Source organism: Comamonas sp. Tr-654 (genome assembly GCF_011752915.1).
Lineage (GTDB): Bacteria > Pseudomonadota > Gammaproteobacteria > Burkholderiales > Burkholderiaceae_C > Comamonas.
In genome coordinates this window covers 1-230686 of sequence record NZ_VWWQ01000008.1, presented here as the reverse complement: position 1 = coordinate 230686, position 230686 = coordinate 1, and the positions used below count along the sequence as shown (strand labels likewise).

General features: G+C 60.9%; 161 protein-coding genes, 1 tRNA gene, 1 other RNA gene and 3 pseudogenes (1 of these 166 cut by a window edge). 78 read left to right on the top strand and 88 right to left on the bottom strand.

The features are described from left to right. The 3 genes from ilvC to F3J24_RS22270 form a co-directional block, all read right to left on the bottom strand. Positions 1 to 671 carry the 5' portion of a ketol-acid reductoisomerase gene (gene ilvC, locus F3J24_RS22280; RefSeq protein ID WP_003080801.1) on the bottom strand. 346 nt of this gene lie to the left of the window's left edge, so the window shows 671 of its 1017 coding nt (coding positions 1–671); it begins with the start codon at positions 669 to 671; its stop codon lies beyond the left edge, outside the window. A 72-nt stretch (positions 672 to 743) separates the two neighbouring features. Beyond that, complete coding sequence (gene ilvN / locus F3J24_RS22275; RefSeq protein WP_003056638.1) at positions 744 to 1235, bottom strand: acetolactate synthase small subunit; 492 nt, start codon at positions 1233 to 1235, stop codon at positions 744 to 746. A 158-nt stretch (positions 1236 to 1393) separates the two neighbouring features. Further along, positions 1394 to 3181 carry an acetolactate synthase 3 catalytic subunit gene (locus F3J24_RS22270; RefSeq protein WP_167010755.1) on the bottom strand — a complete coding sequence of 596 codons (1788 nt, stop codon included), beginning with the start codon at positions 3179 to 3181 and terminating at the stop codon, positions 1394 to 1396. Positions 3182 to 3446: 265 nt separating this feature from the next. Between F3J24_RS22270 and F3J24_RS22265 the strand changes: the two genes are divergently transcribed. The 6 genes from F3J24_RS22265 (at position 3447) to F3J24_RS22240 (ending at position 6898) form a co-directional block, all read left to right on the top strand. Further along, complete coding sequence (locus tag F3J24_RS22265) at positions 3447 to 4016, top strand: RNA polymerase sigma factor (RefSeq protein WP_167010753.1); 570 nt, start codon at positions 3447 to 3449, stop codon at positions 4014 to 4016. Beyond that, complete coding sequence (locus tag F3J24_RS22260; RefSeq protein ID WP_167010751.1) at positions 4013 to 4468, top strand: DUF3619 family protein; 456 nt, start codon at positions 4013 to 4015, stop codon at positions 4466 to 4468. Before F3J24_RS22265 ends, F3J24_RS22260 begins: the two co-directional genes overlap by 4 nt. 21 nt (positions 4469 to 4489) lie before the next feature. Then, a complete protein-coding gene (locus F3J24_RS22255; RefSeq protein ID WP_167010748.1) occupies positions 4490 to 5305 on the top strand; it encodes a DUF3106 domain-containing protein in 816 nt (271 codons plus the stop codon). Positions 5306 to 5432: 127 nt separating this feature from the next. Continuing rightward, on the top strand, positions 5433 to 5897 hold the full coding sequence (locus F3J24_RS22250; RefSeq protein WP_240154447.1) for an RDD family protein: 465 nt from the start codon (positions 5433 to 5435) through the stop codon (positions 5895 to 5897). 12 nt (positions 5898 to 5909) lie between these two features. Next, positions 5910 to 6308, top strand: a complete 399-nt coding sequence (locus F3J24_RS22245; protein WP_167010744.1) for a diacylglycerol kinase — start codon at positions 5910 to 5912, stop codon at positions 6306 to 6308. Beyond that, positions 6305 to 6898 (top strand): TIGR00730 family Rossman fold protein, encoded by a 594-nt coding sequence (locus tag F3J24_RS22240; RefSeq protein WP_167010742.1) that lies wholly within the window; start codon positions 6305 to 6307, stop codon positions 6896 to 6898. The genes F3J24_RS22245 and F3J24_RS22240 overlap by 4 nt, the downstream gene beginning before the upstream one ends. 146 nt (positions 6899 to 7044) lie before the next feature. Here the strand turns inward: F3J24_RS22240 and F3J24_RS22235 are convergent, their stop codons facing one another. Together F3J24_RS22235 and F3J24_RS22230 are read right to left on the bottom strand one after the other, a co-directional pair. Continuing rightward, complete coding sequence (locus F3J24_RS22235; RefSeq protein WP_003056652.1) at positions 7045 to 7383, bottom strand: P-II family nitrogen regulator; 339 nt, start codon at positions 7381 to 7383, stop codon at positions 7045 to 7047. 51 nt (positions 7384 to 7434) lie between these two features. Next, complete coding sequence (locus F3J24_RS22230) at positions 7435 to 9081, bottom strand: NAD+ synthase (RefSeq protein WP_167010740.1); 1647 nt, start codon at positions 9079 to 9081, stop codon at positions 7435 to 7437. On the opposite strand from F3J24_RS22230, the gene F3J24_RS22225 reads away from it, so the two are divergent. Further along, positions 9080 to 10441, top strand: a complete 1362-nt coding sequence (locus tag F3J24_RS22225; RefSeq protein ID WP_205244911.1) for a GNAT family N-acetyltransferase — start codon at positions 9080 to 9082, stop codon at positions 10439 to 10441. The genes F3J24_RS22230 and F3J24_RS22225 overlap by 2 nt on opposite strands. 58 nt (positions 10442 to 10499) lie before the next feature. Here F3J24_RS22225 and F3J24_RS22220 read toward each other — a convergent pair whose 3' ends face one another. From F3J24_RS22220 to F3J24_RS22205, 4 genes are all read right to left on the bottom strand, one after another. Further along, a complete protein-coding gene (locus F3J24_RS22220) occupies positions 10500 to 12269 on the bottom strand; it encodes a methyl-accepting chemotaxis protein (RefSeq protein ID WP_167010738.1) in 1770 nt (589 codons plus the stop codon). A gap of 431 nt (positions 12270 to 12700) precedes the next feature. Continuing rightward, a complete protein-coding gene (locus F3J24_RS22215) occupies positions 12701 to 14455 on the bottom strand; it encodes a methyl-accepting chemotaxis protein (RefSeq protein ID WP_167010736.1) in 1755 nt (584 codons plus the stop codon). 138 nt (positions 14456 to 14593) lie between these two features. Then, entirely contained in the window at positions 14594 to 15121 is a 528-nt protein-coding gene (ppa, locus tag F3J24_RS22210; RefSeq protein WP_003056663.1) for an inorganic diphosphatase, read from the bottom strand. A gap of 224 nt (positions 15122 to 15345) precedes the next feature. Continuing rightward, positions 15346 to 15870 carry a DUF962 domain-containing protein gene (locus F3J24_RS22205; protein ID WP_043007494.1) on the bottom strand — a complete coding sequence of 175 codons (525 nt, stop codon included), beginning with the start codon at positions 15868 to 15870 and terminating at the stop codon, positions 15346 to 15348. Between the two features lie 61 nt (positions 15871 to 15931). Between F3J24_RS22205 and F3J24_RS22200 the strand changes: the two genes are divergently transcribed. The 6 genes from F3J24_RS22200 to F3J24_RS22175 all read left to right on the top strand — a co-directional run bounded on the left by F3J24_RS22200 (position 15932) and on the right by F3J24_RS22175 (position 21252). Beyond that, positions 15932 to 16744, top strand: a complete 813-nt coding sequence (locus tag F3J24_RS22200; protein WP_205244910.1) for a Crp/Fnr family transcriptional regulator — start codon at positions 15932 to 15934, stop codon at positions 16742 to 16744. Between the two features lie 184 nt (positions 16745 to 16928). Continuing rightward, the gene (locus tag F3J24_RS22195) at positions 16929 to 17513 is read left to right on the top strand and encodes a DUF2889 domain-containing protein (RefSeq protein ID WP_043007603.1); all 585 of its coding nucleotides are present in this window, start codon (positions 16929 to 16931) and stop codon (positions 17511 to 17513) included. 97 nt (positions 17514 to 17610) lie between these two features. Further along, on the top strand, positions 17611 to 18753 hold the full coding sequence (moaA, locus tag F3J24_RS22190; RefSeq protein WP_167010734.1) for a GTP 3',8-cyclase MoaA: 1143 nt from the start codon (positions 17611 to 17613) through the stop codon (positions 18751 to 18753). Next, positions 18746 to 19411: a molybdenum cofactor guanylyltransferase MobA gene (gene mobA, locus F3J24_RS22185; protein ID WP_167010732.1), complete on the top strand. Its 666-nt coding sequence runs from the start codon at positions 18746 to 18748 to the stop codon at positions 19409 to 19411. The genes moaA and mobA overlap by 8 nt, the downstream gene beginning before the upstream one ends. 87 nt (positions 19412 to 19498) lie before the next feature. After that, positions 19499 to 20872 carry a molybdopterin-binding protein gene (locus F3J24_RS22180; protein ID WP_167010730.1) on the top strand — a complete coding sequence of 458 codons (1374 nt, stop codon included), beginning with the start codon at positions 19499 to 19501 and terminating at the stop codon, positions 20870 to 20872. Between the two features lie 53 nt (positions 20873 to 20925). Next, entirely contained in the window at positions 20926 to 21252 is a 327-nt protein-coding gene (locus F3J24_RS22175) for a thioredoxin family protein (RefSeq protein ID WP_167010728.1), read from the top strand. A 31-nt stretch (positions 21253 to 21283) separates the two neighbouring features. Here F3J24_RS22175 and rnhA read toward each other — a convergent pair whose 3' ends face one another. After that, positions 21284 to 21733 carry a ribonuclease HI gene (gene rnhA, locus F3J24_RS22170; protein ID WP_003056672.1) on the bottom strand — a complete coding sequence of 150 codons (450 nt, stop codon included), beginning with the start codon at positions 21731 to 21733 and terminating at the stop codon, positions 21284 to 21286. Next, a complete protein-coding gene (locus tag F3J24_RS22165) occupies positions 21730 to 22563 on the bottom strand; it encodes a methyltransferase domain-containing protein (protein WP_167010833.1) in 834 nt (277 codons plus the stop codon). Before F3J24_RS22165 ends, rnhA begins: the two co-directional genes overlap by 4 nt. Positions 22564 to 22582: 19 nt before the next feature. Between F3J24_RS22165 and gloB the strand changes: the two genes are divergently transcribed. Both gloB and F3J24_RS22155 read left to right on the top strand, forming a co-directional pair. Next, positions 22583 to 23356 carry a hydroxyacylglutathione hydrolase gene (gloB, locus tag F3J24_RS22160; protein ID WP_167010726.1) on the top strand — a complete coding sequence of 258 codons (774 nt, stop codon included), beginning with the start codon at positions 22583 to 22585 and terminating at the stop codon, positions 23354 to 23356. Beyond that, positions 23356 to 24879: a transglycosylase SLT domain-containing protein gene (locus tag F3J24_RS22155; RefSeq protein WP_167010831.1), complete on the top strand. Its 1524-nt coding sequence runs from the start codon at positions 23356 to 23358 to the stop codon at positions 24877 to 24879. Before gloB ends, F3J24_RS22155 begins: the two co-directional genes overlap by 1 nt. Positions 24880 to 25006: 127 nt before the next feature. On the opposite strand, the gene recR is transcribed toward F3J24_RS22155, so the two are convergent. The 3 genes from recR to dnaX all read right to left on the bottom strand — a co-directional run bounded on the left by recR (position 25007) and on the right by dnaX (position 28274). Beyond that, entirely contained in the window at positions 25007 to 25597 is a 591-nt protein-coding gene (recR, locus tag F3J24_RS22150) for a recombination mediator RecR (protein WP_167010724.1), read from the bottom strand. Between the two features lie 160 nt (positions 25598 to 25757). Then, positions 25758 to 26090 carry a YbaB/EbfC family nucleoid-associated protein gene (locus tag F3J24_RS22145; RefSeq protein WP_003056681.1) on the bottom strand — a complete coding sequence of 111 codons (333 nt, stop codon included), beginning with the start codon at positions 26088 to 26090 and terminating at the stop codon, positions 25758 to 25760. Positions 26091 to 26117: 27 nt separating this feature from the next. Next, complete coding sequence (gene dnaX, locus F3J24_RS22140) at positions 26118 to 28274, bottom strand: DNA polymerase III subunit gamma/tau (RefSeq protein ID WP_167010721.1); 2157 nt, start codon at positions 28272 to 28274, stop codon at positions 26118 to 26120. Positions 28275 to 28377: 103 nt separating this feature from the next. On the opposite strand from dnaX, the gene ffs reads away from it, so the two are divergent. Then, positions 28378 to 28473, top strand: an RNA gene (ffs, locus tag F3J24_RS22135) — signal recognition particle sRNA small type. On the opposite strand, the gene F3J24_RS22130 is transcribed toward ffs, so the two are convergent. The 4 genes and pseudogenes from F3J24_RS22130 to F3J24_RS25225 form a co-directional block, all read right to left on the bottom strand. Then, positions 28469 to 28759 carry a hypothetical protein gene (locus F3J24_RS22130; RefSeq protein WP_167010719.1) on the bottom strand — a complete coding sequence of 97 codons (291 nt, stop codon included), beginning with the start codon at positions 28757 to 28759 and terminating at the stop codon, positions 28469 to 28471. The genes ffs and F3J24_RS22130 overlap by 5 nt on opposite strands. Positions 28760 to 28778: 19 nt before the next feature. Beyond that, complete coding sequence (gene rimO, locus F3J24_RS22125) at positions 28779 to 30185, bottom strand: 30S ribosomal protein S12 methylthiotransferase RimO (protein WP_167010717.1); 1407 nt, start codon at positions 30183 to 30185, stop codon at positions 28779 to 28781. A 647-nt stretch (positions 30186 to 30832) separates the two neighbouring features. Continuing rightward, positions 30833 to 47062 (bottom strand): autotransporter-associated beta strand repeat-containing protein, encoded by a 16230-nt coding sequence (locus F3J24_RS22120; RefSeq protein ID WP_240154437.1) that lies wholly within the window; start codon positions 47060 to 47062, stop codon positions 30833 to 30835. 63 nt (positions 47063 to 47125) lie between these two features. Then, positions 47126 to 47227, bottom strand: a pseudogene (locus tag F3J24_RS25225) (ESPR domain-containing protein); the annotation flags it as partial. A 332-nt stretch (positions 47228 to 47559) separates the two neighbouring features. Here F3J24_RS25225 and F3J24_RS22115 point away from each other — a divergent pair. Both F3J24_RS22115 and F3J24_RS22110 read left to right on the top strand, forming a co-directional pair. Further along, positions 47560 to 48498, top strand: a complete 939-nt coding sequence (locus F3J24_RS22115; protein WP_370527766.1) for a peptidylprolyl isomerase — start codon at positions 47560 to 47562, stop codon at positions 48496 to 48498. Positions 48499 to 48536: 38 nt separating this feature from the next. After that, complete coding sequence (locus tag F3J24_RS22110; protein ID WP_370527765.1) at positions 48537 to 49043, top strand: YbjN domain-containing protein; 507 nt, start codon at positions 48537 to 48539, stop codon at positions 49041 to 49043. A gap of 387 nt (positions 49044 to 49430) precedes the next feature. On the opposite strand, the gene F3J24_RS25025 is transcribed toward F3J24_RS22110, so the two are convergent. The 3 genes from F3J24_RS25025 to F3J24_RS22095 form a co-directional block, all read right to left on the bottom strand. Then, entirely contained in the window at positions 49431 to 49994 is a 564-nt protein-coding gene (locus F3J24_RS25025) for a hypothetical protein (protein ID WP_240154436.1), read from the bottom strand. A gap of 455 nt (positions 49995 to 50449) precedes the next feature. Next, complete coding sequence (locus F3J24_RS22100) at positions 50450 to 51685, bottom strand: EAL domain-containing protein (protein ID WP_167010713.1); 1236 nt, start codon at positions 51683 to 51685, stop codon at positions 50450 to 50452. Positions 51686 to 52424: 739 nt separating this feature from the next. Next, positions 52425 to 53000, bottom strand: a complete 576-nt coding sequence (locus F3J24_RS22095) for a lipocalin family protein (protein WP_240154435.1) — start codon at positions 52998 to 53000, stop codon at positions 52425 to 52427. A gap of 312 nt (positions 53001 to 53312) precedes the next feature. On the opposite strand from F3J24_RS22095, the gene F3J24_RS22090 reads away from it, so the two are divergent. Beyond that, entirely contained in the window at positions 53313 to 53498 is a 186-nt protein-coding gene (locus F3J24_RS22090) for a hypothetical protein (protein ID WP_003056699.1), read from the top strand. 502 nt (positions 53499 to 54000) lie between these two features. Here the strand turns inward: F3J24_RS22090 and F3J24_RS22085 are convergent. The 5 genes from F3J24_RS22085 to tolB all read right to left on the bottom strand — a co-directional run bounded on the left by F3J24_RS22085 (position 54001) and on the right by tolB (position 57682). Then, a tRNA-Lys gene (locus F3J24_RS22085) sits at positions 54001 to 54076 on the bottom strand. A gap of 106 nt (positions 54077 to 54182) precedes the next feature. Then, on the bottom strand, positions 54183 to 55007 hold the full coding sequence (locus F3J24_RS22080) for a ThiF family adenylyltransferase (protein WP_167010711.1): 825 nt from the start codon (positions 55005 to 55007) through the stop codon (positions 54183 to 54185). Then, positions 55007 to 55768: a tol-pal system protein YbgF gene (gene ybgF, locus F3J24_RS22075; protein WP_043007525.1), complete on the bottom strand. Its 762-nt coding sequence runs from the start codon at positions 55766 to 55768 to the stop codon at positions 55007 to 55009. Before ybgF ends, F3J24_RS22080 begins: the two co-directional genes overlap by 1 nt. Continuing rightward, entirely contained in the window at positions 55768 to 56295 is a 528-nt protein-coding gene (gene pal, locus F3J24_RS22070; RefSeq protein ID WP_034356711.1) for a peptidoglycan-associated lipoprotein Pal, read from the bottom strand. Before pal ends, ybgF begins: the two co-directional genes overlap by 1 nt. A 67-nt stretch (positions 56296 to 56362) precedes the next feature. After that, the gene (gene tolB / locus F3J24_RS22065; RefSeq protein ID WP_167010709.1) at positions 56363 to 57682 is read right to left on the bottom strand and encodes a Tol-Pal system beta propeller repeat protein TolB; all 1320 of its coding nucleotides are present in this window, start codon (positions 57680 to 57682) and stop codon (positions 56363 to 56365) included. A gap of 300 nt (positions 57683 to 57982) precedes the next feature. Here tolB and msbA point away from each other — a divergent pair, with 300 nt between their 5' ends. Further along, positions 57983 to 59839: a lipid A export permease/ATP-binding protein MsbA gene (gene msbA, locus F3J24_RS22060; protein ID WP_167010707.1), complete on the top strand. Its 1857-nt coding sequence runs from the start codon at positions 57983 to 57985 to the stop codon at positions 59837 to 59839. A 111-nt stretch (positions 59840 to 59950) separates the two neighbouring features. On the opposite strand, the gene F3J24_RS22055 is transcribed toward msbA, so the two are convergent. The 6 genes from F3J24_RS22055 to mltG form a co-directional block, all read right to left on the bottom strand. Beyond that, complete coding sequence (locus tag F3J24_RS22055; RefSeq protein ID WP_167010705.1) at positions 59951 to 60679, bottom strand: ankyrin repeat domain-containing protein; 729 nt, start codon at positions 60677 to 60679, stop codon at positions 59951 to 59953. Continuing rightward, positions 60676 to 61506: a TatD family hydrolase gene (locus tag F3J24_RS22050; RefSeq protein WP_167010703.1), complete on the bottom strand. Its 831-nt coding sequence runs from the start codon at positions 61504 to 61506 to the stop codon at positions 60676 to 60678. Before F3J24_RS22050 ends, F3J24_RS22055 begins: the two co-directional genes overlap by 4 nt. 114 nt (positions 61507 to 61620) lie before the next feature. After that, a complete protein-coding gene (locus tag F3J24_RS22045) occupies positions 61621 to 61944 on the bottom strand; it encodes a PilZ domain-containing protein (RefSeq protein ID WP_012837773.1) in 324 nt (107 codons plus the stop codon). 122 nt (positions 61945 to 62066) lie between these two features. Beyond that, complete coding sequence (gene holB / locus F3J24_RS22040; protein ID WP_167010699.1) at positions 62067 to 63092, bottom strand: DNA polymerase III subunit delta'; 1026 nt, start codon at positions 63090 to 63092, stop codon at positions 62067 to 62069. Further along, positions 63089 to 63778 (bottom strand): dTMP kinase, encoded by a 690-nt coding sequence (gene tmk / locus F3J24_RS22035; protein ID WP_167010697.1) that lies wholly within the window; start codon positions 63776 to 63778, stop codon positions 63089 to 63091. Before tmk ends, holB begins: the two co-directional genes overlap by 4 nt. An 89-nt stretch (positions 63779 to 63867) precedes the next feature. After that, a complete protein-coding gene (gene mltG, locus F3J24_RS22030) occupies positions 63868 to 64860 on the bottom strand; it encodes an endolytic transglycosylase MltG (RefSeq protein WP_167010695.1) in 993 nt (330 codons plus the stop codon). A 44-nt stretch (positions 64861 to 64904) separates the two neighbouring features. Here mltG and F3J24_RS22025 point away from each other — a divergent pair, with 44 nt between their 5' ends. The 4 genes from F3J24_RS22025 (at position 64905) to F3J24_RS22010 (ending at position 68616) form a co-directional block, all read left to right on the top strand. Beyond that, a complete protein-coding gene (locus F3J24_RS22025) occupies positions 64905 to 65861 on the top strand; it encodes a folate-binding protein YgfZ (RefSeq protein ID WP_167010693.1) in 957 nt (318 codons plus the stop codon). Positions 65862 to 65933: 72 nt separating this feature from the next. After that, positions 65934 to 67427, top strand: coding sequence for a sensor histidine kinase (locus F3J24_RS22020; RefSeq protein ID WP_167010691.1), 1494 nt, complete (start codon positions 65934 to 65936; stop codon positions 67425 to 67427). Further along, on the top strand, positions 67424 to 68005 hold the full coding sequence (locus F3J24_RS22015; protein WP_003056852.1) for a response regulator transcription factor: 582 nt from the start codon (positions 67424 to 67426) through the stop codon (positions 68003 to 68005). Before F3J24_RS22020 ends, F3J24_RS22015 begins: the two co-directional genes overlap by 4 nt. Positions 68006 to 68124: 119 nt before the next feature. Further along, positions 68125 to 68616: a heme-binding protein gene (locus F3J24_RS22010; RefSeq protein ID WP_003077262.1), complete on the top strand. Its 492-nt coding sequence runs from the start codon at positions 68125 to 68127 to the stop codon at positions 68614 to 68616. 279 nt (positions 68617 to 68895) lie between these two features. Here F3J24_RS22010 and F3J24_RS22005 read toward each other — a convergent pair whose 3' ends face one another. The 11 genes from F3J24_RS22005 to F3J24_RS21955 all read right to left on the bottom strand — a co-directional run bounded on the left by F3J24_RS22005 (position 68896) and on the right by F3J24_RS21955 (position 81964). After that, positions 68896 to 69753, bottom strand: a complete 858-nt coding sequence (locus F3J24_RS22005) for a GNAT family N-acetyltransferase (RefSeq protein ID WP_167010689.1) — start codon at positions 69751 to 69753, stop codon at positions 68896 to 68898. 16 nt (positions 69754 to 69769) lie between these two features. Next, positions 69770 to 70750 (bottom strand): alpha/beta hydrolase, encoded by a 981-nt coding sequence (locus F3J24_RS22000; RefSeq protein ID WP_167010687.1) that lies wholly within the window; start codon positions 70748 to 70750, stop codon positions 69770 to 69772. Positions 70751 to 70970: 220 nt separating this feature from the next. Further along, complete coding sequence (gene rrtA / locus F3J24_RS21995; RefSeq protein ID WP_370527764.1) at positions 70971 to 71636, bottom strand: rhombosortase; 666 nt, start codon at positions 71634 to 71636, stop codon at positions 70971 to 70973. Continuing rightward, complete coding sequence (locus tag F3J24_RS21990) at positions 71558 to 71902, bottom strand: YbaN family protein (protein ID WP_167010685.1); 345 nt, start codon at positions 71900 to 71902, stop codon at positions 71558 to 71560. Before F3J24_RS21990 ends, rrtA begins: the two co-directional genes overlap by 79 nt. A 93-nt stretch (positions 71903 to 71995) precedes the next feature. Continuing rightward, entirely contained in the window at positions 71996 to 72787 is a 792-nt protein-coding gene (gene gspN, locus F3J24_RS21985; protein ID WP_167010683.1) for a type II secretion system protein N, read from the bottom strand. A gap of 90 nt (positions 72788 to 72877) precedes the next feature. Beyond that, on the bottom strand, positions 72878 to 73492 hold the full coding sequence (locus F3J24_RS21980; protein WP_167010682.1) for a biliverdin-producing heme oxygenase: 615 nt from the start codon (positions 73490 to 73492) through the stop codon (positions 72878 to 72880). 79 nt (positions 73493 to 73571) lie between these two features. Continuing rightward, positions 73572 to 75479 carry a hypothetical protein gene (locus F3J24_RS21975; RefSeq protein WP_167010681.1) on the bottom strand — a complete coding sequence of 636 codons (1908 nt, stop codon included), beginning with the start codon at positions 75477 to 75479 and terminating at the stop codon, positions 73572 to 73574. Positions 75480 to 75522: 43 nt separating this feature from the next. Then, complete coding sequence (locus tag F3J24_RS21970) at positions 75523 to 77646, bottom strand: choice-of-anchor tandem repeat GloVer-containing protein (protein WP_167010680.1); 2124 nt, start codon at positions 77644 to 77646, stop codon at positions 75523 to 75525. Positions 77647 to 77712: 66 nt separating this feature from the next. Then, positions 77713 to 80319, bottom strand: coding sequence for a TonB-dependent receptor (locus F3J24_RS21965; RefSeq protein ID WP_167010679.1), 2607 nt, complete (start codon positions 80317 to 80319; stop codon positions 77713 to 77715). A 149-nt stretch (positions 80320 to 80468) separates the two neighbouring features. Continuing rightward, positions 80469 to 81449, bottom strand: coding sequence for a FecR domain-containing protein (locus F3J24_RS21960; RefSeq protein WP_167010677.1), 981 nt, complete (start codon positions 81447 to 81449; stop codon positions 80469 to 80471). Beyond that, entirely contained in the window at positions 81446 to 81964 is a 519-nt protein-coding gene (locus tag F3J24_RS21955; protein WP_167010675.1) for a sigma-70 family RNA polymerase sigma factor, read from the bottom strand. Before F3J24_RS21955 ends, F3J24_RS21960 begins: the two co-directional genes overlap by 4 nt. A 460-nt stretch (positions 81965 to 82424) precedes the next feature. On the opposite strand from F3J24_RS21955, the gene F3J24_RS21950 reads away from it, so the two are divergent. The 5 genes from F3J24_RS21950 to F3J24_RS21930 all read left to right on the top strand — a co-directional run bounded on the left by F3J24_RS21950 (position 82425) and on the right by F3J24_RS21930 (position 87925). Next, positions 82425 to 82733 (top strand): DUF3649 domain-containing protein, encoded by a 309-nt coding sequence (locus F3J24_RS21950; RefSeq protein ID WP_167010673.1) that lies wholly within the window; start codon positions 82425 to 82427, stop codon positions 82731 to 82733. Beyond that, the gene (locus F3J24_RS21945) at positions 82730 to 84412 is read left to right on the top strand and encodes a PepSY domain-containing protein (RefSeq protein ID WP_167010671.1); all 1683 of its coding nucleotides are present in this window, start codon (positions 82730 to 82732) and stop codon (positions 84410 to 84412) included. Before F3J24_RS21950 ends, F3J24_RS21945 begins: the two co-directional genes overlap by 4 nt. A 3-nt stretch (positions 84413 to 84415) precedes the next feature. After that, positions 84416 to 84775: a DUF3325 family protein gene (locus F3J24_RS21940; protein ID WP_167010669.1), complete on the top strand. Its 360-nt coding sequence runs from the start codon at positions 84416 to 84418 to the stop codon at positions 84773 to 84775. Positions 84776 to 84942: 167 nt separating this feature from the next. After that, on the top strand, positions 84943 to 85659 hold the full coding sequence (locus F3J24_RS21935) for a DUF4198 domain-containing protein (protein ID WP_167010667.1): 717 nt from the start codon (positions 84943 to 84945) through the stop codon (positions 85657 to 85659). Between the two features lie 79 nt (positions 85660 to 85738). Further along, on the top strand, positions 85739 to 87925 hold the full coding sequence (locus tag F3J24_RS21930) for a TonB-dependent siderophore receptor (protein ID WP_167010665.1): 2187 nt from the start codon (positions 85739 to 85741) through the stop codon (positions 87923 to 87925). A gap of 593 nt (positions 87926 to 88518) precedes the next feature. Here F3J24_RS21930 and F3J24_RS21925 read toward each other — a convergent pair. After that, on the bottom strand, positions 88519 to 88866 hold the full coding sequence (locus tag F3J24_RS21925) for a PRC-barrel domain-containing protein (protein ID WP_167010663.1): 348 nt from the start codon (positions 88864 to 88866) through the stop codon (positions 88519 to 88521). Between the two features lie 61 nt (positions 88867 to 88927). Continuing rightward, a complete protein-coding gene (locus F3J24_RS21920) occupies positions 88928 to 89224 on the bottom strand; it encodes a YqjD family protein (RefSeq protein ID WP_240154434.1) in 297 nt (98 codons plus the stop codon). A 354-nt stretch (positions 89225 to 89578) separates the two neighbouring features. Between F3J24_RS21920 and F3J24_RS21915 the strand changes: the two genes are divergently transcribed. Further along, positions 89579 to 89830, top strand: coding sequence for a hypothetical protein (locus tag F3J24_RS21915; protein WP_167010659.1), 252 nt, complete (start codon positions 89579 to 89581; stop codon positions 89828 to 89830). A gap of 43 nt (positions 89831 to 89873) precedes the next feature. Beyond that, the gene (locus F3J24_RS21910) at positions 89874 to 90713 is read left to right on the top strand and encodes an alpha/beta fold hydrolase (protein WP_167010657.1); all 840 of its coding nucleotides are present in this window, start codon (positions 89874 to 89876) and stop codon (positions 90711 to 90713) included. Positions 90714 to 91164: 451 nt separating this feature from the next. Here F3J24_RS21910 and F3J24_RS21900 read toward each other — a convergent pair whose 3' ends face one another. Continuing rightward, positions 91165 to 91326, bottom strand: coding sequence for a hypothetical protein (locus F3J24_RS21900; RefSeq protein WP_167010653.1), 162 nt, complete (start codon positions 91324 to 91326; stop codon positions 91165 to 91167). Between the two features lie 198 nt (positions 91327 to 91524). Between F3J24_RS21900 and F3J24_RS21895 the strand changes: the two genes are divergently transcribed. Next, positions 91525 to 91674, top strand: a complete 150-nt coding sequence (locus tag F3J24_RS21895; RefSeq protein WP_003056894.1) for a hypothetical protein — start codon at positions 91525 to 91527, stop codon at positions 91672 to 91674. Positions 91675 to 91937: 263 nt separating this feature from the next. Here F3J24_RS21895 and F3J24_RS24855 read toward each other — a convergent pair whose 3' ends face one another. Then, positions 91938 to 92321 (bottom strand): hypothetical protein, encoded by a 384-nt coding sequence (locus F3J24_RS24855; protein ID WP_205244908.1) that lies wholly within the window; start codon positions 92319 to 92321, stop codon positions 91938 to 91940. Between the two features lie 427 nt (positions 92322 to 92748). Then, positions 92749 to 93315 carry a hypothetical protein gene (locus F3J24_RS21885; RefSeq protein WP_167010649.1) on the bottom strand — a complete coding sequence of 189 codons (567 nt, stop codon included), beginning with the start codon at positions 93313 to 93315 and terminating at the stop codon, positions 92749 to 92751. A gap of 431 nt (positions 93316 to 93746) precedes the next feature. Between F3J24_RS21885 and F3J24_RS21880 the strand changes: the two genes are divergently transcribed. After that, positions 93747 to 94298, top strand: a complete 552-nt coding sequence (locus tag F3J24_RS21880) for a bacterioferritin (protein WP_043007571.1) — start codon at positions 93747 to 93749, stop codon at positions 94296 to 94298. A 189-nt stretch (positions 94299 to 94487) separates the two neighbouring features. Here F3J24_RS21880 and F3J24_RS21875 read toward each other — a convergent pair whose 3' ends face one another. Beyond that, on the bottom strand, positions 94488 to 94643 hold the full coding sequence (locus tag F3J24_RS21875) for a hypothetical protein (RefSeq protein WP_240154433.1): 156 nt from the start codon (positions 94641 to 94643) through the stop codon (positions 94488 to 94490). Positions 94644 to 94691: 48 nt separating this feature from the next. Between F3J24_RS21875 and F3J24_RS21870 the strand changes: the two are divergent. The 6 genes and pseudogenes from F3J24_RS21870 to F3J24_RS21845 form a co-directional block, all read left to right on the top strand. Further along, a pseudogene (locus F3J24_RS21870) lies at positions 94692 to 94970 on the top strand (TonB-dependent siderophore receptor); the annotation flags it as partial. 461 nt (positions 94971 to 95431) lie between these two features. Next, positions 95432 to 96097, top strand: a complete 666-nt coding sequence (locus tag F3J24_RS21865; RefSeq protein WP_167010647.1) for a response regulator transcription factor — start codon at positions 95432 to 95434, stop codon at positions 96095 to 96097. Further along, positions 96094 to 97572 (top strand): sensor histidine kinase, encoded by a 1479-nt coding sequence (locus F3J24_RS21860; RefSeq protein WP_167010644.1) that lies wholly within the window; start codon positions 96094 to 96096, stop codon positions 97570 to 97572. The genes F3J24_RS21865 and F3J24_RS21860 overlap by 4 nt, the downstream gene beginning before the upstream one ends. Positions 97573 to 97688: 116 nt before the next feature. Further along, positions 97689 to 98915: an efflux RND transporter periplasmic adaptor subunit gene (locus tag F3J24_RS21855; protein WP_167010642.1), complete on the top strand. Its 1227-nt coding sequence runs from the start codon at positions 97689 to 97691 to the stop codon at positions 98913 to 98915. A 28-nt stretch (positions 98916 to 98943) separates the two neighbouring features. Further along, positions 98944 to 102129 carry a CusA/CzcA family heavy metal efflux RND transporter gene (locus tag F3J24_RS21850; protein ID WP_167010640.1) on the top strand — a complete coding sequence of 1062 codons (3186 nt, stop codon included), beginning with the start codon at positions 98944 to 98946 and terminating at the stop codon, positions 102127 to 102129. A gap of 19 nt (positions 102130 to 102148) precedes the next feature. Next, a complete protein-coding gene (locus tag F3J24_RS21845) occupies positions 102149 to 103570 on the top strand; it encodes an efflux transporter outer membrane subunit (RefSeq protein WP_167010638.1) in 1422 nt (473 codons plus the stop codon). Positions 103571 to 103591: 21 nt separating this feature from the next. Here the strand turns inward: F3J24_RS21845 and F3J24_RS21840 are convergent, their stop codons facing one another. The 10 genes from F3J24_RS21840 to F3J24_RS21795 all read right to left on the bottom strand — a co-directional run bounded on the left by F3J24_RS21840 (position 103592) and on the right by F3J24_RS21795 (position 127510). Then, on the bottom strand, positions 103592 to 105205 hold the full coding sequence (locus tag F3J24_RS21840) for a glycosyltransferase family 39 protein (protein WP_167010636.1): 1614 nt from the start codon (positions 105203 to 105205) through the stop codon (positions 103592 to 103594). 412 nt (positions 105206 to 105617) lie between these two features. Then, a complete protein-coding gene (locus F3J24_RS21835) occupies positions 105618 to 107729 on the bottom strand; it encodes a site-2 protease family protein (protein ID WP_205244907.1) in 2112 nt (703 codons plus the stop codon). Positions 107730 to 107735: 6 nt separating this feature from the next. Next, positions 107736 to 109100 (bottom strand): efflux RND transporter periplasmic adaptor subunit, encoded by a 1365-nt coding sequence (locus tag F3J24_RS21830; protein WP_167010634.1) that lies wholly within the window; start codon positions 109098 to 109100, stop codon positions 107736 to 107738. A gap of 36 nt (positions 109101 to 109136) precedes the next feature. Beyond that, a complete protein-coding gene (locus F3J24_RS25085; RefSeq protein ID WP_167010632.1) occupies positions 109137 to 119633 on the bottom strand; it encodes an Ig-like domain-containing protein in 10497 nt (3498 codons plus the stop codon). 209 nt (positions 119634 to 119842) lie between these two features. Beyond that, positions 119843 to 120658, bottom strand: coding sequence for an efflux RND transporter periplasmic adaptor subunit (locus F3J24_RS21820; RefSeq protein ID WP_205244906.1), 816 nt, complete (start codon positions 120656 to 120658; stop codon positions 119843 to 119845). After that, positions 120655 to 122196, bottom strand: coding sequence for a TolC family protein (locus tag F3J24_RS21815; RefSeq protein WP_240154432.1), 1542 nt, complete (start codon positions 122194 to 122196; stop codon positions 120655 to 120657). The genes F3J24_RS21820 and F3J24_RS21815 overlap by 4 nt, the downstream gene beginning before the upstream one ends. Positions 122197 to 122939: 743 nt before the next feature. Beyond that, positions 122940 to 124172, bottom strand: a complete 1233-nt coding sequence (metC, locus tag F3J24_RS21810) for a cystathionine beta-lyase (RefSeq protein ID WP_167010629.1) — start codon at positions 124170 to 124172, stop codon at positions 122940 to 122942. Between the two features lie 21 nt (positions 124173 to 124193). Then, on the bottom strand, positions 124194 to 125180 hold the full coding sequence (locus F3J24_RS21805; RefSeq protein ID WP_370527763.1) for a Bug family tripartite tricarboxylate transporter substrate binding protein: 987 nt from the start codon (positions 125178 to 125180) through the stop codon (positions 124194 to 124196). Positions 125181 to 125229: 49 nt separating this feature from the next. Beyond that, entirely contained in the window at positions 125230 to 126819 is a 1590-nt protein-coding gene (locus F3J24_RS21800; protein WP_167010627.1) for a rhodanese-like domain-containing protein, read from the bottom strand. A gap of 100 nt (positions 126820 to 126919) precedes the next feature. Then, complete coding sequence (locus F3J24_RS21795) at positions 126920 to 127510, bottom strand: cysteine dioxygenase family protein (RefSeq protein ID WP_167010625.1); 591 nt, start codon at positions 127508 to 127510, stop codon at positions 126920 to 126922. A gap of 95 nt (positions 127511 to 127605) precedes the next feature. On the opposite strand from F3J24_RS21795, the gene F3J24_RS21790 reads away from it, so the two are divergent. Beyond that, a complete protein-coding gene (locus F3J24_RS21790) occupies positions 127606 to 128466 on the top strand; it encodes a LysR substrate-binding domain-containing protein (protein WP_167010624.1) in 861 nt (286 codons plus the stop codon). A 125-nt stretch (positions 128467 to 128591) separates the two neighbouring features. Here the strand turns inward: F3J24_RS21790 and F3J24_RS21785 are convergent, their stop codons facing one another. Continuing rightward, positions 128592 to 129539 carry a LysR family transcriptional regulator gene (locus F3J24_RS21785; protein WP_205244905.1) on the bottom strand — a complete coding sequence of 316 codons (948 nt, stop codon included), beginning with the start codon at positions 129537 to 129539 and terminating at the stop codon, positions 128592 to 128594. 42 nt (positions 129540 to 129581) lie between these two features. On the opposite strand from F3J24_RS21785, the gene F3J24_RS21780 reads away from it, so the two are divergent. Together F3J24_RS21780 and F3J24_RS21775 are read left to right on the top strand one after the other, a co-directional pair. Further along, entirely contained in the window at positions 129582 to 130874 is a 1293-nt protein-coding gene (locus F3J24_RS21780; protein ID WP_167010622.1) for a Zn-dependent hydrolase, read from the top strand. A 301-nt stretch (positions 130875 to 131175) separates the two neighbouring features. Continuing rightward, the gene (locus tag F3J24_RS21775; RefSeq protein WP_167010620.1) at positions 131176 to 133551 is read left to right on the top strand and encodes a DNA polymerase II; all 2376 of its coding nucleotides are present in this window, start codon (positions 131176 to 131178) and stop codon (positions 133549 to 133551) included. Between the two features lie 23 nt (positions 133552 to 133574). On the opposite strand, the gene F3J24_RS21770 is transcribed toward F3J24_RS21775, so the two are convergent. Beyond that, on the bottom strand, positions 133575 to 135836 hold the full coding sequence (locus F3J24_RS21770; protein ID WP_167010618.1) for a xanthine dehydrogenase family protein molybdopterin-binding subunit: 2262 nt from the start codon (positions 135834 to 135836) through the stop codon (positions 133575 to 133577). Positions 135837 to 135855: 19 nt separating this feature from the next. After that, complete coding sequence (locus tag F3J24_RS21765; RefSeq protein ID WP_167010616.1) at positions 135856 to 136320, bottom strand: (2Fe-2S)-binding protein; 465 nt, start codon at positions 136318 to 136320, stop codon at positions 135856 to 135858. A 150-nt stretch (positions 136321 to 136470) separates the two neighbouring features. Here F3J24_RS21765 and F3J24_RS21760 point away from each other — a divergent pair, with 150 nt between their 5' ends. Further along, on the top strand, positions 136471 to 137409 hold the full coding sequence (locus F3J24_RS21760; RefSeq protein WP_167010614.1) for a LysR family transcriptional regulator: 939 nt from the start codon (positions 136471 to 136473) through the stop codon (positions 137407 to 137409). A gap of 374 nt (positions 137410 to 137783) precedes the next feature. Here the strand turns inward: F3J24_RS21760 and bamE are convergent, their stop codons facing one another. From bamE to F3J24_RS21740, 4 genes are read right to left on the bottom strand one after another with little or no spacing between them, the layout of a single operon-like run. Next, positions 137784 to 138221 carry an outer membrane protein assembly factor BamE gene (gene bamE / locus F3J24_RS21755; RefSeq protein WP_167010612.1) on the bottom strand — a complete coding sequence of 146 codons (438 nt, stop codon included), beginning with the start codon at positions 138219 to 138221 and terminating at the stop codon, positions 137784 to 137786. A gap of 42 nt (positions 138222 to 138263) precedes the next feature. Next, complete coding sequence (locus tag F3J24_RS21750) at positions 138264 to 139541, bottom strand: HlyD family efflux transporter periplasmic adaptor subunit (RefSeq protein WP_370527762.1); 1278 nt, start codon at positions 139539 to 139541, stop codon at positions 138264 to 138266. Next, the gene (locus F3J24_RS21745) at positions 139538 to 141808 is read right to left on the bottom strand and encodes a type I secretion system permease/ATPase (RefSeq protein ID WP_205244904.1); all 2271 of its coding nucleotides are present in this window, start codon (positions 141806 to 141808) and stop codon (positions 139538 to 139540) included. The genes F3J24_RS21750 and F3J24_RS21745 overlap by 4 nt, the downstream gene beginning before the upstream one ends. Next, the gene (locus F3J24_RS21740; RefSeq protein ID WP_167010610.1) at positions 141805 to 143049 is read right to left on the bottom strand and encodes a TolC family outer membrane protein; all 1245 of its coding nucleotides are present in this window, start codon (positions 143047 to 143049) and stop codon (positions 141805 to 141807) included. The genes F3J24_RS21745 and F3J24_RS21740 overlap by 4 nt, the downstream gene beginning before the upstream one ends. 97 nt (positions 143050 to 143146) lie before the next feature. Between F3J24_RS21740 and F3J24_RS21735 the strand changes: the two genes are divergently transcribed. Continuing rightward, the gene (locus tag F3J24_RS21735) at positions 143147 to 143350 is read left to right on the top strand and encodes a hypothetical protein (RefSeq protein WP_167010608.1); all 204 of its coding nucleotides are present in this window, start codon (positions 143147 to 143149) and stop codon (positions 143348 to 143350) included. 23 nt (positions 143351 to 143373) lie between these two features. Here F3J24_RS21735 and F3J24_RS21730 read toward each other — a convergent pair whose 3' ends face one another. Then, positions 143374 to 147795 (bottom strand): Ig-like domain-containing protein, encoded by a 4422-nt coding sequence (locus tag F3J24_RS21730; RefSeq protein ID WP_167010606.1) that lies wholly within the window; start codon positions 147793 to 147795, stop codon positions 143374 to 143376. Between the two features lie 364 nt (positions 147796 to 148159). Here F3J24_RS21730 and F3J24_RS21725 point away from each other — a divergent pair, with 364 nt between their 5' ends. Together F3J24_RS21725 and F3J24_RS21720 are read left to right on the top strand one after the other, a co-directional pair. Then, positions 148160 to 148990: a DNA-binding response regulator gene (locus F3J24_RS21725; RefSeq protein WP_167010604.1), complete on the top strand. Its 831-nt coding sequence runs from the start codon at positions 148160 to 148162 to the stop codon at positions 148988 to 148990. Next, entirely contained in the window at positions 148987 to 151278 is a 2292-nt protein-coding gene (locus tag F3J24_RS21720) for a sensor histidine kinase (RefSeq protein ID WP_167010602.1), read from the top strand. Before F3J24_RS21725 ends, F3J24_RS21720 begins: the two co-directional genes overlap by 4 nt. Before the next feature lie 236 nt (positions 151279 to 151514). Here the strand turns inward: F3J24_RS21720 and F3J24_RS25010 are convergent, their stop codons facing one another. The 6 genes from F3J24_RS25010 to F3J24_RS21690 all read right to left on the bottom strand — a co-directional run bounded on the left by F3J24_RS25010 (position 151515) and on the right by F3J24_RS21690 (position 159219). Next, positions 151515 to 151877 carry a hypothetical protein gene (locus F3J24_RS25010; protein ID WP_240154431.1) on the bottom strand — a complete coding sequence of 121 codons (363 nt, stop codon included), beginning with the start codon at positions 151875 to 151877 and terminating at the stop codon, positions 151515 to 151517. 604 nt (positions 151878 to 152481) lie between these two features. Next, complete coding sequence (locus F3J24_RS21710) at positions 152482 to 154923, bottom strand: membrane-bound PQQ-dependent dehydrogenase, glucose/quinate/shikimate family (protein WP_167010600.1); 2442 nt, start codon at positions 154921 to 154923, stop codon at positions 152482 to 152484. 428 nt (positions 154924 to 155351) lie between these two features. Then, positions 155352 to 156518: a mandelate racemase/muconate lactonizing enzyme family protein gene (locus F3J24_RS21705; RefSeq protein WP_167010598.1), complete on the bottom strand. Its 1167-nt coding sequence runs from the start codon at positions 156516 to 156518 to the stop codon at positions 155352 to 155354. 27 nt (positions 156519 to 156545) lie between these two features. Further along, positions 156546 to 157250: an SDR family oxidoreductase gene (locus F3J24_RS21700; protein WP_167010596.1), complete on the bottom strand. Its 705-nt coding sequence runs from the start codon at positions 157248 to 157250 to the stop codon at positions 156546 to 156548. Then, on the bottom strand, positions 157240 to 158205 hold the full coding sequence (locus F3J24_RS21695) for a tripartite tricarboxylate transporter substrate binding protein (RefSeq protein ID WP_167010594.1): 966 nt from the start codon (positions 158203 to 158205) through the stop codon (positions 157240 to 157242). Before F3J24_RS21695 ends, F3J24_RS21700 begins: the two co-directional genes overlap by 11 nt. Positions 158206 to 158280: 75 nt before the next feature. Continuing rightward, positions 158281 to 159219: a dihydrodipicolinate synthase family protein gene (locus F3J24_RS21690; protein ID WP_167010592.1), complete on the bottom strand. Its 939-nt coding sequence runs from the start codon at positions 159217 to 159219 to the stop codon at positions 158281 to 158283. A 122-nt stretch (positions 159220 to 159341) separates the two neighbouring features. Between F3J24_RS21690 and F3J24_RS21685 the strand changes: the two genes are divergently transcribed. The 9 genes from F3J24_RS21685 to F3J24_RS21645 all read left to right on the top strand — a co-directional run bounded on the left by F3J24_RS21685 (position 159342) and on the right by F3J24_RS21645 (position 169532). Then, positions 159342 to 160295 (top strand): LysR family transcriptional regulator, encoded by a 954-nt coding sequence (locus tag F3J24_RS21685; protein WP_167010590.1) that lies wholly within the window; start codon positions 159342 to 159344, stop codon positions 160293 to 160295. A gap of 1160 nt (positions 160296 to 161455) precedes the next feature. Continuing rightward, positions 161456 to 162133 carry an isochorismatase family protein gene (locus F3J24_RS21680; RefSeq protein ID WP_167010588.1) on the top strand — a complete coding sequence of 226 codons (678 nt, stop codon included), beginning with the start codon at positions 161456 to 161458 and terminating at the stop codon, positions 162131 to 162133. Positions 162134 to 162169: 36 nt separating this feature from the next. Continuing rightward, positions 162170 to 163006 carry an alpha/beta fold hydrolase gene (locus F3J24_RS21675; protein WP_167010586.1) on the top strand — a complete coding sequence of 279 codons (837 nt, stop codon included), beginning with the start codon at positions 162170 to 162172 and terminating at the stop codon, positions 163004 to 163006. Positions 163007 to 163367: 361 nt separating this feature from the next. Next, positions 163368 to 163724: a DUF1304 domain-containing protein gene (locus tag F3J24_RS21670; RefSeq protein WP_167010584.1), complete on the top strand. Its 357-nt coding sequence runs from the start codon at positions 163368 to 163370 to the stop codon at positions 163722 to 163724. Positions 163725 to 164323: 599 nt separating this feature from the next. Then, positions 164324 to 164932, top strand: coding sequence for a TetR/AcrR family transcriptional regulator (locus F3J24_RS21665; RefSeq protein ID WP_167010581.1), 609 nt, complete (start codon positions 164324 to 164326; stop codon positions 164930 to 164932). 49 nt (positions 164933 to 164981) lie between these two features. Beyond that, positions 164982 to 165671 carry a type 1 glutamine amidotransferase domain-containing protein gene (locus F3J24_RS21660; protein ID WP_167010579.1) on the top strand — a complete coding sequence of 230 codons (690 nt, stop codon included), beginning with the start codon at positions 164982 to 164984 and terminating at the stop codon, positions 165669 to 165671. 3 nt (positions 165672 to 165674) lie between these two features. Then, positions 165675 to 166652, top strand: a complete 978-nt coding sequence (locus F3J24_RS21655) for a zinc-binding dehydrogenase (protein WP_167010577.1) — start codon at positions 165675 to 165677, stop codon at positions 166650 to 166652. A 290-nt stretch (positions 166653 to 166942) separates the two neighbouring features. Then, entirely contained in the window at positions 166943 to 169252 is a 2310-nt protein-coding gene (locus F3J24_RS21650; protein ID WP_167010808.1) for an FdhF/YdeP family oxidoreductase, read from the top strand. Then, a complete protein-coding gene (locus tag F3J24_RS21645) occupies positions 169245 to 169532 on the top strand; it encodes a hypothetical protein (protein ID WP_240154430.1) in 288 nt (95 codons plus the stop codon). The genes F3J24_RS21650 and F3J24_RS21645 overlap by 8 nt, the downstream gene beginning before the upstream one ends. Here the strand turns inward: F3J24_RS21645 and F3J24_RS21640 are convergent. The 10 genes and pseudogenes from F3J24_RS21640 to F3J24_RS21595 form a co-directional block, all read right to left on the bottom strand. Beyond that, positions 169529 to 169683: pseudogene (locus F3J24_RS21640) on the bottom strand (IS5/IS1182 family transposase); the annotation flags it as partial. The gene F3J24_RS21645 and the pseudogene F3J24_RS21640 sit on opposite strands and share 4 nt — an antisense overlap. A gap of 522 nt (positions 169684 to 170205) precedes the next feature. Beyond that, on the bottom strand, positions 170206 to 170661 hold the full coding sequence (locus F3J24_RS21635) for a hypothetical protein (RefSeq protein ID WP_167010575.1): 456 nt from the start codon (positions 170659 to 170661) through the stop codon (positions 170206 to 170208). 31 nt (positions 170662 to 170692) lie between these two features. Next, positions 170693 to 171199 carry a YbjN domain-containing protein gene (locus F3J24_RS21630; RefSeq protein ID WP_167010573.1) on the bottom strand — a complete coding sequence of 169 codons (507 nt, stop codon included), beginning with the start codon at positions 171197 to 171199 and terminating at the stop codon, positions 170693 to 170695. Between the two features lie 48 nt (positions 171200 to 171247). Continuing rightward, positions 171248 to 172204, bottom strand: coding sequence for a peptidylprolyl isomerase (locus F3J24_RS21625; protein WP_240154429.1), 957 nt, complete (start codon positions 172202 to 172204; stop codon positions 171248 to 171250). Between the two features lie 23 nt (positions 172205 to 172227). Beyond that, positions 172228 to 172962 carry a hypothetical protein gene (locus tag F3J24_RS21620; protein ID WP_167010571.1) on the bottom strand — a complete coding sequence of 245 codons (735 nt, stop codon included), beginning with the start codon at positions 172960 to 172962 and terminating at the stop codon, positions 172228 to 172230. After that, the gene (locus F3J24_RS21615) at positions 172940 to 174700 is read right to left on the bottom strand and encodes a putative porin (protein WP_240154428.1); all 1761 of its coding nucleotides are present in this window, start codon (positions 174698 to 174700) and stop codon (positions 172940 to 172942) included. The genes F3J24_RS21620 and F3J24_RS21615 overlap by 23 nt, the downstream gene beginning before the upstream one ends. Positions 174701 to 174797: 97 nt before the next feature. Beyond that, entirely contained in the window at positions 174798 to 175502 is a 705-nt protein-coding gene (locus tag F3J24_RS21610) for an energy transducer TonB (protein WP_240154439.1), read from the bottom strand. A 16-nt stretch (positions 175503 to 175518) separates the two neighbouring features. Beyond that, positions 175519 to 175935 (bottom strand): biopolymer transporter ExbD, encoded by a 417-nt coding sequence (locus F3J24_RS21605; protein WP_167010567.1) that lies wholly within the window; start codon positions 175933 to 175935, stop codon positions 175519 to 175521. A gap of 3 nt (positions 175936 to 175938) precedes the next feature. Next, positions 175939 to 177702 carry a DUF2341 domain-containing protein gene (locus F3J24_RS21600; RefSeq protein ID WP_167010565.1) on the bottom strand — a complete coding sequence of 588 codons (1764 nt, stop codon included), beginning with the start codon at positions 177700 to 177702 and terminating at the stop codon, positions 175939 to 175941. Between the two features lie 53 nt (positions 177703 to 177755). After that, the gene (locus F3J24_RS21595; RefSeq protein ID WP_370527761.1) at positions 177756 to 179282 is read right to left on the bottom strand and encodes a ShlB/FhaC/HecB family hemolysin secretion/activation protein; all 1527 of its coding nucleotides are present in this window, start codon (positions 179280 to 179282) and stop codon (positions 177756 to 177758) included. A 375-nt stretch (positions 179283 to 179657) separates the two neighbouring features. Between F3J24_RS21595 and F3J24_RS21590 the strand changes: the two genes are divergently transcribed. Continuing rightward, positions 179658 to 180053, top strand: coding sequence for a hypothetical protein (locus F3J24_RS21590; RefSeq protein ID WP_167010561.1), 396 nt, complete (start codon positions 179658 to 179660; stop codon positions 180051 to 180053). Between the two features lie 135 nt (positions 180054 to 180188). Here the strand turns inward: F3J24_RS21590 and F3J24_RS21585 are convergent, their stop codons facing one another. From F3J24_RS21585 to F3J24_RS21565, 5 genes are all read right to left on the bottom strand, one after another. After that, a complete protein-coding gene (locus F3J24_RS21585) occupies positions 180189 to 193508 on the bottom strand; it encodes a filamentous hemagglutinin family protein (RefSeq protein WP_167010559.1) in 13320 nt (4439 codons plus the stop codon). Positions 193509 to 194018: 510 nt separating this feature from the next. After that, the gene (locus F3J24_RS21580) at positions 194019 to 195014 is read right to left on the bottom strand and encodes a FecR domain-containing protein (RefSeq protein ID WP_167010557.1); all 996 of its coding nucleotides are present in this window, start codon (positions 195012 to 195014) and stop codon (positions 194019 to 194021) included. A 117-nt stretch (positions 195015 to 195131) separates the two neighbouring features. Beyond that, positions 195132 to 195650: an RNA polymerase sigma factor gene (locus F3J24_RS21575; protein ID WP_167010555.1), complete on the bottom strand. Its 519-nt coding sequence runs from the start codon at positions 195648 to 195650 to the stop codon at positions 195132 to 195134. 2 nt (positions 195651 to 195652) lie between these two features. After that, positions 195653 to 196285 (bottom strand): STN domain-containing protein, encoded by a 633-nt coding sequence (locus F3J24_RS21570; protein ID WP_167010553.1) that lies wholly within the window; start codon positions 196283 to 196285, stop codon positions 195653 to 195655. A gap of 739 nt (positions 196286 to 197024) precedes the next feature. Beyond that, a complete protein-coding gene (locus F3J24_RS21565; protein WP_167010551.1) occupies positions 197025 to 197786 on the bottom strand; it encodes a lytic transglycosylase domain-containing protein in 762 nt (253 codons plus the stop codon). A gap of 128 nt (positions 197787 to 197914) precedes the next feature. On the opposite strand from F3J24_RS21565, the gene F3J24_RS21560 reads away from it, so the two are divergent. The 22 genes from F3J24_RS21560 (at position 197915) to F3J24_RS21455 (ending at position 230018) form a co-directional block, all read left to right on the top strand. Then, complete coding sequence (locus tag F3J24_RS21560; RefSeq protein ID WP_205244903.1) at positions 197915 to 198646, top strand: response regulator transcription factor; 732 nt, start codon at positions 197915 to 197917, stop codon at positions 198644 to 198646. 3 nt (positions 198647 to 198649) lie between these two features. Further along, a complete protein-coding gene (locus F3J24_RS21555) occupies positions 198650 to 200194 on the top strand; it encodes a HAMP domain-containing sensor histidine kinase (protein WP_167010549.1) in 1545 nt (514 codons plus the stop codon). 70 nt (positions 200195 to 200264) lie between these two features. Beyond that, positions 200265 to 200513: a Flp family type IVb pilin gene (locus tag F3J24_RS21550; RefSeq protein WP_205244902.1), complete on the top strand. Its 249-nt coding sequence runs from the start codon at positions 200265 to 200267 to the stop codon at positions 200511 to 200513. A gap of 8 nt (positions 200514 to 200521) precedes the next feature. Beyond that, positions 200522 to 201055: a prepilin peptidase gene (locus F3J24_RS21545; RefSeq protein ID WP_167010546.1), complete on the top strand. Its 534-nt coding sequence runs from the start codon at positions 200522 to 200524 to the stop codon at positions 201053 to 201055. Positions 201056 to 201154: 99 nt separating this feature from the next. After that, a complete protein-coding gene (gene cpaB / locus F3J24_RS21540) occupies positions 201155 to 202108 on the top strand; it encodes a Flp pilus assembly protein CpaB (protein WP_167010544.1) in 954 nt (317 codons plus the stop codon). Positions 202109 to 202223: 115 nt separating this feature from the next. Beyond that, the gene (locus F3J24_RS21535; protein WP_167010542.1) at positions 202224 to 203744 is read left to right on the top strand and encodes a type II and III secretion system protein family protein; all 1521 of its coding nucleotides are present in this window, start codon (positions 202224 to 202226) and stop codon (positions 203742 to 203744) included. A gap of 38 nt (positions 203745 to 203782) precedes the next feature. Next, positions 203783 to 204466: a CpaD family pilus assembly lipoprotein gene (locus tag F3J24_RS21530; protein ID WP_167010540.1), complete on the top strand. Its 684-nt coding sequence runs from the start codon at positions 203783 to 203785 to the stop codon at positions 204464 to 204466. A gap of 2 nt (positions 204467 to 204468) precedes the next feature. Beyond that, positions 204469 to 205719: a hypothetical protein gene (locus F3J24_RS21525; protein WP_167010538.1), complete on the top strand. Its 1251-nt coding sequence runs from the start codon at positions 204469 to 204471 to the stop codon at positions 205717 to 205719. A gap of 19 nt (positions 205720 to 205738) precedes the next feature. Further along, positions 205739 to 207187, top strand: coding sequence for a CpaF family protein (locus F3J24_RS21520; RefSeq protein ID WP_205244901.1), 1449 nt, complete (start codon positions 205739 to 205741; stop codon positions 207185 to 207187). Positions 207188 to 207217: 30 nt separating this feature from the next. Continuing rightward, positions 207218 to 208201, top strand: a complete 984-nt coding sequence (locus F3J24_RS21515; RefSeq protein WP_167010536.1) for a type II secretion system F family protein — start codon at positions 207218 to 207220, stop codon at positions 208199 to 208201. 12 nt (positions 208202 to 208213) lie between these two features. Next, complete coding sequence (locus tag F3J24_RS21510) at positions 208214 to 209161, top strand: type II secretion system F family protein (protein WP_167010534.1); 948 nt, start codon at positions 208214 to 208216, stop codon at positions 209159 to 209161. Then, positions 209158 to 210162, top strand: a complete 1005-nt coding sequence (locus tag F3J24_RS21505; protein WP_205244900.1) for a tetratricopeptide repeat protein — start codon at positions 209158 to 209160, stop codon at positions 210160 to 210162. Before F3J24_RS21510 ends, F3J24_RS21505 begins: the two co-directional genes overlap by 4 nt. Continuing rightward, positions 210155 to 210688 (top strand): hypothetical protein, encoded by a 534-nt coding sequence (locus tag F3J24_RS21500; RefSeq protein WP_370527760.1) that lies wholly within the window; start codon positions 210155 to 210157, stop codon positions 210686 to 210688. The genes F3J24_RS21505 and F3J24_RS21500 overlap by 8 nt, the downstream gene beginning before the upstream one ends. A 17-nt stretch (positions 210689 to 210705) precedes the next feature. Then, positions 210706 to 211332, top strand: a complete 627-nt coding sequence (locus F3J24_RS21495; RefSeq protein WP_167010530.1) for a TadE/TadG family type IV pilus assembly protein — start codon at positions 210706 to 210708, stop codon at positions 211330 to 211332. A gap of 22 nt (positions 211333 to 211354) precedes the next feature. Then, positions 211355 to 212917 carry a pilus assembly protein gene (locus tag F3J24_RS21490; protein ID WP_167010528.1) on the top strand — a complete coding sequence of 521 codons (1563 nt, stop codon included), beginning with the start codon at positions 211355 to 211357 and terminating at the stop codon, positions 212915 to 212917. A gap of 55 nt (positions 212918 to 212972) precedes the next feature. After that, on the top strand, positions 212973 to 222584 hold the full coding sequence (locus F3J24_RS21485; RefSeq protein WP_167010526.1) for an S-layer family protein: 9612 nt from the start codon (positions 212973 to 212975) through the stop codon (positions 222582 to 222584). 70 nt (positions 222585 to 222654) lie between these two features. Continuing rightward, a complete protein-coding gene (locus tag F3J24_RS21480) occupies positions 222655 to 224382 on the top strand; it encodes a TolC family protein (protein ID WP_167010525.1) in 1728 nt (575 codons plus the stop codon). A gap of 1 nt (position 224383) precedes the next feature. Beyond that, entirely contained in the window at positions 224384 to 225181 is a 798-nt protein-coding gene (locus F3J24_RS21475; RefSeq protein ID WP_167010524.1) for an efflux RND transporter periplasmic adaptor subunit, read from the top strand. Next, positions 225178 to 226578 carry an efflux RND transporter periplasmic adaptor subunit gene (locus F3J24_RS21470; RefSeq protein WP_167010523.1) on the top strand — a complete coding sequence of 467 codons (1401 nt, stop codon included), beginning with the start codon at positions 225178 to 225180 and terminating at the stop codon, positions 226576 to 226578. Before F3J24_RS21475 ends, F3J24_RS21470 begins: the two co-directional genes overlap by 4 nt. A 77-nt stretch (positions 226579 to 226655) precedes the next feature. Beyond that, positions 226656 to 228800 (top strand): HlyD family efflux transporter periplasmic adaptor subunit, encoded by a 2145-nt coding sequence (locus F3J24_RS21465; RefSeq protein WP_205244899.1) that lies wholly within the window; start codon positions 226656 to 226658, stop codon positions 228798 to 228800. A 163-nt stretch (positions 228801 to 228963) separates the two neighbouring features. Next, the gene (locus F3J24_RS21460; protein ID WP_167010522.1) at positions 228964 to 229554 is read left to right on the top strand and encodes a biliverdin-producing heme oxygenase; all 591 of its coding nucleotides are present in this window, start codon (positions 228964 to 228966) and stop codon (positions 229552 to 229554) included. A gap of 107 nt (positions 229555 to 229661) precedes the next feature. Then, positions 229662 to 230018, top strand: coding sequence for a YbaN family protein (locus F3J24_RS21455; protein ID WP_167010521.1), 357 nt, complete (start codon positions 229662 to 229664; stop codon positions 230016 to 230018). Positions 230019 to 230686: the final 668 nt, after the last annotated feature.

Here is a 230686-nt window from a genome sequence, read left to right as displayed (position 1 = left end):
TAAGCCATTTCGGGAGCGTAGCCAGCTTCGGTCAGAGTCTCGAAGCCCATCTTCACCAGTTCCACGGCACCGCCGCACAGCACGGCCTGCTCACCGAACAGATCGGTCTCGGTTTCTTCCTTGAAGTTGGTCTCGATGATGCCCCCCTTGCCACCGCCATTGGCGGAAGCATAGGACAGGGCCACGTCACGGGCCTTGCCGGACTGGTCCTGGTAGATGGCGATCAGGGAAGGAACGCCGCCGCCCTTCAGGTATTCAGAGCGCACAGTGTGGCCGGGGCCCTTGGGGGCGACCATGATCACGTCCAGATCGGCGCGAGGCACGACCTGGTTGTAGTGCACGTTGAAGCCGTGGGCGAAAGCCAGGGTCGCGCCGGACTTGATGTTGGGCTCGACGTTGTTCTTGTACACCTCGGGGATGTTCTCGTCGGGCAGCAGGATCATGACCACGTCGGCAGCCTTGACCGCGTCGTTGACTTCCATCACGGTCAGGCCGGCCTTGCCGACCTTGTCCCAGGAAGAGCCGCCCTTGCGCAGACCGACCACAACCTTCACGCCGCTGTCGTTCAGGTTTTGAGCATGCGCGTGGCCTTGGCTGCCGTAGCCGATGATGGCCACAGTCTTGCCCTTGATCAGGCTCAGGTCACAGTCCTTGTCGTAGAAAACTTTCATGATGGCTCCAGGTCTCTTATCTTGAGGGGGTTGAAAAGGTTGATTCAGATTCAAAAGTGGTGCAAGCAGCGATTAGACACGCAGAATGCGTTCGCCGCGGCCAATACCCGAGGCGCCCGTACGAACGGTTTCGAGGATGGCAGTGCGATCAATGGCCTGCAGAAAGGCGTCGTTCTTAGACTGGTCGCCGGTCAGCTCCACGGTGTAGCTCTTTTCGGTCACGTCGATGATGCGGCCGCGGAAGATGTCCGCCATGCGCTTCATTTCTTCGCGCTCCTTGCCCACGGCACGCACCTTGACCATCATCAGCTCGCGCTCGGTATAGGCACCTTCGGTCAGGTCCACCACTTTAACCACTTCAATCAGTCGGTTCAGGTGCTTGGTGATTTGCTCAATCACATCATCTGAGCCCGTAGTGAGGATGGTCATGCGCGACAGCGAGGGGTCCTCGGTCGGTGCGACAGTCAGGGATTCGATGTTGTAGCCACGGGCAGAAAACAGGCCCACGACGCGCGACAGTGCTCCAGGCTCGTTCTCGAGCAGCACGGCAATAATGTGTTTCATTGGGAGATTCCTCTTTTCGCCGCCCTCCCCTGACACCGGTAAGTGCCAAGCTTGGCGGACAATAGATTCGTCAAAAGATGCTATTCAAAATATAGCTGTTTGCGATTGGCATGTAAGCGTTTGAGACCGATTTCACTAGAAAACCGGCGCTCCACGCATCACAGGTCGTCAGCACCCAGCAGCATTTCCGTGATGCCACGGCCTGCCTGCACCATGGGGAACACGTTCTCGGTCGGATCGGTGCGGAAGTCCAGGAAGACGGTCTTGCTTTCCTCGCGCACGATACGGCGCGCTTCGCGCAACGCAGCCTCGACATCGGCAGGCCTTTCGATCAGCAGGCCACGGTGACCGAAGGCCTCCGCCAGCTTCACGAAGTCGGGCAGCGAATCCATATAGCTGCTCGAGTAGCGACCCGAGTATTCAATTTCCTGCCACTGACGCACCATGCCCAGGAAGCGGTTGTTCAGCGCGCAGATGACCACCGGGGTGTTGTACTGCTTGCAGGTAGCCAGCTCCTGGATATTCATCTGGATCGAGCCTTCGCCCGTGATGCAGAAGACTTCGGAGTCGGGCTTGGCCAGCTTGATGCCCATGGCGTAAGGCAGACCCACACCCATGGTGCCCAGACCGCCGGAGTTGATCCAGCGACGGGGCTCATCGAAGCGGTAATACTGCGCCGCCCACATCTGGTGCTGACCCACATCGGAGGTGATGTAGGCATCCGCATCCTTGGTCATGTTCCACAGCGTGTCGACCACGTACTGGGGCTTGATGACTTCGGTATTGGACTTGTCGTAGCTCAGACAGTCGCGGCTGCGCCAGCCTTCGATGGTGTTCCACCATTGACCCAGAGCTGCCTCATCGGGACGCTGTGCCGACTCGCGCAGCATGGCGATCAGCTCGCTCAGCACATCCTTGACATCGCCCACGATGGGCACATCCACCTTCACGCGCTTGGAGATGGAGGAAGGATCGATGTCGATATGGATGATCTTGCGCTCCACCGACATGAAATGCTTGGGATTGCCGATCACGCGGTCGTCGAAGCGAGCACCCACAGCCAGCAGCACATCGCAGTTCTGCATGGCATTGTTGGCTTCAATGGTGCCGTGCATGCCCAGCATGCCCAGGAACTTCTTGTCGCTGGCAGGATAAGCGCCCAGGCCCATCAGCGTATTCGTGACTGGGTAGCCCAGCATGTCCACCAGCTGACGCAGCTCGTTGCAGGCATTGCCCAGCAGCACGCCGCCGCCGGTGTAGATGTAAGGGCGCTTGGCCGTCAGCAGCAGCTGCAAGGCCTTGCGAATCTGGCCCGCATGGCCCTTTTTGACGGGGTTGTACGAGCGCATTTCCACTTTTTCGGGATAGCCCGTGTACAGCGCCTTCTTGAAGGACACGTCCTTGGGAATATCCACCACCACAGGGCCGGGACGGCCGGTGCGGGCGATGTGGAAAGCCTTTTTCATGGTCTCCGCCAGCTCGCGCACATCCTTGACCAGGAAATTGTGCTTGACGATGGGACGCGTGATGCCCACGGTGTCGCACTCTTGAAATGCGTCGGTGCCGATGTAATTGGTCGATGTCTGGCCCGCAATCACCACCATGGGGATGGAGTCGGTATAGGCAGTGGCAATGCCGGTCACGGCATTGGTCAGACCGGGGCCGGATGTCACCAGCGCCACGCCCACCTCGCCGGTGGCACGCGCAAAGCCGTCGGCAGCATGCACGGCCGCCTGCTCGTGGCGCACCAGCACATGCTGAATGCTGTCTTGCTTGTAGAGCGCGTCGTAGATATAGAGAACTGCCCCGCCAGGATAACCCCACAGGTGCTTGACACCTTCAGCCTGAAGCGACTTGATGAGGATTTCGGAGCCCATCAGTTCCTGGGCGCCCTTGGGGGACGATGCGGCGGCTGCAGAGGCCAGCTCGGCTTTGGAGATTTCCATGATCAACCTTTGTGAATTTCTCTAACGAAAAACCTTCGGTGCCCTTAGCCTGAAGCCCTTGTGAGGCCGGTTTAGGACTTAAGACCACATGCCATGGACGTTTGTGTGTACGTCGGACCGTGATCCGTTTGCTTCTTTAAGTTGAAGATCATTATCGCACTGCAACAAGACCTTCAATTGCAGTACACAAAAAAACATCATCGAATGCGATAATCTGCAACTTTCATCACCAAACAACTCCCGCTTTTTCCAGGGTTACTCTCTCTTGGCCACAGAACAAGAACTGTCTGCATTCCTCAAAGACGTTGAAAAGCGCGCCTTCAAACGCAGCGTTTTCCATGTCCGCGACGAGGAGGCCGCCCTGGATATCGTGCAGGACAGCATGCTCAAACTGGCCCAGCATTACGGGGACAAGCCCGCCAACGAGCTGCCCATGCTGTTCCAGCGCATCCTGTCGAACAGCACGCTGGACTGGTTTCGCCGCCAGAAGACCCAGAAAGCCGTCTTCACCCACTTCAGCGACCTGGAGTCCTCCGTAGACTCAGACAGCGACTTCGACTGGCTGGAAACCTATGCCACCAACAGCGACGAATCGGCCGCCAGCAATGCCGAAAGCCTGACCGAACGCAAGCAGACCTTGCAAAGCATAGAAAAAGAGATACAGGAGCTGCCGGCGCGTCAACGCGAGGCCTTTCTCATGCGTTACTGGGAAGAGATGGATGTCGCGGAGACGGCTGCCGCCATGGGTTGTTCAGAAGGCAGCGTCAAAACCCATTGCTTTCGCGCCATCCAAACATTGAGCAAGGCACTCAAGGCCAAAGGAATCGAGTTATGAAAACCGTGCCCACCCTCCGGCAAGAACAGGCCGTCGACCGCATCGCCCGTCAAATCACTGCACGACTGAGTGAGGGTGAAGCCTTGCTCCCCTATGAAGTCACCGAGCGTCTGCGCGCCTCGCGCGAGCAAGCCGTGTCCATACGCCGCCGCGAAGCGTCCGTGCTGCGCGTTCAGACCAGCAGCGCTGCATCGGCCCAGGGCAATACCCTGACCCTGGGCAGCCCCGACGAGGGCAATGGCTGGTGGCGCACCCTGGTCTCGGCGATTCCGGTTTTTGCACTCATTGCGGGCCTGGTGATCTACAACTCCGACACCGAACAAAGTATGCTGAGCGAAGTCACCGAGGTCGATACTGCCTTGCTGACCGACGATCTGCCCCCTGCCGCCTACTCTGACCCTGGCTTCATCCAGTACCTCAAGACCTCGGCCGCCACACCATCAGAACACTAAACAGCCTGCCGCCCTGCATTGATGCCCACTGAGAAGCGCTCCCTCCTGAAACCCGAGAACACCGCCGCCGTCATGGCGGCGCTGTTGTTGGTGGCCTTGGGCTGGACGGGGTGGAATGTCGTACAGCAGGTCAGGCTGGCACCCAGCTCCGTGCCGCCGGCCACAGTCGCATCCTCCAGGTCCATGCATGCCGACCCCTCGACACGCCAGAGAGCCTCGGCCCAGGCCTCGGGCCCCCGCTGGGGAGAGCTCAGCAGCCACCAGCGCGAAATCCTGCAGCCCCTGGAAGAGCGCTGGGCCATGATAGGTTCGGTGCAGAAGCGCCGCTGGATTGCCCTGGCCGATGGCTTTGACAAGCTGAGCGAGCGCGAACAGCAAAAGCTTCACGACCGCATGGAAGACTGGTCCGGCCTGAGCGCTGCCCAGCGCAATCAGGCACGCCTGAACTTCGCCATCACCAACAAGCTCGCTACAGACAAGCAGGCCCAGTGGGAGGCCTATCAAGCCCTGAGCGATGAAGAAAAGCGATTGCTGGCAGCCCGCGCCACCCCCAAGGTGGTGACCGCCGCCCCCGCCATCAAGCCCGTGCCCACCAAGAAGCTGGCCCGCATTCCCGCAGCCACGGCCTCTCCCAACACGGTGCCCAATCTACCCAAGATTCCGCCCGCGACCATTCACCACCCACCGCCCCCCGTGCCTTCCACGCCGGCCATGGTGGAAACCCACCCGGTCCGCACGCCTTCGGTGATTGTGGAGACGGCGCCCGTGGACATTCCACGCGCCACCCCCATCACCCTGCCGCCGCTGGATGCTCCAGGTCAAGACGCGCACCAATGACAGTACCGGTGCGGCAACCGAGTGCCAAGCCCGCTGACCTGAGCCCTACAATGCCCTCATGCAGCAAGACACCCCGGCAGCACCCTCATCCACTCCTGATTTCATAGCTCCAAGCCTGCGCCGCCGCATGGCTTGCTGGCTTTATGAAGGCATGCTTTTGTTTGGCGTGGTGTTCATCGCCGGCTATCTGTTCGGTACGCTGTCGCAGACGCGCAACGCACTCGACAACCGTCATCTGCTGCAGGCCTTTATGCTGGTGGTGCTGGGCATTTACTTTGTCTGGTTCTGGAGCAAGGGACAGACGCTGGCCATGAAGACCTGGCATATCCGCGTGGTCGACACCCAGGGGCGCCCCCTGACGCAAACCCGTGCCCTGCTGCGCTACGCTGCCAGCTGGATGTGGTGGCTGCCGCCGCTGGCCCTGCTCTACCCGCTGGGCCTGCCGCCGCTGGAGGTGCTGCTGCTGCTCACTGGCTGGATTCTGATCTGGGCGCTGCTGAGCCGTTTCCACCCCCGAAAGCAGTTCTGGCACGACGCCTGGGCCGGCACCCAGCTGATACATCAGGCTCCCGCCCCCAAACGCATCCGCTGACCCGATCTTTCCATGAGCACCTCATCACCCGACCCCGTCAACCCTCAAAAAAGCCGTACCGGACTGTCCCGGGTGCTGCATGCCGGCGGCTACTCGCTGGCCGGCCTCAGGGCCGGCTGGCATGAAAAAGCCTTTCAGCAAGAAGCCGTCTGCGCATTTGTAATGATCCCGCTGGCATTCTGGCTGAGTCAGAACTGGGAGCAGACAGCGCTGCTGGCCGGCAGCGTCATCCTGGTTCTCATTGTGGAACTGCTCAATACCGGTATAGAGGCCGCCATAGACCGTATCGGCCCCGAATGGCATGAGCTGTCCAAGAAAGCCAAGGACATGGGCAGCGCCGCTGTATTCCTGGCCCTGTGCCTGTGCGGTGCCGTCTGGGCCGCCGCTCTTTATCACCGTTTCATCGTATGACTCAACCCGCATTTTCCATCTGCGTGTACTGCGGCTCACGCCCCGGCACCAACCCTCAATTCACCGAAGTCGCCAAGGCCGTTGGCCAGTGGATAGGCTCGCGCGGCGGCCAGCTGGTCTATGGCGGCGGACGCAGCGGCCTGATGGGTGTGGTGGCCGAAGCCACGCGCGAAGCTGGCGGCCGTGTCGTCGGCATCATTCCTCAGGCACTGGTCGACAAGGAGCTGGCCAACCAGGCCTGCGACGAGCTGCACATCGTCAAGAACATGCACGAACGCAAGGCCATGATGGCCGAGCGCAGCGATGCTTTCGTGGCCCTGCCCGGCGGCATCGGCACGTTTGAGGAGCTGTTCGAAGTCTGGACCTGGCGCCAGCTGGGCTACCACGACAAGCCCATCGGCATTCTCAATGTGGATGGCTATTACGACGCCATGCTGCAGTTTCTTCAGTCCTGCGTGGGCAACGGCTTCATGGGCGAGTGGCAGATGGGGCTGGTCGAAAGCAGCAGCGACACTTCGGCTCTGCTGCAAAATCTTGTCCAGAATGCCGGCAGCCAGCTGGATACGCCGCCGCTGCGCTCCGTGATCTGAGCCCTGCTGAACAGCATCCACCGGACTGCCGTCCTTCGGGCAAAGCTGCAGGCCCGGCTTAGGGCCAATCAAAAAGCCAGACTCAGGGTCTGGCTTTTTGATTGGGGCACATGCCTGGGGCACATGACCGGAGCGCGTCAGCCCGTTCAGACAGCTGTGTCGTCCAGCTCGCCGGTACGGATGCGTACCACGCGCTCCACGGGAGTGATGAAGATCTTGCCATCGCCAATCTTGCCGGTGCGAGCGACATTGACGACGGCGTCCACGCAGCGATCCACGTCTTCGTCGCGCACCACCACTTCGATCTTCACCTTGGGCAGGAAATCGACCACATATTCGGCGCCACGGTAGAGCTCGGTATGGCCTTTCTGGCGGCCGAAACCCTTGACTTCGGTCACGGTCAGACCGTTCACCCCACACTCGGCCAGGGCCTCGCGCACTTCCTCGAGCTTGAAGGGCTTGATGACGGCGGTAATCATTTTCATGGGGCTAGTTCCTCAATGGATTGAAATCGGCAAAACACCGGAGGCAAAGACTCAGGCGCGAAATTTGTTGGTGATGGGATAACGCCAGTCCTTGCCGAAGCTGCGCATCGTCAGGCGCGGACCGACCGGAGCCTGGCGGCGCTTGTACTCGTTGATTTGTATCAGACGCGTGACCCGTTCCACGTCCGCCGGCGCAAAACCCTCGGCGACGATGGAACTTATGCTGTCGTTGCTTTCCATGTAGCGGGACACGATGGCATCCAGCACCTCGTAGTCCGGCAGGCTGTCCTGATCCTTCTGATCGGGGCGTAGCTCGGCGCTGGGCGGGCGCGTGATGATGCGCTCGGGGATGGGGTCGAGCCCGGTGCCAAAGGGGTCGTTGGCATTGCGCCAGCGCGCCAGCGCGAACACCTCGGTCTTGAACACGTCCTTGATGACGGCAAAGCCGCCGGCCATGTCGCCGTACAGCGTGCAGTAGCCGGTGGACATCTCGCTCTTGTTGCCCGTGGTCAGCACAATGGAGCCAAACTTGTTGCTCATGGCCATCAGCAGGGTGCCGCGAATACGGGCCTGCAGATTTTCCTCGGTCGTGTCTTCGGCACGCCCGGCAAACGTGCCGGCCAGCGCCGCCTTGAAGGCCTCGAACTGCGGCGCGATATCGATCTCTTCGTGCTGCACGCCCACGCGTTCGGACATTTCGCGCGCGTCCAGCCAGCTGATATCGGCCGTATAGGGCGAAGGCATCATGACCGTGCGTACCTTGTCCGCACCCAGAGCATCCACGGCAATGGCCAGCACCAGGGCCGAATCCATGCCGCCCGACAGGCCGATGAGCGCGCCCGGAAATCGGTTCTTGCCCACATAGTCGCGCACGGACAGCACCAGCGCAGACCAGAGCGCCTGATGATGGTCCGGCAGAGGCCTGACTTCGCCCATCAGCGTCGCGCCGCCATCGCCCGCATGCGCAGCCACCATGGGCAGATCTTCCTCGAAGGCCGCCGCACGCGCCGCCACCTGGCCGTCGGCCTGCACCGCGAACGAGCAGCCGTCGAACACGACTTCATCCTGGCCACCCACCAGATGGGCATAGACCAAAGGAACCGCGTTTTCCACGGCGCGCTGCGCAATCACCACCTCGCGCTCCAGGGGTTTGCCACTATGGAATGGCGAGGCATTGATGACGACCAGCAACTGGGCGCCTGCGGCCACGGCGGCACGGGCCGGGCCGGCATGCCAGGCATCCTCGCAAATCAGCACACCGATACGGATGCCGTCGAGCTCGAAGACGCAGCTTTCCTTACCGGCCGCAAAGTAGCGCTGTTCGTCAAACACGCCAAAATTGGGCAGCAGTTGCTTGTAATAGTGTGCAATCCGCTGGCCGTCACGCAGCACGCTGGCAGCGTTGAACAAAGTCCCGCCCTGCGCATCGCGCTGCGGGTGACCGATGACCAGGGCCAGCCCCGGCCATTGGCAGCTGGCCTGCTGCAGCTGCTTCAAAGCCTCGTCGCAGGCATCCAGAAAAGCCGGACGCAGATAAAGGTCTTCGGCAGCATAGCCACACAGGGCCAGCTCGGGCGTGAGCAGCAGGCGGGCACCGTTGGCATAAGCTTGTTCGGCAGCGGCAATGATTTTCTGGACATTGCCAGAGAGGTCTCCCACAACAAAATTGCGTTGGGCACAGCAGATGGAAAGCGTCATGAAATGCAAGCTAGGCGGTGAGGCCACCAGCCCCCGCGACAATCAGGGCATGGCCGAAAACAAGATTATCACTCGCGTGCTTGCCAGCGTGCAGCAGCTGGACGCACAAACCTGGAATGTGCTGCTGGCCTCTCAATCCACGCCCACGCCCTTCATGCGTCACGAGTACCTGGCTGCGATGGAGCAAAGCGGCAGCGCCACGCCCGATACGGGCTGGATCGCACGGGTCATCACCGTCTGGGACGGCGATGAGCTGCTGGCGGCCTGCCCCCTCTATATCAAGACCCACTCCTACGGCGAATATGTGTTTGACTGGGCCTGGGCGCGTGCCTACCAGCAGCATGGCCTGCCTTACTACCCCAAGGGTTTGCTGGCCGTCCCCTTCACGCCCGTGCCCGGCTCCCGCCTGCTGGCGCGCAGCCAGGCGCTGCGTGTGGCGTTGGTGCATGCCGTCCAGGCCTGGGCAGTCGAGCAGCAGCTGTCATCGCTGCACTTGCTGTTCGGTGATGCCGACGATCTTGCCGCCTGCGCTGCGGCCGGCTGGATGCAGCGCAGCACGGTGCAGTTTCACTGGACGAACACGCCGCCCGCACTACCCGCTGCGGACGCCACTCGGCCTGCAGAGGCAGAGGCCGCCAGCCTGCAGGCCTGCGCCGGCACTGCGGCGACAGCGTCCCGCTGGAAGGACTTCGACGACTTTCTGGGCTCGCTGAACCAGGAAAAGCGCAAGAAGATCCGCCAGGAGCGACGCAAGGTTCGCGGAGCCGGTGTGAGCTTCAGGGCCATCAAGAGCTGCGATATCGGTGAACAGGACTGGTCCTTCTTCTACCGCTGCTATGAACGCACCTACCTGGAGCATGGCAACCCACCTTATCTGACACCAGAGTTCTTTGCCACCATGGCCTCGGCCATGCCCGAGAACTGGGTGATGTTCATCGCCGAGCGCAACGGGCAACCGATCGCCTCAAGTTTGATAGCTATTACCGCTTTTGAGTCAACGATTTCAGCATTAGATCCATTGTTTTTTGAAGACAGGCAAACGCAAGCCGCTATCAATAGCAAGGTCGCCTATGGCCGCTACTGGGGCGCTCTGGAGCGGGTCGACAGCTTGCATTTCGAAGCCTGCTACTACCAGCCCATCGAATGGTGCATTGCCAACGGCTTTGACCGTTTCGAAGGCGGCGCCCAGGGAGAGCACAAGATGGCCCGCGCGCTGCTGCCCGTGGAGACCCCCAGCGCCCACTGGGTGGCCCACCCGGCTTTTGCCGATGCCATCGAGCGCTTTTTGCAGCGCGAAGGCGAAGGCATGGCCCAGTATGTGCAAGAGTTGCAGTCCCATAGCCCGCTGCGCAGGGCCTGAAGGCGGAGACAAAAAGGCCGCTTTGCAGCAGCCTTGATTCCCGGACCCTTGGAGACATTCAGAAGGTTTCCCAGTCATCCTCGTTCAACGAGGACTTGGGGGAATTGCGGACAGGCGCGGATTCGCTCGCCATGGAACCGCCCATCAAGGAGCGCGGAGCCGCCTGCCTGGGTGCCGGCTGGGCTGCCACACGGCGGGCAGGCGCCTGGCGCGCCGGTGCGGCAGCAGCGGCCTTGGCTGGCGCGGCGGCACGTGAGACAGTCTTTGGCGACTGTTCGTAAGCCGCTGCGCCTGGCAGCTGAAACACCGCCACGGCCTGGACCAGATCCTGTGCCTGTTTGCGCAGCGCACCGGCGGCGGCTGCGCTTTCTTCGACCAGCGCCGCATTCTGCTGCGTCGTCTGATCCATCTGCGTCACCGCCTCGCCCACCTGGGCCACACCCTGGCTCTGCTCCTGGCTGGCGGCACTGATTTCGGTCATCAGGTCCGTCACCCGGCTGATCGCCGACACGATGTCGGCCATGGTTGCTCCGGCCTTGTCCACCAGCTGGGTGCCCTGCTCCACCCGCTGCACGCTGGTGTTGATCAAGGCCTTGATTTCCTTGGCAGCTTCGGCGCTGCGCTGGGCCAGCGTGCGCACCTCGCCCGCCACCACGGCAAAACCACGGCCCTGCTCACCGGCACGCGCCGCTTCCACGGCCGCATTCAGCGCCAGGATATTGGTCTGGAAAGCAATGGAGTCGATGACGGTGATGATGTCGGCAATCTGCTGGCTGCTGCTGTTGATGCCCTTCATGGTCTCCACCACTTCGGCCACCACGGCTCCGCCCTGCGCTGCCACCTGGGAAGCGTTCACGGCCATCTGATTGGCGGCACGGGCGTTGTCGGCGTTCTGGCGCACGGTGGAGCCCAGCTGCTCCATGGAAGCAGCGGTCTCCTCCAGCGCACTGGCCTGCTCCTCGGTGCGGCTGGAGAGATCGGCATTACCCGAGGCAATCTGCGAACTGGCAGAGGCCACGCCCTCTGCGTTCTGACGTACCGTGCGCACGGTCTGCACCAGACTGCTTTGCATGCGCTCCAGGGCGCCCAGCAGGCGACCGGTTTCATCCTCTCGCTCCACGCGAATGACGCCGCTCAGATCCCCATTGGCAACGCGGTCCGCGGCCTGCACCGCCTGCTCCAGCGGCGCACGGATGGAGCGCACCAGCCAGATGCCGGCGCCCAGGGCCACCAGCACCGCAATTGCTGCAGCCACGACCAGCAGGCTCACGGCACGGTCGTAAACCTGCTCGGAAGCCAGCGTCTCGCTTCTTGCTACATCACTGTTGAACTTGATCAGCTTCTGCAGGGTCGCCGAAGACGCGTCGTAGAGTTTGAGAGACTCGCCTCCCAGCAATTGCTTGGCCTGCTCCTTGTCGCCGCTGCGCGAAACCTCGAACAACCGCTTGTTCAGTTCCACATAACGCTCCCGCTCGTGCAGGAACTGCGTATAGAGCTCGCGCTCCTCGGCCGTGAGAATCAAAGGCTCGTAGAGCTTTTTGGCCTCGGCCAGATGTTTTTGCAATTGATCGAACTGGGTTTCCACCTGAGCCATATAAGCGGGCTCGTCATTATTGACATGCCGCAACTCGAGCAAGCGGGTGCGTGCCAGGTCGGTATTGAGGGTATTGATCACTTCCACACTGGGCAGGGCGTTGCCGGTGATGGTCTCGGCACTGGAGCGCATGGAGCGCAGCTGCAGCAAAGCCATGGCGACCACCACGACCAGCAACACGACCAGAATCCCGAACGTGCCGAGAATCCGCGTGGAGATTTTGATGCTTTTCATTGATTGCACCTCCCTCTATTACCAATTAGTTTTTTATAAATACTTCTGTTGAATCCAGGCCTGCGAAGCGCATGAATTCACTTTTTTCTGCTCGATCGGGAAATATCTCTCTGAATGGCACACAAGAGATGTAATGAACCGGATACCGGCTTATATGTTTTCAATTGTTTCCAGTTTCATAAACCTTGCCTATCTTCAAGAGCCTACAAATACGTAGGCAACCACTTACATCACCCCATTGGTTACTAGTAGTTACCAGTGACCGCGGCTAGGGATTCTGGATGGCGCCACAAATTACATTGCTTTGAAAAAGCACCAAGCCACCCTTCTTCTTGATCAATATCAAGACAGTTTGGAGAAAGCTTGTAAAAAACCCCGACAGCTTTCGCTATCGGGGTTTTGAGAAAAAGGTCATTGAAACCGGAAAATCCTCAGAACTGCTCCCAGTCCTGGTCGCCTTTCAAAGCGGGCTGTGCCGCAGGCACCGCCTTGACCTGCCCCTGGCCGGCCAATGCAGCGACTTGCGGGCCTGCGCTCTTTGGGGTCTTGGCAACTGTCGGTTCCGTACGGTTGCGCAAAGCCGCCGTGGCAAAGCTCTGTGCCTGATTGCCGAGCTGAAAAATCGCCACCGAATCGACCAAGGCCTTGGCCTGGCGCTGCAGCGAGTCGGCCGCCGCGGCACTTTCCTCCACCAGGGCCGCGTTCTGCTGCGTGGCCTGATCCATCTGGGTGATGGCTTCGCCGACCTGGGCCACACCCTGGCTCTGTTCGCTGCTGGCGGCGCTGATCTCGCCCATGATGTCCGTCACGCGGCCGATGGCCGTCACGATTTCGGCCATGGTGGCCCCGGCCTTGTCCACCAGTTGCGAGCCCTGCTCCACACGCTCCACGCTGGCATGAATGAGCTGCTTGATTTCCTTGGCGGCTTCGGCGCTGCGCTGGGCCAGCGTGCGGACCTCCCCCGCCACCACGGCAAAGCCACGGCCCTGCTCACCGGCACGCGCGGCCTCCACGGCTGCGTTCAGGGCCAGGATATTGGTCTGGAAGGCGATGGAGTCGATCACGCCGATGATGTCGGCAATCTGGCGGCTGCTGTCGTTGATGCCTTTCATGGTGTCTACCACCTGGGCCACAACAGCACCGCCGCGGCCCGCGACATCGGAAGCGTTCCTGGCCATCTGGTTGGCGCTCTGGGCATTGTCGGCGTTCTGACGCACGGTCGAGCCCAGCTGCTCCATGGACGCAGCCGTTTCCTCCAGAGCGCTGGCCTGGCTTTCGGTACGCGATGAAAGATCGGCATTGCCCTGGGCGATCTCGCTGGACGCCAGGGCCACGCCATGGGCATTGCCGCGCACATCCTGAACCACGGAGGACAGCTGGCGGCGCATGTCCTCCAGCGCGTTGAGCAGCAAGCCCATCTCGTCGCGGCGCTGGTTCTTCATCACCATGCCCAGCCTGCCGGCCGCCACGGCCTGCGCCAGCTCCACGGCCTTGGCCACGGGTGCCGTGATGGCACGTGTCATCGCAATACCGACCACGGCGGCAAACAGTACCACCAGCGCCAGCGTGCCGAGCAGCCAGTAGCGAGCCAGCTCGAAGCTGGATTTTTCGGCTTGCTGGGCCTGAGCCGCGTTCTCGAGCTGCAGCGTCATCAGCTTGCCTGTGCTTTCCGCCAGCTGGCTGAAGGCCTGCTCGGACAGCCCGGCAAAGAACAGGCCCAGTTCATCGGCCATGCCCGCCTGGCTGTCCACGGTGTTGTAGTCGCCGTCGCGCGCCCGTGCCAGCAACTGCTCGTGCAGCTTCAGGAAATTCGCCTTGTTGGCCTGATAGCCCTCATAGGCCTGGCGCAGCGGCTGGCTGGCAATCAGCTCGTTGACCACCTTCTCCTGCTCGGCAATGGTCTTCAGGCGCTGCTGGATCTGCTGCTCGTAGCCTTCGATCTCGACTAGCGTGCGTGCAGTGGCGATGCCTGCCTCATGGCGGCGCAGCCGGTTGTACTCGGAGCGCATGGAAGCCGCGTTGTAGACGCTGGGCAGCGCCACCTCGGATACCTCGCGACCCGCTGCATGAATGCTGGACAGCTGCAGCCAAGCCACCAGCCCGAGTAATGCAGACAGCAGCACCAGCGCCGTAAAGCTGATGCCCAACTTGGTCCCCACGCGCCAGTCCGAAATCTTCCAACTCATGCGCATCCCCTCGTATGTATCGATGCAGGCAATAAAAAACGCACCAAGCGAGGTCCGCCGGGTGCGTTTCAAATTGTATAGATGCAGATGGCGAGGCTTCTCTGCAAGTAAAGGTTAGAGACCCTTTACTAGTTTGGATCAGCCCTTGTAGTTGGCGATACCGTCCACGATTTCCTTGTGTGCCGCGTCCACGCCCTTCCAGCCCAGAACCTTGACCCACTTACCCTTTTCCAGATCCTTGTAATGCTCGAAGAAGTGGGCTATCTGCTGCAGGGTCAGCTCATGGATATCGCTGAGGTGGTTGATCTTGTCGTAGGAAGGCAGCAGCTTCTGTGTGGGAACGGCCAGAACCTTGCCGTCGACGCCGGACTCGTCTTCCATCTCCAGGATGCCGATGGCACGGCAGGGCACCACCACGCCGCTGGGCAGGGGGAAGGGAGTCATCACCAACACGTCCACGGGGTCGCCGTCGCCAGACAGGGTCTGGGGCACATAGCCGTAGTTCACGGGGTAGTGCATGGCAGTGCCCAGGAAACGATCCACGAACAGGCAGCCGGATTCCTTGTCCACTTCGTACTTCACGGGAGCCGAGTTGGCCGAAATTTCGATGACGACGTTGAAGACTTCAGGCGTCTTGGAGCCGGGGGTCACATTGTTCAGAGACATGATGGTTGGGAGAAGTAATACAAAAAGCCCGCCAGAGCCGACAAAGCATCGGCACCTGAGGGTCAGCCCGAGATTTTAGGCGCATGACCCTAACGCTGGAATTACATGTTTGAAAGCAGGGTCCGCAGCGATGCATTAAAGGCGACCGGCCGCGGCCGGAATATCCATAAAATAGGCGATTTACCCTTTACCTGACAATGCTTCAAGCTCTCAAAAACAGAGCATCATGCATTCACAGGCTGGCGACGTCGCACGGGACCGCTGCGCTGCTCTACTGCCGCCTGCACCTCCTTGCGTAGCCCGAGCGCAAAGCCCAGTTCGGCCGCAACAAACAGCGGGCCAATCACCAAGCCCATCACATCGTCAAAAAACGCGGGCTTGCGTCCCTCCCAGTAGTGACCGACAAACTGGATCACCCATCCGAGCGCGAACAGGCCCAGCCCCCAGGCCAGCCAACTGCCCATGGGCTGCGCGGCAATGGGAGCAGCCAGCGCCAGCATGACGGCCAGCACCACGCTCATGAACAGGCCGTAGCGCCCGTCCAGCCGCCAGTAATACACTGCGGCGGCAAGCGCCGCCAGCAGGGCCAGGGAGATCGGCATACCACCCAGCGCACCCCATTGCAGCCTGGCCAGCAGAATGACCACTGCCTGCATGATCATCGGCACGCCGATGTAGTGCGTGACGATATTGCGTGGGTCGCGGTGGTAGTCGGCGTAGTTGGACAGTTGATCGATTAGGGTTTTCATCGCTGTATCTCCTGGTCGCTTGTCAGAGCATGGTGGCGCAGCATCAACCTTGCCGTCTGTCATGCCACCGACACAAGCGCTAATACCCTCACCCGGGCCTGCACTGGCCTCCGTGCCCCCTGCACGCAAGCGCGGCAGCTTCGAGCATGTCAACTCCAATGACCTCTGGGCCATCGTGCAGGCCGGTCGCTGGTTCCGCTCGCTGCCGCCCGAGTTGACCGCCCAGATGCAGCAACTGGCCCAGCCAAGGCTGCTGGCCGCCGGCGAATGGCTGTTTCGCCGCGGCGATGCCCCCTGCGGCCTGTATGCAGTGGCCAGGGGCTCGCTCAGCATCTCCGGCACAGCAGCGCTTCAGGAAAACACCCGCACGGCCTTGCTGACCTTGATCGAGCCGCCGAGCTGGCTGGGCGAGATCGCCCTCTTCGACGGCGAGCCCCGCACCCACGACGCCTGCGCCAACACCGCCTGCGCCCTGCTGCATATCCCGATACCGCCGCTGCGCGAGTGGCTGGATGCCAATCCGCATTGCTGGCGCCACATGGCCCTGCTGCTGACCCACAAGCTGCGTGCCAGCCTGATTGCCCTGGAAGAGCAGACCGTGCTGCCTGCACCGCAGCGCGTGATGTGCCGTCTGGTCCAGATGGCCATGGGCCACGAGCAATGGGCCGACCGCATGCGCACCCACCGCGAGCTGGCCGTTTCGCAGGAGCAGATCGCACGCATGCTGGGTCTGTCACGCCAGACCACCAACCAGATCCTGCAGGAGCTGCAGCAGGCCGGCTGGCTGCAGCTGCGGCGCGGCAAGCTGGAAGTTCTGGACCTGGCCGCACTCAAGGCTGCAGCACTCACCGGGCAGATACCCGCGAGCAGCTAGGCACTTGCCGCCAGGTTTGGAGCCGCAGCCCTGCCGCCCCGCTGTCCGCTTGGTGCTGGACAAGTCTGCTATCTCTTTGATAATGAAATCGGGTCTGGCGCACCAGACCCGGTTCAAGATCATCGCGGGCGATCCAGCCAGGTTCCGACATGCCGTCGTCGCCCGCCATAACAACGGATACCCCATGCCCCTGCCTCCCAGTGCCAGCCGCACGCCAGCCCCCATCCATATGCGCGACGTCAAATACCGAGGCTATGCCCGTGATGACGGCATGTGGGACGTGGAAGCCGAGCTGATCGACCAGAAAACCTATGACATCGAGCTGCACGGCCGCCGCAAAGTGCCGGCAGGCAAGCCGATCCACCATATGTGGATCCGCCTGACCATCGATGCCGACATGGTGGTGCACGGCATAGAGGCAGCCATGGACGACCACCCCCTGGGCCACTGCCCCCAGGCCACAAAGTCCATGCAGAAGATGGTGGGCTGCTGCATAGCCCGCGGCTGGCGCCGCGCGATTGCCGACAATCTGGGCGGGGTGGTGGGCTGCACGCATCTTCGCGAGTTGCTGTTCAATATGGCAACGCCCGCTTTTCACACCGTGCTCAACCAGTTCGGCACCAATGGCTCGGGCCTGCCACCACGCCACCTGGGCCAGTGTCTGGGCTGGGACTTCAACGGCCCCGGCGTGGCAGAGTTTTACCCCGAGTTCAAAGACTGGAAGCCGCAGGCTCAGCAGCAACCCAGGGAAACCACTACACAAGCCTGATCCACAATACCGACAAGCGCTACCAGCTATCAATTTTGATAGCTCACAACAAGCCCGCAGCCGGCCCGGACTTCGCTATTGCGGCACAATCTAGCCCATGGCAGAACGTGTGATTCCCTTGGTCGATGAGCGTGCGGCATCCCGCAGCGCAATCGTCCCCAGCCCCCTGCAGGCCCCTACCGGGCTGCTGCAGGATCAATGGGGACGGCCTTTACGCGACCTGCGCATCAGTGTCACCGACCGCTGCAACTTCCGCTGCAACTACTGCATGCCCAAGGAAGTTTTTGACAAGAACTACCAGTATCTGCCCCACAGCTCGCTGCTGAGCTTCGAGGAAATTACGCGCCTGGCCAGATTGTTTGTCGCCCATGGCGTGCGCAAGCTGCGCCTGACCGGCGGTGAGCCGCTGCTGCGCAAGAACATCGAAGCCCTGATCGCCCAGCTGGCCGAGCTGCGTACGCCCGATGGCCAGCCGCTGGACCTGACACTGACCACCAACGCCTCGCTGCTGGCACGTAAGGCCCGCGCCCTGAAGGACGCCGGCCTGAACCGCGTGACCGTCAGCCTCGACGGGCTGGACGACGCCGTGTTCCGGCGCATGAACGATGTGGATTTCCCCGTGACCGATGTGCTGGCCGGCATCGAGGCTGCGCAGGCCGCAGGTCTGTCGCACATCAAGGTCAACATGGTGGTCAAGCGCGGCACCAATGACGACCAGATCCTGCCCATGGCCCGCTATTTCCGCGGCACGGGAATCACGCTGCGCTTCATCGAATACATGGACGTGGGTGCCACCAACGGCTGGCGCATGGACGAGGTGCTGCCCTCGGACGAGGTGATCGCGCGTCTGCGCGCCGAGCTGCCACTGATCCCGCTGGCGCCCAGCGCCCCGGGCGAGACCGCCGTGCGCTGGGGCTATGCCGATGCCAATGGTCAATATGACCCGCAGCTGGGCGAGGTGGGCGTCATCAGCAGTGTGACCCACGCTTTCTGCGGCGACTGCAACCGCGCACGCCTGTCCACCGAGGGCCAGCTCTATCTGTGCCTGTTCGCCAGCCAGGGCTGGGACTTGCGCAGCCTGCTGCGCACCGGTGCCAGCGATGCCGAAATTGCTGCTGCCATTGCCCCCATCTGGCAACAGCGCAACGATCGCTACTCGCAGCTGCGCAGCGAGATGCCGCCCGATACGGCGCCGGTGCGGCAAGGTCGGCGCATCGAGATGAGCTATATCGGTGGCTGACTCACACATCACTCCTGAGCAGATCACCGGTTGCGTGCTGGCCGGGGGGCGCGGCGCGCGCATGGGCGGCGTGGACAAGGGCCTGCAGCACTTTCAAGGCTTGCCACTGGCATTGCACGCATTGCGGCGCCTGGCCCCGCAGGTCGGCCACCTGCTCATCAATGCCAATCGCAATGCTGCGGCCTATGCCGCCCTGGGCCAGCCGCTGGCTGCCGAGGTCTGCGCCGACAGCCTGCACGACTACCCCGGCCCGTTGGCGGGATTCATGGCCGGCCTCGCGCTTTGCCGCACGCCATGGCTGCTGTGCGTGCCCTGCGATACGCCGCTGCTGCCCCTCGATCTGGCGACGCGAATGCTGGCGTCGCGCGGCGATGCCGATATCGTCATCGCTCACGGCTGGGATACCGAGCATGCCCAGCCGGGTCAGCCGCCGCAACTGCGCCCCCAGCCCGTGTTCTGCCTGCTGCGGGCCCAGCTCGCCTCCAGCCTGGAGCGCTTCATCATCGGCGGCGGCCGCAAGATAGACGCCTGGACCGGCCAGCATCGCAGCGCCCAGGCCCTCTTTGACCGCCCCGGGGACGAGCAGGCCTTCAGCAACGCCAACACGCTGGCCCAGTTGCTTGATCTGGAGCAAATCGCCACCGAACGTCAATCCTGATTCACCGGCACGTCAAGCCAAAAGCGTAAAGTGCCACGCAGCCCCATGGCCGCATCCCGTCATGAGGTTTTTTTATTTTTTGCCGTTATGACTGCGACTTTTCAACCTGCCGCTTCCTCCAGCGCCCAGACGCTGACCACTGACCAGGTACTGCAACAGCTGCAGGCCCTGCTGCAGCCGCTGGGTGCGGTCGCCGAGGTGGAAAGCATCGCCCTGCCCGATGCTCTGGATCGTGTGCTGGCAGCCGATGTGATCTGCCCGGTCAACGTCCCCCCCCATGACAACAGCGCCATGGATGGCTATGCCTTTGCCGGCAGCGAACTGGAGCAGGCACGACCCGGCCAGCCACTGATGCTGCGTGTGGTGGGAACGGCTCTGGCCGGAGGGCCGTGGCAAGGCCGGCTTGGCGCGGGCCAATGCGTGAAGATCATGACGGGTGCGGTCATGCCTGTGGGCGCGGACACGGTAGTCGCCCATGAACAGGCCAGCGCTGACCAGGAGTGCATTCAGTTTGACGGCTGTGCCCTGCGGGCGGGCGCCAATCGTCGCCTGCGCGGCGAAGACCTGGAGCAAGGCTCCGTGGCGCTGCATGCCGGCCAGCGTCTCACGCCTGCCGCCCTGGGTCTGCTGGCCAGCCTGGGACTGGGCCAGGTCAGCGTGCGGCGCAGACTCAGCGTGGCTTACTTTTCCACCGGCGACGAGCTGCTCAGCCCAGGTGCCGAGCCGCGCGAGGGAGCCATCTACGACAGCAACCGCTTCAGCCTGCAGGCGCTGCTGCGCCGCCTGGGCGCCCATGTGCTGGACCTGGGGGCCGTGCCCGATGAGCCGACAGCGCTGGAAGACCGTCTGCGCGAAGCAGCCACCCTGGCCGATGTGGTACTGACCAGTGGCGGCATCAGCACCGGCGAGGCCGATCACACCCGTGCGATGCTGCAGCGCCTGGGCACCGTGCAATTCTGGCGTGTGGCCATGCGCCCCGGTCGGCCACTGGCGGTGGGTCTGCTCGCTCCGGCAGGCGGAATCTCCTTGACCAGATCAGCAGGCATCCCGATCAAGACAGGTCCAGGCGTCTCACAGAGCCAGGGCAATACTCCACCCACTCAGCGCCCGGCGGTGCTGCTGGGGCTGCCCGGCAACCCGGTGGCCGCCATGGTGAGCTTTCTGATGTTTGTGCGCCCGGCCCTGGCCATGCTGGCAGGCGAAAGCGGCACCCCCGTGCCATTGCTGCAGGCGATCAGCGGCGAGCGCCTGCGCAAACGCCCGGGCCGTACCGAATATCTGCGCGGCGTGCTCGAACTCAACGAAAAGGGTCAGGCCGCTGTGCGCACCACGGGCCCGCAAGGCTCGGGCGTGCTCAGCTCCATGGTCGCAGCCGACTGCATCATCGTGCTGGACGATGCGCGCGGCGATGTCCAGCCCGGAGAATCCGTCAACATCCTTCTGCTGCAGGGTCTGATCTGAAGACACACTTGCCGTCTGCTCCTCGACCCTCGATCCATTCTGGGAAATATTTCATGCCATACCAAGCCACCCACTGGGCCACAGAACCCACAAGGCAGGCCATCGATGCGCTCAAGGGCGCGAACTTGCTGGAATTCGGCACCCCCTGGTGCGGCCACTGCCAGCGCGCCCAGCCGCAGCTGCAGTCCGCGCTGGCTGCGCAGCCTGAAGTGGCGCACATCAAGGTGGAAGACGGCCCCGGCCGGCCATTGGGGCGCAGCTATCGCGTCAAGCTCTGGCCCACGCTGATTTTTCTGCGTGACGGCAAGGAGGTGGTGCGCATCGTGCGCCCCGAAACCGAGCAGCAGATCCGCGAAGCGCTGGCACAGATCACGAACTGAGCCTGCACAACTGGCCCGGCCGGCTCCTGGTTCAGCCGTTTTTGAGGGCCAGCTCCACGCCCTTGTTGGCCAACGCATCGGCGCGCTCGTTGCCGGGGTCCCCGGCATGGCCCTTGACCCAGCGCCAGTCGATACGGTGGCCGCTGCCCTGCACCAGCGCATCCAGCTGCTTCCATAGCTCAACATTCTTGACAGGCTCCTTGGAAGCGGTGACCCAGCCCTTAGCCTTCCAGCCCTGTATCCACTCGGTAATGCCTTTGCGCACGTACTGGCTGTCCAGATACAGCACCACATCGCAGGGACGCTTGAGCGCGGACAGCGCCTCAATCACGGCCTTGAGCTCCATGCGGTTATTGGTGGTTCCCAGCTCACCACCGAAGAGTTCCTTCTGTGCCGATCCAGCCTGCAGCAATGCGCCCCAGCCTCCAGGCCCGGGATTGCCCTTGCAGGCGCCATCGGTATAGATCACAACTTGATTCAATTTTCTTCCTTGTTACGCCAGAACATGTCCGGCGGCTGCTTCTGGGTCACGGGCGCCTTCATGCCGGCCGGCACGCTGCTCTTGCGCCAGCTCGGGCTCATCAGTCGCATGCCCTGCACGCGCTTGACGGCCACCACGCAATAGACGCCCCCCATCACCGGCCAGCATCGGTGGCCCAGGCCTTCCATGAACTGCCAGCGGCTCAGCCACTTCTCACTTTGAGTGGCAGGACGATAACAGCCAAATTGCACGGCTTCGATCTCGAAGCTCAGCAATCGCAGCCAATCTCGCAAACGCCAGTAGCCCACGCCCAGGCTCAGATCCGGCAAATAGCCCGCGCTGCGCTCCACCCGGCGCTGCAAGCCCAGCAGACTGGAGGGATTCAGCCCGCTGATCACCAACCGACCTTCAGGAACCAGCACGCGCGCAGCCTCGCGCAATGCGGCATGCGGGTCGTTGGAGGCCTCCAGCGTATGCGGCATCAGCAGCAGGTCGAGGCTTGCCTCGGCAAAAGGCAGGGCTTCCGGGACGGTCCTTAGCGCCGGCATCAACGGGGCAAAATTCTGCATTTCATCGGCGGGCGGCTGCGCCTGTGACACTCGGTCCGCCGCCGCTTGCGCTACAGTGCCTGCTTTTGCATCCGGAACGGGATCAAGGCCCTCCAGCGCCAGCCAGCGATGGGGCATGCGGTTGCCACGCAGGCCTTGCAGCTGCGGCAAGCCCAGTTGCAGGGCGTGGTAGCCAAAGATATCGGCCACCGCCTCGTCAAAGCGCTGCTGCTCCCATTCCAGGAGGTAGTGCCCTAAGGCTGAATCCGTCCAGTGATGCATCTCTATAATTTTGCAGCTCATGAACCTGTTGCCCATTCCCGCCTTTTCCGACAACTACATCTGGATGCTCCACGATGCGGAACACGCCGTGGTCGTCGATCCGGGTCAGGCCGAGCCTGTGCTGAGCACATTGGCACAGCGGGGTCTGAAACTGCTGGGCATTTTAGTCACCCATCATCATGCCGACCATGTGGGCGGCATCGATGTCATTCGCGCGGCCACCGGCGCTCCCGTCTGGGGCCCAGCCTACGAGTCCCTGCCCGAGCCCGTCACGCGCGTGCAGGGCGGCGACAGCGTCGAGCTGCTCGGCGGCCCCTGGCAAGTCATCGATGTGCCCGGACACACCAGCGGTCATATTGCCTTCTTCAGCACCCGGGCTCAAAGCCAGCCCCTGCTGTTCTGCGGCGACACGCTGTTCTCGGGCGGCTGCGGCCGCCTTTTCGAAGGCACGGCAGCGCAGATGCAGGCCTCGCTGGACTCACTGGCCGCCCTGCCCGGCAACACGCTGGTGTGCTGCGCACATGAGTACACAATTTCCAACCTGCGATTTGCGCAGGCCGTGGAACCAAACAATCCAGAACTGGCTCAGTATCTGGAACATTGCCAGCAACTGCGCAAGAGCGGGCAGCCGACGCTGCCCTCCACATTGCAGACCGAGCTGGCCATCAACCCGTTCATGCGAAGCCGCGCTGCCGATGTGATCGCAGCCGCCGTGCACCATGATCCTCAAACCAGGCCCGAGGACCCCGCCAGCGTGCTGGCCACCCTGCGCCAATGGAAAAACGTTTTCTGATGAAGCTGCTATCCACCCTGCTGCTGACAAGCGCACTGATATTGACCGGCTGCGCCACCACCAGCAGCGTCGACCCCATGTATCCGAACGGCCCGCTCAAACCCCTGGGCCAAGGCAAAGTCGGCAGCTCCGAAGTCGCTGAACTGGAAGCCACGGGCGACCTCTGGGTTCGCATCCGCAAGGGCTTTGCCATGCCCAATCTGGAGCAGGATCTGGTCCAGAACCAGGAGCAGTGGTATGCCACCCGCCCCGACTATATCCAGCGCATGACGGAGCGATCGAGCAAGTATCTGTTCCACATCGTCGAGGAGCTGGAGCGCCGCAACATGCCGACAGAGCTGGCGCTGTTGCCGTTCATCGAAAGCGCCTTCAATCCTCAGGCCGTCTCCAGCGCCAAGGCCGCCGGCATGTGGCAGTTCATGCCGGCCACCGGCACCTATTTCGACCTCAAGCAGAATGTCTTCCGCGACGATCGCCGCGATGTGCTGGCCTCGACCCGTGCCGCGCTCGACTATCTGCAAAAGCTCTACAACATGTTCGGCGACTGGCATCTGGCCCTGGCCGCCTATAACTGGGGCGAGGGTAGCGTGGGCCGCGCCATCAAGCGCAATGAGAAGCTGGGCCAGCCTGCGGGCTACCTCGATCTGCAGATGCCGGCCGAAACCCGCAACTACGTGCCCAAGCTGCAAGCCGTCAAGAACATCGTGGCCGAGCCCGAGAAGTTCAACACAGAGCTTCCCATCATCGAAAACCACCCCTATTTCCAGGCCGTGGATCTGCCGCACGACATCGACGTGGAGCTGGTGGCCAAGCTGGCCGATGTCAGCGTGAATGACTTCAAGGCGCTCAACCCCAGCTTTCACAAGCCGGTGATCTTTGCGCGTGCCACGCCACAGGTGCTGCTGCCCTGGGACAACGCCAAGGTTTTCCGCCGCAATCTGCAGGCCTATAGCGAAGGCCAGTTTGCCAGCTGGACGGTATGGACCGTGCCCACCACCATCACCGTGGCCGAAGCCGCCCAGCGCGCGGGCCTTGGCGAAGCCGATCTGCGCGCCATCAACAACATCCCGCCGCGCATGCTGATCAAGGCCGGCTCGACCCTGATGGTGCCGCGCGATGCCAATGTCAAGACCGATGTGCCCGGCCATGTGGCAGACAACGGTCAGATCTCCTTCGCTCCTGAAGTCGTGACCGTGCGCACCACGGTCAAGGCGCGCAAGCGCGATACCCTGGTCAGCGTGGCCAGCCGCTATGGCATCAGCGTCTCCAATCTCGCTGACTGGAACGACCTCAAGTCGACGGCATCCCTGCGCCCCGGCCAGTCGCTGATTGCCTACCTGCCCAGCCGCACAGCCCGTAGCGCACGCGCCGAAAGCAATGACAGCTCGGCCCGCAACACCCGTGGCGGCAGCAAGGTGGCAACCGCCAGCAAGAACGCCAGAACCAGCAGCGCGCCAGCTCCCCGCGGCGGCAAGAGCGAACCCAAGGCTCGTGGCGGCACACCTGCCAAGAAGCGCAAATAAGCCTCGCCACCCGCAAAAAAGCCCGCTGCTCGCAGAACCAGCGGGCTTTTTTATCTCTGTTTAAAAGAAACAGATAGCAGCAGACGCTTTACAGATGGGCGATTAAGGCCAATCCAAACAATATTTTTTAGCGCCTGTCCACCAGCGCGTGGGCAATCGTGCCCAGATCCACATATTCAAGTTCGCTGCCTATAGGCACGCCGCGCGCCAGCCGCGTGACCAGGATGCCGCGCGACTTGAGCGCCTCGCTGATGGCATGGGCCGTGGCCTCGCCTTCGGCCGTGAAGCTGGTGGCCAGAATCACCTCCTGCACCGCGCCGTCACAGGCACGCTCCAGCAACTGCTTCATGCCGATTTCCTTGGGGCCCACGCCATCGAGCGGCGACAGCCGCCCCATCAGCACGTAGTAGTAGCCCTGGTAGGCCCCCGTGCGCTCCATGGCAGCCAGATCGGCCGGCGCCTCGACCACGCACAGCCGCGCGCCATCGCGCCCAGCGTCATCACAGATGCTGCAGATAGCACCTTCGGTAAACGTGTGGCAGCGCTCGCAGTGATGCACCGAGTTCACCGCAGAGTCCAGCGCCCGCGCCAGTTGCAGCGCCCCGGCCTGGTCACGCTGCAGCAAATGAAACGCCATGCGCTGTGCCGACTTGATGCCCACGCCCGGCAGCCGGCGCAAGGCCTCGATCAAGGCATCCAGAGATTGCACATCAGACACGGGTTGTCCTTTCAGTCACCAGAAAAAAGGCGATCTGCCACTGCGCAGATCGCCATTCACTCCCCTACACATCCCGGCCAGGGACAGCAGCAGGAGCCACATCGCGGCACCGCAGCCATCTTCGCCAGGGAAACGGCACTGCCGCTCAGGGGGAAATCCGTCAGAACGGGAACTTCATCCCGCCGGGCAGGCCTGGCATACCGGCAGTGATCTTGCCCATCTTCTCGTTGGAGGTCTCTTCGGCCTTGCGCACAGCAGCGTTAAAGGCGGCAGCCACCAGGTCTTCCAGCATGTCCTTGTCTTCGGCCAGCAGGCTGGGGTCGATGGTGATGCGCTTGACGTCATGCTTGCAGGTCATCACGACCTTGACCAGACCGGCACCGGATTCGCCTTCGACTTCGATATTGCCCAGCTCATCCTGAGCCTTCTTCAGGTTGTCCTGCATGGCCTGAGCTTGCTTCATCAAACCGGCGAGTTGTCCTTTGTTGAACATGAGAATTCCTTCTTTTGTTGAAACGCCTTATTCAGGCTGAATAGATATGGGTTTGATGCTACCGGGCACGATTTTCGCGCCAAAGTCTCGCATCAAGGTTTGCACCTGCGGATTGCTTTTGACAATGTCCTCGGCCAGCAACTGGCTGGCTTGTCTTTCCAGGGCCAGTCGGCGGGCAGGACTGTCCGTCACCGGCCCTTGCTCAACCTGCAATTGTCGCGCATGGCCGGCCGCTTCCAGCGCAGCGCGCAAACGATCACGTGTGCCAGCCTGATTGAGTGAGCTGGACTCCACACGCAATCGCCACAGATCGCCCTCACGACCCAGCAGCTGCGACTGCAGCGCCAGCTGCCGCGCCACGGCCACCACGGCTTCGCTCTGCAGCAATTGCTGCACCACGTCAAACCACAGATCGCCCTCGGGGGTACGCTCCACGGGGGGGGCATCCTGAGCCGTGCTGGCATAGCCGCCGCTTGCGCTCTGGGCTGCCGGCTCGTCCGACTCCATGGGCGGCATGGCATGCAGGGGCTGGCCGACATCCAGTTCGGCATCATCGCCCCAGCGCCCATCGTCAGACCAGCCCTCATCGGGCATGCCTGCCCAGGCCGCTTCGCCGGCATCCTGCTCTTCGGGAGCATCGGCCTCGGCGCTCTCGGACACATCGTCGGCAGGCATCTGGTCTGCCTCGGCGGCGGCTTCCTGATTCGCTGCAACCATGTTTTGCTGAACCTCAGCAGGTTCAGGCGTCACGGCAGGAGCTGGCGACCGGATCGGCTCCGGGGCTGCCTGCATCGCAGGCCTTGCAGCGGAGTACACAGCTGAATCTGAGCGATCAGCAACCGTTTGAATCTGTTCTGGCTCGGCCATGGCGGCAACTGACACAGGCTCTTGCGCTGGTGCCGGCTCTGCGGCTTGCACAACAGGCTGCTGCACAGGCGGCAAGGACTGGACCTCGGTCGCGGGCACCTCCATCGCCACCTGCGGTGAAGCCGGAGGCGGCTGAATCTGAGCCGGGGCCTGGACAACAGGCCGGCTAGGCCTCAGCGCCGGAGTTTTTTTTTCAGCCGTGCCGGCTTCAGCATTTTCCGGCTTGAAGGCCAGCAGCCGCAGCAATGCCATTGTCAGCGCCGCATATTCATCCGGGGCCAGTCCCAGCTCGACGCGGCCGTGCAGGCAGATGCTGTAGAGCAACTGCGTCTCGTCGCACGGCATCAGGCTTGCCAGCCGATCTACTTCGGCTGCCTCCGGGTCGCTGGCATCCAGCGGCATCTCCGGCACGGCCTGCAGTACGGCCATGCGCTGCAGAACGGCGCACATTTCCTCCAGTGTCGATGCCGCAGACAAGCCGTTGTGGCGCAGCTCTTCGGAGACTTCAACCACCGTGCGCCCGTGCCCCTGCGCCAGGGCATCGATCAGGCGAAAGACATGGCTGCGATCCACGCTGCCCAGCATCTGGCGCACCGTCGCCTCCTGCAACTGCCCGCTGCCAAAGGCAATCGCCTGGTCGGTCAGACTCAGCGCGTCGCGCATGGAGCCGCGCGCGGCACGTGACAGCAATCGCAGCGCCTGAGGCTCAGCCGGCACGCTTTCCTTGTCCAGCACATGGGTCAGGTGCTCCAGAACCGTATCGGGCGCCATCGGGCGCAGATTGAACTGCAGGCAGCGCGAGAGCACGGTGACTGGTACTTTCTGCGGATCGGTTGTGGCCAGCACGAACTTCAGATACTCCGGAGGCTCCTCCAGCGTCTTGAGCATGGCGTTGAACGCGGTGTTCGTCAGCATGTGCACCTCGTCGATCATGAAGACCTTGAAGCGCCCCTGCACCGGTTTGTACACCGCCTGCTCCAGCAGGCTCTGCACCTCATCCACACCGCGGTTGGATGCAGCATCCAGCTCGGTGTAGTCGGGAAAACGACCGCTATCGATTTCAGTGCATGCTGCGCATACCCCGCAAGGGGTTGCGGTGATTCCACCATTGCCGTCCAGGCCCTGGCAATTCAGCGACTTGGCCAGAATGCGCGACACCGTGGTCTTGCCCACGCCACGTGTGCCCGTGAACAGATAGGCGTGATGCAGGCGCTGCTGGGTCAGCGCATTGGTCAGAGCCTGAACCACGTGCTCCTGCCCCACCATTTCAGTGAAGGTACGGGGCCGGTATTTGCGAGCAAGCACTAAATAAGACATAGCCTATGATTCTACGGGGCCGGGACATGCCAACAAGCCTGCTCCTGGAATCTCATTTCACAGCTCGCGGAACTGTGTCGGTTTTGCATCTATAATCGGGAGTGACGGGCCTCCTCGCATGGGGAAGCAGCCAACCGGGTCAGGTGGGGAACCAAGCAGCCCTAACTGTGGATACAGTGCCGAGATCAGGCTCGTCACCTTTCGATGGAAACCTCTTTGACAGACAAGAGGCTCTCTTCCAAGAAAGGCCATTCTTCACCATGAACAACACCATGCTGTGGCGCTTTGTCCAGGATAAGTGTTTCGCATCGACGTCCCATGCTTGGGAAGGCCGCACCGTTCAAAGCCGAACCTGAGCCCGCCATTGCTTCAAGGTCTCCCGCAGGCCTTCGGCAGACAAAAGCGGCCACCAAGAAATCGGATGCAAAAAAGGCCGCAATTGCAATTGCGGCCTTTCCATTTTTACCGGACTGACATGGCGCCATGTTGGGACGCCATGAAAGCTCAAACCGGAACGCCCACCAGATCATGTCCCTGCGTGCCCACAATGCGCACGCTGATCAGCTCGCCCACCTTGTAGGTCTTGCTGGCCTTTTCGGGCGGCTGGATATGCACCACACCGTCAATCTCGGGAGCATCGGCATAGGTGCGGCCCACACCGCCCTTCTTGCCCAGACTGACGGCCTTGTCCACCAGCACCTTCATGACCTGGCCCACGCGACGCTGCAGACGCTGGGTGGAGACTTCCTCGGCCACTTCCATGAAGCGCGCACGACGCGCCTCGCGCACCTCTTCGGGCAGCATGCCGGGAAGTTCGTTGGCGGTGGCGCCTTCGACGGGGCTGTAGGCAAAGCAGCCGGCACGGTCGATCTCGGCTTCGCGAATGAAGTTAAGCAGATGCTCAAACTCTTCCTCGGTCTCGCCGGGAAAACCGGCAATGAAGGTGGAGCGAATCACCAGCTCGGGGCAGATCTTGCGCCACTCGCGGATACGGTCCAGATTCTTTTCGCCCGACGCGGGTCGCTTCATGCGCTTGAGCACATCGGGGTGGCTGTGCTGCAGGGGCACGTCCAAGTAAGGCAGGATCTTGCCTTCGGCCATCAGGGGCAAGACCGCATCCACGGTGGGATAGGGGTAGACATAGTGCAGACGCACCCAGGCGCCGTGCTGCTGCGCCAGCTTGCCCAGCTCGTCAGCAAGTTCCAGCATGCGGGTCTTGACCGGCTTGCCGTCCCAGAAGCCGGTGCGGTACTTCACATCCACGCCATAGGCCGAGGTATCCTGGCTGATCACCAGCAGTTCCTTGACGCCTCCTTCGAACAGCGCCTTGGCCTCCTTGAGCACATCGCCGATCGGACGCGAGACCAGATCGCCGCGCATGCTGGGGATGATGCAGAAAGTGCAGCGATGGTTGCAGCCTTCGGAAATCTTCAGATAGGCATAGTGCTTGGGTGTGAGCTTGATGCCCGCGTCGCCAAAGCTGCCGGGCACCAGATCCACGAACGGATCGTGCGGCTTGGGCAGGTGGGTGTGCACGGCGTCCATCACCTCCTGAGTGGCATGGGGGCCGGTGACGGCAAGCACACTGGGGTGTACTTCAGCCACCATGCTGGAGCCGCCTTCCTTGCCAGCCTTGGCGCCCAGGCAGCCGGTCACGATCACCTTACCGTTGGCAGCCAGAGCCTCGCCAATGGTGTCCAGGCTTTCCTTGACGGCATCGTCGATGAAGCCGCAGGTATTGACGATGACCAGGTCAGCGCCCTCAAAGGTCTTGGAGGTCTGGTAACCCTCGGCACTGAGCTGCGTGAGAATCAGCTCGCTATCAGTCAAGGCCTTGGGGCAGCCTAGCGAAACAAAGCCTACTTTGGGGATAGCAGCTTGCGTGGGGCTATCGGAGTCGATTGATTTCATTTGATTTTTCCAGCAGCGCAGCGTCTACGCGCCAAGCAGCAATTTTATTTCAACGGCCAGATCAGCAGAATCGACTCTGTGGTTCGAGCCCGCTGAGCGCACGATGAGAAAACCGGTAAACGAAAAAGGCGCTACAGTTTCCATGGCTGTAGCGCCTGTATTCTGGTGGGTCCTGCGAGATGTGTACTCACGACCAACAAATCAAAAGCCCTTGTCTTCGTCAAACATCGACGCGGGCCCAAACAGGTCAATCGCCGGATTTTACCAGCTACGCATCCGGGCTGCTCACGCCCTCCTGGTCTTTATCCTCACAGCTCAGTTATGAGGTGACCCGATCCTGACCACTCGGACGCCCGAGAGCGCTGCTCAGCTGAGAGCCAACAAGAAAAGGCCCCGAGCGTGAGCCGATTCAAGATTCGGCACCGACGCATTCGGGCTGTGGCCGACCTCCAAGCCTTGAACTTCAAGCAATCCGCAGCCGTCCACCCTCGACCTCTATGCCTGACTTGCAGTGACTTCTGCACCTGCGACAACGACAGCTTTACGCTGCAGGCCAGCCATACAAGCGAAAGGCTCGCAGCAGGATGACTGCGAGCCTTTTCTCCTCTCCTACATGATTTATCAGGACATCAGGCTTGCAGCCTACATTACCACTGCACCTTCACACCAATAGAAGCCTGCACCCCGCTCTTGACCCGGCTGTCGCCACCGTTGGCCCACAGCTTGCCCAACTCACCATAGACACTGGTGCGTGGGTTGATCTGCAGGCTGGCGCCGGCGGCCATCTCAGTCGCGGTATAGCCCCCCCTGGCCTTGATGTCGGTGGTTCCGCCGGGCGCTGCAAAGCTGGCGATATCGGTGGTGTTGCTGGCCTTGTAGACATTGATGCGGCCATAGGGCTGCAGAACGCCGGCACCGGTCGCAAAGTTGCCCTTGATGCGGGCACCCAGGCGCACGGTCCAGTCATCGTCGGCCTTGTTCTTGACCGTGGCCAGGCTCAGCGCCGTGTCATCAATGCTGAGCTTGCGGTAGATGATCTGCGCCTGGGGCTCGATCTGCCAGTTGGAGGTCACAGCAAAGGCCTTGCCCATTTCCAAAGACGCCAGCCAGCCGCTGCCCTTGGTGCGGGCCTGGGCCGTGTCGCCGGCCGTGCGCAGGTCGCTGCGGTAGTCGGAGCCTTGCAGCACAGCATCGGCATACAGGCCCGACTGGTCCTGCCAGGTGCCGTAGACACCCAGATAGCGGGTGCGCAGATTGTTGAAGCCCACGTACTGGCGCTCGACACCGCTGGCAAAGCCCTTGACGCTCATGTCGCCTTCGAGCTGACCGACATAGATACCGGCCTTGATGCTCTGGTCTGCATAGAGGTCCAGACCAGCCTGGAAGCCGGTCAGGTGACCACTGCTTTCCGGGCTGACCGTGCCTTGCTGGGTGATCTTGGGATCAGTGCGCAGAATCCGGCCCCAGACACGGCGGCTGGCGCCCGTGTCGGAACTGGTCGTGGCTTGCGTGCCTTCATCACCCATGCGCTTGCGCAGGTCACCCAGCATGGCCATGTCAGCCTGACGCAGCTGTGCGGGCAGGGCCGACAACAGCGGCACTTCGGCACGATAGGCCGTGGTCGAACCGCTTGCCGTCGAATGCAGAGCAGCCCCCTGAGAGTTCTGTGTCAGGCGGTACTCGTAGGCTCCCGCATCCACATGCCCCCCTGCCAAAGTAAAGCTGTTGGCTTGCAGACTGCCACCGTTCTCCGTGCCGACGACCTGAATGCCTGAACCGGTGGTCTGCGCCCCCAAGCCACCGGCATTGGTGATCTGGATGGTGGTGTTGCCACTGGCCACAGCATTGCTGCCACTCAGCAGCAGCTTGTCTGTTGCACTGCCGTCGGCAGCCAGCACGGTCGCGATACCCAGCGTGCCGCCATTGCCTACGTAGGGGCCTGTGACCTTGAGTACCGTGCCCGGTGTGGCACCGCTATTGCTGCTGAGCTTGACCGTACCACTATTGCTCAGACTGGACAGCGTCTGGTTGTAGCCCGCCAGATCCAGCATGGCTCCACTGGCTACGGTGTGAGCAGAGGCGCCACTGAAAGCATTGACAGCACCTGCTTGCAGAGTTCCCTGAGCCACTTCGGTCACGCCGGTGTATCTGTTGGCAGTGCCCGTCAGTGTCAGCGTCCCTGTTCCTTGCTTGGTCAGCACGCCGGCACCGCTGATAGCCCCCGCCCAAGCTGCGCTGTTGATGCCGGTATCGATCACCGAGCTGTTTGTGCCAGTCATCAGCAGATTGTTGGCAATCGTCATGCCGCTGGCGGCTAGACCCAATGTGGTTCCATCCCCCATGGACAGTGTGCCTGTACCCAGACCCAGCGCATTGCCCAGATTGATACGGCCTTGCTTGAGCTTGACTCCACCGCTGAAAGTATTGGCGCCACTCAGCACAAGGGTACCGGAGTCGACCTTCTCGATACCGCCAGTGCCGACCAGCGGCGCCGAGATCGTGGCGGTGGTGCCGGCGTTGACGCGTACCGCGGCCAGGGTGCCGTCAACTGCATTGACCGGTGCCAGCGCGCTGCCCGCTCCAGCGACGAGGTTGTATCCATCGGTCAGGAACTGCATACCGGTGAACGACTGCTGGCCGTCCACGGTGACGGTGCCGCTGGCACCGCCAAAGACCGCGAACTTGCTGTCCCAGCCAACGCTGGTGATGCCGCTGGAGTTGGTCCAGTTGGTGGTGCTGGAGCCCCAGGTGCCGCTTCCGCCAGCGATGGCGCCATCCGGGCTAGTCTTGTATCCATTCCAGAACTGCAAACCGCTGGTATCCACGACCAGGTTGATCTGGTTGGCGAAGGCGTGTTGTAGTGTCAGGTCACTCGTTCCAAAGGTGCTTGGCAAGGTGCCGTAGACCAGACCGTTGTCGGTAACGCTGCCGCCGTAGGTGAACAGCTGATATACACCTTGGCCGAAGTTGCCGGCATTGGTGATGTTCAGCGTGCCATCCAGCACCAGGTTGCCAGCAACCGATACCACGGTGGTGGAGCCACCGGGAGCGCCTAGGGCGAAGTTCAGGTTGCTTCCCGAGGACAGGTTGAGGTTGCCGACCGACAGCGGCGCGGTGGCGGTACCTGCACTCAGGGTGGCGCCATCGGCGATGGTCACGGTACCGCTGTAAGCCCCGCTGCCGCCAAGGCTGGCGCCGCTGGCGACCTGCACGTTGGCGCTGGCCAGCGTGCCGTTGTTGACCAGGCTGCCGGCGCTGACCAGGGTATTGCCGGTGAAGCCGCTGCTGCCGGTGAGCACCAACTGGCCGGCGCCTGTCTTGGTCAACGTACCCGAACCCGTCAGGTTACCGCTGTAGGTACCACCAGTGTTCTGCTGGAAGGTCAGCGCGCCGTTGTTGAGAATCGCCCCTTGCAGGCTGGTGGTGTCACCAGTCACACTGCCTGCGTTGATGGCAGTGCCACCGCTATAGCTGTTGGCGCCGCTCAGAATCAGCGAAGCGTTACCGTTCTTGACCAGACTTCCGCTGCCGGATATGGCACCGCTGAGGGTGGTGTCCTGGTTACCGGCCAGCGTCATCTGGGACACCAGGTTGATGCTGTTGGTCAGTTGCAACGCCGCAGTACTGTCCAGCATCGAGTTGCCGGTCACGCTAACGTTGCCGCTGCCCAGAGCACCGTTGTTGCCCAGGGTCACACTGCCGCCATTGAGCACGGTACCACCGCCGTAGGTATTGATACCGTTCAGGGTTAGGTTGGCATTGCCGCTCTTGGTCAGGCTGCCGCCGCCGCTGACCACGCCATTGAGGGTCAGGGCATTGCTGCCGCCAATGACCAGGCCGCCGTTGAGCACGGTATTGTTGGCCAGCGTCACGGCAGTGTTGCTGTCCAGGGTGGTGCCGGCCGCTGCAGTCAGGTCGCCAGTTCCCAGTGCGCTGTTACCGCCTACCACCAAGGTGCCGCCATTAAGCGCCGTACCGCCGGTGTAGCCGTTGGCGCCGGTGAGCACGAGGGTGCCACCATCAAACTTGCTCAGGATGCCTGCACCATTGATCGCGACGCCGACGGTTGCGGTATTGCCGCTGTCGACACGGATATTGGTGACGCCCGCAGTGGTCAACAGCTGACCACCCACGCCGCCGTTGAGGGTGTAACCGTCGGAAGCGAACTGCAGGCCGGTGATATTCTGCGAACCGTTGACAGTGATGGTGCCACCAGCCCCCTGGAACACCGCAAAGGTGCCGTTCCAGCCCTGGTTGAGGCTGCCGTCAGCGGTGGTCCAGTTGGTGTTGGTGGCATCCCAGACGCCATAGCCGCCTTCGATGCTACCGTTGCTGACGATCTGGCTTCCGTCCCAGAACAAGACGTTGCTCAGACCGCCCACCACCAAGTTGACTTGATTGGCGACTGCGGTCTGCACCGAGACTTCACCGACCTGCACAGTGCCAGGCAGAGTGTTCACCACCAGACCGTTGTTAGTCAGGATGCCGGCGTAGCTCATCAGGCGATAGACACCGGCGCCGAAACCGCCGATGTCGGTCACGTTGAGCTGGCCGTCGAGGGTCACGTTGCCCGCCACCTCAACCAAGGCCGGCGCACCCGCCAGGGGGGCGCCCAGGGAGGCGTTGACGTTCGAGGCATCGCTCAGCACCAGTGAGCCGACACTCAGCGTTTTGCCACTTTGCAGGTTCAAACTACCGCCATCAGCGACGGTCACGACACCGCTTAGGCTACCGGTACCGGCCAGACTGGTGCCGTTGGCGACGTTCACGGTGCTGCTGCCCAGGCTGCCATTGACAACCAGGTTGCCACCAGTGACCGTGGTGGTGCCGGTATGGGTGTTGGTGCCCGTGAGCGTCAGAGTGCCCGTGCCGATCTTGTCCACCGTCCCGGTGCCGCTGAGGGTACCGGCGAAAGTGCCGCCGTTGATGCTAAGGGTATCGCCGGAATCGATGTTCACGTCACCGCCGCCGACCAGTTGACCAAGGGTGATGCTGCCGCCCAGGTCGAGCGTGGCGCCGCTGCTCAGATTGAGCTGCGACGGGTTTCCGAGGGCACCGCTATTGCTCGTATGAAGGGTGCCGGAGAAGATATTGAGGATACCGGCGAAGGTGTTGCTGCCGCCCAAGGTCAGGGTAGCCGGGCCGTTCTTGTTCAGGGTGCCGTTGCCGCTGAGCACGCCATTCAGGGTCAGGTTGTTGTTGCCGGCCACCGAAAGGGTGCCGCTGACATCAAAGTCGTTGAGCACGGCCAGTGCCGAGTTGGTATCCAGCGTGGTGGTACCGGTGATGCTGACACCACCGGTACCCAGCGCCAGGGCGTTGCCCAGGGTCAGGTCGCCGCTGTTGATGGTGGTGCCGCCGTTATAGGTGTTGGCACCGTTCAGAGTCAGGCGGGCAAGACCGTTCTTGGTCAGGCGTGCGCCTCCACTGATCAAGCCGTTGAGGGTCAGGTCGTTGCTGCCGGCCAGGGTCAGGCCTGCGTTCATCTGGATCGCATTGCCCAGGGCGAACACGCTGCTGGTGTCCAGTGCCGAGGTGCCACTGACGGTCAGCGCGCCGCTGCCCAATGCCGAGGCGTTGCCCAGGCTCAGGGTACCGGCCTGCAGGTCGACACCGCCGGTGAAGCCGTTGACGCCATTCAGGGCCAGGCGGCTCACGCCTTGCTTGACCAGGCGACCGGCACCGTTGACCAGGCCATTGAGCGTCAGGTCGTTGCTGCCAAGGACGGTCAGGTTGCCGGCCACGTTGACTGTATTGCTCAGACTCAGGGCCAGGCTGTTGTCCAGAGTGGTGCCATTGGCGGCGTTCAGCGCGGCGCTGCCCAGGGCACCGGACGAGGCCAGAACCAGGGAACCGGCATTGAGTGCCAGCGTGCCGGTAAAGGTGTTGGTGCCGCCCAGGGTCAGGCGGCTGGCACCGCCCTTGAGCAGGCTGCCGGTGCCGCTGATGTTGCCGTTCAGAGTCATGTCGTTGCTGCCCGGCAGGGTCAGCTGGCCGGTGACGACCATGTTGTTGGCCAGGGCCACCGCCGTGTTGCTGTCCAGCGTGGTGCCGGTGGCAGTGGTCAGGGTACCGACGCCCAGGGCAGTGTCGCTGCCGACCACCAGGGTACCGCCGCTCAGGATGGTGCCGCCGGTGTAGCCGTTGTTGCCATTGAGCACCAGGGTGCCGCTGTCGACTTTCTGCAGGGTGCCGGAGCCGTTCAGGTCGAGGTCCAGGGTCGCGGTGACGTTCGGGTCGACACGCACCGAGAAGTAGCCGTCGTTGCGATTGGAGACGTTCAGCGAACCGTCGGTGCCGCTGACCAGTTGGTAGCCATCGGTCATGAACTGCATGCCGTTGACCGCATGCGCGCCATCGACGGTGACGGTGCCGGCGCTGCCCATGAACACCGCGAACTGGCTGTCCCAGGTGCCGTTGCTGTTGCCGTCCTGGGACGCCCAGTTGGTGTTGGTGTCGTTCCACACACCGGTACCGCCGCTGATCGCGCCGTCGGCGATGTTATCGGCGCCATCCCAGAACTGGATGATCAGGTTCGGCGAGGTGACGATCAGGTTGACCTGGTTCGGGGCGGCGGTCTGCAGGGTCAGCTCGGTGCTGAGCACGTTGCTCGGCAGGGTGCCGTAGTCGAGGATGTTGTTGACCAGGCTACCGCTGTAGTCGAACAGGCGATAGACACCGTTGCCGAAGGCGCCGGCGTCGGTGACGTTGAGCACGCCATCGAGGGTCAGGTTGCCGTTGACGTTGAACAGCGCGTTGTTGCCGGTCAGCGGCGAGCCCAGGGCGACGTCGATGTTGGAGTTCTGGTTGAGGATCGTGTTGCCCAGGGTCAGTTGTGTGCCGCTGGTGCCGGCCAGGTGGCCGCCGTTGAGGATGGTGGTGGTGAGGTCGGTCGAACCGATACCGGTGAGGGTACCGCCGCTGTTGACCGTTATCGTCCTGACACCACCGTTGCCCAGGTTGGCGGTGCCATCGAGCTTGAATGTGCCGCCACTGACCACGAGGTTGGGGGTGTAGATCGAGCTGCCGCTGTAGGTCAGCACGCCCGTGCCTACCTTGTTCAACGTACCCTCGTTCCAGAGCGTGCCGTTGAACACGCTGTCGGTATTGGTGCCGCCCACGGAGACAACGGTGCCATTGTTGATGTTGAGCAGGCCGGAACCGGTCACGCCGCCGAGACTGCTGTTACCGGCCATGTTCAGCGTGGTGCCGCTGCCCAGGTTGATGTTGGTCGGGTTGCCCAAGGCATTGACAGTGCCGGTGGTGATGCTGCCGTTGGCGAGGTTGATGTTGCCAGTGAAGGTGTTGTTGCCTTCGATGTACCACTCTTCGACGCCGCTCTTGGTCAGATTGCCGGTGCCACTGAACAGGCCATACATCTGCGACATCTGGTTGTTGACCACGATGGTGGTGTCACCATTCACGGTGAGCGCGTTGGACATGATCCCGACGGCATTGAGATTCACGGTCGCAGTACCGCTGGTCACCAGCGCTCCGCTACCCAGGGCCGTGTTGTTGCCCAGCACCAGGGTGCCGCCACTCAGTGCCACGCCACCGGTGAAGGTGTTGCTGCTGCCGCCGAGGGTCAGGGTGCCGGTACCGGACTTGACCAGTTGCCCTGCGCCGCTGATGACGCCGGTGAGCGCCAGGTTGTTGGCCCCCGGCAACGACAGGTTGGCATTCAGCCCGATGGCATTGGCCACGGTGATCGAAGGGCTGCTGGCGATCAGGCTGGATGCACCGCCCACGGTCAGGTTGCCGACGCCCAGCGAAGAGTTGTTGCCCACCGCCAGGGTACCGGCGTTCAGGGTGGTGCCGCTCAGGTAGGTGTTGGGGCCGCTGAGGGTCAGGGTACCCGCACCGTTCTTGACCAGGCTGCCGGGACCTGTGACCACGCCATTGAGGGTCAGGTCGTTGCTGCCACCGATACCGACGGCACCCAGCAGCAGGACGTTGTTGCCCAGGGTCACGCTGGCGCTGTTGTCGATCACGGTGTTGTTGGCCGCGCTCAGGTCGCCGCTGCCGATCGCCCCGCTGTTGCCGATGATCAGGCGACCGCCGAGCAGGTTGGTGCCGCCGGTGTAGGTGTTGGTCCCGGTCAGGGTCAGGTCGGCGGTGCCGGTCTTGCGCAGGATACCGTTGCCGCCGATGGTGCCGCTGAGCACCAGGTTCTGCGCACCGGCCAGGGTCAGGGTGCCGGTCAGTTGCAGGGCGTTGGCCAGGGTCATCGCGCTGCTGTTGGACAGGGTGCCGCCCGACGCGGTGAGGGTGCCGCTGCCGATGGCGCCAGCGTTGCCCAGCACCAGGGTGCCGGCGTTGAGCTGGGTGCCGCCGGTGTAGGTGTTGGTGCCGCTGAGGGTCAGGGTGCTTGCGCCGTTCTTGATCAATTGGCCGCTGCCGCTGAGGTTGCCGGCCAGGCCGAGGTCGTTGCTGCCGGCCACGGTCAGGTTAGTGCCCAGGGCGATGGCATTGGCCACGGTGACCGCGGCATTGCTGTCCAGAGTCGAGACACCGGTGACGCTCAGGGCGCCGCCGCCCAGCGCGGTGTTGTTGCCCAGCATCAGGGTGCCAGCGCCCAGCGTGGTGCCGCCCAGGTAGGTGTTGGCACCGTTCAGGGTGACCACGCCGCTGCCGGTCTTAACCAGGCCGCCCGCACCTGCAACCACGCCATTGAGGCCGATGTTGTTGCTGCCGTTGAGGGTCAGGTTGGCGCTGAGGTTGACCTGGTTACCCAGGGTCACCGCGGAGGTGCTGACCAGGGTCGAGGCGGCACCGACATTCAGCGCGCCCGTGCCCATGGACAGGCTGTTGCCCAGGGTCAGGGTGCCGCCGTTGAGGTTGGTGTTGCCCAGGTAGCCGTTGATACCGCTCAGTGTCAGGTTGCCGCTGCCGTTCTTGGTCAGGCCGCCGGCGCCATTGACCACGCCGAGCAGGGTCAGGTCGTTGCTGCCGGCGAAGGTCAGGTTGCCAGCGACGTTCAACGCATTGGTCAGCACGGTGCTGCCCGATACATCGAGGGTGGTGCCGTCGGCCGCGTTCAGGGCGCCGCTGCCCAGGGCAGAAGCATTGCCCAGCACCAGGGTGCCGGCGTTCAGCGCGGTGTCGCCGGTGTTGGTATTGACGCCATTGAGGGTCAGGATGCTGGCGCCATTCTTGACCAGGCCGCCCGCGCCGGAGACGACGCCGTTCAGGGTCAGATTATTGCTGCCGGCGATGTTCAGGGCGCCAAGCAGGTTGATGGCATTGCCGAGGCTGACCGCAGTGTTGTTGTCCAGGGTGGTGCCGGCGCTCGCGTTGAGCGCTCCGCTGCCCAGGGCCGCATTGCTGCCGACGACCAGGGTACCGCCCGCGAGGGTAGTACCGCCGGTGTAGGTGTTGGTGCCGTTCAGGGTCAGGCTGCCCGCGCCGTTCTTGGTCAGGCTGCCGCTGCCGGCGACCACGCCATTCAGGGTCAGGTTGGCGGTACCCGGCAGGGTCAGCAGGGCACCTAGGTTGATCGCATTGTTGAGGGCGACCGCGCTGCTGGCATCCAGGCTGGAAACACCGGTGATATTCAGCGCACCGCTACCCAGTGCAGCGGCGTTACCCAGCACCAGGCCACCTGCGGCCAGGGTGGTGCCGCCCGCGTAGGTGTTGACGCCGTTCAGGCTCAGGAGGCCCGTGCCGTTCTTGACCAGGCCGCCTGCACCGCTGGCGACGCTGTTCAGGGTCAGGTCGTTGCTGCCACCGAGGGTCAGGGTCTGGGCCAGGTCGAAGGCATTGGCCAGGGTCAGCGCAGCGCTGTTGTCCAGGCTGGTGCCGGTACCGGCCACGTGCAGGGTACCGGTGCCGAGGGCGAGGTTGTTGCCCAGGACCAGGCCGCCCGCATTCAGGGTGGTACCACCGCTGAAGCCATTGGCGCCGTTCAGGGTCAGCAGGCCCGCGCCACTCTTGACTAGGCGACCGCCATTGATCACGCCATTCAGGGTCAGGGCATTGCTGCCGGCGAGGTTGAACGTACCGAGGGCGGTGATGCCGTTGCCCAGGGTCACTGCGGTATTACTGTCCAGGGAGGTGTTGTCGGCTGCGGTCAAACCTCCGCTACCCAGGGCCGCGTCGTTACCCAGCACCAGGGTGCCACCATTGAGCTGGGTACCGCCGGTGTAGCTGTTGGCGCCATTGAGCACCAGGGTACCGATGTCGACCTTGTTCAGCAGGCCAGCGCCGGTGAGGCCGGCATTGATCGTCGCGGTCGCAGTCGGGTCGACGCGGAAGGTCGAGGTGCCAGTGTCGTTGTTGATCAGCTGCAACTGGCCGGTGCCGCCGATGACATAGCCGTCAGTGACGAACTGCAGGCCGGTAATGGCCTGCGTGCCATTGACCAGCACGGTGCCCGCCGTACCCTGGAACACGGCGAAGTTGCTGCTCCAGTCGCGGTTGCCGGTGCCGTTCACGGTAGTCCAGTTAGTGGTCGTGGCGTCCCAGGTTCCGCTGCCGCCGTGGATCACGCCATCGCCGGTGGTGGTGGTGCCATCCCAGAACAGCACGGCGCCGTTGGCGCCGCCAACCAGCAAGTTGACCTGCGCGCCGATGGCGGTCTGTAGTTCCAGGTCGCCAGCGGCCACGCCGGTCGGCAGGGTGCCGATCACCAGGCCGTTGTTGGTCAGGGCACCGGTGTAGTCGATCAGACGGTAAATACCGGCGCCGAAGCCGCCGATGTCGCTAACGTTCAGGGTGCCGTCGAGAGCCAGGTTGCCGCCGACGCTGATCAGCGCATTGCCGCCCGTGGATGGCGAGCCGAGGCCGACATCCAGGTTGGCGGCGTTGCTCAGAGTCAGCGAGCCGACGCTGAGCTTGCTGCCGCTGTTGAGGGCCAGGTGACCGCCGTCGACCACGCTGAGCGCTCCGCTCAGGCTGCCGCCGCCAGTCAGGGTACCGCCGTTGTTGACCGTCACCAGGCCGCTGGCCAGCGAGCCGCTGACGGTCAGCACGCCTGCGTTGACCAGGGTGTTGCCGGTCAGGGTGTTGACCCCGGACAGTTCGATGTTGCCGGTGCCGACCTTGATCAGGCCACCGGTGCCGGCCAGGCCGCCGCTGAAGAGGCTGCTGGCATTGCCGGTGCCGACGGTGAGGTTGCTGCCACCAGCGAGACTGACCGCACCCGCACCGCTCAGGCCGCCGATGGCGGCACTGGCACCGAGGTTGAGGGCCGCGCCCGCGCCGACGTTGACGCCGGAGGTGTTGCCCAGTGCGCCGGTACCGACGGTGGTGACGCTGCCGGAAAGAATGTTCAGCGCACCGCTGAAGGCGTTGGCGCCGGCCAGGGTCAGGTCGGCCAGGCCGGTCTTGACCAGGCCGCCGGTGCCGCTGATCACGCCGCCGAGATTGAGGTTGTTGCTGCCGCCCAGGGTCAGGTCGCCCCCCAGGGCGATGGCGCTGCCTAGGGCGAAGGCCGCGCTGTTGTCCAGGGTCGCGGCACCGGTCACGTTCAATGCGCCGCTGCCGATGGCGCCGGCATTGCCCAGTGTCAGCTTGCCGGCCGCCAGGGTGGTGCCGCCGGTGTAGAGGTTGACGCCGTTCAGGGTCAGGTTGCCCGCGCCGTTCTTGACCAGGCCGGCGGTGCCGTCGATGACGCCATTGAGGGTCAGGTCGGAGCCGCCCGCCAGGTTCAGGTTGGCATTCAGGGTGATGGCGTTGCCCAGGGCGAACGGTGAGGTGCTGTTCAGGCCGGCCGCGCCGCCCACGGTCAGCTTGCCGCTGCCGAGGGCGCCGGCATTACCGAGGGTCAGGGTGCCGGCGTTGAGGGTGGTGCCACCGCTGTAGAGGTTGGCGCCGCTGAGGGTCAGGGTTCCGAGACCGTTTTTGATCAGGCTGCCGGTACCCGCGACCACGCCGCCCAGGGTCAGGTCGTTGCTGCCCGCCAGGGTCAGGGCACTGCTCAGGTTGACCTGGTTGGCCAGGTTGACCGCGGTGCTGCTGTCCAGGCTGGCGTTGCCGGTGACATTCAAGGCGCCGCTGCCGATGGACTGGCTATTACCGACCACCACGGTGCCACCCACCAGGGTGGTGCCGCCCGTGTAGGTGTTGGCGCCATTGAGGATCAGGCTGGCATTGCCGTTCTTGGTCAGGCCGCCGGCCCCGGCGACCACGCCGTTGAGGGTCAGGTTGGCGGTGCCGCCGATCAGGGTGTTGCCGGCGAGGTTGACCTGGTTGCCGATGCTGACCGCGGTGTTGGCGTCCAGCGAGGTGTTGGCCGCCGCATTGAGAATGCCCGTGCCCAGCGCAGTGTTGCTGCCAAGCACCAGCAGGCCGGCATTGAGGTTGGTGTTGCCCTGGTAGCTGTTGTTGCCGTTGAGCACCAGGGTCGCGCCACCGGACTTGGTCACGCCACCGACACCGGTGATATTGCCGCCCAGGGTCAGGTCGCTGCTTCCCAGCACGCCGAGGTTGCCGTTAAGGGTCAGCGCGTTACCCAGGCTGAGCACCTTGTTGGCATCCAGCGAACCGCCATTGACAGTGACCGCGCCGCTGCCCAGCGCGGTGTTGGAACCGAGCATCAGGGTGCCGGCGTTCAGGGTGGTGCCACCGCTGTAGGTGTTGGCGCTATTGAGTACCGCAGTGCCGGTGCCGCCCTTGGTCAGACCAGCGGCGCCGTCGATGATGCCGTTGAGAGTCAGGTTGGCGCTGCCGTTGAGGGTCAGGCCGGCGTTCAGGTGCACGGCATTGGTCAGCAACTGGTTGCCGGTGCTGGCCAGGCTGGCGGCACCGGCGACTGTCAGGTCGCCGCTGCCCAGGGCGGTGTTGCTGGCGACGGTCAGGGTGCCGGCGTTCAGGGTGGAGCCACCGCCGTAGGCGTTGTTGCCGCCCAGGGTCAGGTTGCCGTTGCCGTTCTTGATCAGGCTGCCGCTGCCGCCGATGGCGCCTTGCAGGGCCAGGTCGGTACTGCCGGCGAGGGTCAGCGCGCCGTTCAGGGTGAGCGCATTGGCCAGGGTCAGCGCGCTGAGGGTGTCCAGTGTGGTGGCGTCTGCCGCGACCAGGGCGCCCTGCCCCAGTGCACCGGCATTGCCGAGAACCAGCTTGCCGCTGTTGAGCAGGGTGTTGCCGGCGTAGTTGCTGGCGCCGGTCAGGATCAGGTCGGCGGTGCCGTTCTTGACCAGGCCACCAGCACCGCTGAGTACACCGCTGAGGGTCAGGGTATTGCTGCCGCCCAGGGTCAGGTTGGCGCCGAGGTTGACGGCATTGGCCAGGTTGACCGCGGCAGTGCTGTCCAAGGTCGCGGCACCCGCCACGTTGAGCGCGCCAGTCCCCAGAGCCTGGCTGTTGCCTACCAGCAGTCCGCCGGCGTTCAGGGTGGTGCCGCCCTGGTAGGTGTTGGCGCTGTTCAGGGTCAGGGTCGCGGCACCGTTCTTGGTCAGGCCACCGAGGCCGCTGACGGTTCCATTCAGGGCCAGATTGGCGCTGCCGCCGATGCCGAGGGTGCCGGCGAGGTTGACCGCGTTGGTGATCGCAACCGCAGTGTTGGCATCCAGGGTGGTGCTGGCCGCCGCGTTAAGGGCGCCGCTGCCCAATGCGGTGTTGCTGCCCAGCACCAGGGTGCCGCCATTGAGGTTGGTGGCGCCGCTGTAGTTGTTGGTGCCATTCAGGGTCACGCTGGCCACGCCGGTCTTGGTCAGGCCGCCGGTACCGCTCAGGGTGCCGCCCAGGGTCAGGTCGTTGCTGCCCAGTAGGTTGAGGTTGCCGCTGAGGCTGAGGTTGTTGGCCAGGCTCAGCGCAGTGCTTGCGTCCAGCGAGGTGCCCGCCGTGGTGCTCAGGGTGCCGCTGCCGAGCGCGGTGCCGGAGCCGAGCACCAGGCCACCGCCATTGAGCAGGGTACCGCCGGCGTAGGTGTTGCTGCCATTCAGGGTCAGGATGCCGGTGCCGGTCTTGGTCAGGCTGCTGGCGCCGTCGATCACCCCCCCGAGGGTCAGGGCGTTATTACCGGCCAGGGTCAGGCCGGCGTTCAGGTGCACCGCGTTGTTCAGGGTCAGGGCCGAGGTGGTGGCCAGGGTGGCGCCACCGCCGACGGTCAGGTCGCCAGCACCGATCGCACCAGCATTGCCCAGGGTCAGGGTACCGCCATTGAGGCTGGTGCCACCGCTGTAGGTGTTCACCCCGGTCAGGGTCAGGTTGGCCGCGCCGCCCTTGACCAGGCTGCCGGTGCCACCGATGACGCCTTGCAGCGTCATGTTGGACAACCCGCCCACCGTCAACGCGCCATTGAGGGTAATGGCGTTGGCGATGGCGACGGCGGAGAGCGCGTCAATGGTGCCAGCGTTGGCAATCAGGCTGCCCTGCCCCAGGGCGCCGGCGTTGCCGAGGTACAGGGTACCGGCGTTGAGGATGGTGTTGCCCTGGAAGGTATTGGCGCCAGCCAGCTGGACGATGCTGCTGCCGTTCTTGATCAGGTTGCCGGTGCCGCTGACCACGCCACTCAGGCTCAGGTTGTTGGGGCCGTTGAGGGTCAGGTCGCCGTTGAGGTTGACCAGGTTGTTGAGCGTGACGCCCGTGCCCGTCGCGCCCAGGGTGGTACCGGCGGCAGTCGTCAGGGTTCCGCTGCCCAGGGCGCCATTGTTGCCGACCAGCAGGGTGCCGGCGTTGAGCGCGACACCGCCCTGGAAGGTGTTGTTGCCGGCGAGGGTCAGGGTACCGTTGCCGTTCTTGGTCAGCGCACCCGCGGCACCGCTGATGATCCCGCTGAGCGCGAGATCGCTGCTGCCGGCGACGGTGACGTTGCCGCCGAGGGTCACGGCATTGTTCAGGGTACGCACGCCAACGCTGTCCAGCGTGGTGCCGGCGGCGGCAGTCAATACGCTGCTGGCGCCACCGAGGGCATTGTCGCTGCCGAGGATCAGTTTGCCGGCCTGCAGGCTGACGCCACCGAGGAAGGTGTTGCCACCGCTCAGGGTCAGGTCGGCAGCGCCTTGCTTGATCAAGCCGCCGGTGCTGCCGCTGATGGCGCCGCTCAGGGTCGTGGCATTGTTGCCGGCCAAGGTCAGGGTGCGGGTGCCGAGGGCGATATTGTTGTTCAGGGCGACCGCAGCGGTGGAATCCAGGGTGGCGTTGGCGACGTTGGCGGTCAGGGTGCCCGTGCCCAGCGCAGTGTTGCTGCCGACGGCCAGGGTGCCGCCCTGCAGGGTGACGCCGCCGCTGAAGTTGTTGGCGCCGCCCAGGGTCAGGGTGTTGCTGCCGGCCTTGACCAGGCTGCCGGTGCCGCTGATCACACCGCCAAGGGTCAGGTTGTTGCTGCCGGTCAGGGTCAGCGCACCGCTGCTCAGGTTGACGCTGTTGTTCAGGGTCTGGGCGCTGGTGGTGTCGAGGGCGGAGGCACCGGACACGCTCAGGGTGCCGCTGCCGAGTGCGCCGACGCTGCCGAGGATCAGCTTGCCGGCGGAAAGGTTGACGCCACCGGTGAAGTTGTTGGTGCCGCTGAGGGTGACGTCGCCGCTGCCGGTCTTGTTCAGCGCGCCGGCGCCGGTGAGGTTGCCGGACAGGGTCAGGGCGTTGGTATTGGCCAGGCCCAGCGTCGCGCCGAGGTTGATGGTGTTGGCCAGGGTCATCGCCGCGCCGGTCTGCAGGCTGGACGCGCCGGTCACCGACAGGGTGCCGCTGCTCAGGGAACCTGCGTTGGCCAGCGAAATGGCACCGCCGGCCAGCGTTACACCACCGGTGAAGTTGTTGGTGGCATTGCTCAGGAACAGGGTGCCGGTACCGGTCTTGGTCAGCGCACCGCTGCCGGTGATCTGGCTGGCGATGGTCAGCGCGTTGCTGCCCGATATGCTCAGGCCGTTGGCGCCGAGGGTGATCAGGTTGCTCAGCGAGATGCTCGGGTCCAGGGATGCCAGGCTACCGCCGTTGGCGAGGATACCGCCGGTGCCGAAGGCCGATGCGTTGTTGAAACTGACAATGCCGCCATTCAGCTGGACACTGGTGGTACCGGTGAGTAAGGGTCCCAGGACCGTCCAGGTACCGCCGCTGACCACCAGGTTGCTGAAGTTCTGGTAATTGGCCGAAGACACGCTGCCGCTGCCGTTGGCACTGTTGTCCAAGCCGTTCTGCAGGTTGAGGGTGTTGCTGCCGCCGGCACCCCCGTCGACGATGCCGGCACCGGCGAAGGCGACGCTCAGGCCAAGAATCGGCAGGGCCACGCCCACGCCACCGCCGCTCTGCACGACGGAACCGGTGATCGCATTGAAGGTGTTGTTGCCACCGCCTGTGCCCATGGACAGGCTGCCGGTCAGGGTGCCGGCGTTGGTGAAGGTATTGCCAAGGGCGTTGGCCTGGAAGGCGACCCGCCCGGTGATGTTGGCGCCCGAGGCGTTGGTGAAGTTGGCCTGGGAACCGCCATAGAGGGTCACGACCGGGGTATCCGGCGCCAGCAAGGTCAGGCCGAGCAGTGCGTTGGAGCCGATGGTACCGGTGTTGGTGATGGTGGTGGTACCACTGGCACCATTGCGCACGGCCAGCGCCATGCCAGTGACCCCCGCCAGGGGTATACCCACGCCGAGAACGTCGCCTGTTCCCTTCAGGGTCCCGCTGTTGGAGATGACGACGTTGCTGTTGTTGGCGTTACCGATGGTCACGCCGGAGGTCAGTATGCTGACCAGCCCCAGCAGCGAAGGGTCGACCGTGCCGGCGTTGGTGAAGCGCACGTTGTTGCCCGTCAGGTTCACCGCCGTGGTCTGCCCCAGGCCCGGGCTCACCTGCGCGCCCGTGAGCACGTTGACCGTGAGGTTGTTCAGCGGCGACGTGATGCCAGTGGTGATCACGCCACTGCAGTTGGATATGCCGTTGGCGGCGAAGGGATCACAGGCAGCATGGGCAACAGGTATTGACGCCGATGCTCCCCAGGCAATAGCCATGGCTGTCGTGACGGCTTTCCAACGGAACAGGGGCCTACGTCGAGGCAGAGAGCATGTGCTGCCCGTTTCAGAAGTGCCTTTAATGCCTCCAGTACGGGCTGTTTCAGGTGCTGCGACCCAAGACCCCAATGCCTGGTTCCAAATTGATCGGTAGGTTTTATTCATAACTGCCTTTCAAATTTGACTTAGGGCCGTGCCATCCGCGGTGCCCCCCGTTCTGACCTTTGTGCAGGGGACAATCTAAACGATGTAACAAAACCAAACAACCTCTAAAATTAGCAATTTTCTATCTCGTTGCTAAAAATCCTCTCTTGATGGCTATGAAATGGGGCGCCGTATCTGGAAAATTCGGTCTCAAGGCACTAATCGGCCTTGCGATTAATTTCGCACATTGACACAATTGGAAACCTTATATTAGGTATAACGCTGGAACTGTTTTTTCATGCACCTCAATGGCCGTATTCGCCTTTGAGGAGCAAGTTCATAAAAGGTGATTTGTGAAATTTCTGCCTCACAACAAGCTACCCAACGTGGCGGGCCTGGCTCTGGCAATGCTGATGGGCACCACCCCGACCCAAGCCGCAACAACCACAGCAAAGCCGCTGGAGCCTGCCGTGGCAAGGTTGGGGAACATCTCCATCTCGTCTACCGAAGTCCAGCAACTCTTGCGCGCCATGCCGGAAAGCGAGCGAGTCAAGGTCCAAGCCAATCGTGAAGGGTTGGAGAACTGGCTGCGTCAGCGTCTGGCGGGTGAAGCGCTGCTGCATGAAGCCCAGCAGAAGAAATGGGCAGAACGTCCAGAAGTAAAGGCGCGCATCGATGCAGCCGTCAAGGATGTCACCGCCCGCGTGATCAGTACAAGCTACCTAGCGTCGGTGGCGAAGCTGCCCGCAAATTACCCCAGTGAAGCCGATGTCAAAGCCGCGTATGAACGCGCCAAGCCCCAGCTCAACGTGGCTGAAACTTATCGGGTGGCACAGATCTTTCTACCCGTAGGCCCGAATGCCGATGCTGCAACAATTGCCGCAGTACGCGACAAAGCCAAGGAACTTGCAGCACAAGCCCGCTCAGGGGATTTTGCATCGTTGGCCAAAACACATTCCCAAGACGCTGTCAGCGCAGCACAAGGTGGGGAAGTCGGCAATTTACCCCTTGCGCAACTGCTGCCGGAGACGCGCGAAGTCATCGCAGCGATGCAGCCCAATCAGGTTAGCGAACCTGTTCAATCCGCTTCAGGCTTCCATGTACTCAAGCTGCTGGCAAAGCAAGCTGCACGCCCGGCAAGCTTTGAAGAAGTTAAGCCCACATTGCAGGCGGCATTGCGGGAACAACGTCAACAGGAGCTCATCAATGAGCATCTGAGCAAGCTTGCCCCCCCTTCCCAGGTGAGCATTGACAACGCTGCCTTGAATGCAGTGCTGCAGAAAATCAACTGATCGCCAGTTTTCATTCCACATTTCACTAGGACCAGACTGTGAGCACGAACAAATCTGCTAAGCCCTCTTCTATCGTCAACGAGGAGTTGCTGTTCTCCATGAATTCCGACCAGGTCGCTGAAGCCATCAAGGCATCAGGCTGTGCGGTCACAGCCGTCAATGTCGACGGGGTGGTGCGTCTGCACAGCGCGAGCCAGGGCATCGGCTTCCAGGTTCTGTGGGGCAACGCCGTAAGCGAGGGCGAGTATGTGGACCTGACGCTGAACTGTCCGCTGCGTATAGAGGGCGGCATCTTGCCCGAAGGTGTACTGGCCGACTGGCATCGAACAAAGCGCTTTGTTCGAGCCGCTCAACATGGCGACTATGTCGTGCTGGAAATGGATATCTTGGCTGCCGGTGGGATTACTCCAAACCATTTGGCGATGCAGATGCAGGTGTGGAGCCAGATGATGGGCCAGTTCTTTCAGCATTTGCGTACGTTCACGGCCCAAACGACTCAGACGCAGGCTGTGCAAGACGCTCAACAAGCCATGATTGCGGCATAAAGCAAAGTCGATTCGACGCCGGCCAATAAGCGCTTTGCAGGTCAGTGAATCAGCGCCCGCCGGCGTCGACCCGGATTTAGTCTTGTCGCAGAGACACTCCACAGCATTCGCACTCTGTCAGATATAGTGCTTGAGAATCCCTGTTCGCGCTGCCAGCAGAATGCCTACTCCCGGCCTGAGCGGCCAGCCGGGCAATCATGTCAATCCATCTCTTATGGTCAGTGCAGAATCCTTTCTGCAACTCCGAGATCTGACCGCAGCCCACTGTCTACTGCCGCTCCTGAAAGCGATAGCATTACTCGTTCAGCGATGCTGTTCAAGCGCCGACCCGCCAAGTGCCTCAATGCCAGAAAAGCATTGGCGATGCCTCCAGAGGGTTTTGGCCGATCAGATTGAATACTCTTCCACGATCAACCACCCCATGCTGCCAACACCATCATTGATAATGTCAAGGTGGTTTCCGCCTTCGTACAAGCGAATGTTCTGCCCCACGAAAGCTTTAGGCACAGCACGCTCGATATTGCACAGCGCCAGCTTGATTTGCTCACCCAGCGCGGAAAGCGACTTCTGGGAGTAGTCAATCTCTATGGCCTCGGCCAGCAGCCCGTAGACAACCCTCTTTTTCCCTTCCTCAGGAAAAGCAAGCACTTTGGTGTGCAAGAGTTCTGCATTGGAAAATTTGCGACCGGTAAGTTTTTCAAAAACTTCAATACTTGGCAAAGCGCCCTCCCAATGTAATGTGACTAAATGCAACAAGCATAGTTGAACGCATTTATAGGGGTCAACTATCGGCTGCTGGCCGCAGGTCCGGTTACCTTCGTCAGCCCGCCACAGCAGCCTTCTCAAATGCGCTGAAAGCGCTCTCCACAATATCCACCTCGGGCTCATCAGACGGCTGTCGAGAAACAGCAATGCCTTTGGAAAATCCAACGCGATATTGGATGCACCCATGAAAATCGACCAGGTACCATGAGGGTTCTGATCGCGGTCAACGCATGGAAATGCCTTTGCTGAGGGCAGCCGAAACAGCCTCCAGATCAATTCTGGTCGCTGGCCTTCCTAAGGTCGTCCACGATTGATGCAAAAAAGCTCATGCAGAGTGTGAGCGCCACGAACGCGAAACTGACGAGCAGCCATTTCATAGTTCCACCTCTATGATTTACATTTTTTAACAGTATGTGAGCAGCAGCTGATAACGCTGAATAGATGTTTACGCTAGGCCTGTTACAGATCGGGGCGCCTTCGTCACACCAGGACTCTAGAAACTCCCCTGGCCCCGCCAAGAAGGGCATGAGGCGGGGTAAATACTGCCCAATGCACGTGCACTGGGCCAGTTGATCCAGCAAGCCACTGGCAAGTTCATCGGCACTCAGACTGTGCGGCAGTCGAGCAGCCGCCACTGCCTGTCAGTGCAGTGAAAACACAGCCGCTGCATCAATCTCAAGCGGCCTGGAAAGCAGGTACCCTTGAGCACAATCCACCCCAAGCCTCTGAAGCATTTCCAACTCTTCCGGCCGCTCCACGCCCTCGGCAATCACGAGGCTTCCAATTTCATGCGCGAAGCTGATGAGCCCTCTGGCCAGCGCACGCCGCTTCTCGTCGGTGTCGATTGAGTGGGTAAGACTCATATCCAGCTTGATGATTTCCGGCTCAAGATTGAGGATGTGCCGCATGCTGGAATAGCCCGCGCCGGCATCGTCAACCGCCAGTTTCGCGCCTCGGCGACGATAGGGCTCCAGCCCAACGGCAAGTGCCTTGTAATCCTTGACCGCAGCATGCTCGGTAATCTCCAGGACCAGGCGGGAGAGATCATTCATACCGTCCAGCAGTTGGTGGAGCTTGCTGCTCAGCAGCAATTGTGGCGAGCAGTTGACGCTGACGCTGCTGCTGGCAGGCAGTCGCTCCAGTGCAGGAAGTGCCTTTGCAATCGCGCGTAATTCGAGATCAACGCCGAGTCCTGCCTTGTCTGCCACATCAAACCAGTAATCCGGCGTATGTCTGGGCTCGACATCAAAACGCGAAAGGCTCTCAAAGCCGCAGATGGCCTTGTCGCGCAGACTGCAGATCGGCTGGAACACCATTCTCGGATCGCCGTGCGCCAAAGCGGAACGCACTTCGCCAACCAACTGTGCCTTGATCCGCTCTTCTGCTGCCTGCTCTTCGATGCGGTCAGCCAGGATCTCGGCGAACGCGCGCAGCAACTGCATGTCACGCTCGCCCAAAGTGGGGTTCGGGAGAAAGCTGAAGCAGCAAAGCGTGCCGTAGACCTGCCCATCCGTGAGCCGGACGGGAACACTCAGATGGGAGCCAATTGGAATGGCATGGGTTGCGGAAATCTGCTGAGCAGCCGGCACCCGGCTGGTGTCCGGAATGCATTCGGGCAGCTCGCCATGGACCACCTTCAGGCAATACCCCTCCTGCATGGGAATGCTCTGACCTTGAAAAAGCGGCCCGCCCGAAACACTGTCCAAGTGCTTGAGCACCCGATCAGCGGCTCCGAAGTGCGAGACAAAGGCGATATCCATTCCAAGGTGCTTGCGAACCGCACGAAGTATGCGATCAACACCTTCGGCGCACACACCCGATCTCATCAAGTGATTGAGATGGCGATTTCCTTCAAGCTCCAGATCGTTCATCTGCATGCCCCCTCTTACATACAGTCAACTCACATGATTCTTGTCACTTTTTAATACAAAACAGGATTCGATGTGAAGCGATAAGCCTCGATGTACAGGCAGTTTCTCAGCAGCGAGCGTGGCAAAAATGTCAATCAACCCGGCAGCTCCGCAATCCGCCTCGATTCCAGCCACTGCTACAAACACGCTTTCTTCGCTAGGCCGGGCCTGATCGTCCTGTCACCTGGCGTCGATCAAACGCCCATCTCCAAGCCTCTCCATCACTCCACCAACGGACCGCAATGCAGCCCAAATCGCCGCCCTGCTCCCCAGGGCATCTGAGGGTAGAAAGTCTGGGCCTAACCAATGACCGCATTAAGGTCGACAGACTTTACAAAATTATGTTTCAGTTTGATACAAATAGTCCGATAACCAGTTAATTACTGTTTGGGTTCGAGGAGAGATCAATGAGACGGTGCATCATCAAAGTGGCGGGAGCCTATTACACGGCCCTCTTCCCCAGCACATGCGCCGCTCTTGAAGACGCAATGAAGCGCTTTCCCGGTGCCACCACGATCAGCGTCAGAGCCGCATGTCTCACACTCAACCACTCGAGGCTGCACTGAGTTGACCCGCAGGGACCTCGTAAAGCCTTACCTACCGCAATGAGCGCGCACATGCCCCCAGCCCTGGCCACTCCAGCCCGTCCATGAGAGAACTTTCTGAGCGCTCTGCTGGTTCGCAGATGTCTTTGCGCATAAGAGCGCTACTGAGCGACCACCTGCACGCGGCTCAGGTCGACCCCAAGTGAGTGGGCCTTTTCGAGCAAGCGCCTGAATTGCTGCTCGGGAATGGTCTTGCTGCGTGACAGCAGCCAGAAATAATCCAGGCTGTCGCCTATCACCAGAGCCGTCTGATACTCGTGATCCAGACTCACAACGTTGTAGCCGCCATAAAAAGGGCCAAAGAAGGAAACCTTGAGCGCTGCCACATCAGGGTCACCCAGAAAGCGCGCCCTGCCCTGAACCCGCCGCCATTCCTGCTTCGCCGGGTCATAGCCTCGGTTGATGACGGTCACGGTGCCATCTTCGTTGAGACTGTATTGTGCGCAGACTTGGCTGAGTCCTTTTTCAAAACGGTGCTCTATCCGCGCAAGCTCGTACCAGGTGCCCGTATAGCGCTCAACATCAAAGCCACTCACAGGCTCCAGACCTTGAGGGACCGAGACAGCGCAACCCCAGAACGCAGCGGCAACTCCCGCCGCAACCGCCGTCAAAGCAGCACAACGAATCAGTGAACTTCTCGAAAAACACATGGTTGTTCCTGAAGTTGAAAGCCCCATTCAACCATCCATGCTCCCGCCCGCCCTGCAAAGCGGGCTTTTATCGTTCTGGAAAGCCAGGGTGCAAGACAACTGGGGACGGCTTTGTTGGGCAAGCAAAGGCCGCCGCCACGTCGCCCCCAAAGACGCACAGGCGAACATATGTCTATTGCTGCAACTATCCACAACTACCCTAAAAATACTTGATGTAGTCGTGATTCCAACGCAATTCAAGCGATCCATAGGCCACCCTGCGAATTCACTGGACGCGCCATCGCGGCAGTTGTACCGTCGTCCATTGGTTCAGCAACTTGATTGAAGGCCGCCTGCCCCATGAGTAAATCCAAAGAGTCCACCGTCCATCACATCGTGGATGCAAAGCAGTGGGAACTCAATCGCGAAAAAGAGCGCATCACCTATCCTGCCAACCATGCCGGCCCGATTCAGATGGACTGGCGCAAGCGCGAGAACTACTCGGCCACCGACCTGAACTACCGCGGAAGAAGCAAAACCCCGTAGCAGCAGATCCAGCCCGCACTGCGGCACAAACCCTGTTGTTGCTGATCCGCGCGGGTTCAGCTTCTTGAGATGAATATATGGCGATGCGGGCAGACATCATGCCGACCTGCGTTCACACGTCAACAATCCAAAGCGACGGCGCCTTCGGCGATTTCGACAGAAAACCGGCGGCGCTCTGAACCTAGGCAGAGCACGCAGCATGCCGTATCAGGCTTTGATCTTCTGCCGAGGCTTTCCATGTCTGCGCACCGAGCCCTCTCTTTATGTACTCATTCATCGCCAGCCGGCTCGCATTTCATGCTCGGTGGCAGCCGATACGCAAGGGAGCAAAAAGCGCAGAAGCGCAGGTCGAGTTGCAGCGGGCCCGCATAGCAACAACTGCACTTATCCATGCGCAAGCAAGGCCCTTCAACGCAGCTTTTTGAAATGACCGATGCTCGCATCGCGCGAATAAAACAGAAAAACCGCTACAGCTTTAATAGCTGTAGCGGTTTTTGTATTCTGGTGGGTCCTGCGAGATTCGAACTCGCGACCAACGGATTAAAAGTCCGCTGCTCTACCGACTGAGCTAAAGACCCTGCCACACTTCAAAAGCAGTAGTTGCCTAATCAGTGGAATAACGTTATTGTAATCTATTTTTTCGGCTCGCTGGCGAATTCACGAATTAGTTGGATCCGTTCGCGGTTAGTTCGACTGCCTGGCCAACTGATCGAGCACCCAGCCAGCAGCGCACTGACCAAAGGTTGCCGTCACGGCCACGACCGAGCCGTAGCCATGGCAGTTGAGGCTACCATCACCGCCCTCGATGGAGCAAGACGCATCAGGAGGAGCTACCGCCTCCCGGCTGAAGACGCAGGTCACGCCCATGCGCTTGCCATCTTTTGGAGCGCCATGCTGCTTGCGCAGCCGGTACCGCAGCTGCGACAGAAGCGGATCATGCGTTGTTGCACTGAGGTCGGCAATATCCACCAGATGGGCCATGCGCTTTCCGCCCGCAGCGCCGACGGAGATGAAGCACTGCCTGGTCTTGCGCGCATGCGCAGCCATTTCGGCCTTGGCCTTGATCTGATCGCAGGCATCGATCACCGCATCGGCATCGGCAGGCAAGAGTTGCAGCCAGTTGTCCGGGTCGACAAACTCGTCAATGCAATTGACCACGCAAGCGGGATTGATCTCGGCGATGCGATCACGCATGGCTTCGATCTTGGCCTGCCCCACCGTGCTGGTCAGCGCATGGATCTGGCGATTGATATTGGACTCTGCCACATGGTCCATATCGATCAGGGTCAGGCGGCTCACACCGCTGCGTGCCAGGGCCTCGGCCGTCCACGAACCAACTCCGCCGACACCGACCACCACCACATGGGCGGCACGAATCCGGGCCGCCCCCGGCACGCCGTAGAGGCGCTCCAAACCGCCAAAGCGGCGCTGCACATCTGCTTGGTCCATAGAAAAAACAGCGCCGGATGGGGGCGCTGTTTCCGCTTGAGGCTGTGAATATCCGGCCATTACTTGAGCGTCGCCAGCTTAGACTTGGCAATCCCTGCGGCTTCCGAGTTCGGATAGGCCTGCAGCAGCTCTTCCAGGGTCTTGCGCGCCGCCTTGGTGTCCTTGAGTTCCACCTGGCAGTTGGCGATGGACAAGGCCGCCTCGGGCGAGCGGGCATGCATGGGAGCCGTGGTCATGACCGAGCGGAAATTGGCGATGGCGTTCTTGTAGTCGCGCGTGGCGTACTGCGAGTTGCCCAGCCAGAAGCGCACCGACGGCGTATAGCCGCTCTTGGGCCATTGGCGCAGAAAGGCGGCAAAGGCCTGACCGGCCTCGGGGAACTTGCCCGAACGGAACATGCCCAGAGCCTGCTCGAAGTCCTGTTGCTCGTTGCGATCGGCAGTGAATTCCACACCGTCCACGGTCACGCTGACAGGTTCGAACTGGCGCAGACGCTCGTCAAAGCCCTTGGCCAGATCTTTCTGACCACGCTGCAACTCGGCAGCGTCGCGTGTCAGCTGCTCGTTCTGACCACGCAGCTTGGCCTGGTCGGACTTGAGCGACTCGATCTGCGACTGCAGATCCAGCAGGCTGCGACGGGTTTGCTCCTGCGATTGCTGCAGGCTGTCAACGCGCTGGCGCAGTTCGATGATGGCGCGGCGCGCCTCGTCATCACCAAACAGGGCTGCATGGGCGCTGATGGCAGAGCCGGCCAACAGGCCGGCCACCACCAGGCGAGGCAGCGTTGCGTGACGGAGAGTCAACAAGGCCTGCTTCATCATTAACGGTAGTTGATTTCAACGCGACGGTTCTGGGCGTAAGCGTCTTCGCTATGGCCTTCGGCAGCGGGCTTTTCCTTGCCGTAGCTCACTGCTTCGACCTGAGCGTCGTTGACACCCAGCAGACCCAGGGAGCGACGCACGGCTTCGGCACGCTTCTGACCCAGGGCCAGGTTGTATTCACGGCCGCCGCGCTCGTCGGTATGGCCTTCCAGCTGTACCTTGGCGGCAGGATTGGCCTTGATGAACTTGGCATGGGCTTCGATCTGGGGCTGTGCATCGGCCTTGACAGAGTAGCTGTCAAAGTCGAAATACACGATGCGGCTGACGCCCTGAGGGCCGGCCTTGGAGGCGGCCGAACCGGTCAGATCCACACCGGACACGCCGCTCTGGCCCTGGCCGCTTGCGCCGGCACCCTGGCTCGACAGCGAGCCGTCAACAGGCTTGTCGTCGAGCTTGACGCCCGAGCTGCAACCAGCGACCAGAGCGGTCACAGCCAAAGCCAAAGAAAGACGTTTGATAGTCAACATGAGATTTCTCCGAACAGTCCACAACGGACTTCATCACTAGAAAGAAAAAGGGAACGTAAACTTCAGATCAGTGTTTCTGGAACGGGCCCCAGTCGGGCTCGCGTATGTCACCGCCTTGCCCTGCAAGGCGCGCCTTGATCTTGCCGTCCAGGGTGGTGGTCATGAGTGCTTCGCGGCCGCCCTGGATGGTGGCGTAGACAATCAGACGGCTGTTGGGCGCAAAACTCGGGCTCTCGTCCGCCGTGGTGTCCGTGACGGAGTTCACGGTGCCGGTCGCCAGATCCATGACCTGGAGCTTGAAGCCACCGCCCACGCGGGAGACATAGGCCAGCCATTTGCCGTCGGGGCTGATGGCGGGCGAGATGTTGTAGGTGCCGCTGAAGGTCACGCGCTCAGCACTGCCGCCCGAGGACGAGACCTTGTAAACCTGAGGGGCGCCGCCACGGTCGCTGACGAAATAGATGGTGCGGCCGTCGCTGGAGAAGCAGGGCTCGGTGTCGATGCCGCTGCTTTGCATCAGGCGGCGCGGCTCGCCGCCCTGAGCGCTGAGCAGGTACAGCTGAGAGCCGCCATCGCGGCTCAGCGTCACGGCCAGACGGCTGCCGTCGGGCGACCAGGCCGGAGCGCTGTTGGAGCCGCGGAAATTGGCCAGCAGACGACGGTGGCCGCTGGCCACATCGTGCACATAGACCACGGGCTTGCGTGACTCGAAGGACACATAGGCCAGCTGGGTGCCATTGGGCGCCCAGGCGGGGGAAATGATGGGCTCGGGGCTGGAAAGCGCCGACTGGGCATTCTCGCCGTCGGCATCGGCAATCCACAGGCGGTATTGGGCGCCGGCCTTGGTCACATAGGCAATGCGGGTGGAGAAAATGCCTTTCTCGCCTGTGAGCTTTTCATAGATGTAGTCGGCAATGCGGTGCGCCACCAGACGCAGATCGCCGGTGGTCACGGCAAAGCCCTGGCCACCCAGATCCTGGCCCTTGACCACATCCCACAGGCGGAAGCGCACATCCCAGCGGCCATCGGCCAGGCGAGTGATGCTGCCGGTTGCCAGCGAATCGGCACCCTTCTGGCGCCACTGCGCCACGTCGGGGCGCGAGGTCTCATCCAGCGCGACGCCGGAGGCGTCCACGCCGCGGAACTGGCCACTGCGCTCCAGGTCGGCCTGGATGATGGCGGAAATCTTCTGCGGGGCCGAACCTTCCCCCTTGAACGGGGCGATTGCGATCGGCAGCTGTGTCAGGCCCACGCCTGTTACCTCAACCCTGAACTGGGCCAGTGCCGGAAGGGCCGGCGTGGCGGCTAACGTTGCCAGCATGGCTCTACGGGAAGCGCGCGGCCCTGCCGCCCAGGTTGTCAGGGATGGAAGTCGGTCAATAGTCATTGGCAGCCATCAAAATTTCCGGAATTGCCCGGTACAAACACAAGCGCGAATGTTACACACACTGACGGATTCCTGATGTAAGAACGTGCTCAGTAGGGTGATCAAACGCAAGTGCCACAAAATTTTCAGATCGGGAGCATGCCAGAGTCTGCATGAGTGCAGAGACAAGCCCCGGACCAATTCTGCCGCAGGCTTGCGCTTTATATTCAAACAGGCATAGTTGGTTACAACTTCATCCCGAATTTCATCTATTGAGATCCGTGCGGACTCCAAAAGCACAAGCCCTAAAATCACGCGCTTATGCAAGCCACACCGTCACCATCGTCAAGCGAGACCGCCAAGGCCGCTCCCGCTCCAGCTGTCCCCGCCCATCCATCCGAGCTGCCGCTGATGCAGCGCCTCAAGCGCCTGACGCCCTATTTCTCGGGCCAGCGCTGGGCCTGGGGTCTGGCCATTTTTGCCACGCTGGTGGGTGCGGCGACCGAGCCTGCTATGCCGGCATTGCTCAAGCCCTTGCTTGACAGCGGTTTTACGGCAGGGTCGCTGCCGCTTTGGACGGTGCCCGTGTTTCTGATCGGCCTGTTCGTGATTCGCGGCCTGGCCCAGTTCACGGGGCAGTACGCGCTGGCACGCATCACCAATGACGGCATGCTGGGTCTGCGCCAGAAACTCTTCGAGCGCCTGCTGGCCGCCGACATGAGCCTGTTTTCCAGGCAATCGGCATCGGCGCTGTCCAACACCATCGTCTACGAGGTGCAGACCGGTGCCCAGCAGTTGGTGCAGGCGATGATGAGCATCTCTCGCGACGGCTTCACGCTAATTGCCCTGCTCGGCTATCTGATCTATCTGAACTGGCAGCTCACGCTAATCGTGGCTTTCATGGTGCCGGGCGTGGCCTGGGTCATGAAGACGCTGTCGCGCCGCCTGTACCGCATCACCAAGTCCAGCCAGACGGCCACCGACGAACTGGCCTATGTGGTGGAGGAGAACGTGCTGGCCCACCGCATGGTGCGCCTGCATGGCGCTCAGGCTTCGCAGCAGTCGCGCTTTGGCGAACTGAGCCGCCAGCTGCGCGGCCTGAACACCAAGGCCACCATCGCCTCGGCCGCCATGACGCCGCTAACCCAGGTGCTGGCGGCGATTGCGCTGTCGGTGATTCTCTGCATCGCCTTGTGGCAAAGCCGCGAAGGCGGCGCCGCCATCGGCTCGGCCAGCGTACAGGATGTGACCGTGGGCGGCTTTGCCGCCTTCATCTCGGCCATGCTGATGCTGATTGCGCCCATTCGCCGCATGGCCGATGTGGCCAACCCCATCACGCGCGGCGTGGCTGCACTGGAGCGTGGCCTGGCCCTGCTCGAAGGCTCCACCGACGAGCAAGGCGGCAGTTTCAAGCCCTCCGCTAAGGTCAGCGGCGCACTGCAGCTGAGCGATGTGAGCGTGCAGTTCGGCCCGGACAAGGCGCCGGCCCTCTCGCACCTGAGCCTGAATGTCAAGGCCGGCGAAGTCGTGGCCCTGGTCGGCCCGTCCGGTGCCGGCAAGACCACGCTGGTCAATCTGCTGCCCCGCTTTTTCTCGCCCACCAGCGGCCAGATCATGCTGGAAGGCGTGCCCGTGGCCGACTGGGACCTGAACACGCTGCGCCAGCAGTTCGCCATGGTCAGCCAGGACGTGGTCATGCTCAACGACAGCGTCGCGGCCAATGTGGCACTGGGCAGGGATATTGACGAGACCCGCGTCTGGTCCGCTCTGGAGGCCGCCAATCTGGGCGACTTCGTGCGCAATCTGCCCCAGGGCCTGCACACCCTGGTGGGCCACAATGCCAGCCAGTTCTCGGGCGGCCAGCGCCAGCGCCTGGCCATTGCCCGCGCACTCTACAAGGACGCGCCGATTCTGATCCTGGACGAAGCCACTTCGGCACTGGACAACGAGTCCGAGCGACTGGTACAGCAGGCACTGAACCGACTGATGCAGGGGCGCACCACGCTGGTGATTGCCCACCGTCTGTCCACCATCGAGCATGCAGACCGCGTGGTCGTCATGGAGCGCGGCCAGATTGCCGAGCAAGGCTCGCATGAGCAACTGATGGAGCTGGGCGGCCTCTACGCCCGCCTGCACAACCAGGTGCGCAGCTCAACCCCTGGCGAGCCTCAAATTTAAGAGCTGCTACCGCATATAAATAAAGGACTTCAGAGTTAAATGACCCTGAAGTCCTTTTTCATTGGGCGCTAGCAGCTATCAAAATAGCTAGTCGGGTTCTGAACCCGTCCGCTACCAGCTCCCGCGCGGAGGCTGGGTACGGCGCTCATGCTGCAGCGCCTTGCCCAGTAGATCGACCATGTACTGCCGGTCCACCAGCCTGGCGAAGTCCGCGGCCGTCATATTGCGCTGGTTGCGCAGCGTGACGTCCGCCCCCTCCTGCAGCAGCAGCCTGACCACGGCTTCGCTGCTGTACTGGGCGGCCAGCATCAGCGGCGTGCTGCCGTTCGGCGATGCTGCATCGATATAGGCGCTTTCTTCGAGCAGCAGCTTGATGATGTCCAGCGTCTGCGGCGTATCGGCGGAGGCTGCGTAGTGCAGCGGCGCCCAGCCCTCTCGATTCACGTCGGCGCCGCGCTTGATCAGCTCACGCACGATATCGAGGTGGCCCTTGATGCAGGCCATCATCAGCGGCGTCTCGTTCTGGCGCGAAGCCAGATTGACATCGATGCGCGGCGCCTTGAGCAGCACGTCAAAGACCTTGAGCGAGTCCTGATGCAGGGCCGCAACCAGCCCCGGTCGCCCGCGCGAATCCAGGGTGTTGGCGTTGAAGCCGCGAAAGATCAGATTCACCATGGCACTGGAGTTGTCGCTGACCAGCGCCCGCGAATAGTCCTCATAGTCATTGGCCAGGGCCAGCCCTGGCAGACCCGCCACCCCGACGACAGCAGCCCCCGCCCAGCGCAGACTCTGGCGGCGGTTCAATGACGATGCAATCGATGGGGCAGCAAAAAGGCTCATGCACTCGCTCCAGAGTTCACGGACAAGGTCACGCCCTTGAACAGGCGGTCAAAGTTGGCACTGGTGGCCGCAGCCACCTCCTCGATGGAAATGCCGCGCACCTCGGCAATCTGCTTGGCCACAAAAGGCACGTAGGAAGGATTATTGGTCTTGCCGCGGTAGGGCACGGGCGCGAGATAGGGACTGTCGGTTTCTATCAACAGCCGGTCCAGCGGCACGAAGGCCGCCACGTCACGCAGATGCTGGGCATTCTTGAAGGTCACGATGCCCGACAGGGAGATGTAGTAACCCATGTCCAGACCGGCACGGGCCACTTCGGCGGTTTCGGTGAAACAGTGAAAGACACCGCCGGCCTGGGTGGCGGAATCGGCCTCGCCGCACTCGCGCAAAATGCCCAGGGTGTCGTCGGAGCTGCTGCGGGTGTGGATGACCAGCGGCTTTTTCGTGATCTGCGCGGCCTTGATGTGCGTGCGAAAACGCTCGCGCTGCCATTCCAGATCGGCAATCGTGCGGCCGCCCTTGCGGTCTTCCATGCCGTAGTAATCGAGCCCGGTCTCGCCGATCGCCACCACGCGCGGCAGCGCGGCGCGCTCCACCAGATCCTGCACGCTGGGCTCGGTCATGTCCTCGGTATCGGGGTGCACGCCCACGGTGGCCCAGAAATTGTCGTAGTCCAGCGCCAGCTGGTGCACCTCGGGAAACTCTTCCATCGTCGTGCTGATGCACAGCGCGCGCGTGACCTTGGCGGCAGCCATGGCCTCGCGGATCTGCGCGATATTGGCGCTCAGCTCGGGGAAATTCAGGTGGCAGTGGGAATCGGTAAACATAGAAATTGGACCGCTCCTGAGCGGCTGCGCCGCTTCCCACCAGGGGACGACGCCATCGCTGCGAGACGGCTCTTGCTCGGCGTCCCTGCTGTGGGAGCGCGCCAGTATTAAAAATCAGATTGTCTGGGTCGGCTTCTCGGAGCTCAGGGCCGTGCCCAGAATCTGCTCGATCTTGGCCTTGAGCTCGGCGGACTTGGCATCCTTGGGAAACTGGATGCCCACGCCCTGGGTCCGGTTGCCGGAAGCGCGCTCCGGCGTCACCCAGGCAACCCGGCCCGCGACCGGATAGCGCTGCGGATCGTCAGGCAGGGTCAGCAGCACGTAGACATCATCGCCCAAACGATAGTCACGCTGCGTGGGCACAAAAATCCCCCCTTCGGCGAACAACGGAATATAGGCGGCATACAGCGCCGCCTTTTCCTTGATCGCCAGCTGCATCACGCTGGGACGAGGGGTGGTAATTGCGTTCATAGTGGGTAGCGGAATTCTTGTGGCGACCTGGCGGCGATAGTGGCGAGGTTAACACCCGGGAATATTTTGACCAAACCGTGCTTCATGACCTAGCGCACGGTTCTTGCGGCTTTGCCCGAGATCAGCACCGCCCGTGCCCTGGAGGCCAGAGCCTCCATCATCAGCCCGGCGTTGAAGGGGTGATCGGCCGTGCGCGCCGCCTGCACCAGCTCGCGTGACCATTCGGCCAGCAGCCCCATGGGCAACGGCTTGCCCGGCAGATCGGCAGGCGAGAAATACCGGGGCTCGCCGCCACCGGCCAGGGCCATCAGGTCGTGACAGATTTTCTGCAGCGCCTGCACGGCATCCACCGGCGCAAAAGCCGCCAGTGCGGCCACATCCCCCTTGGCCAGCTGCCTTGGCAGCTGCGCCCAGGCAGCGGCCTTGCCCGCGTCCGCAGCCATGCGCAGCGCATCGCCGGGTCGACCGCCGGCAGCCTGCAGGGCCGCTGCCGCATCCGGCTCGTTCAGGCCTTGCGCCTGCAGCCACTGCGCGGCCTCGGCCGCGGCGGGCCAGGTCATGGTGTGCGTCAGACAGCGGCTGCGAATGGTGGGCAGCAACTGGTGCGCAGCCTCGCTGGCCAGCACAAAGCGGGTGTCTCCGGGCGGCTCCTCCAGCGTCTTGAGCAGGGCGTTGGCGGTAATCGCATTCATTTGCTCGGCCGGATAGACCAGCACGGCCTTGCCGCGTCCGCGCGCGCTGGTGCGCTGGCAGAACTCCACGGCATCGCGCATGGCTTCCACGCGGATTTCCTTGCTGGGCTTGCGCTTTTTGTCGTCGATGTCGGCCTGTGCCTTTTCCGGCAGCGGCCAGCCCAGCTCCATCATCTGCACCTCGGGCATGAGCACGCACAGATCGGCATGGGCACGCACCTCGATGGCATGGCAACTGGCGCAGTGCCCGCAAGCACCTTGCGCAGACGGCTGCTCGCAGAGCCAGGCGCGCACTAGCGACAGGCCCAGTGCGTACTGCCCCAGACCCGAAGGCCCTTGCAGCAGCCAGGCATGACCACGCTGGGCCAGCAAACGGCCACGCTGCGCGGTGATCCAGGGCGCTTCGAGATCGGATGCACTCATGGCTTGCTGCCCACCATGATGGCCAGCCAGCCCTTGCGCACCACGGCCTGGGTGATCTGCTGCCACACGGCATGGCGGCTGGCATTGGCGTCGATGCGCACAAAGCGCTGAGGTGCAGTGCGGGCACGATCGGCATAGCCTTGCGCCACTCGGGCAAAGAACTCGCCGGGCTGGGCTTCGAAGCGGTCGGGAACACGGGCCGTGGCCAGGCGCTCGGCCGCCACTTCGGCGGGCAGGTCAAACCAGAGCGTCATGTCAGGTTCACGCATGAAATCCGGAGATGACCCTGCCTGCAGCGCAGTACCGGTCTGCGCCATGCGCTCCAGAACCGACAACTGCTCCAAGCTGAAGCCACGGCCCGCGCCCTGGTAGGCAAAGGTGGCATCGGTAAAGCGGTCGCTGATGACCACCTCGCCGCGCGCCAGCGCCGGCTCTATGACCTGCACCAGATGGTCGCGCCGGGCCGCGAAGGCGATCAGCGCCTCCGTCAGCGGGTCCATGGCGTCATGCAGCATCAGGGCACGCAGCTTTTCGGCCAGTGGTGTGCCACCGGGCTCGCGCGTGAGCGTGACCACTCGGCCCTGATCGCGAAAAGCCTGGGCCAGTGCCTCGATATGCGAGGACTTGCCCGCACCGTCGATGCCCTCAAAACTGATGAACAGACCCTTGGGTAAAGCTGTACTCACTGATATTTCCTCTAGTGCAGCGCATGGCAGCACCAGTTGTTTGATTCGACACAGGGCACAGGCCACGGCCTTGTACCCTCAAAGACTGTTTACTGACCGCGCTGGTAGCGGTTGACGGCCCTATTGTGCTCGTCCAGCGAGGCGCTGAAATGGCTGGTGCCATCGCCCCTGGCCACGAAGTACAGCGCCTTGGTCTGATCGGGCTGCACGGCCGCCATCAGTGCCGCCTTGCCGGGCATGGCGATCGGCGTGATGGGCAGGCCTGCACGGGTATAGGTGTTCCAGGGCGTGTCCTCCAGCAGATCGCGCTTGCGCAGATTGCCGTCAAAGCTGGCACCCACGCCATAGATGACCGAAGGATCGGTCTGCAGGCGCATGCCTATGCGCAGGCGGTTGGAGAAAACACCGGCGATCTGCGCGCGGTCTGCAGCGCGGCCGGTTTCCTTTTCCACGATGCTGGCCAGGGTCAGGGCTTCGTCGGCAGATTTGAGCGGGGTATTGGCCGCCCGCATGGCCCAGGCATCGGCCAGACGGCGATCCATGGCGTGCAGCGCACGGCGCAGCACTGCCATGTCCGAGCTGCCCTTGGCATAGGTATAGGTATCGGGGAAGAAACGGCCCTCGGGCGGAACGCCCACCCGGCCCAGGGCCGTCATCACGGCTTCGTCGCTAAGCCCTGCGCTGTCTTGCTTGAGGAATTCCTCACGCGCCAGAGCAGCACGTACCTGGCGCCAGTTCCAGCCTTCGACAAGGGTCAGCGCACGCAGGCTTTCCTCGCCTCGTGCCAGCTTCTGCAACAGCACATAAGGTGTGAGACCTGTGCTCAGTTCGTAGTTGCCGGCCTTAATGGCGCGGTCCTTGCCCGAGAAGCGAAACCACGCATAGAGCAAACGCGCATCGGTTTGCACCCCGGCCTTGACCACGTTCTGCGCCACGCCACGCGGCGTGGTGCCGGGCTCGATCTCCAGCTCCAGATTGGGTTCGGACAGCTTCAGCGGCTGGTTCAGCCACCACCAGGCGCCGCCTGCCGCCAGGGCAGCCAGCAGCAGCAAAAATATCAGTGCTCGAATAAGGGCACGCACAAGCTAGATCCATCAGTACACAGAGCGACGATCATAATTCAGCCATGACCCAGCCCAAGACGCTGCCCCTGAACGGCATTACCCCCATTTCCCACCTTGGTGTCATCCGCGCCGTTGGCGCCGACGCTGCCAGCTTTCTCCATGGCCAGTTGAGCAACGATTTCGCACTGCTCAAGTTTGATCAGGCACGCCTCGCAGCCTTTTGCACGGCCAAGGGCCGCATGCTGGCCAGCTTCATCGGTTTCAGGCGCAGCGCTGACGAAATCGTGCTGATCTGTGACCGCAGCCTGCTGGCTCCCACGCTCAAGCGCCTGTCCATGTTTGTGCTGCGCGCTCAGTGCAAGCTCAGCGATGCGACCGCCGACTTTGCTCTTTACGGACTGACCGGCCAGGCCGCCCAGCAGTATGCGGGTGCGGCAGCCGCACCCTGGACTCTGAGCCAGCAAGGCGATGCCCATGTGCTGGGGCTCTACCCTGCTGCAGGCAACCAGCGTGCACTGTGGATCGGCCCTGCGGGCCAGGCCCCCGAAGGACAGCTGCTGAGCGAAGACCTCTGGCAATGGTCCGAAGTCCAGAGCGGTGTGGCCACGCTGTCGGCTCCGGTGGTGGATGCCTTCGTGCCCCAGATGCTGAACTACGAATCCCTGGGCGGCGTCAACTTCAAGAAGGGCTGCTACCCCGGCCAGGAAGTGGTGGCCCGCAGCCAGTTCCGCGGCACACTCAAGCGCCGCGCCTATCTGGTGCATGCCGAGCAGGCTCTGAGCGTGGGCCAGGAAGTCTTCAGCGCCGAAGACCTGGAGCAGGCAACCGGCACCGTTGTGCAGGCAGCAGCAGCTGTGCAAGGCGGCTGGGATGCCATCGTCTCCATGCAGATTGCCTCCTCCACCCGCGACGATCTGTTTGCCCATACAGCGCTGGCCGAAGGCCAGAGCGCCGATGCGGGCAAGGGCATTGCGCTGCAGATCCTGCCCCTGCCCTACGAGCTGCTGGCTGATATCTAAGCGTCCCCGCCCCCGGGCCTGCACTGCCGCTGGCCCGGCATTGCCAGCCAGGCCAACGCTACACTTCGGCGCATGAGCAACTATTCCCCGGACTACCGCCACCGCTGGCTGCTGGCCCTGGCCTGGGTACTGCTCTGCGCCTTGATCCTGGCCCTGCAGTGGTGGCAGGCTCATGCCCGCCAGGAGCAGGAGCAGTTGCAGCTGACCCAGACCGTGCAACGCCAGATGCTGGAGAAGGTGGCCCAGCACAAGGCCCACCTTACCGCCCTGACTGCCGTGGCACCGCTGGATGCAGCCAAGGAGTCATCGGCCCTGCAGCATATTGCGCAATCGGTGCAGACCATTTACCCACGCGTCCAGGAAATCCAGTTGGTCACTGCGGCCACGCCCGCCACCGGCAGTTGCCGGGACCCGGCCGTGGCGCAGGCTGCCGCTCCGCTGGCGCCGCGCGCCAGCGCCAGCCTGCCTGATGCCCTGCACCCGGGTCATTATCTGTTCCTCAAAAAGATAGCAGACCCCGAAGGCTGGCTCTGCGTTCGCATTGACTCCTCCCACTTGCTGGACGACAAGGTGCTGCCCGATGACAGCGGGCTGCGCATCCGCCTTCATGGCCATACCTTGCTGGAGCCAGCCGCGCAGCTGCAGCAAAGCCACCAATTTGGCGAATTCACACTCGCCGACTATGACCAGCCTCTGCAGGTGCAACTGCTCAGCCGCCCTCGCAGCCTGGTGAGCTGGAGCATGGTGCTGATCAGTGCACTCATCAGCGCCATGCTGGTCGGCGCGGCTCACCTGATCTGGCAAAGCCGCCAGCAGGCCAGACGCCACCAGCGGCGCGCCCAGCTGCTGGCCAATGAAGCACAGCTGGCCCATGCCTCGCGCGTCAACGGCATGGGAGAGATGGCCTCGGGCATCGCGCATGAGCTGGCCCAGCCCGTCACCGCCCTGCTCAGCCAGAGCCAGGCCGCATTGCGCGCCCACGAGCTGGGCAAGACCGAACTGCTGGCGACTGCCCTGCAGGCCAATGTGCGTGAGGCCAGGCGCGCAGGCGCCATTCTGGAACGCATGCGCAGCTATGTGAGCAATGCCCCAAGCCAGCCGCAGAGACTGGATCTGGTCCAGGTCGTCGATCAGGCCCTGCTGCTGCTGGAGGGCCCGGCACGCCAGGCCAAGGTGGCGCTTCAGTGGCAAGCGCCGCTGCAGCCCTGCAGTGCCTGGGCCGACCCGGTGGCGCTGGAGCAGGTGCTGCACAATCTGGTGCGCAATGCGCTCGATGCGCTTGGCCAGGCGCAGGACGCGCAGGCAGCCATCAGCATCACGCTGGAGCAAAGCGGTGGCGAGGCCCTGCTCGTGGTGCAGGACAACGGCCCGGGCATGACTGCGGCCACGGCACAGCGCATCTTCGAGCCGTTTTTCACCACCAAGTCCGACGGCATGGGACTGGGTCTGCCGCTGTGCGCCACCTTGATGGAGCGCATGGGCGGCCGTCTGGAATATGTGCCCAGCCCGCATGGTGCCCGCTTTGTCATGCATCTGCCGCTGAATGGAACCGATTTGCCTGCATGATTTATCTGATCGATGATGACCCGTCGGTGCGCAACGCTCTGCATCTGCTGCTGCAGACCTATGAGCTGCCCGTGACCTGCTTTGAATCTCCTGCCGACTGCCTGGCCCATCTGGATCGCAGCCAGCCCGGCATCCTGATCACCGACCTGCGCATGCCCATGATGTCGGGCCTGCAGCTGCACGAGCAGCTCATGGCACAGGGCGTGGACTGGCCCACGATCGTGATCACCGGCCACGGCGATCTGCATGCCTGCCGCCGTGCCTTCAAGGCGGGGGTCACCGACTTTCTGACCAAGCCCATCGAAGAGCAGACCCTGCTGCAGGCCATAGAGTCGGCGCAAACACGGCTGGACCAGCAGGCCGAGCGCAACGAGGCCCGCCAAAGCCTGCGCGGCCTGACCGAGCGCGAGCGCGAAGTGCTGGAGCTGATTACCAAGGGCCTGGGCAGCAAGGAGATCGCAGCGGCGCTCGATATATCGGTGCGAACCGTGGACACACACCGCGCCAGGCTGGCCGAAAAGCTGGGTACTGGCTCGGTCGCAGAACAGACAAGACTGCTGCTGACTGCGGCCTTGTGAGGGGCCCGACTCGGTAGGATTACCGATGGCCATCCGTTGCCTTGCGAATGGGCGCCGAAAGCAGCCCTTCTTACAGTTCTGTCATCGCTTGTTCACCCCAATCCACAAGGAGCTTTGACATGAACCAACGCCTGCGCAACATCGCCTTCTGCACCCTGAGCCTGGCCGCCGCCGCCGCTTCCGCAGCCACCGTTTCCACCCGCAGCATCGCCAGCGCCACTGCCTTGCAGCTGGCCCAGCAGACTGTGGCGGCCTGCAGCGCCGACGGCTATAACGTCAGCGCCTCGGTGCTGGATCGCTCGGGCGTGCTGCTGGCCATGGTGCGTGCCGACGGCGCAGGCCCTCATACTGTCGAAGCCTCGCGCGCCAAGGCCTTCACCTCGGCGTCGTCGCGCAACCCCACCAGCGGCATCGCCAAGGCCATTCAGTCCAATCCCGATGCAGCCGGCATGGCGAATATCCCCGGCTTCCTGGTACTGGGTGGTGGCGTGCCCCTGAAGATCGGCAATGAAACCATTGGCGCCATTGGCGTGGCTGGTGCGCCTGGCGGTCATCTGGACGAAGCCTGCGCCCAGAAGGCCATCACCGCGCTGAAGGATCAGTTGCAGTAATGGCCCCAGCACGCAGGTGAGAAAAACAGAGTTCGAGCCTGCGTGCGGCAAGGCCTGCGAAGCAGGCCGCCGCAGAGCGATCCCGCGAGCGGGTGGCGCTCTCCTTTAGCCGCTGGGGCTCAGAAAACCCCGTAGCGATAAGCAACATAGGCAGCCGCCGCCACCCCAATCAGACAGAGGACGGTCATGATTCTTGCCATGGGCGCTCCTTCGCATCAAGCATCAAATCGGGCTTGAACGCTTGCAGATAAAGCGTTACAAGCTATCAAAACAGATGTATCAAAGCACTCTGCACATGGTGATGTGGGGAATGCCGGCCTCCTCGTAAGGCTCGCCTACTGGCGTAAAGCCTGCGCGCAGATAGAAGGCTTCAGCATGGCGCTGCGCGTGCAGCACGATTTCCTTGTCGCCGCGATCGCGCGCCGCACCCATCAGGCTCTCGAGCACCATGCGTCCCCAGCGACCGCCGCGCACGCTGCGATCCACGGCCATGCGGCCGATACGCCCTACGCCCGGCGCATCGCTGACTAGCCTTCCTGTGGCCACGGGCTGGTTCAAGCCGTTGAACAGCACCACATGACGAGCCACAGGGTCGAGCTCGTCAATCTCGATCTCGCGCGGTACGCCCTGCTCGCGCACAAACACGGCCAGGCGCAGGCGCTCGGCATCGCGCCCCAGGTCGTTCCAGCTGCCCGAGCGCAGCGTGACAACCTCCTGCCCTGCCTCGTAGGCAGTGAGCAGATCCCGCAGGGCCTGAGGGACGGGCCTGGGGGTCTGCGTCGCCGCGTCGGCAAACACATAGATCAGCTCCACGGTGTTGAGCAGCTCCATGCCCCGGAAAATGCCCGCCTCGAACTGCAGCGAGGTATTGCCCTGTTTGACGCAGCGGATGCCGACATCCAGCACATCGCCCAAAGTGGCCGAGCCGTGATAGACCGTGCTGGCCTTTTTCACAAACAGCTCGCCGCCCAGCGACGCAAAGCCGGCCTCATAGGGAATGGCTAGCTGGCGCCAGTAGTTGGTGATGGCCACATCGGCATACATCAGATAGTGGGCGTTGAAAACAATCTTCTGCGCGTCCACCTCGGCCCAGCGCACCTCGATACGCGTAAAGCTGCGAAAGTCCTGTCGATTCATAGTTATTACTCTGGTTTCAATTCAATCCAAACGCGCCGCGCAAGGCTTGCGCCATGTCCCGGTGCGCCTGACGCGCTTCAGCAATCACGCGGCCCATCTTGACGAACTCATGGGTCACGCCCTTGTAGATTTCCAGATCCACGGCCACGCCCGCCATGCGCAACTTGTCAGCATATTCCACGCCTTCGTCCACCAGGGGGTCGCACTCGGCCAGGCCGATCCAGGCAGGTGCGACATCGTCTACATCGGGAGCCAGCAAAGGAGCGAAGCGCCAATCCTCGCGGTCCTGGCGCCTGGCGATATATTGCGCAAAGAACCAGGTGATGGAAGCCTCTTCAAGCACCAGTCCATGGGCAAAGCGGCGATGGGAGTCAGTGTCCTGGTGCGCCGTGGTGCCGGGATAGATCAGCAGCTGCAAGGCTAGCTTGAGGCCGGTATTGCGTGCTTCGATGGCACAGGCTGCCGCCAGCGTACCGCCGGCGCTGTCGCCGCCGACAGCCAGGCGGCTGCCGTCTGCCCCCAGGCTTTGCGCATGGGCTGCCAGCCACTGCAGCGCGTCCCAGGCATCGTCATGTGCGACGGGAAACTGGAACTTCGGCGCCAGGCGATAGTCCAGCGACACGACCATGCAGCCCGCCAGGTGCGCGAGCTGACGGCAAAGCTGGTCATGCGTGGCCACACTGCCCACCGTAAAGCCGCCACCGTGCAGATACAGCAGCGCAGGCAAGCCAGCAGCAGGGGCTTCATCGCGGGTCACAGGTGCATAGAGGCGGGCCGGCAGATTCGCTCCGTCGCGTGCAGGAATCTGCAGCTCCTCCACACGAGGCAAGGCCTGCTTGGGGATTTCAAGCACGCCGGCGCCAGCCTCATAGGCCGCCTTGGCAGCTTCCGCGCCGAGCTCGTGCATGGGAGTGCGCGCGGCCCGCTCCATGCGACGCAGCACATCGCGCATGGATGGTGTCAGACTGGCTGGCAAAGCCGCAGAGGAATCGGACATGATCACGATGAATAAAAAACACAGGCTGGCATTGTGCGTTGCAACTCCGAAGTCTGCAGGCCAATGCTGACAATTGTTCGGAATCGATACCGTCGCAGACGTTACAGGGAGCCAGCCCATGGTGGTGCCTGGCTACTGCCAGGAGCGTGTAAACGGGCTCAAGGCATCGGCCAAGGTCGCCAGCATAGCAACGCGGCTGCTGGCAGCTCACGGCAGCAGTTCATCGCTGAACCAACTGGCTGCGGCAGCTGTTCAAGGCGCCGAGGATTCCGCCCAGTAGTCCGAACCAGTGCGCCTGGGTGACGATATAGCCACCGATCAATTTCTGTTCGCGCGGATCGGGGCCGGCCCAGGACTGCCAGGCCAGCCAGCCCATGACAAGCAGCAGCACGGTGGCGGCCAGAAGATCCCGACGAAGCAGAACCGACGGCAGGAGAATCCAGACCATCAGTCCGTAGAGCAGGCCCGACATGCCGACATAGTCGCTCACCTGAGGCGAGGTGAACCACAACAGCAAAGAGACCAGAACGGCCAGAGAGCCCATGCAGGCAAGCAGACGCCTTGCCGTCCAGCTTGCATCCGCGAAAGAGCAGCACAGCAGCAAGCCGCAGGCATTGATTGCGGCATGAGCCCAGCTCAGGTGCACCCAATGTGCCGACAGCAGCCTCCACCATTGCCCATCGGCAAGTGCCGCTGTCTCATAGCGCAGCAGTCCTCGCCATGCAGCAGGCAGGGCCTGCAGCAAGGCCATCAGCATGCACATCAGCAGCGCACACTGCCTCGGTGAGAGAGCTCCCAGGCCGGACTTCATGCCTGGGGCTCGGGCCTGAGCCACAGCCAGATCTGCACGCAGGCCATGACTGCCACCGCCGATGCGCTCAGCCACGGGTTCTCGGCGATATGAAAGATCAGCGCAGAGCTGAACACCATGCTGGCACTGGCCATCCATTTGACGCGACGGCTTACCTGCCCGCCATCATCCCAGTTGCGCAACATGGGGCCGAACAGGGAGTGGGCATACAGCCAGCCGTGAAGCCTGGGCGAGCTGCGTACCGCCGCCCAGGCGGCCATCAGGATAAACACGGTCGTCGGCATGCCGGGCACCACGGCACCGATCAGGCCCAATATCACGCAGAGAACGGCGAAGACCATCAAAAGACAACGCAGGGGCAGGGAAAGGCGCTTATGCAATTCTTCTGGCCTTCGGGTCGGAAAGTCGGCGGATGAGGATGGTTCTGTCATGGATCAGGGAGGCGGAGAACGCACGATGCTCCATGCGATATCGCCGCCGCGATTTCCTATCAGGTTCAATATATTGGCCAGCGCCGCGTCCTGTCCGGGTTCGGCCCCGGCCAGTCCTTGAAAGCGCCAGCGACCCGCAAGCTGCTGGCCTTTTCCGCTCAGTTGCAGCGCACCTTGCAGCGTCTGCAGCTCAAAGCCCGGGCCCGCGCCTGTGCGCTGAGCGACAAGTGCCATGCGATAGCTTCCCAGCGGGCGCAGCGTGGAGAGTCGGGAAGACAGCGACAAGGCCTTCAACTCCAGACGCCCCTGCATGGAATCAGTCTCCATGCTCTCGGGCCATTGGAGAAAGGACGAGGACAGCTGAAGCTGGCCGTCCAGGCCCAGCGTGTTCCAGGGAGTACCCAGGCCTGCAAGCAGCTGGGCCGGCAGTTGCCAGTCCAGCCCTGACAGCTGAAACACCCGTCGCAAAGGCAGCCAGCGCAGTCGCACCGCTTGTCGCTGACAGCAAGCATGCTCAACAGCGACGCCAACACCCCAGTCCTGCAGGCTCAGGCCTTGCGCCTCACTGCTGCGGGTCGGATGCAGACTCCAGCTCAACCTCCCCGGCAAGGCTTGCGCATCATGGCTGCCCGCTCCGCCCGCCAGCATCAGCACTGCGGACCCCTTCCAGACGGAGCCGCGCACGTCCTGCAGCGCGATGCGCTGGCCACTCGCCATGGCGACCTGAGCCGCAAGCCAGTGCGCGGGGAAAAAGGCCAGCAGGCACAGCACGCCGCCGAGCAGTCCTCCCGCCATGGCCCAGCGCCATGGCGAGCCAGCCGTTGAAGGCCTTGAGCGGCCGCTTCTGCGCCAATGCGTTCCAGCTACCACGGTACGCAACAATGCTCAGGCATCGATGGCTGCAGGCTGCGGAAAATAGCGCTCCAGCAAGCTGCCAAAGCGGTCATAGGCAGCATTGGCACCAGCAATCACTCTGTCCTGGATTGCGGCATCGGCTAGCTCCGGCGCGTCGAGCGAAGCCACAAACGCACGCCAGGCCAGGGCCCGTCCCTGCGGATAGGCCGCCAGATTGCGGGCCCCGAAGGTCTCCGACAAACCCAGACGATCCCTGGCTTCCTTGAACAGGAAGGCTGCCCCCAGGGTCGAGCCCTCCGACACATACAGCCACCCCAGGGCCTCGGGCATGCCTACGGCCTCGCTGCCCAGTGCACCTTGCGGAAGCTCTGCCCCCAGATCGGCCAGATCAGCCAGCGAAGCCTCCTGACGCCCGCGCGCCTCCAGGTCAGGGACCGCTGCCTTGACGGCGGCATCCTGAAACAGATGCTCCACGTCGCGCTGGAACAGGTATTGGGCGGCGACAAAGCGCGCATAGCTGCCGCGATCGGCAAATGGATTGCCTTGCTCCATGAGCTCATGCATGCGCTCATGTTGCTGCGCGGTCTCCGTCTTGAGACGCTGGGAAAGTCGGGCCCCGCTCAAAGGGCTGGTTTGCAGATTCATGGTATTTCCTGACTTCAATTCGATGGCGAAGCAGCTCCGGGCTGGTCCAGCCCGGAGTCGCCTTGCTCCAGGTTTCGCCTCAGTTCGGCGAGGACTTCAAGCTGCGACGGCGTGCCCAGGCCAGGGCCGCCAACGGCGCCAGCAGCCAAGCGCTCAAAGGACCTCCTCCGCCGCCGCCATTGCTGCTGTTGCCCGTCTCTGTGCTTCCGCCGCTACCCGTTCCGGGCTGCGTGACTGCGGTAGCCTGTACCGTGACCTTGCTGGTCACGGGCTGACCGTCGTTCTGGCTGCTGCAAGTCAGACTGAAGCTGTTCTCGCCCTCAACCGCCAGTACCACGGGCACCTTGCTGCCGCTGGTCTGCTGCGCACCGCTCCAGGCACCGCTGGCAGTGCAGTTGCTGGCCTGGGTGGTGGACCAGCTCAGCTCGATGGTGGAACCAACGGCCGCGGTTGCGACGGAGGCCGTCAGCCCTTCGCTGAATGACGCGACAGGCAGGGGCACGTCAAAGGAGAAAATCGTGCCATTGCCGGTGTTTTCGATCACGGCGCTAGAAACGGCTTGCCCGCCGCCGCCCGCTGTCGCCGCGCCATAGATTTTTTGCACTCCGCCGGAAACAGCGCCCAAACTCAGACCTGCCAGAGTACCGCCCTCCGTCCCCAGATCAAAGCGATGCAGAACCTCATAGCTGTCATCCATGCGATCCGCGGCCTTGCCGAGCTTGATGCGGAACAACACACCAGCACCGACCGGCGTCTGCACTCCCGTCTTGGGGACATACATGGTCGAGCCGTCGCGGGCCGTCGTGCCGTAGATGTTGCCATCTGCGGCCAGCACCAGCGGCCCCGACGGCGCACTGCCATCGGCCTGCGCCGTGCCGTCAAGCGCCGCCTGGTCGCTGCCGCGGAAATAGTGCACCACGGCAAAACTGGAGGGATCGGATTTCTTTACGCGCCACAGCGTTCCGCCGTAGCGGTTGTCCATGGCGTTGCCAGCTGTAGGCGCATTGAACTGTGTCGTTCCGTAAAGCCACTCGCCGGCTTCTATCATGCCGACCACACGAGCGCCCTTGGCCGTAGGCTCGCCGTCACGGGCACGCATGAAGGTATGCAGAAGCTCTACTTGAGAAGCATCCAGCGTACCGTTGCGCGCAACAGCGCTGTCGATCGCCGCCTGGCTGAGCTTGACCAGGGTGCCCACCGAACGACCCAGGTTATCCGAGGTCAGCGAGCTGTCGGCAACACCGGTGGCAGACACGCCGGTCAGCACATACAAGGCCTGGTCGGACTTGCTCCAGATGCTGGCCACAGGCGCGCCGCCCTTGGTGTGCACCTGCGTGCTGCCCTGCGCCTGTGCGTATTGGCAGAAATCAAGCACCTTGGAATAGCTCTGGTCCGCATTCATGCGCCACAGCGTATTGGCCGTGGTGCTGGCTGCGCAGCTGGAAGCAGATTCGCCGGAACCCATATAAAGGTTGCCCGCTGCATCCAGAGCCATGCTGCCCAGGGGCTTGATGCTCGGCGCAGGGAGGGAGACAGCCTTACCGTCCTTGATATTGAAGACGGCTGGCACGGTCAGAAAGGACGAGGGATTGCTCGGGTCGGCACCATTGCCGGCGACAAAAAAGCCCCCTTGAGGCGTCGGCACCAGCGGCGTTGACCCAGAATAGATGCTACCCAGCAACTCGAAGCTATGGCTCTTGCCGGTGGCCGCATCCAGCCCATAAACCGTGCCCTGACCCCAGAACGACGGGGCAACAGCAGAAGCACCCAGAAATGTATGCCCATACAGACGCCCGTCGGTTGCCAGCACCGGCGGCACCATGGGCTTGCCACCACCGTTGTTGAGGCCGCCAAACTGATGCAGCACGGTGGGCTTGAACGCGGCAGGTGAAGTCTGGGCCATCGCCTGTGACAGGGGCAGAGCCAGTGCCAGAGCGGGGAAGGTGAGTCGTGTCACACGCCAGACCGAGAGTTGGATTGAATTCATTGCCATTGACTTTCCTGTGTAAGAACGAGAGGGAAGATGAAGCTCAGTCGAGCGCTTTGCGAGCAGCGCCGCGTGCGAGCCGGCGCTGCAGTGCCAGGCCCGCAAGCGGGGCCAGCAGCCACACAGACAACGGGCCACCACCGCCATTGCCGTAGGAGACCTGGTTGCCGTCCTCGGCGGTTGCCGGGGTGCTGACATAGACCACGGTGGAAGCTGAGACCTGGGCACCTGCAGCACCGCTTGCCACATCACAGGTCAGGGTGTAGCGATAGGTACCCCGAGCCGGGCGTAGCTCGACGCTGCCCTGTGTGGCCACCGAGCCCACCCAGTCGCCTGCTGTCGATGCCGCAGAACATTGCTTGGCGTTATTGGTGATCCAGGTCAATGAGACGGTTTCACCGGCCTTGATCTCACCGGCACTAGCCACCAGACTGGCATCGGCACGCGGGGTTTCGGCCGAATCCACGGCGAGCTGAAAAACCGTGCCGAAATCCGTGGAAACGACCTGTCCGGCGCTGTTCAGATAATGACCACCCATTGCGGTTGCTCCATACAGACGTCCGTCACCGCCCGCGCGCAAGCCCACAGGCTTGCGTCCATCCGTGCCCGAGAAGGAATGCACCAACTCGAAGCCGCCTTGCGTGACCTGTCCTTCGCCGTTCACCACAATGCTCGCCGGCCGGATGCGGTAGACGGTGCCGCAACCCACTTCGGAATTGGCCGCTGCACTGGACGGCGTGCACATATTGGCGCCGCCGGACAGGGTTGTGCCGTAGATAGCGCCGTCCGCAGCTCGCGCCAGGGGCCCGCGTGGCGTGGCCCCATCGGTATCGCTGAAGGTATGCAGGATCTGCAAAGCCCCCCCGCTTCTGGCAATGCGATAAAGCGCACCATAGGGCCTGGGACCGTCGTAGTAGGGCAAATCCCTGCCGTAACTCAGCGTCGCACTTGGAGCCCACTTGCGCGATCCGCAGGATGGGTTGTCGCGCGTGATGCTCTTGATGAAGGTGCCAGTGAGCGTGTTGTTCACATATACATGGCAGTCTCCGACCGAGGTTGCGCCATACAGATAGCCGTCGCCACCATCGATCAGCGACGACAGACCATGCTCCTGCCCTGCCCCCAAGGTGCGGTTGGTGACGTCACCGCCTGCAGTCACCCCTGCTTCATAGGGAATGCCACTGGGGTAAAGCACAAAGCCCTCGTTGGTGGCGTTGTCCTGGACATTGATTTCACCCTCGGCCAGCGTAAAGGTATGGAGCACGGTAAAGCCGCTCCCGTCGGCCGGGTTGAGACTGTAGAGCGTTCCCGTGGGGGTGCTCGCTGCCGTCGGCGTCGACGCAGCCAGTGGCAGGCCACGGTTGTAGGCAGTCACGCCATACAGCAGGCCGTCCTGACCCAGAATCAGGTCGTTCACAGACTGGCGCATGCCCGAGGGTCCGGCCGAAAACTCATGCAGCGTGCTTACCTTGCCGGAGGCGATATCGATCTTGAAAACCCGCCCCTGCCCCTTGGGCCCCTTGTCTACGCCATACAAGTTGTCCTGCGCATCAATGACCAGTGCACCGTTGGGCGAATACAGCTGCCCCTTCGTTCCCTGCAGGACGCCTGAATTGGCACCGTCGTAGTCGGTACGCACGATCACACCCAGGCCCACTGCGGGCGAGTAAACGATGTCGCTGGGCTGGTTCTTGCCCGCGTACCTCTCACCATAGGTGTTGCTCATTACTGCATAGAGGCTGCCATCGGAGGCCTTCACCGGTGTGCTCGAAATACGGCCGTGAAGGTCATTGACGGGGTTGTAGGCCACGCGCTCGTAGACCGAGACTCCGGCGCGCATGATGTACATGCCCAGCGAGGTATACATCTGCGAAGACAGCACGGTGGGGCCGCCACCGTTGAAGCCGCCGAACAGATAGCCTGCGCTGGATCCGGGACGCACCGCATACAGTGGGGGAGAGGTAGGGAAGCGCGCCCCGGGCCAGCCAATGGTTCCGTCGGGCGTGGTGACATCGTCGCCGGCGGGCCGCAACGCGGTGAGCATGGTCAGGCGTGCATCGCTGACCTTGGTCTGCGCGGCGGAAGGCATGGCGGCACAAAGCGCCGCGGCGATGCAGGCTGCAGCGGGCCAATGCAGCGGCCTGCCATGAAGAGCGGAAAAGGACATCACAGGGACCTTTGGGAAAAGACGGACGGATGGAAGCAGCGGCAAGGCGCGGGCCCGGGCCGAGGCTCAGAACTGGATGGACAAGGTGGCGATGGCGGTACGGCCAGGGCCGATGAAATAGCTGCCGCCCTGCATCTCGGAGTAGTTCAGATCGCGCAGGTTGTTGATGGACACACGCAAGGTGGCGTTGGGAGTGATTTCGTAGCTTGCCCAGAGGTCGAACAGACGCCAGGATTTCTGGTTGTAGCGCTCACCCTGCGTGGTCCAGACGCTGCTGTTGGTGCTGGGAGACTGAAAGCGCATGCGGCCACCCAGCGTCAGCTTCTTGTCGAGCAGACGCACACCGGCGCTCAGGCTAGCGGTCTTTCTGGGCGGCAGCACATACCAGATGTTGGCGTCGCCCGACTGGCCCAGATTGTTGTTGGGGTAGCCAGTCAGACTGCCCAGAGGAAAGGAGTCATAACCGCCCTTGCCGGTGTTGACGAGCATGTGGGTGTAGTTGAGACTGCCGAAGACGCGACCGTTGTCATAGTCGCCCTGCAGCTCCAGGCCCTTGCTGCGAAAAGGGTCCTGCAGATTCACATAGGCATAGGGCCCCAGCAGGCCGCCCCCGGCGGTATCGATGGGCGACATGATGCGCGCGAGCGTCACATAGTCGTTGACCTTGTTGTTGAACCAAGCCGCTTTCACTCGCAGCTTGTCGCCCTTGCTCAGCACATCGTCAAACACGCCATTGGCCCCGACCTCCCAGTTGCGCGAGCGCTCTGCGCGCAGATCCGGGTTGGGGTAGTAGGGAAAGAGGCTGCCCGTATGCTGGCCCCACATCAACGCCTCCGTCAGTGCCGGCGGACGCATGCCCCGGCCCACGCTGGCAAACAGCTGTATGGGCTCCACCGGTTTGACGGCCAGCGCCAAGCGGGGTGCGAAAGCGCCATCGTTGCGATCAGCCTTGAAGCGGGTGTACAGCGCCGTCGACGGGGGGCGCACGCCCGGAGGGTTGATGAGCGAGCCGACGCGCATGCGTCCATCCCCCTGCATGCCGTACCAGTCATAGCGTAGGCCACCTGTGAGCTCCAGCCAGTCGCTGTGCATCCAGTTGAGTTCCCCGAACAAACTGGCAACGGTGCGCTTGCCTTTCGGGGTCGAGCCCGCATACAGCGCCGTCGTGCCGGCATCCGCCCCCACCGAGAGCGCTTGTGCCTGCGGGTCGGTCCAGTCGTGGAAGAACTCCGCTCCGGTCTTGAGCAGCGCTGCATCCCTGGCTCCCCACTGAAGGCGGGAGGTGTTCTCGAGCGTCCCCCCCACGGTACTGGTCTGGTACTGCAGGTCATAGGCATAGGGGTCCAGCGTGCCGCCCGCGTAGCGATGCGCCTGATTGCGGGTACGGGTGAAGTAGAGGCTGGACTTGAGATCCACCAGAGCGCTTGCGGACGGGTTCCACGCGTAGTTGGCGAGCAAGGTATCGGTACGGACATGGTTGAGAATGCCCCCACCACTGGCCGACTGCGGCTTCTCGCCGAACTTCGCATCCATGCCGATATAGCTGAACTTGAGCTGCTGCTCAGGCGCGAAACGCCAGGTGCTCTTGAGCAATACCGAAGTCTGATCCTGCGAGGTCAGTTGGCTCACGCCATGCACCTGACCATCCACATCGGCCGTCATGGACCCACGGCGGCCCTTTTCAAATTCGCCGACCTTCTTGCGACTGACCAGCATTACCAGATCAAGGTCCTCACGGGGCTTGAGGCCCAGAGCCGCACTGCCGGCAAAGTGATAGCCGTTGTTGCCACTCGAAAGATTCAGCCGGGCGCCGCGGGTGCTGCCGTCCTTTATCAGGTCGTCTACTTCGAGCGTGCGGAAGTTGACAACCCCCGCAATCATCCCTGCGCCGCCCACTGTGGAGGTTGGTCCTTTGGAGATATCCACACCGCCCAGCATTTCCGGATCGAGATACACCGAGCCGTTGGAGCCATGTCCGCTTTGCTGGTAGTTCTGGCGTGTGCCGTCGATCATCACGTTGACCCGGCCAAAATCCTGCATGCCACGAATATTCACCGACACCCCCGGATCCCTGCGGCTTTGCGAGGTATAGACACCCGGCACCTCTGCAAGAACATCGGCAGTATTGCGCGGTGGCAAACGGTCGATCTCCTCGCGCGTGACCACGGCCACCGAGGCTGCCGTCTCGAACACCTGCTGGCGTGCATCCTTTTTCGCGACGACCAGCACCTCGTCCAGATTGCGTTCCTGCACACCGGCCCGCGCACCTTGCGCCGCTTTCGGGGAACGGGCAGCTGCCGGCCGAACACGCCATGCGCCCGGCCCTTCGCTTTGCGCCTGCAGCGGATGATCCTCCAGCAGCGAATCCAGCGCAGCTTGAACCGTTGCCATGCCCTTGAATCCTCGGCTCTGCTTGCCTTGCACCAGGGCCGGATCAAACGCGATCATGACCTGAGCCTCACGGGCCAGTTGATTCAGCACCGCTTCCACAGGAGCTGCGGGAATCGAATACGAGCGCAACGCCTGATTGCTCGCCTGGGACGCGATTTGCGCATGGGCAGCCACCGGCGCCAGCGTGCCCCAGGCAAGGCTGACCGCGGCGGCGGTCAGGGCAAGTGCGGCGGGGTGCCTAGGCGCGGATGCACGCATGCGTGACAGGCGACGGGGGAGCATGAATAAGTCCTTTCTGAAAGCCGCCATGTCAGACCTGCCAAACGGCGGTCTTTTTCAAGGCGCTACTGTTAACAAGGACGAAGCAGCTCGCCAAACCCGTAATGTTTTTTGAAATTTTTTTTGTGCCTTGTGCGACCAGCCAGAAAACTTCAGCCGCGCGGCACCAGCGTGACCCAGTAACGCGTACGTCGGCGCAACTCCAGAGGCCATGTTTTCTGCAGCAGATCCAGGCTGCGCTCGGTGTCCCTCAGACTGAACACTCCGGAGATAGGCAGTTGCGCCACACGCTCATCGCAAGCCAGATACCCGGCCCGGTATCGACCGAGCTGCGCCACGAGAACCGACAGCGGCATGCTTCGGGCCACCAGCAGCCCATCCGTCCACGCGTCGCCATCACCGTCGCCGGCCTTCAGCTCATGAACTCCCGAAGCATCGAACCAGGCCTGCTCGCCCTGACGCAGAAGCTGGACTTGTGACGTCGCTTGAGGTCTGAGCTCGACGGCATCGCTCAATACCTGCACCTGGGTGCCGTCCTCCCGCACCTGCGTCTGAAAGCGGGTGCCAAGCGCTAGCACCTGACCGTGTGGCGTCTGCACGAACAAAGGACGATAGCGCTGCGCCTCGCTGTCGGACCCCGAGGTCAGCGCAATGCGCCCCCTGATCAGAACCAGGCGTCTCTCGCCCTCATCGAAGCGCAGGTTCACGGCCGTCGAAGTGTCCATCAGCATGACGGAGCCGTCGGCGAGCACCACGCGGCGCACTTCACCCACTCCGGTACGAAGATCGGCCAGCAAGGCACTGTCGCTCCAATGCCGATTCGCTATCAGCACGCTACACCCGGTCCCCATCACAATGGCCATCAGCCCCATGGCCTTGCGCCGCCCCATATGCTTGCTCGCGCCATTCAGGGTCTGTTGCGCCAGAGCGGCCGGTACCGCAGGCATGGCGGCAAAACGACTTTGAATGCCCTGTAGTCGCTCCCAGGCCAGGGCATGCTCGGGCGCAGCCTCTCTCCAGAGCCTGCACTCATCCCAGACGGCTGCGGAGGCACTGCCCCCCTGAAGACGCACCAGCCATGCGATGGCCTTCTGCACCACCTCCGGCGATGGCTCGTTCGGAGCTGCGCTCATGCCGCGGTATCCAGATAAACGATGCGGTAGCAGTGCGCAAAGGCCGCCGCCATGTATTTCTCGACCGAGCTCAGGGACACACCCAGACGCGCCGCCACTTCCTTGTAGGTCAGCCCATCGAGCTGCGCCAGCAAAAAGGCACTGCGCGCGCGGGCACCCAGCCCGTCCAGCATGCGATCTATCTGCTCCAGTGCCTGCAGCACAATGGCCCGCTCCTCGGGCGAAGGACATACGGGCTCCGGCATCTGGGCCAAGGTCTCAAGATAGGCCCGCTCCAGAGACATGCGCCGGCAATGATCGATCAGCACGCTGCGTGCCACCGTGGCGAGAAAGGCCCGAGGCTCCTGCAACTCCTCCGGGCACTGCCTGAGCAGACGCATATAGGTATCCTGCGCCAGGTCTGACGCGTCCTGCACACAATGCACTCGCCGCCTCAGCCAGTTCACCAGCCATCCGTGGTGGTCGCAATAAAGCGTGTGTAAAAGAGAAGAAGAACTAGCTTGCACACCAACCATGGCTCATGATTTCCGTACGGCTCAAATTTAATTACTGAGAATCATTCTCAATTGTATTCATTTGAAACACATACCATGCTTATCCTTGCATAGCTCAGGGGAATGCAGAGCTGATCCCCAGTCATGAATCGCCCAACGCTCCGGGAAGGGCCTGCCCGGCAGACACCGGCCAGTGATCGGAAACCTACGTATACCGCCTTCCCAGGCCTTGCAAGCCGAACCAAGAAACAAATAAAAATCATTCTCAATAAAGTCTATACTCGGCTTTACATTTCTTCGCACGCCAGCATGATTTCTTGACACAAGCCAGCCAGCGAACCAGCCGCACCGTTTGTCTGTCTGTCATGCTGAGTTTCCCGTCTAACTGCGTTTCCTTGCCACGGGCGTTTCGCCCGCGCTTTGTCATTGCGGCTTCTGAATGCCGCAATCCTTGCCGCCCGCCAGCGCATCAGGAGGCGGCATGAAAGCCAGCGCCCCCCTTGCGTATTACCGGATTGCCGTTGCCTCGCGCAGCCTGGCTGCCGCCCTAGGCGGCTATGCGCTGGCAGCCGTCAGTACAGCCGCACTGAGTCTGCTGCTGAGTTCGCTGATAAGCCGCGTGGAGGCGGTGATGACAGCCACCCTGCTGTCCTGGGTCATCTACGCCATGGCGATTGGCTGGACTTTCTATGCGCGCACAGCCTGGCTTGCCTGGGCGGGGGTACTTCTTCCGACGCTGTCCTTGGGGGCATTGATATACGGGACATCGTGGTGGGGAGTGCAGGCATGACCGGCTCTCGAACCACGCACCAGCCCGAGCAGGAAGGTTTTCGCCAGGCCATGTCCTGGTTGCACACCTGGTCAGGTTTGATTCTGGGCTGGCTTTTGTTTGCGATTTTCGTCACCGGCACGCTGAGCTTTTTCAAGAACGAATTCAATCTGTGGATGCGGCCCGAGCTGCACGGTCTGCCCGCGTCCGACAGCGACGTCGCACAACGCGCCCAGGCGGCGCTGCACGAGCGCGCGCCGGGCGTCAGCAACTTCATCATGCGCCTGCCCGATGAACGCACTCCGGCCGTGAATGTACTGTGGCGCGACAAGCCCAACAGCCGCTTCGAAACCTTGCTGCTGCACCCGCAGACCGGTGTCGCACTGCAGGCCCGTGAGACCGCTGGCGGAGAGTTCTTCTACCGTTTTCACTTCGAACTTCGCACCGCTCACAAGGGCCGCTGGACGATTCAGGGCCGCTGGGTGGTGGGCGTAGCCACGCTGATGATGTTCATTGCCTTGCTGACCGGCGTGGTCACGCATCGCCGCATCTTCAAGGACTTCTTCACCTTTCGCCCGCGCAAGGGCGGACAGCGCGCCTGGCTGGACGCACACAATGTGTCGGGCGTGCTGGTGCTGCCCTTTTATCTGATGATCACCTTCAGCGGTCTGATGATTTTTCACGCCATGTATATGCCAGCCGGCATAGCCGCCGCCTACCCTGGCGCAAAAGGAACGGACACGCAAAGCTATTTTTCCGAGCTGCAGGGCGATGTTCCCGGTGCACGCAGCGCCAGGCGCGGCGGCAACGCGCAGGCCGAGCCCTTGCCCATGCTGGATCTGGCCCCCATGCTGAGCCAGGCCAGTCAGCTATGGCAGGGCGGCCGTGTCGGCAGCATCACGGTGCGCAGCGACAGCCAGGGCCCTCTGGTGGAAATCACCCGCCACGACGGCGACAGACTGCAATACGGACCAGCACGGCTGCGTTTCGATGGCCGCACCGGCCAGCTGCAGACCCAGGTCGATCCGCAGGGCCCGGCCATCAAGACCTATGGAGTGCTCTATGGCCTGCATCTGGGGCGCTTCGCCGATACCGGGATGCGCTGGGTGTTGTTTGGCTTTGGCGTCATGGGTTCGCTGATGATTGCCTCAGGACTGATACTGTGGTCCGTCAAGCGCCGCGCCCAGGCCCTGCGCAAGACGCCTGCCGCCCCCCTGCCCTTTGGCGAAAGGCTGGTGGCAAGTTTCAATATCGGCCTCATGGGCGGCCTGCCGCTGGCGATTGCGGCCTATCTGCTGGCCAACCGGCTGCTGCCCCTGGAAATGCCCGGCCGACCCGATGCCGAGCTGTCCTGCTTTTTCGGCATCTGGATACTGGCCTTGCTGCTGGGTCTGGTACGGCCTTCACGCCAGGGCTGGGTGCTGGTCCTGGGCATGGCCGCCCTCGCCTATCTGCTTCTGCCCTTGGTCAATGCCCTGACCACCTCCACCCATCTGGGCATCAGCCTGCCAGCCCTTGACTGGAGCTGGGCCGGCATGGACCTGAGTTTTGCGGCCACGGGACTGATGCTTGCCGCCCTCACCCGGCATCTGCTCAGGCACAGGCCCCAGCCCGCAGCCAGACATGCGGCCGCTGCCAAGTCCGAGCGCAAACCCAACGCCGCGCGGATTCCCGGCGACAACACGGCGCAGGAGGCTTAACAGATGCTGCTCGACTTTCTGTTGTGCTTTGCCGCCTGGACGGCCCTGGCCTTGGCCATGGACCGACATCACGAAGATGCCTGGCCCGGGGTGGACAGTGAAGCCCCTGCAGCCGCAGTGCTGCGCCAGCGCCTGTTCAAGAGTGGTTGGGCGCTGCTGGGCTTGTCCCTGGGCATTGCACTGTGCTTGCCGGCTGCGAGCAGCGTCGCCCTGTCGGCAACGGCCTGGACCGCAGCTCTGTGCCTGTCGGCGCTGGCTGCCACCGCCCTGGCCACCTGGCAAGCGCCGCGCCTGCCCGTGCTCGGCCTGGCAGCGCTGGGCCTGGCATTACTGGTTTTTTGCTTCAGCCGCCTCGGTCATTGAGACACCAAGCCGGACCCGCCCGGCCAGCCGCCGCCCATCGACGACCCGCAAGCACAAAGAAAGCGCAGGGTCGCGCTTCAGCTCGGCGCTCGCGTGCGGACACCGGACCGACAGTCTTCGCTCAAGCATAGCCCTTCATTCAACTACCGGCATCCAAGGAGATTTTCATGCGCCACTTTCATCATGCCCTAGGCCTCGCCACCTTTCTGCTTGCCAGCCTTGGCACGGCCCAGGCCCATCAAGTCTGGCTGGAGAACAATGGCGGCCAGGCTCAGCTGTTCTTTGGCGAGTTCAACGACAACCTGCGCGAGACTTCGCCCGGTGCGCTGGACAAATTTCTGACCACGCCCACGCTGGCCCAGCAAACAGCCAGCGGCACACAGCAACTGAGCGGCCAACGAAATGCCACAGGCTTCAGCTACAACGCCGCAAGTCAGGCCCAAACTCTTTTTGCCAGCGCCGCCTATCCCCTGATCGACCGCAGCAAGCGCAATGAGCCAGCCCTGCTATGGGTGCCTGCGGCCCGCTGGGTGGCAACGCCGGGACAAGCCGTGGCCGCCAATGCCCAAGCCCTTGATCTGGTGCCCACAGGCAAGCCGGGCCAGCTCATGGTGAGCTTCAACGGAATGGCCCTGCCCAAGACCAAGGTGCAGATCGTCGCACCGTCGGGCTGGTCACGCGAGGCTCAAAGTGACGAGCAAGGCCGTGTCAGCTTTGCCCTGCCCTGGAAGGGACTGTATGTGGCCGAGGTGCATCACAGCCACAAGCAAGGCGGCGAGGCGCAAGGCAAGAGCTATGGCGAGGCCAGCTATGTGACCACGCTGAGTTTCAGCGTCGAAGACGGCATGCCATCGCCCGCCCTGCCTGCAGCCGCCAAGCCCTGATGCGCTGCCGCGATTCGAACCCGTCAACGCAAACGGCCCCAACGCTTTTTTGCAGGGCCATCCATCTGACAAACGCAACATGAACTCCTCTTATTCCGGTCTGACCGACCGACGCTCGCTGGCCTTGCTCAGCGCACTAGCCTGTTTGAGCCTGGGCACACAGGCTCAAACCTCGCCTTCCACCACCAGCACCAACAGCAATGCCGAAGTCACGCTCGCCCCTGTCACCGTGCAAGACAATCTGGCCGGCGAAACCGCCACAGGCCCGGTCACCGGCTTTGTCGCACGGCGGGCGATTTCGGCCACCAAGACAGATACGCCCCTGATCGAAACGCCGCAATCAATCAGCGTGGTCACGCGCGACCAGTTCGAGGCCCAGGGGGTGACTACTCTGCGTGAAACCACACGTTATACGGCGGGCATCAACTCCAGCTATTTCGACAACCGCGTGGACTCCTTCAAGGCGCGCGGCGGCGATGTCAGCCAGTACCAGGACGGATTGCTGCGCACCTACGGCACCTACAACAACATCAAGGTCGAGCCCTACACGCTGGAGCGCGTGGAGTTTCTGCGCGGACCTTCCTCCGTGCTCTACGGACAGGGCAGCGTGGGCGGCGTGCTCAACCTGACCAGCAAGCGCCCACAGGCCGAGCGGCTGAATGAGGTGCAGATTCAGCTTGGAAGCCACGGCCGCAAGCAGATTGCCAGCGACATGACCGGCGCCATGGACGAGGAAGGCAAGTGGCTTTATCGCCTAGTGGCCGTGGGCCGCGACAGCAACACCCAGGTCGACCACGTCAAGGATGACCGCGTGGTGATTGCGCCCTCCCTGACCTATCGTCCCAGCACCGATACCTCGCTCACTCTGCAAGCCCTGTACCAGAAGGACAGGAGCGGCTCCATCACCCAGTTCTTTCCCTGGCAGGGCACGCGCCTGCCCAGCCCCTACGGACAGATTCCGACCCGCACCTTTATCAGCGAACCCGGCTGGGACAAGTACGACTCCGAAAACAAATCCTTTGGCTATCTGTTCAGCCACCGCCTGAACTCGCAATGGACACTGCGCCAGAACCTGCGCCGCACCATCAGCGAAGTGGATTACCGTACGCTCTACACCAGCTTTGCCGCCAATGCAGCCACCGGCCGCCCTGCACGCCCGGTGTTTGACGCCAATGGCCGCACCGTACAGCGCGATGCCGTATGGCAGATCAACGGCGGACGCATGCTGCTGGTCGACACGCAGCTCGAAGGCCTGCTGCAGACCGGTGAGGTGCAACATCAGTTGCTGGCCGGCATGGACTGGCAGCGCAACACCAGCAACCAGTCCAACTGGCGCGGACCAGGCACAGCCCTGGATGTCTACAACCCCGTGTATGGCACGTTCACGCCGCCCTCGGCCTCCCAGCTGGTACGTGCGCCCAACGTGGCGCAGCGCCAGCTCGGCTTCTATCTGCAAGACCAGTTGCGCTGGGGCCCCTGGACCGCGACGGTGGGCCTGCGTCATGACAAGGCCAAAACCGAGACCGAAGGTCGCCCGGCAGCAGCGGCCGACGACTCTGCCACCACCAAGCGCCTGGGCGTGACCTACCAGGCCGGCGGCGGCTGGGCGCCGTATGTCAGCTATACGGAATCCTTCCAGCCACTGGGCGGTGTGGACTTCTACGGCACGCCGTTCAAGCCCCAACGCGGCAAGCAGCTGGAAGCCGGCGTCAAATGGATTCCGGAGGGCAAAGGTCTGTCTGGTTATGCAGCGGTCTATGGACTGCGCGAACAGAATCGCAAGACCAATGACCCAGCCAACCCACTCAACAGCCTGCAACTGGGCGAAGTCAAAACCCAGGGCTTTGAAGCCGAGCTGATCGCCAGCCTGGCCAGAAACTGGGACTGGACACTGGCCTACGCCTATACCGACGCAAAGATCAGCCGCAGCAACGCTGGCGATCAGGGGCAGCGTGTAGCCGCAGTATCACGCCATATGGCATCGAGCTGGCTCATGCACCGCTTTGCGGCCCAGGGCCGCGGCGGCTGGAGCGTCGGCGCGGGCCTGCGCTATCTCGGCCCGCAGTGGAGCGGTACTTCTGCCATCGACACGCCGTCAGCCCTGCTGGCCGACGCGATGGTGGCCTATGACGCCGGCGACTGGCGCCTGGCCCTGCATGCCAACAATATCGGCGACAAGGTGGTGATCACCCAATGTCTGTCGCGTGGCGACTGCTTCTACGGCGAACGCCGCAACTTCCTGCTGACTGCCAGCTATCGCTATTGAGCGAGCAGCTCGGGGCCGGCAACAGGAATTTCCGTCCCGCTTCCCTGGGGCCTGCCATCCTGGCGGGCTCCAGGCCTTACGCCGTGCAACCCTTGCACTCGATCCGGCTTGCTGCATGTGTAAACGGTTGCCGTCGCCTTATCTTTCTCTGTCCAACAGTCCTCGATCTTCAGCGCACGCAGGAGCTACTCGTTGGGAGGCTGCTTGGCAGGCTCCGTGGGAAACAGCTCCTCTCTTCCGCCTTCGATCGGATTCGGGCCATTGGGATCGGAGGGGTCCATCGGATCCGCAGGATATTGTGGCTGCTGCGGTGGATGGGGGTTGGCTGGCTGCTCAGGCGCAGCAGGCGGAGTGCTGGCAGCTGCATTCCCAGCTATATCCTTCGGGCCCGCTGACGCACCTCTGTGCTGTTCGGCAATGATGGTCGGCTCAGATGCCTGGTTCTCTGAGGGCTTGTCGTTTGTGCAATGTTCCGTGGTGCTGGCTGCGGAATGCTGATTGCCGTTCATAACAAACTCCTTGAAAGAGCCGCATCAACAGAGGCGGCTGGTGTGAAGCGCTCACGACAATGAGCGCTGCAGTGCCGGGCTGATTCAGATCCACGGCACGCCGTAGTAGTCATGGACACGCCTTCCGTACTCATCGGTGTATTCGGGCACGGTGTCCACGGGATACCGAGGTCCTTCACGCAGCTGGTCCTTGGACAGGGAAACAACGTAGCCCTCCTGATTCACGTCGTATTTCAGAGTGCTCCATGGCAATGGATGGCGATCGGTGCCCATCCCCAGGAAGCCGCCGAATGCCATGACAGCGTAGCGAACCTGGCCGGATATCTTGTCGATCATCAGGGACTCGATCGAGCCCAGCTTTTCGCCAGCCGGGTTATATACCTTGGTGCCGTCCACCTTGGACGATGAAATGAGAGCGGATGTGGTGATCATGTGAACTCCTTGTTTGAACTGACCACTGGGAAGCCCGGTGGCTGGTGAGAATTTCGACGGCTTAACGCCGGCTGAGCACCAATCCAATCAGTGCGCCAACCGCCAATGCCCCGCCCACTGCACGCCAGGGTGAGTCGTGTACATAAGCATCCGCAGCCTGCGCCGCGGCCTTGGACTCGCAAACTGCGTTGGACGAGGCGGTTCTCACTTTCTCCAGCGTTGATGCCGCCTTGCTGAACAGCAGTGACGCTGCCGGGTCCGCATCGCGCCCCTTGGACGTGAGGACTTCTTTCAAGTCATCCAGCAGCTGACTCAGGTCGTTGGTGAGGTCAGCGGTATTCGCTTTTCGAAATCTCATGTGAGCTCCTTTCGTGAACATGTGAGGTTCAGAGTAAGCACATGAGCTTGGAGCTGCTGTAGGCCGAGCCCGGGCCTGGCCATTTGAAATGTGACCTGAGGCAACGACGTCTTCATCACTCAAACTGAGGATCGAAAGCCCTCCTCGTGGACAGACCGGCCCCGCATATGCCCGGTCGGTGCGAGGTATGCGGTATTTGTCCGGGCAAGTGACTTTGAACCTATCGATCCTGAATCCGTGCATCGACCCCTAGCATCTGGACACGTCATTCACAGGTTCGAACATGTCTTGCCGCATGGACTACACGGCGGTCTTGACCACTGCACCAGACTGAGATTTCGAAAGGAGGCGCTTATGAAACCGAAAGACCAATTGACGGTGGCAAGCCCTGACGAAGCCAAGGTGAATCTCAGGAAAAAGGGCGACGCGGGGGCGCATGGCAACGAGTCCCAGCTGCCACACGAGCGGGATCAGTCATTGCATGCAACCGGCGGCAATGTTCACCCGGAGATGGAGCAAGCCCACAACGACCTCAAAAGAGGTCTCGTCGATACAGATGCCAGGGCCGGCGATGGACGCCCCTTGGGTAGCCGAAGAAAGACCTAATCCGGCTCAAGTCTTGTATGACCGTAACTACACAGGAGATTCGATGCCATACCTTGATATTTCCCAATCCAGTTCCAGGCCGCTAAAACTGCACTATCAAGACTTTGGGAATGGTCCGCCCGTTGTGCTCATTCATGGGTGGCCGCTGAGCGGACGCACCTGGGAGCCTCAGATTGCTGATCTGGTTGACGCCGGATTCAGGGTGATTGCCTATGACCGGCGAGGCTTTGGTGCCTCTTCCCAACCTTGGGGTGGCTACGACTACGACTCGCTGGCCAGAGACCTCAATGAGTTGATCACGGAGCTCGAACTGGAGAAGGTCTGCTTGGTGGGCTTCTCCATGGGCGGCGGCGAAGTGGCTCGCTACATCGGTACCTACGGCACAGCCTTTATCCGATGTGCGGTGTTCGCGGCAGCTGTCCCACCATTCCTGCTCAAGTGCGAGACGAACCCGCAGGGAGCGGTCACCGAAGCGGACGTTGCGAAGAAGGAACAGGCCGTGCTCCAGGACCGCCTGAGCTTTCTTGATGAGTTCACACAGAAATTCTTCTCGAATGCGCAAGGCAGCTTGCTGGTCAGCGAGGCTCAGCGCGAGTATGCAAAGACGATTGCGGCGTTTGCCTCAGCGAAGGCAACCCATGCCTGCATCGGTTCCTTCTCAAGAACCGACTTTCGGGACGATCTGCAGAAAATTGATGTGCCTACGCTCATCATTCATGGCGACAGCGACCGCATTGTTCCTCTGGAAGTCAGCGGGGCGAGAACCCACGAGGCAGTGAAAGGCAGTCAACTCCATGTCATCAAGAACGGGCCGCACGGTTGCAATCTCTCGCATGCCCGGGAGTTCAACCGGGCGCTGATCGATTTCATCAAGGCTCACTGAGTCTCTCTTCGCTGCTTTAAAGGAGCCTGCCTTGATTTCCCTTGCTAACTGACGCCTGTGCTACAGCTTGCGATTCATGCTTTGCATGCCGGCCTCAAGAAAGCGATGAGCAGATGATGACCTGCTGCCTCATGCCGGATGTTGACTGTGCAGCAGCCTGTGAGGCCATGATCCATCGATCCAGAGCCGGAGCAAGGCTTCGCAGACTGTGCTCTGTCTGATGAGGTGCCGATCTGCGCCGCCGCCGCTATGACTTGGATTTGGGCTTGGCTCTGCCCGAGCCAGACTTTTTCCCGCCCCCGGACTCTTTGTTCACCGTGGCCCACGCGATCTCTTGGGCTCTTTTTTCGCTCACTCCCCGCTCCTCATAGCTCTCTTCGATATGTGCAGCCTGGCGCTTCTGCTTGTCTGTGTACTTGGACTTGTCCCCTCTTGGCATCTGCGGCCTCCTTCAGGGCTGGGGCGCAGGTTCTGGCGGTAGCTGCACCGGAGGAACATCTCGAGGAGGATCGATCGGCTTGGGCTTGGCGGGAGGAATGCCTGGAGGCCGATTCGGATCCTCAAGCGGGGGGAGATTGGGGGCATCGGGGCCGGTCGCATTCAGAATTTTCATGACCTTTCTCCTTGGACTTCATCCCACCTTACTGTCGCTGCTGAAGCAAGTAAATGGCAGAGCCTGGTCGGTACCGATCATCGTTACAAAAGACAGGCTTGGTCTCCGACTTCCTACAAAGTGGTTTTTGATGAAGCGTCATGCTTTAAGCACAGCAAGCAACCGCTTGTTGTTCACCTCAACTGAAGGACTAGAGTTATGCAACAGCAAAACAACCAGCAGAACAATGTGAATCAACAAGGTCAAAACGCGGCGGATCAGCAAAAAAAGCAGCAACAGCAGCAAGCCCCAAAGCAGCAACAGCCTGGGCAGCAGCAGGGTCAGCAGAAGCAGCAACAGGCAAAATAGAACATGACAACGCGACCAGTGGGCGCGAAGATGCTTGCCACCCTTTGACAAACAAGCAGTATCGAAGCCTCTATTGGCCGCTACAGATGGGGCAACCTATCAAGAGTCCGAATTTCAATCAGCAGCAGTGCAAATGCAATAAGCGGCAACTAGGCGAGGAAACAAAGCCATCGCCAAGTATTCAAATGCATTGACTGTCCACGCTGAAGGACTGCTTGATACGACCCTGAAATTTGCCCGCTTCGGCGGGCATTTTTATGGGTTCATCCAACGCCTACCGACACCAACTGGTCTTGTGGCGCAGCTGGCAGCACACCCAGAATCTGAGGCGCATCTTCTTCGATCGATTGAATAACGACGCTTCCATCCATATGCAGATGGACTCGTACCGAAAAATTCGCGTCAATATCGGTAAACGCGACATCGGAGTCCAGGCCCTGCCAACCATCTTCGATACAGAGCTTTCTGCTCATCAAAGCCTGTACAAGCACTTCAGGAGCACCGCCATCGAGATGAGTTTGCGCCCACAAACTCATGATCAGATCATGCGCCTCCTGCTGACAATGGCATGGCTTCGCCGCTTCAATCTTGCTCAGCCAGTCATGCAGCTTTAAATCAAATGGCGCAGGCGTTCCTAGAATTGGCATGTTCCTCCCGTTTGTAAGAATGAGCCTTCAACTTACGCGAAGTCATCCCTACCTCTAAACGGTTTTACCCAAAGTAACAAGATTCACACAGCTCCGACCTTGCGTGTTCGTGTTTCTCAAATGCTGTTCTTCAGCGCCACCCAGATCGATCTCCATCAAGGCGATCGCCAGATACTCCTCATTCGGTTGAAGGCAGGATGAGCCAAAGAACCGGTACTCCAGGCCTCATTCCGAAGAAAGCAAGCTCCTGAAGCTGATGGGCAGTGCGTCAAGTAATACACGACCTCGACCCGTACTGACTTCCTCATATTTCACTGGTCCTCATATGCATATCCGGATGTATCGATATACATGCAGATCCGAGGCATGTGGGGCAAAAAAAGGCGGAGCATGAAGCTCCGCCTTTACGTCTTCAGACCTGCCGAGCTCATTGACCGAAACGTCTCTTGGCATCCGCTATACAGGCATCCTTGACATCACCGGACAGCGGATCGCAGCGCTCTTTGGCAGCCTTGTAGTCCGCCTCCCTGGTTCTCTCGCTGGCGTCCTTTCTTGCATTGGCAATATCACCTGGCTTTGCAGACGGATCATTTCTAACTTCGGAGACTTTCGCTGACTCCAGTGCCTTTACATGCGCGGCCTTTGCATCCTTTTGACACACATCTTTCGAATTGCCAGAGAAGTCGTCGCACTTCTCCTTGGCCACTCCGTAATCAGCATCAGCCTTCGCTCTAGCGACTGCATACTGGTTTTTTTCGTTGGGCTCGGCCTTGTATTTCAGCTCCGCTGACGACACTTTCTCAGCGCCCTTCGCCTGCTCTTCACAGACGTCCTTGGCATTGCCCTTCAGGGTTTTGCATTGCTCTTTGGCGGCCTTGTACTCCGCGCTGATACGTTGCTTCTCTGCTGTGTGTTCTGCGGGTGTCAAAGCGAAAGCCGATGTGGCTAAAGCAGTTGCGGCGTAAACGATGGCCAGCTTGGGGTTGAACTTCATGACACTTTCCTTATCAGGTTGTTATCACGATGCCTTTAGACATACGCAATGGATCGTTAACCCGCCCAACGGCAGCGCTGCCTGAGCGTGCACCACTGTTGTGCAGGGCGAACTTTGACTCTAGAACCCATGAGCCTGCCGCAGCGTCAGGCATACCTAAAAATGAGGGTGGGTCTGAGCCTACGCAGGCCATCCACAGCCGCTCATCGGTACAGGGCCCGGAACCTGCGGCAGCCGGGAGTGCATGAGGCTCCCAGGCCCTGCCTGACAAGGAGCGACTCCAAAAATCGGACTGCGCTTCAGCGAGGCTTATGCGAAGTTGTCTCACAGACATGCATGGCGATGCCATCTAAGTTTGGACATACGCGGCTGGCCTGACTCCCGCAAGAGCTGCCAGCCTTGTGTTCACCCCATAACTCAGAGACCCACGTATGTCCCAAACTGCACAAAGGAAAAACGCTCACGCGCCACTGAAGATTGATACCCAGGCACTGGAAAGAGCCAAGCGCAGCCTGGATGACGGAGCTGTCGTGGAAGAAAAAAGCCCCTGGCGCGAGGACATCATCCAGCTGCTGAATGACTCCCTGGCCACCGAACTGGTCTGCATTCTGCGATACAAACGCCACCACTTCACGGCTACCGGCCTGTCCTCTCCAGCCATAGCCGGTGAATTTCTCGTACATGCCAACGAGGAGCAATCCCATGCCGATCGAATAGCAGCGCGCATTGTCCAACTGGGTGGTGAACCTGACTTCAATCCGGCCACGCTTGTTGACCGCAGTCACGCTGACTACGACGAACAGCTGGACCTGCATTCCATGATTCGGGCCAACCTCGTTGCCGAACGAGTGGCGATCGAGGCCTACACACAGATGATTGCCCTGATCGGAGATAAAGACCACACTACTCGCCGACTGATCGAACAGATCCTTGAACAGGAGCAGGAGCACGCTGACGAGCTGTCCGACTGGATGCATAAATAGCAGCAGAGCAGGGCATCGGAGCCGATGCATCGACTCCAGCATCCGTTGACAAGCCGGTTACCGCCGACACCCGAATGCAGGCGCAGGATCGCGCAGCCGCCACACTGCCGTTCCGAACTTGATTTCCGATGCACTGCCAAAGCAGATGAGGGCGCCTTCTCCACCTCAGCAAGGGTGGCCCATCTGCAGTCACTGCAGCGCCCGATTCAACTCCAGCAGCAAGTTCGCGGAGCCGGAGGCTACCGAAAACGACGAGCTGTAGACATCCCCGGCCTGCGGCATGGCCTGACCATCCAAGGACAGGCGTGCCTGCAGACTCAGCGTCGGGAAAGTCGATAGAGGCACTGCGGGATCAAGCAGGTTTTTCCGGACCCAGCGTGAACTGTGCCGGCAAGGAAGCTGCGCCGCACCATCAGCGAAGTGGATTACCGTACGCTCTACACCAGCTTTGCTGCCAATGCAGCCACCGGCCGCCCTGCACGCCCGGTGTTTGACGCCTATGGCCGCACCGTACAGCGCGATGCCGTATGGCAGATCAACGGCGGACGCATGTTGCTGGTCGACACGCAGCTCGAAGGCCTGCTGCAGACTGGTGAGGTGCAACACCAGTTGCTGGCCGGCATGGACTGGCAGCGCAACACCAGCAACCAGTCCAACTGGCGCGGATTCGGCCCATTGGGATCGGAGGGGCCCATCGGATCCGCAGGATATTGCGGCTGCTGCGATGGATGGGGATTGGCTGGCTGCTGTATTCCCAGCTATATCCTTCGTGCCTACTGACGCACCTCGGTGCTGTTCGGCAACGATGGTCGGCTCAGATGCCTGGTTCTCTGAGGGCTTGTCGTTTGTGCAATGTTCCGTGGTGCTGGCTGCGGAATGCTGATTGCCGTTCATAACAAACTCCTTGAAGGAGCCGCATCGACAGAGGCGGCTGGTGTGAAGCACTCACGACAATGAGCGCTGCAGTGCCGGGCTGATTCAGATGTAGAGGCTCCGCTGGCTTGGGAATTCTCTACTTCCGGAAGGTTCAGGTTTTCAAGGGCACTTCAAAATACCCACACCAGCAAACCATTGCTTCGCATTTGACGCAAAAATCACATTGAGCTCTTTCACTTCTTTGATCATAGAAAACCATGCGTGTACTTGTTGTAGAAGACGATCCAGCCCTGCGTCTGGGCATCAGCCGCATGCTTCAGGCCGAGGGTTGGCAGGTAGATGTCGTCACGGATGGCGAATACGCTCTTTCCGCATCGGCAACGCAGGACTATGACGCGGCTGTGCTCGATCTGGGTCTGCCTCGGCGCAACGGTCTGGAAGTGCTCTCGCGCTGGCGCAACCAGGGCAAGGATCTGGCCGTACTCATTCTCACCGCCAACGACGGGCTGACCAGCCGGGTTCAAGGCTTGAACAACGGCGCGGACGACTATCTGGCCAAACCTTTCGAGCCCGAAGAACTGGTGGCGCGCCTGCGCGCCGTCACCCGCAGACGCAGCGGCAATACCAGCAACCTGCTAAGCCTGGGACGCTTGCGCTTCAACACCGACACCAAGGAGCTTCACTTTGATGAGGAACGCTTGGCGCTGAGTCCGCGCGAGGCTGCGCTCCTGGAGCTTTTGATGTCCTCACATGGCAGCGCCGTGCCCAAGGCCCGCATCATTTCGGCCATGTCGAGCTGGGAAAGCAACTTCAGCGCCAACTCGGTAGAGATCTACGTCCTCAAGCTACGCCGCAAGCTGGCACCCGCTGGAGTCAACATCGTCACCCTGCGCGGCGTAGGCTACGCGCTGGAGCTACTGTGAGCACGTCGCCTCCAAGCCGCGCCAACCTCAACCCTCTAGGCTGGATCAACCCAAGCCTGCTCAAGCAGTTGATGCTGCCCGTGGTCTCACTATGGGTGGCCTGTGCTTTGCTGGCAACCAGTGCGGCCTATCTGCTGGCAGGGCGAAGCACCAATACCTCATTTGACCGTTTGCTGGCCGATGATGCCAAGGCCCTGTCTGCCCAGTTACGCTGGAATGATGGTGTGGCCAGCTTTGCCGCAAGCAAGGAAACTGCAGATTCGCTGGTGTTCGATTCACTATCTCTGAGCCACTACTCGGTACACACGGCCAACGGACGCACGCTCATGGGCGACATGCATCTGGAGATTCCCGAGGTCGAGGCCCGAACCGACCAGCAGGCCATCTTCTTCGACCACACGGGCAGCCGCAGCCATAACGCTCTGCGCGTGGTGGCCCAGCGCTTACAGCCTTCCCCCAGCGATGAAGCTGTATGGGTGGTGGTGGCGGAGTCCAAGGAAAAGCGCAGACAGGTCAAGGACGAGATCGCCACAGCGATCTTCCTGCCCGCGCTGATCGTCGGCTTCTTCATCATTCCGCTGTTCTACTACAGCATTCGCAGGGCACTCTCGCCCACACGCCAGCTCAGTGCCCTGGTCGTCGCTCACGGCGACGACAACCTGTCTCCCCTCCCTGTCGAGCAGGTCCCGCAGGAGCTGCGAGAGCTGGTCGCGCACACCAATTCGCTGCTGCAGCGACTGCAGGCGTCGGTCAACGAGCAGCGCCGCTTCATCGCCGATGCTGCACACCAGCTGCAAACCCCCATGGCCGGAATTCGGCTGCTGGTCGGTGACATGCGACGCATTCAGAAGTCCGACCCCACACAGCCCATGGATGCCGAGGTCCTGGCCCAACTCGATGAAGTCGCGACGCGCGGCGCACGCATGGTAAAGCAATTGCTGGCCTTTGCCCGCGTAGCAGAAGACTCTGCGGCCAAGCCGGAGCAGTTCGACGCAGTGGATGCCATACTGGAGCCCGCCGCTCGTTGGCGCGGCCTTGCCCTGGCCGCAGGCAAGAGCTTGGAGCTGGAAAACCATGTAGACCCCATGCAACAGTTCATGTGCCATGGTTCACCGGTGCTGCTGGGCGAAGTGATTTCCAACCTGCTGGACAACGCCATCCGCTATGGCGGCCCGCAGATCAAACTACAGTTGCACCACCACGACAGCACGCTGATAGTCCAGGTGCAAGACGATGGCCCGCCACTGGATGACCATGCGCGCGGGCACCTGCTATTGCCTTTCTGGCGCGGCGATCACGGCCAACCCGAGGGCTCGGGCCTTGGTCTGTCCATTGCCCAGCGCATCGTGGAACGTCACGGCGGGCGCTTTGCCGTGATCGACAAACCTGGGCTCGGCGCCTGCTTTGAAATAACGCTTCCCTGTGAGGTACGGCCACTACTCGCATTAGAGGAGCTCAATGCGCAAGACGACTGAGGACTTCAAGCTGATGTAAAGCTTGCGGGGCTTAACTTCGGCTGCACTGTTGCTGACTGCGCCCATGAGATGCCGTCAGCAGCCACCAAGCAGCTCGATTCAAAGGATGGCCCCTCATGACCGCCCCAAACGCACCTCGCTCTTCTTCCCCAAAGCGCACCACCGTCATCGCAATGGCTGCTCTGCTCTGTCTGGCAGCTGTCGGCGGCATCATTTATGCGGGCTCTCACAACGCTCAGGCAGAGGAAGCACCCGCAGACGCCATTGCCGGCAAAGTAGATAAAGGCATCGTGCGGGTCCAGCCCGATCAGGTTGCCAGCTTTGACATCGGAAAGCCCGAAAAGCATGAGTTCAGCAATGTGCGCCATTCCATCGGTGTCATTGACTTCAACCAGGATCGCACCGCCAAGGTGTTCTCGTCTTATCAGGGACGGGTTTCGCAGGTACTGGTCAAGGCAGGAGACGATGTCAGGGCAGGTCAGGTGCTCTACACCGTGGCGGTGCCAGACATGGCTCAGGCCGCATCCGCACTGGTCAGCGCCAGTGCCACGCTGCGCAACGCCAACGAAACCCTCAAACGTGCAGAGACGCTGGCCAAGGACAACAGCATTCCCCAGAAGGAGTTTCTGCAGGCCCAGGCCGATCAGCAAAGTGCCAAGGCCGCCTATGACGCAGCTCACCAGAATTTGCGCCTTTTTGACCTCAGCGACGCAGACATCGGCCGCATGGAGCGTGATCGCAAGATCGGTTTGGAATTCGCCGTCAAAAGCCCAATAGCCGGCCGTGTGACGCAGCGCAGTGCACAGCCCGGCCAGCTGGTGCAACCGGGCAGCGACCCGGCTCCAATCGTGGTTTCGGACATGCGCTCACTGTGGATGGTGGCCAATGTGCCCGAATCCGAGTTCAGCCAGTACCGCCTGGGCCAGCCCGTGCAGGTCCATGTCTCGGCTTGGCCAGGCAAGAGCTTTGACGCCAGGGTCTCCTATGTTGGCGACAGTGTGGACGCCGACAGCCGCCGTTTTGTGGTGCGTGCCGAAGTCGCCGACCCCGAGCATGTACTGCGCCCGCAGATGACGGCCGACTTCAATATCACGGTAGCCGCCGCAGAAGACAGCCTGGCCGTGCCAGCCCAGGCAGTGGTACGAGAAGGCAACGGCCATGACGTGGTGTGGCTGGCCATGGGCAAGGATGCCAAGGGGCCGCTATTTACCAAGACCGCCGTGGTGCGTGGCAAGACTTCAGATGGCTGGGTCCAGATTGAGCAAGGTCTCAAAAGCGATCAACTGATCGCCCGCAAAAACGCGCTGTTCCTGAGCAGCCTTTACGAGACCGACGCGCAGTAAGACTGCCGCCTACATCAGGAGTACTGCCGTGTTCAGACCTTTGCTGGCCTTTGTCCTTTCTCGCCGCCCCATTGTGCTGCTGGCCCTGCTAGCGTTCATGGGAGCGGGTCTGCTGGCCTTCTCCAAACTCAATGTGGAGGCCTATCCCAACCCCGCGCCCGTGATTCTGGAAATCACGGCCCAGGCCCCGGGGCTGTCCGCCGAGGAAATGGAGCGCTACTACACCCGCCCCATGGAAATCGGGCTCGCCACCACGCCCAATGTGGACAACATCCGCTCCACATCGTTTTACGGCCTGTCCTTCGTACGTATCACCTTCAAGTACGGCACGGATTACTATTTTGCGCTGTCGCAGGTGGCCAACAATCTACAGGCCAATGTGAACCTGCCTGGCGGCGTGCAGCCGCAGATTCAAGCCTCCAGCCTGGTAGGGGAAATTCTGCGCTATCAGGTCAAGGGGCCTTCGAGCTACAGCCTGACCGATCTGCGTACCCTGCAAAACTGGGTGATCGAAAAACGGCTGCTGACCGTGCCGGGTGTGGTGCAGGTCGTGACCTGGGGCGGCACGACCAAGGAATACCATGTCGATGCCGATCCCAAGCGGCTTGAGGCCCACGGGATCACGCTCAAGAACTTGCTGGACTCCATAGGCAATGCCAACCTCAATGTTGGCGGACGCGCCATCAGCGTGGGCGATCAGTCGGTGAACATCCGCGGCCTGGGTTTGGTCAACAACCTAGACGATATTGCCAATATCGTCGTGGGCCAGAAAAACGGCATGCCCGTGCAGGTCAAGGATGTAGCGAGCATTCAGGAGGGAACCATCCCGCGCCTGGGCGAAGCAGGTCGTGACAACCAAAACGACGTGGTGACCGGCGTGGTCATCATGAACCGCACTTTGCACACCAGCGATGTCATCGACAAGGTCAAGGCCGCAGTACAGAAGATCAACTCCGATGGCACCTTGCCCGCGGGCGTCAAGCTCGAGCCCTATTACGACCGTGCAGTGCTGGTGGGCGTGACCACGCATACTGTGCTTCACAACCTGATCTTCGGCTGCCTGCTGGTATTTTTCATTCAGTGGGTGTTTCTGGGCGATCTGCGCAGCGCCGTCATCGTCAGCGTCAACATCCCGTTTGCACTGTTCTTCAGCATCATGATGCTGGTGCTGACAGGAGAGTCCGCCAATCTGCTGTCACTGGGTGCTGTGGACTTCGGCATCATCGTGGACGCTGCCGTGATCCTGGTGGAGAACGTCTTCCGCAATTTCCAGCGGCCGGCTCCGATCAGAGCCTCTTTGCTCAGAGCCATGTCGAAAGGGCCGGACGGTGCACGCACCCAACCCGGCGATGGCTGGACCTCGCGGCTGCGCATGATCTATCTGAGCGCTACCCAGGTTGACAGCTCGGTGCTGTTTTCGACCTGCATCACCATCGCTGCCTTCACCCCCTTGTTTGCGATGCAGGGCGTGGAAGGCCAGATCTTCGGCCCCATGGCCCGTACCTATGGCTATGCACTGGCCGGTGCGCTGATTGCCACTTTCACCATCACCCCGGTGCTGGCCAGCTATCTGCTGCCTGCCAAGATCGAGGAAAAGGAAACCTTCGTTGTCCACGCCATTCACCGCATCTACGAGCCGGCTCTGAGCTGGGTGCTCAAGAATGCACGCCTGGTGGTGATGCTAGGCGTCGCTGCGCTGGCCGGCGGCGCGCTCATGGCCATGCAACTGGGCAGCGAATTCTTGCCCGCACTGGAAGAAGGCAATCTGTGGATTCGTGCGTCCATGCCGCCCACCATTTCGCTGGAATCAGGCCGCACACGCACCGACCGCATGCGCCAGATCATCAACGAGTATCCCGAGGTCATCACCGTGGTGTCCCAGCATGGCCGGCCTGACGACGGCTCGGACGCTTCGGGCTTCAATAATGTGGAGCTGTTTGCACCGCTTCAGCCATTTGAGAAATGGCGCCCCGGCATGACCAAGACCCGTCTGGTCAACGAGCTTCAAAGCCGGTTTGCGACGGAGTTCCCTGGCGTGAGCTTCAACTTCTCGCAATACATCCAGGACAATGTGCAAGAAGGCCTGTCTGGCGTGAAGGGGGCCAACTCCGTCAAAATCATCGGCCCCGACCTGCCCACGCTGGAAAAGATTGCCGACCATGTCTACGAAGTCATGGGCCATATCGACGGCGTAGCTGACCTGGGCGTGTTTCATGTGCTGGGACAGCCGAACATGAACATTCAGATTGACCGCCAGAAAGCGGCGCGCTATGGCCTCAACACCGGCGATGTGGCCAACACCATCCAGACAGCTCTGGCGGGCACCCAGGCCACCACGGTACTGGAAGGCGAAAAGCAGTTCGGCCTGACGGTGCGCTTTGCCGAAACCAGCCGTGCTTCGCCCGAGAACGTGCGCAATCTGCGCGTGGGCTTCACCACTGCCTCGGGCGGCACCTCCTATGTACCGCTGTCTGACATCGCCACGATCACGCTGGACACGGGTGCCACCTATATCTACCGCGAAAGCAACGAGCGCTATATACCCATCAAATTCTCTGCGCGCGGACGCGATCTGGGCAGCACGGTCAGCGAAGTCCAGCGCCGCATTTCCCAGGAGGTGCATCTGCCCCAGGGCTACCGCATCATCTATGCCGGTGAGTTTGAAGCCCTGCAACAGGCCAAGGCTCGCATGATGATTGCCATCCCCGTTGCCTTCTGCCTGGTGTTTGCGCTGCTGTATGCCTTGTTCAACAACTTCACCTACTGCCTGCTGACGCTGGCCTCGGTGCCATTCACGGTGATCGGCGGCATTCTGGCCCTGTATGTCTCGGGTCAGGTGCTCAGCGTCTCGGCCATCATCGGCTTCATCTCATTGTTGGGCGTATCCGTGATGGACGGGATTCTGATTCTCAGCGTCTACAAGGACCTGCGTGCCATGGGCCATGAGCCCACACGTGCAGTGGGTGAGGCCTACCGCAGCCGCATGCGCCCGCTGCTGATGACGGCTCTGTCGGCCTGCATTGGTCTATTGCCTGCAGCCATCTCCCACAGCATCGGCAGCGAGGTCCAGCGTCCCCTGGCCACTGTGGTGGTGGGCGGCATGCTGATAGGGCCGGTATTCCTGCTGCTGGTCGTCCCGGCGCTGCGCCTGGTGGTGCTGCGTCGCATGAAACCCAATACACGCCGCGAAGGTCTGGGAGGCAAACGTGCATAAAACAAATACATGCCCAAAATTGCGTGCAATCACCCTGGCAAGCAGCTTGACAGCCTTGCTGGCGGGCTGCGCCGTGGGTCCTGACTATGTACGCCCAGAGGTACAGAAGCCGCAGACCTTGACCCGAGCCTCTGTGGCGACAGCGCTGCCTGTGAGCACCGCCAGCGACATCGGCAACCGGTGGTGGCAGGCTTTTGGCAACGCGGAGCTGAACTCCATGGTGCAAGAGGCCTTGAGCAAAAGCCCCTCCATCGAAGCAGCCCAGGCCACTTTGCGCGCCGCACACCAGAACGTGGTGGCTCAGCGCGGCTACTTTCTGCCCTCAGTTCAACTGGGCTACAGCCCCTCACGTCAAAACACGGGGCAATCTGTCTCGCCGCCCTTGAACAATGGCGAATCGCTGTACACCTATCACACGGCCCAGCTCAGCGTCTCCTACGCCCCTGACCTATTCGGCGGTAACCGCCGTCAGGTCGAAGGCCTGCAGGCGGCCGAAGAAAACCAGCGACTGCAGTTGCAGGCAGCCAGGCTGAGTCTGGCCGCCAATCTGGTCGCGGCAGTGATACAGACCTCCATGCTGCAGGAGCAGGCCGACCTGTTGCAACAAGCCACTAACGCCGCCCAGCAGCAGTTGCAGCATATGCGCAAGCAACAGGCCAACGGCTATGCAAGCGGCATGGATGTCGCCACCCAGCAAACCCTGCTGCTGCAGCTGCAGCAGCAGTTGGTGCCGCTGCAAAAGTCGCTCGAACAAACCCGTAACCTCGTGGCCACGCTCATGGCACACACGCCTGATCAGGCTCCAGCCCTGCTGCCTTTATCCAGCTTTCGGATGCCCTTGCTGCCTCAGGTCGTGCCATCACAGCTGGTAGACCAGCGCCCCGATATCCGCGCGGCAGAGACCCAAGTGCAACAAGCCAGCGCAGCAGTGGGTGTAGCCACTGCTGCGCGACTGCCGCAACTGAGCATCTCGGCAGCCTATGGCGGCGGCGCCACCACGTTTGCGCGCATGTTCTCCGCTGGCAATGTGACCTGGGCTTTGGGGGCCAACCTGCTGGCGCCTCTGTTCAATGGCGGCACATTGCGGGCTCATCAAAAAGCAGCGGAGGCCGAACTGCAGGCTTCAGCTGCCAGCTACCAGAGCACGGTACTTTCGGCATTTCAGGACGTAGCCAATGCGCTGTATGCCGTGGATGCAGACTCTCGCGCCCTACAGATGAGCCAAGATAGCGAAAGTGCCAGCCAGACGACCTGGAAGCTCAGTGACTCACAGCTCAAGGCCGGCTATGCCAGCATGCCCACGGCCCTGGCAGCCAAACAGTCTTGGCTGCAGGCACAAGCTGCCCGCGTGGCAGCGCAAGGCAGCCTCTATGGTGATGTGGTGGCCCTCTATCAGTCACTCGGCGGAGGTGTGCTTGGCTCGGATAAAAGCGTAGACTGAGGTTGATACAACGTCGACTAATCAATGCACGATGGGAGAAGGTGCGGTGCAAGCGGTGTCAGGCGTCCAAAGCCAAACAGCGCGAGAACCCAGCTCCAGCATCGGTTTGATACCAGATAGCGATGGTGTCATCTGCTTCGCAGACTTGGGCTCTCCAACAACCCATACCCGGTGCTTGGTGGTGCACAAAGCATGGTTTGCATCCTGTTTTTCAAGGAGTAAATGGCTTGCGCTATTTGGAGAGAAATCTGCAGCATCCAGCAGTTCTTTCCTCCAGTTGTCGGACTTTGATGCTTTGCCCGCTTGCCAGTCATCGACGACCCAAGGGGTCTGGCCTGTGTGCATGTAGAAAGGAACGCCATAGTACAACTGTCCGAGCATCATGATCCGATCGTCAGGCTGCACCGGCAGCGCGCCAAGGCGATCCCAACGAGCTTTCTGAGGAACACCTTTGGTGCCGAAGCCGATAGCTAGCGCTGCGCAAAGAGCCGCCGAAACTCCAATGGTGATTGCGAGCTTAGACCTCACCCGCAGTACATTCTCTCCATCGCTATCGAGAGTCGTTTGCCAGATTCGGGCAATCAGGTAGGACAGAGGCGGAAGTACCGGCAGCACATAACCCACGATCTTGCTGCTGGGAATGGAAAAGAAGGCCACCACGGCCACTAGCCAGACCACCATATACCGATCAAGGCTCATTTGACCAAGTCGTGAGTCAGACATGGGCATGAACTTTTGCTGGACCCGCCACTGCCTGAACAGCATATAGATTCCAGTCATAGTCCATGGAAGACATGCAAGTGTGATCACCGCCAGATAGAACCACCATGGCTGCGGATTGTTGAAGCCCGTTTCGGTATAGCGCTGGAAGTGCTGTGTGATGAAAAAATAATGGAAAAACTGCGGATGCTGCTTTTGCGCAAACCATGCCCATGGGCCCGCAATCGCAATGATGGCGAGCCATGCCGGCGGGTACAGGGGCAGTGCCAATTGCTTCCAGCGACGCTCCCAGAGCATCCAGATACACCACACCAAGCCTGGCAAGACCAGGCCAATGAGGCCTTTCGCTAGAAACCCGAGACCGCCAAACACACCCGCCGCCGTGATCCAGGTATGCCAGGATTTACCACGTTCCGACTCTATCGTGGCAATGAATGCACATGCGGCGCAGGCACACACGCAGCCGGCCAGCAGCATGTCCATGTTGGCATACTGAGCGGCCAGATAGGTGAAGGGCATCGTAAGGAAGATGATCACCGTGGACATAGCGGTGGACGCGCTCGTGTAGCGTCTGCCCAGAACCAGCAGGCTCATCGATGCCAGCCATGCTCCCAGCATCGAAGGCAGGCGCGCCACCCAGGCATGCACACCGAACAACTCATAGCTACAGGCTGCAAGCCAGTAGTACAGAGGTGGCTTGTGAAAGAAGGGGAGTCCGTTGAGATGAGGCGTCACCCAATTGCCGGTGCGCAGCATATCCAAGGCAATGACGGCGTAGCGCCCCTCATCCGGATCACTCAATGGGCGAATCCACGCAAAGGCGAAGATCCACAACGCCATCGCCAAGCCCCAAAGGATTGCGTCGTCGAGCCTGCTGCGTGAAGCCTTCACGCTCAGAGGGATAGCGGTTTGCATGGACTAGACCAGACCGCCGAGTGACACAACGGAAGCTGCAGCGCACTCGCCTCGGACTCCGACCTCAAACCCTTGCACCTTCACAAGCAACATCACCGACTCCTTTGGCTAAACAGGCCGTGATGTGCTTGGAAAGAAGCAGCTCACCCGCTGTTATTGCTGACAGGAATCTAGGCTTTGCAACTTATCAATTTCTTAAGGTTTACAAACCGGAGATCCTTGCGTGACAAATCGACTTGATAGCCGTTTTGAAGTCCCCCTTGAACACCCGAGCCATCCGCAAGCAGAGTTAGAGCGGGGTTGTCACCTGCCTGGGGGAAGTCCAATCAAGGGCTTCTGACCATGTCTAGAACGCTTTTGTCTGCAGCGTAATCTTGCTTGCTGCTGTGATGGTTCAAGCACACATTGAGTGCTAAAAGCCAGCCTCTCGCCAAAAAACACTTGTCGCAGTTTTCACGAACTGCGCTGCGGCGGCTTCCCAACGGCCGCGAATGGCGACTTTGCCACGCCAGCGGTGCTGAAAATCGGTGTCTGCTTCCAGCGGAGTCACCACATCCAGCACCACCCTGTAGACCGGACGCTCCGGGTACAGGGTCGATTGCATGCTTCGGACCTGAATCATGCCGCCCGCTGCCGAAGACAGCGCAGCCTCCGAGAGAGTACGACTCGCATCCTGATCGACGCTGCGCACCCTCAGATCCAGCACCGGCCCCACTCCAGCGTCCGCGATGAAAATTGCGCTGTCGCCGGCGCTGATGCGCTGGACATCTTCTTCCTGCACATAGGCAAGAACCTCCAAGCGATCACGGCCCACGACTCTGCCCAGCAGTTCGTTGCGGGCGAGCCAGTCTCCTGACCGCAGGTCCGGATCCACATCTCGCAGCACTCCGGCGCCCGAGGCATTGAGCCGGTAGCGACTGGCTTCGGTTTCCACCGCCTGCTGTTGAGTAGTCGCCTGCAGCTGACGCTCCTGCAGAACCTGCCAATCTCGACGCAGCTCCGCGTCGAAACCTGCCGCAGCTATTTGCTGTGAGTACTGGATTCTCTGGGCATCGTTCTGAGCCTGGGCAGCCTTGAGCGCCGGGGAATCCAGCACAAAGACAGGCGCATCCAGCGCGATCGTATCTGCGTTGCCAAGTATTTGCTGTTGCAGCTGCGATGCGTCAAGCGCATGCAAAGGCCAAATATCACTGGATTGCAACATGCCCTCCGTGCGAACAGGGGCAGGCATAGGAAGCCAGCACAGCGCAACAAGGACAACGGCACCGACAGCGCTCCAACGAGCTCTTCGGCTACGCACGATTTGAGGCCAGCGTGAAGACCACGCTGAAATCTCTGACCACACAGGCTTGGCAATGAACCACACAATTTCCACCAGAAACAGCAAAATACCCAACGCCTTGATGAAGAAGTGATAAACCAAGGCCGCAATACCCAAGAAAAGAACCAGTCGATAAATCCAGGTAGCCCAGGCAAACAGAATCAGCCCGCGGCGTTTGGCATTGGAGAAAAACTCTGGCGGAGGCTCTCCGAGCTTGAACAATCTCTCCCTCATATCCCAGCGCGCCAGGGCAAAGGCACGTGAGTGCAAATTGGGCATTTGCAGAAAATCGGACAGCAGAAAATACCCATCAAAGCGCATGAACGGGCTTGCATTGATGGCCAGGGTGCTGACCCATGTCGTGGTGGCCAGCAAGAAGGCCATGGATTTGGGTGCTCCCTCCGGCAACCAGACCCAAGCCAGCAAGGCCCATGCGGCAATGATCAGCTCCGTTGCGATTCCAGCCCCCGCCACCTTGAGGCGCTGGTCACGCCGAGTCAGTTTCCAGACCTCATTGGTATCTGTGTATGCCACCGGCCACAGCACCAGAAAGGCGACGCCCATGGTGGGAACGCGGCATCCAAATCGCTTGGCGGTCAAGCCGTGCCCCAGTTCATGCAATACCTTGACGAGCCCCAAAGTCAAGCCATAGGCCACCAGACCTTGCCAGGTCAGCGAATCAACCAAGGTCGCAGTAAACACACCCCACGCGCGGGAAACGCCCCAAAGTCCAGCGCACAGAGCCAGCAAGGTAATCCAGCCGAAAGTTCGACTGAAAAGAAAGTCCAGCCGCGGCGCCCATCGTGTCAGCCAGCGATCGGGCTTGATCAGAGGTACCCGAAAAAAGAGGTAGTTATGCAAAAGCCATTGCATCCAGCTTGAACGCCTTGACTGCCACCGCTCGGCCAGCGTGCCGGCACTATTGGGAAGTGGCTCCAGTAGATCATTGCGCTGCGCAAACTGGAAAAGCGCGTTCACGTCCTCCTGATGCAGCGTCAATGTCGTTTGAACACTCACATCCTGCACGATCGCGTCAGCGGCACCGAGATGCCAGCGCTTGAACACCTCAAAGCTGGCCCAGTCCAACTGGAAAAACAGATTGCGCACAGGATCATGCAGGGTCCAGCTGGGCTGGCCATCGGGCAGCACAGGACCGGCAAGCAAATCCAGCTCTTCACGCAATGCAGGCCAAGCGGTACTCATGTCGTCTTACCAGGCAAGGAACTGCCGCAGGACGGCCCAGGGTTTGCGCAGAACCCAATAGACCAGGGGCACCCAATCGCCTTGCAGTTTGGCGGTACCTTTGAGGCCAATACGGGCTTCCTCCCTATTGGACGGCATGGTGGCTCGCACCCGGTAGGCATAGCTACCATCCGGCCTGGCACTGGCGTCATATGCCATGTACCGAAGCTTTCCCTCCAGACCCGCCATAGGGTTGGCAGCCAGATACAGCTTCACTGTCGAAGCTTGTGTCAATGGAATGGCATCGCCGATGGGAACCCAGGCTTCGATTTCCACCTCATCAGGCCGGGCAATGCGCATCACGCGCTCGCCCGTCTGCACAGGCTTGCCCAACCATTCCGTGGGAGAGTCAAACAGGACCATTCCATCTTCAGGCGCCAGCACCCGGCTGCGCTCGCGCTGATCGCTCAGGTATTGCACCTCGGCGCGCTTCTCGCCTATACGCCCAACAAGCGCGGCCAGCTGTGCCTTGGAGCGAGCATCGCCCAAGGCCAGCTGGGCGGATTGCCGGTACTCGGCTTCAGCGGTCAGCATGGCTTGCTGGGCCACCTCCAATCGGCTGCTGATCTGCGCCTCATCCAGCCCGAACAGACGCTCACCTTTACGGACTACTTGATTGGGCTGTACATGAATCTGATCGATGACGCCATCCAAAGGCGCTCTCAACACCACAGGCTGGGCCGCCACCAGTTCACCTGGAGCAAGAACGCTCATATGCACAGGCACAGCACCAAGCGCAACAAGCCCGCCAATGATCCAGACAGGCTTTTTTTGCCACCAGCTCCTGACAGCAGCTGTCGAGACCGCAGGCTTTCGCCAGAATCCGGGCTGGCCCGCCTGCAATGCCCGGTAGGCATGAAGCCAGATATGGCTCCATTCGGCGAGCAGCGGAAAACGCTGCTCCTCAAACACCTGCGCGCCGCAAAGCAACAGCCCACCACAACAAGCCTGTGTCTGGGCATCCTGCACAAGAGGCACCCATATCGCATGGGCGCCAAGCCATTCGTTCCAGGAACCTGCCAGCTCCGGAGGAAGCAGGGCCTGGTCAATGCGTCGAGGCTGAACGGATTGCTGCCCATGCAGAAACTGGCATATGCCGTGCAGCCACTGGGCGTAGGGCGTATTTCTATCCGCCTCAACCACGCCGGAGAGAGCCGTGACCCCACCGTTCTCCAGCCACAAGCACGCTTGGCGGTATGGTGCCAACAGTCGGCTGTCGTTGACCAGCAGAAAACGAAGTTCAGCGCTGCTGCTCGCGGCCCGGGCGCGGTGCCCCAGGTCCAGCAGCAGCATGGCCGGATTCACGCCATGGGGCAAAACGGCCGCATTCATCGCACAACCACCTCACGGGCAGCACCCATCAATCCTTTAGCCATGGACATACATGGACATCCTTTTCCCCGCCTGCTGATTCGCTGCATTTGCCATCTTCTCACTGAGCCCAGCCCGCCCTGCGGGGGCGCTGGACGTGGCCCTTGCATCGCCGATGACCACTTTGACAGTCCGCACTGACTCGTGGCCTTTTCCATCGCTGACCTTGATCTGCAGGACAAGCGTTGTGCTGAAATCCTTGGGCGCATTGATGGTCAGCTGGCCGCTTTGACGATCCAGGCGAACCCATCCGGGCAACTCCTGCCGGTCGACGAAGCTGAACCGCAGTGACGCGATATCCCACGGGCTATCCGACGCAAGGAGTACAGGCTTCAGGTCCAGAATGCTGGCTCCCGTCGAAACGGAGAACTGCTCCGGCACCGGATCGAATCCGGAGCGGATGACTTCCGTGGGCGCGAAAAGAGACACTCCCATCCAGTCATTGACACCTGCAATTGACTGCGGAACGCCATATCCGGACCAATGTTCAGAGCCATGCATCCCACCGCGTTGAGACGACATGTTGAGCGGCGCCGAGGTGGACTGCAGAAAATCTGCATTCGGCTCTGACACCTCTGAAGCTTGAAATGGTGCGAGGCCAAGCCCTGCAGGCAGATCATTCATGGCCGGCTGGCTCGGAGGCTGCACTGCCGGAGGAACCAGGGGCTCAACAATCCCGTTGAGTGACGTCACTGGGGATGCATTGCCCGCCGCGTCCTTTTGCAGAACCCAGAGACTGAATGCCCCGAGACCCGGTAGCTGGACGGAATTGCCGCGACCCTCAAGCCAGGAGGCACCATTGTCCAGGGAGTACTGCCAGCTTCCTCCCGCTTCCAGACCCGAGATGATGACCAAGCCTGTTGGAGAAACTTGTCGCCCATCCACCAGCGTGGCTTGATCGAGAGTAATTTCCGGCGCAACCGGATCCTGGGTATCGATGGCATAGACATTGGATGCCGTAGTGCCCGTTCCGCTATTGCCCGCCGCATCCACATAGCCGGTGTTGTTCAGCGTGATGACATTGGAGGTACCGGTGATCCCAGCCGTTGGCGTCAGCGTCGCCGTCCAGATGATACCGCCATCGCTGGACATCAGATGGCTCAGGGAACCATGCTCGACGCTGAAGTCGGCAATATCCAGACCGCTGACGGCTTCGCTAAAGGTGATCGTGACCGTGCTGGTCTCGCCCACCGCCAGCGCTGTATCTGCCACGACAATGGTGGCCGTCGGGCGCTGGGTGTCGATGGCATAGTGGTTCGAGTTGGTAGTTCCGCTGCCTGTATTACCCGCCGCATCCACATAGCCGGTGTTGTCCAGCCTGATGACATTGCTAGCATTGGTGATACCGGCCGTTGGCGTCAGGGTCGCCGTCCAGGTGATACCGCCATCGCTGCTGCTGAGATTGCTCAGAGTGCCATGTTCGACGCTGAAATCAGCAGTGGTCAGTCCGCTAACCGCCTCGCTGAAGGTGACAGTGACCGTGCTGGTCTCGCCTACCGCCAGCGCGTTGTCGGTCACCACAATGGCGGCCGTCGGGCGCTGGGTGTCGATGGCGTAGTTATTCGAGTCCGTTGAACCGGCGCCTGTGTTGCCTGCTGCATCCACATAGCCGGTGTTGTCCAGCGTGATCACATTGCTGGTATCGGTGATGCCGGCCGTTGGCGTCAGCGTCGCCGTCCAGGTGATGCCGCCATCGCTGGACATCAGATGGCTCAGCGCTCCATGTTCGACGCTGAAGTCGGAAATATCCAGACCGGTCACGGCTTCGCTAAAGGTGATCGTCACCAGCGAAGTCTCACCCACGCTCAAAGCGTTGTCGGCTACGACAATGGTGGCCGTCGGGAGCACCGTGTCGATGATCACGCCAGACGTTGCGCCCAAGCCGTTCAGAGTCAAAGCCAGGTCATTACCGGCGGCATCACGGACCGAGCCTCCATTGAGGTCGAGACTGCCGCTGACGCTGATGCCGTTTGCATCGTTGTCACCAGCCTGCACTGTGTACTGGAAGACCAAGGTCGAACTGTTGCTGCCAGAAACCAGAGTTGCGTAACGGGTGACGCCACCGACATCCAGCACCAAGCGTGGCGAACCGATGACCCGCAGGCTCTCGCTCGCATTGACGCTAAAACTCAATGTATCGCCAGCCTTGTAGCTGCCATCCGCCGGCGACACCACGCTGCTGACCACCGGCGCCACGGCATCGACCAGCACGCCATCGGTAGGCGGCAAGCCGTTGAGGCCGAGCTGTGCATCGTTGCCGACGCTGTCGCGCAGGGTCGCGCCGTTGAGCTGGAGGTTGTTGCCGACGGTGATGCCGTTGGTATCGAGCTGGCCAGTAGCGACGGTCAGGCGGAACACCAGGGCGCTGGTGCCGGCACCGGAAACATAGTCGGCCCAGGCCGTCTGGCCATTGTCCAGCAGCACCTCCAGGCGCGGCGAGCCGCCACTGGTGTTCAGCTGCACGTTCTCGCTCAGGTGCACGGTGAAGTCGAGGTTCTGTCCGGCGACATAGGTGCCGTTAGCTGGCACCTCGACGCCGGTCACTGTCGGCACGTCGCGGTCGATGGCGTAGTTCACGCCCACGCGCCCGCCCGGGACCAGGTTGCCGGCGGTATCGGCGATATCGGTGCCAGGACGCAGGTCCAGGCGCACGGTACCGGTGCCGGTCAGGCCGCTGACCTTGACCGTGAAGGTCTTGCCATCCACGGCGGTGACGCTTTCGATGGCGCCGGCCACGGTACCACCGAAGATCAGGTTGAAGTCGCTGGCATCGACGTTGCGCACGTTCTCGCTGAAGGTCACGGTGTAGCTGACCGAACCGCTGTTGGTCGGCGTGGTGTCGACGCGGGTGATGTTGGTGGCGTACGGCGTGGTGGTGTCGATCAGCACGTTGCCAGTGTTGCCCACGGCGCCAAGGTTGAGGTTCAGGGCGTTGCCGGCCGGGTCGTTGACATGGCCGCCGTTGAGATCCAGGGTGCTGTTGACGCTGATGCCGCTGGCGGCGGTGTCGCCGGACTGCACCGTGTACTGGAACACCAGTGCGCCGCCGGCCGCGCCGGACACGTAGTTGGCGTAACGGGTCACGCCGCCCACGGTGAGCACCAGCCGCGGCGTGCCGCCCAGGGTGTCGACCACTACGCCTTCGCTGGTGTTGACGGTGAAGTTGAGTACGTCGCCGGCCTTGTAGCTGCCGTTGGCCGGCAGGTCGACGCTGCTCACCTGCGGTACCACGGCGTCGACCTTGACGCCGCTGGTGTCGCCGACGTTGTTCAGGTTGAGGTTGGCGTCGTTGCCGACCGCATCGCGCAGGGTCGCGCCATTGAGCTGGATCGCGCTGTCAACCGTGATGCCATCGGTATCGAGCTGGCCGTTGGCGACGGTCAGGCGGAACACCAGGGCCGTGGTGCCGGTGCCGGACACGTAGTTGGCCCAGGCGGTCTGGCCGTTGTCCAGGGTGACCTGGATGCGCGGGGTGCCGCCGCTGGTATCGACGAGCGTCGCTTCGCCCAGGTTGACGGTGAAGTCGATGTCCTGCCCGGCGACGTAGGTACCGTTGGACGGCACGCTGACGCTGGTGACCGCTGGTGCCACGCGGTCGACGGCGTAGGTTTCGCCGGTCAGGCCTGCGCTCACCAGGTTGTCGGCAGCATCGCGGATACCAGTGCCGCTGCCGTTCAGCGACAGGGTGACATTGCCGGCGCCGGCGAGGTTGTCGATCACCACGGTGTAGGTATGCCCGTCGACCTGGGTGACACTGGCCAGGCTGCCGGAACTGGTGCCGCCGAAGGTGGCGGTGAAGTCACTGATATCGACGCCGCTGACATCCTCGCTGAAGGTCACGGTGTAGCTGACCGAGCCGCTGTTGGACGGCGAGCCGCCGACGCGGACGATGCTGGTGACGGTCGGAACGGTGGTGTCGACCAGCACCTCGGTGGTGCTGCCGACGCTGTTCAGGGTCAGGTTCAGGTCGTTGCCGGCGGCGTCCTTGACGCTGCCACCGTTCAGATCGAGGCTGCTGGCGACGCTGATGCCGTCGGCATCGTTGTCACCGGCCTGGACGGTGTACTGGAAGACCAGGGTGGTACCAACGCTGCTGCCCGGGACGAAGGTGGCGTAACGGGTGATCCCGCCGACATCCACGGCCAGCCGTGGCGAACCGCTGGTGAACACGGCTTCGCTGGCATTGACGGTGAAGCTCAGCACGTCGCCGGCCTTGTAGCCGCCGTTGGCCGGCACGATCACGTCGGCCACCGCTGGCACCACGCCATCCACCAGGATGCCGCTGGTGGACGGTGCGATGAAGCCGGTGGTGCTGTCGTTGCCGGCCGCGTCGCGGATGCTGCCCCCATTCAGCTGGACGTTGCCGGCGACCCGGATGCCGTCGGTGTCCAGCTGGCCGCTGGTGACGCTCAGGCGGAACACCAGGGCGCTGCCGCCGGAGCCGGACAGGTAATCGGCATACACGGTGCCGCCGGTGTCCAGGGTCACCGCCAGGCGTGGCGTGCCGCCGGTGCTGTCGACGGTCACGGCCTCGCTGAAGTTGACGGTGAAGTCGAGGTTCTGCCCGAGGTGATAGTTGCCGTCGCTCGGCAGTTGCACACTGCTGATGGTCGGCACGATGCCGTCGACGACGATGGCCTGCTGGCCGGCCAGGGAGCTGGCGCCGCCCACGGTCGGCAGGGTCAGGATCGCCGAGAAGCCCTGGGCGCTCTGCAAGACCGCGCCGTTCAGCGACAACGCCGAAGTGCTGGCGTAGTCGAGGTCGGCGCTGAGGTCACCGGCCTGCACTGTGTAGCGGAAGGTCAGCTGATTGGTGCCGGTGCCGCTGATGTACTGCGCCTGGCGGTCGATCGCGCCGGTTTCCAGGAGCAAGGTCGGGCTGCCGGAAGTCTGGTCGACGATGACGGCGTTGTCGAAGTTGACCACGATGTCGATCTGGTCGCCGACCTTGTGCTGGCCGTCGCTGCCCGGGGCTGCGACTACGCCGGTGACTTTCGGGTTGGCCGGGGAAACCGTGATCAGCAAGGTGTCGACATCAGTCTTGGCCCCGCCCGCGCCGACATAGCCCTGGTCGTCGCTGAGGATGGTCAGCGAGGCGGTGCCGGTGTAGCCGGCGGTCGGGCTGAAGGTCAGGCCGTTGAGCGCCGCGTTGATCGCGCTGATCGAGCCGGCGAAGGTCATTTCCGAATCGGCGGTGCCATCACCGGTGGTGAAGGTAAGGCCGCTGATCTGGCCCAGGGTCAGCAGGCCGTTGGTGGCGCTGAGGGTGACCTTCATCTGGTTGCCGGCGATATCCACATCGCTGACGCTGATCAGGTTGCCGTTGGCCGTGTTGAAGGTCAGCGAACCGTCCTGGAACATGGTCTGCTGCGACGGAATGCTGTTAATCGGCGCATCGTTGACCGCGGCGATCATCAGGGAAACGTCGAAGCGTTCGCTCAGCGGGCCGCCGGTTCCGCTGTTGCCGTTGTCATTGATCGAGACCGACATGACCTTGGCCCCGTTGGCGTTCAGCGCGCCGAGGTAGGTCAGGTGACCATTGCTGATCAGGGTGTTGATGTCGGCGATAGAACCTTCCAGGGTAATGACGTTGGTGCCGCTGTTGCTGATGGTCACCCCGCTGCTGGCGGTTGCGGTGAAGGTGCCGTCGCCGCTGGCCACGCTGAAGATCACGGTGACGCTGCCGGTGCCGGCGTCGACATCGAAGAAGGTAATGCCGGCCAGGGACTTGGGCACGTCCTCGGTGACGTTGATCGACACCGGGGTGCTGATGGTCGGCGCGTCGTTCACCGCGGTGATGTCGATGGTCAGGTTTCGCGTGTCGGTGCTGACGCTCGCGGTGTCCAGGCTGATGCCGAGGGTCACGCTGGTGATGGAGTCGGGCTCGGGGATGTACTTCAGGTTACCAGCGGCGATATAGGCGTTCAGCGAGGCCAGGGTACCGCTCAGGGTCAACGTCGAGCCGGTGCCACCCATGGTGATGCCAGACACGCCGGTGGTACCGGTGATGGTGCCGGAGGCCACGGTGAAGGTCACGGTGCCGCTGCTGGAGTCGACGTCGCTGAAGACGATGCCGGTGATCGGCGTCGGAGTGTCCTCGGTCACGGTGACGTTGCCCGGTGCGTTGATCACCGGCGAGTCGTTGACCGCGGTGATGGTGACGCTGCGCGACACGACGTTGGAGTTCAGGCTGCCGTCATTGGCCTGGAAGGTCACGGTGCGGTTGGCGACGATCGGGGCTTCCGAGGTATTGGTGTAGGTCACGGCACGCAGCGCCGCCTGGAACTGCGCCTGGGTCGCGACACCACTGCTGGAGGTCAGGGTCAGGGTGCCCAGCCCGGTGTTCCAGACGCCGGTGATATCGCCGTACACCGCCATGTCGGTGTTGCTGAAGCCAAGCACGTCCTCCCCGGAGGCATAGTTGGACGTCACCTGCACCCTGACGTAGGCGATGGCCGGGCCATCCGGATCGCTGATGATGATGCCGCTGTCGACCACCACCGGAGTGGAGGTGACGTTGTTGCCTTCGGTCCAGCCCACGCTGCCGCCACTGCCGGTGATGATCGGCGCGTCGTTGACCGCGGTGACCACAACGCTGGCGGTGTCGGTGGTGCTGGAGAAGGCCGTGGCGCCGCCGTTGCTGGTGACATTGATCTTGGTGCCCTGGTAGCCCTGGGACGAGGTCTGGTCCCAGGCACGGAAGGTCAGGGTGGCGGTCTCGCCATGGAGGCCATCGGGCACAAAGCGCACGCGGTCGGCCGGACGCAGGAGCAGCGCGGCGGTATCGGAAACGCTACCGATATCGTTCCAGGTCGTGCCGTTGTTGGTGCTGAACTGCCACTTGCCGTAGGTGGCGGTGAGGCCGTTGATGACGATGCCTTTGAGTGCACCGGTGTCAACATCGGTCACGCCGCCGAGCAGCGTGTTGACCGCATCGCCGTTGTTGTTGGTGGAGCTGTCGGTCAGGCCGGTCATGTTCGGGTTGACCGGGGTGATCACCGGTGCATCGTTGACCGAGGTGACGATCAGGGTGGCATTGGCGGTGCCGCTGGAGTACGCGGTGGTGCCACCGTTGGCGGTGGTATCGCCGGTATTGGGCACGCCATTGGTCGACTGGAAGCCGCTGGTGCGGTCCCAGGCGCGGAAGGTGATGGAGACGTTCTCGCCGTTGGCGTTGTCCGGGATGTAGCGGACCTGGGTGCTGGAGCCCAGCAACAGCGCGCTGCTGGTGGAGACGGTGCCGAAGGCGGTCCAGGTGGTGCCGTCGGTGGAGTACTGCCAGGTACCGCGTCCCGTGGTGGCGGTGACGGCGATGCCGGAGGCAGCGGCGGAATCCGGGTCCGAATAGGTGACACCAGCCAGGATGGTGGACACGGTGACGTTGCCGCTGGTGGTGTTCTCGTTGGTCGAGGGGATCACGTACGGACCGCCGGTGAGCACCGGTGCGTCGTTGACCGCGACCAGGGTGACGACACTGGCGACGTTCGGCGAAACGGTGTTCTGCCCGCCATAGTTGGTGCCGCCACTGTCGCGCACGTTGGTCAGCTTCACGGTGCGCGAGGTGCCGATCGGCGCATTGCTTTCGTTGCGATAGGTGACGTTGTTGATGATGGTCTGCGCGGTCGCGGTAGACAGCCCGGCGTGGGTCACGGTCACGTTCGCGGTGCCGGTGTTGAGCGAAACCGTGACGCTCATGCCATTGTTCGCGGTGGTCGTGTTGAAGCCGGCGGTCAGGGTCACGTCGGTGCCATCGATCGTCAGCTTCTCCACTCCGGTGTTGGCCACGTTGGTGACTTGGATGGTCATCAGGATGATGGTCTGCCCGGCTTCCACGGCGCTGACGCTGGCCCCGCTGAACACCGCCACGGCCGAGCCGTCCTCGGTGAAGGTCGGGTTGGTGGCGGTGACGCTGACCACCGGCGCGTCGTTGACCGCCAGGATATTGACCGTGATCGCCGCCGCGCTGCTGGTGGTGCCGGTGTCATCGGTCACCGTGACAGAGACGGTGCGCGCGCCGGTGTTCGGCGTGGTGGTGTTGCTATTGCTGTATTGCAGGCTCTGCACCAGCGCGGTGACCGCAGCGGCATCGGCAGAGGCGTTGAGGGTGATCACCAGGGCGTTGCCGCCGGTACCGCCGGTAACCGAACCGATGGTGACACCACCGTACAGCACGTTACTGCCGGAGACGGAGATCTGCCCGGCAGCCGTGCCGAGGCTCAGGACCGACAGCACGTCTTCGCCGGTCACGGCGCCGCCGGTGACCGAGACGCGGACACTACCGCCGTTGAAGTTGGCCGAGTCGGCATCGGTGACCACGGCGTTGCTGCCCTGGTCGATGAGCACGCCGCTGCTCTTCTCGGTGTAGTTGACCGCATCGCTGTTGAGGTTGGCGATGACCGGAGCCGCCGTCGAAGCGACGGTGAAGTTCAGCGCGGTGTTGTTCTGGATGCCCTTGTAGACCTGACCATTGGCGTTGGCGAAGGTCTTGTTGTCAATGCGCACGGCATAGGACTCGCCAGCGAGCATGTCGGCCGGCGGGTCGATGGTCCAGGTGTTGCCGATGCCGGTGACGCGGCTGCTGGTCACGTCGATGGTCTGGATGATCGTGTTGTCGCTGGTGCGCACGATGTAGATGTTGCCCGTGCCCTTGGTCACCGACTGGTCGAAGGTCAGGGTGATGTTGGCGCTCGGGGTGACGGTCAGGCTGTTGTCGGCCGGGGTCGAGCTGACCAGCTTGGGCAGGCTGCCGCTCTGCAGGAACACCGTGGTGTTGGACGAGGCATAGGTGGCGACGAGATCGAGGTCGCCATCGCCATCGATGTCCGCCGCACGGTAGCGCTGGCCGGTGAAGTCGGGCATCGTCAAGCCGGCAAACGGCGAAGCGGACAGGGCAAGATCGACGAAGGTGCCGTTGTCGTTGCGCACGTAGCGGATGTCCGTGCCGTCGCCGCCCATCTGGTAGAGGATGTCGGCGTCACCGTCGCCATCGAAGTCCGCGACGATCGCCCGCGACACGGTCGGCGTCGGCAGGTTCGCCGTGCTGGTCATGTCGACGAAGGTACCGTGGTTGTTGCGGTAGTACTTCATCTGCTGCGCGCCCGCGATCACGAGCAGGTCGGTGTAGCCGTCCCCGTCGACATCCGCGGCCTTGTACACGTACGAGTCGAAGTTGGGCAGCACGATGTTCTTCAGCGCCCAGTTGCTGTCGGTGTCGACGACCGTGGTGAAGGTACCGTTGCCGTTGTTCAGCAGCATGCCCCAGGCAGCATTGGTGGCGCTGCCCTGGTAGAGGACGTCGGGGGAGCCGTCGCCGTTGTAGTCGCCCACCAGCAGCTTGACGCCGCCGAAGGTGCCGCTCACGTTCGTGGCGTTGAAGCCGGTGCCGGTGTTGAGGTAGAGCTTCATCGAGGTGTCGGTGATCGACGCCACCAGCAGGTCGACGCGGCCATCGCCGTTGAAGTCCGCCGCCTGGAAGTTGGTACCGCCGGTGGACGCCGCACCCAGGGTCAGGCCGGCGAACATCGAGCTCGCCTGGCTCTGGATGGTGTAGCTGCCATCGGCGTTGCTCGAGGCGAAGCTCCAGGCACCACCGGTACCGCTGGCCTGGAACAGCACGTCGGCGCGGCCGTCACCGTTGAAGTCGGCGAGCACGTACTTCATCAGGTTGTTGCCGGTGCCCAGCACCACGCCGGAGAACACGGTACTGGTGGAATAGCTCGAGGCCATCAGGGCATCGTAGCCCGTCACGTTCAGGGCGTTGGTTTCGATGGTGCCGCTGCTGCGCTCCAGGGTCCAGTTGCCGCCCAGGGCCACGGAGCCGGTGTCGTCCACTGAGGCCGCGACGTCGGCGCCGGTGATCGACGCCAATTGATCGATGAAGGCCTGGCCCTTGTCGCCCTGGCCGACGTCGCAGCCGTAGATCATCAGGTCGCCATCGGCCTTGAGCGCGGCACCGATGCTTTCCAGGGCAGCGCGATGTTCGGCCAGGTTGGTACTGGCCAGCCAGACGTTGCCCAGTTGCACCGTGCCGTCTGCACCGTGGGACAGCAGGTGAATGGCATCGAGGTTCTCACGACCCTTGAGGTAGTCGGCCATCTGCTGCAGGCCGTCCTTGCTCGGGTCGAGGACCACCACCTCGGCATTGGCGGAGAGTCCTGCGAGCAATTCACCGACATTGCTGACCTGCCCATCGATGAACACCACTTCCTGGCGTTGTGTCGAACCTGCCGGACCCTCGGTCGCCCTTTGCGCTTCCGCCGTCAGCGCATGGCGCAGTGCGCTGGTCGTGTCTGCCGTGTGCTCTACGGCCCCGGCGTCCGTGGCGGCATGAGCCACATCCACCGCAGCAGCGCCGTCAAACATAAAGCGCTGCTCCAATGCCAGCGGGCGTACGGCAGTGGCCGGTCGCAGCGACTGAGGGACATCGGTCTTCACTGCCTGCGCCGTCATGGCCTGTGTCAGACGGTTCCAGAATGGGCGAGATTTGCGGGTCATCAAAGTGTCCTTCCTGTATGAAGGTGGCATGGCGCTTGCCTGCCTTGCAGGTTCAGACCGCCGGCTTGCCCTCTTCTCGGGAGCTGTCGGTCTCTTGCTATCGGACTATAAAAATATGAGCATATTGCGCCTTTGATATCTAGACTTCAGTATGAAAGTGACCTGAAACCTTTTGACGGCATGCGCAACATGCTCTTGTATTTGAATGCCTAGGGCTTACCGGTCGAAGGCGGTGCCAGCAGCACCTGCCCACTCATGCCGGCGATCAGCTCGTTGAATTTTCCGTGGATGGCCGCATTGACCTTCACGGACTGGCTCACCGGGTCCACCCGCGCGGCCAGGCGCTGCACCTTGGCAGGGTAGGTCTTACCGGTTTCGTCAATGCGCACCTGGAATTCCGAGCCCGAATGCAGCCAGCTCAGCCAGCGCGAGGGCACCAGAAACTCCAACTCCAGCGCGGAGTCGTCCAGAATGTCCAGCAGCGCCTGACCCGGTTGCGCATATTGCTGCTCGCGGATCTTTTGCTCGGCCACACGACCGGCATAGGGCGCAGTGATCTGGCATTTGCTCAGCAGGCTGCGGTTGGCGGCCACTTCGGCCCTGGCCTTGTTCCATTCAGCCTGGGAGATATCCAGTTCCACCTTGCCAACAGAGTTCAGCTCCGCCAGGCGCTGGTTGGCCTTCCAGGTCTTCTCGGTGGCATCCACACCCGCCTGGGCCTTGTTCAGTTGGGCTTGCGGCAGGCTGCAGTCAAACTGCACCAGCAGCTGGCCCTGGCGAAAGGCCCCGCCCTCCACCACGGGCAGGCGCTGCACCTTGGCGCCGATTTCGGCCGCCAAGGTGGTATAGCGGCGCGGCGCCAGCTGGGCGCGGATCTCGCGCTGATCCAGCACGCTGGGCAGGGAGGTCTGAGTCCTGGGAAGACTCTGGGCTGCCGGGGCGGTCTGGGCCTGAGCGCCCAGAGGCAGGCCCATAGACAATCCCAGCACCAGACCCAACATCAAAGGAGACACGCAAAACTTCATTGGAACTGACCTGCGTCCCAGCTTTGCAGCGATTTACCCACGGCCTGCGTGAGTTCAGGCAAGGGCATGCTGTCGGAGCCCTCGATCACGGGCTCCATGCCCAGGGTGGCTTGCAGGCGGGAGCTGGCGGCCTGCATATTGGATTGGGCCTGGTAGCGGCGCAGCACGGAAAGAATAGTGGTGGTCTGCTGGGAGACGCGCTCAAGCGCATTGAGCTTGTCGGCCTGCACCTGATTATTCACATGCTCGGACAGGCGCTGATCCACGGAGGCAATGGTCTGTGCTCTTTCATACTGGCGCACGGCGTTCGCAAATTGAAGACGCGCCACGTGCAGCTGAGTCAATACCGCCATCTGGGTAGCCAGACGACGCTGATCGGCCAGCTGGACACCTGCGTCGGCCAGCTGACGCTGTGCAGGCAGGGACAACAGCCCCAGCAGATTGAAGGAGATCTGCAGGCCGGCATCCTGCCAGCGGTCGTTGATCAGATAGCTGTCGGTGCTCTTGTTGACACCGTAGTTGAAGGAGAGCCCAGGGAACATGCGCAGCATGACGCGCTTGGTCTCTTCGTTGGCGATACGGGCGTTGTAAAGGCTCTCGCGCAGATCCGGGTTCAGCAGCAGGGCCCGGTCTTCCAGCTTGTCCACCGGCTGCTCCAGCCAGCGCTGGGCATTCGAGGCGGCAGGTTCGATCACGCGCAGAGGCTGGTTCAGCTCGGCAGGCGACACGCCCATCAGCGAAGCCAGTTCGATGCGGGAGGAGGACAACTCCTGCTGAATGGCCTCCAGCAGGCGGATGTTCTCCAGCAACTGGCGCTGATAGCGCAGCGGCTCCATGGGGGAGCGCAGTTTTTCTGCTTCGACCTTGCGCGAGTCTTCCAGGGCCTTGTCTGCATCCTGGCCTGCGGTCTGCAGCGAGGACTCCAGGGCCTGGGCCGCAGCCACACGCCAGTAGGCGATGCGCACATCCTGGATCAGCGTGTGTATGGCCTTGCGGCGACGCTCGGCAGCGATCTGGGCACGATCGGCGTGCTGGCGAGCCGCGTAATAGCTTTGACCGAAGTCCAGCAGGCTCCAGGAGAAGCTCAGCGAAGTCAGTGTCGATTCACGATCCGACGAGATATAGGGGTGCGCCAGGGAAGGAGCGCCCGTGACGGAGTCCGTGCTGCGGCTGATCAGGTCTTTATCACGGTAGCGGTAGCCGGCCGAGGCCACCAGCTTGGGCAGCATGTCGAACTTGGCAACATTGGCCGTGCCCTGGGCCACGGCCTCTTCCATGCCGCGCAGGCGCTGGGCCGCGTTGTACTTGATGGCTCTCGCGATGGCCTCTTCAAGGCTCACCGGCCCGGTCACTGCAGCCACGTCCTTGCCAAGACTCTGCCGATCGGCCCGAACCTGTGACTGGATTTCTTCCGTGGAAAGCGCCTGGCCGGTCAGATTGGCGCAGCCAGTGAGCCAGATGGCCGAGCCTAGCAAGGCAGTGAGCCGGGCACGGCCACGAAAATTTGTCTCAGGCCGGTGGTGAGCAAGAGCGTTCATATCTGCAAGGGGATAGTGGCAAAGACGGTTTGACAGCAAGACTTAGCGAACCAAATTCATGTTCAAAACTTCAATAAGTATGCAAAAGTCTTAATTGTCAAAAAATGTGTACGCGATATTACCCAGCAAAGATGACAACAGCAATCACTGAAATCAGGTATTTCGTCCTACAGATGCACTCTTGCCAGGCCCTGCTTTCTTTGCACTAGAAAGGTGCGTTTCAAAAGTGTTGATTCGGGCTCTCCACCTCTGCGCAATGAGCGAGGACGGCCAGATTTCCCGAGACTGGGCATCAGCTGCATCGCCGATGACGCCCCCTGCCACCTTGCCTTGCGGCGGTCATGGTCAACCATCACCCCTGTGCCCAGAGGCTGCCAGCGCCGTTTCAGTTGCTCAATGCAATACATGCGCTGAACATCTCGGCGAGGGAGAAGCCAGGTGTCTTGCAGGAACTCTGGTTTAGCGGTCTCGGTCTCGGTCTCGCTATCGCATTGAACCGATGCAGCGACAGCCCCGAGAGCTTTGGCCTTTGCGCATGTTGAGCCGCAGTGAGCGTTCATGTGCTCTTTGTTCACTACAGCCCTGCTGCTTGAAGATGCCCAGGACCCGGCCGCGTGATCCATTCGGGAGCTGGCTTGGCGCGTTGCTCCAGGCACAGCTATTTTGGGAACGCGACATCCTGCTTGTCCGCCCCAATCCGGCACCAGGCTTGCATGAAGGCTCTTCGGAGAGCCTTCATGGACTCAGCACGAGGTCCGAAGCTTCGTGACCAGCCCGTTGATTCCCGAGCCCTCCATCGCCTGGGCCAGATCAGCGATCAGATCCTGCGGGTCTTCCAGGCCGATATGCAGCCGTACTACCGAACCACGCTGACTCCAGTCCGTTACGCTGCGTGCCTGTGTCATGTTTGCGGCGATCACCAGGCTTTCATAGCCACCCCATGAAGCCCCCAGCCCAAACAGTTGCAGATTGTCGATGAAACGATCCACGGCTTCGTCGGGAATGCAGGGTTGAAGCTCGAAGGAGATCAGGCCATTCGTGCCTGAGCAATCCCTCAGCCACAGCTCATGCCCCTGGTGACCAGGAAGTGCCGGGCAAAAAACGGTTTGCACTACCGGCAGCTGTTCCAGCCAGTGGGCCACCGTCAAAGCATGTTCTTCATGCATGCGCAGCCTCGCTGACAAGGTGCGCAAGCCGCGTAGAACCAGCCATGCATCATCGGGGCTGACACTCATGCCAAAGGCGTCGCATCGACTGGCCAATGGCTCCCAGGCGGCCTGCGTGGTGGCAACCGTACCCATCATGACGTCCGAATGTCCTGACAGGTATTTGGTTGCGGCCATGATGGAGATATCTGCTCCCAGTGCCAGAGGGCGATATTGCACACCGGATCCCCAGGTGTTGTCGACCGCCACCAGTGCTCCGTGCGTATGTGCCATGGCAGCAAGCGCAGGCAGGTCGCACATTTCGTACACCAGCGAGCCTGGGCACTCGGCATACAGCATTCGAGTGTTTGGCCGCATTTTGGCGGCTGCATCGCTGCCATCGGCAGCAAAAAAGCTGTATTCGATGCCGTAGGGCTGCAGGAACTGCTCGGTCAGGTGCCGCACAGGCTGGTAGGCGCTGTCCGTAATGAGAACATGATCGCCAGGCTTGAGGTAGCTGAGCAAGGCCATGCCTGCTGCGGCGAGGCCCGTAGGCAGAAGGCGCGCGCGATAGGCCCCCTCAAGTTCACTGACCGCATCTTCCAGGGCAAAGCTGGTGGGCGTGCCGCGCGCACCATAGCTGAAGATGCGCTCCTGCGCGCGCCGCGCTCGCATTTCGCGTTGCTGATGGGTGTTCTCAAACACCACCGTGCTGGCCCGCACGATGGGCGGATTGATGGCCGAGCCACCCACATAGGCAGGTGACCTGCCCATGTGGGCAAGCCGCGTGCCCAGGCCTTCACTCGAAGCTTGCCGGTCTTTGGTCGTCATGGTGATGCCCTGAACTCCTCATCAATCCAGCTTGGCGCCGGACAGCTTGACCACATAGCTCCAGCGCTTGATGTCACTATTGAGCTGAGCTGCAAAAGCCTCGGGAGTGCTCGCAACCACTTCACTGCCGCCATCGGTGACCAATTTGCTGACCTCCGGTTTGTGCAGCGTCTTGACAATTGCTTCGTTCAGATAGGCCACGCGCTCGGGCGGAGTTCCTGCGGGTGCAAAAAAGCCGTACCAGTCCTCAAAGGTGGTGTTCTTATAGCCCAACTCCTCCAGCGTCGGCACCTTGCCGAATACACCTACCCGACGCGGGCTGGTCACTGCCAGGGCACGTATCTGTCCCCCCTGAATCATGCCCGCCACCGAGGAGGTCGAGGTGATCAGCACATCGACCTGCTGGCCCAGCAAGTCATTGATGGCCGGACCGGCGCCTTTATAGGGCACATGCGTCATGGACACATTGCTTTCCTTGCCCAGAACCACGCCGACCAGATGCGACAAGGTCCCGTTGCCTGGCGTGGCATAGGTGATCTTGCCTGGTTCGGCCTTGGACTTCGCCGCCAGATCGGCAAAGCTTTTGAGAGGCGATCCAGCGGCAACCACGATCGCAAGAGGCGCCGCATTGACCTGAGTGACAGGGATAAAGTTCTTGAGCGGATCAAAGCCTGGCGCCCTGTACAGCGTGGGGTTCACTGCCATCAACGACACCTGCCCCGTCAGCAGCGTGTATCCGTCGGCCTTGGCTTCGGTCACGGCTTTAGCGCCTATGTTGCCGCCCGCTCCCCCCTTGTTCTCGACAACCGCCGGCTGTCCGGTGAGCTCTGGCAAACGAGTGGTGACCCAGCGTGTGGTTGCATCGTTGCCACCGCCGGGAGGAAACGGCGAGACAAAGCGGATCGGCTGGCTGGGAAAGCCATTGCGCTGTGCCAAGGCTTGCGCATGCACCTGCGCAACAAGCACGGTGCCCATGAGAACAACAGCCAGAGAACGAATAGCAAGCATGATTTTCTTTCGTAGGGTGTGAAGCGGTTGGCGCAATCAGACGGAGCGATCAGACGGCGCTGGAAAGCGGGGCGGCTGGAACGGGCAGATGAAACGCGGCAAGTTCCTGTGCATCGAGTTGCTGAACCAGTCCGGTTTCCCATGCCAGGTAACGACGCGCGGCATCCTTGTTTCCGTCATGGCGGTCATGTACGAAGAACAGGTAGTCAATGCAGTCGTGATCCGGGGGAATGTCTGCACTGGCTTCCAGCGGCAAACCGGCTTGCTGCCAGGCGGCCATTCCGCCTTGCAGCAGTGCTGCGGGCTTCGGCAGCTCCAGCGATGCCCATTGCGCCAGCGCCGGTTCATCCGCCAGCAGCACGATGGCGCGCGTTTCATCACGCAAGTTCCGGGCCAGGCGCGAACGAATCGACCAGAGCGCACCCGGGATATGTGCCGCGCGATACTTCATGCTTGGCCGCAGATCAACCAGCAGGACTTCGTCGCGCTCAAGGACGGGCCGCAGCTCGGCGACCGTCACCAGGGGCAGCTCCGGTGCGACAAAGCCGGTGGCGCTCTCCAGCCTCAGGCCACTATGCAGGCCATCGACCAGCACGCAGGCGTCTTGCCCCATCTGGCGCAGCCAGCTGGCGATCACTGCAGCGCGTATACCGTCGCTATCGAAAAGCACCAGCCGGGCACCGCGTACACCAATGAACTGGTCGCCTGCCTGGACCAGTTGCCCTCCGGGCGTGTGCTGCGCTCCTGGAAGACTTCCGACTGCAAACTCCTCCGGTGTACGTACATCGCAGAGAAACAGGCTTCTGTCACCTGCCGCAGCCCATTGCGCAACCGTCTGCGCGCTCACGAAAGGCACTTCAAAACGCTGCGCCAGCTCTTGTGCCTGGGATTGCAAAATGCCGCTGCCCGAATCATCGGCATAGCGGCTTTTGCCGCCATGCTCCAGTGGCAGGTCGTTCAGATACCAGCCTTGGGTGCCGTTTTCCAGGGCATAGACAGGGTTGGAGATCCCCAGATTGATCAAGGTCTGGGCACCCAGGATGGAGCGCGTACGCCCGGCACAGTTGATGATGACAGGCGTGCTGTCGTCAGGCACCAAGGAACGGATACGGTAGGCCAGTTCGCCGTTGGGGCAGCATACGGCACCGGGTATGTTCATCTTGTGAAACTCGGACACCGGCCGACCATCGAGAATGACGAGAGGTTCTCCCGAGGCCTGCTTGGCCGCCAGCTGCTGCGCCGTGATGCGCGGCGTTCCATAGGCGTGCTCCACCAGCTCACCGAATGTTTTGGAGGGGAGGTTCACGCCGGCGAACAGCACATAGCCCGCAGCCTGCCAGGCTTTCGTGCCGCCTTCCAGTACATGGACATCGGTATAGCCCAGATCCTGCAAGCGTTGCGCCGCCCGCAGTGCCACGCTTTCCGTATCGATCTCTCCGCTGTCATAAACCACCACGCGCACGGTCTTGCGCGGCACCAGGCGCGGCACATCGACCTCAAGGCGGCTAAAAGGCAAGGGTGTACCGTAGAACAAATGTGCTTCGCCGTACTGGCCATGCTCACGAACATCCAGTACGGCGATTTCCTGGCCGTCGTGAAGCCAGGACTTGAGGGTTGAGGCGTTGGCGAATTGAGTCATAACAGTTGAGTTCGCGAATTTCAGGCAAAGCTGCGCCCACGCGCTTCAAGGAGCGCGTTGCAAAGCAAAGAGGGATAAGGCCTAGCGGCTTAGCAGTGCGTCAGCGGCGCGTCTGAACACCGATGGACATGGTCTGGCAGGTGCCTGCCTGCAGGTCGTAGCTGGTTCGGGCATTCAGCGTCTCCAGCGCCCTGCCATACATATGCAGATGACGGATGACCTGCTCGCCCTGAATTTCCACGGAGTGAATGTCCTCGGGCATCAGGGCAATGCCGTGGCCGGGCTGCACGACCACCAGATCAACTTCCTCAAGCGTGCCCTTGCCCTGAACCGATCCGTCGTCGGTACGTTCGTAGACACGGTTGTGCTCCGTGCCTTCGACCGCTGCAATACAAGCCCAGGTCGTATGGTTGTGCGGCACGATGCGCTTGCCGGGACGCATCACGTTCAGGTACAGCGCGTAGCTCTGGTCTGCATCTTCGGCAATCAGGTAGCGGGCCTGATGTTCACCTTCTTCGGGAGCTGGAAAATCCTCACCTCCCCAGAGCTGCTTTTGCCCGGCCAATTCCATTAGCTGCGCAAGAACTTTCTCTAGACTTTGACGCGATGCAGAGCCATTGCCGATAGCGTTCTTCATTGTCAAAATTGCCGTCTGGACAGCACTATTACGTTGTTCTCTCATCGTGGACAAAGCAGACTCCTTGGTTGAATGACAACCAATGTAGCGGGCCACTCTAACGTAAACAATCCCACAAACTCAACCATATACTTAAGAGAAACTTATATATGGACACCCTGGATCTGGACCAGTTGCGCACACTGGCGACCATCGCCCGTCAGCAGAGCTTCGCCGCCGCTGCCGTGCAGCTGGGATGCACGCAATCGGCAATCACCCAGCAAATGCAGCGCCTGGAAGACAAGGTTGGACACCCGCTCTTTGAAAAGCAGGGACGGCAGAAACGTTTGACCGAACACGGCCAGCGTCTGCTCGGCTATGCCCAACGCATGTTGGCCATCCATGACGAAGCGATCAGCAGCCTCAGGCATCACCATCTGGAGGGTCTGGTGCGGATAGGCGCACCGCACGACGTTGCGGACACCATGCTTCCTCCGGTGTTGAAAGAGATTGCCCTGAAGTTTCCCGGGGTGCAGATCGACATCCACATGGAACGCAGTCCCTTCCTGATGGAATCTCTGAAGCAAGGGGAACTGGATCTGGTGATATCCAATCGCGACGACACCACCTTCGAGAGCTTCGCACTCCGCTCCAGCCCCACGGTCTGGTTGTGCGGTGCGAACTATGTGCACGATCCTGGCAAGCCGGTACCGCTGGTGCTGGCGAGCGGGCCCAGCATTTTTCGCCGCCTGGCCTGTGATGCGCTGGATGCCGCCGATATCGACTGGACACCGCGCCATACCTGTACCAGTCTGGTGGGCATACGCGCAGCCTTGCGCGCCGACCTGGGAGTCACCGCACGCGGAGTGGAACAACTGGACGCAGGCCTGCGCGTACTAGGCAGTGGCGACGGCATGCCACCGCTGCCGGATCTGGTCTACAAGCTCTATATACGCAGCCACGTAGTCAATCCCATCACACGCCAGGTATTCGAGAACCTCAAGGCACGCATGTGGCTGCCCGGCAGTTGAGCCCGGCACATGGGTCATGACTCGCTCACGAATCGACGGTATCTATACAGGCGCGACAGCGCAGATCCGCACTCGGTAACGCGTTCGCCGCAAGGACAGACTCGACCATTGTGATGACGCTTGAGCTAGCCACACGCCTTTTCCTGCGTCACCCACTGCGCACAATGCTCCTGAATGCTCTTGCACACCATGGACAGGGGACGACTCAGCGGCTTGTCCTTGCGCAACACCATCGCCAGCGTTCGTTGCAGTCTGGGCGTCAGAGGGCGCAAGACCAGGTCATCGCGAGCGCCTCGACCCTGCATGGCCATGCGCGGAATCACGGCATAACCCAGACCTATGGCTGCCATCTCCTTGAGCGCTTCGACGCTATCCAGCTCCATCTGAGGATGCGGAAGTTCACCGGCACGGCGCAGCCAGGCATCGACCACCCCGCGCGTGCTGGCTGATTTCTGCAGGGCGAGCTGAGGCAGGGACCTCAACTCCCGCGCAGCAACCGCCTCACTCGACATCAGCATCTCCGGGCGAGCTACGGCTACCAGCTCGTCATGCAGCACAGGTGTGGCCAGCAAGGCCCGGCGATTGACCGGCAGGGTGACCAGGGCAAGATCCAGGCTGTTGTCCTCCACACGCTTTACACACTCCTCGGTATTGCCCGTAACCACCACGATATCGATGCCTGGATGGCTGGCCCGTATCTGGCGCAGCACGGCGGGAAGCAGATAGAGACACACCGTCAGGCCGGTGCCTATACGCACCTGCCCGCTCACCTCTCGCGCATGCGCACTCAGCGCATGTGCCAGTCCTTCCAGCGCCACGGTCACGGCAGGCAATTGCTCAAGCAAGGTCTGCCCCGCCGCCGTCGGAACCGCACACCGCCCCACACGTTCGATGAGACGTGTACCGAGTTGACGCTCAAGTTGCCGCACTTGCAGGCTGACTGCGGGCTGGGACAGCTGCAACAACTCTGCCGCCTGCGAAAAGCTGCGCTCCTGAACGACCAGGCAAAAGCTTCTGAGCAGCGTCAAAGCAGGGGCATTAGCCAAAGTTTCACTAATACCTTGCATAAGCATCAAAAGATTCCTTGTTGGTAAATCTCGGGCGAAGATTACTCCATGCAGAACGCTTCCACCTCCTCCCCTCGCCTTGCCCTGGCTTTGCCTCCAATTGACGGCGACCGCCTGTGGCGCCGGCTCGAAGACCTTGCCAGATTCACCCGCCCTGATATGCCCTGGACCCGCCGCGCCTTCAGTCCGGAGTACCAGGCCGCACGTGCTTGGCTACGTGAAGAGTTCGAAGCCGCAGGCCTGCAGGTTCGCCTGGATGCGGCCGGCAACCTCATCGGCCGCCGCCCCGGTCGCTGCGACGACCTGAAGCCCCTGGCCACGGGCTCGCACACCGACACCGTGAACGCCGGTGGACGCTTCGACGGCATTCTGGGTGTGCTGGCGGGCCTTGAAGTGGCGCATGCACTGCAGGAGGCGGACATCACGCTGAAGCACCCCTTCGAGGTGATCGACTTCCTCTGCGAAGAGCCCAGTGACTACGGAATCTCCTGTGTCGGCAGCCGCGCCATGGCCGGCCAGCTCAGCGCAGACATGCTCGCTGCCAGTGACGGCCAGGGCGACACCCTGGGCCAGGCCCTGCAGCGCCTGGGTGCCCGCCCTGAGGCGCTGTCCGAAGCCGACCGCCGCCAGCAAGGCTTTGCCGCCTTTGTAGAGCTGCACATTGAACAGGGACCCATGCTGGAACGTGAAGGCCTGGCCATAGGCGCCGTGACCGACATCGTGGGCATACGCCGTGCCCAGCTGTTCTTCGACGGCCGGCCCGACCATGCGGGGACCACGCCCATGCACGAACGTAGCGATGCTCTTGTGGCAGCGGCGATAGTGATTCGCCAGGCCCAACGCCTGGCACTGCGGTGGAGCCGCAGCACCACCCACTACGTGGTTGCCACGGTAGGTCGCTTGAACGTCTCGCCCAACGCCAGCAACACCGTGCCTGGCCAGGTGGACCTGACGCTGGAAGTACGCAGCAACCATGCCCCCTTGCTGCAGGAATTCTGGGAAATACTGGCGCTGCGCTGCGGCCCGACTATCGAGCGACTGGGCGTGCACTGGCGGGTGGAGCCTCGCACCCATGTGGACCCAGTCCCCTGCGCGCCGCAGATTACGGCTGCCGTGGAGCGAGCTGCGCGACGCCTGGGTCTGGGCTGTCGGCGCATGCCCAGCGGAGCCGGCCACGATGCCATGTACCTGGCCCACACGGGGCACTCGGGGATGATCTTCATCCCCTGTCTTGAAGGACGCAGCCATAGCGCGGTGGAGTGGGCTTCCCCCGGTCAGGTCCTGGCCGGCACACAGGTGCTGGCCGCTACCCTGCTGGACCTGGACGAGCAAATGGATTAACCACGCACCTCAACTTCGGGTGCAGCCGGTTTTACGGACACCTACCGACCACGCATGAATGCATGGTTCTGTGGCTTCGGGGTCTGCCATGCAGCAGTGATTGGCCTTTCAGACAGAACGACTGGTCCGAATTGCAGTGGCCGAAGCAGCTCTGTTGCAAGACCTGAGCCTGATTGCTGAGTATCATTTCGCCGGTGCCTCTGCAAAGTAGATGACTTGCTCGGCAAGCTCATGCCGCTGCACCCAATCAGGGCCTTGAACTCCGGTTCAAGGCAGTCACACTCGCCTTACTTCATCTTTCGTGTCACCTCCAGAACGCCAGGGATTCATTCTTACCCGCAATTGGCGGGATACGCCGGCGGGCGCCGAGTTTGAATACTGGCTGGCCACGGATGACGGCCCACTGAAGGTGCTTTTGACCGCCCAGACTTCAGTGGCTTTCGTCGAGTCCCGGCACAGAGCTGCGGTGGATGCACAGCTTTCAACCCTGCCGGGAGTCGAGCTGCGGGACCTCTCGCTGAGAAGTTTTCAGCAAGAGCCGGTACTGGGTATCTATGCGAAAAACTTCCGCCAATTGCGGCGGCTTGAACGCACTCTTCAGCAAAAAGACATTCCTCTTCTGGAGGCCGATGTCCGGCCACATGAACGCTATTTGATGGAGCGCTTCATCACTGCAGGCGTCACTGTGCAGGGCGGCCGCACAGAAAATGCCGCGCTGCTGGACTGCAGGCTGGCTCCAGCACCGGATTTCAGGCCGACACTCAAAATGGTGTCGCTGGACATCGAGACAAGCCAGCACCAGGATCTGTATTCGATCGCACTGGACGGCATGGCCGAGCGCGTGGTGTTCATGCTCGGGCAGCCCTCTTCCGAGCCTGAGCCGACGACGGGCTTTGCACTGGTGTATTGCTCCAGCCGCCAGGAGATGATCAAGCAGCTCAATGACTGGTTTGCGCGCAACGACCCGGATGTCATCGTTGGCTGGAACGTCATCCAGTTCGACCTGCGCGTATTGCAAAGGACGGCGGACCACTGCGGAATCCCTTTGCTGCCGGGGCGTGAACGAACGCCCATCGCGTGGCGCACTCACCCAGGCAAGCAAGGCTATCTTTTCGCTCCCATGCCGGGCCGCGCGGTGATCGACGGCATCGAGGCCCTCAGGGCCGCCGTCTGGAGCTTTTCCTCCTTCAGCCTCGAGAATGTCTCGCAGGAGCTCCTGGGCGAGGGAAAGGAGATCGGAGACGAGTACGACAAGATGGCAGAGATAGAGCGGCGTTACCAGCAGGACAAGCCTGCGCTCGCCAGCTACAACCTGCGCGACTGCGAACTGGTTCTGCGCATCTTCGAAAAGGCGAAGCTGCTGCAGTTTGCCATGGAGCGAGCCCACACCACAGGCCTGCAGCTCGATCACTTCGGCGGCTCCATCGCCTCGTTCAGCCACCACTATCTGCCGCGCATGCATCGCCTGGGCTACGTGGCCCCCAATGTGGGCGATATCCAGGGCAAGTCCTCCCCGGGCGGCTATGTGCTGGACTCCAAGCCCGGCTTCTACGACTCCGTGGTGGTTCTGGACTACAAAAGCCTCTATCCCTCCATCATTCGAACCTTTCTCGTGGATCCTGTGGGCCTGGCCGAAGGCTTGCATGCCCGCGATTCCCAAGGACTCATCAAAGGCCCCTTGGGCACGCTCTTCTCGCGCGAGAAGCATGCTCTGCCGGAAATCGTGACCCGGCTGTGGCGAGCCCGCGACGAGGCCAAACGCGCCAAGAACGAGCCCTTGTCCCAGGCCCTCAAGCTGGTGATGAATTCGTTCGCGGGAGTGCTGGGCGCTTCGGAGTGCCGCTTCTTCAATCCCAAGCTGATTTCGGCGATTACCTTGCGCGGGCATGAGATGGTGAAGCTCACCCGGGATCTGGTCGAGCAACGCGGATACGAAGTCATCTACGGGGACACGGACTCTATCTTCATCTGGCTCAAGCGCACCCATAGCAACGAAGAGGCACACGCCGTCGCGGCGGAGCTGGCCAGAGACATCAACGCCTGGTGGACGCAAACCTTGCGGCAGGAACAGGACCTTGAGAGTTTTCTCGAAATCGAGTTCGACACGCACTACAAGAAGTTCTTCATGCCCACCATCCGGGGCTCGGACATTGGCAGCAAGAAGCGCTACGCCGGCCTGAGCATCGACCTGGACGGCAAAGAGACGATGATCTATCGGGGCCTGGAGATGGCACGCAGCGACTGGACGCCGCTGGCAAGACAGTTCCAGGAGGGCTTGCTCTCCCGCGTCTTCCAGGCCGCCCCTTACCGCGAGTTCGTCATCGAGTACGCCAGGGCGACGCTGGCGGGCAGGAAGGACGAGCTGCTCATCTACCGCAAACGCCTGCGGCACCGCCTGGATGCCTATGTGAGCAACGTGCCGCCGCAGGTGCGTGCCGCTCGCATCGCGGACGAGTACAACGACCGCATGGGCAGGCCCCGGCAATACCAGAACGGCGGCTGGATCCAGTACCTCATGACCCAGAATGGCCCCGAGCCCCTGGAAATCCGCCGCTCACGTATCGATTACGAGCACTATCTGGCGAAACAGATCAAGCCGATCGCCGACTCGATCCTGTTTCCTCTGGGCGAGGACTTCACCACCCTGACATCCTCTCAGCGAGAGCTTTTTGAGTGATACCGGTCCTTGCCCTGACGCTCCTAGGCCTTAGGAAATGGAAGCTCGCGCGGTGTATGGCCGCTCAGCCTGGCAATGGCATTGGCAAAGGCCGGCGCCAGCGGCGGCACACCTGGCTCACCCATGCCGGTTGGGGCATCGGCACTGGGCACAATATGCACCGTGATCGCAGGCATGTCCGTCAAGCGGGCCACGGTGTAGTCATTGAAATTGCCCTGCTCCACCTGACCATCCTTGAATGTGATCGCAGCGCCGGGCAAGCACATGCCAAGGCCCATCAAGGCTCCGCCTTGCACCTGCGCCTCCACGCTGCGAGGGTTGACCGCCAGATTGCAGTGCACGCCGGCAGTGACTGCATGCAGCTTCGGAACGCCCTCCGTCACGGATGCCTCCACCACATAGGCCACCACCGAGTCGAAAGACTGATGCACGGCTACACCCCAGGCCCTGCCCTCAGCCAGTTGCCGCTTTCCGTAGCCCGACTTTTCCACTGCCAGCTGCAGCGCAGCCTTGTGGCGCGGATGGCTGTCGCCAAACTGCTCTAGCCTGTACGCGACAGGATCCTTTTTGACTGCCCGGGCAATCTCGTCAATCAAGGTCTCCATCACATAGGCAGTGTGGGTAGACCCCACGCTACGCCACCAGAGCACCGGCGCATTGAGCTCGGGATGATGTACCGACAGTCGCATCGGCAGGTCATAGGGCTCCTTCATGCCTTCAACCGTGGTGGTGTCCACGCCGTTCTTGAGCATGAAACCTTCAAACGCCGTGCCCTTGGCAAGCGACTGGCCCACGATCACATGGTCCCAGGCAAGCACCCGCCCCTTCTCGTCAAGACCTATCTCGGCGCGATGCACATGCATGGGCCTGTAATAGCCTCCCTTGACATCGTCCTCGCGGCTCCAGATCATGCGCACCGGGGCGTCGATACCAGAGGCTTTGGCGGCCTTGGCAATCTCGCAGGCCTCGGCCACATAGTCGCTGCGCGGATTGGCACGGCGTCCGAAGCCACCGCCCGCCATCTGCACATTGACGCGGACATTCTGCGGTGCCACGCCGAGCACGCGCGCAGCCGTTGCCACTTCCCAGCCGGGAGCCTGCGTACCCAGCCAAAGCTCGACCCTTGCGTCCTTTCCGGCTCCTGTCACACGTACCGTGCAGTTCAGAGGCTCCATCGGAGTGTGGGCAAGATAGGGAAACACATATTCGGCGCTGATTTTGTGCGCTGCGCCCCCCAGCGCCGAAACATCGGCATCAAACTTCAGCGCGCCCGGCCGCTTGGCAAGTTCACGATACCGGGCCAGTTGCTGCACCGAATCGACTTTGCCTACAGCGCTGCTGTCCCACTGGACTTTCAAGACATCGCGTCCATGCTTGGCAGGCCAATAGCCATCGGCCAGCACGGCAACCAGCTCGCCGCCCCACACGCTGGGCACACGCAGCACCGCGCGCACGCCCTTGATGGCCTTGGCTGCCGCATCGTCCACCGACTGGATCTTGCTGCCATACACTGGCGGATGCGCCACCACCGCAGTCAGCATTCCAGGCAGATGCATGTCAATGCCGTAGGACTGCCTGCCGCTGGACTTGGCGCGTGCATCGAGCCGTCCCGTGGCTCGGCCGATGATGCGAAAGTCCTTGGCGTCCTTGAGCACCACCTGCTGTGGAACCGGCATCTTCATGGCTTCATCGGCCAGCTCGCCGTAGCCCAGTTTCTTGCCCTTGGGACCGATCACCTGCCCTGCCTGCGTGCGCAGGGAGTGTGGGTCCACGCCCCAGCGCCTGGCAGCCGTGGCCAGCAGCATGGCGCGGGTGCGCGCACCCAGCTCCCTGTACTGGACATAGGAGTTCTTGATGGCCGTGGAGCCACCCGTCAAGTGCATTCCCATGACCGGGTCCACATAGGCGGGATCAGCATTGCCGTGCACACCCTGCACCTTGGACCAGTCGGCGTCCAGCTCTTCGGCCAGCACCATGGGCAGGCCGGTTTGCACGCCCTGGCCAAATTCCAGGCGGTTGATCGTGATCGTCACCACACCATCACGACCGATCTTCACGAAAGCCGAAGGCTGCTGAGTGGGCTTGAGCGCGCCGACAGCGACCTGCTCATCACTCCTCGTCTGGGCCGTTGCAGCGGCGGGGAATATGCCCAGCGCAAAACCCGAGGCCGTCGCCAACTTGAGAAACTCGCGCCGCTCAAGCTTCGAGCCAGTATCCAGCGCGTCAGCTGCAAGCGCACGCAGACCTTTGGGCAGATCTGCAAAAAAATGCTGAGGAATAGGCATGGGATGTACTCCTTATTCTTCAGGCCGACAGGTCTTTGGCCGCATCGTGGATGGCTGCACGGATGCGTGCATAGGTTCCGCAGCGGCAGATATTGCCCGCCATGGCCGCATCGATATCAGCATCGCTGGGTCGGCGATTGCTGTTGAGCAGCGCGGTAGCACTCATGATCTGCCCACTCTGGCAATAGCCGCATTGAGCCACGTCGTGGCGCACCCATGCATCCTCAACAGCCTTGCCCACCTTGTCTGTGGCCTGCGCTTCGATGGTGGTGATCTTCTGCCCCTGCGCCGCCGAGACGGGCGTGATGCACGATCGTATGGCCTGGCCATTCAGATGTACGGTGCAAGCGCCGCACATGGCCATGCCGCAACCAAACTTGGTTCCGGTCATGCCCAGCGTGTCACGCAAGGTCCAGAGAATGGGCGTTGAAGGATCCACGTCGGCCGCTACGGGCTTGCCGTTGAGAGTGAATTTGACGGGCATGGGGTGCTTTCTTTCTTGCTTTTCAACACGGGGACTACTGCGCGATCTTGGGAGAGTCACGCGAAGCAGAGGCAGTGTGCGTCAGGCAATGCAAAAGAAAAAGCCAAGCAATCTATCTATGTTATTAAGCTTTACTTAAAAATAGACGACATGAAGCCCGAAATACTCGCCTATCTGGCAGCCTTTGAGCAGGTGGCCCAGCATCGCAGTCTGACCTATGCAGCCCATGCCATAGGAGTCACGCCTGCCGCGCTGTCCCAAACCATCAAAAAGCTGGAAGCCCGCCTGGATGTGCGCTTGTTCGATCGGACAACGCGCAGCGTCAATCTGACGGAGGCAGGAAGAATCTATCTGGAGCGCATTTCACCGGCTCTCACCAGCATGCGCGAGGCAACCGAGGACCTTCAGCTCCAGGCCGGTGTCGAAGGTGGCAGCTTGCGCCTTACCATCTCGCACCCTGCAGGCAAGGTGCTGGTCGAGCCCATGCTCGCAGAATTCTTTGCACACCATCCGCACATTCATGTCGAGCTGGTCTATGACGATGGCTTTGTGGACATCGTGCGCGAAGGCTTCGACATCGGCATACGCAATGGCGAATCGCTGGAGGGCGATATGGTGGCCATGCCGCTCACGCAGGACCTGACCATGAGCTTTGGCGCGTCCCCCGCCTACCTCCAGACACATGGCGTTCCGCAACACCCTGATGAGTTGGAGCATCATCAATGCATCAACTACCGCATGAGCAGCAGCGGCGCCGTCTACAAATGGGAATTCAATATCGACGGCAAACTGTGCGAACGCGCCGTGACCGGGCCACTGACCGTCAACCATGGCGACACGGCCATGCGCGCGGCCCTTGATGGCATCGGCCTGATCACCGGCTGGCGCGAATCCATGAACGGTGCCTTCCATGCCGGCCAGCTGGTTGAGGTGCTGAAGCCCTATTGGGCCAGCTTCCCGGGCTTTTATGCCTATTACCCGCACCGCACACACCTGCCCCTCAAGACCCGGATATTTCTTGATTTTCTGGTCCGCCATGTGCAGCGAAACGGCTTTTCCAATGCAGCGGATGGGAAACGGCGCCCTTGACTTCATCCTGGTTCGGTGGATTGCCAGAACCATGACTACCCGCCTTCTTCGGCGTGCCGTGCCTGCGCAGCCAATCCTCACAGGACTGAAACAGCGCTGCGACAGTTGATGCTCGGCGATCGACCATCGACAAAAAAGCGCGGCGCACATGCAGCCGTTGCCAACGATCATGCGCCCACGCCCATGACGTCTTCAAAGCAAGAACGGACTCCACTGCCCCAGGCTGTGGCCCCATGGAGCGGTGCAGCAATGGCATGCCAGGATGCACCGACGCCATGGAGCGATCGATCCCGCTTGCATGCCTGGGCATATGCCAAGCAGCCGGACGAGCATTGGCTAGGTGCCGGCCGAGCTGGTTACGCTCCAGCAGCGACTCAGCGCCGCGCCAGTTGCTGGCACTGTCGGCGACGCCAGACAGACTCGATCACCTCCTTGACATCGTCGAATACGACCTTGTACTGGCACACCAGCAGGTTGCCGGATTGCGGTTGACGCAGCTTGAAGTTGTAGTCCCACTCCTGCCCCTTGGATCCTGCTGTTCGCGCCAAGGGCTCTCCCAGCGTCTGCAGCACCCTCTCCTGAGACATTCCGGGCTGAATGGAGCGGATGCCGCCCAACTGCTCAGCCAGCACGCCATCGCGGGCAAAGTCCGTCTTCATGTCTGCGTAACCCACCTTGACGTCGGAATACTGCAGCTTGTCGGGATTGCTGACAGCATCCTCCGGGTTGCCACGCGCCGCTGCAGGCAAGGCGATGCAAGCTGCTGCCAGCACCAGAGTGGAAAGGCGGAAGGTAGATTCAATCATGCTCATGGCATCCTCTTTCATCAAAATAAGAACCCGCACTGCGGGGCTTCAGCGCTCGCGCAAGGCCTCGCGCGCCTTGTTCAGCGGCTTGGTCAGATAGTCCCAGACGGTTTTGCGGCCCGTGCGGATATCGGTAGCGGCCACCATGCCCGGCACAATCGGCATGCGCTGGCCGGCCTTGTTCACCAGAACGTCCGAGTCGGTGCGCACCAGCACCGGGTAATAGACGATTTCGGGCTTGACCTCGTCACGCTGGGTGTCCGGGGCAATCGTCACCACCTGGCCGCTGAGGCCGCCATAGACCGCGTAGTCATACGCGGTGACCTTGACCAGCGCCTCCTGCCCGGGGCGAATGAAGGCGATATCGCGCGGCGAGATATGGGCCTCCACCAGCAACTGGTCATCCAGGGGCACCAACGCCATCAGCAGACCGTTGGGAGGTACCACGCCACCAATGGTCGTGACCTGCAGGCTCTTGACCACGCCCCGCACGGGCGACTGCAGTGTCAGACGCTCCAGCGAATCCGAGCGCCCGCGCACCACCGAGGACAGGGACTTCGCCTCTGCGTCCGCCTTGGCCAACTCCTCACGGCTGCGCACCATATAGCCGGAGCGCGCCTCGGCAATCTTCAGTTCCAGCTCCGCTCCCTGACGCTGCAGGCGGATGAGCTCGACGCTGCTGGCCGCACCGCTGGCCTGCAGCGACTGGGTAATGCCCAGCTCCTTGCGCACCAACGCCAGTGCCTGACTCAGGCCTGCCACGGTGTCGTTCAGCGCCGCACGGCGCGAACGGAATAGCGCGCTCTCCGACGCTTGAAGCTGCTCATGGGCCTGCAGCTCCTGCGGAAACTGCAGGCTATCACGCCCCTCAACCTCGGCACGCAGGCGTACGCTGGCGGCCAGGGCAGCTCGGTAACGGGCTGCAGTTTCCTCCACACTGGATTCGCCGCGCGTAGGCTCCAGCTTGGCCAGCACCTGCCCCTTTTCCACGATGTCGCCCTCTCGCACCAGAAGCTCGGCCAGGATGCCGCCCTCAAGAGACTGGATGCGCTGCTCGCGCGAGGATGGAATCACCTTGCCGCCGCCGTTGGATACCTCGTCAATTTCGAAGAACCAGGCCCAGGCCAGAAAGGCCAGCACAAAAGCCGTGACCCACCACACCACACGGTCCGAGCGGCTTGCGCGCACCTCGTCAAAGTCGCCTATGGCCGGCATGGCGCCACGCAGACGCGCGGGCGTGGCCGAAAGTTCGGGCGATGACGTGCGCGCTGGCGCGGCTTCGGTGGCTGTCGGGAATGCCCCGACGGATTCGCTTTTCTGTGTCATTCCTGCCCCTCCGCCACAGAGGACAGCCTTGTCTGCGGCCGCACCGCCACCTTCATGCGTGCGCCCTGCACGACGCGAACACTCTGCTGCGAGGCTGCCGGCGGGGCTGCGCCATTAAGGCGCCTGAGAACTTCATCTCGCGCGCCCTGCAGCACCACCTGGCCTTTATCCACGACGATGATCTTGTCCACCACCTGCAGCACAGCGGGCCTGTGCGTTGCCACAACCAGGGTGCGCCCCGGCGCAAGCTTGCGCAACCGCGCGATCACATCGCGCTCGGCCACATCGTCCAGCGCCGCCGTAGGCTCATCCAGCAACAGTACCCGCGGCTGGCGCAACAGCAGGCGTGCCAGCAACAGACCCTGGCGCTGCCCTCCCGAGAGGCCCAAGCCCCCCTCCATCACCATGTGATCCAGGCCGGTGGGCAAGGTCTGTACAAAGGACCAGGCTCCCGCATCCAGCAACGCGGTCATCAGTTCCCCATCGCTGGCATGGGGCGCCCCCAACAGCAGGTTCTCGCGCAAGGATCCATAGAACAGACGCGCATTCTGCGTCAGCAGGCTCACGTCACGGCGCAGGTCTGCCGGGTCAATGTGGGCCAAGGCCACGCTGTCCAGCAGCACCCGTCCGGCCATCGGCTCAATCAGACCCGACAGAGCCTGCAGCAGCGTCGACTTGCCCGCGCCGTTGCGCCCCAGGATGGCGATGCGCTCCCCGCCCACGATCTGCAGTTGCTTGACCTGAAGCGCGGGGGTCTTGCCGTCATAGCTGAACACGGCTTCGCTGAAATCGTAACGCCCCTCTATGACGGGGCGGTGGATGCGGCTGCCGTCCTCGGCGTGATCCACGGGCAGGCGCATGAGTTGATCCAGCCCGTCACTGGCCATCTTGGCCTGCTGCCAGCGGTTGAGCACGCCGGTCACGCTGGACAAGGGAGCCAGCATGCGGCTGACCAGGATGGAGGATGCGACCAGCACGCCAGTGCTCATCTCGCCGCGCATCACCTGGGGTGCGCCAAAGAACACCACAAAAGCAAAAGCGCTGCCCTGCACCGTCTGCATCCAGTTGCTCAGACCATGCAGAAGCGCTCTCAGCTTCAGCCCTGCCTCGGCATTCACTGCGTTGAAGTGGTTCCACTGATTCTGAAAGCGCGGCTCGGCCTGCAGCAGCTTGATGTCCTCAATGCCCTGCACGGTCTCCACCAGCATCGCGTTGCGCAGCGCCGATTCGCGCATGCCGGCCTGGGCCAGGTTGCGCAGGCGCTTTTGCGCCAACAGGCTGGGCGCCAGCAGCAGGACAAAAGCCGCCAACGGCACCCAGACCAATGCGCCTGCGATCATCCAGAAGATGAAGCAGAACAGCAGAAAGAAAGGCAGATCGGCCACCGCAGCGGCCGTGGTGGAGGTCAGCATCTCGCGCACCGGCTCCAGCTCACGGATCTGAGCCACGAAAGTGCCCGTGGCACGTGGGCGAGCGCTGTTCTTCACGCGTAGCGCGTGACCGAAGACGCGATCCGAAATGCGCATGTCTGCCCGCTTGCCCAGCATGTCGGTAATGTGCATGCGCGCCGAGCGCATGGCCCAGGCAAATGCGATGGACAGCAAGACACCGCCGAACAGTACATACAGCGTAGGCTCGGACTGGGACGGCACCACGCGGTCATAAACCTGCATGGAGAACAGAATGCCGCCCAGGGCCATCAGATTGGTGATGAACGAGGCCAGCAGAATGTGGCCGTAGGGTCTCAGGTCGGCAAACACGATGTCGCGCAACCAATGGCTCTCCACCGGGCGCAGGTAGCTGTCCACGCGCGAATCGGGGGCAGACTGCAGCGGACGCAGCACCGCCATCGCCTCCGCCTCGGACTGCAACTCGGCCGGCGTGTACGTGCTCTCACCACCCTCGTCGCCACTCAGCAGCAGGCGCAGGCCGTCTTCGGCCAGCGCCGTGACGACAGCCACCTGCCCACCGCGCAGTTGCAGGACCAGGGGCAGGCGCCAGGCCGTGAGCCGCTGCAGGTCTGGAGCCACCTCGGTCACGGTCAAGCCCGCCTGCCTGGCCATCTGACGTATGCATTGACGTAGGTCCTCGGCCGACAGCTCGCTATCAGCCGCCCAGGCCGCATCCACACACAGGCGTTCACGCGAGGTGTCGATCTGATAATGCGCGGCCACTGCCAGTATCGCTTGCAGCCATCCCTGCATGAGTAGCGACTGCGGCCCGGCACCAGCCGGCCTCCGATGACCCTGATTCATCGACCCGTTCATCGCATCACTCCTTGGCTCGCATCCCGGAACCGGGTATCGAGCGAAAACTCATCCGCCAACCATCCGCTCTGGTACCAGCACTCCACAGCCAGCCTCTGCAGGTCATGGGCGTTGTCCACCTGCTCGAATCGTGCGCCGTGGTATTCCTGCTCTGCATTGAGCAGATCCAGCAGCGAGCGTGTGCCCAATTGCAGGTATTGCTCACGGTACAGATCACGCGTGATGCGGATGCTGGAGATACGCTCGTCCACCACCGGCTGACGCTCCCGTAAGCCCAGGCTCTGGTCCTGTGCATCACGCAGCGACTGCCGAGCCTGGAGCTCGGCGTTGGCCACGGCCGCGTCTGCGGCCTCCAGTGCGTGCGCTGCAGCGCGCTGACGGGCCTGGTTGCGCCCTCCCTCGAACAGCGGTGCCGATACATTGAACATCACCCGCATATCCAGATCAGGGTAGCCAGCCGGGCGCGAGGCAGCGGTAAGCCCGCGCGAGGCTGAGCCATCCACCGAGATCGTTGGCATCAGTTGTGCGTCAGCGGCCTTCAACTCGGCCAGGGCCAGCGTCCGTTGGCCCTGGGCTCGGCGCACCGTCGCCGTGGGCAGCACCTGCGCAGCAGTGCAGGCCTGGGGCAGGGCATCCGGCATACCGCTATTTCCTGCACTCACGGCGGGTGGCATCTGCAGTCCGGTCAGAGTCATCAGTCGCGCCTGCCAGCGGCGCGCCTGCGCTTCGTAATTGATCAGCTGGCCGCGTGCACCATCCATGCGCGACTGCGCCTGCATAAAGTCCGAACGGGTACTGGCACCTTTGACCTGACGCTCCCGTGCCAGCTCCGCCAGCGCACCCACGCCCTCCAGCTGACTTTTCGCAATCGCAACCATGGCCTGCTGGCGGCGCAGCTCCACCCAGGCTTGCGCTGCCTCGCGCGCCACATCGTCCGTGGACAGATACAGCTGCGCCTGGGCCACCTCGATACCCGCCTCGGCCTGCTTCACCGCGCTGTCCACCTTGCCGAAGTCATACAGCATCTGCGACACTGAGACGCTGGCGTCATACACGCGCCGCGAGGTATAGGGGTAGACATCGCGATTGTTTACCTGTGCACCCACCCCGCCCTTGACCTGCGGGTAATAGCCCGCACGGGCCGAAGCCACGCCCTCATCCGCACCCTGCAGTTGCCCCTGCGCCGTGCGCACCGCGGGGTGCCACGCCACAGCAGCTTGCACCGCTGCACGCATATCCATGGCTTGGCCCGCAGCAGCAGCATTGGCCCACCCCGCTGCACAAGCCAGCGCGACCGCTGCGGCAACCTGCTGCATGAAAACCCGAGGGAGTTTGGACTTGATCGACATATCCATCGCTATCGCTACTTCTCAGCTTGGCATCGCGGCACCATGGCGCAATCACCGTTCCGCGTCGCGGCATCCAGCCTGCGGCACAGCTTGTTTGTTTTTCTTGTTTGCTCTTGCTTACATAGCTGACTTCGCATTCAGTACGGCGTTTCAAGCATTTTTGATGCTAAAAACTCCGTACTTCATGCGCTGAAAGCTATCAAGTTTGATAAGCCATCAAGCATGCACCGGCTGGTGCAGCTCTTCCTCTGGCAAAGGAGCTGGCATATACAAGGCAAGGTCCTGTGATACAGCTACAGGGGCAATTGCGGCTGCAGGAGCTTGCGCCGATTCCAGGCCACCGATCTCAGTTGCAGCCTCGTCCTTGGACTGCAGCACATCGTGCAGCGCAGGCAGCGTCGCAGCAGGCTCGTCCGCATCCGTATGCAGGGCATCGAGATGCTCCAGGTCCAGGCTCATGGCCATCAACGGCGACGCATACGCAGGCTTGGGGCCAGGATCGCCACCGTCGTAGACCACCTTCACATCCTTGACAGTCGATGCCTGGTCGCCATCTCCGTCCTGGATGGTGTAGCCAAAGCGGTCCCAGTAGGAGGCAAGCGCCTTGCCCTCATAGATAAACTTGGCAGTATCGAACTCCACCGTCAACGAGCCACCTGCGGCTGTCTTGATGGTGATGATGTGCTTGGCTGCGTCATAGGTGTAGGTTCCCGAAGCTGGGTTGCCAGTCACCTGCAGAGCCTGCCCGGGCAGATAGGTGTAAGTGACGCCGTCGACCTCCAGCACATTGACAAAGCCGCCGTCCGCACCAAAGCCTTCCACGGTGCTGTCGAGCTCGCCGCGCAGCGAGCCCTCCTGCCTGGGCAGCTGGATCAGGTTCTGCAGCGTGGAATTCAACTCCGCCGCAGAATTGGCCAGAACCACGTTGTTCTCCGTTCCAGCCGCACCGTTGTAGGCGATAGGGTCGATATTCGGGATATCGCCCGTCAGGATGCCGCCAAAACCCACACCCACGGAGTTGATGTGGTTGGTCGTCAGAAAGTCTTCCCACTGCCCCTGCAGGGTTGCGTTAACGCTCTGCCCGGAAGAAGGCACGCCATCGGTGATGAAGTACGAAACGTTCTGCACCCCCTCACCGGTCAGCTTGCCCACATTGTCGGCGAAGCCATTGGCCCCCATCGCGGCGTTGAGGGCGGCGGTGTAGGGCGTGCCACCAGTCGCTGTCAGACCATTGATGACAGCGATCGCCGTTGCGGCACTCATCCAGGTGGCCTGGGCATTGGCGGAGGAACCATTGAAAGTCACCAGCTTGACCGCCACATCGCCATACTCGTCGTACTTTTTGATCAGATCTTCAAGCGCCTTCTTGGCCAGATTCAGGCGATTGTTCGGATTATTGGGAAGCTGTGTACTGCCACTGCCCACGTAGTTCATGCTGCCCGACAGGTCAAGCACGATCATCACATTGGTCTGCAGCTTGGCCAGGTTGATCGCCAACTCGGCGTCATCGCTGAGCGCCGGCACATCATCCTTGACCTCCACAGTGAACCCGATCTCGCTGTCCTGCTTGCCATCGTTAACAATGGCTTTGAAATCCAGATCCAGCTTGTTTTCACCGCTGCCCGTCGCATGGTCCACAGGGCCTTTGAGGGTGACCGTGTAGCTTGCCTCGTACTTGCCGCCAACCTCGGTCAGGGCTCCGACCTTGACGGTCATGACCTCCTTGGCACCGGCCATGCCGGTCAGCGTGCTGGAGCTGGCATCCCAGCTCCAGGTCACCGCCACGCCGCCCGAAGTGATGCTGCCGTCCGCTGGGCCCTCAATCTCCAGAGAGAAGGTATTGATGTCTGGAGTCTTGTCCGCATCGGTAAAGGTGATCTTGCCTGTGGCAGTGGTCGTGCTGCTCGGGTCATCCTTGATGCCTCCGGCCAGCGCCTCCTCCGCAACATGCAATACCTTGTCTTCGGGCTCAATCACCAACACCGGGGCGTTGTCGTTCAGGTCCTTTTCCCTGAGCGTGACAGTGACTTCGGTCTTTCCGCCCTCGTTATCGGTCGCCACCACCGTGATGGTCTGGCTATTGCTGCCTTGCTCGAAGTCATTGGCTTGCGACGCCGCTCCAGCCGCTGTCAGCGTGATCTCACCAGTCGTCGCATCAATCGCATACCAGCCATTGGGGTCGCTGTCCGGATCGATGCTGTAGCTCACCGATGTGCTGTCTGCATCGGTAGCCTTCACCAGGCCCAGCAATTGGCCGGCAGCGCTGTTCTCGTCGTACTCGAAGCTATAGCTCGTCACTGGCGGTTCGCCCGGATCGCCTGGATCGACAAACACCGGCGGCTGGCTCACCGTGACCGTCACATCCGCCGTCTCGGGCGTGCCGCCATCGGTCTGCGCCGTGTAGCTGAAGCGGGCGTCGCCGCTGAAGCCATCCGCCGGTGTGAACACCAACTGGCCGCCCACCAGCTTGACGCTGCCGTCGGCCACGACCACGGTGCCGCCTTCGGCGATGGCCGTGCCGTTGACGTGGGTGATGTGCTGGTTCTGGCCTTCAAACGCATCATTGCCCAGCACATCGATGGTGACGGACTTCTCGAAGCCGGTCGTGGCAGCATCGTCGAACGCATCCTGCTCGGGCGTGACGTTGACCGTCACCGTAGTCGTGGTCTTGCCGCCCTTGCCGTCATCGAGTTCGATGGTGAAGCTGTCCGAGCCGCTCCAGTCCTTGTTCGGCGTGTAGCTGTAGCTGCCGTCCGGGTTCACCGTCACGCTGCCATGGCCGGGGTCACTCTTCTTGGTATAGGTGATGGCGTTGCCATCGGCGTCGGTGCCCGTGACCTTACCGTTGATGCTGGTCTGGTCTTCGTTGCCGGTGACGGTGTACTGACCCGTGGCCGGATCGAAGCTCTGGCCAGGGACATAGTCAGGGTCGCCGGGGTTGAGCCCTTCGTTGGGATCGGTGGGTTCGGGCAGTTGGTTGGCTGCCACCGTGACCGTCACATCCGCCGTCTCGGGCGTGCCGCCATCGGTCTGCGCCGTGTAGCTGAAGCGGGCGTCGCCGCTGAAGCCATCCGCCGGTGTGAACACCAACTGGCCGCCCACCAGCTTGACGCTGCCGTCGGCCACGACCACGGTGCCGCCTTCGGCGATGGCCGTGCCGTTGACGTGGGTGATGTGCTGGTTCTGGCCTTCAAACGCATCATTGCCCAGCACATCGATGGTGACGGACTTCTCAAAGCCGGTGGTAGCGGCATCGTCGAATGCATCCTGCTCGGGCGTGATGGTGACCGTCACCGTGGTGCTGGTCTTGCCGCCCTTGCCGTCGTCCACGATCACTTCGAAGCGGTCCGTACCCGGACCGCTCCAGTCCTTGTTCGGGGTGTAGGTGTACTTGCCGTCTGGCGTCACGACCACCGTTCCGTGAGCGGGCGGAGTACCCAACACATAGGTCAGCGGATGGCCGTCCTTGTCCTGACCGGTGATCTTGCCGTTGAACGACTGATCCTCGCCCACGGTGACGGTGTAGCCGCCGCCAGGCGTGAAGCTCTGCTCAGGGATGTAGTCAGGGTCGCCGGGGTTGAGGCCTTCGTTGGGATCGGTCGTCTCGGGCAGCTGGTTGGCTGCCACCGTGACCGTCACATCCGCCGTCTCGGGCGTACCGCCATCGGTCTGCGCCGTGTAGCTGAAGCGGGCGTTGCCGCTGAAGCCATGCGCCGGTGTGAACACCAGCTGGCCGCCCACCAGCGTGACGCTGCCGTCGGCCACGACCACGGTGCCGCCTTCGGCGATGGCGCTTCCGTTGACATGGGTGATGTGCTGGTTCTGGCCTTCAAACGCATCATTGCCCAGCACATCGATGGTGACGGACTTCTCAAAGCCGGTGCTCGCCGTGTCGTCGAACGCATCCTGCTCGGGCGTGATGGTGACCGTCACCGTGGTGCTGGTCTTGCCGCCCTTGCCGTCATCGAGTTCGATGGTGAAGCTGTCCGAGCCGCTCCAGTCCTTGTTCGGCGTGTAGCTGTACTTGCCGGTGCTCTTGTCGACGGTCACCGTTCCGTGAGCAGGCGAATCGCCCAACTCATAGGTCAGCCTATCGCCGTCCGCATCCTTGCCAGTCACCTTGCCATTGAACGGCTGATCCTCACGCACCGCGACCCTGTAGCCGCCATTGCTGAATTCCTGCCCAGACACATGATCTGGATCCCCTTGACGCAAACCCTCATTGGGATCGGCATATTCGGGTGAGTGATTGACGCTATGGCCGCCGCCGCCCGACGCAGCCAGACCACCAAGAGCCAACCCTAAAAGCCAGGGCAGCCAGGGTGCGACAGGCTCATTCGATTCGATCTCGGTGAACTCGAAGCCTTCCCAGACCTTTCCATATTGCCCCCACCAGAGCACCCCTTGTTGGTCCTCCAAGACCAGATCATTGCGCCCGTCCTCTGCATATGGCGTGAAAAATCCGTTCACATGGACTTGCTCTCCATTGACCAGCGTCAACACCAGATCATTATCGACACGCACTGACTTGGCGATCTGTTCCGGAGCAACTTTGAGAATAAGCGCAGAAGGCTTGTTCAAAACCAGACCTTGCTGAGCGGGCACGACTTTTCCACCAGATTTGTATACGGCTTCCATGAACTTCTCCTTGATTCCTGACCTTGGCAAAGTTCTGAACCCTCTACTCCGGGGTGCTCAATGCCAAACGCTCGTGAATGCTAGGAGTTAGCGATTTGCAACGCTTTTGAAAAAGCGAACATTCCATCTGCCTACCAGACAAAGACTCAAAACAAATGTCAATTTTTCTGATGACAAAGATTCACCTCACCGCGTCAGTTTTTAAAAACGGGAAATTGCTTTTGCATTCCAGAAAAACTTGTAAACAAACGTCAGATTTCGTGAATCTGAGTCATTCAAGCCATCAAAACGTAACACATCGTTAAAGATCAACTTCACAATCCCGTGGTTTTTCAACATAACCATCTAACCTCGGATTGTTGCTGTGTCTTACTGGTCGCCTGCAGGCCCCTCCGGTGAACGAATTCTCGTCATCGACGACAACGTGGCTGAACTAAAGATCCTGCTGGAATTGCTCAAAAGCAATGGCTATCGTCTTTCGGTTGCCATGGAAGGCATGCAAGGCTACCGCCGCGCCACGACTCAGCAATTTGAATTAATCCTATTGGACGTAAACATGGGCGACGTAGATGGATTTACCGCCTGCAGGCTACTCAAGGCAGATCCATCCACAGCAAACATTCCTGTAATTTTTGTGACTTCCTGCGCTTCGCCGCAGGAACGTCTCAGGGGATTGCAGCTGGGTGCCGTGGACTACATCCAGAAACCGTTCGACATCAACGAGGTTCTGGCGCGTGTGGAAATTCATCTGGCTTTGGCGCAGCGCCGAGCAAAACCGCAACAGGATGCTCAAACTCCGTCACAGTCGCCAGAGTCAGCCTCCGAGCCGGCGAAGCTCTCGGAGGCACTGAGCAGCGATCGCAATTTGACCCTGCTGCGGGCGGCCCAGCAACTGGTGCTGTCCGATCTGTCCAAGGTACCCACCCTGCCCGAACTGGCTGCCCAACTGGGCACCCACCAAAAGCGCTTGACACGGGTGTTCCAGACGCACACGGGCAACACAGTCTACAAGTTCATCCGGGAGGCTCGTCTTCACGAGGCCCAACGCATGCTTACCAGCTCTGCCATGCATATAGAAGAAGTGGCCGCAGCCATAGGATTTTCCAGTGCGGCCAATTTCTCCTCGGCTTTCCATTCCTACTTCGGCTGCACCCCGTCCGCCTTTCGGCGCTCATGCGCGAGCCCACAGCCATGAGGCAATGTATCCAGCTGCTTTGCAGCCTGTTGCTGTGGTGGGCAATCGATGCGAATGCCATTGAATTGGCTTCCCCTCAGCGCATTCAGACCAGCGATGTGATTCTGGGCCGCAAAGTCCTCGACAGCACGGTCGAGGTCTGGGAACGAGGTACAGCCAACGAAAACCCGCTCGAAGTGGCCGCAGTTTCTGGCGGCGAGGTCGACGGATTTCGCACCGTCAGCGCCAAGACGCTGGATGGGCGATTCGATATGAAAAATCTGTGGCTCAGGCTGACGCTGCACAACGATCTGCCCACTCCCCAGGCACTGCAACTGGCTCTGGGAGCGAGCTGGCTGCAGCACGTTAGCTTCTACGTCCTGCGCATACAGGAGGGCCAGGTTCGAGCCAGTCGGACGCTGGCAGGAATCAGCGACACCAACGAATCGCTGACCCGCGTGCCTCAAATTGCCATCAATCTCGCACCCGGAGAGACGCTACGCGTGCTGGTCCATGTCAACAGTCATGCGTCGAGCAAGCTCGAAGTCACTCTGCATACTGTGGATCAATGGCACATGATGGAGCGTGACTATGCCTTGTTCAGTGGCCTGCTGATAGGCAGCATTCTGGTTTTTGTGGTGTATTCGGCAGCTTTGTGGAGAATTTTGCGGGCCTCCATGATGGGATGGCAAACCCTGGGCCTGCTGCTGACCGCACTCTACGAGGCGACCTACCGAGGCTATGCACAAGTCATACTTTGGCCCAGCAGCACGCAATGGGGTTACCGTGCACATCACGTCCTGGTGGCGGGAATCGTGCTGAGCATATTGCTGTATCTGCGTGCACGTCTCGAAAAGACTCCAGAGTATCTGCCTTCAGCAGGAGTAGTCATGCTGAAGTTCATTGCCCTGCTGGAAAGCATGGTCCTGGTCGGTGCCCTCTGGGGGCCGTACGACTGGTTCGCACCTGTGGGCATCATCGTCGCGCCCCTGAGCCTGCTCACGATTCTGGCCTGCACCTATATCTACCATCGCAACGGTGGGCCAGGGGGCATGACGGCCTTGTTGCTGGTCTCCGTGCTGGCGTTTTGCGCGTTGCTGCGCGCCGCCGCTCTGCTTGTGCCCAATATCGCGGTGGTGCAGCTTCTCGAGCAATATGCGCTTGTGCTGCCGGCCCTCACGGTCGGCCTTTTCGTGATCACCAGCTGGGCCTATCAGCATTCCCATCAAAGGCATCAGGCACAACGCACATTGCTGCAATGGCAAAGCCAGCAGCAGGAACGCCTGGAACACGAGGTCGACTACAAGACGCGCGCTCTCAAGGAAGCTCTGGAGCAGGCGGAGCAGCGCTCGCTAGAACAGAAAGAACTGCTGGCCTATGTTAGCCATGATTTGCGAGCGCCAGTCTCTGCGATCATTGCCTATCTGCAGCTGATGCACCGGTCCCCGGACAAGGTTGACACGGATAAATTGGCGGCCATTGAAAGAAGCGCTGCTTACCAACTGGCATTGATAGACGAGCTGGTGGACTATGCCAAGGATGAATTGCAACCTCCTCTGGCATTGAATGAGCAATCGGTGGATCTGAGCGCTTTGCTCAACGATCTGACCAAGTACGCCCAGGCCCTGGCCCATCGCCAGCGCAATGCGTTTTCGCTGCAAATACAGAGCCTGCTACCCGCGCATATCTATCTGGACGGAAAGCGCCTGCAGCAAGCAGTGCTCAATCTCCTGTCCAATGCCGCGAAATTCACATTCGACGGCAACATTGACCTCAAGCTGCAGGCCAAATACCTTGGCCGCGAAAAATGGCATCTGCGCTTTGAAGTCAGCGACAGCGGCTCCGGCATCGATGAGGAAGTCCTCGTGGGAATCCAGAAATCGCTGGCAGCCAATCGCACCCACAGCAAGCGAGGGTTGGGACTGCTCATAGCACAACGCATCATTGAGAAAATGACCGGCCATCTATCGATTGACAGCCGTCCTGGACGCGGCACCAATGCGGTCTTCTTTCTAATGGTCAAACAGGTTGCTAATAGCCCGCTCTTCCAAGCCCTGATCTCACTGCCCGCATCCGATAGAGGCCATATGCCCGAGCCCATGCAGAAGCTGGAGGCTCTCCCCAAGAAACACAAGGACGAATTGGAACGGCTTGCAAGACATGGAAACTGGAGCGATTTGCACTCCTGGATTGATGCCATGGATAACGGAACGGACTATCCGGTTTTGATCAAGGCGGTCAGGCAAGCACTGGATGACCTTGACTTTGAGAAAATTGGAAACATTGCACGCAGTGCACCGCTACGGTAATTGAATAGCGCTTTCGCACAGAATCCATTCACACCGCGAGCCTTACATACAAATATATTCTCGGATATTCAGTACCACGGTGAGATAGTGCGGATGAAGTCTAAAGCGGCTTGGATCTTTCCCATTCCTCAAACATCGCCCGCAATGGTGTTTTCCACCTGAGCGCCTTCGAGTGCTTGCCGAAGTTGTAGCTTTGAGCGAATGCCTGGACATGCTCGCTTAGCTGCTCCAGGCCCTCACTCATAGGCCTTGATCGTGGACTTCTTGATGGCCCGATTCATGCGTTCGACCATGCCATTGGTCCAGAGATGGTGCAGCTTGGCATGCCCTTTTTCGATGCCGTTGAACTTGCAGAAGCCCTCGGAGATGTGAGCGATGCATGTGTCGGTGACGCCGCCTCTGAAGCGTTCCTGTCCCGTAAAGGCCATGTCGTTGTTCGTCAGAAGGGTATGTATGCGGTACGGGACAGCCACAAGCACCTGTCGAAGGAATTGTGCTGCATTGGCTTTCGTGGCACTGTCAAAGAACGCAACATGCGTGAATCTTGTGACGCGGTCTATGGCGACAAACATGTGCTGTTTGCCGCTGGAGACCTTCATTTCGGCGCTGTCGATGAATACGAAACCCGGAGTCGTTCTTCATACTTTCCGAGCCTTCGTGGCACCTGCGTTGCGGGCTGTCGACTGGTTGCGTGACGCTGCAGGCATCGATGCGAGGCGCTACGGCTGAGCTTGGGTACCGTCTCCAGGATGCCCCATGAGAGCGTCCAGCGACAGATGCGCTTGCTTACGCAATGCAATCGCCAAGTGTTCTTGCTCTCGGGAAAGAGGCTGGCTTGCTCTGGTCTTGGGGTTGATGCCGTAGAGCTTGGCCAAGGACCGGTGGGAGCCGATCGCTAGCTGGAGTTCTGCGCGGACGCGGCGTCGTGCGGGCGCTGCCATGCAGGCAGATTGCCATAGTGCTTTCTCCTGTTCCAGGCTGAAGAATGCGCCAGGACTTCCTGGCACCGCACATCTAAAAGTAGTGCCGTTGGTCGCATGAACCGCTCGGCGATGGGCCGGAGTCAACTATCTAGGCATAAGCCCCCGCCCATCTATATCCAGATTCGAAGCCTCAGCAGCACGAGGGCTCAACAAAAACCCCCGGCATTGCCGGGGTCGAGCGAGAACGCTGCCGAAGAAGCAGCTATCCGATGATCGCGTCTTACTTGCGTGGCAGAGCGTAGGCGATCACATAATCTCCGCGATCGGGAGAGTTGCGGGCACCGCCGGCCGATACCAGCACGAACTGCTGGCCGGTCACAGGCGACTGGTAGCTGATGGGCGTACCTTGGCTGCCCACTGGCAGACGGGCTTTCCAGGCTTCCTTGCCTGTGCCTGTGTCATAGGCGCGCAGATAGTAGTCCTGGGTGGCGGCGATGAATACCAGGCCACCTTGCGTGGCCATAGTGCCGCCGATGGTGGGCATGCCGATAGGAATGGGCAGGCCCATCTTGATGCCGAAGGGGCCGGTGTCCTTGACTGTACCCACAGGCACCTGCCAGGCAATTTTCTGGGTCTTGAGGTCCACAGCCGTCAGCGTGCCGAAGGGCGGCTTCTGGCAGGGGATGTCCAGCGGCGACATGAAACGCACCTTGGCGTTGATGGCGTAAGGCGTACCGTCCAGGGGCACGGGCTTGGTGATGGCCGCAGCTTCGTTACCGTCAGCCTTGACGCCTGCGTCTGCCGGATCGGCCTTGATCAGCTGTACTTCCAGACCCACGCGCATGTCGTTGATGAACAAGTAGTTGTTCGTGGGATCGACCGAGATGCCTCCCCAGTTCATGCCACCCAGCGAGCCAGGCAGGTTCAGGGAAGGATCAGTGCCCGGAGGCGTGAACAGTCCGGTGTAGCGCTTGGACTTGAACTTCACGCGGCACAGCAGTTGGTCGAAGGGCGTGGCACCCCACATATCCGACTCCTTCATATCGGCGGCACCGATGTTGGGCATGCCGACCGAGAAGGGCTGGGTGGGCGAATAGGTCTCGCCTTCGATGTTGCCGGCAGGAACGGGGCGCTCCTCGACCTTGGTCAGGGGCTTGCCGGTGGCGCGATCCAGAACAAAAATCTGGCCAGCCTTGGTCCCGAACACCATGGCGGGCGTGGTCTTGCCACCTTCACCAGGGAAGTCCACGAAGGAAGGCTGCATGGGCACGTCAAAGTCCCACAGGTCGTCATGCACGGTCTGGTAGACCCACTTCTCCTTGCCGGTGCTGGCATCCACGGCCAGCATGGAGGCGCCGTACTTGCGGTCCAGGGCCGTGTGCTTCACACCCCAGAGATCCACGGCCGCGCTGCCCACGGGCATGAACACGGTGTTGGACTGAGGGTCATAGGACATGGGAGCCCAGACGTTGGGCGTGGAGCGGGCGTAGGTCTTGCCTTCGGCCGGGGCGCTCTGGTCCTCGGGGTTGCCGGGGTCGAAAGCCCAGCGCAGCGCGCCGGTGACCACGTCAAAGCCGCGCACCACGCCGCCGGGCATGTCGGTGCTCACGTTGTCAGCCACACGGCCGCCGATCACGATGGTCGTGCCCGCCAGCGTGGGAGCCGAGGTGGGGTAGTACTGGCCCTTGTCGGCGCCCTTGCCCATGCCTGCGCGCAGGTCCACGCGGCCATGAGTGCCGAAGTCTTCGCAGAAGGCGCCAGTGTCGGCATCCAGGGCGATCAGCTCGGGGGCCACGCTATTCATCAGGATGCGGCGCTGGCAGGCAGCACCGGCTGGTACGGACACCGCCTTGACGGGAGTGGCGCCAGCCACGCTGGGCTGGGCCAGGGGCTGGGCGGCGTCAAAGTAGGCCAGGCCGCGGCAGCGCATCCACTTCTTCTGCTTGGCATTGATCTCGGTCTTCCAGAGTTCCTTGCCGGTTGTCGCATCCAAGGCGATCACATTGTTGTGAGGCGTGCAGACAAAGACCTGGTTACCGACCTGCAGGGGCGTCAGTTGGTCCTCTGCGCCGCCACCGCCAGGGCTCACGGGCACATCACCGGTCTGATAGGTCCATGCCAGCTGCAGGTCCTTGACATTGCTGCGTGTGATCTGATCCAGCGCCGCAAACCGCGTAGCGCCGGGGGTACTGCCATAGTGGGCCCAATCGGTGGGCGCCTGGCCGGCAGGCACGGGCTGCAGCACGGTGTCATCAGTCTTGGCTGCGACCGAGGCGTGAGGCAGGAACATGCCACCCACCGTGGCCAGGCAGGCCAGCGTCAAAACGCCGGCCACTGCGAGCGATGCTCCTCGCTGAGGCGACTGGGCATTGGCGCGGCGCAGCACGGGGAAAGCCAGAGCCACCAGGATTCCCAGGCCAGCCAGCAACAGCACGCGCGAGACCAAGGGCCAGAAATCCAGGCCCGCATCGATCAGAGCCCAGATCACGGTAGCCGCAAAGGTGGCTCCATAGATCATGGCGCCGCTGGAACGCAGACGCGCCAACTGGACGCCAGAAGCCACCAGTGCCAGGCCGCTCAGCAAAAAGTACCAGCTGCCCTTCAGGGTAACGAGCTGGTAGCCATAGAACGCGAAGAACAGACCTGCTGCCAGGAGGCACAGACCTAGAACGAGCAAACACACCTTGGCAGCCAAGGAGGGTGGCGTTTGTTGTTTTTCCATTTTTACATCCGATTGGGTGTGCGAGGCGCCGCATTGCTGCCGGGTAGGCAGCGGGCTGGTCTCGGCGATTGACCGCTCGCACAAGCTTTGAGAGCTCGGCATTGATCCACATCAAGTTCCGATGGGCGGATTATTGCGCCCTAGTGAAAACAATTATTGATGAAGTGAGATTAACGTGATAGGGAATACTACGTAGAATCACTGCCGCAGCAAGTACAGACTCAGGCCATCTTTCCCAGGTCTGGAGCCTGCGAGCAATCAAATCATCGCCAACACTGCCCCCTTGCCATCGAACTGCGGGTATTTGGGACCTGCCCACATACGGTTTCCAGATTGCCTGGTGACGATCATCCGCCTTATGACTGGGGCAACCAGCTTCGGGAGGGGCTGCTGCTCCCCAACAGCAGCCGCAAGAATGCCATGTGAATTTAGCGAGTCAGTCTCAGCATTTCAGTGATCAGATCGGATTTACCTTCAAATCCAATGCCGGGGAGCTGAGGGAGCGTCACATAGCCGTTCTCCACTTTCACGCCATCCGGAAAGCCTCCATAGGGCTGGAACAGGTCCGGATAGCTTTCGTTGCCGCCGAGCCCCAGACCCGCAGCGATGGCGAGTGACATCTGATGCCCGCCATGTGGAATGCAGCGACTGGGAGACCAGCCGTTTTCCTTGAGCATGTCCAAGGTGCGCAGATACTCCACCAGGCCGTAGCTGAGGGCACAGTCAAACTGCAGGAAGTCGCGCTCGGGGTTCATGCCGCCGTGGCGGATCAGGTTGCGGGCATCCTGCATTGAGAACAGGTTCTCCCCCGTAGCCATTGGCCCTTTATATACCTCGCCCAGCTTCGCCTGCAACTCGTAGTCAAGAGGGTCGCCGGCCTCCTCATACCAGAACAGCGGATACTGGGACAGAGCTCTGCCATAGTCGATTGCGGTATTCAGATCGAAGCGCCCATTGGCGTCCACTGCCAGTTGCTGCCCTGGGCCCAGGATTTTCAGTACTGACTCGATACGTTCGCAGTCCTCGGCAATGCTGGCACCGCCAATTTTCATCTTGACGACCGAGTATCCGCGGTCAAGATAGCTTTCCATCTCTTGCCTGAGCTTGTCCAGGCCCTTGCCGGGGTAGTAATAGCCGCCGGCAGCGTATACGAAAACGCGCGGGTTGGCGGCTGCGGTTCCGTAGCGCTGCGCGAGCAGCTGAAACAGTGGCTGGCCTTCGATCTTTGCGACCGCATCCCAGACGGCCATATCGATGGTTCCGACAGCCACCGATCGCTCTCCATGGCCACCGGGCTTCTCGTTGGTCATCATGCAAGCCCAGATTTTGTGGGGATCCAGGTTTTCTCCAGAGTCGTCAATCAGACTGGCCGGATTCGCTTCGAGGACACGGGGGATGAACCGATCGCGCATCAGCGCGCCTTGACCATAGCGACCATTGGAGTTGAAGCCGTAGCCGATAACGGGTTTGCCGTCGCGAATCACGTCCGTGACCACGGCCACCAGGCTCAGGGTCATCTTGGAGAAGTCGATGTAGGCGTTACGGATATCGGATTTGATGGGGCGCGTGGATTCAATGATGTTGACGATTTTCATGATGGCTTTTCCAAGTGGACTTTGACGTCATTGCGACAGGGACGAACCGCCGCAAATGTTGAAGTTCTGGCCTGTGATGGCCGCAGCTGCAGGGGATAGCAGATAGGCGACCATGGAAGCGATTTCCTGTGGCTCTACCAGGCGACCGATGGGTGGAACACGTGGTGCACTTCCTGCTCGGGCCGGGTCCTTGAGCATGGGCGTGGCCGTTGCGCCAGGAGAGACGACGTTGACCGTGACGCCCTTCGGAGCAACCTCCACCGCCCAGCTGCGAGCCAGCGCAATGACCGCAGCTTTGGTGGCTGCATATTGGCCGCGCCCGGGCAGGCCTTGAGCGACCCTGCTGCCGATAAAGACCACGCGACCAAACCCGCGCTCCACCATTGCAGGAACCAATAGGTCAGCCAACTGGGACGCCGCCCCCACATGGATCTGCCACATCAATTCACCGGCTTCGACATCCAGCTTGCCAAGTGGTGCAACCCGAAGCACCCCTGCGGCATGCACCAAGGCATCCACATCTGCCAGAATCGACGCAATGGAGCGGGTCTGGACCTGACCGCTCAGATCCAGCCGGTGATGGACGAACGAGTTGTGCGTAATCGTAGGCGGGGAAAGGTCAAGCCCGGTTACGCGCCAACCTGCGCCGAGCAAGTCTTCACAGATGGCTTTTCCGATGCCACCGCTGCTCCCCGTGACAACGGCATGGCCTTGCTGGGAGCTATTCGACACGGATCTTCCCCTCGGAAACGATCTTCTGTGAGCGTTCCATGTCCAGCTTCTGAAACTTGATGAAATCTTCGGCCGTACCAGCAGTGGTCAGAATGCCTTGCTCTTTGAGCTTTTCCTTCATCTCGCCGGCCAGCGCCCGATTGACCTCGACATTGAGCTTCTTGGTGACATCGGCAGGCAGCTTTGCAGGACCCCATAGTCCATACCAGCTGTAGAACTCGTATCCGGGAATGCTCTCACCCACCGTGGGCACATCGGGCAGGCTGGCTGCACGCTCAGCCGACGTAACGGCCACAACGCGTAGCATGCCGCTCTTGTGGTACTGCAGCGAGCCCAGAATGGGGTCGATGAATCCGTCTATCTGGCCACCGATCAGATCCTGAAATGCAGGTGCCGTGCCCTTGTAGGGCACGATCATGTAATCCAGCTTGCCCGCACGTTTGAGCAGCTCTGTAGATAGGTGTCCCGCCGAGCCGATCGAGCCCACGGCGAACGTCATCTTCCCAGGATGCTCCTTGGCGTAAGTGATCAATGACTTGATGTCCGTGATGGGCAGTCTTTTGTTGACTGCAACAGACAAGGGTGCTTTGGCGACCAGCGCCACCGGAGTGAAGTCCCTCTCCACCGAATAGGGAACAGACTTCATCGTCATGGGGGCAGTGGTGAAGGTTGATGCATTGAATAACAGGGTGTAGCCATCAGCCGGCGCCTTTGCCACGACATCACCTCCTATCACCCCATTGCCGCCGGGACGGTTTTCGATGATGAATGGCTGCCCCATCTGCTCGCTGAGCTTCTGTGCCAGTTGCCGGCCCACGGTATCCAGAGTGCCACCCGGTGGAAACGGGATCACGACCTTGACAGCCTTGGAAGGGTAGCTTTGAGCCGAAGCGATGCCAGCCATTGCCATGAATATGGCTCCCATGGCGAGCTCAGTGAAAATTCTGCGTTGCATGTTCTTTGTCTCCTGCCGTTCTTAGGAAAGTCCATGGCCGTGGCCGCATAACGGTCCACGGCAGCGAAATCGCTATCAGCGCTTGAGCAGTCCTGCCTGCGCTACGGCTGCACGCAATGCAGCGGTCTCCTTTTCGTTGGGCGCTTCAGTGGGCGGGCGTACGATGGCGTCATCAATCACGCCGGCCAGATACATGCCCTCCTTCATGCGGGCATGCGCCTCGCCGGTCGGCTCGCCACCGCCGTACACGGCGTCCTTGAGGGGGGTGATGACTGCCTGCACTTCCATGGCCTTCTTCAGGTCACCGGCTTTGACGGCATTCCACAGATCAATAATGAGCTGAGGAATGAAGGTAGCGAATCCGACCAACGCACCATCGACGCCTTGAACCATGGAGGCGAGCAGATATTCGTCGTGGCAGGTCAGGATGGCCTTGCTCGAATCCGCATCCCGGATGGCCTGAATGTCGCGCGCATACTTATTCATGTCTCGCTGACCGACCTTGAATGCCTGTACGTACGGCAACCGCGCCAAAGTGGCGAGAAGCTGCGAAGAGTAGGAGGCTCTTGTCCAGGCAGGATAGACATGGCAGACCAGGTCCAGGTCGGGAGCTGCCTTGTGAATGGCTTCGAAATACTGGAGTGCATGTTCCGGGATAAATCCGAAGCGCAGCCAGTGATGAGGTGGCATCACATCCAGAGCCACGGCACCCGCCTCCCGGGCAGCCCTTGCATGTTCGGCGGCTTCTTTGAGGCCTTCGCACACAATGGATGAAATGACAGGCAGGCGGCCTTTGAGCTCGTCGGCAACAATGCGAGTCACCTCGGCGCGCTCCGAGGGCGTCAGGGCGAACACTTCCCCTGTGTGCCCGTTGGTCATGATTGCGACCACTCCATCATGGCCGGCAAGCCAGGATGCAAGCTTTCGCAGAGCCGCCTCATCGATCTTGTGATCCGAAGTGAAGGGGCAAGAGATGGCGGGGATGATCCCTTTGTAGTTGGCTATCGATGGCATGTATAGTCTCCAGGCGTCGGCCTTGTTGATCTGAGACGCCATCATTTCTGAGAGTGCCAATCAGCACCAATACTAGAAATGCATACAACTATCTATTTCTTAGAACCCAACGAGTGCAGAGCATGGGACCAGGCAATCGCAACCTCGATCTAGAGTGGTTGGAAGACTTCATCGCACTTGCCGAAAGCGGCAATTTTTCACGCGCGGCAGAAGTTCGGGCGATCGCCCAACCGGCCTTCAGTCGCCATATTCGTGGACTCGAAGAATGGGTGGGAGTGGATCTTTTCGACCGAAGCGCACACCCAGCGGCGCTGACCGCCGCAGGCCAGAGGTTTCTGCCTTTGCTGGAAGGGGTGCTTGCAGACCTTGAGGCTGCTCGGATCAAAGCTCGTGCGGCGCATGACCAAGAGGAATCCACATTGAGGTTTGCCGCAACGCATGTGCTGTCACTGACTTTTTTCCCTCAGTGGCTGGCGAGCATTGAGTCACGGCTGCACATCGGCTCCTTGCAGACGATGTCTGACAGTTCTCGCAGCTGTGAATTCCTGATGTTTCAGAGGAAGGTTCAGTTTGTGCTGTGCCATGGGCACAAGAGCGCGCCTGGCAGGCTTGATGAGCAAGACTACCCCATGCTCCTTCTGGGTCGAGACTTGCTGGTGCCAGTGTGCGTGCCACACCCCGACGGCACAATGGGCAAGGCTCTATACGCTATCGGCAACGCGCCGCCGCTTCCCATGCTCGCATACAGCGAGGACTCAGGTCTGGGACGGATCATGAGATCGCTGCTGCGACCCAATACGCCGCAGAGCGGCAGAAACACCTCCGAAGCGGATCTTCAGGAGGTATTCACTGCGCATCATGCCGTGCTTCTGAAAACGATGGCCTTGGAAGGGCGCGGAATTGCCTGGCTTCCCCAGTCTTTGATCAAGGCCGAGTTGGCGAATGGATTATTGGTGCGGGCAGGGCCGGAGACTTGGAGCATCCCCGTCGAGATACGCATGTACAGGCAACGCTCAGAGATGTCGGAAAAGGCCGAGGCCTTGTGGGAGCTAGCCAGGATGCAAGTGGTCGAGTGACTGCAACCATTCATGGTTGCGGCACTGCCAATGAATCAGCGACGACACAAGTACCACACCACCGCAGCCGGGAAATTCGCACGGATGCCAAGTCACTGTCACGACTATCTTGGCCCTGAACCTCAACTATTCCGGATAAATAAGTTCCAAACACAGGCCTAGCATCCATGCGCCTTCCAGAGTATCACTTGCGCGGCCCTGTCAAATCAAAGTCGCAAACACGATATCAACCCAATAAAAACAAAAACTTAAGATCTTTCGCACTCCCTATTTCTGCCCACTTATATGTCCTTGGGAGCAGCCAAAAGCCGGTCTCATCTTCAAAGGATGGATGTTATTTGGCACTCGCTACCAAAGGCGCAGTGTCTGATAGAGGCTGTCTGCAGTCGCCCAATTCAAAGATGCCGATGACTGCTAACACCTGAAAACAGTCATCGGAGAAGCGACTGTCTTGGCGCCCTGAATGACTGCTATGAGGCGGTAACCGGTAGTTCGACCAGCGGCCATGAGCAGCAGCAACCGCTGCAGAGCAGACCTTTCATGACGAAACATGTACCGCAGCAATGGGGCGTTTGCTGCCGGTGGTCAGAACAAGCAGGCCGGTCATCGCGTAGTGGAATGATGGTCTATTAAGGCCAGCACCCGCACCTCGCATGTTCTTGCGGTTCCAGATAGCAAGAACGCAGTGCCACAGTGGTATTCATGGGCAGCGAATCCCGCTGCACGCAGCGCGTGTGCTGCAGCCGCTCTTGTCTCTGGCGCTAAAACGATGACACACAGGGACGCTGGGTCCCCGGCTCTCGATTCACGATGGTGTTCATTTGCACGAAGGCCTTCTGATCGAAAAATCTGCTTCATGCCTCACCATAAAGTGCGCACGACTTCGCTTCGACGCTCTTTTGGAGAGTTGACATCCCTGAGCTTCAATAGCCGTTGGAGGCGGCAGCCATCGCAGTAGTGGTTCTGCGAGACGATTTACCTGCATGCTGAGGCCTCGAATTCATCATCGATAGATTCGATGATGAAGACCAATTCCTTTCAATCTGGATGGTAGTCAGACACCAGATACTTCATCCATCGCAGCAAGGAAGCCATGAAGAATCAAGGCAGAAAGCTGAGTCTCTTTAGTGTGAATACCATCGATTGAAAGAACTGAAACCATGTCCAACGCCAACGCCTCCATCGCCCGCCCCGTCGCCGTCGCCAAGCCCGGTGCCAAGCTGCTCAACCCCCATGACCACACGCTGATCATGATCGACTTTCAGTCGCAGATGGCTTTTGCCACGCACTCCATCGATCCCGTGCAGCTGCGCTCCAACGCCGCCCTGGTCGCTTCGGCTGCAGCAGGCTTCGGTGCCTCCACCATCCTGACCACGGTGGCGGAAAAAAGCTTCTCCGGCCCCATGTTCGAGGAAGTGACCGCGCCTTTCCCCGGCCAGGCCCTGCTGGATCGCACCTCGATGAACACCTGGGAAGACCAGGCCGTGATCGACAAGGTCAACGAGATCGGCAAGCCCCGCATCGTGCTGGCCGGCCTGTGGACCAGCGTTTGCATCGTCGGCCCGGCCCTGTCGGCCCTGGACCAGGGGTTTGAAGTCTTCGTGATCGCCGATGCCTGTGGCGACATCTCCACCGAAGCGCACAACCGCGCCATGGACCGCATGGTGCAGGCCGGCGCCCAGCCCATCACGTCGCTGCAATACCTGCTGGAAATGCAGCGCGACTGGGCCCGCACCGAGACCTATGACATGACCACGGGCGTCGCCAAGAAACTGGGCGGTGGCTACGGCATCGGCATCACCTACGCCAAGACCATGTTCGGCACCCACGAAGGCTGATCCCTCGTTCCCCTGACCACCACCGGAGCACACACCATGAGCACCCTCATCACCACCGACGGCGTCGAGATCTTCTTCAAGGACTGGGGTCCCAAAGACGGCCAGCCCATCATGTTCCACCACGGCTGGCCCCTATCCTCGGATGACTGGGATGCGCAGATGCTGTATTTCGTACAGCGGGGCTTCCGCGTCGTGGCCCATGACCGACGCGGCCATGGGCGCTCTGCCCAGGTCAGCGAAGGCCATGACATGGACCACTACGCGGCCGATGCCTTTGCCGTGGTCGAGCACCTGGACCTGCGCAATGTGGTGCACGTAGGCCACTCCACGGGCGGTGGCGAGGTGGCGCGTTATGTGGCGCGCCATGGCCAGCCCGCAGGCCGGGTCGCCAAGGCCGTGCTGGTGGCGGCCGTGCCGCCCCTGATGCTCAAGACAGAGGCCAATCCCGAAGGCCTGCCGCTGGAGGTGTTCGATGGTTTTCGTGCCGGCGTGGCCGGCAACCGGGCTCAGATGTTCCTGGACGTGCCGGCCGGCCCCTTCTACGGCTTCAACCGGCCCGGCGCCACCGTGCACCAGGGAGTCGTCCAGAACTGGTGGCGCCAGGGCATGATGGGCAGTGCCAAGGCCCACTACGAAGGCATCAAGGCTTTCTCGGAAACAGACCAAACCGAGGATCTGAAAGCCATCACCGTGCCCACCCTGGTGCTGCACGGCGACGACGACCAGATCGTGCCAATTGCCGATGCCGCGCTGAAGGCCGTGAAGCTGCTTCCCAACGGCACGCTCAAGGTGTACCCCGGCTATTCGCACGGCATGCTCACGGTCAATGCCAACGAGCTGAACGCCGACATCCTGGCCTTTATCCAGGGCTGAGCATCTAGTGGCTGTGGCGGTGCAGACCTTCAAGCACCGCCGCCGTCTTCATCATTGAGTAGGTCTGTGGGAGACAAGCCGGCAACTAAGCACTAGATACTGGTAGTACAGAGGTCAGCTTAGGGTCGTGAGCAGTCCTCGACCGTTGGCTGCTTCCGACTGTGTCCGACTGTGGATTCAAATGGTCAGTACAAGCAGACCGCTCATCTCGTATCGGAATGATGGTCAACTAACACCAGCGCTCGCAAAAAACACCGCGTGTACAAAAAAAGAGGCGTCACCCGGGTGACGGTCGATTGGTAACTATCAGAAATACAGTTCATCCAACCTATTGCAAGCCATATCCCATTAAGAGATCCACATGCTGCTCGTTTCGAATCTTGCCGTCGCCGTAGTTGCCCTGATCCATGCTTACATCCTTGTCCTTGAAATGTTCTTGTGGACAAAGCCGGCAGGACGAAAAGCATTTGGTTTGACGCATGAATTTGCGGTGCAAACAAAGGTCCTTGGAGCAAATCAGGGGCTTTACAACGGCTTCTTGTCCGCCGGTCTAATCTTTGGTTTGGCTCAAGGATCTGATGGTTTTGCATTCAAGGTATTTTTTCTAGTTTGCGTCCTTGTCGCAGGGGTCTTTGGGGCAGCCACAGCAAGCAAGAAAATCTTGGTTGTACAGGCTGTTCCTGCAGCTATCGCTATTGCTCTAGTCGCACTGGCTTAGCGTGAGACACACTGTTGCCATACGAAGATGTGCTTGAGAAGGCGTTGTTGCAGAATCAGTGAGCCAAACGGCACCAGACCTTAGCTATTGCTGACCTTCAGGTAGTACAGCCCCACAAGCAAACCAGTTTAGTCAAAGATGCTAGGACTTGGTGGCGTCGCCTCTCGCCAGCGGATGCGATGCTCGACAGCGGATGTGGTAGCCAGGGTAGATTCAACCGGTCGATGCAACACACTCGTTAAACATCTCAGCCCAGGTTTTGTACCCCAAGGTTTTTCTGGGCAGTCCGCTTAACGTTCTTGCAATCGCATCCAACTCATCCTGCGAGCAGCCTTGGAGGTAGGTGCCACACTAAATCGCTTTCGCCCTGCCTTCTCCAATTCTTGATCCCAGATCAAGGAGCAATGAAGCTCTTGCCGCAAAGTTCGTGTAAGCCTAGCCAGTCAAGGCTATCCCTGTGGCGATATCGACTGAGCTCAGTCTCAGGCCCATTGAAGCTTGGATCAGCCCCCGGTAGGCATCAAGACATAGCCATTTCCGCAGCATGGGTCATGCTCACCAAATAAATAGACGACCGGTCTATTCTTATAATCACGCACATGATCCTCAGCAAAAAGGCCGAAGCGACTCGTCAGCATATTCTCGATACCGGGTATCGATTGGTGCTGCACAAGGGCTTTGCAGGTCTGGGCCTGCTCGAAATTCTTAAAGCCTGCAACGTACCCAAGGGTTCGTTCTACCACTACTTCTCGTCAAAGGAAGCCTTTGGCTGCGTGCTGCTACAGCAGTATGTGGAAAGCTACGGACACAAGCTCAATGACTTGCTCGGCGAAGCCGGCAATGGTCGTGAGCGAATGATGCGGTATTGGGATGCCTGGATTTCAGCACCCAGCAATCCCACGCTTGGATGGGCCGAAGAATGCCTAGTGGTGAAGCTCGCTGCCGAAGTGGCCGACCTCTCCGAAGACATGCGTCTGGTGCTCGACACCGGCGTGCAGCGCCTGCTGGCGAGAATCGCTGCGCTGATCGACGAGGCCCGTGAAGATGGGTCCTTGCCCGCTGGGAAGCCGTCTCCTGCGCTTGCCCGCACGCTGTATCAAATGTGGCTAGGGGCAGCGCTTCTGGCCAAGTTGAGTCAGAAAAAATTACCGTTGCTGGAGGCACGCGATACCACCGAGCAGTTGCTGACTTGCACCTCGGCATCCTGAGTCACATAAGCCAAGAGCCACTGTATTTCCGACACCGAAGGAGTCATTGATGAAAGTTCTGTTTGTACTCACGTCCCACGACAAGCTGGGCGACACCGGTCACAAGACGGGGTTCTGGTTGGAGGAATTCGCAGCCCCCTACTACGCATTGAAAGATGCAGGAGCCATGATTACGCTGACCTCGCCTGCTGGAGGTCAACCGCCTTTGGACCCGAAAAGCGATGAGCCCGCAGCCCAGACTTCTGCCACCGAGCGGTTTCGCCAGGACACCGAAGCGCAGGCAGCTCTGGCTTCGACAGTACCTCTGAATCAGGTCAGCGCCACCGATTTCGATGCTGTGTTCTATCCTGGCGGCCATGGCCCCTTGTGGGACCTGGCCAACGATCCCAACTCCATTGCTCTGCTGCAGGCCTTCGCGCGTGCCGGCAAGCCACTCGCCCTCGTCTGCCATGCGCCAGGCGCTCTGATCAATGTCCGATCCGCTGATGGACAACCATTGGTTGCCGGTCGTCATGTCACAGGCTTTACAAACAGCGAAGAAGCAGCAGTCGGCCTGACCACCGTCGTACCCTTTCTTATCGAAGACGAGTTAATGCGATTGGGCGCTCGCTATGAGAAAGCACCGGATTGGCAGGTGCATGTAGTCACGGATGGACGCCTGATCACGGGACAGAATCCGGCCAGCTCCGAGGGCGTGGCCCACGCCTTGTTATCCATGCTCGCTCATCAGGAGAAATAAGTCATGCGCAGTGCTATTCATACCACTTTTGGCGAACCTTCTGAGGTTCTCGAGCTCATAGATCGTCCCATCCCACAACCAGGTCCCGGTGAAGTGCGCATCAAGACCTCGCTGGCGCCAATCCACAATCATGACCTCTGGACGATCCGCGGCAGCTATGGTTACAAGCCTGAACTTCCCGCTATTGGCGGCAGCGAGGCCGTGGGCATAGTCGATGCGCTGGGTGAAGGTGTTGTAGGCCCGACAGTGGGACAGCGGGTCGCCGTAGCGGGAGTCCACAACACCTGGGCGGAATACTTTCTTGCCCCTGCCAATGTGCTGGTGCCGATGCCACCAACTATTCCCGATGAAGCCGCAGCGCAAATCATTGCCATGCCACTCAGCGCATTGATGTTGCTGGAGTTTCTCAATGTCGAGTCAGGACAATGGATCGTGCAGAACACGGCGAATGGCGCGGTCGGAAAGACTTTGGCAATGTTGGCGAAAGCACGCGGTGTGCACGTCTTGAACCTGGTTCGGCGCGATGCAGGTGTACAGGAGCTTGCCGCCCTGGACATCGGCAATGCCTTGTCCACTGCACAACCAGACTGGCAGGAACGCGCTCGCTCCATTCTTGGCGGCTCGCTGGCTCGTGCGGCCGTGGACTCCATTGGAGGCTCCTCCAGTGCATCCCTGCTCGGTCTATTGGGTGAGAAAGGCACCCTGGTTTCCTTTGGCACCATGGCCGGTGAGCCCATGCAGATCGACTCCGGATCTCTGATCTTCAAGCAAGCGACGGTGAAGGGCTTCTGGGGTAGCAAGGTCAGCCAAGCCATGACGCCTGACAACAAACAGCGCTTGATTGGCGAACTGCTGCAGCGGGTATTGTCGGGTGAGCTCAAACTCCCGGCAGAAGCTATTTTCGATCTCAATGATGCTGCTCAAGCAGCAGTCGCAAGCTTGCAGCCGGGCCGCAAAGGGAAGGTCTTGCTAAGGCCCTAAAAGCCGCTAACACAACCTTTGATACGTCGTTTCCGCGCCTTTTCGTACGCATGTACTGCTTGCGGATTCGCGCCTCGCCTCAAATGTAAATCTGCGGTTTGCTGGGGTGTGTTAGCTACTCTAAGTCTTATAAATAGGCATTTCATTGCCTTGAAGACTAATAAATCAAATGACTTATTGCTCTCATTTTTCTATTGAATGAAGACATTGCCATAAGTGATTTGACGCAGCTTGGGCCTGCGATTGAAATGCAAGACGATGACCATCGAGCAGATGGTGAAGAGCTTGCGATGCACGAACAAAAAATTGCCTTCTACAAAGGTCCAGCTGGTGGTTGGGGCGCACTCAACAGCGTGAAGAACACCTTGCTGCGCCAAGACATTCCGCTCAAAGGTGCGAAAACACTGCTGTCGGCCAATCAGCCCGATGGCTTTGATTGCCCGGGCTGCGCATGGCCTGACCGCAACCATGCATCGACGTTTGAGTTTTGTGAAAACGGCGTGAAGGCGGTTGCTGCCGAAGCGACAGCGCGCCGCGCAGGCCCAGAGCTGTTTGCCCGCTACACGGTGAGTGAGTTGGCGGCGTACAGTGACCATTGGCTTGAAGACCAAGGCCGCCTGACTGAACCCATGGTGTATGACGCAGCCAGTGACCGCTACCAGCCCATTGCCTGGGACGAGGCCTTTGCCATCATCGCCAAACACCTGAATGCGCAGCCGGACCCGAACCAAGCCATCTTCTACACCTCAGGCCGGGCCAGCAATGAGGCGGCGTTTCTCTACCAGCTGTTTGTGCGTGAGTACGGCACCAACAACTTCCCCGACTGCTCCAACATGTGCCACGAGCCCAGTGGCACCGCCATGCGCGAGCAGTTGGGTGTGGGCAAGGGGACGGTGGAGCTGGTTGATTTTGAAAAGGCGGATGCCATTTTCATCTTCGGCCAGAACCCCGGCACCAACCACCCGCGCATGTTGGCTGAGCTGCGTGCGGCGCACAAACGCGGGGCTCGCATTGTCAGCTTTAACCCGCTGCGCGAGCGTGGGCTTGAGCGCTTTGCTGACCCGCAAGACAAGCTCGAGATGGCGACTCTGGGTTCATCGCCAATCAGCACGCATTACTTTCAGCTGCGCATTGGCGGGGACTTGGCTGCATTGAGCGGTATGGTCAAACATGTGCTGGAGCAAGAAGCCGAGCGCGGTAATGTACTGGATCACGCATTTATTGCCGAACATGCAGTGGGCTTGAGCGAGCTGCAAGCCAGCGTGCAGGCTGAGCGCTGGGAGGCGCTTGAAGAAGCCTCTGGCCTGACCCAAGCGCAGATGCGGGCTGCTGCCGACATTTACTTGGGTGCCCAAAGCGTGATTGCCTGCTGGGGCATGGGCATTACACAGCACACGCATTCGGTTGCCACCATTCAGATGATTAACAATCTGCTGCTGCTGCGCGGCCATATTGGCCGCCCCGGCGCCGGGCCTTGCCCGGTGCGCGGGCATAGCAATGTGCAAGGTGATCGCACCATGGGCATTTGGGAAAAGCCGCCAGCAGCCTTGCTCGACCGCATTCGTGATGTGTATGGTTTTGAGCCGCCGCGTGCAGATGGCGTAGATGCAGTGGAAGCCATCAAGCAAATGCGCGCAGGCCAAGGCAAGGTGTTTTTTGCCTTGGGTGGCAACTTTGCGGCGGCAACACCTGATACCTATGAGACATGGAAGGCGCTGCAGCGCTGCGACTTGACGGTGCATGTCACCACCAAGCTCAACCGCAGTCATGTGGTGCATGGCAGGCAGGCGTTGATCTTGCCTTGCTTGGGCCGCACCGAGATTGATATGCAAGGCGGCCAGCCTCAGGGCGTAACGGTGGAAGATTCAATGAGCATGGTGCATATCTCCATGGGCATTAATCCTCCTGCATCGCCACATTTGCTGTCTGAGCCTGCCATCGTGGCACGCTTGGCGCATGCCACCTTAGGGGCGCGCAGCCGCATTGATTGGCTGGGTTTGGCGCAGGATTACGCGCTGATTCGCGATGAGATTGAAAAAGTCTTCCCAGACTTTGCCAACTTCAACCAAAGAGTGGCTGCGCCCGGCGGCTTTCGCCTGCGCAATACGGCCAGTGAGCGCGTGTGGCAAACGGCAACAGGCAAGGCCTCATTTTTTGCCCACGCTGTACCTACAGAAACGGCGCAGCAGCGTGCGCAAAAACGTGTGCCAGAAAAGCGCGTTTTTACTTTGCAAACCACGCGCTCGCATGATCAGTACAACACCACCATCTACGGCATGGACGACCGCTATCGCGGTGTTTACGGCCAGCGCCGCGTGCTGTTCATCAATGCTGAAGACATCAAAGCGCTGGGCATGAGGGATGGTGATTGGGTCAACATCCAAACCGTGTGGGACGACGGGCAAGAGCGCCGCGCTGATGGTTTCAAGCTAGTGGCCTATGACACGCCACGCGGTAATTTAGCGGCTTACTACCCTGAAACCAACCCCTTGGTGCCGTTGACCGCCGTGGCGATGCGGGCGGGAACACCTGCTTCTAAATCAATTCCTGTGATCTTGGAGCTGACGAAGGCTCCTGCTCCAGATGCAGCACATGCCTGACGATTTGCCGTTAGCCACACGCCTGCTACTGACGCTGGCTCAGTTGCAGGGCTCTAGCTTAGACGCGGTTTCATTGCCGCGTCTGGGCAAGCATTTGGGGCAAAGTGCCAGTGTGCTGATGCGTGAGTTGAGTGCGCTGGGTGATGCGGAGCTGGGCGGCGCGCGCGGCCCCGGCTGGGTACAGATCCACAATGTAGAAGGACACTGGCGTGCCAGCCTAACGGAGGCTGGCCGTGCTGTCGTGCTGGAGTTGCAGGCGGGTTTTATTTCGAGCGGCTAACACAACCGATCCACGAAGCGTGCACAGATAATCGCAGCGGCCAGTTTCAGCAACGCTTCGTGGATGTCTCGTCGCCTTTCAAAGCGAATGCGCAGCTTGCAAACCATCCGTGTGTTCTCTCCACGACCCAGCGATGTTTGCCCAGCTTTTCGCTGCTCTCGACTCTTGGACGTACGCCGAACCGAAGCGCTAGCGACTTGAAGGCAATCCGGCACCCTCAAAAAAACCATGGGAGCGCCTGCTGAGCGCGGGCGAGTTTACGACTTTAGTTCTGCTCCATCATCCCCGGCAAACCCGCATGGATGCTAGGCCTGTCGAATTAAAGTCGTAAACGCGATATCAACTCATTAAAAACAAATACTTATAGGTTTCCAGATTTGAATCACCCAGGCTTTGAACTGCCCCGGAAGTTGGCCGATTTCAGCCCTCAGATGTGCCGCCTCACTGGGAACCCTGGGCGCCGCTAGCATCGTTTGGGAGCTGCCCGCATCGCCGCAACTCTGCAAAGAGGAAATCGGAACCAGGCTGGCAAATTTTCTCTCTGCCTCTCGCAATTCAGGCCATCCTCGGGAAAACCGGGACTGCCTCTAGGCAGGTACAGATGCCCGGTCTATTTTTTGAGCTTAGGAGGCAGTCCACCAAGCCCCTCCTCTATAAAGACGGTGATATCAAATCAGGGCACTAGGTCGCTATCTAGAGCCAGTAGCAATGGCTGGCGCAGATCATGTGGTGGCAGGTCTTGCAATTGCGCAGAAGTCAGCAGACGTCTCAGGTCTTCATCAGCCTGTACCTGCCCCAGGGTCTCGAACTCCAGCCTCGCGATTTGCCCCGAAGACGTGACCCATACTTGCAACTGCAATGGTGAGGCCGCATGCCAGCCATGCGAGTGACGCTCCTGCATCCAGGACTGCAGGCGCAGAGCTGCCGGATTGTCTGTATCACTAAGGCAATGCTGCAGCTGCATGCTGATTCGCTGGGCATAACTCATCCAGCTTTGAGGCACTGCAGAGGCTGACGTCTGTGCCAACCCCTGGCTTGCAGACAAAGACAGCCCCAACCCCATGCCAGTAAGCACACGGCCTAGGAGCAGGTGAAACCTGGCTTTAGCAAGTCTAAGGTGCTTGAGCATGATGTTTGGCCTGACGTTTGAGGTCAGCCAATCAGGCTGCAGCTTCCTCGGCTTCAGCTTCTTGCGCAGCTTGTTCCTGCAATGCAGCAGGCTTGAAATTGCGCAGGTGCTGGAAGAACTGGCCCATCATCTGGCTCCACAGTTGCAGCATGACGGTCAGGTGCGCCGGTGTCACACCGCCTGTAGCCAACACGTCCATTTCCAGAACAACAAAGTCGCCGTGCTGAGCCACACGCGCAAAGCGCTTGCTGCGATGCCAGTCGGTCATCAAGCTTTCAGGGAGAGTACCGCCTTCGACGCGTAACGGGCAGCTCAAAGTCAAATCCAAGTATTCCTGTTCCTTCAAGGGGTTGCCCCACAGCACCTGAAAGCCAATGCCCTGACTGGCACTGTGCAGGCGTAGCACGCCCTCATGCTCCACAACTGTCACGGCGCAGCCTGCGGCCTTGATGGCCTGTGCCACCTGGTCAGCGTTCATGGAAAACAGCAACTCGTTGCTGGCGATGGATGTGGGGCTTGTGTTTTCTGGTTTACCCATGATGGACGTCCTTGTTAGAAGAAAAAAGTGGTTAAAGGAATCAGGTTATCAACGCCTTAGCAAGGCATCCAGCGCTGCGTCGTCGATGCGGACATCGGCAGCAGGAGCGATCTTTTGCAGGTGCTCTCGAACCAGCTCCTGACGACGCCTCTCACGCAGGACAGGCACGAGTTGCAGTTTGGCTTCCTCCAAAGTGGCCGTGCGTTCTGGCTGGCTTTCCAACAGCTTGAGCACATGGAAGCCGCCGCCTGCCAGCACGGGATCGCTGACCTGCTGGGGCTTGAGGTTTGCCACAATGCCACGGAACTCGGGCAGCATCTGAGCCAAAAGCAGGCTGCCGACGTCCCCGCCCTGGGCAGCGCTGCGAGTGTCCTTGGAATATGCTTTGGCCAAAGCGGAAAAATCGCCCTGGCGAGCCTGTGAGGCAAGCCTGTTCGCCTCGGCGCGCACAGCGTCTACCGTCTCAGGTTTGGCAGCGGCAGCCACTGGCAAATAGATTTGTGCTATCCGATAGCTGGCTGCCAGACGTAACTGAGGCTTGCTGTGCTCATAGAGCGCCTTGACTTCCTCCTCGAAAGGAAAGCCTGCGGGAAGCTGCGCCACGGACTCAAGGTAGCTGCTGCCGACAATGCGAGCCGTTAGCTCCCTGGTTGCCGCATCAATGCTGGCTTTGACCTCTGGGCGTTCACTCCAGCGCTGTTGCTGAGCCTCACGAAGCACCGCTTCACTGCTCAGGCGCTGGCGCAGCCAGCTCTCCAGAATGGCACGATCACCTTGGATCCTGGCCTGTTCACTCTCGGGCATGCTCTGCAGCAACCGCTGCACCTCGGCGCCTGCAATACTGATGCTCCCCAACTTGGCCACAGGTGCGGCAGACATCTGGACAACAGACCTCTCCGCCACAGCACTATTGCCCATCAAAACAAACCAAGCCAAGACCAAAACGCTAGATATGCGGGGGTGAATCATCGACTTCATGAATATCCTTTGTGCTGCCGTAATCATGGTCCTGCGAGATAGGCCCAGAGCTATTGCGACTGTGGCGCATCGACCTCGTCAGGGCTGAACTTTCCCATGTAAAGCTTGTCGCCATACTGCTGGGCAATCTCGTCAAACCTGACACGGCTTTGCGTCGCAAAAGGCTGGCGAAACGAAAGCAAAGTGCTCATATCCAGGTTCTCATAAGCCTGCAACACCTCTTGGCCCAGCGCGTATAGTTGCTGGTTCTTGACCTCACAACGCTGCATTGCAGCTTGCTGCGCCGAAGCCGCTTCAGCCAGGCGCTGACGCTCAGCCAGCTCAGTGCGCGCCATCTTCAGCAAGCCGTCGTAGGCGCTGCGGAATTGCTGCACCTGAGCATTGGCTTTCTCCGTGGAATCCCTGGCCTGTTGCCGCATTGCATGGGTTTGTGCACCTTGGCGGGCACGCATGTCGCGCTCTTTCTCAAGTTGTTGGCGCGCTTGCTCCAGCTCGATTCGCAAAGCCTGAGCATCAGGCGCTGTGGCCGCCTTGCTGACTGTGCTGCCAGCACCAGACTTCAACACAGCCAGCTCATTTTGCGCTTGCTGCAACTGCGCCGTGACGGCGCGCAACTGCGTGCGCAGGCGTTCCTCCATGCTTTGCTCTTGTGCATAGGCCGCCGTATCCCATCCTATGTTTACCAGGCTTGCAAAGGCCGCAAGTAGCGTCAGCTGGCACGAACGCCCACGCAAGTTTTCAAACAGCTTCATAGGACTCCTTTCAGAAGCGTGCGTTGAATTCAAGTTGCAGCATGTCCACCTGGAATGGGGCGCCGTAGACTTCCTTGGTTGACATCCAACGACCGGTAAACCAGGTGTTCTTGTCGATCGCGTAGGAGCCGCCTATGTAGTAACCGCGAGCATTGGTGCCTCCCAGATGGAAGGAGGAGTCGTTGTAGCCATCAGGCATGGCATCTGGCTCGATGCGCTTGTAACCAGCCAGCACATTCCAGTCCCCACGGGCCGCAGGGCTGGGGCTGCCAAAAGTAGCCTGCAACATATAGGCATTGCCACCACTCTTGAAATCAGCTTGCGTGGGGGTCAAAGGCGCATTGGCGCCAAAATTGTTGATGATGCCGCCACGTGCGCGGCGAAACATTGCTTCCTTGTCATAAGCGAGATTGCGCACATAGTTGGCATCCAGGCGCAGGCCATACCCCCCCGCCACCTTGGTATCCCAGCGAAGGTTCAGGTCCAGCAGCTGGAATTTGGACGCCAAACCCAAGTATTGCGGCTGAGGCGTGTTGGCCTGATCGTAGGGGTTGAGCGCGATATCGCGCAGCAGCATCAAGGTGTTGCCCTTTTGCATAAAGGCCGGACGGCTCCAGTCCGTGCTGCAACCATCCGCTCCGGCATACAAGGCGCAGGGTGCAGAAACCCTGCCTGCGACGTTGCGGAAGTCGTAATAGCCCAGTGCACCACGCAGGCGATTGCTATCGTCGAGCTTCCAGCTGGCACCCGCTTGCGCACCCAGCAACCACTTGACTTCACTAGACGCCTTGTCCATTGAGCGAGAGGGATGATTGTCCGACGAATACTCCAGCGGAATGATGCCCAAGGTACCGAACACTTCCACATCACGGTTGCTAGCCAGGGCCTTCTGATACTGCACGGCAATGCCGTCCATATTCAGGTCGTTGGAGAACAACATGTCGGTGGACACAAATGGGTTGGCAAAGCGCCCGCCCATTAGCGTCAGACCATCCAGCGGCTTGTACGACAGCCAAGCCTGATCCAGCCAGACATTCTTTTTACCCAAGCCCCCCCCCAAGGTCTGCGTCGTCGAAACCGGGCTGGTATCGCTGCCGCTGGCCAGACGCACACCTGCGTGGGTCGATTCCGAAATATCCGCCAGCAAACCGATGCGCGTACGCACGCGCATCTGGTTATTGCGATTCTGGCGCGTGTTGAGCATGGGCGGCAGGCCGGAAGTAGTGTTTGTATTCACGTCGTAGCCAGCGCCATCATTGATGGCTGCATAGTTAACCATCTCATTACTGTTGCCGCCATTGAAGAGGCGCGACTCGCCGCGCACCCGCACATCGCCTTCAAAGCGGATACGCTTGCTCCACTCCGGCGTCTCATTGGGAGAAGCCCAGCCTTCGGACTTGGCTTGCGCCATGACCTCGCCCTTGATCTCGTTGCGAATTTCATCGCGTACGGTCTGCGAAATGTAGGGCACACGCACGTCACCAGGCACAGGACGCAGACCACTCGTCGTCGCAGCAGCGGCGGTTGCCTGACGTTGGGACTGCTGTGCGGTCATGGCCTCTGTTTGCGCCTGCGCTAGCAGCGCCTCGCCAACATCCTTGGCCAATGCACCGCTTTGAATCAGGCCTTTGATAAGCACCACCATGGTGCTTTCCGCGGCAGGAGCGTCCCATTTAGAAGTTTGCGCCTGAGCGGCAGCCAGAGGTACCAGGGCGATGACCGAGGCTGAAGCAACAGCCTGCGCAGTGCGGGCCAGCAGGGGAAGTCGCAAAGCTTTGCTTCCTGCAGCGGCGGAAGAAGAGGTTGGGTAAGTCATAGTGCTATCGAAATGGGGGAAGAGTCAAAGTGACTGACGCTACGGGGCATGCTCAGGGGCGGCGGCCGCTCATGGAAATGCGAATGGGAAAACGCGTAGACTGAGGCGGGCGCTCATCGAGAACGCCTAGTTCACCTACCATGGCCAGCACCAGCTCATCGGTTTGGCTGTTGCCACTGCCTTGGACCAGCTTGACCTGCGTGATGCGGCCATCTGCGGCCAGCCAGAGGTCGACACGCAGCTCGCCGAACACCAAGTTGCGGGTGCGTGCATCCCGAGTCATGGCCTGCTGCAGCCGGGATGCTATATAGCGCTGATAGGTCCCTGCCCCCAGTCCACCGCCACCAGCCCCCGTCATGCCTCCACCACGGCCAATGGCAATGCCGTCATTGCCAGCCTGGGCATCAGCATTCATAGTCATGGGGTCACCCAGATCCTGGGAGGGACTAGGCGGCGCGTCATCCATGGGCTTATCCATCGATTCCACCGGAGTCGGCTCGACCTCGGTAATTTGCGGTTCGACCTTCTCTGGCTCAGGCTCAGGTAGCTTTTCGGGTTCTGGCGGCGGTGGGGGTGCTGGAGGCAACACCAACGTCGGTGTAGCCGCCACCTCGCGCTTGGTGCTGGCCGTACCAGCCAGCAAATACCACAGCACGGCCAGCAAGCACAAAGTCACCACTGCGCCTATCACCCAGCCGCCCCAGTGGCGCCACCAGGTGGCTTCCATGGAGGCCGGCACGGTCTTGGAGTTGCGCATATTCAATTGAAGCTCCTCACGCCGCGGGCTTGCCGGTCACGAGGCCGATCTGGTTGAGATCAATGCGGCGCAGCAGATCCAGCACCTCGACCACCTTGGCGTATTGCACAGCGGAGTCGCCGCGCACAATCACCGGAAAGTCTGGTGCCAAGGCCTTCTCCGTGCGCAGGCGCTCCTCCAGCTCTTGCAGGGTCACCGGATACGCATCCAGAAAAACATGGCCGTCGTTGTCGATAGAAATGGCCTTGGTCTTGGGCTTTTCCAGCGCTACCGAAGAGCTGGCCTTGGGCAGATCTACCTTAATACCGGGGATACTGGCATTGCTGGTGAGAATGAAGATCACTAGCACCACCAGCAGCACATCCACGAAAGGCGTGATATTGATGCCACCGCTACGCTTTTTAACGCTGAATTTGGCTGCTGCGTTTGCCATGGCTTAGACGCTCCGTGGGCTGCGGCCTTCGCCTTGTTCTTCAGCAAGACGCGTGGCGAACTCATCCACAAACACAGCCATGTCTGCACCGATGGCTTCAGAACGTGATGCCAACCAGTTGTAGCCAAACAATGCCGGAATAGCGACCCCCAGGCCAGCTGCAGTACACAGCAACGCGGCGGCCATGCCGGGAGCTACAGAGTTGATGTCCACAGCGCCGGCCATGGCGGCCACTACGAACACCAGCATGATCCCAATCACGGTACCAAACAGCCCCACATAGGGCGCCCCCTCAATCGTCGTGGACAGCCAATTCATGCGCAGAGACATGGTCTTGAGCTCACGCACCATGACACTGTCCATAGAGGCGCGAATAGCATTGATTGTTGGAGCCGAGACAGCATTCATGTCATGGCCACGCGTCTGGCGCTGACCCAGCTCGTCGATAGCGGCAGCGTACAGTCGCCACAGCGATGAATCGCGGCGTACCGACTCAGGCACTTTGTTACTCTTGACCAGGCTGTCCAGCGGTGCACCTGCGCCTTCGCGGAAGAAAGCCAGAAAGCGGTCATTAGCACGCGACATGGCACCGAAGCTGCGTCCCTTGCCAATCATGATCATCCAGGAGATGGCCATCATCAGGCCCAGCACCGCCACTACCACCCATGCATCCAAAGGCATGGCAGCCAGGATGAAGCCGAAATGGCTCTTGCCTGCTTGTTGCTCATCGGGGCCCCAGACGGTCAGACGAGACTCGGCACCTTGCGACTGTGCATCGGCCAGCAGCAGGCTGTCTGGGCGCACCACCTTGGAAACACGCACTTCATCAATCACGCCGAGAAAGGGAGAAAAGCCTGAATCAGCAACGCTATCCACGCCCAGGGAGGCAGGGGTACTCAATGCAGGCAAGGCCACAGCAACGCTGGCTGCAGAGCGACCGCCCACCAGCAGGCTCACGGTCTGGCCGTCCGCCTTCACCGCCAGGTGCGACCACTGACCAGCTTGAATCGGCTGGCCTGGATTGCTGCGCTGACCGTTGACCTGCACAAACGGCACGCCTTGATCCACACCCATGACCAACTCTGCCGCGCCATCGCGACGTGTGTAGATCACTTGCTGCGGACCCAGACTTTCAGGACGTACCCAAGCGCTGAAGGTGAACGCACCGCCAACAGCCACGTTCATCGATGGCGATGCGGGCAGAGTCAGCGGCATGCCGGCCAACATCGCACCGCGTCCAATCAACGTGGCTTCTGCCGTCGTAGTCATTGTCTGGGCATGGTTGCCGTAGGCCGTGGTATCTCGTGCAGGCACACCATTTTCAGCAAAGTGGTAGACCAAGGTGTAGTCGGGGTCGAAACTGCGTTGGCCGTTACCGGAGGCTGGAGCCTTCTTATTGCCGTAGTACATCCAAACCTGTTGGGGAGCCCCCACAGCCAGTGAAGGCATGTCCACCCAAATCAGGGCGATGCCTAGCAAGGGATCGAACTGTTCGATTTGGTGATTGAGCACGGTCTTGTCGTCTGCAGCGATAAAGCGCAGATCGGCACCGGTTTCGCTGACGCCCTCGAAATTGAAATTACCGGTATGCAAACGCACCAGCACCGGCGTACGCCCAGCATCTGCACCCAAGGCCGCGCCCTGGGGTCCGGCATCAATGGTGACGGGCTTGCGATAAGCCCAATCTGCCTGCCACCAGCCAGCTTGCGCCAGACTTGGCAGTAGCGCACTCAGCGCCGCAAAGAGAAGAAAATAGATACGTCGCATGACAGGAGGTCTCCGAGGACTCTAGGAAATGAACTACAGGGAGTCAGTGCCGATCAATAGCTGGCATTGAGATTGAAAGTGAGGCGCGGCTCGTGCTTTTGTGTGCGCAGTCCGTCTTTGAGCGGATAGCCCAGATCAAAGCGGGCGCTCAGGTGTTGGCCCACGCGAAAGCTGGTTCCCACACCGACGGAAGCCAGCGAAAACCTGGATTGCTGCTCAGGTAGGGGAGTGCGCAGTCGCAGATGCGCGGCGTCAGCAAAGACATAGGCACGCCAACCTTCAAGTGCATTGCCCAACAGGCTCAGAGGCCGGCTGCGCCATTCAACAGAGCCCACAGCCCCCACGTCACCTGTGGTCTCAGCCGATAGATAGCCGCGTACCGAGTTGATGCCGCCCGCAGCTATCTGCTCTCCGGAAACCAGGGGCGAATCCGTTATCTGCGCGGCCAGGCGCCAGCCCCATTGAGACTCGTCGGCCATGGCGTAGCTGCCCATGAAATCCGCCTTGAACAGCTGGAAGCTCGAGGAAGCCTCGTAGCGCTTGTAGTGGAAGGCCTTCCAGTCACTTCCCCAGCCGAAGAGCGAACGGGTACCCGTCACCACGCTAAGGCCCAGACCATATTGCAGGCGCTCTCCCTGGTAGTAACCGTTGTAGGCCAGCGTGATGGGCGCATACTTGAGTGGCACCTCGTCGCTTGAGCCTCCGAAGCGCAAAGACTCCTTGTTGTTCTTGAAGTCCAAGCCTATGCTGAAGTTATGCCACCAGGAACCACTGTCAGGCACGGTGTAGCTGGCCTTAAGGCCAACGCCATAGCCTTTGCCTGTGACGCTGGTGCCGCCCACGGTGGAGACATTGCTGTCAGATTTGTAGGCTGAGCCTTCCAAACTCCATGGGCTGCCGCGCAGCGGTGCGCTATACATGGCAGACCAGACCATGGTCTGATTTGCATCCTGCGGCGAAGTGAAAACACTGATCGAGGCGCTATGCCCAAGCTGCCAAAGATTGTCATGCCCCAAAGAGGCCGACAGACGCAACTTCTCGGTATCCGCGCTACGGTCGTTGTTAACCCCCAGGTTGGCACGCCAAGGGTTGCTGTCCTCGACTTTGAGGTCCACATCCATGGTGCCAGGCAGACGACCTTGGCGCACCAGCGGCATAACCTGGCGCTTGCCAGTACGATTGAGCGCACTCATCTCCAGTTGCGCCTTATTGAAGTCTGGTACCACTCCTTCGCGCAAAGCTGGAACCTGGCTGCGAACTTCGGCTGGCGAGTTGTATTCAGCGCCCACAACACGCACACGCCCCACACGGGTTTCATTGACTTGCAGAAACACCATGCCTTGTGTGACCTGCTGCTCCGGCAGATCTACATAGACGGACTGATAGCCTTTGGCTTGATAGACCGCGAGCAAGGCATCGCGTGCCGCCTCAATATCTTTGAGAGTTTTGCCTGGCCCCAGAAATGGCGATACTGCACTCTCAATGCTGCGTGCATCCAGTACGGTATTCCCGCGCACGATGTACTCCAGCACATCCACGACTTGATGTTCCAGCTCAGGAGTTGCGACCTCTGCAGGCACAGACTGGGCCCAAGCGGCTACCGAGCACAAGATTATGGTCGCCAGACTGGCTGCACTCCGCAGCGCAAAGCTCTTTCTCGTTCTAATAGCATTCATTGGATGGACTCGAATTTCCAAAATCCGGTTTTCGGATATCCATGGCCCATGCCATCAGCAATCTCCGAAGCGCAGAAAACACGTTCTAGTAAGTAAACGTTCGAGGCCTGGAGAACCCGCTATTTGTCACGAAAACTTCATAAAAAATTTCTGTACAACCTCAGCCTACCCAGGCTGTTGCGCTGTCCGGTCATCAAAGCTTCTTGGAGCCTTCCGACAATGACGCAACCCTGCTCACAGGCGAGCGTGGCTTGAAGCTGCGCGGGCTCTGGCTGCTTTATGAACTTGCCCCTCAAAACCACCTTCTTCACGCATTGCTCGCCAGACAGCTTGAATGCACTTTTGCTGGCTGTCTCCGGGGTCATCGCACTGTCGATACCTGCTGTCACACAAGCCCAGGAAACATTGCACGAGGACGCCTCCTGCATCGAGGTCGCTGTCAACGGCCAGCGCATTGCGCCTTCTGCCGAATGCCTGAGCAGCAAGCTACGCCCGCCTGCCTCGCCGGCCTCTCGCAACCATCGCACTGAGCCGCTGGGTTCCAAGACCATCACCCAAAAGCCACCCAATCAACTGGGCCTGTTCAACCATGCGTCCACCAGCCACCGCATGGGCAATCAGCTGGGAGTTTCCGTATTTCCCCAGCGCCCAGAAAAAGGCCCCGCTCCACGCTAATAGGCGGACGAGACAGCTAACCCTGGCTGCCTCAGCTGCAGACCTCGACAGCGCCCTGCTGTCATCGCATAAAAAAGCCACCCAGGTCTTCAGACGCAAGGCGGCAAACAGCGAATCGGTCTTCAGCCGTGATCCCTACTGCCGCAACTGACGTCGCTGCTCGTCACTCAAGCGGGCGAGAACCTGGGCATCGACCTCTTTGCCAATGGCCACAAACTGCAAGGCACTTTGCGGGTCATATGCCACGCGGCCAGGCTTGGCAGCAGGAGTCAGCGGTGCTGGGGCTGGCTTGTCACCAGTCTCCATAGGCTCGGTTCCAAAGCCCAACACCCGGACAGTGAACACCGATGGCATGGCCTTGCGTGCGGCCTCGCGTTGGCGCTGCACTTCCTCTTGCGCCGCACTTGTGGCTTGAGAAGCTGCAGCGCTGGCATTGGTCATGGCAGCCACGTTGACCGCTGCCACCATCGGTATACCCGTGGCCTTACCCTGGACCTGAATGTTCTGAGCATTGACCACCTGCAAGGCCGCCAGATTGACATTGCCGGAGACTCGAATCCCTGCTTCACCAGCATCAATGGTTCCCAGTGGGGCAATCAAATCGATATCACCAGGAGCCACCTCGGGAATGGGATTGAGCGTGGCAATACCCGCGCCATTGCTAGGCGTGCTAGGCGACAGCGTAACATTGCCCAACCAGTCGTAGACACGGCGCTGCGGCGTTGCGACCACAGTGGTCTTGGCACCACGACCCGCGTTGATATCGCCTTCAGCCGACCAGCCCAGAATATTGCCGCCGAAGGTCGTGAAGATACGGCTCTGGCCCATCAGGATGTCACTCTGGGCGTAGATGTTGATATCGCCCTCTCCCAGAGTCATCACCCCGGATCCTGCACCCGGCACAAAGCCGCCATCAACGCCGACCAACGTGCGCCCGCCAGGCGTCATGATGTCAATGTCACCGCCAAGGTTGGTGTGAATGCCGGCATCCAGGATTTTGTAATGCGAGACGCCGTAGTATGGGCTTCCCAAGGCCACCCAGTCGTCATAGCTCACATAGTCAACGCCAGCCTTGGGTCGTCTGGTGCCCACCGGATTGTTCACAAAATTGCCCGTGAAATACACGGCGCTGCTGAACATAGTGAGGTCACCCGAATAGTCCAGCGCCTTGCCCTGGCTGTCTTGCTCTGGGAACAAGGTGGCAATCGCCTCCCGACCGCGCACATAGCTGCCCGAGCGTTTGCCGTCCACTTCGTTGTACTCACGGCCAGCGGCTCTGAGCTCGGCGTAGTAGGCTCCGCGCAAAAACGCTCTCTGCTGCTCAGCAGGCAGCGCATCAAAGAAGCTGCGAGCATCCATGCTGGCTGCGTCAAACACCCGCCCAGCACGACTGGCCTGAGCGCCGTAGCGCTGCGTGAGCCAATTGACCAGATGCAACTGGCTTTGCGCCTGATATTCACGTGCCAGTGAACGGTTACTCGCCGTAGCCCCCACCGCCAAAGCTTGCTGGCGCGGTTGATCCAGAAGCGCCTGCTGCTGTGCCATAAAGGCCGGGGCCTCAGCGTCGCCGCCGCTGTAGCCGAACTCCTGCGCCAACCACTGAGCCAGGGTCAATGCGCCGCCGTAGACCGCAAAAGCTTTTCCGGGCTGCTCGGAAAACGGCAAGTCGGGATTCACGAGATTTGCAGAATCAAGATAGCGCTCTGCAAAATCACCCCAGTGTGCACCGACTCCGAGGCCAGCCGCCACAGCAATACTGGCCCCACTTGCTCGGTCTTGTGAGGCTCCCTCAACAATCGAGCCCAGACTCTTGATCTCGCCCTTGTCTGCCAGATAGACATCGCGTCCCGCACTGACTTCCAGAACACCGGGGCCGGCCACATAGAAGCTGCTGTAGCGAATATCGCGACCAGCTTCGATGACCGAGATGTCGTCGTCAAACGCATGGGCAATCAGATTGCCTCGCGTGTTGGACTGTGTTGTCTTGGCTCCAGAGACCGTGTCCTGCTGGCCCAGCAAAGTGCCCGAGCGCACGATGTCTCGACCGGCATGCACGGTGACCGGCATCGAGGCTTCATACCGCACGGTTGTACCGTCTTTGACCGACACCACTTCCTGACCCATACGCAAGCCCACAATGTCGCCATTGACCGCGTAGTAGCGCGCAGGATCCTGACCCTGCACAGCATAGGCAGCCGTCGCGGTATCGCCGAAGGTGAATAGCGAAGCCCCCTGCTTGCGACCGCCCGCCCCACCTATCCAGCTGTTGCGGTCCACCAGAACATCGGCAACGTTGTACACATACTTGGGCTCAAACCCCCATTGACCGCCACCCGTATCAGCGATGCGTCCCACAAAGCCAGGGCGGAATACGCTGGCCATGCCCAGTGGATCGGCAGTTGACGCCGTGATGGGAAAGCCGCTGGCAAACAAGGAATCACTTGCCAATAACTGCAACTGCCCCTTGCCGGTGACATTGACGAACTGGCTGTCAATGGGGGAAGGCGCCAGCGTCACGCCAAAGGCAACCCGCACCGGTGTATTGCCAAAAGAGTTTCTCTGATCGGTAGAACCAGCCCCGTAATAGATGCTGCCATTGGCCGCAGCCGCCCGCAAAATGGACGGGTAGTAGTAGCCATCACGATTGGACGAGGTGTTGTGCCCATCCCGATTCCAGAACGTATCTTCCTGGCCATCGGCATCCGCCAGCACTGCTGTGGGCGTGAGGTTACCACCTGCGCTGAGCAGATCAATCGCCGTGGCGGGTGTCCATAACGAGAACCAGCTCCAGCCATCACGGGCGTAGGTTTTACCGCCATAGCTGAATGGCGTAGCACTCAGCAGTTGCGTACGACCTGCATCTGCCACGCCGCCCAGCACCAGGTCCCCTCTGGTCTCGATACGCGCTGCCGCATCACCAAGCACCAGCACCGGGCCACCCAGCGAATAAACGCTGTCTGCAGCGAACGGATCACCAACACGGATATCCAGTGGATCGCGCAAGCCATAGCGCATTTGTATGCCGCCAACGGCAGCGGCATCGATGTGCATGGCACCGCGCAGGTTGACGAAGGTGGAGTTCAAATCCAGCTCCTTACTCATCAACTGCGGATTGGGGTTGAGTGAACCACCCAGGCGCAGATCCAGGTCACCGCCGCCGGTCTGCACCAGTTGACCATCTGCCGTGACTCGGCCCGTACTGGCCACCGCCAGATGCAAGCCTTGGCTGCGCGGCGCCAGTGTTCGCTCGGATTGGGCCGGCACGGCCGTGTTCAAGGGAGCACCACCGCGCGCATCAATCATGCCGGCATTGCCGCCAGCCTGAACCGTCAGATTGCCACCGCCCAAGGTACCTACGCCGGTGAAGCCCACCAAGAAAGGATAGTTGGGGAGCAACCACTGCTGGTACTCGTCGCGATCACCGTCCGCACCACCCGCCACATAGGTACCAAAGTTGATCCACCAGGCAGTTGGCACGCTCTCTTCGGCGGTTGTGAGGCTACCCGTCCCCTGACGCCACAGCCAAGAGCCAACTTCCACCGTCGCAATCTGCTGACGAGTGTTGGAAAGCGCGTAAGTTGTCTCAAGTATCTTGCGATTGCGACCAACCAGGTCTCCCTTGATATCGCCGCCAGCACGCAGCAGCACATTGCCACCCCGCTCCGGATACCAGGCCTGGTACAAGCTGTCCGAGCCACCATTGATGAACTTCTCGTATGCCGCCCCCTCGGCATGCAACAAGCTATTGTTGGTCTGCAAACCGCGTGGCAGGTTGTAGGCCGCGCCTAGCGAAGCCGATTGCGTGCCGGCGGTGTACACGCCAAAAGGCGAGCTCATCTCAAAGTTACCTGCAGCCAGCAAATCCAGATCGCCGGTCCCTGTGCGCAACACGCTAAATAGTTGTTGGTGCGCGGGGATGTCCTTGTTCGCCATCTCCGCCGGCGTGCCACTGAAGCTAGCGACCTCGCCAAATCCCCAATCGTTGAGGCTGTTGATATTTTGTTCCCACATCGCGCCCTTTTCGAGCATCTCAGTGACTTGCTCCGCAGTGATCTTGTCACCAGGAGATGCCGAAAAGCTCAGCCCCATCCCCCAAAGATCCATGATCATGAAGAAGTCCGAAGAGCCAGCCCCCCAGCTGTACTCGACGTTTCCTGTACCCGGCACTTGACGTAACTCGGAGCCCAGGCCGAAGTGAGCATCTGCCAGCCTCAAGCTGCCATGTCCATCCACACGGGTCAGCCGCGAGTCTGCCGCGCTCAGATCAGCGCCTGCGACCAAGCGCAGGTCCGAAGACTGCGAGCCCGCAGCCAGCATGGGCGCCAGCGCCCACACGCTGCCCTGGCTGTTGTTCGCATCAGCGTCATTGGTGCGCAAGCTCACCAGCAAGGCACCGCCGGGCAGCACCACATCCGTCAGAGACGGCACCACAGCCCCTTTGAGCAGGGCCAGCTGTTTGGACAACGTCATATCGGCAGGCAACTGTGCGCCAGCAGGCCAGACAGTCTCTCCCAGTTGCAATGCCGAGTTGGCCCTAAAGCCAGCCCCCAGCTTCTGCCCTGCAGTCAGCGTCAACGCCTGTTCCAGCACCGTACCCGCTTTATGCAGCACTGTGATGCCGTCTGCCGCCCAAATATCGCCACTCAGGATAGTACCGCCCGCCAAGGTCAGGTTCTGTGCCAACGGCATCACCGCTGGCAACACTGCTCCAGCAGGCAGACTCAACCCTGCTACTGGCAGGTCATAGTTGAGCGTGCGCCCGGTCTTGAAGACCGTTCCCACATCCAGCGTCGCCATCCCCGAATGCGGGATGATCAAATCGCCACCAAACGGCATACGCCCCGCAGGTAAAACCCAGCCGCGATCATCGGGCGAGGCACCCAACCTGGAGCCATCAAAACCGTCGCTGATACTGCCAAACACCGCCAGATCGCCGCCAGCGCGCAGTACCAGGGCACCTGCCTCTCCAGAACCATATGAGCTGGACGTCTTTTGAATGTGTGGGTTCACGCTCTCATAGCGATAGCCGGATAGATCAATATCGCCATCGATATGCAGATCGCCAGACGCCAGCACTTCGACACCTGGACGCAGGTGGAATTGGTCGTTGTAGGCCCTTAGCCCCGCAAGCTTGCCTTGCATCAACGCCGTATTGGCCAGGGCATTGCTCATAAACGTCGAGCTTTCCTGATGACGCTTACCCAGCCACTCCTGGTCGATGTATTGATAGGCCTTGTGATCCACTGTGGCTTCCGTGCCCTGAGGGGCATCGGTGTACGACTGGAAGGCGTTGACAATAATCGAGCGTGCGCCATCAATCTGCACGGTACCGCTAGCCTGGATATCCACGTCATTGCCCATTGCGCCTCCCAAGCGCGGAGCATTAAGCACAACCGTTCCATAGTTAGCAAGCGCCCCCGCCACGGCTAGGTTCATGCGTGCACCAGAGTCGAGCACCAGACGCCCTTCGCCCGAGTCGATTTCAATCACAGCGCGGTTAGGTGCATCGATCACCTGGCCATAACTATCTCTGCGCAGCACGCTGGCACTGGCGTCCAGCACGGCAGCACCGCCAATCACCACACCACGATTGGCGGCCAAGCGGATGGAGCCCGCCTGCTCACCGCTGGCATCGACATGGCCATTGACCGTGAGGCTGCCGTTATCGACCGAGACATTGATCTCGCGCGCCTTGAGTTCATCGCCAATAACCAGATCGCCCTGACCCAGCTGGAAGCTGCGTCCCCCAACCATGCCGCCAGCATTCAGGCGGTTGTTGAAGTCGCTGAAATCCGCAATCGTCATTGCCCGGATATCGGCATAGCCCGCAGCGAACGGCACTTTTGTACCCCCTGCATCGTAGTGCCCCGCTGCTTGACCGCTGATGCTGCCAGCGAGATTCGCCACACCTTGCAGGGCATGGACTGTCAACCGGCCAGCCCGGTTGTTGAGCGCATCCAGCGCCATATTCGAAGCAGCAGCCTGCTGCACATTGCCGTGCATGCTTTGCAGCAACACATCGCCACCCCAGCTAAACTGGCTGACATCAAAAAAGTCAATTTTGCGGCCCGCCAAATCCAGTTGCGCGCCATCGCCCAACACCACATCATCCTGAGCCTTCAGGCTCAGCTTTCCGCTAGGCAGCAGCACAGCAGTATCCAGCGTGAGTGAGCCACCGGCTTGCAGCGTCAGCGTGGCGCCCAGTGCTTCGCGCAAGGTCGCGTTATCAGCGGCAGCGACCACACCTGCGCCAGCCAGTGCGGTAATGTTGCCGCCAGCCTTGATGGTGTTGTCCGAACCTGCCTGCCCCGTCAGCTGCGGGGTGTTGATGCGAAGATCACCTCCGCTGTACTGCCAGGCTTTAGCAGCATCATCCCAGCCGCCACGCGTCGCATAGACGGACAGCGCCCCCTTGCGATTGGCTGTTATGCGCTCGCTGGCATTGAAATCCACGCTGTTAAAGCCGAGCATCAGACGATCTTGGCTGTTCAAACCATCGGCTTGGCTCTTTGGGCCAAAGCCGAATTCGATCTGCCGTGCATCCGTCACAAAGCGCCCCGCTCCTGTGCCCGCACCGCCCGTCACGATCTCGCCCGCTGGCGTGCGCGCGCCACTCCAGACCAAGGTATCGGTTTCAATACGCGCCACATCTGAGGCACTGCCGTAGCCATAGATGGCGGGCGTGCCCAGCACCAGTCGCTGCAGCGAAGACTTGCCACTGACGGGATCGAGCGTGCTTAGATTGATGGAGCCGTAGAAATTGACGGAGTCACGGGCCGTCAGCACCAAATTCTCCAATGCCGGTGCGCCGATGCTGGAATCACCACGCATCAGGCGATCCAAGATAGCCTGGTTGAGCGTCAGGCCCGCAGTCAGCAGGCCGGCATTTTCCGCCTGCTCCAGTGCTACGCCACTGCCCACATTGATCTTGCCCATAGCCAGCACCAGATTGCGCGCAGCATAGCTGACCGATTCGTCAAGCTGGAAGGACTTGTTCGTTGCCGCCGTGATTGTGCCTTCGGCATACAAACGTGTTTCACCACTGCAACTGTCCGCGCTGATGCCCCCGCAAACACCGATGTGCAAATAGCCTGCGCCACGCGATCCCCAGTCTGAATCGGCGGCCGATGGCAGCACATCCAGCCAGCCATTGCTCAGCGCCAGCACTCCAGTCTGTCCAGGCTGGAGAACAAAGCCTTGGCTGGAATCCCAAGGTGCTCGGCCCTTGCCCAGGGTGTCAATTCCGGCACCCTGTTCTACCGTGAGTCCGCTTTGGTTACTGCTGACGCCCAACAAAACCTGGCCGGCAGACAGCACAGCCCCCTTGCGCAAAATGATTTCGTCAGTGGTGCCCCCGCCCAGATTGACTTGCCAGGCGTTTTGCGTGGAGCTGTCGCTGACGGCCGCAAAAAGTGAAGAAGGATCCACCCCCAAGTTGATACCCGCAGCGCCCAGACCATTGAGCTCGCTAGCACGCACCGACAAGCCATCAAACCCTGCCGTGGCAGACGCCCCATCTGCCAGCACTTCGATCCTGGATGATTTGAGCACCACGCTGCCGCCGCGCCCATCGGCGGCAGGGGTGAAATCTGCAACACCCTGCGCAATACTCAGTTGTTTTTGTGCCTCCAGCGTGAGCTGGCGCGCATCGCGCTCAAGCTGTGGGCGCGGCACATTGTCACGCACCGCCCAGTCCAGACCAAATTGTGCGTAGCTGGTTTCGTTGTACTGCGAATAGCTGCGCAGAGTCTGCCCAGGCGTCAACACTGCCTGTGTGGTCAAGGTGTCGACAATCTCGGTGTTCGCCACTCCCAGGCGGGCTGCCGTGGTGTAGGAGCCGTTGCGCATGGCAATCGTGCTGCCAAAGCGTGCCTGCCCCACAGCCAGTCCATTGAGTTCCACCCGGAATGCACCCGGCAGCAGCGCATAGGTCGACGGCAGCAGTGTATAGGTGCCAGCCGCCAGGCCTGGAACTCCATCCCCGATGAAGATCTGACGCCCCACAGCGGGAGCGCCCGCCCCTTGCTCGCCACCAGCAGGAGCGGTACTCGCTTGCAAGCCAGGAACAATCGCATAGACGGGGTTGGTCGACAGCTGGGGCAGCACAAAGCTGCCGTCACTACGCGTCTGTACTAGCGGATGCAAGCGTGCATCTGTCGAGCCTCCACGGCCTTGCAAGAACCCCGCACCCTGCAAATCTCCGCCACCGCGCAAATCCAAGCGTGCGCCCGACTGCACATCGACTGCAGTGGCAGCGAGCAGCACATTTCCCATCGCGCCGCCCAACCCATAGTACAGCGCATCCGTGCCGTTGATCATGTAACTAAGGTTATCTATCGTGCCGCCATACGGCATGACCAAACCATGCGCGCTGACCGATGTCAGACTGCCTGGCAACAAAGTCACCCTGGATTCAAAGGTGTTGCTGCCGTTGCCCACACCAACGCCAATCTGGCCAAGCGGCGCCCGCAACACGCCACCTTGCTCGATATTGGCCGACAGCAAATTGAGCGCCCCAAAGGCCGAATAAGGCATGGGGGGATCGAGATCAGTTGTGCGCTCAATGCGCAAGCTGCGCGCCGGATCAGGCTCGACAACCGTGCTGCCCCACTGCGTGACCACCTCGCGGCGGCCAGCAATGATGTCTGCCCTAGCAAGGGTCACGGGATAAATCTGGCTGGCTGCCAGCACCATATCGCCAACGGTTGCTAGCGAGGTAGGCTGTTGCTCATTGACGCTTGACGCCAACATGCGGATATCCCCCTGGCTGCGCAACTCCACCGTCTCGAAGCCCGATTGTGTGAGCTTTTGCTCGCCGCTCTCCTGGCGCATAAAGCCCCAGGTACCAAAGGTCAGGGTATCGCGCACATCCAGCAACGAAGATTCAACCAGCAAGCGCGAGCCATCCACCACATCGGTCAAGGTCACAGCGGCTTGCATGGAGCTTCCAGGCACCGGCATGACAAAGTTGTCCCGACCTTGGCGCGTAGCACCTGCCAGACGCACATAAGGCGCGTCAAGCTTTACTTGTGCACCGCTCGTTGCACCATCGGGTAAGCTAATGCTGCGTGCCGTCAAGCGAAGGCTTTGGCTCAAGGCAAGATCCAGCCCCGGCTCCAGCGTAATCACACCGTTGGCCAACAGATCCAGCTGGCCAAATCCTCCCGCCTTAATACGATCCACGCCAATGCGCGAGTGGCCGTAGGTCAGGCCAGAGTTGGTCCGGGCAGGCCGTAGATCGGCGGCCAATAGCTCAGGCTGCTGGGTCTGCTGCACAAACAGATTACGGGCTTGGCGCACAGTGTCGGTGGGGCCGTCGGCATTGGCATAGTTCGGGGTTTCCAGAACCAGAGACAGACGACCGCCTGCGGCAGACTCGCCACCCGCTGCGGCGCGCATCTCGCCCTCCAAGTACAGGCCGTTAAAGCTGCTCAGGTGAATCAGGCCGCCATTGGAGGCCAGCTCCACTTCGCCTTGCATCGGGATATCGAGCACAGCCGAACTGCCCGAGGCGTTAAGCTTCGCTCCCGGTCGCACAACAATAAAGTTGTCAATGGCTTCGGCCACGCCCGCATCACCGGGATGTACGCCGCCGATCTGAATGCTGCCGCCTTCAAGCACCTTGCCATAACGCTTGCCTTGCGCATTGAGGGCCGAGGCTGCTATGCCCGAGACATCAAGTACAGCCTTCTCTCCAATCCAAACGGAGCGCTGATGCCCCTTGGAATCGGCCACTTCGCGCTCGCTCTTATAGCCCTGGGGGAGCACATCAATACGACCGCCAGCAGCCTGCAGGGTGCCTTCTATCGCAATTTGGCCATTGGCTGCAAGCTTGAGGGTCTGGCCCGCATCGACCGTGATACGGCTGCCTTCTCCTATGGACAGCGAGGCCATTGCCCCCGGCGCGATGCCAGCCATCAGCGCCAGGCTGGCGCCGCCGCGCCGCTTGAGTTGGCTTGCAACCGCATCTTCGATAAACAGCGGATCGAGTACAGGTGTGAGTGCTGCTGCCAATTCCCCGCCTGTGGCGATGCCTCGTGCAAGCTGCGTATCCAGGCGTAGCACCGGCTGCGTGACATCAATCACCGCGCCAGGTGCGACTACCAGGCCGCGCCCTCCGACAAGCTCATGGCGTGCGAAACCGCTATGGAAGAGTTCTGTGTCGAAAGACGTGACCGAGACCGATACGGCCACGGGCTGCTGCAGCATCAGTCCGGCGCGCAGCACCGTACCAGCAGCATAGGTCACGGCCTCAGAAGCCACTGCCCCCGCGAGCAGCATGCCGGTGGAGGGAACGACCGGAAAGCCATTCGCAAAGGCCGCGGGCACCACATAGTCTTTAGGAAAAGCCGTCCCCGTAAGTGCGCGAATTACGGTTCCCGCAGACAGTACCGGCAATGGAGTGCTCGCCCGGATCTGAAGCGTTCCGGCTGACGTGGTGATCGCGTAGAAGCTCGATGTCGGCCTGGGCGGAGTCCAATCCTCCGTCAATGTGACCCAACTGGCGGGATTGCTGCTCTGAATCTGCGGCGCACTGCCCATCAGCTCGCCGGGCATGGCGCGTGTACGGGTGAAGCTCACATCCATCGGCAGCACACCGCCGGCTTCAATGGTCAATGCATCCTGCAGCACGAGGTCGATTGGCGAGGTCTGACCCGCCTGCAGTGTGCCGTCGCCGCCGGGCACCTGCCCGCCGATGGCCACCGCATCTCCGGTCTGCAGATGCAATGTGCCTCCGCCCAACACCCCATGACCACGCAGCTCGCCACGTAGCACCAGCCGCTCGCCGCTGTCCACGGCCCCTAACAGGCCGCTAGCCACCAGGGTGATATCGCCCCCACGTCCGCCCTGCGTGCTGCCGTTGGCCCGCAGAGCGGCACCGGAGGAGACGTCGAGCAGCGCACCCTGATCCACCGTCACCCGGCCGCTGCTGCGCGCCGCAATGCGACCTCCATGGAGGAAGGGCAGGCCCGAAATATCGCCAGAGTCCAACTGCAAGTTGCTCCACAGTCCGCTTGCGTCCAAGGTCACGCCTTCGCCAATGACGATCTCACCATTCTTGATTGCGTTGATACTGCTGACCGTCCATCCTGCAGCCTGTCCACCCCAGGTATTGACCAGATCGCCCAAAGCAATCTGGCCACTGCGGGCAGTGAGGTTGGCCTGTACATCAACGCTGCTGGCATGCAGCGCGATCTGCCCCCCAGCAGCAACCTGCAAGGCCTGCTGCACGGTAACGGCATCCTTGGCATAGACCTGCAGACCACCCAAATTCTGTGCGTTGACCCATGTCGCATCCAGGCTCATGCCTGTGTCATTTTCCTGCCCTAAAGTGATCTCAGAAGCCACGGCCTGGGGCGAGTAAAGCAGCCCCTTCAGGCTGCTGTCATAGACCGGCAGCAAAGCACCTATGACCAACTGACCACGCTGCGCCACTGCGGTTTGCGCCTGCTGGTAGCCATCCAGGCCAGCATCGCGGCCACGCGTTTGCTGCGGACCCTGATAGACGCTGGTATCCAGATCACCGTTAAGCACAGCAGACTGCGTCGCCACAATCAAACGCCCTGCATCACGACCCACGGTGTAACCATTTTCCAGACGCGTTGCTGGAGCAACAAAGGGGTTGTAGTAGCTTTTCTTGGCCGCATCTCCCCAGCGTCCGCTTTCGGTTTCAAAGCCTTTGTACAAGCCGCTGTACTGCAGATCACCAGGCGCTGAGGACACGCTATACAACTGACCATCCATACCTTTGAGGAAGGTTTGATGAACATAACCTGTCTGCACATCCAGCGTTCCCCCCGCCAGGTTGATCAGGCTACCCGCCTGGGTCTTGAGCTCAGCGCCGGTGAATTGCACAATGCCGCCTTGAGCGGACCACTCGCCGACGCTGTGACCCGAAATTCCCAGATAGCCACCAACTTCGAGCAGACCGCCAGCGGTATACCAACGATCTGTCTCGTAGCCGTTGGTGCCCGCAGAGACCTTGACCAGATAGCGGCGATCAATCCAGATATCGCTATTGCGCAGCATGTCGCTATCGCGGTTCACCGGGGCGTCACGCTGCTCATTGCCCTGAACATTGATGAGAACGTTATTGGACTCCATCGCCACTTGCACGCCGACCGCACCGGAGACATCAAGCAGCGCGCGCTTGGCCAGCTCGGCCTTGGCTGCATTCACCAACACCTGGCCGCCAGTCGCCAGCGTCAGCGAATCGCTGACAAAGTCCACGGCACCCGCCGCGCTCTCGATCTGGATCAGCGATTGATCGCGCCGGTGAGCTACACCTTCGCCTACCTTTGCCGACTCTGCGATCAACGCGTCGCGCTGTGTGTCTAGTGCGGTGGCAGCCTTCTCATCCAGCACCACTGCGGTAACGCTGTCTTTGTCCAGCAACACCCGCGCTTGGGCATCGGTGGCGGCCGTGGTCAAGTGCACCGTGCCCCGGGTATGCACCGAGGTGGTGGCCACAGCCACGCCCTGCTGGCGCACATCGCGGCCCGTCATCGTGATGTCACCGGTGCTGGCCAGCAACAAGCCGCTGTTACTCACGGTTCCTGCCTGCGAGTTCGGGCTCAACAAAGGGGTGACGACACTACCTCGCGTCGTGGAGTTCTGATTTGCGTCCGAGCCCATGCCTTTCTTGATGACAAAAGCATCTCCGGTAGCCAGTACCGTCTGCCCTGCGGCCGTGTTGATGATGCCTTGGTTATGTGTATCGCGTCCCATCAGAATGACGTAACCACCACCTTCGGTCACCGAGCTGGACTTGCGCGTCGTGATCTGTGCGCCTTGTTGCACAACCACATCGCCGCTGGCTGCAGTGTGGCTGAAGCTGCTCGCCGTTGTCGTTAGATCGTTGGCGAAGGTGGGAATGCTCTGATTGCCTTGTGCTTCGCTATAGATACCCTTGGCAAACTGCCCATCATTCAACCCCACCGCAGCAGCCACCAGGTTACGCGTGTCAACTTGGCTCGATCCCGAGAAAACAATGCCATTGCGGTTGACTATCATGACCGTGCCGTCGGCCTTGATCTGCCCCTGGATCTGACTTGGCCTCGCTTGTGGGTCGTTGACGCGGTTGAGGACTGCCCAGTCTTTTTGCTGCTGAAACTCCACCGTGGTGTTCTTGCCCACGTTAAAAGTTTCCCAGTTCAGAATGGCCTTGTCCGCTGTCTGTTCGACAGCGACATGGGTTTTTCCATCCGCCACAGATTGCTTGGGCGCATTGGCATGCGTCCAGCCGGCAGTTAGGCTGTTACTGTCGATCTTCAGACCGCCCTCACCGAGACCGTCTGGTACGTTGCTGACCGCAGCTTGAGCCGCTGCACGAGCAGCCGCCTGCGCAGCCTGCTGCGCCGCGATACCGCGTGCTGCCATATTGAGATTAGTGATGGAGCGAGCCAGTTGCTCCTGTGACTTTTGCTGCTGCGCCCCCGGGTTGGTGGCCGACATCGCAGGCATTCCATTAGGCATCAAACCGGTTTGCGCGGCCGTGCTTTGGGCTACGCCCTTGGCTGCAAACCAGGCCCCGCTAAATGCGGTTTGCGCGCTGGCCGATGCCATGCTGCCACCAGCAATCAAAGCCAGTGCGATCGCTTGCGTGAGAGGCGCTTGCCGGAACACTCTTAGACCGCTGCATATATTGCGGGGATTTGAAAGAGCTTGGCTACTTGCGCGTGTATTCATCTGAGTTCTGCCCAATGGTTGAAGCGAAGCCATCTGGCTGCCCCATCCAGGTCAGCCATCTGCATGGAGCGAGACTCTGTGCAGCAGAGTCTCTCCGATATGGCTACAACGAACTGTTCATCGCAAACCCGCAAGAAATTGCTTTGTTTTTTCCCGCCGCAGGATAGTCACCAAAGAGTCATTAATCGCTGTTATTAAAAGGCGTAAGACGCGATTTCAATGGCACATCCAGCTTGTCTTCAGCTGCGGCTCTCTGTCTCAAAAGCAAGCAGGCCCTCAGCTCAATAGCACCAAGCCTCCAGGCAGCGATCTGGCATGGAGTGAGAAAGTGTGCTGGAGCTGTATCAACGCCAGATCCAGCGATGCAACTGCAAAGTTTCCGGTGACGTATTTTTCGCGGACCGCGGCATTTATCAATACCACGCGTCCAGGCCTGTAGCGATTGATTTCCTCAAGTACCTCAGCCAGTCGAATGTGCTTGAACACCAACATGCCGCGCCGCCAGGAAGACACGGCTGCGGCATCCACTCCCAAGATGCCGCTGACAGCAGCGCTGTCATATACCGCCTGCTGATGCGCCTTCAGCACTCTGCTGCCAGCCGGATGCGACAACTGCACCTGGCCTGCCAAGCAGGTCACGCAGACCTTTTTCCCCCAGAGACTGACCTCAAGCTGACCAGACTCTGTAAGGGCACGCCCCACACCAGCTTTGACAGCAAAAGGCCTAACCCCGGGCTGCACTTCAAGGGCCAACTCTCCGTGCAGCAAATGCAACCCAATGGTTTCGTCACCGTCCGTCTGCTGGCTGATAGTGGTGCGTGTATTGAGTGTGAGCTGCACACGCTCATTCACTGCCACCGTGCGCTGCTCACCCGCTGTCGTTCGGTAGTCTGCAGAAAGGTCAGATGCTGTAGGCCACAGCCCCAAGGGCGAGTAATTCACACCAACGACAGCCACGGCCATCGAAGCTACGCCGGCACCCAAAAACACGCGTCGCCCATGCGCCCGCTGGCGGACAGCGCGCTGGTGGTCGCTCACCAAGGTGGGCTGTGATTGCAACAACTGAGAGACCGGCTGTTTCAGCGCATTCCAACGATCTCTGGCCTCTTCATAAGCGCGCTGGTGCACCGGGCTGCTGCGCACCCATTGGCGGAAACTTTCCGCATCTTCGTGGCTTGCCACGCCGGAATGCAGCAGACGCAGCCATTGCCATGCCTGCTGTTGCAGCATATCGGACGTATGGTGAGCGTCGTTATCGGGTGTCTTGGTCATGTCATCCCCCCCGGCCCCAAAGCTGGGACGAGATCATTCTTCGCTGCCAATACTGCGCAGCATCTCTGCTTTCTCGTTCCATGAAGCTATGACGAATGGCGGCTCACAAACCCGCACTTATTTTCTTGCATGACCATCCATCTGCGCATTGAGTTCATCGTGAGCGCGCCGCAGTTCGTACTCAACCGTGCGCAGAGATATTCCAAGACGTCCGGCCACCTCTTTCTGCGTCACGTTTTCCCAGTGTACAAGCGCCATGATGACACGCCTGCGCTCGGGCATACGCGACATGATCTGCGACAACGCCGCGATATCCGAGCGGGCCTCGGCCACCCGCGCCGGGCAGGGAGCAGGATCAATCATTTCGTCAAGCAGGGCGTCAACTTCCTCGCCAGAGAGACAGCGGCGCTGACGGCGCTGAATATCCGCAGCAATATTGATGGCGATACGCATCAGATAGGCCGCAGGCTGCTCGATGGGACGCTGATCACCTCTATCCTTTACGCGCACCCAGGTGTCATGCAGGGCATCGCTGGCCAGATCGGCATTGCCCAGCACCTGTGTCAAGCGTCGCTTGAGATTGGAGTAGCTCTTATTGAGGTAGTCGAGCAAACCTGGAACCACTTCATCAGACATCTTCAAGGTGCTCCAAGTCGCCGATCACAGTCAACACCTCGCGCCCCCGGCTCCAACAACATGGTCATCGGTTGTCCACGCATCCAAGCAGGAGGAGTGAATCCCAACGGAAAACCTTGCAGGGCTTGCTGCAGCCATGCATCGCGCCGCGTATCACCAGTAGTACCCAGAACCTTTGCTTCGCTGACGTCTCCAGCCTCATCCAGTTGAAAACGCATCAACAGGCTATAGCTACCCGGCTTGGTGTGCGGATTACGACAGAGCAAATCCAGAATACGCGACTGCATCTCTCCCGCATGGGGACTTTTTGTCAGAAAACTGGACAGGCTGGGCAACACACCCTCAGCGCCCTCGCCCGCCTCCTTAAGCACAAAAGTGTGCCCGTGCTCTGACTGAAAGCTCTCCACCGTGAGACCCGTGCCTTGCAGCAGCACCTTGAGCGCCTGTTGTGGCGTCCACTGCCCACGGATAGCGTGCGAGTAGCGTTCTCGCAGCAAATCAGCGTCAAACAGTGCCGGCTGTCCCGACACCTTGCCATACTGCGCCAGCGCTTCAGATAACGGCTGAGCGGCAATATTGAAATCAAATACAGCAATGGCATTGGATGGTTTGGAAGAATGGGCGACAGCAGACATAGAAGAACGACTTGCAGAGCGACTCTCAGACGGCAGCGCCTGTGCATATACACACTGCATGGCTGCTATGGCAAACCAGGGAGCCCATTGGAGTCCCAGCCAGTGCTTTTCCATCAATGACCGCCAGCAGGGCGCGATAAGTCCCCCCATTCCCGCCTACGCAGCCCGGACCCCAATTCAGACATAAATTCAGTCCAACCATCTACATGAAAGAAAAACATGCGGATATTGGCAACAAACTGTGACAGCTTTGTGCAAGTGCCCCAATCGATATAAATATCTCATGTGCTGGCTCGCGAGCAGCTTTTCTTGCAAATGGCTGCAAATCGTCAGTTCCTCCACATATCGGGCTCGCATGCGCTCTCAGCTTCGGATGGGCTTTGTTGCATAACTCTACTCAAGGTAGAGCTTTCCCCCTACCCAGACGTAGTTATACAAAGGCCACCGTCTGGGGCATGCCCAACTCGGTAAATCGATTGAGGATGGATGTACGAGGCCTTGCGTAGTTAAGCAGGAGTCAACAGCCAGCTTTGGGGTGTGCAGTCTTGGACGTACACCGAACCGAAGCGCTACCGACTTGAAGGCAATCGAGACATAGAACAGCCGACTCTTAAACTTCCCAAAGAAGCCCTACAGCCTGGCTTGTCCGATGAGTAGCCCTTGCGCAATATCAAGCACACCGGCTTGGCATCAGCGATCGTTCAATGCACTGAGACATGCTCCTCCTCTGCATTAAAACTTATTGCACGAACACATCAAAGCCTTGCTCGAACTTTTTGAATTCGACTGCTTCCCCCCTAAAAAGCTGCACACTTTGAGACCTTCCCACATGTGGGCTCTCAGGTACACCAGATGTCTCAGGCAACCGTGCATTCCGCGCAGTCTTTCCATCGATGTGTGCACTTTTCGTACGAAGCGCACGAAAGGTCTTCATGACCTTTTCGACGTATTGTCGAGTTTCTGGATAGTTGGGGATTTGATTTCCTGCTCGTCGAACGGCTCCCTCGCCAGCGTTGTACGCTGCCAATGCCAGCTCGGTTTGCCCATTGAACCGGCGCATCAAGTCACTCAAAAGGCGACCACCGACATCTATGTTGACAGACAGCTTATGCAGCTTGCTTCTTAAGGTTTCCGCATCCGGTGCATGAACGCCATACCGTTGAGCAGTGCTTGGCATCAACTGCATAACACCAATAGCGCCCTTCGGTGAAACAGCCTTGGGATCGAACCTCGACTCAGTCTGTGCGACTGCGTGCAAGAGTGCGTACTCCAAGCCATGACGGTTTGCCGCGGACTCCAGCTCAGATCGGATCTCATCTGCAGGGCCTCGCTGCAACACTGGCGATGCGAGCCTTTGCGGAGACGGCTCACTCAGGTCTTGAAGCAACAGCTGGTAGCTTCCATCCAATGCACGATCGGAGAAATGAGCCGTCCCGCTCTCATCGAATGCCACATACACATCGGCAGCTTCTGCAGCTAGCGAGCCAGCTAACAGCAACATAACTAAAGAAATCTTAAGCACAAAAAACGTATGGAATAGTTACATTAGAAAACGATCTTACGCTTTTTTAATGATAATCATTACGATTTGGAAAGTAACCAAAGCCTTCCGGCCCTGATCTCTGAGACATGCGCAAGCGAGCAATCAGCTTTGCGGCATTCGAGCCATCAGCGCCAAAACGAGAGTTGAATGTGCGAATTCTGTTAGTCGAAGACGATAGCGAGGTCAGCTATTGGCTTGGTTCCAAGCTGCAGTCCAGCGGGCATGTCTGTATACAGGTTGAAAGTGGTGAGCAAGCGCTCGAAATACTGTGCCAAGAGGCCTTCGATGTCGTAGTGCTAGATCGCATGCTGCCCGGCATCGACGGCATCGAAGTATTGTCGCGACTGAGAGGCCGCCCTCACCCTCCAGTCATCATCCTGTCGACTCTTGACCATGCCAGCGAGCGTGTCTTGGGGCTGCGCGCCGGGGCAGACGACTATCTCGGTAAACCTTTCGACTTCCCGGAACTGCTCGTCCGTCTCGAATTGCTGGTGCGCCGAGCTGGAGCATCTCCATCACAAGGCACACGCTTAAGCGTACAGGATCTGCAAATTGATATGGTGCGACGTGCCGTATCTCGCTCCGGTCAAGCCATTGACCTGACCGACAAAGAGTATCAATTGCTGCAGACACTGGCAGAGCATCCAGGACAGATCGTGCCACGGGGAATGCTCCTCGAAAAAGTCTGGGGCTTGCAGTTTGATCCACAAACCAACCTGATCGACGTACACATTTCCAAGCTGCGAGCCAAAATCGACAAAGGCTTCGCAAGCCCTCTGCTCAAGACGGTACGAGCCGTCGGCTACGTTTTGGGTTGACCCATGCAAACTAGCCCCTTATCTACCGCCAGCAATGCATCACGGCTGATCGATGGATGTCGCAGGGCCTGGCACCCGTTTTGGCGCGACCATCGCCCCCCAAGTCCTACTGATACCGGCTCCCTGGCCTTGCTAATACGCACTAGCCATTTTCGCCAGGCAGGCTGCTTTGCATTTTTCTTTCTGCTCGTGACTTTAGGCTCAATCATCTGGGGCCAACACCTTCTGGAGCAGGTGCTGGTCACTCATGTCAAGGACATGGTGACCGCCGAAATCCGTACGCAGCAGATGCTAGATGCAAACGGCAATGCCGAGCGCCTGACTCAGGCCTTGCGCCATCGCGAAGCGGCAGCGCCAAGACGCGAACGTGCCACAGCAGTTCAGGCAGCAAATGGGCAGTTGCTGCATGGCCAAGCAGCACTGCTGTTCCCGTCCTTGTGCCAATCCGGCACCACCTCTTGCCACGGTTGGCTGCGCTCTCATCAACAAGACGCCGACGGCAGTGAGCACGAGTGGCTCGCTCACTCATACGCTTTGCCAGAAGGTGGGCGCTACATCATTGGCTATGACATCCTACCGATGCTAGATCGCATCTACCCGGTCCCGCTCGCAGCAGGACTCAGCGTCTTCATGGTGCTGCTAATCAGCCTTGGCGTCGGCTTGTGCTTCAGTCTTGCCGGCGTACGGCATATCAATCGCATCCGACAAGCCATGAGTCGTTTCGCCCGTGGCGACCTCAACAGCCGTGTGGATCTGCATCACAACAATGACGAATTCGGCCTCTTAGGCAAAGACGTCAACCATGCGTTAAAGCGAATCAATCACCTCATGGAAGCGATACGCAACGCCACAAACCACATCGCCCATGAGTTGCGCACACCTCTCACCCGCCTGCAGCAGCGACTGAGCAATATCGCCGATGCGGCCCAGGGCGATCGCGCGGTGGCGCTGGAGCTGCTTCAGGCCAAAGAGGAACTACAGCATATCCAGACCTTGTTCCGGACCGTCATGCGCATCAGCGAAATCGAGACGGGCCGCTGCCTGAACGAGCAATCAGCGATCGATACGCGTGGCCTCCTGAACGACCTGAAGGATTACTACGAGGTCCTAGCCGACCAGCGTGGCCTAACATTGACGGTAGCCATCGCCCCCAATCTGCCCGAGTTCGTCGGTGACAGAGCGCTGTTGCTACAAGCGCTGGTCAACCTTGTTGACAATGCTTTCAAGTACGCCCCGACGGGCAGCAATGTGCTACTTCTAGCGCGTGCGGACGCCACCCATATCGCGTTGGGCGTCGCAGACAAAGGCCCGGGCATAGATGCCGATCAACGCCCCCAGGCAGTGCTGCGTTTTCAGCGCTTGAACCAGGATCGCAGCATCCCCGGCTACGGATTGGGCCTGGCACTGGTGCAAGCGATCACAGATTTGCATGACGGCGAACTCGTGCTTGCCGACAACGACCTCCCTCCTATCTCATCTCAGCGCGGCTTGCAGGCACTGCTGCGCATCCCCGCCATGCCTGACGCCATGAACGTGAAGGATTCTTAATGGTCCGGTCGTTGTTTGTAAATGCGAAATGATTTTCAATACACCCTCTGCTGGCGGGCTGCTGTCCGCTATGAAGCAAACGCTCAACTCCCCATCACTTTCTGGAGCAATTAACGTGACCTCGCGCATTCGCCAATTTCTTCGAGACGAGAGCGGTGTGACCGCCATCGAGTACGGCATCCTCGCTGCCGCAATGGCCGCCGCTGTCGGTGTGATCTTCGGTGCAGACGGTGCTTTCATCACTGCACTTCGCGAAAAATTCAAAAGCATTGCCTCGGACATCACCAGTTCGGGCTCTGATATCAAGTCCGCCAAGTAAAGCACTCAATGGCCACGACACTCACGCTCGCTCATCTAGTGCTGACCCCTGCACTGGCGTGTGTCGTCGTGTCCGATCTGCTGTATCGACGAATTGCCAATCGACTGCTTCTGGTGCTGTTGACGTTCTGGCTGCTGTGCACCTGCATACAACTGTTCCAGGGAAATCTTGACCTTGCGTCGCTGGCTATCGGTGCCGGGATAGCCCTCGCTGTCCTCATCGCTGGCTATTTGCTGTTCGCCATCCACTGGATGGGCGCAGGCGATGCAAAGCTCATGGCTGTTCTTTGCTTGTGGATGGCCGATCAATCACTGCTTTTCATGATGGTCACGGCGCTGGTCGGTGGTCTGCTTGCGCTGATGCTGCCCCTGGTTTTAGCAATTGAACGCGGCATCGCCTGGGCCCTGATGCACATCGATGGCTGGCTTCCACGGCCCACGGTTCCCCTTCCGCACGCTTTGCGCGAGCAACCCCTGCCAGGCATCCCCTATGGGCTTGCCATTGCTGCAGGTGCACTGCTTGTGCTTTGGGGCAGCGTCTAGCGACCGCCCTCCAAGACAAACATTCGCTATGAGTACTTGATTTTGGTGAGTTTCATCGCCTCAAAATGCGAATGAAAGCACGAATCATTATTATTTAATATGAAAACACGTCCATTGATCCTGCTGGTTGGTGCCGTCACTCTCGCTTCAGCCAGCGCTTTGGTCGGTCGTGCGCTGATGCGCCCTCCCCCACCGGTAACCATCGTCAAAGAGGTTCCCGCCACCTCGCCCGTCGCGCCGCCGCTGCGCGTGCTGGCAGCAAGCCGCCTTCTGGAGAGCGGTGAATTCATAGCAGGCAACAGTCTGACGTGGAAGGAGCTTCCTTCGGACGAGATAGATGTTGATCAATGGACTGGAGCCACCGACACCGAGCGGCGCCGGATTGAACGAGAAATCTTCGGCTCCGCAATTCGTCACCCTCTCCAGGCAGGTGAGACGCTGCGCAGACCTTCGGTCGTCAAGCCTGGCGAGCCCGGCTTTCTATCCACCGTATTGCAACCAGGAAAGCGCGCCGTGTCCATTCCCACGACGGTCGTCACAAGCAATGCAGGCTTAGTCAGCGCAGGCGATCGGGTGGACGTCATTCTCAATTTAAATCGTGCGGATCTGCAGCCGCCGAACTCCCAGCCCAACAGCAACTTCAACCTGCTGGCAGCCCAGACCATCGTGCACGATGTGCGCGTTCTCGCCCTGGATAGTCACACGCAGGGCTTGGGTCCGGACGCGATCGCAGAGGAGACCACCACAGAGGATGCGAACAAGCGCAATCCTCGCGCTGCAGGAGCACCTGCAGTGCAGGCCCTGAAAAGGCGCGAAAGCGCGACGCTGGAAGTATCGCCGGCCGAAGCAGAACGACTCTCCCTGGCGCGTGAGGCGGGCACGCTGCAGCTTGCGCTGCGCGGAGTTCGCGAAAACCCAGGCGCCGGTAGGACTTCTAGCGCCGCCGTGCGCCTCGATGACGTCTCCACGGTGCTTGGTGCACCACCTTCGTCACCGGTCGCCAGCTACCGCGGCGCGGCCGTCGCTTACGAGCGACCTGCGCAACAGCCATGACCAACACGCTGGATGGTGACACCTACACCCTGGACCGTCTCGCCTCCACCGACTGCATACCTTCTTCCAAGCTCTGCCCATGAACTCCCAATCACCAAACCTTAGTGGCGCCTGCATGGTTAAGCGCATCGGCCTGGGCTTGGCCGTGACGCTAAGCCTGCTGCACACCACCCATGCCCAGCAGCAGCCTCTGCCTTCAATCAAAGCCAACAGCAATGCTGTACCTGCCACCCTCACACAAAGCAAACCGACCGAACAGCTGGAGCTGTTCGTCAGCCAGGGGCATTTGCTGAAGCTTCCCGCAGAAGCCTCCAAGGTGTTGGTCGCAGACCCTCGTATCGCAAACTTCCAGATGCCCGCTCGCAATCAGGTCTATGTGTTCGCTCTGGCTGCGGGAAAGACAACGTTGTACGCACTGGACAGTCACGACAATGTCATTGCCTCGGTGCTGGTCGAATCACGGCATAACCTACCGAGCCTGAAAGCCCAGGTCGAGCGGTCTGTCCCTGGAGCTCAAGTCGAGCTGGAGCCGGTGCTGGACAACCGGATGATCGTGCGCGGCAAAGTTCGTACGCCACTTGAAGCACGTCAAGTCGTTGAACAGGTGCAAGCCTATCTCGATAGCGCCACCGCCGTGTTGAGCAGAGGCGTTGCAGGCGGTGCCGGTGGAGCAGGTGCGGGCGGTGCAGCGGTCGCAGCCAATGCAGTGCGTTCGCGAAACGGCAACGACACCACGCCCAACGTGATCAATCAGCTGAAAGTCGAGCTCTCCTCCCAGGTCAACATTCAGGTGCGCGTCGTGGAGGTCTCTCGCTCGCTGTCCCATGAACTGGGCTTCGACTGGGCCACCGTACTCAATACCGGCAGTGGCTCCTGGGGGGTGATGACTGGCAGCGCAGCCGGTGCGTTCGCACCGGTGTCTACTGTCTCCACCTCGCTTTTCGACTCGGTCACCGGCCGCTCATTCTCCAGCCTGATCCCCGGCTCCAGCACTGCAAGGCTGGCGGCCGGAGGTTTCACAACAAGAGGCCGCTTCACCCTGGGCGGACTGATCTCAGCCCTCTCCAGCGAAGGCTTTGCCACGCTTTTGGCCGAGCCCAATCTGACGGCGCTATCCGGCGAAAGCGCCGCCTTTGCTGTCGGCGGAGAAGTTCCCATCGTCATCCTGACAAATAACAATGTCCAGATTGAATACAAATCGTACGGCGTGATCTTGCGCATGACGCCCACGCTGCTGTCACCCAATCGCATCAGCCTGCACATTGCACCTGAAGTGAGCGAGCTAACCGAGGATGGCGCCGTAAATCTCCAAGGCCTGACCATCCCCGCATTCCGAGTACGGCGCGCCGACACCACGGTCGAGCTGGCAAGCGGGCAGAGCTTTGCGCTCGCAGGCATGCTGCGCTCGACCGCCGCGCAAACGATTTCGGGGGTTCCGGGCCTCAGCAGCATCCCCTGGCTTGGTCGCATGTTCGAGAGCGAAGCCACGCAAAAAGCGGAAACCGAGCTGGTCATCATCGTGACCGCCAATGTGGTTGATCCCGTGAGCGCCGCTCAGCTGCAGGTGCCGGGTCAGGGTCTTCCTCAAATCGACAACAACCTTCCGCAGCAAGCAGCCATCGGCTACCTCTACTGATGCGAACGCCGCCCACCGCCATTCAGGAATCCGCCCCCATGCGCACCTCATTCTGCTATCCAAGGGTCTGGCAAGCTCTCGCCATTGCTATTGCGGCCACCTTGCTAACCGGCTGCGAGTCACCTCTGAATTCGACTCGCGCTCAGCGCTTCGGCTCCAGCGAGCCTCTCCAGGCCCCGCAAGTCGCACCTCGTGCGTTAGCTCTGGGACTCGTCACAACAGCTGACGGCCAGTCGCTGAGTCCCCAGTCCTTGCAGGCAGCCAACGCTCTGCTTACCCAGCAGGGTCGCATCGGTAATCAGACTCTGAGCATCACGCCCTTCAACGCACAGGGCGTCCCACTCGCTCAGCGCCTGGCCCAAGCCTTGGTGCGCAGCGGCGCTAGCGCCCCCATCGTGCTTGCCGTGCCGAAAGATGCCACAAGACTCGCCCAAGCTGAGGCCGCTGGCTGGACTCTTGAGCTGCAGTCGGAGGCCGTGGTCGTGGATACCGCCCGCTGTCAGATCGCAAACTCCAGCAACTGGACCATCCACCCTTACTACGGTGTCGGAGCGCTGGGCTGCGCCAACCGCGCCAACGTTGCAAGCATGGCAAGCGACCCGCGCGACTTGAATCGCCCCCGCACGCTCGAAGCTGCCGACGGCCGCGCAGCGGTGTTGCCCATCGAGCGCTACCAACGCGGCGAAGTCCGTGACCTGATCGACATCGACTTCGAGGAGTGACCATGGAACAGAACTCGTCACCTTTGCAATCGCGCTCCGTGCAGCTCGCCGTATTTATTGGCGCGCCCGATGCTGCGGCCATCGAAGATCAGCTCACGCGGCTGCAACGTAAGGCCGATGTCCTGATCCCAGGAGGAATCGCCGAGGCTGCGTCTTGGTGCGCATGCAATACCAGCCCGCAGGTGCTGGTCGTCGATATCGCCGGGCAGGCCCATCCTCTCGCCTCCCTTGTAGAACTCGCGGCTCAGTGCGGCCCCACCTGCCGTATTGTGGCCGTGGGTGTCCAGGACGATGTCATCTTGTACCGCCAGCTGCTAAGCGCTGGCATCTTCGACTATTTGCTCAAGCCACTGCGTCTGGATCTGCTGGCGGACACTCTGGCACGTGCAGATGACGACAGGCCTCTGGGACAAGGTGGTGTGGCCCGTAGTGGCCGTACCGTGGCCGTGATCGGGACCTCTGGGGGGCTCGGGGCTAGCACTCTGGTAGCGGCGCTGGGTCAATGGCTGGCCCAGGTCCAGCACGCCCCTTGCGTGCTTGTCGATTTCGACCGGCGACAGGCCGACTTGGCCCTTCTTCTGGGACTGGAGGCTGATACAGGGCTTGCTCATCTGCTCGATTCACCATCAATCGATCCACGTCTGCTGCAGCGTACGCTGCTCAGCGCCGGTGAGCCCTCATCGCCCTCGCGCCTGCAACTGCTGGCCCAGCGCCCCGGCCCAGAAACCCATGCCGATGCAAACCGCGTTCTGGAGCTGGGCGCGGGCTTGTGTCAGCTGTTTTCCCTGTCGCTGTGGGATTTGCCATCGCACCGACCGGTTGGCAGCGACGAGGTGCTGGCGCATGCCGAAGTCCGCATCGTGCTGACGCCGCTTAGCGTACAGGGAGCACGCAACACCCAGAGACTACTCGCAGATATTGGCGACGAAAGCGATGGACAGCAATTGCTGCTAGTTGCCAGCGGGGTGGCGCACGGTGGACAGTCCGTGCTTGAAACCCGCCAGTTCGAATCCTTTGTGGGCCGCAGCATTGACATTCATCTGCCATACACGGGAACGGCCCTTGCATCCAGCCTTTTGCAAGGGGCATTGAAGGCCCAGGTCGCACCGGACTATGCGCACGCGGTGGCTGCCATGGGTCGCCGCCTGCTCAATCTGCCGGCTAGCCCCGGAGTGCGCGCAAGCAGTTCTCTGGTTCAGCGCATCGCGCAGCAACTGAGACTGCGCAGCGCATCGCCACGCGCCACCACCTGAATCTGATGGGTCTATCACCATGATGCTGCTTCGCAAGACGCCCGCAACCACCAGCCCGCTCGCCTCACAACCGCCTCCGCTTTCCCATGCCGCAGCCCAACCCAGCGCACGGCCTTCGACTGCCGCTTCGCCGGCGCCGGTGCAGCAGCCCGGCGCACGCGCAGCAGAACCCGCAGCAAGCCGACGCACTACCGCACCGCCCGCAGCTCAACCACAAACGCTGACAGGCGAGCAGTCGAGCCATCGCCGCATCATCCGTGATGTGCTGTTCGAGCAGATCGATCCGCTCAAGGCCGCGGCTATGCCAAGGGAGCAGCTTCAAACCCAGATCGACGCACTGATTCGTCGCATCTGCGACGAGCAACGTCTTCAGCTTGCGAGCCAGGACGAGCACACCATTGCACGCCAAATGCTGGACGAGATGGTCGGTGTCGGGCCTATCGAGCCGCTGCTCGGTGACGACAGCGTCAACGACATCCTGGTCAACGGCGCCGGCCAGATCTTTGTCGAACGCTTTGGCAAACTGGAGCTGACCCCGATCACCTTTATCGACGAAGAACACGTCTTCAACACCGCGCAGCGCATCGCAGCGCGCGTCGGCCGTCGTATCGACGAAGCCAACCCCATGGTCGATGCCCGACTGCCCGATGGCAGCCGAGTGAACGTCATCACGCACCCGCTGGCACTGGACGGAACTACCATCTCCATCCGCAAGTTCATGCGACGTGACTTGTCACTGGAATCATTGGCCGAACGCGGCGCCATGTCCATGGACATGGCCGTGCTGCTGCGCCGCGCCATGGAAGCCCGCCTGAACGTAATCGTCTCGGGCGGTACCGGTGCAGGCAAGACCACACTGCTCAATGCGCTCTCCCAGCGCATCAGCACGGACGAACGCATCGTCACCATCGAAGATGCGGCAGAGCTGCAGTTGCAGCAGATCCATGTAGTGCGTCTGGAGACACGCCCAGAGAGTGCGGAAGGCACAGGCCGCATCGACCAGCGTGATCTACTCAAGAACGCGCTGCGCATGCGACCCGATCGCATCATTCTCGGTGAGGTGCGCGGCGGCGAGTGCTTTGACATGCTCCAGGCCATGAACACCGGCCATGACGGATCGCTTTGCACCGTGCATGCCAACACGCCTCGCGATGCGCTGTCGCGTCTGGAGAACATGGTGATGATGGCCAATATGCAGCTACCGCTGGCCGCCATCCGCCGCCAGATTGCCAGCGCAGTCGACCTCATCGTTCAGATCGAGCGCATGCGCGATGGCGGACGACGCCTAGTCTCCATCGTCGAGGTCTGCGGCATGGAGGAGGAAGTGATTCAAACCCAGGAACTGTTTGCCTTCCGCACCCGTCCTGGCGCACCGGCTGGCCAGGTGATAGGAGAGCACCTGGGATCAGGACTGCGGCCTAACTTCTACACAGAAAAGGCCCACCTGTTCGACCAGGCCCTGGTCTGATTCGTCCCTGCAACGCACCGATTGCCGCCCATGCTCGATCTGTTCACCCTGCTTATCTTTCTTCTTACGCTGGTGCTTTTCTATACCGTACGAACACTGAGCCGTCGCCAGCGTCGGGAGGAAGCCGTCACGCAGCGGCTTGAGCAATTGCGCCGTCAGCTTCAGCGCGAAACCTCGATGCCTGCCGCCATTTTGGCCGCAGCTGACTCGATCGCTCTTCCAAACGTCCCGAAGCTGCTCCCCGCATGGCCTTCGATGGGCCGCCGCCTTGAGCGCTTGCGTGCGGGTCTGACAGCACTGGGCTGGTGGAGCAATCTGCGCCCGCGCCTGCTGTTCAGCGCTTGTGGCGCATTGATTGCAGGACTGGTGCTGGCACGTATGACCGGCACTTCGCTGGCTCTTGCACTCGTCAGCAGCCCACTACTTTGGCTGATTGCAAGTGCCTGGGCCTACCAAAATTCCATGACCAAGCATCTCGCAGCCCTGGCACGCGCCCTGCCCGAAGCCATTGACGCTATCACGCGCATCTGCCGTTCTGGCGTCCCCCTGCAAAGCGCCTTTGGCATCGCCGCCGACCACCTTCAGGGACCTTTGGCGTCCGAGCTGCAACAGATTGAGCACTGGCTGAAGCTGGGGGTTTCGCTCAAGCAAGCCATGCAGCAATCGGCCGATCGCGTGCCGCTGGCCGAGTACCGCTTCTTTGCCGTAATCCTGATCATCAGCCAGGAATCGGGTGGTCGTCTGGGCGATACGCTGGAGCGCCTGGCCATCACGCTGCGCTCCCGTGCCGAACTGGGCATGAAGGTCCAGGCGAAGACCTCCGAAGCGCGTGCCTCGGCCAAGATCGTGGCGCTACTAGTACCCGGCGTGCTGCTCTACATGTATGCAAATTCCCCCGAGGATTTCCGCTTCATGTTCAATGATCCGGCTGGCACCAAGGTCATGACCTATGCAGCCGTGAGCGTGGGACTGGGTCTTCTGATCACCCATCTGATGGTCAAGCGCATTCGCTGAAGCCCACCTGCCATGACATCTCACTCCCTCGATTTTTCATTGATTCTGCTATTCGCGGTGTTCATCGCAGGCCTGTGCCTGATGCTGTGGTTGCTGCGAGCCGAGGCCCGTGGCAACCCATTGCACGAACGCCTTGGCAGCAAGCCCGCTGCCAATGCTGCTCAGGCCACGGCAGCCATTGCCCAGGACCACCATGCACCGTTACCACCAATGCTGCGCGCTGTTGCATCCCATGGCCTTCGAGTGGCCGGTACGGCGCAGGACCGCCAAACGGGTGAACGCCTGCTTGCCCAGGCGGGTTGGCGCCGCCCAGAGGCCTTGGGCCTGCTCATGGCCGCCAAATACAGCAGCGGTCTGCTGTTTTGCCTTGCGGCGCTGTTTCTGCTGCTCGGCCCCCAGAGCCGCACCGGTCTGACCGGCCTGGCCGTAGGTCTCATCGCCCTGTTCGCCGGGACGACTTTGCCTGAGCTGATGGTCAAGGTGCGCGCCGCTCGCCGCCACGAAGCGCTTTCACGCAGCATGCCCGATGCGCTGGATCTGATGGTGATTTGCGCCGAGGCCGGGCTGCCCTTCCCGCGCATCCTGAAGACCGTTTCGCGCGAGCTGGGCCTGAGCGCCCCCATCATGGCCGACGAGCTTGCCTACACCAGCGCCGAACTTCAGTTGCTCCCCGACCGTGCTGCGGCCCTGCGCCACCTGGCTGACCGCACCCGTGTACCTACCGTCGAAAGCATGGTCGGCTCGCTGATTCAGGCTGAACGCTATGGCACACCACTGGCACAGGCGCTGCGCACCATCGCAGAGGAAAGCCGCAGCCGCCTGATCCTCGAACTCGAAGAAAAGGCCGGCAAGCTGCCCGCCCAGCTCAGCGTTCCGCTGATGACACTGATTCTGCCCCCTGTCGTGGCCATCGTCGCGACCCCCGCGCTGATGCGCGTCGTCCGCTCCTTGATGCAATGAACTCGACTCCCTGCTCCACCGCCATGCGCCGCTTCTCCCTACAGCATTTCCCCGGCCAACATGCCCGCATAGTGATGCTGGTGGCCCTGAGTTCCCTGCTTTCGGCCTGCGGCGGCCTGACCATCCGCGCCGAGTCCGGATCAGGCCCGGCAACGCGCAACGTCGCCGCCAAGTCCACGCCCACCAGCACCGCAGCCACCGCACCGGCGCTGCCGCGCAGTGTAAAGAACCCCTCCTCAGACGGACTGCAACTGGCCAGACTGATGCGCGACCAGGCCCGTTACGAAGGCGCTGCCGAGATCTATGCTCAGTTGGAGCAGCGCGGCAGCCTGCAGCCACTGGAGCTGCTTGAGTACGCCAGCGTAGCGGCGCGTTTCCAAGCCCCGCAAGACAGCCTGGCCCTCTATGGTCGCGCTCGGCGCGCCCTGCGCGAAGCAGCCATCAGCCTCACGCCCGATGCCACTGCCACCCTTTGCAACGGCCTGGGTAGGGCCCGCATGGCCTTGAGCCAGACCGATGCGGCTCTTGCTGATTTCGATTGCACCCTCGCGGTCAAACCCGACGATGTGGTTGCCCTGAATGCCAAGGGCGTTCTGCTTGATGCACGCAGAGAGCATGAGCAAGCTCGGGCGCTGCTACAGCGAGCCAATGACATAGACCCCGCCGACCTGCGCGTGCTCAACAATCTGGCCTTGTCCCAACTGGCGAACGGCGATGCAGCCAAGGCCGTGCAGTTGCTGCTCCAGGCGACACAAAGCCGCCAGACTCCCTTGTGGGCTTCGCTGCAACTGAACCTGGCCTTCGCCCAGTGGCTGCAAGGACAGGATGATCGCGCAACCCGTTCGCTGTCCGCCCTGATGGACGAGGAACACGCCCGTCAGGCACTGGCCGATTTTGCAACCCGGCGCACACGCATCCGTGCTGGAAGCCCGGTAGCGGAAGAACTTCTGGCTGCCAGCCGCCAATGGCTGCCCCTGCGCGACAAGGCCGATCGTGGCTGAACGCAGACATTTCTTGCCGCGCCTGCCCGCAAAGCGGGCCCGCGGAGCCCTGGCCGTCGAGGCAGCATATGTGCTGCCCGTGATCATTGCCGCAGCCATGATGTTCATGGAGTTGGCCAATATCGGCCTGACCATCAATATGGGGGCCAGCGCGCTAGAGCGCGCAATCCAGAAGTTTCGCCACGACGGCGTCGAGACCCTGCAGCAGGGCCAGGACATGCAGGCCTTGCTGCGCACGCGCATGGCGCTGGCTTCGCACAACTACCTCAATGAAGACAATATCGCGACCATCGACATAGAACCCTATGCCACGCTGGACGCCATGGGGGGCGGCAATGCCGCAGCCCAGGAGAACAGCGCCGGAGCCAACTCCGGTGTCCCTTCGTGGCGCATCTCGGTCGATATCCGCAAGGATTTCATCACGCCCTTGCCGCGTCTGCTGGGCATGGACAGCAATGCGTTCCGCTACCGCTATCAGCAGGTGCTGGCCTATCTGCCAGCCCGCTCCACGGAGGCCGGGCAATGATTTCGTGGCCGCGGCATTTGGCTGACAGCATCCGCAACAGCCTTGCACGCTTTGGAAGCACCGACCATGCCTCAGTGGCAGTGGAAGCAGCCCTGGCACTGCCCATTCTGCTGGGCGTCGGTTTGCTGGGTGCAGATATGCAGCGCATCCAAACCGAGCGAATTCGGCTCGAGAATGCGGCGGGTGCCATGGCGGTCAACCTGGCTGCGCAGCCAGAACTTAGTGCCGCGGGCCTCAATGCGCTGTCCGCTGCTGCTATGCAAGGTCACGAGTCCAGCCAGCAACTGCTGATCCTCAGCGTGCGGCAGTCTGGGCGTGTCAACTGGGCTCTGCGCCGAGGCGGAGCCGACGGTCTGTGTCAGGCGCAGGCCATGCAAGGACGATACACCGGTGCCCTGCCTGAAGATCCACCGGCAAGCGATGCCGGCAACTCCGGCAGCAATGATGCCAGCACCTTATCCATGGTGGTAGTACGCGCCTGCCGCGATGCCAGCAGCATCCTATTGAGCAGTGGAATCGTAATTCCCTCACTGCTCGACACCACCGCCATTTACCGCGCTGGCACCGTCGATATCACGCTCGACGAGGCGCTTCAGAACGAGAGCAAAGCCAGCGGACTGGCTTATTCCGACAGCAGCCAATGAAGACCGCCCCGAGCCTGCCCCCATGCACATTTCTCCCTCTCTGACGAATCAAGGCCGACAACAAGGCGCAGCCGCCGTGCTCATGCTGTTGCTAATCACCGCAGTGGTTGCCCTGGCCGCCTACGGCACCGACAGCACTCGCACGACAGCCGGTGCAGCGCAGCTCAAGCGTGCCACCGATGCGGCAGCACTCGCCGCTGCACAGGCCTATGCCGCCAACAGTAGCGCCAATATCCAGGCCATTGCTGAGAAGTACGTCAATGCCAATCTGGGCATGGACTTTTCCCAGACCGGCCGCCAACTGCGCATCACTACCGAAGCCTTCAGCTATGGCAGCAATGCGGATCCTGCTGTGCGCGTCAAAGCCACCTTTGAAGCGTCCACCCTGCTTCAGGGCTCCGGACCTCAAGATGTCGGCGTCCAGTCTGCCGCAGCGGCACTGCAGAAAACGCTGGAAGTCGCCCTAGCATTACCCAACACCTTGAGCGAGGACGCCGGCAACCTGCAAGCGCTGCGACGCCTCGGCAAGACCTTTGCCCGGGATCTTATCGAAGGGCGGGACAGTGCCTATCTGTCTCTGGTTCCCTACAGCCAATCCGTCAATGTCTACGACGCCAACCAGCCCAACCGCATTCGCCAATGGGCTCTGGCGGGTGCGCTAACTCCTGTGGAGCTGACCTCACTTTTTCGCAGCGGCTACGCCAGCCTGGCAGATAACCGCATTCCCGATCGCCGCGCCAACCTGCTTTGTGTCTATCGAGGCCTGAATATGGGAGAGAACTACTTCTGGACCCAGGGACCAGCCGGCCAGTATCAGATCCACTATCGTCACGATCTACCTATCAACGGCAGCCCGGGCGCTCCTCCCATCAGCTGGCGCGGGCCCAACCCCGACTTCGGCCAGGCCACCGGCGTCAACGATACCCGCTGGATGACCGCCGACCGCGGCTGCCCCCACGCAGCCCTGCTTCCGCTGACCAACGATCTGAACAAGATCAACGACCGGTTGGACATCATGTCCACCCGCTTCAACACCAACTACGCCATCGCACTGGGCTGGGCGGCTGCAGCCCTGTCGCCGGCGTTTCAGGGTGGCGCAGGCTGGGGACTGAACGACGAGCTGCCCCGGAAATTCCAGCCCGACGGCGGCAACAGCTACAAAGCTATTGTGTTTCTCGTCAACTCCACCGACATGCTGTGGTTCGACACGGACAGCTACAACAGCTACGTGGGTAAGCCCACCAACGGCTGCCCCGCCAATGGCAGCGAATGCAGGGACGAGGGCATCATCACTCGCCGCTTCGCCAATCTGTGCAGCAGCCTGCGTGACAAGGAAGTGCGCGTCTTCTTCATCACCGTCGGCAACGACGAGGCCAAAGATGACGACGGCGATCAAGTGGCCAGCGCATCCGCGTTTCGCCGCATTGCCGGAGCAGGACTGCAGAACTGCGCCGTCAAGAGCACCGACCTCACTTACTACAACGGGCGTGACTTCGCCACCGCTGAAGGGCGCTTTGAAGAACGCCTGGAACAAATCGTCACCGAAGTGCGCCAAGCCAGCTCCTACGTCAAGTTGATCGAGTGATCTTCCCACGCTCGCCTCATCGCTCGCCCACCTTTTTACTTCTTCCGCCATCGTCATGACCCTCCGTCCTCGCTCCCAGCTTCGACCCTTCCGCGCCCTGGCCCTGGAGCCACGCATCCTGCTGGATGCCGCCGTAGTAGAGACGGCCAAAGAAGTCGCTCAGCAATCCAGCGAGGCAGCGGACTGGGACAGCCCAGGCTTCTCCGCAACGCCGGTGGACATGAACCTGACCGTGACTGACACCAACGACGAGTTCCCAGCCATCGATCTATTCAACGATGTCAGTGTGGAGCCCAACTCCATCTGGGGTGAGGATGAAACCAATATCGACGAGGAGACCGGCGAACTCATCAGCCGCCCGCTACGCGATCTGACCATCACCGTCAGCGCCACCGGTGCCTCGCACGCACTGGTGGTGGACGGCACGACCATAGCTCTGCAAAGTACCGAGTTGCCGGGCACCACGGCAAACAGCTTCTACACCTATACCGTCTCTGTCAGCGGCAACACGACCACCATCGTCGTCGCCATCAACTCGTCGAATCTCCCCGTGGCCCGCACCTCCGAAGGGGCAGCCGCATTGATCGACAGCATCGCCTACCAGGCCCAGGACCTCGGCGTCGCCACTGGCGATCTGTCCGTCAGCCTCAAACTGGACGACACCAGCGGCGCAGCTGCTGAAGGACGTATTACCTCCACCATCCATATCACGCGCGACAGCGATCTGCCGGTTGCGCCAGGTCTCACAACGCAGCCCACGTTGGAAGCGGCTGAGACTTTTGATGGCAGCAAAGGTTTGCCGGGCGCCGATCAGGTGACATATTCAACGAACGGGAAATATGCGTACTCCGCTGGTGCCGGCACTTTTGCGACCTTCTCGGTCGATGCCACAGGCCGCCTGGCGCTGATCGACAGCATCTCGGTCGCCAACCTGGGCAGCGTCGAGACCCTGATTGCCAGCAGCGACGGGAAATCTCTCTACAGTCTCTCAACCAACGGCCAGTTGGTGGAGATGAGCATCAACGCCAACGGCACGCTCAGCCATGTGGGCACCTATGCCGTGAGTTCGAACTCCTCCGGCAGTCTGGCGATCTCGGCCGACGGCTCCCAGCTCTATGCAGATGGGGGTGACAACCAGCGGGCCGTGCAAATCTACGCCCGCGACACCACCACCGGCAGGCTGCTCGTCTCGCAGCATCTCCCCAGCATCACCGTTTCTGGTACGGCCTACGATGCCCTCAATGGCGGCGCTGGCAACTACAGCGGCGCAAGCGTCAGCATCGCGCGCAGCAGCGGGGCCAATATCAAGGACGGCTACAGCTTTGCCACCCTCTACTACTACGACGAACAAGACCGCAGCAGCGGCACGCTGAGCTACCGTGACGGCGAGATCTTCTATGACGATTATTCGGGCAGCGAGAAATCAATCGCCACATTCACCGTCGCTGACGGCACCCTGAACATCAGTTTCACCGCCGAGGTCAGCACCAGGATGGTCAACAGGGTACTGAATCAGATCAGCTTTCAGACCAGCGACAGCACAAGCGTGGTCATGGCGCTGAAGGTCGACAGCTATGCCCAGAGCGTGTTGCTCGATGGTGGTTCATATGAACTGCAGCCCGTCCAAGCCATTAACGACGCCATCCGGCAAACCACCATCATTCAGGCTGGCAACTACCTTTATGTCGTCAACAATGGCGGCAGCCTCTGGGATAACCGCACGCTGGAGGTCTATCAACGCAACAGCGATGGCAAATGGACGGTTCTCGACAACGTCACCAAGCTCAATGCCGAAACCGACTGGGGCAGCACCTCAGACCCGATTGCAGTATCAGCAGACGGGTTGTACGTATATGTCAGCGCACATGGTTCCGGCACGCTGGATGTGTACCAGCTGAACACGACCTCAGGCTTCCTCAGCCCGGTCAACTCCATCGCCCTGAGCGGCCAGGCCGAGAATGCAGCCAGCATCAGCCTCAGTGACGACGGCAAGGCCTTATACGTCGTCACGGATGACGGCACCGCAAGTGTCTATGCAGTCTCTGGCAGCCGACTGACTCTGCAGGGCAGCGTCGTGGGCATTGCCAGCGGCGACATGTCACTGTCCCGCGATGGCCTCTCTCTTATCGTTGCCAATGGTGAAGGCATCACCCGCTATAGCCTGGCGCGAAGCCTCACCCTCGGTGACAGCCTGACGTTCGCCGACCGGCTGACGCTCTCGGATGCCAACTCAGACGAGCTCTCCAATCACAGCGGCGACTACAACGGAGCCAGCATCGTCATCACGCCCAGTGTTGCCAGTGGAGCCTTTTCGCTGATCGAAAGTAGCGGCCTGAAGCTGAGCGCCGGCACCATCCTCTACAACGATGCCGCCATCGCTACGTTCGCGACCGCGGCCGATGGCACACTGACTGTGACCTTCACGGCAGCCACCAGCACAGCCGTGGCCAACCAGGTTCTGCAGCAGATCACGTATACCAATGCTGATCCTGGCACAGCTGGCACTCTGATCACCCTGAGCCTCCAAGCCAGCGATGGAATGCTGACCAGCGAAACGCAAACGATCACCTTACGCGTGAACACTCTGCCCACCCTGGACACAGACGTCGCCACCGGCTACCTGTTGCGCAATGTGACAAGCGACAGCGCATACAGCTTCACCTTGTTCTCAGGACTGTTCGGAGACCTCGACGGCGACGTGCTGACCTGGACCGTCAGCGGCCTTCCCCAGGGACTGACTTTCAATGCGCAGACACGGACCATCTCCGGCATCACGTCGCAAACCGGCACTTTCACCCTACTGGTCAGCGTCACCGATGCGAGCGGTCACCGTGCCAGCGTCGAGCTGGCCCTGGACGTGGTTCAGATCGCCAATCGGGCGCCCGAAGTCAATGCGGATATCAGCACCACTCTGAGCTCTTTCACCGAGAGCCAGTACGGCAACCTCACTCTTGACAGCAAGCTGTTCACCGACGCTGATGCCGTCTATGGCGATACGCTGAGCTGGAGCGTTTCGGGATTGCCGCAAGGGCTGAGCTTCGATGCTGCGACCCTTACCATTACCGGAGCCGCCAGCGCCGTGGGAAACTACCTCCTGACCGTCACCGCGACGGATAGCGCTGGCAAGACCGCTCAGGCCGAGCTGACGCTACGCGTCATAGGATCTGCTGAAGCTGCCAACCACGCGCCCGGTCTCAGCGCCGATGCCAGCTCACTGGTTTATGCCAACGGTAGCTTGAGCGGCTACGGCGCCAACGGCACCTACATCAACGGCTTGGTTCTGTCTGGCGATGAAACCATCCTGACCGTGGCCAGCAGCACTGGCAACAACGGCAACGGCGACCACTTCCTAAACATCTACCGCCGAGACACCGCCACCGGAGCGCTAACCTTGCTCCAGGTATTCAAGCAAGGAGCGTCGGACGACCCGAACACCAGCGTCATCGAGGTCGATGGCCTGCAGAACGTTACCTCCGTGACCTACTCTGCAGATGGCAAGCAACTGTTCCTGACCGGCTACAACAGCACCGGCAATGCCAACAGCCACGCACTGGTCGCGTTCAATGTCAATGACGATGGCACATTGAGCTATCTGGGCCATTCCGACAATCTTGCCGAGAAAATTCTGCATGTCAGCGTAGACGAGACAAGCGGTGCACTTTATGCACTCTCCGCTAACCGGATATATGTCTACAGCGCGGGAAGTGATGGGAAATTCAGCATGCTGGGCACCTACGCCCCCGACAGCAGCTTTGGCACCGCCGTGACGATGCGGGTTGAAGGCGATACGGCCTATGTCCTTTCCGGGTCCCGCTTGACGCTCTACCGTATTGCCGACGACGGCCTTCTGAGCTATTCGGGCCAGCTGATACGCAGCAACGCCACGCTGACCTACACCGACGCATCGGGGGCAAGTGGTGAAGTCTTCACCATGCCCAGCAACAACGCCTTCTCCGGTGCCGTTTCGATGACGGTCTCGGCGGATGGCTACATCTATCTGGTCACAACCAACGGCTACCTGACGACACTGCACTACGACAGTGCAGCCAATGATCTGCGTTATGTGGAAGCCAGCGGCGTGACCAGCTTCTTCGGAGGTCAGCAGGCCTACGGAGTGACAGTGTCGGCAGATGGGACAGCGCTCTATGTGGTGTCTGCTGCAACCTCCAACCTGCTGATCTTCAGCATCGGCGACGATGGAAAGCCCGTAAACGGTCGCACACTGGGCATCAACGGCGGCGGATCCAGAGTTGTGGTCAGCGCCGATGGCTCCTCCGTGTATGTCGGAAAGCACATGTTCTTTGGCACGGTTACGCTGAGCAGCGTACAGGCCAACGGCATCGGATCCTCCTATACCGAAGGAGGTGCAGCAATCCTGCCGGCCGCCTCCATCACCCTGTCGGATCTGGAGTACGACTCACTGGAAAATGGCTCAGGCAATTACAAGGGTGGCACCATCACAATTGCCCGAAGCGGCGGCGACAACCCACTGGACATCTTTGGGTTTTCTGACGGCAATGGTCTTGCGCTGGGCAATGGATCGCTCACACTCGACGGCGCCGAGATCGCAAGCTTCGAGAGCAAGAATGGCAGGCTAACAATCACCTTCAGTGCCAATGTGAGCAGCGCCACGGCCAACGCCGTGCTGCAGCAGATCAGCTACCGCAACGACAGCGACAATCCAGGCAGCCAGATCACACTACAGGTCACAGCTGGTGACGAATACACCAGCAGCTCCATCGATGTGAAGCTGGCTGTGACCGAGATCAACAATGCGCCATCGCTAAGCGCCACGCCCATTGAGGCAACTTACGTGAGCGGCGCGGCAAGCGGCGTGAAGCTCTTTGAGGACACCCAAGTCTCTGCCGGCGAGCCATCGCAAACCATACGTGCACTGCAGCTGACCGTCACCGGTCTCAGCAGTACAGGCGTTGAGTCCCTCACCATCGACGGAACCACGATTGCCCTGAGCAGTGGCTCACGCACCACCACCAACGGCTATGGCGTATCCGTCAGCTTCAACAGCGAAACGGGCAGCGCCACGGTCAGCATCACCAGCAGCGCTGGCATGGCGGTAGCGGATGTTGCCAAGCTGGTGGACAACATCACATACACCAGCAACGCCGACACCAGTGGCAGCCGCACGGTTACGCTGACGACGATACAGGACAACGGAGGCACCAGTCATGGCGGCGTTGATACAGCCATGCTGGCCATTGCTGCCACCGTAACGCTGGGAACTGCAAACACTGCTCCGACTCTGACCGGCACCGGCAGCAGCGTGGCCTATATCGAGAATGAAACTGCGGTTGAACTGTTCAGCGGCACCCTCATTGACACCGGCGAGAGCGGCCAGACCATTGCCAGCCTGAGACTGACGGTATCCGGCCTGGCGGATGGACAGCACGAGACTTTGCGCATCGACGGCACGACCGTTGCACTGACGCATGGCAGCGTGGTCACCACAGTCAATGGCCACATCGTCACGGTGACCCTGGAAAACGGTAGCGCGGTAGTGAGCATTTCCAGCTCCAACGCCAGCGGTATTGCTGTGGCCGAGATGCAGGCTATCGTCAATGCAATCAGCTACGCCAACAGCAGCGAAGACCCCACCGAAGGCAGCAGGGTGATCACCCTGAGCAGCTTGAGCGACAACGGCGGCCATGCCAATGGCGGCTCCGACACAAGCGCGCTCGACATCCGCGCCACGGTGGAGGTCATCGCGGTGAACGACGCACCACTGCTGCAGTCAACGCCCACCCAGGCGGTGTACGCAGCCAGCGGGAGCAGCGCGGCGCTGTTTTTCGACACACGCATCAGCACCGTTGAGAGCAGCCAGTCCATCAGCGCAATCACCGTTACTGCGAGTGGCTTGCTCAATGGACGCAACGAGACGCTGACGGTAGACGGCACCAGAATTGTGCTGGTGAACGACACGACAGCGACGGCCAGCGGGTACAGCGTCACAGTCAGCGTGGACAGCGCTGGCACAGCGACCGTAATCATTGGCACCACCGTCCCAGGGGGCAATGCAAGCGGCATCTCTGCAGCCGATGCGGCAGCGCTGATCAATGGCATCTCGTATGTCAATGTCAGCGGAACCTATTCGGCGGGAGAGCGTGGCTTTACCCTAGCTGTGCAAGATAGCGGTGGTACCGCTCATGGGGGTAGCGACAGCACCGGACTTAGAGTCTCTGCCCGCCTGCTGCTGGAGAACAACAGCGCTCCCGTGCTGAGCAGCACACCGGACCATGACAACCTGGTGCTGGTTGAAAGCTACAAGGACATATCTGGCCTGACGAACGTGATTGCCACGGCACTCAACACCAGCGGGACCGTGCTGTATGCGATTTCCAGCGAGGGGGCCATCGCCATTTTCAGCCGCAACGCGAGCACAGGAGCACTGGTGTATGGGGAAACCGTATCCAGTGGACTGAGTAGCGCCAGCGATGTGCAGTTCAGCGCCGACGGTCGCAACCTGTACGTGTTGGGCAACACTGGCGATGCCATCGCGATCTTCGCCCGCTCCGCTGTCGATGACAGCCTGCAATCTGTGCAGCTGCTTGAAACGACAAGCGTGCAGGACTTTGCCGTCGCCGCCGATGGAGCACTCTATGTGGTGGACGGCAACTACTCCGGTCTGCTGGTCTACACCTGGAACGAAGACGGCCAGTATGTCCTGGTGCAGCAGATTGCCGCAAACGCCAACAGCGAACCCTATCTGTTCACAGGTGTCGATGTGGAAGTGGTGGGCGAGCACGTCTATGTCATCACGGACCCTGCTGCCACCGGGCTGGCAGACACGCTGATCGTCTACAGCCGAGCCTCAGACGGCAAACTCGGCAATGCCGTCTACCTGCGCGACGGCGCAGACGGCAGCAATGCGGTGCTGCGCGATCCGCTGGATCTGGCGGTATCCAGCGACGGCAACACCATCTATGTGGCCACGGCCAGCGGGGTCAGCATCTTCAGCATAGCCAACGGCATGCTTACGCAAACAGGCACCATCAGCGGCTTGAGCGACATTCACGCCATTGCGCTGGCCAGCGACGGTGTCACGCTGTACGTCAGCAGCGGCGAAAGCATCAGCCGCTATGACGTGCGTGATGCGACTGCCACCGTATTGCTGCAAACACTGACGGATATCGGAGACGTCACCAGCCTGAGCACGGCAGCCAACGGCACCTTGATCGCCAGCGCTGGCGACAGTCTGGAGAACCTGCAAAACGGCCTGGTTCCGAGTCTTGCCATCAACTACCAGGAGCATGGGCATCAGCTCATTGCAAGTAACCTGACGCTGGCAGATGCCGAACACGACGCCATGAACGACGGCACCGGCAACTACCAGGGCGCGAGCTTGACGGTGACACGCAGTGGTGGCGCGCAGCCGGATGACAGCTACGCCCTGATCGCAGGCAATGGCTTGAGTGTCGACAACGGACAAGTGCTGCACGACGGCACCGTCGTTGCCAGCTTTCTAGTGGAGAACGGGCGGCTCACGATTGCCTTCACCAGCAATGCAAGCGGGGCCATTGCCAACCAGGTTCTGCAGCAGATCAGCTATCACAACACAAGCAACGACCCCGGCCCCAATGTGAGCCTGGTGCTGACGGTTGCAGATGCTTATAGTTCAAGCGACAGCGTCACACTGGAGCTTGCCGTCACGCAAGTCAACGATGCACCCACACTCACTTCCAAGGGAGCGACTGCCACATACACCGAAGGCGCAGGACCCACTGCGCTATTCAGCGACACCCTTGTTTCCACCATCGAAGCCGGTCAGTCCATCACAGGCCTGACGCTTGCCGTTGCCGGGGTGACCGACGGCGGTAACGAAACCCTGACCATAGACGGCACTGTCATTAAGCTTACCACCGGCTCGGGCACAACCACCAGCGGCTATGCCTATAGCGTCTCCTTGACCGATGGCACTGCCAGCATCACGATAACGACCGGCGCGGGTGTTACCTCGCAAACGGCGGCAACGCTGGTGGACGGCATCGCCTATGCCCACACCAGCAACGACCCCACATCCGGTACACGCAGCATCACACTGACTGGCCTTCAAGACAGCGGAGGCACGGATCATGGCGGTGCCGACAGCGCGCCGCTGGCAGTGGCTGCCAGCGTCACGCTCATTGCGGTCAACGACGCCCCTTCCGCGACCGCGAGCGGCCTGAAGGCGAACTTCACCGAGGGAGACTCCGCCGTCAGCCTGTTCAGCGGCGCGGCAGTCTCGACCATCGAAGCCGAGCAGCGCATCACAGGTATGACTCTTACGGTTGCAGGCCTGGCAGACGGCAGCAACGAGTCATTGACGATTGCAGGCGCTCGGATCGCTCTGGTGTCGGGCACCACCACTGTCAACGGCTACATCATCGAGGTCAGCACTCGAGACGGCATCGCGACAGTGACCGTGACCAGCGCGGCAGGCCTCAGCGCCGACGCTGCTGCTGCTTTGATTGACGGCCTGGCCTACGCCAACAACAGCTCGAACCCGAGCGAAAACCTGCGCACAATCACTCTGACATCCATCACCGACAGCGGCGGCGGAGCCGACACGAGCGCACTGGCGATCACCGCGACAGTAGAAGTCCTGTCTGTAAACGAAGCCCCAGTCGCCACCGACGAGGCCTTCCAGCTCAACGCCGCCACCTGGACCGGCGGCTACAGCGTGACCTTGCCCGCCACGCTTTTCAACGATGGCGATGGCGACCTCTTGTCATGGAGCGTCAGCGGACTGCCCGCAGGGCTGGTCTTCAACGCCGAAAACCGCACCATCAGCGGCAATGTCACGGCTTCGCCGGGCGACTACAGCCTGATCGTGGTGGTAACCGACCCTAGCGGAGAAACGGCGTCGCGAACGCTGACACTGACTGTGGATGCCCTCGCATATATCGCCCCGGCAACTCTGACCGCTGCGGACTCGTCAAGCAACGGCAGCACGCCAACGCAAGCTCCGCTGTCGAGTGCATTGGCCATGGACAGGACCACCTCCAGCCCGGCGCACGAGAACCTGAAAGACTTCCTCAAAGCTGCATCCACTGGCACCTTTGCCCATTCAGGCGAACTGCTCGATTCCCTGTTGCCGCCCGCCTGGAGCGATGCGCCAGGCGAACCAGCAAGCATGCGTCTGGCTGACGGCAGCACCTCGACCTTGGCCGTGCTGGCCACATCTGAAGGACCCGATCTGGCCGTTCGCCAGACCTCGGTTTCCGGCCACTGGACCTATGACCCGGCGGCCAACCGCATGGTCTTCAAGCTTCCTGCCGGGCTTTTCGCCAGCAGGGTTGCGGTGTTGTCGATTGAATTGCACACATCCGACGGCAGTGCGCTACCGAGCGGTCTGCGCTTGGACACGGTCGGCGGCAGCCTGTCCATCGCAGGTATGCGAAGCGCAAGCATGGATCTGCAACTGTTGCTGAAAACGGCCGATGGCCGAAGCCTCAGCCTGCCGGTGCACATAGATCCAGCCAGAACAGCAATTCATGGCGGCGTTCCCGCAAAGGATGCACTCCACGCCAAGCCCGCACTGACCGAGCAGTTGCGCCATGGTCCGGCCACCGACCTGCTGGCCCAGGCGCGCGCGCTTCTGTCCAGGCTGGCCGATGACACCCCTCAGGCAAATCAGCCCAGCGACGCCGTGAGCCCGGACTTCAAGGCGTGATCCCGTTAATCGGCCAGCCTCTCCCTCTAACAACTGCTTTCAACCGAACAATTTTCGCCGCATCATGAGCATGAACCAGCTATTTCATTCGTCCGCACACAGCCTTCCTCGTGCCACCTCCCGCACCTGGGCTCTGAGCCTGATTGCCGTCGCTGCACTGGCAGGCTGCGCTGTATCGCCACCCGGCCCTCTGAGCAACACCGACCTGCTTGAGCAAGCCAGCAGTGACCGGCGTGCCATGTTCGCCGCCCAGGAGCCCATCAGTGCGGCAGTGACGCTCGACGAGGCTATTGCACGCGCCGTCAAATACAACCTCCAGCAACGGCTTGCATTGATGGAGCGCGCTCTGGAAGACGATCTGGTGGACGTACAGAAGCAGGGAATGCTGCCCAAACTGACGGCGCGCGCCGGCCTGCGCACGCGCAGCAACGACTATGGATCGTCCAGCCAATCGCTGGCCACTGGCACGCAATCGCTGGTGCCATCCACCAGCCAGGAACGCAACGGCCAGAATGCCGACCTGCAACTCACCTGGAATGTCTTGGACTTCGGCCTGAGCTATTTCGGTGCCAAGGCCCAGAGCAACAAGGCAATGGCCGCCGAGGAGCGTCGTCGCAGGGTGGTTGCCGACATCATCCGCGAAACCCGCGCAGCCTACTGGAGTGCAGTGACAGCCGAGCGGCTGAAGGATCAGGTAAGCACCACACTGGCACAGGCACGCCAGACCCTGGACTATGCACGCCAGACACAAGAAAAGCGTCTGGTAGCCCCCATAGTCGCACTGCGCTATCAGCGTGATCTGCTGAACATGGTGCGTCAGACCGAGGCTTTAAACAATGAGCTAGCCCAAGCCAAGGCCAAGTTGGCAGCACTGATGAACCTCCCTCCAGCCACAGCGTTCAAGCTGGCCGCACCCGATGGAGGCATGCTCCAACAACCGAAGCTCGCTTATGCCCTGACCGATCTGGAAACACTGGCAATGGTGCGTCGCGCAGAACTTCGCGAGGAAAGCTACCTGGCCCGCAATGCGGTGATCGAGACCCGCATGTCGTTGCTGCGCCTGTTTCCGAATGCCACTTTGTTCGGTGGCCTGAACTACGACAGCAACAAATACCTTGCCCATCGCAACTGGGCCGATGCCGGGGTTCAGGTGAGCTGGAACCTACTGAATGTACTGTCCTGGTCGGATATCCAGCGAGCGGGTGCATCGCGCGAACAGTTGGCCGAAGTACGTCGCCAGGCGCTTCGCATGACCGTGCTGACCCAGGTCCATGTGGCCTGGCTGGAACGTGAGCGTGCCTCTGCCGCATTCGAGCGGGCGCAGGAGCTCAGCCAGCTGCAAAATGCCATCCAGGAGCAGACCGAAAACGCGGCACGCAGCAATTCGGAAACCCAGCTTGAGCTGGTGCGAGCTCGTGTGGAAACCCTGTTGGCGACGCGCGCCCGCGACCTAAGCTACGCCGAACTGGTCAACGCCCAGAGCACGGTCTATCAGGCTGCCGGAATTGATCCCCTGCCGCAATCCGTGGCCGACCTCAGCGTCGCTGGCCTGGCCCAGGAGATCGCGCAAACCAATCGCTTGATAGAGCGCGGGCATATCGAGGTTCCAAAAATGGATGCACTCCATGCGCAGCCATCGACGAACCCTCCGGAATTGCCGTCTGCGTCCGTGACAACTCCTGTACTGCCCGCGCTGCGTACTGTTGTAGGCCAGCGCTGGGAAAACCTGGGCTCCATCGCAGGCACTGCTTCCGAAATAGCCACGCCTATCACCTCGCCAGAAGTCAAGGTCAACTGACATGCGCTACTCCAGACACACCTTTCTACTGGCAGCAGTCATCGCCAGCGCCATGACCATCCCAGTGCCGGCGCAGGCACAGGCTCCAAGTTCCAGGGCCTCGGCTTTGCCCACCACGGGTGGTATGCGTGCGCAGCTGGTTGCGGTGCGCCATGCCGTGATTTCCAGCGAGCTTGCTGCCAAGATCAGCAGCATTCCCATGCGTGAGGGACAAAGCTTCAGGCAGGGCGACACCCTTGTTGCCTACGACTGCGCACTGCCTCGAGCCCGTCTAGAGCGCGCCAACCAGGCCGAGACCGCCGCACGCGAGAAACTGAAGGTGGCCGAACAACTCAACGCACTGGGTTCGATCAGCCAGGGTGACTTGGTTCAGGCCCGCGCCGCCGTCTCGGTCGCGCAGGCAGAAAGCGCCGTGGAAAGGGTCATGGTGCGCCGCTGTACTGTCAATGCGCCCTTCGCTGGCCGCGTCGGAGAGACCTATGTGCGCGCAGCCGAGCATGTCGCTGAAGGCAAGGAGCTGCTCAGCATCTACGACGACAGTGCCTTCGAAGTGGAAGCCATAGTGCCGTCACGCTGGATGGCTTGGCTCAAGGCAGGCTATCCCATGAAAGTCACGGTAGACGAGACCGGACAGACCTATGCGGCCACCGTGGCACGCATTGCAGGATCGGTGGATCCCGTCAGTCAGTCCGTCAAGCTGATAGGACGTATGACCAACAGTCGCACCCAGGGAGTGGCACCGCTGCTACCTGGCATGAGTGGCAATGTCCAGCTCGATCCGCCTGTGTCCAAACCATGAATGCCCGACTTTCTGCCGCTGCGGTCTCCTCGAACACTGCGCAAGCTACCATGCTGGCGGCATTGGCCCAGCTGAGCCTGCGCGTGCGAGCCTGCCCGGATGCCTCGGCGCTGGGCTTTTTGATGGTTAATGACAGCCATGCCTTGGCGCCCTACAGACAGGCTGCGCTGTGGCTGCGTGAGCCTGGCCAGCAAAAGGGGCGCATCATCGCCCTGTCTGGTCTGGCCGTCCCCGATCCTCATGCTCCGTTCAACCAATGGCTGGCACGGATGCTCGACCAGCATGTCGGCACTGCAACCACCATCCCAGCCCCTTTGCTGCGCCCTTGCGATGGAGACGATGCGCTACGCTGGGCAGAGTACCTTCCCGCCCATGCATGGTGGCTTCCATTGCCCTTGGGCGCATCTGGTGCAGCCTCCAACGCTTCCGCCGGTTTGCTGCTGTTGCGCGATGAGCCCTGGCAGGGGCCGGAAACCACCGTTCTCGGGCTAGCAGCCGACACCTATGCTCATGCTTGGCGCGCGCTACGCGCGGCATCCGCAAAGGGATCGGCAACAAGGCATTGGCGTTCAGTTCCGGCACGGCGCAAGCTGCTTGCGGCCTGCGTGCTGGTGCTGACTTTCCTGCTGTGGCCTATACGCCAATCCGTTCTGGCACCGGCGGAGGTGATGGCGCGCGCACCCGAGGCCGTACGAGCCCCATTGCAAGGCGTGGTGGACAGCATCGCGGTCACGCCGAACCAGAGCGTCAAGAAGGGCCAGTTGCTGGCCGCACTTGATGCCCGGGAACTGCGAGGCCGGCTGGAATCCGCGCGCCAGTCCTTGGCTGTCGCGGAGGCCGAATGGCGACGCGGTCAGCAACAAGCCCTGTTCGATGCGCGCAGCAAGTCCGATCTGGCATTGCTGCAAGGCAAACGCGACCAGGCGGCAGCGGATGTTGACTACTACGCTCAATCGTTGGCCCGCACTCAGTTACATGCAGAACGTGACGGCGTTGCCCTGTTCGATGACCCTTCGGACTGGATCGGAAAGCCGGTCGCGCTGGGAGAGCGCATCATGCTAGTGGCCGACCCGCAGGATACTGAATTGGAGATTCAGCTGCCTATCGCCGACGCCATCGACCTTCCCCAAGATGCCAGCGTGCGGCTATTCCTGAACGCTGCGCCCTCATCGCCTATCGCGGCATCGGTGCTACGGGTGAGCTACAGAGCAAGCCCCGCTGCGGATGGAACACTGGCATACCGTGTGCGGGCCCGCTTTCAAGATCCTGCCAGCACGGGCGAACAGTTGCGCGTTGGTCTGAAAGGCACCGCAAAACTGTATGGAGAGCGCACAGTGCTTGCGCTGTATCTGTTGCGCCGGCCTCTGGCGACGGCGCGCATCTGGTTGGGGCTGTGATGCCCTCTCGTGCCGTAGCCTCCACCAACCAGATGATTGGCCCAGAGCAGACTGCTAAACGCCCTACCTTGACCCCTTTGCGTCAGGAACTGCTGCTGCACAGAGCACCAGACGGCCACGACGGCTCGCCGGCATGGACGCTGGAGGATCCGGGCCGAAACCAGTTCTTCGAGATCGGCTGGGCGGATGCCGAAATACTGGCACGCTGGTCTTTGTGCACGCCTTCACGAGTTGCCTGTGCCGTCAACCAGGACACTACGCTCAAGGTCACTGCGGAGGATGTGGAAGCCTTGAACCAGTTTCTGGACCAACAAGGCCTGCTGATGTCCCAAGGCGCTCAGGCATGCGAGCGCTTTAAGCGCGAAGTTCAGGCGCGCCGCAGCAGCAACTGGCTATCCTGGGCGATACACCACTATCTGTTTTTCCGCATCCCCTTACTTAGCCCCGATGCACAGCTGGAAAGAACTCTGCCCGCGATACGCCAGATCTTCCTAAATAAGCGCTTTGGGTTTGCCACCGCAACTGCCGCCTTGCTGGGCCTGTTTCTTGTAACCCGGCAGTGGGATGCCTTCGTCCACACCTTCCTGCATTTCTTTTCAATGGAAGGCGCCATGATCGCCGGCCTGACTCTGGCGGCCACCAAGGTCTTGCATGAAGCCGGCCATGCCTATGTCGCCAAACATTACGGCTGCCGGGTGGCCAGCATGGGAGTCGCCTTCATGGTGATGTGGCCCGTGCTCTACACCGACACTTCGGGGGCCTGGCGTCTTGCGAGTCGTCGTCAGCGCATGGCGATCGGTGCCGCGGGCATGCTGACGGAAACCACCCTGGCTGCCTGGGCCACCTTGGCCTGGAGCTTCTTACCCGATGGCATGCTGCGCAGCGCCGCCTTCATGCTGGCGACCACCACCTGGCTGTTGACCTTGGCGGTCAACCTCAATCCCTTAATGCGGTTCGACGGCTACTTTCTGCTGTCCGACGCGCTGAACGTGCCTAACCTCCAGAACCGGGCCTTTGCATTGGGCCGATGGCAGCTGCGCGAGTACCTGTTCCGTTTTGGCGATGACCGCCCCGAGGTGTTCGCGCCGTGGCGCGAACGTGTGCTGGTCGGCTACGCATATGCGGTGTGGATCTACCGCCTGTTCCTGTTTCTCGGCATTGCCCTGCTGGTCTATCACTTCGCCTTCAAGTTGCTTGGCATAGCTCTCTTTTCCATAGAAATCGTCTTTTTCGTGATCCGTCCTATCTTTACCGAGCTCAAGACATGGGCACAACGACTGCGCACAGGCGACGCACACTGGAACAGCCGTAGTGCCATCAGCATGGCACTACTCGTCGCGCTGCTCGGCGCAGTCGTGCTCCCTTGGCGCACCGGCATTCAGGCTCCAGCCCTGGGCCGCTCATCTGAGCAAGCACGGCTGCTCTCGCCGACGGGGGCACAGCTGGAACGCATACTGGTGCAGCCGGGTCAACCAGTACGCCAGGGGCAGGCACTTTTCGAGCTGAATGCTCCCGACCTGGTGCATGAGTTGCAGACTCTGCGCCGGCGCATTGAAATACTGCACTGGCAGCGCGATTTCCAGGCGATGCGCCATGAGACTGCCGCAGCTGTGCCCACGGCGCAGCGTGAGCTTCAGGCCGCCGAAGACCGCCTGGCGGTACTGGAACGCCAGCACAGCCAGCTGAGACTGCTTGCGCCGTTTTCCGGTGTACTGGTGGACATCGCAAACCCCATGACAGAAGGCGAGTGGCTGGGCTCGGGAGAGTGGCTGGGTACTTTGGCTGCCCCGGAATCCCGAATGGTTGAAGCCTATGTCCCAGAAAGCGATTTGAAACGCCTGAAAATTGGCAGCCCCGCTCGTTTTCTTCCGGAGAACCCCTTGCTCCCGGCCTGGCACTTGAAAGTGGCCGAGATATCGGCCACCGCAACACGCAGGCTCCGTGCAGTTCCGGAGTTGGCATCCCCACTGGGAGGCGGAATTGCAGCCGTTCGAGCACCACCCAGTTCCCTCGCAGGCACTTCGCCCGAAGAAAACAGCGACTGGATGCCAGAGCAAGCGGTTTACCGCGTGCTCCTGCAGCCCTCCTCAGGCTCACTGCCCGCTGACAGCAAGACTCAGGCCATTCGAGGAATGGCGCTGCTCGAAGGCGAACCAGAAAGTCTGCTTCATCGTACCTGGCGGCAAGTCAGTGCAGTGCTCGTGCGCGAAAGCGGCTTCTGAAATCCTCTCATGCGCTAGTACGTAAGTGCCCAGTGGCATCGTGGCGCCAAGTACCTTTACATGAAGAATCTTTAACGTGCATGGCGCAGGTGGCTGCAGTAAAAACTAGGCTTTTCTGCAGGCGCTCCCATCGAAACAGCGCTCACCCCTTCCCACAGAATCTATGACCATCGAACTCATCCAGCGTCCGGCTCTCTCCCAAAGGCTAAAGCAAGAGACAGCCGACCAACACGAACGCATGCACCAGTTGATGGCGCAGGGTGCCCCCTTCTCCAGCCGTGCAGCCTATGGCTGCTTCGTGACCGCGCAATACCTATTCCAGCGCGACGTAGAGCATCTTTTCCACGATTCTGCAGTCCAAGCCGCTGTCGCCGATCTGCATGTACGCGGCCGTCAGGAGGCCTCTCTGGCTGATCTGGCCGACCTCGGTATGACAGTACCGAATGAACCCCTCGCCAGTAAAGCGGTCTTGATGCCCGCAGCATTGGGCTGGCTATATGTATCAGAAGGCTCGACTCTTGGCGCAGCATTCCTGTTCAAAGACGCTCAAGCCAAACTAGGGCTATCGGCAGAGTTTGGTGCCCGCAATCTGGCGGCGTATCCTGAAGGTCGGGCCGTGGTCTGGCGCCGTTTCGTCAGTTCTCTGGACAACGAACAGATTGCACCTGAGGAACATGACGCCATCATTGCAGGCGCCAATGCTGCCTATGACCGCTTCGGTGCACTATTGACCCGCTATTTCCAATTGGTCTGATGGACTCCCTTCCCCCTAGAGTTGGTGACGAAAAAACACCAACTACAGAGACGGACACAGCGACACTTGGAGCATCCGCAGTAGGTGCGCCTGTGAGATCACCCGTCATGCGTGCTTTGCTGATAGCGATCGCCGCACTTAGTTTAGGTCTCGCCTTGCTAGGTCTGGTCACGCCAGGCCTACCAAGCACTGAATTCGTGTTACTTGCAGCTTGGGCATCGGCACGCAGTTCCCCGCGCTTTCATGCCTGGCTGATAAACCATCGGGTGTTTGGTCCCGCGTTGCGAGACTGGCAAAACGGCCGGCGCATCCAGCGGAAAGCAAAATGGCTCGCAAGTGCTTCAATGTCGGCTTGTGCCATTCTGATGATTGCCACTATTCCGCATATATGGTTGGTAACGTTGGCTATCGCATCCATGGCCGCCGTTCAGTTGTGGCTTTGGAAACGGCCTGAGCCGACATAATTCGCGAACGCCGCTCAAATCTGGTACATGATACAATCATGCACAGTCCATCTTCCCAGTGCTCCCTGACCCTCTATCCATAGATAGAGGCTCTCTGATGGGCATGGCAGCGAAGATGCCGGTAATGCATACGGCCCACCCTAGATGAGCGAACGAAAACACTGAAATCAAACTCAGTCACTACCGTCCCAAAGACATTGACATTTCATGGCGCTGTTGCTCAAGAAAGCAGCAGGCTAAGGTTAATGCGTGAGTCGGATTGAGATGAAAAGCCGGGACATTCAGAGCAATGACTGCTTTGGTGGCAGCAGTCATTGACCTTGCTGAGTTAACCGTTAAATCCACAGCCTAGGCCTGCAATTCACGGCTACCTACCGGACGACAGCTTCTGGCCGAAGCCGGGCCTGTTCACGTGTGAGCGCAGCAACACAAAACCGCCCTTCGGGGCTGCGCCTTGAGCGTCCAGTTTTGACTAGGCAGCCAACGGGAGTGGGCTATCGTCATTCGGCCAGAAGCAGTCCTTGCCTTTTGGAGAAAAATTAGCAAAAAACTGCAAGGTTATTTTAACTGCCGACTGACCAGTGCGAATAAAAAAGAGTTAGTTACCGCGATTGGTTTGCCAGTGCAATATTAATGTCGTGATGAATTTAAATTCCATCCAATAGAAT

Coding starts and splice junctions, on each gene's coding strand:
- F3J24_RS21790 (WP_167010624.1), top strand. CDS start 127,606: ATGGACACCCTGGATCTGGACCAGTTGCGCACACTGGCGACCATCGCC.
- moaA (WP_167010734.1), top strand. CDS start 17,611: ATGGCAGAACGTGTGATTCCCTTGGTCGATGAGCGTGCGGCATCCCGC.
- ybgF (WP_043007525.1), bottom strand. CDS start 55,768: ATGATGAAGCAGGCCTTGTTGACTCTCCGTCACGCAACGCTGCCTCGC.
- gspN (WP_167010683.1), bottom strand. CDS start 72,787: ATGGCGGGAGGACTGCTCGGCGGCGTGCTGTGCCTGCTGGCCTTTTTC.
- F3J24_RS21990 (WP_167010685.1), bottom strand. CDS start 71,902: ATGGTCTTCGCCGTTCTCTGCGTGATATTGGGCCTGATCGGTGCCGTG.
- F3J24_RS22025 (WP_167010693.1), top strand. CDS start 64,905: ATGACCCAGCCCAAGACGCTGCCCCTGAACGGCATTACCCCCATTTCC.
- F3J24_RS21925 (WP_167010663.1), bottom strand. CDS start 88,866: ATGATCACCACATCCGCTCTCATTTCATCGTCCAAGGTGGACGGCACC.
- F3J24_RS22240 (WP_167010742.1), top strand. CDS start 6,305: ATGACTCAACCCGCATTTTCCATCTGCGTGTACTGCGGCTCACGCCCC.
- F3J24_RS21680 (WP_167010588.1), top strand. CDS start 161,456: ATGTCCAACGCCAACGCCTCCATCGCCCGCCCCGTCGCCGTCGCCAAG.
- dnaX (WP_167010721.1), bottom strand. CDS start 28,274: ATGTCTTATTTAGTGCTTGCTCGCAAATACCGGCCCCGTACCTTCACT.
- F3J24_RS22055 (WP_167010705.1), bottom strand. CDS start 60,679: ATGAGCCTTTTTGCTGCCCCATCGATTGCATCGTCATTGAACCGCCGC.
- F3J24_RS21820 (WP_205244906.1), bottom strand. CDS start 120,658: ATGAAGTTTTGCGTGTCTCCTTTGATGTTGGGTCTGGTGCTGGGATTG.
- F3J24_RS21960 (WP_167010677.1), bottom strand. CDS start 81,449: ATGAGCGCAGCTCCGAACGAGCCATCGCCGGAGGTGGTGCAGAAGGCC.
- F3J24_RS21530 (WP_167010540.1), top strand. CDS start 203,783: ATGCGCACCTCATTCTGCTATCCAAGGGTCTGGCAAGCTCTCGCCATT.
- F3J24_RS21460 (WP_167010522.1), top strand. CDS start 228,964: ATGACCATCGAACTCATCCAGCGTCCGGCTCTCTCCCAAAGGCTAAAG.
- F3J24_RS21480 (WP_167010525.1), top strand. CDS start 222,655: ATGAACCAGCTATTTCATTCGTCCGCACACAGCCTTCCTCGTGCCACC.
- F3J24_RS21765 (WP_167010616.1), bottom strand. CDS start 136,320: ATGCCCGTCAAATTCACTCTCAACGGCAAGCCCGTAGCGGCCGACGTG.
- F3J24_RS21865 (WP_167010647.1), top strand. CDS start 95,432: ATGCGTGTACTTGTTGTAGAAGACGATCCAGCCCTGCGTCTGGGCATC.
- F3J24_RS22260 (WP_167010751.1), top strand. CDS start 4,013: ATGAAAACCGTGCCCACCCTCCGGCAAGAACAGGCCGTCGACCGCATC.
- ppa (WP_003056663.1), bottom strand. CDS start 15,121: ATGTCTCTGAACAATGTGACCCCCGGCTCCAAGACGCCTGAAGTCTTC.
- F3J24_RS21920 (WP_240154434.1), bottom strand. CDS start 89,224: ATGAGATTTCGAAAAGCGAATACCGCTGACCTCACCAACGACCTGAGT.
- F3J24_RS21815 (WP_240154432.1), bottom strand. CDS start 122,196: ATGAACGCTCTTGCTCACCACCGGCCTGAGACAAATTTTCGTGGCCGT.
- F3J24_RS21895 (WP_003056894.1), top strand. CDS start 91,525: ATGCAACAGCAAAACAACCAGCAGAACAATGTGAATCAACAAGGTCAA.
- F3J24_RS21740 (WP_167010610.1), bottom strand. CDS start 143,049: ATGGATATGCGTGCAGCGGTGCAAGCTGCTGTGGCGTGGCACCCCGCG.
- F3J24_RS21560 (WP_205244903.1), top strand. CDS start 197,915: ATGCGCAAGCGAGCAATCAGCTTTGCGGCATTCGAGCCATCAGCGCCA.
- F3J24_RS21915 (WP_167010659.1), top strand. CDS start 89,579: ATGAAACCGAAAGACCAATTGACGGTGGCAAGCCCTGACGAAGCCAAG.
- F3J24_RS21770 (WP_167010618.1), bottom strand. CDS start 135,836: ATGCCTATTCCTCAGCATTTTTTTGCAGATCTGCCCAAAGGTCTGCGT.
- F3J24_RS22095 (WP_240154435.1), bottom strand. CDS start 53,000: ATGGGGCTTTCAACTTCAGGAACAACCATGTGTTTTTCGAGAAGTTCA.
- bamE (WP_167010612.1), bottom strand. CDS start 138,221: ATGAGCATGATTGAATCTACCTTCCGCCTTTCCACTCTGGTGCTGGCA.
- F3J24_RS21785 (WP_205244905.1), bottom strand. CDS start 129,539: ATGCTTATGCAAGGTATTAGTGAAACTTTGGCTAATGCCCCTGCTTTG.
- F3J24_RS22200 (WP_205244910.1), top strand. CDS start 15,932: ATGCCACCGACACAAGCGCTAATACCCTCACCCGGGCCTGCACTGGCC.
- F3J24_RS24855 (WP_205244908.1), bottom strand. CDS start 92,321: ATGCCAATTCTAGGAACGCCTGCGCCATTTGATTTAAAGCTGCATGAC.
- gloB (WP_167010726.1), top strand. CDS start 22,583: ATGAACCTGTTGCCCATTCCCGCCTTTTCCGACAACTACATCTGGATG.
- F3J24_RS22020 (WP_167010691.1), top strand. CDS start 65,934: ATGAGCAACTATTCCCCGGACTACCGCCACCGCTGGCTGCTGGCCCTG.
- F3J24_RS22100 (WP_167010713.1), bottom strand. CDS start 51,685: ATGCAGATGAACGATCTGGAGCTTGAAGGAAATCGCCATCTCAATCAC.
- F3J24_RS21490 (WP_167010528.1), top strand. CDS start 211,355: ATGCACATTTCTCCCTCTCTGACGAATCAAGGCCGACAACAAGGCGCA.
- F3J24_RS22215 (WP_167010736.1), bottom strand. CDS start 14,455: ATGAGTTGGAAGATTTCGGACTGGCGCGTGGGGACCAAGTTGGGCATC.
- metC (WP_167010629.1), bottom strand. CDS start 124,172: ATGACGACCAAAGACCGGCAAGCTTCGAGTGAAGGCCTGGGCACGCGG.
- F3J24_RS22015 (WP_003056852.1), top strand. CDS start 67,424: ATGATTTATCTGATCGATGATGACCCGTCGGTGCGCAACGCTCTGCAT.
- tolB (WP_167010709.1), bottom strand. CDS start 57,682: ATGACTATTGACCGACTTCCATCCCTGACAACCTGGGCGGCAGGGCCG.
- F3J24_RS22120 (WP_240154437.1), bottom strand. CDS start 47,062: ATGGCTATTGCCTGGGGAGCATCGGCGTCAATACCTGTTGCCCATGCT.
- F3J24_RS21970 (WP_167010680.1), bottom strand. CDS start 77,646: ATGTCCTTTTCCGCTCTTCATGGCAGGCCGCTGCATTGGCCCGCTGCA.
- F3J24_RS22145 (WP_003056681.1), bottom strand. CDS start 26,090: ATGTTCAACAAAGGACAACTCGCCGGTTTGATGAAGCAAGCTCAGGCC.
- F3J24_RS21645 (WP_240154430.1), top strand. CDS start 169,245: ATGCCTGACGATTTGCCGTTAGCCACACGCCTGCTACTGACGCTGGCT.
- F3J24_RS21565 (WP_167010551.1), bottom strand. CDS start 197,786: ATGTTGCTGTTAGCTGGCTCGCTAGCTGCAGAAGCTGCCGATGTGTAT.
- F3J24_RS21945 (WP_167010671.1), top strand. CDS start 82,730: ATGACCGGCTCTCGAACCACGCACCAGCCCGAGCAGGAAGGTTTTCGC.
- F3J24_RS22130 (WP_167010719.1), bottom strand. CDS start 28,759: ATGGCGCCATGTCAGTCCGGTAAAAATGGAAAGGCCGCAATTGCAATT.
- F3J24_RS21605 (WP_167010567.1), bottom strand. CDS start 175,935: ATGGCAAACGCAGCAGCCAAATTCAGCGTTAAAAAGCGTAGCGGTGGC.
- F3J24_RS21675 (WP_167010586.1), top strand. CDS start 162,170: ATGAGCACCCTCATCACCACCGACGGCGTCGAGATCTTCTTCAAGGAC.
- F3J24_RS22195 (WP_043007603.1), top strand. CDS start 16,929: ATGCCCCTGCCTCCCAGTGCCAGCCGCACGCCAGCCCCCATCCATATG.
- F3J24_RS22080 (WP_167010711.1), bottom strand. CDS start 55,007: ATGGCCGGATATTCACAGCCTCAAGCGGAAACAGCGCCCCCATCCGGC.
- F3J24_RS22250 (WP_240154447.1), top strand. CDS start 5,433: ATGGCTTGCTGGCTTTATGAAGGCATGCTTTTGTTTGGCGTGGTGTTC.
- F3J24_RS22155 (WP_167010831.1), top strand. CDS start 23,356: ATGAAGCTGCTATCCACCCTGCTGCTGACAAGCGCACTGATATTGACC.
- F3J24_RS22270 (WP_167010755.1), bottom strand. CDS start 3,181: ATGGAAATCTCCAAAGCCGAGCTGGCCTCTGCAGCCGCCGCATCGTCC.
- F3J24_RS22180 (WP_167010730.1), top strand. CDS start 19,499: ATGACTGCGACTTTTCAACCTGCCGCTTCCTCCAGCGCCCAGACGCTG.
- F3J24_RS21515 (WP_167010536.1), top strand. CDS start 207,218: ATGCTCGATCTGTTCACCCTGCTTATCTTTCTTCTTACGCTGGTGCTT.
- F3J24_RS21830 (WP_167010634.1), bottom strand. CDS start 109,100: ATGAATGCGGCCGTTTTGCCCCATGGCGTGAATCCGGCCATGCTGCTG.
- F3J24_RS21910 (WP_167010657.1), top strand. CDS start 89,874: ATGCCATACCTTGATATTTCCCAATCCAGTTCCAGGCCGCTAAAACTG.
- F3J24_RS21555 (WP_167010549.1), top strand. CDS start 198,650: ATGCAAACTAGCCCCTTATCTACCGCCAGCAATGCATCACGGCTGATC.
- F3J24_RS22045 (WP_012837773.1), bottom strand. CDS start 61,944: ATGCAGCTGGCGATCAAGGAAAAGGCGGCGCTGTATGCCGCCTATATT.
- F3J24_RS21710 (WP_167010600.1), bottom strand. CDS start 154,923: ATGGAAAAACAACAAACGCCACCCTCCTTGGCTGCCAAGGTGTGTTTG.
- F3J24_RS21980 (WP_167010682.1), bottom strand. CDS start 73,492: ATGAATCTGCAAACCAGCCCTTTGAGCGGGGCCCGACTTTCCCAGCGT.
- F3J24_RS21475 (WP_167010524.1), top strand. CDS start 224,384: ATGCGCTACTCCAGACACACCTTTCTACTGGCAGCAGTCATCGCCAGC.
- F3J24_RS22165 (WP_167010833.1), bottom strand. CDS start 22,563: ATGCATCACTGGACGGATTCAGCCTTAGGGCACTACCTCCTGGAATGG.
- F3J24_RS21535 (WP_167010542.1), top strand. CDS start 202,224: ATGGTTAAGCGCATCGGCCTGGGCTTGGCCGTGACGCTAAGCCTGCTG.
- F3J24_RS21705 (WP_167010598.1), bottom strand. CDS start 156,518: ATGAAAATCGTCAACATCATTGAATCCACGCGCCCCATCAAATCCGAT.
- F3J24_RS21635 (WP_167010575.1), bottom strand. CDS start 170,661: ATGCTCAAGCACCTTAGACTTGCTAAAGCCAGGTTTCACCTGCTCCTA.
- F3J24_RS21690 (WP_167010592.1), bottom strand. CDS start 159,219: ATGCCATCGATAGCCAACTACAAAGGGATCATCCCCGCCATCTCTTGC.
- F3J24_RS21505 (WP_205244900.1), top strand. CDS start 209,158: ATGAACTCGACTCCCTGCTCCACCGCCATGCGCCGCTTCTCCCTACAG.
- F3J24_RS21780 (WP_167010622.1), top strand. CDS start 129,582: ATGCAGAACGCTTCCACCTCCTCCCCTCGCCTTGCCCTGGCTTTGCCT.
- F3J24_RS21625 (WP_240154429.1), bottom strand. CDS start 172,204: ATGATTACGGCAGCACAAAGGATATTCATGAAGTCGATGATTCACCCC.
- F3J24_RS21650 (WP_167010808.1), top strand. CDS start 166,943: ATGCACGAACAAAAAATTGCCTTCTACAAAGGTCCAGCTGGTGGTTGG.
- F3J24_RS21885 (WP_167010649.1), bottom strand. CDS start 93,315: ATGAAGTTCAACCCCAAGCTGGCCATCGTTTACGCCGCAACTGCTTTA.
- F3J24_RS22230 (WP_167010740.1), bottom strand. CDS start 9,081: ATGACGCTTTCCATCTGCTGTGCCCAACGCAATTTTGTTGTGGGAGAC.
- F3J24_RS22050 (WP_167010703.1), bottom strand. CDS start 61,506: ATGTTTACCGATTCCCACTGCCACCTGAATTTCCCCGAGCTGAGCGCC.
- F3J24_RS21670 (WP_167010584.1), top strand. CDS start 163,368: ATGCTGCTCGTTTCGAATCTTGCCGTCGCCGTAGTTGCCCTGATCCAT.
- F3J24_RS21880 (WP_043007571.1), top strand. CDS start 93,747: ATGTCCCAAACTGCACAAAGGAAAAACGCTCACGCGCCACTGAAGATT.
- F3J24_RS21805 (WP_370527763.1), bottom strand. CDS start 125,180: ATGCTTGCTATTCGTTCTCTGGCTGTTGTTCTCATGGGCACCGTGCTT.
- F3J24_RS22005 (WP_167010689.1), bottom strand. CDS start 69,753: ATGAATCGACAGGACTTTCGCAGCTTTACGCGTATCGAGGTGCGCTGG.
- F3J24_RS21900 (WP_167010653.1), bottom strand. CDS start 91,326: ATGAAAATTCTGAATGCGACCGGCCCCGATGCCCCCAATCTCCCCCCG.
- rimO (WP_167010717.1), bottom strand. CDS start 30,185: ATGAAATCAATCGACTCCGATAGCCCCACGCAAGCTGCTATCCCCAAA.
- F3J24_RS25025 (WP_240154436.1), bottom strand. CDS start 49,994: ATGGGTGCATCCAATATCGCGTTGGATTTTCCAAAGGCATTGCTGTTT.
- F3J24_RS21975 (WP_167010681.1), bottom strand. CDS start 75,479: ATGAATTCAATCCAACTCTCGGTCTGGCGTGTGACACGACTCACCTTC.
- F3J24_RS22255 (WP_167010748.1), top strand. CDS start 4,490: ATGCCCACTGAGAAGCGCTCCCTCCTGAAACCCGAGAACACCGCCGCC.
- F3J24_RS22000 (WP_167010687.1), bottom strand. CDS start 70,750: ATGTCCGATTCCTCTGCGGCTTTGCCAGCCAGTCTGACACCATCCATG.
- F3J24_RS21630 (WP_167010573.1), bottom strand. CDS start 171,199: ATGGGTAAACCAGAAAACACAAGCCCCACATCCATCGCCAGCAACGAG.
- F3J24_RS21660 (WP_167010579.1), top strand. CDS start 164,982: ATGAAAGTTCTGTTTGTACTCACGTCCCACGACAAGCTGGGCGACACC.
- F3J24_RS21455 (WP_167010521.1), top strand. CDS start 229,662: ATGCGTGCTTTGCTGATAGCGATCGCCGCACTTAGTTTAGGTCTCGCC.
- cpaB (WP_167010544.1), top strand. CDS start 201,155: ATGAAAACACGTCCATTGATCCTGCTGGTTGGTGCCGTCACTCTCGCT.
- F3J24_RS21520 (WP_205244901.1), top strand. CDS start 205,739: ATGATGCTGCTTCGCAAGACGCCCGCAACCACCAGCCCGCTCGCCTCA.
- F3J24_RS21930 (WP_167010665.1), top strand. CDS start 85,739: ATGAACTCCTCTTATTCCGGTCTGACCGACCGACGCTCGCTGGCCTTG.
- F3J24_RS22010 (WP_003077262.1), top strand. CDS start 68,125: ATGAACCAACGCCTGCGCAACATCGCCTTCTGCACCCTGAGCCTGGCC.
- F3J24_RS21580 (WP_167010557.1), bottom strand. CDS start 195,014: ATGACCAAGACACCCGATAACGACGCTCACCATACGTCCGATATGCTG.
- pal (WP_034356711.1), bottom strand. CDS start 56,295: ATGTTGACTATCAAACGTCTTTCTTTGGCTTTGGCTGTGACCGCTCTG.
- F3J24_RS21950 (WP_167010673.1), top strand. CDS start 82,425: ATGAAAGCCAGCGCCCCCCTTGCGTATTACCGGATTGCCGTTGCCTCG.
- F3J24_RS21510 (WP_167010534.1), top strand. CDS start 208,214: ATGACATCTCACTCCCTCGATTTTTCATTGATTCTGCTATTCGCGGTG.
- F3J24_RS21470 (WP_167010523.1), top strand. CDS start 225,178: ATGAATGCCCGACTTTCTGCCGCTGCGGTCTCCTCGAACACTGCGCAA.
- F3J24_RS25085 (WP_167010632.1), bottom strand. CDS start 119,633: ATGACCCGCAAATCTCGCCCATTCTGGAACCGTCTGACACAGGCCATG.
- F3J24_RS21685 (WP_167010590.1), top strand. CDS start 159,342: ATGGGACCAGGCAATCGCAACCTCGATCTAGAGTGGTTGGAAGACTTC.
- F3J24_RS21590 (WP_167010561.1), top strand. CDS start 179,658: ATGAACTTGCCCCTCAAAACCACCTTCTTCACGCATTGCTCGCCAGAC.
- F3J24_RS22205 (WP_043007494.1), bottom strand. CDS start 15,870: ATGAAAACCCTAATCGATCAACTGTCCAACTACGCCGACTACCACCGC.
- F3J24_RS21610 (WP_240154439.1), bottom strand. CDS start 175,502: ATGCGCAACTCCAAGACCGTGCCGGCCTCCATGGAAGCCACCTGGTGG.
- F3J24_RS22090 (WP_003056699.1), top strand. CDS start 53,313: ATGAGTAAATCCAAAGAGTCCACCGTCCATCACATCGTGGATGCAAAG.
- F3J24_RS22245 (WP_167010744.1), top strand. CDS start 5,910: ATGAGCACCTCATCACCCGACCCCGTCAACCCTCAAAAAAGCCGTACC.
- F3J24_RS21575 (WP_167010555.1), bottom strand. CDS start 195,650: ATGTCTGATGAAGTGGTTCCAGGTTTGCTCGACTACCTCAATAAGAGC.
- F3J24_RS21585 (WP_167010559.1), bottom strand. CDS start 193,508: ATGTCGGCCACCAACCCGGGGGCGCAGCAGCAAAAGTCACAGGAGCAA.
- F3J24_RS21835 (WP_205244907.1), bottom strand. CDS start 107,729: ATGAGTACCGCTTGGCCTGCATTGCGTGAAGAGCTGGATTTGCTTGCC.
- F3J24_RS21940 (WP_167010669.1), top strand. CDS start 84,416: ATGCTGCTCGACTTTCTGTTGTGCTTTGCCGCCTGGACGGCCCTGGCC.
- F3J24_RS21525 (WP_167010538.1), top strand. CDS start 204,469: ATGGAACAGAACTCGTCACCTTTGCAATCGCGCTCCGTGCAGCTCGCC.
- F3J24_RS21695 (WP_167010594.1), bottom strand. CDS start 158,205: ATGCAACGCAGAATTTTCACTGAGCTCGCCATGGGAGCCATATTCATG.
- holB (WP_167010699.1), bottom strand. CDS start 63,092: ATGAGTGCATCCGATCTCGAAGCGCCCTGGATCACCGCGCAGCGTGGC.
- F3J24_RS22235 (WP_003056652.1), bottom strand. CDS start 7,383: ATGAAAATGATTACCGCCGTCATCAAGCCCTTCAAGCTCGAGGAAGTG.
- F3J24_RS21600 (WP_167010565.1), bottom strand. CDS start 177,702: ATGCGACGTATCTATTTTCTTCTCTTTGCGGCGCTGAGTGCGCTACTG.
- F3J24_RS21655 (WP_167010577.1), top strand. CDS start 165,675: ATGCGCAGTGCTATTCATACCACTTTTGGCGAACCTTCTGAGGTTCTC.
- F3J24_RS21965 (WP_167010679.1), bottom strand. CDS start 80,319: ATGCTCCCCCGTCGCCTGTCACGCATGCGTGCATCCGCGCCTAGGCAC.
- F3J24_RS21730 (WP_167010606.1), bottom strand. CDS start 147,795: ATGGAAGCCGTATACAAATCTGGTGGAAAAGTCGTGCCCGCTCAGCAA.
- F3J24_RS21935 (WP_167010667.1), top strand. CDS start 84,943: ATGCGCCACTTTCATCATGCCCTAGGCCTCGCCACCTTTCTGCTTGCC.
- F3J24_RS21955 (WP_167010675.1), bottom strand. CDS start 81,964: ATGGTTGGTGTGCAAGCTAGTTCTTCTTCTCTTTTACACACGCTTTAT.
- F3J24_RS21750 (WP_370527762.1), bottom strand. CDS start 139,541: ATGACACAGAAAAGCGAATCCGTCGGGGCATTCCCGACAGCCACCGAA.
- F3J24_RS21840 (WP_167010636.1), bottom strand. CDS start 105,205: ATGCAAACCGCTATCCCTCTGAGCGTGAAGGCTTCACGCAGCAGGCTC.
- F3J24_RS21665 (WP_167010581.1), top strand. CDS start 164,324: ATGATCCTCAGCAAAAAGGCCGAAGCGACTCGTCAGCATATTCTCGAT.
- F3J24_RS21800 (WP_167010627.1), bottom strand. CDS start 126,819: ATGACTCAATTCGCCAACGCCTCAACCCTCAAGTCCTGGCTTCACGAC.
- F3J24_RS21485 (WP_167010526.1), top strand. CDS start 212,973: ATGACCCTCCGTCCTCGCTCCCAGCTTCGACCCTTCCGCGCCCTGGCC.
- F3J24_RS21760 (WP_167010614.1), top strand. CDS start 136,471: ATGAAGCCCGAAATACTCGCCTATCTGGCAGCCTTTGAGCAGGTGGCC.
- ilvN (WP_003056638.1), bottom strand. CDS start 1,235: ATGAAACACATTATTGCCGTGCTGCTCGAGAACGAGCCTGGAGCACTG.
- F3J24_RS22175 (WP_167010728.1), top strand. CDS start 20,926: ATGCCATACCAAGCCACCCACTGGGCCACAGAACCCACAAGGCAGGCC.
- F3J24_RS25010 (WP_240154431.1), bottom strand. CDS start 151,877: ATGAAGGTCTCCAGCGGCAAACAGCACATGTTTGTCGCCATAGACCGC.
- F3J24_RS21570 (WP_167010553.1), bottom strand. CDS start 196,285: ATGTCTGCTGTCGCCCATTCTTCCAAACCATCCAATGCCATTGCTGTA.
- F3J24_RS22220 (WP_167010738.1), bottom strand. CDS start 12,269: ATGAAAAGCATCAAAATCTCCACGCGGATTCTCGGCACGTTCGGGATT.
- F3J24_RS21545 (WP_167010546.1), top strand. CDS start 200,522: ATGGCCACGACACTCACGCTCGCTCATCTAGTGCTGACCCCTGCACTG.
- F3J24_RS21550 (WP_205244902.1), top strand. CDS start 200,265: ATGAAGCAAACGCTCAACTCCCCATCACTTTCTGGAGCAATTAACGTG.
- F3J24_RS22225 (WP_205244911.1), top strand. CDS start 9,080: ATGAAATGCAAGCTAGGCGGTGAGGCCACCAGCCCCCGCGACAATCAG.
- F3J24_RS21855 (WP_167010642.1), top strand. CDS start 97,689: ATGACCGCCCCAAACGCACCTCGCTCTTCTTCCCCAAAGCGCACCACC.
- msbA (WP_167010707.1), top strand. CDS start 57,983: ATGCAAGCCACACCGTCACCATCGTCAAGCGAGACCGCCAAGGCCGCT.
- F3J24_RS21745 (WP_205244904.1), bottom strand. CDS start 141,808: ATGAACGGGTCGATGAATCAGGGTCATCGGAGGCCGGCTGGTGCCGGG.
- F3J24_RS21720 (WP_167010602.1), top strand. CDS start 148,987: ATGAGGCAATGTATCCAGCTGCTTTGCAGCCTGTTGCTGTGGTGGGCA.